Here is a 230,686-nt window from a genome sequence, read left to right on the forward strand (position 1 = left end):
GCCCGCCCCGTTGCCGCCGACGAAGCCGGTGAACTGGCCGTCGGGCACAGCGAAGGACACGTCGTCCAGGGCCGTCAGCGTGCCGAAGGTCCTTGTGACGTGCGAGATCTCCAACATGTGACCAGCCTGCCAGAGGCGCCGGTCCACAGGGGAGGCGCCGGTCACCAGCTCCTGTCGAGCGGGCGGCCCTCCTCGTAGCCGGAGCCGGACTGCACCCCTACCACGGCTCGTTCCTCGAACTCCGGCAGCGAGCGGGCGCCCGCGTACGTGCACGAGGACCGGACGCCGGACGTGATCCAGTCGAGCAGGTCCTCCACGCCGGGACGCTGTGGGTCGAGGTACATCCTGGAACTGGAGATGCCCTCCTCGAACAGCGCGGAACGGGCGCGCTGGAAGGCGGACATGTCCCGCGTGCGGTTGCGCACCGCGCGGGCCGAAGCCATGCCGAAGGACTCCTTGTAGACGCGCCCGTCGTGGTCGACGAGCTGGTCGCCGGTGGACTCGTGCGTGCCCGCGAACCAGGAGCCGATCATCACGGAGCCGGCGCCGGCGGCCAGCGCGAGGGCGACGTCGCGGGGGTGCCGCACGCCGCCGTCGGCCCACACGGACTTGCCGTGCTCGCGCGCGGCCTGCGCACACTCCAGCACGGCGGAGAACTGCGGACGGCCGACTCCGGTCTGCATGCGGGTGGTGCACATCGCGCCCGGGCCGACGCCGACCTTCAGGATGTCCGCGCCGGCGGCGATCAGGTCGACGCAGCCCTCGGCGGTCACGACGTTGCCCGCCACGATCAGGACGCGGCGGCCGGTCTCGGCCTCGAACGCGTCGCGGACGTCGCGCGCGGTGGCAAGGGCACCGATCATCTTCTCCTGGTGCCCGTGTGCCGTGTCCATCACGATGACGTCGGCGAGCCCCTCGAGTGCGGTGCGGACCTTGCCGGCCACGTCGCCGTTGATGCCGACCGCGACGCCGGCGCGCAGGCGCCCCTCGTGGTCGAGCGCGGGGGAGTAGATGGCGGAGCGGAGCGCGCCCTTCGGGGTCATCAGGCCGACGAGTCGGCCGTCGGCGTCGACCGAGACGGCGACCTTCTGATGGTGCTCGCTGAGCTGGTCGAACACCGCCTGCGGCGTCAGGTCGGGGGAGACCAGCGTGACATCGGTCGTCATCACGTCGCGGGCCTGCGCGAACCGGTCGGCGCCGGCCGCGGCCGACGGGGTGACCAGGCCGAGCACCCGATGGTCGGCGTCGACGACGACCGCCACCCCGTGCGCGCGCTTGGGGATGAGGGACAGGGTCTCACCGACGGTGGTGTCGAGGGAGACCGTGACGGCGGTGTCGAAGACCGGGTGCGCGGCCTTCACCTTGCGGATGGATGCGGCTACCACGTCGGAGGGGATGTCCTGGGGGAACACCGCCAGCCCGCCGCGGCGTGCCATGGTCTCGGCCATCCGGCGGCCGGACACGGCGGTCATGTTCGCCGCGACGAGCGGGGTCGGGGTGGCAAGGCCGTCCGTGGAGGTGAGGTCGACGTCGAGGCGGGAGGTCACGCCGGAGCGGCTCGGCACCATGAAGACGTCGCTGTAGGTGAGGTCGTACGAGGGTCGCTGATCCAGAAAACGCACGGGTCAAGAGTATGACACACCTGAGATGTTCTCAGTGCAGCGCTTTGGGGCCCTCGTCGTCGTCGCCCTCGAGTTCGCTGTGGTCACCGTGGTGCGCGGCGGCGTCGAGTTCGGCCGTGGTCGGTTTGGCGATGTCGTGGCCGAGGAACCAACGCGACACACGGGCGCGGAACCCGCCGACCTCGGCCTTCCTCGCGACCCCGGATCCGTCCGTCGTCGGTCCGGCCTCGAGCGGGGTGTGCTGCACGTGCTGCGTCAGGGTGAACTGCTCATCGACAGGGACGGGGACGTGGCCCTCGCCGTAGCCGCCCGCGGGGGAGCGGACGATGACGCCGTCCTCCGAGCCGTGCAGCGTGCGCTCACGGTCGGCGCGCTGCAGGGACAGGCAGATCCGTCGCGTGATGATGAACGCGATGATCGGGGCCACGAACACGGCGATGCGCATGAAGATCGTGATGGCGTTCAGGCTGAGGTGGAAGCGGGTGGCGAGGATGTCATTGCCGCCCGACAGCCAGAACATCGCATAGCACGTCATGCCGGCGACGCCCAGCGCAGTGCGCGTCGGGGCGTTGCGGGGCCGGTCCAGGATGTGGTGCTCGCGCTTGTCGCCCGTGATCCAGGCCTCGATGAAGGGCCACACCGCGAGCGCGCCGAACAGCAGGCCCATGAGGCCGACGCCGGGCAGGAAGATGGCCCACGACCAGGTGGTGGGCCCCCAGTGGGACTCGATGTTCGGCACGATGCGGATCGCGCCCTCGACCCATCCCATATACCAGTCGGGCTGCGATCCTGCGGTGACCTTCGCCGGGTCGTAGGGACCATAGGTCCACACGGGGTTGATCTGGAACAGTCCGCCCATCAGCACCAGGAAGCCGAACACCACGAAGAAGAAGCCGCCGGCCTTGGCCGCGTAGACGGGGAACAGCGGGTAGCCGACCACGTTGTTCTCGGTGCGTCCCGGGCCGGGGTACTGCGAGTGCTTGTGGTAGACGACCAGCACGAGGTGCGCGGCGACGAGGCCGAGCAGCAGGCCGGGGACCAGCAGGATGTGCACCATGTACAGGCGGGGGATGACCAGGTCGCCAGGGTACTCGCCCCCGAAGACGAAGAACTCCGCCCACGTGCCGATGATGGGGATGGACCGGATCAGGCCGTCGACGAATCTCAGGCCCGTGCCGGACAGTAGGTCGTCGGGCAGCGAGTAGCCGGCGAATCCCGCGATCAGGGACATCGACATCAGGCCGACGCCGATCAGCCAGTTCACCTCGCGGGGCTTGCGGAAGGCGCCCGTGAAGAACACGCGCAGCATGTGCACGAACGCCGCCGCCACGAACAGCAGGGCCGCCCAGTGGTGGATCTGGCGCACGAGCAGGCCGCCGCGTACGTCGAACGAGATGTGCAGCGTCGACGCGAAGGCCTCGGAGACCGGCATGCCCTTGAGCAGCTGGTAGGACCCGTCGTACTCGATCTCCGCCATGGACGGCTTGAACCAGATGGTCAGGAACACGCCCGTGATGAGCAGGATGATGAACGAGTACAGCGCGATCTCGCCCAACAGGAAGGACCAGTGGTCGGGGAAGATCTTGCGAAGCCCGGCCTTGCCGATCTTCGCGACGCCGATCCGCTCGTCGGCCCACCTCAGCGGGCCGGTGAAGCCGCCCTTGTGGACGGCGGGCGCCTCGGTCGCCTCGACGGACGGCGACGAGTCGACGACGCTCGTTGGCTTTGCCATTACTCGTCTCCATCCTGGAAGTCGTTGCGGGAGTCACGCTCGAAGTAGCTCGGCCCGACGGGGACCGTGAAGTCGCTCTGCGCGACGAGGTAGCCCTCCTCGTTGACGCGGATGGGGAGCTGGGGCAGCGCCCGGGCGGCGGGGCCGAACACGACCGTGCCGCTGTTGCCGAGGTCGAACGTCGACTGGTGGCAGGGGCAGAGCAGGTGGTGGGTCTGCCGCTCCCACAGGGAGATGGGGCAGCCGACGTGCGTGCAGATCTTCGAGTAGGCGAGGATGCCGGAGACCTGCCAGTCCTTGCGTGACTCGGGGATCCTGATCGACGCCGGGTCCATGCGCACGACGATGATCGCGGCCTTGGCCTTCTGCTGCTGCAACTCGGTGCCGTGCAGGTCGAGCAGGTTGGCGGGCTGGGCATTGACCAGCTGGCCGATCTCGAGGTGCTCCGGGCGCAGCGGGACCCAGTTCTCGTCGTTCACCAGGACGATGTCCTCGGCCCAGATGGTCTTCTCGATCGTCTCCGCGCGGACCTTCTTCGTCGGCCAGGGGCCCATGTCCGCGAACAGCAGGACGCCGGGGATCACGGCGAAGCCGACAGCGCCGCCGAGCGCCCCGAGCAGCAGCGGGCGGCGCTTGACGCCCGACTGCTCCACGCCGTCGTTCCACTTGGCGATGGTGGCCGCGCGGTCCTCCTCGGAGGAGGCCGCGGTGTGGCGCTCCTCGGCCATCTCCTCGTCGCCCATGATGACGCGGGCCCACTGGATGACGGCGATGCCGATCAGCAGGACCGCGAGGCCTGCGGTGGTGCCGAGGCCGACGTTCAGGGCGCTCGCGTGCAGCCAGCCGAAGTCGATGTACATGGTCTTCGGGACGACGAAGTAGATCACCACGAACGCGATGGCCAGCACCGGCACCAGGCCGAGCATGATCAGGATCGCGCGGTAGGCGCGGTTGCCCGCCCCCCGGTCGACGTCCGCGAAGCGCTCGACGTGCTCCTCGATGCCGGGATCCGGGACGACGTGACCGAGATCGGGATCCTTGACTGGCAGGTTGTCGCTCATCGGGCGCGGGCCCCCTTCTTGGCGATCCAGGTGGCAACGATGGCGAGGCCGCCGATGCCGATGACGAAGATCCAGAAGCCCTCGGACACGGGGCCGGCGTCACCCATGGTGAGGCCACCGTAGTTCGGCTGGGAGTTGACCTCTTCGAGGTAGGCGATGATCTCGGTCACCGACTCGTCGGTCATCACATCCTTCGAGAAGGTCGGCATCATCTGCGGTCCGGTGCGCATGGCCTCGTAGATGTGCACGGCGCTGGTGTCGCGCAGCGAGGGGGCGTACTTGCCCTCCGGCATGGCACCGCCGCCGCCGGTGATGCCGTGGCAGGCCGAGCAGTTGGCGCGGAAGAGCGCTCCGCCACGGGCGATGTCCTCCTCGGAGAGGTCGGCCGTGTACTGCGACTCCTCCGGGATGGCGGGTCCGGCGCCCAGCGACGCGACGTAGGCGGCCACCGACTCGATCTGGTCCTCGGTGAACTGCACCTCGCGGGCCGGGATCTGCGCCTCGCCGCGGGCAGCGGGCATGCGGCCGGTGCCCATCTGGAAGTCGACGGAGGCGGCGCCGACGCCGATCAGCGTGGGCCCTGCGGTGGTGCCCTCGCCGTTCAGGCCGTGGCACGACGAGCAGTTCTGGTCGAAGATCGCCTTGCCCTGCTCGACCTGTTGGGTCGTCTCGGTCTCGGCGGATGAACGCTGGGGGCTCACCACCGAGTAGCTGAGCGCGAGCACGACGAGCGTCAGGAGCAGCAGCACGGGTCGGGCGGCGGATCGCCGCCGAAGAGACGTGAGGAACTTCACTTCGAGATTCTCCTGTTGCTCGGTCTAGCGGAGGAAGTAGAGGACGCCGAACAGCAGGATCCAGATGACGTCGACGAAGTGCCAGTAGTAGGACACGACGTGGGCGCCAACGGTCTGCTCGTGGGTGTGGGTGCGCGTCATGAATGAGCGGGTCAGCACGAACCACATGGCGACGACCCCGCCCAGCACGTGGAGGCCGTGGAATCCCGTGGCGAGGAAGAACAGCGACCAGTACTGGTTGGTCTGGATGGTGAAGCCCTCGTTGAAGAGGGTGAAGTACTCCCACACCTGCCCGGACAGGAACACGGAGCCGAGGATGGCGGTCACGATGAAGCCCTCGCGCATGCCCCACCGCAGCGGGTTGAACCAGGATCCGCTGACCCGGCCGTGCTCGGCAGCGTTGGCGGCCAGCTGGCACGTCACCGAGCTCAGAACCAGGATCGCGGTGTTGATGCTCGCGAACGTGACGTCCAGGTGGATCGTGTTGGCGTCCCACAGCGACTGGGTGCCGGCCTCGACGGCCGCGGCGGTGGTGATGTCACGCGTCCAGAAGTAGGCGGCGAACACCGCGGCGAAGAACATGAGTTCGCTGGCGAGCCACACGATGACCCCGACGGCGACCGGATCGGGTCGGCCGGCTGGCCTGTTCAGGCGTGCAGAGGGGATCGGATGGAGCGCCCCTGTCGGCAGAGGCGATGGTGCGCTGAGAGTCTCATGTCTGGTGGCCACGACGTCATTATTGCGGGAAAAAGGCCTCATGGTCACGTGGACGCGAAAGTTAACTGACCCCGGCCGAGTCACCCGCGCGCGGTTTGCCATAATGCGGGCCAGCAGTGTAGGGACAGTGCGTCGCGCTTTCGGAGCCAGGCGGCCGCGCCGCCCCGCCGCGACGTGGCTACGATGAGGGGCAGACTCTCGAAGACGAAGGATGATCCACATGAGCAACGATCCGGTGCAGGTGCTCCTGTTCTCCGACGACCGCACGGTCCGCGAACAGGTCCGCCTCACGCTTGGTCGGCGCGTCGCCTCCGACCTGCCGGAGATCGAGGTGTTCGAGGTCGCGACACAGGGCGCGCTGCTCCGCACCCTCGACGCCGGCAACGAGTACGCGGTCCTCATCCTGGACGGCAACGCGCAGCCCTCCGGCGGCTTCGGCATCGCCCACCAGATCAAGGAGGAGTACGCCGACAGCGCACCGATCCTGCTGCTGGTGACGCGCGAGGCCGACGCCTGGCTGGCGTCCTGGTCCCGCGCCGAGGCGGTCGCTCCGTTCCCCGTCGACCCCGTCACGCTGCCCGAACAGGTCGCGAACCTCATCCGCGCAGGGCGGGCCGAGGCGAAGGCCTGATGTCCGGCTACACCTGGCCCGACATTCTCACCGGGCTGGTCCGCCGCGAGGGCCTCGAGGCCTCCGCCGCGACGTGGGCGCTCAATGAGATCTTCGCGGGCCGCGCCTCCGAGGTGCAGGTCGCGGCCCTCCTGACGGCCCTGCGCGCCAAGGGCGAGTCCGAGGACGAGATCGCCGGGCTCGCCGGGGCGATGCTCGCCAACGCCGCGCCCATCGCGCTGGACCCCGACGCCGTCGACATCGTCGGCACGGGCGGCGACCGGGCCAACACCGTCAACATCTCCACCATGGCCGCGATCGTCGCGGCCGGCGCTGGGGCGAAGGTCGTCAAGCACGGCGCCCGCGCCGCCTCCTCCATGGCCGGCACCGCCGACACCCTCGAGGCGCTCGGCGTGAAGATCGACCTCGACCCCGCGCGCCAGCCGGAGGTCCTCGACGAGGTCGGCATCGTGTTCCTGTTCGCGCAGCTCTACCACCCGGCCATGAAGAACGTCGCGGCCGTGCGCAGGCAGCTGGGCATCCAGACCACGTTCAACTTCCTCGGCCCGCTGGCCAACCCGGCCCGCCCCCGCGCCATGGCGCTGGGCGTCGCGAACGACGACATCGCGCCCGTCGTGGCGCGCGTGCTCGCCGAGCGCGGCACGCGGGGCATGGTGTTCCGCGGCTTCGACGGCCTCGACGAGCTGACCACCACCTCGCCGTCCGACGTGTGGCTGATCGCCGAAGGGCGCGTGCACCGCACCACCCTCGACCCGATGGAGCTCGGTCTCCAGCCGTCCGCCCCTGTCGCGCTCACCGGCGGTGACGCCGGGCACAACGCGCAGGTGGCGCGCGACGTGGTCGCCGGGAAGCCCGGGGCAGTCCGCGACATCGTCTCGCTGAACGCTGCGGCGGCGCTGCTCGCCTACCGCGGCATCTCCACCGTCGAGCCGCTGCTCGACCAGCTGCAGGGCCCGCTGGCGGACGCGCAGCGCTCGATCGACGAGGGCCACGCTCAGGCCACGCTGGAGAAGTGGGTCGAGGTCACCAACCGCTGAGCAGCGCGGCCGCGAACGGGCCGAGCCACAGGGCCGGCCCGTAGGCGAAGTGCCGGGGCCTGCCGGGCCCGCGGGCCGCCCACGCGGCATGCACGATCCCGTGCGCCGCGCCGAGGAGCGTGCCGGCCAGCAGCGCCGTCGCCCAGGCCATCGGCCCGCCGAGCGTGCCGACGGCCCCGACCAGCGCGGCGAGCCGGACGTCGCCGAAGCCCAGCCCCGGCAGCAGCCGCCACAGGGTCCAGAACAGCGCGTAGGCTGCCGCCGCGCCTCCGAGGGCGGCCAGCGCCTCCCGCCACGACGCGGCCGCCAGAGCCGCGAGCCCGAGAGCCATGGCCCCGGCCACGACCCGGTGCAGGCGCCGGGGCAGCCACGTGGTCATGGCATCGACGGCCACCAGCGGCAGGCCGAGGCCGAGATACGGCGCCCACAGCCACCAGTGCGGCGGCGGCACGAGCCACAGGATCTGGGAGAGCGCCGCGCCGACGATCCCCACGGCGGCGATCGACCCGGGCGTGACCAGCTCCTCGAAGCGGGGTGCGGCATCGTCGTCGACGCGGATGCGGGGGACCAGCAGCGACCAGGAGAGCGCGGCGACGAGCGTCACCACCAGCTGCGTCGCCACGATCATGCGCGCGAGACTATCGATAGGCTGGGGCGATGCCACGCAGGATCAGCGCGTCCCAGGCCCGCCGGATCGCCATCCACGCCCAGCGGCTCGACGCGCCGCACCCCTCGCGCCCCGGCCCGGCCACCCTGTCGCGGGCCATCGGACACCTCTCGGTGCTCCAGCTGGACTCGGTCAACGTGTTCGAGCGCAGCCACTATCTGCCGCTGTTCTCACGGCTCGGCGCGTACGACAGGCGGACCCTCGACCGGCTGCTCCACCACGACCACGGGCGCAGCCTCGGCGCCTTCACCGAGTACACCGCGCACGAGGCCGCGGTGCTCCCCGTCGCCGACTGGCCCCTGTGGGCCTGGCGACGCCACGCCCCCGTCCGCGACGGCTACCGAAAGTGGGCGACGGAGCACGCCGCGTTGATCGACGAGGTGCAGGCCGAGTTCCGGCAGCGCGGGGCGTTGAAGGTCAGCGAGCTGGAGCACGAGGACAACGTGCGCCTCGGCGGGGGCTGGTGGAACCACAACACGGTGCGGATCGCCGCGGAGTGGCTGTTCCGCCACGGCGAGCTGGTCACCGTCGGCCGGGACAGGTTCGAGCGCGTCCTCGCGCTCGCCGACGAGGTACTGCCCGCGGCCGCCCGCGCCGCCGTGCCGCGGGATGAGGCGCTGAGGGAGCTCGTGCGCCGCGCCGCCCGGGGCTACGGGGTCGCGACGCTGGACGACCTGGCCGACCACCCGCGCGTCAAGGGCCCGTCCGTGCGCGCCGCCGTAGACGCGCTCGAGGCCTCCGGCGAGCTGGAGCCGGTCGAGGTCGAAGGCTGGGGGAGGCCCGCCTGGCTGGCCGCCGGCACCCGGATCCCGCGGTCGGTGACGGCCGCAACCGTGCTCAGCCCCTTCGACCCGCTCGTCTGGTACCGGCCACGGGCGATGCGGATCTTCGGCTTCCACTACCGGATCTCCATCTACACCCCCGCGGCGCAGCGCGAGCACGGCTACTACGTGCTGCCCGTCCTGGTCGACGACGACCTGGTCGGCCGCCTCGACCTCAAGAGCGACCGGAAGGCGGGCGTCCTGCTGGTGCAGCACGCCCACGTCGAGCCCGCATCGCACGACAGGCGGTTCGAGCTTGCCCGGCGGCTCGCACCCGTGCTCGCCTCGGCCGCCGGCTGGCAGGGGCTGACAGACGTGCAGGTCGTCGGCCCAGGTACCTGGGCCGACGACCTGCGGGTCGCTCTGCGCTGATTCAGCGGCGCGTCAGCGCTGCGCCTTCGTGAAGCCGGCCTGCTGTGCCGCCTCCTCCGAGTTGAACCAGACCTCGGCGATCGTGCGCTCGTAGCCACCCGTGCCTGGGAGGTGGTACTTCTTCGACCGCTCGTTGCCCTTGATGATGAACTCGGCCGGTGGCTCGTCGCCCACGTAGGAGCCCTCGCCGTAGCCGTCGACGACCTCGAAGTCGGCCTCGGGGGCGGGCGCGCCCTCCGCCGTCATGTCGTTGTGCTCCTCGGCCTCCGCCTCGGTCACGACGATGTCGTCGGCCTCGGGCTCGGCCTCGGTGGGCGTCTCGATGTCGGAGGCGAACTTGGCCGCGTTCGAGAAGGTGTCGTTGTTGTTGACGTATGCCTTGCTCGGCTCGTGGGCCGTCCACCCGTCGTCCTTGGGGGAGAGGAAGTGCCGCAGGGCCGCCACGGCACCGGCGACGGCGGCGCCGATGGCGAGGAACTTGACGACGGAGCGGACCCTGCTCTTCTTCTTGACGGGCTCAAGCTCGCCGGAGAGGGCCTGGACGGCTGCGGTGCCGCGCCTGGTGGCCTCGGCGACGGCCGGGTGCTCGGCCGCCTGGTGCAGGACGTCCTGCAGCCTGGGGAGCAGGTCGTCCGTCACCTTGTCCTTGGCAGCCTCGACGGCCGGCGGCACGCGGTCGAGCGCGTCCTTGAGGTGCGGCTCGAGGTCCTCGAGGCGCTTGGAGGCGAATTCGGCGGTGCGGACCCTCGCGTCCTTGAGGACGGGCCCCGCCTGCTTCTGGGCCTCGTTCAGCAGTGCCTGGGCGCGATCCAGGCCGTCTTTCAGTGCGGCGGTCGAGTACTCGGCGGCGGCGGAGGCGGTCTCCACGGCGGCCTTCTTCAGTTCTTGTGAGGTGTTCACAAGTTCCTCCCAAATGTTGTGGCTCGTGATCGAGCACCTCCCACGCTACCGGCTTCCCAGTCCTCGGCAAGGGGGGAACGTGGAACAGGGCGCCGCGTTGGGGCGGTCTGCAAGACTGGGGGCGTATCCATTCGAAAGGACGCAGACACAGTGAGCACTGCCACGCTGCACACCAACCGCGGTGACATCGTCATCGAGCTGTTCAATGACCACGCCCCCCAGACTGTCGCGAACTTCGTCGGCCTGGCCGACGGCACCAAGGAGTTCGTGGACTTCCAGACGGGTGAGCCCACCACCGGCAGGTTCTACGACGGCCTGACGTTCCACCGCGTCATCGACGGCTTCATGATCCAGGGCGGAGACCCGCGGGGCGACGGCCGCGGCGGACCCGGCTACACCTTCGCCGACGAGTTCCACCCCGAGCTGAGCTTCAACAAGCCCTACCTTCTCGCGATGGCGAACGCCGGGCCCGGCACCAACGGCTCGCAGTTCTTCATCACCGTCGCGCCGACCCCGCACCTCAACCGTCGCCACACCATCTTCGGTGCCGTCACGGACGAGACCTCGCAGGCCGTCGTGGACGCGATCGCCGCGACGCCGGTCGACCGCATGGACCGCCCCGTCGAGCCCGTCGTGATCACCTCCGTCACGCTGGCCTGACGTACCGCGACCGCCCGTCCCGCTCCGCGGGGCGGGCGTCGTCATGTCCGGGCAGCGGGGGCGTGCGGGCGAGCTCCGGCCCCAGCAGCTCCAGAGCGAGCGCCCCCTCCGCGACGCCGGCGTGCACCGGCCAGAGCCAGTCCCCGTCGGTCTCGATGAGCCGGACCCCCGGCTGCTCGAGCCAGGCGGCGATCCGCTCAGCCTCCTCGACGCTGCCCGCGGGCAGGCCGCCGGCGGGCCGCAGCACCGTCTCGGCGGACGCGGCGGCCTCCTCCGCTGCGCTGCGCGCCAGGGCGGACGGGGCCGCGGTGGCCGCCGCGAGTCTGCCGTAGCGGATGACGTGGATGTCCCAGCCGCGCGGTGACTCCACGGCCGCGATGAGCTGCGGGACTGCGGCGAGCGAGCGCAGCCGGTGGTGGCGCAGCGAGGCACGGTAGTAGCCGCTCAGCCGGCCGGCGATGACGCCGGCCTCCTCGTAGCGTTCCTGCTCCACGAGGCGGCGCAGGCGGCCCCGGACGCTCCGCAGCACGGGGCGCACGTCCGAGGTCCAGCTCTCGCGCAGGGCCTCGGCGACCTCGCCGTAGCTGTCGGCACCCTCACCCAGTTCACAGGGGGCGACGCAGCGGCCCATCTCGGCGAGCGCGCAGGACGCAGTCGGTTTCCTGGCCGACAGGCGGGTGCTGCAGCGGCGGACCTTGAAGGCGTCGTACAGCGTCAGGGCCGCCTCCTCGGCGCCCTCCCGGTTCCGGAACGGTCCGAAGACCGTGGCCCCTTCCGGGACCCGTGTGACGATCGACAGGCGGGGGAAGGCCTCGTCGGTCAGCCTCAACCACACGAGCTTGCGTTGGTTCTTCGATCGCCGGTTGTAGCGGGGCGCCTGGGACTCGATCATCCGCAGCTCACGGACCTCGGCCTCCAGGTCCGTCGCGCAGGTCACGACGTCCACCCCGGTCGCGACCCGGACCATCTCGTGGATGCGGCCGCGCGTCTCCGAGGCGGTGAAGTAGGAGCGCACCCGTCGGCGCAGGTTGTTCGACTTGCCGACATAGAGGACCTCGCGGCGCCGGTGGCCGTCGGCGTCGGTGGAGTCCGCGTAGAAGGAGTAGACGCCCGCAGCCTCCGGTACAGCGGCGGCCCAGACCCGCTTCGCGCGACGGTCGGGTGACACCTTCACGGCGAATTCTGTGAGGTCCTCGAGCGTCGCCACGCCCAGGTTCCCGACCCGCTCGAGGAGCCCGTGCAGCACGTCGACTGTGGCGCGGGCGTCGCTGAGCGCCCGGTGGTTCGGCTCGGTGGTCGAACGGAAGTAGCGGGCCAGCGTGCCCAGCTTGCAGTTGGGCACCTCGTCGCGCAGCAGTGCGGTGCGCGCCAGCGCGACGGTGTCGACCACGGCCGGCCCGCGCCACGCCAGCCCGAGCTGCTCGTAGCCGCGCCTCAGGAAGCCCACGTCGAACCGGGCGTTGTGGGCGACGAGCACCGCACCCGCGGAGAACTGGTCGAAGGACGGCAGCGCGACGTCGATCGGGGGCGCGGATGCGACGAGTTGGGTGGTGATGCCGGTGAGGACCTGGATCATCGGCGGGATGGGGGAGACGGGGCGCACGAGCGTCTGGAACTCGCCGATGACGTCGCCGCCGCGCACCTTGACGGCGCCGATCTCCGTGATCTCGCTCTCGGCCGTGCTCCCGGTGGTCTCGAGGTCCACCACGACGAAGGTCACCTCCGACAGCGGGACGCCGAGGTCGTCGAAGGACGGCTGGATGGGCACGGTGGACGTCATGGGCCAGACGTTACCGACGGGCTCCGACACTTCCGCGGAAGGGGCAGGCGACCGCCTGTGGACAACCCGCCGCGCAACTTGAGAAATCCTTAAGACGCCTCTAAGGTTTTCTCAGACTGGTCCCCCTCGTCTGGAGTATCTGTGAAGCGAATCCGCACCGCCCTCGTGGGCGTCGTCGCCGCTGCGTGCATGGTCACCGGAACCCTCTCGGCGAACGCCGACCCCGATGCGGTGGCTGAGGCGAAGTCCGAGCTCGCCCGCATCCAGCAGGAGTCCTCGGCGCTGGATCAGCAGATCATCGAGGCGTTCGACGCCGCGGACAAGGCCACCGCGAAGCTCAAGACCCTGAAGGCGGACCTCAAGGCCCAGGAGGCCAAGGTCGACGCCGGCATCACCGAGTTGGGCGACGCGGCGGCTCTGCAGATGGGCAACGACTCGGTCTCGCTCGCAGCGCAGCTTCTCACCACGAGCGACTCCGCCAACTTCCTCTCCGGCCTGTCCGCCATGCAGGCCGAGGTCGACCGTTCCTCGGCCGGCGTCCAGCAGCTCCAGCTGGAGCAGGCCAAGCTCGAGACCCTCCGCACGGAGGCCGCGGACACCAAGGCCGAGGCCGACAAGCAGGCCAAGGCCAAGGAGTCGCTGAAGGCCGACTATGACGAGAAGGAGGCCGAGGCGCAGGCCATCTACGACAGGCTCTCCGCAGAGGAGCAGCAGCGCCTCGCCGACCTGCAGGCCGAGGAGGAGGCTGCGGCCACCGCTGCCGCCGAGGCCTCCGCGGCCCGCTCTGCCAGCGCCAGCCGCGGCGAGGACCGCAGCGAGACAGCCTCGTCGTCCAGCTCCAGCGACTCGACCAGCACCGCCGCCGGCTCCGGCCGCGCGTCCAGCGCCGTCAGCGCCGCGCTGTCGAAGGTGGGCAGCAGCTATGTCTTCGGCTCGACCGGACCGTCGTCCTTCGACTGCTCCGGCCTCATGTACTGGGCCTACAGCCAGGCCGGCATCAGCCTGCCCCGCTCCTCCGGCGCGCAGTACAGCGGGGCCGGATCCCGGGTCTCGATCTCCGACCTGAAGCCAGGCGACCTGGTCTTCTACTACAGCCCCATCAGCCACGTCGGCATGTACATCGGCGGCGGCAGGATCGTGCACGCCGCCAACCCCCGCTCCGGTGTGACGGTGGCGGGCCTCCGCTCCATGCCGATCAGCGGCGCGGTGCGCGTCGTCGGCTGACTCAGGCGCGGGCCGCGATGAAGGCCCGCGACTCGTCGATGATGCGCTGCGCGTCGTGGTCGAGCGTCGCGACGTGGTAGCTGTCCGGCAGCGACACCTCGCGCACCGTCGCAACGTGCCGGAGGATCACCTCCCCGCTCAGGTCGTCGACGACGTGGTCGCCCGCCGAGCGCATCAGAAGCACGGGGGCGGTCACCCGCGTTAGTGCCTCCCTGGTCACGCGCCACAGGTCCGTCATGGTCTTCAGCGTGGTCACCGAGAACCGGTCGTAGCCGGGCTCCACGACGCCCTCGAGCGCGATGTCCGACGCGATGCCTGGCTGGGACGGCAGTACCCTGTGCAGCGCCGCCGCGGCGGGGATGCGCCTGTCGCGGGTGGCGACGGCGGGATTCACGAGCAGCACCCCGGCCACCGGCTCGCGGGAGGCAAGCAGGAGCGCCAGCGCGCCGCCCATCGACAGCCCGGCCACGAAGACCTCATCGCAGGCCGCGTCGAGCTCGTGGTAGGCATCCTCCAGCTCCCAGTACCAGTCCCACCAGCGGGTCCTCGCCAGGTCGTGCCAGTGCGTGCCGTGGCCCGGCAGCCGCGGCGCGATCACGCGGGCGCCCGGCCAGCCCTCGGCGCGCTCGGCGATTCCCCTGGCCCACGGCGACACGGAGGCGACCGTTCCCGTGAATCCGTGGCTCACGAGCACCCCGATTCTGCCCTCGCCGATTCTCAGCGGACGGGCATCCGGCAGGACCGGGTGGTAGGGGTTCCGGGGCAGCGGTGGCAGCGGAGTCATAGCCGAAGGATACGGCGACGGCCACTAGACTGCTGGCCATGACGGCTGCCTACACCTTCTTCAAGCTCGTGATCTTCCGTCCCCTGGTGAAGTACGGCTACTCCACCATCGTGATCGGCGCGGAGAACTTCCCGAAGGAGGGTGGCGCCATCCTTGCCAGCAACCACATCGGAGCGCTCGACTCGCTGGTGGTGCCGGCCATGATGCCGCGCGAGATCACGTTCCCCGCGAAGAAGGAGTTGTTCTCCGGTAAGGGAGGAATAGGGCAGAAGATCGTCGCCTGGTTCCTCAAGACAGTCGGCATGGTGTCGATGGATCGCAGCGGCGGCCGGGCCAGCGCCGCGGCGCTGGGTGAGATCACCGCGGTGCTGGAGGAGGGGCGGGTCGTCGCGATCTACCCCGAGGGCACGCGTTCCCCGGACGGCCGGCTGTACAAGGGCAAGACCGGCATGGCGCGCATGGCGCTCACCCACGACGTCCCCGTCATCCCCGTCGGAGTCAGCGGCACCAAGTCCTTCAAGGGCCCCTTCGGCATCCCCTGGGCGAAGCGGCCGGTCGTGGTGATCGGCAGGCCTCTGCACTTCCCGGACTACGCGGAGAGCCCGAACAACAGCAAGGCCCTGCGCTGGGTGACAGACGAGACCATGGCCGCCATCCAGCAGCTGACCGGTCAGGAGTACGTCGACGTGTACGCGTCGCGCGTGAAGCATGGAGACCTCGCCGGCGGCGGCGCCGACGCCTTCGTGCTGCCCCGTCCAGGTGGCGGAGACGCCCCCGTCATCGAGCCCCGCCCGGAGTCGTGAATCAGCGGCCGGCCGACACGACCCGTCCCCTGACCTGGGTGCGGGCGCAGGCGCTGTGGTTCCGTGACCGGGACGACCTGCTCGGCAGGGTGCTGGTGGTCTGTGAGGGCGCCAGGGGGCTGCTCGCGCTGCAGGCGGCCGCGGTGAACCTGGCCATCGTGCTGCCGCGCTCCGACAATGTGATCGGGGTCGCGGCCGCGACCATCGCCCTGCTCTACTGGCAGCTGTTCCTCTCGTGGCGGATGCGCCGACCGCAGCAGCGGACGCTGTCGACCCACCTTGCGGACCTCGGGGTGACGTGCGCGATCATCCTGACGACGGCCCAGGTCGCGCCGGAGGCGTCGGTGCTGACGCTGGCCGGCTACTGGGCCGGCGGCTGCGCGGCCTACGCCGCCGTCTTCCGCAGCATCCGCTGGGGGGTCGGGTTCGCGCTCGTCACGGCGGCGGCCATGCTCGTCGACCCCGGCGGGTTCGTCGGGGAGCGGGTGGGCCTGGCGTTCGCGATGGTCGTGCTCAGCGCCGCGCTCGCGCTGCTGATCAACCAGTTCCGCGCCACGATAATCCAGCAGGAGCAGGAGCGTATGCGGTCCGCGTCGCTGGCCGAGAGGGAGCGTCTGTCGCGCATCGTGCACGACGGCGCGCTGCAGGTCCTGGCCCTTGTGGAGCGCGAGGGTGCCTCCCTCGGCCCGCGCGGACTGCGGCTGGCCGCGCTGGCGCGCGAGTCGGAGGCGCAGCTGCGCAGCCACCTGCAGGACCGGGAGGTCGAGGTGGCTGCCGCCGACACCGTCGACCTGGCCGCCGCGCTCGACAAGTACGGCTCAGCCCGGGTCACGGTGTCCACCATGGCGTCGCTGGTCACGGTGCCGCGCCGGCTCGTCGACGAGATCGAGGCGACCCTTGCCGAGATCCTGACCAACGTCGAGCGACACGCAGGCCCCGGGGCCCAGGTATGGATCCTCCTCGACCAGGAGCTGGACGACGAGGTGATCCTCTGGGTCCGCGACAACGGCGTCGGCATGAGCGCCGGTCAGGCGCAGGAGGCCGCGGACAACGGCAGGCTGGGCATCCGCGACTCCATCGTCGGGCGGATGGCTGCGCTGGGCGGTTCGGCGATCCTGAAGTCGTCGCCGGGCGCGGGTACCGAGTGGGAGCTACGCTTTCCGTTGGACGGCCCGGAGATGGAAGGTGGTGCCTGATGCCAGAGCGCAGGCGTGTGATGCTCGTCGATGACCACCCCATGTGGATCGACGCGCTGAGCGAGGACCTCACCGAGGTCGGCTTCGAGATCGTCGCGGTCGCCAAGAACGGCCGCGAGTGCCTGGACCGGGCGCGGGCCGCGAGGCCCGAGATCATCGTGATGGACCTGCAGATCCCCGAGCCCGACGGCGCGACCTGCATCGAGATCCTGCTGGGGGAGTTCCCCGACCTGCACGTGCTGGTCATGTCCGCCTCCGGCGAGCGCGACGACGTGCTGCGCGCCATGAAGGCCGGCGCCAAGGGGTACCTCGTGAAGTCCGCCTCCAAGGAGGAGCTGATCGACGGTGTGCAGCGCACCGCGGTCGGAGATGCCGTGTTCACGCCCGGCCTGGCGGGGCTGGTGCTCGGCGAGTTCCGCCGGATGGTCAACGTGGCCCACTCCCGCAACGAGGAGGGGCCGGTGCTGACCAGCCGCGAGGTCGAGGTGCTGCGTCGCGTCGCGAAGGGCATGGCCTACCGGGAGATCGCCGACGAGCTGTTCGTGTCGCACCGCACGGTCCAGAACCACGTGCAGAACGTGCTGCGGAAGCTGCAGCTGCACAACCGCGTCGAGCTCACGCTGTATGCCATCGACCAGGGCCTGCACGACCCCAACGCGTGAGCCGTCGACGTTCACTCCAGGGGGAGTCCAGCGCGCCGCCGTCGTGCGGGCGCCCGTGTCTCCTCTAGTACCCTTGGCGCCATGTCGAGCATCATTTCCCGGGAAGAACTGCGCGCGCTGCCACTCATTCAGCAGCCGAGCTACCCGGACCGGCGGGCTCTCGACCGCACCATCGACTCCCTGGAGAAGCTGCCCCCGCTCGTGTTCGCGGGGGAGTGCGACGACCTGCGCCTGAAGCTGGCCGACGTCGCAGACGGCAAGGCCTTCCTCCTGCAGGGCGGCGACTGCGCCGAGACCTTCGAGGCCGTGACGGCGGAGAACATCAAGCGCAAGCTGCTCGTGCAGCTGTCGATGGCGGTTGTCATGACGTACGCGGCGCAGGTGCCTGTGGTCAAGGTCGGCCGCATCGCGGGTCAGTACGCCAAGCCGCGCTCCAAGGACACCGAGACCCGCGGCGACGTGACGCTGCCCGCCTACCGCGGCGACGCCATCAACGGCTTCGACTTCACGCCCGAGGCCCGGGTGCACAACCCTAAGCGGCTCCTCGACGTGTACACGTCCTCGGCCGCGACGCTGAACCTGGTGCGGGCCTTCGTCAAGGGTGGCTTCGCCGACCTGCGCGGCGTGCACAGCTGGAACTCAGCGTTCGTGCGCGACTCCGAGGTCGAGGCCGAGTACGAGGACCTCGCCAACGAGATCTCCCGCGCACTGGCGTTCATGGTCGCCTGCGGGGTGCAGGATGATTCGCTGGACACCGTCGACTTCTACGCCTCGCACGAGGCGCTGCTGCTCGAGTACGAGCGCGCGCTGACCCGCGTCGACTCCCGCTCGCAGGAGCTCTACGGCTGCTCTGGCCACATGCTCTGGATCGGCGAGCGGACCCGCCAGCTGGACGGCGCGCACGTCGAGTTGCTGCGCCGGGTGCGCAACCCGTTGGGCATCAAGCTCGGTCCCACGACGACGCCGGAACAGGCGATCGCGCTGGCCGATCGCCTCGATCCCGACAGGGTTCCCGGCCGGATCACGTTCATCGCACGCATGGGCGCGGGGAAGGTCCGCGACGTGCTGCCCGGCGTCATCTCGGGCGTCGAGGCCACCGGCCGCAAGGTCGCATGGGTGTGCGACCCGATGCACGGCAACACGTTCGAGGCCGCCAACGGCTACAAGACCCGTTCCTTCGCCGACGTCGTCGACGAGGTCAACGGCTTCTTCGATGTCCACGAGCAGCTGGGCACGTGGCCCGGCGGCCTGCACGTCGAGCTGACTGGCGACGACGTCACGGAATGCGTCGGCGGCGTCAACCGGCTGAGCGAGGACGACCTGGCCAGCCGCTACGAGACCGTCTGCGACCCGCGGCTCAACCGCAACCAGTCGCTCGAGCTGGCCTTCACTGTCGCGAAGCGGCTGCGCTCCGGGCGGCTCAGGAGGGTCAACCCTGTGCAGCAGTTCGACGCGAAGGAGCTGTGAGTCGTCGTGATCGACCTGCGCAGCGACACCGTCACGCGCCCTGACGCCGCGATGCTGGCCGCGATGGCGGCCGCCCAGGTCGGCGACGACGTCTACGGCGACGACCCGTCGGTCAACGCCCTCGAGGCGCGCGTAGCTGCGCTGTTCGGCAAGGAGGCGGGGCTCTTCTGCGCCACCGGCACGCTGAGCAATCTGCTGGGGGTGTGGCTGCACACCCCGCTCGGCGGGGAGGTGCTGTGCGACCAGTGGGCGCACATCGCCCGCGCCGAGATGGGCGCGCACGGCGCGCTGCACGGCGTCACCATGCGGACCTGGGCGTCCGACCGGGGGCGGCTGAGGGCCTCCGACGTGACCGCGTTGCTCGCGACCGGCTGTGGGCCCTTCCTCGTCGAGACCGCCTGCGTCGGGGTGGAGGACACCCACAACTTCGGCGGCGGCACCGTCCAGGACTTCAACCAGCTGGTCGAGTTGTCCGCGGCGGTCCGCGCGGCGGGCGTGAAGCTGCACCTCGACGGGGCGCGGCTCGCCAACGCCGCGGCGGTAACCGGCCGCTCGTTCGCGGAGTACGGGGCGCTGTTCGACACCGTCAGCCTCTGCCTGTCGAAGGGGATCGGCGCGCCCGTCGGGTCGGTGCTGGTGGGCGCCGCCGCCGACATCGCGCGCGCCCGCGTGCAGCGCAAGCGGCTGGGTGCCGGGTGGCGCCAGGCCGGGGTTCTCGCCGCCGCTGCCACCCATGCGCTGGAGCACAACCTGGCCCGGATCGCCGACGACCACGCCGCCGCGCGCGCCTTCGCGGAGGCCGTCAACGCGGAGGCGCCGGGCACCGTCGACCTGGCGGGCGTGGAGACGAACATCGTCATCGTGCCGATGGCCGATGCCCCCGCCACCTCCGCTCGCCTCGTCGAGGCCGGCGTGCGGCTGACGACGCTGGGGCCGGCGGCGCTGCGCGCGGTCACTCACCTTGACGTGACGCCGGATGAGTGCGCCGAGGCGGGCCGGATCGTCGGGGCCGCGCTCAGGGGTTGATGGCGTCGGTCGCCTTCGGGAAGGGACGCTGGGCCGCGCCCAGGTCCTTGTAGACGTGATCCGGAACGCGGGCGAAGAATCCCGTGAGGAACCGGTCCATGGCCGCGATGTCCTCGGGTGCCCAGGGGCCGCCGAAGCGGATGCGGCCGGCCTTGATCGAGAAGGCCGGGGCGTCCCAGCTCAGCAGGTACTCCATCATCCGCTGGTGGATCACGTCGGAGGCGAAGCGCTCGTTGGGAGCGTTGATGCGCGCGCGTCGGTTGAACTCGGCCCACTCGAACTCCTGGCTGCGGCCGAAGATGCCCCAGTTGACCGACAGGTCCGCGAAGGGGAACTGGGGGATGAACTCGCCGACGACCTCGGAGTGGTTGTCGGTCCTGGTATGCGACCTGCCCTCCGAGTCGACCCACGTGTGGCTCGTCCGCCAGGTGTGGGTCAGCCGGACGAAGGGCAGCGGGCCGTCCGCGCGCAGGATGATGTCGCGCGCCTCGTGGGAGAAGCCGTCCCGCGTGCAGGACACCGTGCTCAGGTAGCTGTCGTCGCGGGGCTTGTACACCCAGTCGCCGTGACCCTGGAAGCTCAGCCATTGCGGCGGAACAGGGCCGTCGAGTGAGGCCGCGGGAGAGGCGAGGAGCCGTGCCCGGGCCCCGGCCAGCCGGACCACGGCGGCGTCGAGCCCCGCGGCGTCCGCCGGGGCGCCCACCAGCACCAGGTGGTCGTGGTCGACGTGCAGTTCCTCTCCCTCGGACAGGGTGGCAGTGATGCCGGTGGCGGCGTCCGGACGCAGGGACCGGGGAAGATCCATCACGACGACGAGACCGTCGGGCCGCGCCGCGGAGCTGCGATACCGCAACGCCCGAAAGCCGGTCCCGTCGCTCGCGGTGCCCCAGACCAGGTCGCTGGCGCGCCGGTCGAAGCCCAACCCGAAGGGGGCAACGTTCAGGCCGAGCGTGACGTCCAGGCCGGGCGATGCGACGAAGTCCCAGCCCCTGGCGCGCAGGGACGCGACGTAGCGGTTCCGTCGGATCAGGTACACCAGGACGCCGACGAGGGCGGCGACCACCACCAGGATGAAGATCGTCGACGCGTCCATCTCGTCATTGTGGCAGGCCGAGCCCGGGGTGCACAGGCAGGCCTGGTCAGCGGGCCGGCGGAGCCGTTGTGCCCCTGACGAGGAGTTCCGTGGGTACCACGACCCTCGACGGGGTCCCGGTTGCCGCCCCGTCGAGCTGCTCGGCGACCAGGCGCACGAGCTCGGTGCCGATGCGGGTGAAGTCCTGCCGGATGGTGGTCAGTGGGGGGGAGGAGAACTCGCTGAGCGCGATCCCGTCGAACCCGATGACCGAGACATCGTCGGGAACCCGCCGCCCCGCCTCGTGCAGGGCGCGCATCAGGCCGAACGCCATCTCGTCGTTCGCGCAGTACACGGCCGTCACGTCCGGGTCGGCCGCCAACCGCTGACCGGCCTGGTAGCCGGACCTGGCGGTCCAGTCGCCCTGCAGGGGCTCCGGGGGCACGATCCCATGCTCGTTCAGGCAACGGCGCCAGGTGGCGCTGCGGACGACGGCCGGCTGGGAGTCCGCAGCGCCGGCGATATGGTGCACGGTCCTGTGCCCCAGCCCCAGGAGGTGCCTGACCGCCTCCTGCGTGCCGCCGATCTGGTTCGCCACGACGGAGGAGTAGTGGCCCACCAGGCGGGAGTCGGACACCGCGACGGGCAGTGCCGGCGGCAGGGTCAGCGAACGGTGGGTGGCGTGACCCGCCCTGATGATGATGAGGCCGTCGACGGCCAGGTGCGAGAGCCGGTCGCTTGCGTCGCGCAGTTCCCCTGAGTCGGGATTGCGCACCTCCAGCAGCGTGGTGGCGTACCCGCGTTCCTGCGCGGAGGAGACCACGGCTGCGGTCGTGAGGGCGTCGCCCGTGCGCTCCAGGCGCTGCGTGATGATCCCCAGCGCGCCGAACGCACCACTGCGGAGCGCCCGCGCGGCCCTGTTCGGGACGTAGCCCAGCTTGCTCATCGCCTCCTGGACGCGCATCCTCGTGGCCGGCCGGACGTTCTGAGCCCCGGTGGACACGCGGGAGACGGTCTGGGCCGAGACGCCGGCAAGGCGTGCGACATCGCCGATCGAGGGAGACTTGGGACGCTGGGCGCCGCGCTGCGCGTGATCCATGACAGTGATGCTAGCAACTCCGCGGTGACAATCCCATGTGAACGTGACCATTCTCGTCCAGGTAGACCCTGTCTGTGTGCATCGTTATCAATTTGAGACTCAGTGGAACCCCGACGGCACTGGCGCATGCCCGAATCCGGTGTTACGTTGTGGGAACGTAAACAAGTCGTGCTCCTCGCGGTTGAGGGCTGCGGCGCAGGGACTGGCGAGGCTGCCGGACCTGAAGTGGAAGCGGTCGACCGGGGCCGGATTCTCGTGCCGTGAAGTGTGTTTACGGGGTGCGAACGCTCCCGCCAAGGACCAATGAAAGGACCGTCCAGACATGAAAAACACCAGGAAGCTGACAGCGCTGGTCAGCGCTGGCATCTTGGCCCTCTCCCTGACCGCCTGCGGTGGCGGCAACTCCTCCGATGGCGCAAGCTCGGACGGCGGCGGCGACAACACGCTGACCGTGTGGACCTGGGACCCCGCCTTCAACATCTTCGCCATGCAGGAGGCCGAGAAGGTCTACCAGCAGGATCACGCGGACTTCAAGCTCGACATCGTCGAGGTGCCGTGGGATGACCTGCAGACCAAGCTGACCACGATCGCGCAGGCGCAGTCGTGGGACGAGCTACCCGACATCTTCCTGCTGCAGAACAACGCGTTCCAGAAGAACGTGCAGAACTACCCCGACCTCGTCGCGTCGCTGGATGACTCCGGCATCGACTTCAGCGAGTTCCCCGACGGCGTGAAGGCGTACTCCAACGTCGACGGTTCGCAGTACGGCCTGCCGTTCGACGCCGGCACCGCGGTCACCGCGCTGCGCACCGATGTGCTGGAGGAGGCGGGCTACACCGTCGACGACTTCACCGACATCACCTGGTCCGACTTCCTGACCAAGGGCAAGGACGTCCTGGAGAAGACGGGCAAGCCGATGCTGTCCGGTATGGCCGGCTCGTCCGACACCATCATGATGATGCTCCAGAGCGCCGGCGCGAGCCTGTTCGACGCCGAGGGCAACCCGACCATCACGGACAACGCGACCCTGAAGGCTGCCGTCGAGCAGTACAAGGAGCTCGTCGACGCGGGCGTCATGGTCGAGGTCAACTCGTGGGACGAGTACATCGGCACGCTGACCAACTCGACGGTGGCCTCCACCGTCAACGGCATCTGGATCGTCGGCTCCATCCAGACCGCGGAGGACCAGTCCGGCAAGTGGGGGCTGACCAATGTGCCCGCCCTCGACGGGGTCTCCGGCGCGACCAACTACTCCGCCAACGGCGGCTCGTCGTGGGCCATCAGCTCCACGGGCGACTTCGACCTGGCGTCGGACTTCCTGAAGTCGACCTTCGCCGGCTCGACCGAGCTCTACGACACGATCCTCCCGGAGGCCGGCGCGGTCGCCAACTGGATCCCGGCCGGTGACTCGGACGTCTACGCCGAGCCGCAGGAGTTCTGGGGCGGCCAGGCCATCTACAAGGACGTCGTCGAGTTCAGCACCAAGGTGCCGAGCAACAACACGGGCGTCTACTACTACGAGGCCCGTGACGCGGTGAGCGCCGCTCTCACCAAGATCATCGGCGGCACCGACGTCGACACCGCCCTCGCCGAGGCGCAGTCGACGGTCGAGTTCGCGATGCAGTGATCTGAGACAAATCTGCAGGGGTGCCGGGGAGTGTGGCCGCGGCCGCATCCCCGGCACCCTGAGTCCCATAATCCGCACGCGAAAGGAGACCGATTCCATGTCCGCAACCGTCGACGAACCCACCGCAACGAAGCGGCCGCGCGGCTCGATGAGCCCCTCGCAACGTCGAAACCTCACCGGCTGGGCCTTCCTGATCCCCGCCGCCGCGCTGATCGCCATCATGAGCTTCTGGCCCATGATCCAGGCGTTCATCCTGTCCCTCCAGACGGGCCGGGGCAGCAACCTCGACTGGGCAGAGCCGCTCTGGTACAACTACCAGCGCCTGTTCCAGGACGAGATCTTCAAGCTCACCCTGTCGAACACGTTCATCTACCTGATCATCCAGGTGCCGATCATGCTGATCCTGGCACTGGTGCTCGCGAACCTGCTCAACAACCCCAACCTCCGGTGGAAGGCCTTCTGGCGCACCGCCATCTTCCTGCCCTGCGCCGTCTCGCTCGTGTCCTACTCGCTGGTGTTCCGCACCATGTTCGCCACGGACGGCTTCGTCAACGATGCCCTGATGTGGCTGCACCTGATCGATTCCCCGATCAACTGGCTCGGCCAGGCGGGCACCGCGCGCTTCGTGATCATCCTCGGACTCATCTGGCGCTGGACCGGGTACAACATGGTGTTCTACCTCGCCGCGCTGCAGAACATCGACGCCTCGAGCGTCGAGGCGGCCAAGGTCGACGGCGCCACCTCGTGGCAGACCTTCTGGTTCGTCACTGTGCCGCAGCTCAAGCCGATGATCCTGCTCACGGCGATCATGTCGACCAACGGCACGCTGCAGCTGTTCGATGAGTCGTTCAACCTGACCCGTGGCGGGCCCGCGTACCAGTCGATGACGATGTCGCACTACCTGTACGAGATCTCGTTCCAGCGCAACCCCAACGTCGGGTACGGCTCCGCGCTCTCCTACGTGATCCTGATCCTCGTGGCCGTGCTGGCCCTCATCCAGATGAAGGTGGGTGACAAGCGTGACTAGGACAACCTGGCGCAAGGTCCCTGGCTATGCGTTCCTGACGGTCTTCTCGATCTTCTCCCTGTTCCCGCTGTACTTCATGGTGGTGGGCGCGACCAACACCAGCACCGACGTGCTGGCCTCCCGGCTGCTGCCGGGGGCGAACCTGGTCCAGAACTTCCAGGACCTCGTCGCGGCCGCAGACGTCGCGTCGGCCATGGGCTACTCGGCGCTGTACGCCGTCTCCACGACGGTGCTGGCGCTGCTGGTCTGCTCGATCGCCGGCTACGGCTTCGAGATCTACCACTCCAAGGGCAAGGACCTCCTGATGGCTGTCCTGCTGCTGGCCATGATGATCCCGTTCGCCGCGACGATGATCCCGCTGTTCCGGATGTTCGCGAACTTCGGGATGGTCAACAGCGCGTTCGCCGTCATCCTGCCCGCCATCTCGACGCCGTTCCTGATCCTGCTGTTCAGGCAGTCGTCCAGGAGCTTCCCACACGAGATCATCGAGGCGGCCCGCCTCGATGGGCTGCGCGAGCTGGAGATCTTCTTCCGCATCTACATCCCGACCATGAAGTCCACGTTCGCCGCCGCGGCCGTGATCACCTTCATGACGGCGTGGAACAACTTCCTCTGGCCGCGCGTCATCCTGCTGGACAACAAGGTCCAGACGATGCCGATGCTGATCTCCAACCTCAGCGCCGGCTACGTGACCAACTACGGCGTGCTGATGCTCGCCGTGCTGCTGGCCTCGCTTCCCGCGATGGTCGTCTTCCTCGCGCTGCAGCGCAGCTTCGCCCAAGGCATCACAGGAGCCATCAAGTGACCTTCGACCTGACCAGGATCTCCGACCCAGGCCTGTTCCGTGAGAACCGGCTCGACGCCCACTCCTCGCACCGCTGGTTCAGCGATGCGCAGGAGGCGGCGTCGGGTCGCTCGTCGTTCGAGCAGAACCTGAACGGGCTGTGGAAGTTCCACTACGCCCGCAACCCGCACCTGACGATCCCCGGTTTCGAGTCGCCGGACGTCGATGTGACGGGCTGGGACGACATCGTCGTCCCCGGACACATCCAGCTGCAGGGCTACGACCGCCCGCAGTACGCCAACACGCAGTACCCGTGGGACGGCCGCGAGGACGTCGCGATCGGCGACGCGCCGCAGCTGTTCAACCCCGTCGGCAGCTACGTGACGTTCTTCACGCCCGAGACGCCGCTGGCCGACGGTGAGCGGCTGAGCGTCTCGTTCAAGGGCGCGGAGAGCGCCATCGCGGTGTGGCTCAACGGCACCTACATCGGGTTCGCCTGCGACACGTTCACGCCCAGCGAGTTCGACCTGACCGACGCGCTGGTCGAGGGTGAGAACCGCCTGGCCGCCCAGGTCTTCAAGTGGAGCGCGGCCTCCTGGCTCGAGGACCAGGACTTCTACCGTTTCTCCGGCCTGTTCCGCGACGTCGTCCTCTACCGTCGACCCCGCGCACACGTCGAGGACGTCGACATCCGCGTCGACCTCTCTAACGACCTCGCCACCGCGACCGTCCGCGTTGTCACCGAGCTCGTCGGCGACGGGTCCGTGACCGCGACCCTCGACGGCGTCGGTCGGCTGACGGCCGAAGGTGACGGCGCCTTCGCCGTCACCGTGTCCGACCCGCGGCTGTGGAGCGCCGAGGACCCGCACCTCTACGGCCTCACGCTCGAGGTCCGCGACGCTGGCGGGGCCCTGACGGAGGTGATTCCCGAGCGCGTCGGCATCCGGCGGTTCGGCATCGAGGACGGACTGCTGAAGATCAACGGGCAGCGCGTCGTCCTCAAGGGCGTCAACCGGCACGAGTTCGGCCTCAACGGCCGCGTGATGACCAGGGAGCGCACCGAGGCCGACCTGCAGCTGATGAAGGCCAACAACATCAACGCGGTCCGCACCAGCCACTACCCGAACAACACGTTCCTGTACGACCTGTGCGACGAGTACGGCCTCTACGTCATCGACGAGATGAACCTCGAGACACACGGTCTGTGGGACCGGATCCGGTACTTCGACACGCCCGTGTCCGAGTCCGTGCCCGGCGACGACCCCCTGTGGCTACCGGCGCTGCTCGACAGGGCCGACTCGATGTACCGGCGCGACCGCAACCACCCGAGCATCGTGATCTGGTCGCTCGGCAACGAGTCGTTCGGCGGCACCGACCTGCTGCAGGTCGGCGACCACTTCCGTGAGATCGACACCCGCCCAGTGCACTACGAGGGCGTCGCCTGGGATCCGCGCTACCCGGAGACCACAGACATCACGAGCACGATGTACACGTCGGCCGCCGCCGTCGAGGAGCACCTGAGCGTCCACCGCGACAAGCCGTACATCCTGTGCGAGTACGCCCACGCCATGGGCAACTCGTTCGGGGCCGTCGACCGCTACCTCGACCTCGCCTACCGCGAGCCGCTGTTCCAGGGCTTCTTCGTGTGGGACTTCGCCGACCAGGCGATCGCCCTGACAGACCGGCACGGGAACCCGTACTTCGGCTACGGCGGCGACTGCGGCGAGGCGCCGCACGACAGCGACTTCAGCGGCAACGGCCTGCTGTTCGCCGATCACACGCCCAAGCCGTTCCTGCGTGAGCTCGCCTACCTGTACCAGCCGGTAGTGGCCAGCGTCGGGGCCGACGAGGTCACGGTCACGAACCGGGAGCTGTTCACGTCCACGTCGCGCTACGAGTGCGTCGTGACGCTGGCGGAGCAGGGCCGCGTGCTCGAGACGGGCGTCATCGACACCGATGTCGCGCCCGGTGGGTCCGCGGGCTACCCGCTGCCGATCGCGATCCCGCAGGTGCCGGGGGAGTACACCCTCGAGGTGTCGTTCCGGCTGCGGTCCGCCACGCGCTACGCGCCCGCCGGCCACGAGGTCGCCTTCGAGCAGACGGTGATCGAGGTGCCGGGCGCCGTCGCCCCGGCGGTGCCCGCGCGGCCGGAGATCGTCCGTGGCATCCACAACGTCGGCGTCCGGGGTCGTCACTTCGAGGTCCTGTTCTCGAAGCTGCACGGCGGCATCCAGTCCTACCGCTACGGGTCGACGCCCGACGGCGGGCACAAGCTGCTGCGCGAGGTCCCCATGCCGAACTTCTGGCATGCGCCCACGTCCAACGAGCTCGGCTGGAAGGCGCCCTTCACCGACGGCGACTGGCTGCTGGCGAGCCGCTACGCCCGACCTCGCGGCGACAGCGCGATGGCAGACGTCATCGAGCACGACGACAGCGTCGAGGTGGTCTACGCCTACTCGCTGCCGACCAGGCCCGTCAGCTCGTGCGACGTCTCCTACCGCGTCTTCGGGGACGGCACCGTCACCACGACCGTGACCCTGCGCCCCGGCGCGGGGCTGCCGGAGCTGCCGGAGTTCGGGATGCTCTTCTGCGTCGACGCCGACCTCGGACAGCTCCGCTGGTACGGCGACGGTCCGGAGGAGTCCTCGATCGACCGCCGCGGCGGCGTCCGGCTGGGCGTGTGGGAGGCCGAGGTGAAGGATCAGCTCACGCGCTACCTGCGGCCGCAGGAGGCCGGTGGCCACACCGGTGTCCGGTGGGCGGAGGTGACCGACGCCCGTGGCGCCGGCCTGAGGTTCGAGTGCCAGGGCGGCATGGAGTTCTCCGCACTGCCGTGGAGCCCGTTCGAGATCGAGAATGCTGCCCACCACACGGAGCTGCCGCCGATCAGCCGCACCTGGATCCGTCCCGTCGCGGTGCGCCGCGGCGTGGCCGGCGACGACTCGTGGGGAGCCCGCGAGCACCCCGAGTTCCGCATCGACGCCGACCGCGAGCGGGTGTTCACCTTCTCGTTCCGCGGCATCCGCTGACACCGTCAGCCCGCCCTCCTCTCACCCTCGGGTGAGGGGAGGGCTTCGCGTTGTCCGAGGGAAGGCACAGGCCCAGCTCGGTTCCGGTGCACAACGATGCGTATGTCGGGGCTGCTGTGTCTATGTTGCAGCGGCCCCCGTATAGGCATCGTTGTGCGGGCAATCGGGTCTGACCGGTTCGAGCACGTCGCAAATGCCCTGAGCGCAGCGAAGGGAGAAGCCTGGGGAGTTTGATTCCCTTCGCTTCGCTCAGGGCCCTTCGACGAGCTCAGGGAACCGGTTCGGTCATTGAGCACCGAGACGGGCCCAGCCCAGGCCTGACGAGGTGCCCGAGCGCATCGAAGGGATCAACTGCCCGGGTTCCTCGCTTCGTCAGCGCTGGGGCGCTTCCTCAACGCCCTTCGACGAGCTCAGGGAACCGGTTGGGTCGTTGAGCACTTCGACAAGCTCAGCACAGGCCCTGTCGGAACGCCCTGAGCGAAGCGAAGGGATTCGGCTGCACCCAGCGGGGTCAGCTGCAGCGGGCGAGGTCGGTGGCGTCGGCGATGGTGTCGCACCAGTGGTGGATGGTCTTGTCGATGGGGCTGGGCTGTGGGCCGAGGTCGGGGGTGCAGTCCAGCCAGGTGCCGCCGTGGGTGACTTCGTAGACGTAGCCCAGCGGGCTGGTCCAGCGGAAGTGGCCGGGTGTGATCTGGTTCGGCACCCAGGCGCCTTTGGTCTTGCCGTGGTGGATGCGGCGGCAGAGCTGGGCGAGGTTGTCCAGTCGGGTCTGGCTGGGTCGGCCGGGCTGGTAGGTGGTGTTGTGGTCGATGTCGAGGCGGCGGGTGCGGGTGGAGAACGGGAAAGCCTCGGTGGGGCGCAGCAGCCGCAGGGCTTTGCGCATCCGCCGCGTCGGCCGGTACCCGTCGGCGGCGGGGGTGTTGTTCAGGTCGATGACGGGCTGGACCTTCAGGGCGATCTCCCCGTTGCGGTATCCGTCGCCGAGCAACTCGCCCAGCAGTGTGGTGGTGAGGGTGTCGGCGCGTTCGACCGATGCGACGGGGTCAAGGTTTCCGTCCTTGTCCGTGGTGATGTGCACGATGATCTCAACCCTCGGCAGGGGGGTCGACGGCTCGCTGAGCCTGTCGAAGCGCCCTGAGCGCAGCGAAGGGTCCCGGCTCCGGTCCTGCGTCTCGTCAACGCTGGCCATGCCGGAAAGCACTGCGTGGGGGCGGTGGGTCTTCGCCTCGCTCCGCTCGGCGCCCTTCGACGAGCTCAGGGAACCGGTCGGGTCGCTGAGCCTGTCGAAGCGCGCTGAGCGCAGCGAAGGGTCCCGGCTCCAGTCCTGCGTCTCGTCAACGCTGGCCATGCCGGAAAGCACTGCGTGGGGCGGTGGGTGCTTCGCCTCGCTCCGCTCGGCGCCCTTCGACGAGCTCAGGGAACCGGTCGGGTCGCTGAGCCTGTCGAAGCGCCCTGAGCGCAGCGAAGGGTCCCGGCTCCAGTCCTGCGTCTCGTCAACGCTGGCCATGCCGGAAAGCACTGCGTGGGGCGGTGGGTGCTTCGCCTCGCTGCGCTAGGCGCCCTTCGACGAGCTCAGGGAACCGGTCGGGTCGCTGAGCACTTCGACCGGGCTCAGCACAGGCCTGTCGAAGCGCCCTGAGCGCAGCGAAGGGTCCCGGCTCCAGTCCTGCGTCTCGTCAACGCTGGCCATGCCGGAAAGCACTGCGTGGGGCGGTGGGTGCTTCGCCTCGCTGCGCTCGGCGCCCTTCGACGAGCTCAGGGAACCGGTCGGGTCGCTGAGCCTGTCGAAGCGCCCTGAGCGCAGCGAAGGGTCCCGGCTCCAGTCCTGCGTCTCGTCAACGCTGGCCATCCCGGAAAGCACTGCGTGGGGCGGCGGGTCTTCGCCTCGCTCCGCTCGGCGCCCTTCGACGAGCTCAGGGAACCGGTCGGGTCGCCGAGCACTTCGACCGGGCTCAGCACAGGCCTGTCGAGGCGCCTTGAGTGAAGCGAAAGGTCCCACTCCACCCGAGCGGTCCAGTCGCGGATCGTCGGGTGGCCCTTCGACGAGCTCAGGGAACCGCTTGCGCGGGTCGTCGTCCGGGAAAGGCGGCTCCACGTCCTCGCCAAGCGGCTCCGGCGGCACCGGGCCGTCGCAGGCCGAGGGCGGGCTGGTCAGCTTCCAGGATCGTCAGCACCAGCTCCGGGTTCATCGCCAGCGACAGGGCCTTCGCCCGCCGCGCGGAGTGATCCAGCCCGGGATAGCGGGCCTTCAACCGCTCCGAGATCTGGTGCAGTCGCTCGTCGACGATCCTGCCATCCAACACGTCAAGCCGGCCACCGATGCTCGTGACCCCCGGCTCCTCGTCCCGCAGCCACACCCCACGCCGCGCACGGGCCTCAGCCTCCCGCTCCCTGGCGGCGGCCGCGTCGGCCCGGATGATCAGCTTCTTCAGCTCCCCCAGCGCGGCACCAGGCGCCAGGCCGTACTGCCTCGGCAGCCAACGGGCCGTGACCGGTCTCGGCCTGCATCGGATCCAGATCCCGACACAACCAGGCCGCCCTCGCCGCGAGCCAGCGTTCGACCTCCCCGTTGATCACAGCCTCGAACAGCATCGGATGGCGGTACTTCAGGTTCAGCGCGGAGGCGATCGTCTCGATCGCCGCGGTCTGCGAACACCTCAGCAACGCGGCGACCTCCATCGCCAGGAACTCCGACACACCCGGGGTGCCCTTCCCACCGGGGCGGACCAGCTTCTCTGGGAGTTTCGTGTCGCGGTCCCGGTAGATCTCGGTCCCGTAATCCAGCAGGTCCGCCTCATCCGCCCTGTACGCGACGGCCAGGTCGCAGATGGCTTCGAGTTCTTCGGCCTCGCCGCGGCGACGCAGAGCGACACCGGCGCGGAGGCGGATGGTCGCCTCCCGGGAATCGTCACGTCGCCGGGTTTCCATGACACCCACGCTACGACCCGCCACCGACAGTTTTCGCACGCCCGTCTGAATTATCCACAGGCCGGTCACCCGCCCCAGGCACGCGTCGTCGGGCCAGGGGGCACACCTCGTCGTCCCGTGCCGGCGGCCATGGGCGTCGGCCGTCCCCGTGTCCTCCTCGATGCCCGCGCACAACGATGCGTATATCGGTGCTGCTGTTGCCATGTTGCAGCGGCCCCGACATAGGCATCTTTGTGCCGGAAAGGGGGCGGGTTGGGACTCGGGGATCGGATGTCCCCTTCGCTTCGCTCAGGGCCCTTCGACAAGCTCAGGGAACCGGGCCAAGCTCAGCGACAAGCTCAGGGAACCGAGCCAAGCTCAGGCCCTTCGACAAGCTCAGGGAACCGAGCCAAGCTCAGGCCCTTCGACAAGCTCAGGGAACCGGGGTGGGCTAAGGGGACCGGCGTCAGACGACGTACAGGGTCACGGTCGAGCCGACCGCGACCGAGGTGCCGGCCGCAGGGTCGGTGCCGGAGGCAAGATCCAGCGGGATCGGGAAGTCGGAGTCCTGCACGACGGTGACCTTGAGGTCGAGGTCCTCCAGCGCCTTCTTCGCGTCCGCGGTGCTCTTCATCCGCACCTCGGGGATCTCGACCATCTCCGGGCCGAGGGAACTCACCAGGGAGACGGAGTCGCCGCGCTTGCCGGTGCCGGACTTCGGGTCCTGCCTGATGACGCGCCCCTTCTCGACGTCGGCGGAGTGCTCCTCGGTCACCTTCACGGCGAAGCCGAGCCCGGTCAGCTGCTTCTTCGCGTCGTTGGTCTTCGCGCCGACCAGGTCGGGGAAGCGGATGGGCTCAGGGCCCTTCGACACGGTGAGGTCGATCGCGGTGCCCTTCTTCAGCTGGGCGCCCGCCTCCTCTGACGCCTTCAGGACCTGTCCCACCGGCTCGTCCTCGTCGTAGGCCTCCTTCACCTCGCCCACCGCCATCCGGCCGTCCGTGAGGGCGGTCTTCGCCTCGTCGAGCGTCTTCCCGACGACGTCAGGCATGGGGTAGCGCTCCTTGCCCAGCGAGATGGTCACGGTGAGGGTGGAGCCGCGCAGGACGCGCTCGCCGGTGTCGGGATCCGTGCCGATCACCTGGCCCTTGTCGACCGTCTCCGAGTACGCGGAGGTCGTCGCGATCTTCAGCGCGTTCGCCTCGGCGGCCTCGCGGGCGGTGTTCTCGTTCATGGCCGACATGGGAGGCACGGTCGTGAAGCGGCCCGATGTGACCCACCAGGAACCGAATCCCAGGCCGGCCGTGAGCAGCACGATCAGTGCGAGCAGCAGCACGGTGCGGCGACGCCGGTGCACAGGGTCATGTGAGATCTGCAGCTGCGGGAAGACGGGGGTGCGGTGGCTGCGGGGGTGGCGCGTGGTCGGACTCGAGGGCGAGACGGGGTGCACAGCCGGCGGGGGAACAGGCGTCTCGGAGGGCGACGTCGCCACGGGGGAGGTCGAGGAGGCCCGCCACTGGCCGCCTCGTCGCACGACGACCGTCTCCGGGGTGCGGCCCGAAACCGCAGGCCGCGGCCGGTCTGCCGTGCGGGGATACACAGGGGCGGTGTCGTCGTCGACGGGGCTGTCCGGCAGCAGGGCGGCCGCCAGACCCGGATTGTCCCGACCGCCGCCGCGGGCCAGCTCCAGGCGGGCCCTGCGCACGGCGTTCAGCAGCTCGCGTCCGTCGCTGATGCGCGCCCTCGGATCGCGGGCCACGCAGCCGAGCACCAGGGCGTCGACGTAGTCGGGAATCGGCCAGTCGGCCGCCAGGCCCAGCTCGGCGAGTCGCTCCGAAGGCTTCTCGATGTCGACGTTCACATGCCTGTAGGCGATCTGATAGTTGTTCTCGCCCGTGTGTGGCTTCTTGCCCGTCAGCATCTCGAACAACACCACGCCTGCCGAGTACACGTCGCTGCGGCCGTCGGGCCGCGAATGCGTGACCAGCTCGGGCGGGAGGTAGGAGGCCGTGCCGACCAGCACGCCCGTGGCCGTCATCTGCGGGGAGCCGACCTGCCGCGCGAGCCCGAAGTCGGCGACCTTGATCTGCCCCCGGTCCGTGATCATCACGTTCTCGGGCTTGATGTCGCGGTGCACGACGCCGGCCTCGTGAGCGGCGGCCAGCGCGGCCGCCACCTGCTCGAAGATGTCGAGGGCGTGCTCGGGGGGCAGCGGTGCCTCCCGGCTGATCACCCGACGCAGGGTCTCGCCCTCGATGAACTCCATGACGATGTAGGGCTGGGCCTGCGAGCTGCCCTGGTCGAAGATCGACACGACGTTGGGGTGGCTGAGCACCGCAGCGGAGCGGGCCTCGCGGTCGAACTTCGCGGCGAACTCGTCATCCTCGCCCAGGTCGCTGCGCATGACCTTCACCGCAACGACGCGACTGAGTCTCAGGTCGCGCGCGCGATAGACCGTGGCCATGCCACCGCGCGCGACCTTCGCCACGATCTCGTAGCGTTCGTCGAGCACCTGGCCGACCAACGGGTCGTAAGTGCTGTTCATGCCACTCCATGCACGGTCAGGGGAAGAAGGCCGTGTGCCCGTCTGGGGTCAGATTGTAGGCCGGGAAACCCGCTCGGTCACAGTCGAGACGCGGCGAGTTGCCCACCAGGTGGCCTCGACGACCGCCATGCCGCATGCCCCGGCGATGATTCCGACGTTGATGACCGCAGGATCGGAGATGTCGAGGCTCAGGATCCGACGCGACCAGGGGAGCGTGAACATCAGGAAGTAGAAGCCATAGGCGACGGCGACCAGCGCGATGCGCCACCACACGTAGGGCCTCGCGACGACGGACAGCACCCACGTCGAGGTCATGATGAGCGCGATCAGCGTGGCGGTGGCGGACTGGAGCTGCAGTGTGTCGTGCGCGTCGTCGATGCCGCGCGTCATCAGGTACGTCGTGAGCGCCGCGGCTGCGACGGCGAGGCCGCCGGGGACCGCGACGGCCAGGGTCCGCTTCACGAACCCGGGGCGGGCGCGGTCCCGGTTGGGGGCGAGGCTCATCAGGAACGCGGGGATGCCGATCGTGAACCACCCGACGACCGTCACCTGCAGAGGCACGAACGGGTTGGGCAGCTGCAGCACCCCGACCACGAGCGCGAGCGCGACCGAGTAGATGGTCTTGGTGAGGAAAAGCTTGGCGACGCGCTCGATGTTGCCGATCACCCGGCGCCCCTCGGCGACGACATACGGCAGCGTCGCGAACCGGTCGTCGAGCAGCACGATCTGCGCGACGCCGCGGGTGGCGGCGGAGCCGGAGCCCATCGCGACGCCCAGGTCGGCGTCCTTGAGCGCCAGCACGTCGTTGACGCCGTCGCCGGTCATGGCGACGTTGTGGTCGCGCGCCTGCAGCGACGCCACCATCTGCCGCTTCTGCTCCGGGGTCACGCGGCCGAACACGCGCGCTGCGGCCACGGTGTCGCCGAACTCCTGGGTGTCGGGGCCCGGCAGCGTGCGGGCATCGACGACCTCGCCCTCGACTCCCAGCGAGCGTGTCACGGCGCCGACGGACGCGGCGTTGTCGCCGGAGATGACCTTGACCTCGACGTTCTGCTCGCGGAAGAAGGCCAGGGTCTCGGCGGCATCGGGGCGGTGCAGCTGGTCGAGGACGACCAGCGCGAGGGGTGTGACCGGGCCCGGCGCGTCGGCCCCGTCGACGCGCCGGTCGACGCTGCCGAGCAGCAGCACGCGCAGCCCCGAGGCGCCGAACTCCTCGGCGCGGGCGGCGACGTCTCCGCCCGTCAGGACATCGGGGGCGCCGAGCACCCAGTCTCCGTGGCCGACGAACGAGACGCCGGCCCACTTCTTCGCCGACGTGAAGGACGCCCGCGCCGCGACAGGCCATGGCTCGAAGTCGTCGTCGGCGGGCAGCCCGGATGCGATGGCCTGCATGGAGGCGTTCGGCGCCGGGTCGGCGCCGACGAGCTGGGAAAGGACCTCGGCGGGACGGTCCTGGTCGCCGTCGAGCCCGATGACCTCGTGCAGTGTCATCTGGTTGCTGGTCAGGGTGCCCGTCTTGTCGGCGCAGACGACGCTGACCCGCGCCAGGCCCTCGATGGCCGGGAGTTCCTGCACCAGGCAGTTGCGGCGGCCCAGCCGGATGACGCCCAGCGCGAAGGCCATGGATGTGAGTAGCACCAGCCCCTCGGGGACCATCGGCACCAGCGCGGCCGTGGCGCGCAGCACGGCCTCGCGCCAGTCGACGTCGGGCTGGCTGAACTGCGCCCACACGATCAACGCGCCGACGGGCAGCAGCAGCCACCCGACGATCCGCAGTATCTGGTTGATGCCCTGGCGCAGCTCGGAGTTGACCAGCGTGAACCGGGAGGCCTGCGCCGTCAACTGCGCCGCGTAGGCGTCCGCGCCGACCTTGACCGCGCGGTACACCCCGGAGCCGGCGACGACGTAGCCGCCCGAGAAGACGGCGTCGCCCACGTTCTTCTCCACGGGGTCGGACTCGCCGGTCAGCATCGACTCGTCGACCTCGAGATAGTCCTCGGCGACGATCTCGCCGTCGACGACGATCTGGTCGCCCGGGCCCACCGCGATGAGGTCGTCGAGCACCACCTCATCGCGCACGACCGACTCACGGACGCCGTCGCGGATGACGACGGGGTGCGCCTCGCCAACGACCGCCAGGTTGTCCAGTGTCCGCTTGGCGCGGAGCTCCTGCACGATGCCGATCACCGAGTTCGCGACGATGAGGAGGCCGAACGCCCCCTGCATCCAGTACCCGGTGACCATCACGAGCGCGAAGAGGATGGCCAGGATGGCGTTGACGCGCGTGAACACGTTGTCCCGGACGATCTGCGCCGTCGTGCGCCCCGATCTCGACGGCAGGGCGTTGACTTGGCCGGCCGAGACGCGCTGGGCGACCTCGGCGGCCGTGAGACCGGTGAGCCGGTCAGGCGACACGGCGGACGCTCCGGTCGGCGAGCACCGCCAGCGCCGAGCGGCCGTCCTCGTGCAGGTCCGCGCCTTCCAGTATCTCCAATGCCCTTGCGGTGTCGCGGGCGATGAGGTCCTCGACGTGCGCGAGCGCCCCGCTGGCCTCGATGATGTCCGCGGCCCGCGCGACGTCTGCGTCGCCGATGCCGGGGGCGCCGAGGATGGACTCCAGCTCGGTGGCGGCGGGCGAGGTCTCCAGCGCCTTGAGCACCAGCACGGTGCGCTTGCCCTCGTGGATGTCGCCGCCGTACGGCTTGCCGGTCACGGCCGCGTCGCCGAAGACGCCCATCACGTCGTCGCGCAGCTGGAAGGCGCGGCCGATCAGCGACCCGAACTCGCCGAGCGCCGCCTGCTGCGCCGTGTCCGCGCCGGCCAGCGCCGCGCCGATCTGCGTGGGGCGCCGGATGGAGTAGCGGGCGGACTTGTACTCGAGCACCCGGGACGCGACGTCGAGCTCCGCGGCGGCGGTCATGGCCCCGGTGGTCCCGTACTGGGCGCTGACGTCGAGGAACTGACCCGCGGTGACCTCGGCGCGCATGACGGTCAGCAGCGGCCGGGCGGCGTCGAGCAGCGCGGCTCCCGACTCGTCGGCCAGCTGGATGCTCCACATCAGCAGCAGGTCGCCGAGCAGAATGGCGCTGGAGCGGCCGAACTCGGCAGCGTCCCCGCGGCCGCCGCGTGCGCCGTGCAGCGCCTCGAACCGACGGTGCGCGGCCGGCTCCCCGCGCCGGGTGTCGGCGTCGTCGATCAGGTCGTCGTGCATCAGGGCGCTGACGTGCAGCAGGTCGAGCGACGACGCCACCTTCAGCAGCGGGTCGTCGTCGGCGGGGACGCCGGCGACGGCGACGTGGCCCCAGTAGCAATACGCGGGCCGCAGTCTCTTGCCGCCCGACAGCGCGTCGTGCGCCACCGGCAGCAGATCCGCCGAACCGATCGCCTCCAGCAGCGGAGCCTGGGCGTCGAGGAAGCGCGTGAGCGTCCCGCCGACGGCGGACAGGAAGTCCGGGCTGAGGGGGGAGGTGGGCTCACAGCTTCGTCTCACGTTGACAGTTTAGTCCGGCCCTTCCGGCCCCAGCTGCCTATTGTGGGGCGCATGTCCCACCCGCCGACGCGCCCCGGAACCGTGGCTGAGCTGCTCAGCTCCGCGACCGGGCCGACCTTCTCGTTCGAGTTCTTCCCGCCCCGTTCCGAGGAGGAGGAGCCGGTGCTCTGGCGGGCCGTCGAGGCCCTCGCGCCGCTCGAGCCGTCGTTCGTGTCGGTCACCTACGGGGCGAACGGGTCGCGCCGAGACCGGACCATCCACGCCACGCGGCGCATCGCGTCGGCCCCGGGCGGGCCGCTGACCGTCGGTCACCTGACGTGCGTCGACCAGTCGAAGGCCGACATCGCCGACGCGCTGGCCGCCTACCGCGAGGTCGGTGTGCGCAACATCCTGGCGATTCGCGGCGACATGCCGGGCGGCGGGGAGTGGACGCGGCACCCCGACGGGCTGGCCAACGCCACCGAGCTCGTGCGCTTCATCCGCGAGCAGGGGGACTTCTGCGTGGGTGTGGCGGCATTCCCCAACCCACACGAGACGAGCAACGACGCGGACCTCGACGCCCGGATCCTGGCGGAGAAGGTCGACTCCGGGGCCGAGTTCGCCATCACGCAGCTGTTCTTCGACGCCGGCCGCTACGCCGAGCTCGTCACCCGGATGCGCGGCCTTGGCTGCGGGGTGCCGATCATCCCCGGAGTCATGCCGCTGACCGTGATCACGCAGATCGAGCGCTTCGCGGACCTGTCGGGCCGGCCGCTGCCCGAGGACTTCGTCGCGCGGCTCCGCGCGGCCTCCTCCAAGGAGGAGGTCCGCCGCGTCGGGCTTGCCGCCGCCGTCGACTTCTGCCGCGACCTGCTGGACGCCGGCGCGCCCGGGCTGCAGTTCTTCACGCAGAACCGGTCGAAGGCCACCCGCGAGGTGCTGGCGGAGCTGAAGTCAGCCGTGCCTGCGGTCGCCGAGGCGGGCCGGTAGCAGCCTCAGGCCAGCAGCCTGCGCCAGTCCTGCGTGTCGACGTCGAGGGTCACGAGCCGTTGCGTCGCGCGGGTGAGAGCCACGTACAGCACCCGCACCCCGCCGGGGGTCTCGGCGACGATCCCGTCGGGGGACAGGACCAGCACGCCGTCGTACTCCAGGCCCTTGGCCTGCAGCGCGGTCACGACGATGATGCGGGCCTCGAACTCGCGCAGTCGCGGGTCTGACATCACGAACAGCTGCACCTCGTTGAGGCGCGACGGCGGGCAGATGACGCCGATGGTGCCCTGGACCCTTGCCGCGAGCTCCAGCAGCTGCGCGCGCAGCCCGTCGTGGAGGCCCGCGGAGTCCGTGGCCGCGAGCAGCGGCTCGACGCCCGTGGAGCGGACCGCCCTCGGCAGCTCCGCCTCGGGGAAGACCTTGGTGACCACGCGGGCGGCGAAGTCGAAGACCTCGCTGGGGGAGCGGTAGTTGGTGCTGAGGGTGAACGTGCGGCGCGGGGCGTGGCCGATGAGCTCCTCGAGCGCCCGGGTGGTCTCCGCCTGGTCGGGGTAGGAACTCTGCGCCGGGTCGCCGACGATGGTCCACGACGCGTGCGGCCCGCGGCGGCGCAGCATCCGCCACTGCATCGGCGTGACGTCCTGGCCCTCGTCCACCAGCACGTGCGCGTAGGTGGACTGCGGGTCGTCGTCAGGGTCGACGACCTTCTCGGTGCGTAGCCGGTCGGCCATGGTGACGACCTCGGCCACGTTGCCGGTGAGGAAGAGGTCGGGCTCGGGATCGTCGGGTACCCGCCCGAGGACGGCGATCAGCTCGTCGAGCAGCGCGATGTCGGCGATCGACCAGCCGCGTGACTGGTCCGCGTCGTCGTCGCTCAGCCAGGCGTACGAGTCGACGAGCGCCGCCCGCTGCAGGGGGCTGAGCTCGGGGGCGACCTTCGCCGCGACGTCCGCGTCGGCCAGCCGCGCAAGCACCTGCGTCGCGGTCAGCGTCGGCCACCACGCGGGCAGGAACGAGCGCAGGCTCGGGTGGTCGCGCACCTGCTCCTCCAGTTCATCCCTCTCGATCGAGATCTCGGAGGGCAGCTTGCGCATCAGCGCGGTGACCACCTGGTCGGTCGCCATGGTGCGACCACGGTTCAGCTTGGTCGCGGACAGCACCTGGTCGCGGATCCGGTCCAACTCGCCCTTGTCGAGGCCGAGGACCTCGCCCTTGACGGTGACGCGGACGCGGTGCAGCGCGGGGTCGTCGCGCAGGGGGAGCCGCACGAGGCGGCGCAGGATCCTCAGCATCGCGAGGCTGCCCTTGACGGTGGCCGCCTCCGCCTCGTCGTAGCGCTCGCTGGTGATGCCGAGCACATCGCTGCCGACGCCACCGATGGCCTTCAGTACCACCGACTCCTCGCCGAGGCTGGGCAGGACCCGCTCGATGTAGTTGATGAAGACGTCCGAGGGGCCGACGACGAGCACGCCGCCCTTCTCCAGCCGCGCGCGGTTCGTGTAGAGCAGGTACGCGGCGCGGTGCAGCGCGACGACCGTCTTGCCGGTGCCGGGGCCGCCGGAGATGATCGTGACGCCGCGGTAGGGGGCGCGGATCGCCTCGTCCTGCTCGGCCTGGATCGTCGAGACGATGTCGCGCATCGTGCGCCCGCGGGCGCGGCTCAGCGCCGCCATCAGCGCGCCCTCGCCGAAGATGGGCAGGTCGGTCTCGGCCGACGAGTCGAGCAGGTCGTCCTCCAGCCCGATGACCTTGTCGTCGCGGCAGCGCAGCACGCGGCGGCGGACGACGCCCATCGGGGTGTTTGACGTGGCGCGGTAGAACGGCTCCGCGGCGGGCGCGCGCCAGTCGATGACCAGCGGCTCGTACTCCTCGTCGCGCACTCCGATGCGGCCGATGTAGCGCTTCTCGAGGTCGGTCAGGTCGATGCGGCCGAACACGAGCCCCTCGTGCTCGGCCTCCAGCGTCGCCATCCGCCTCGCGGCCTGGTAGGCGAAGGCGTCGCGTTCGAACAGAGCGGTGCCGTCCTCCTCGCGGAGGAAGTTCGTTCGATCCGACATGAAGATCTCGCGGCCCTGCCGGGCGAGCTCCTTGGCGCTGGCACTTGCGGTGGAGAGGTTGGCGTAGACCAGGTCGACGTGGGCCTGTTCCGCTGCGATCTCGCGGGCGAGATCTGCGCGTGAAGTAGACAAGGTGAGGCATCCCCCGGGTTCAGACAAGACAGTCAAGTCTAGCCATCTTCAGGCCGCGCGTGCGCGCGCCGCCGAATCGGGGGCGGGGGTTGACGGGGGCCGGCCTGGGTTCCCGGGGCCGACTAGGGCACAGTGGAGGGGCGACAGACCTCCCCGACACCGAGCGAAGTGATACCCGATGAGTGACAAGCCCGCCGCGATGAGTCCCCTCAAGGCGGTGGTCGTCGCCGTCGCCGCGGTGCTGATCGTCGTCTTCGCGATCGCCGCGCAGCGCCAGGTCGCGGCCACCGGCACCGCCGATGCCGCCCCTGCGGTCACCACGGAGGGGGCCGCCCCCGAGGCGACCGGCACGGCCGACGCCGAGCAGGAGGCGTACCGGAGGTGGCTGCTGACCGAGCTGCCGCGCCGCGAGGAGGGTGATCCGCTGGCCAGGGGCCGCGTCGACGCGACCATCGTGATGACCGAGTGGGCCGACTACCGCTGCCCCTACTGCTCGGTTTTCGCCGAGGAGACCCTCCCCGAGCTGCAGGGCTACGTCGACGACGGGACGCTGCGGATCGAGTTCCGCGACCTGGCGCTGTTCGGCGACGACTCCGTCTATGCGGCCGTCGCCGCGCGCGCCGCCGGCGAGCAGGGCAGCTACTTCGAGTTCCAGAGTGCGCTGTTCTCGGCACTACCGAACGACGGGCACCCCGACGTCACCGAGGAGCTCGTCACCTCCATCGCCGCGGGCCTCGGTCTCGATGCCGAGAGGTTCGTCGCAGACCTCGCCGACCCCGCCCTCGAGGAGGCCGTGCTGGCCGACACGCAGGAGGCGCAGGCCCTCGGGCTGACGTCCATCCCGTCGTTCGTGGTCGGCGGCAGCTACTTCACAGGGGCCCAGACCCTCGACTTCTTCCGGCAGGCCATCGAGGAGCAGGTCAGGCAGCCCTCCTGATGCTGATCGGTTACGCGGGCGCCTTCCTCGGGGGAGCCGCCGCCATCCTCAGCCCCTGCGCCGCACTGCTGCTTCCCGCCTTCTTCGCCTACGCGTTCGGAGAGGACCGATCCCGGCTGGTCGGCCGCACCGTTCTGTTCTGGGTCGGCACCCTTCTCACGCTCGTCCCGCTGGGGCTGGGCGCCGGGGCGCTCGGCTCGGCTCTGGCCGCGCACCGCGGCACGCTGACGCTGGTCGGTGGGGTTCTCCTGATCGTCTTCGGCCTGCTGCAGGCCCTCGGCGTGCCCCTCGCGGTCCCGGGTGTCGCCCGCCGCGGAGACCCGCGCGGTCCGCTCGGCGCGGTCCTGCTCGGCGCGACCTACGGGCTCGCCGGCAGCTGCACCGGCCCGCTGCTCGGCGCTGTGCTGACCGTCGCAGCCGTGAGCGGCAACGCGCTGTACGGCGCGGCGCTGCTGGCCTGTTTCGCCGCGGGGATGGTCGTCCCGCTGCTGGCGCTCGCGTGGGTGTGGGACCGCTGGCGGATCGGCGAGCGGCTGCGGCCGCGTCCGCTGCGCCTCGGGCCGCTGACCACCAGCTGGGTGCAACTCGTCTCGGGGGCCGCGTTCATCCTCGTCGGGGCGCTGTTCCTCGCCACCGACGCGACGGCCGCGCTCGGCGGCGTGCTGGACGCCTCGGCGCAGTACCGCCTCGAGGGGTGGCTGGGCTCGGTGGCAGGGGCGGTGCCGGACCTTGCGTTCCTGCTGGTCGTCGCGGCGCTCGGCGGCGTCGCGCTGTGGCGCTGGCGGGTCTGACCCCTCAGAGCGGGCGGGGCATCCTGAAGGCCACGTTGGTGGGGCGGGAGTCCTCGCCCGTCAGCCTCTCGTGCAGCTCGTAGACGGCCAGCGCCGCGCTGCCGAGCTGGGCCCAGGGCTCCGGCCCGGCCGGCGAGGCGGCCGAGGCGCGGAGCCTGCCGTCGGCCCCGACGATGGGGGTGCGTGCGAGCCACTCGGCGGCCGTCCGCGGGGCGGCCCCGTGACCCGTGCAGTCGAGGTCGACGGGGCCGTCGTCCCCGTCGACGATCCGCACCCCGCGCTCCGCGAGCCGCGCGATGAGCAGGTCCGCCAGGGCATCGTTGCCCCCGGGGGTCAGCCGCCAGCGGCCGAAGGTCCGCGAGACGGAGAGGGACAGGGCGGAGATCGCGGGGGCATCGGCGTCGGGTCCGCAGGCGAGCACCAGCTCCCGCAGGCCGCTGCCGAGGCGGCCGGCGACGTCGCCGAGGGACCTGTCGAGCCACAGCGACGAGCGCTGCTCCGCGGTGGTGACGGGGAGCGTCCCCTCGAGCGCGTGCCGCCGGAAGGCGACCATGACGTCGTCGAGGTCGTCCACGAGATCGCGCCAGCGGGCCGCCTCGTCCTCGCCGAGCTGGGCGCTCAGCGCCCGCCACTGCGCGCCGCGCTCCGTCGGCAGCTCCAGGCGGGTGCCGTCCGCGAGCGTGTGGACCTCGGCGGGGGCCTCGACGAGTTCGAGCCCGGCGCCGTTGAGTGCGGTGACCAGGTGCGCGCCCGTCTTCTTGAACAGGTCCCGCCAGGCCGCGGGCAGGAGAATCGCGTCGGGCAGGCTGGGCGGAGGGGCGCCGTCGGTGATCAGCGTCACGGCGTGGCCGAGTCTGGCCAGCCGGGCGGACGCGGCCATCCCCGCCAGTGTCATCCCGCTCACCCTCACCATGGCACCCGAGGATAGCCATGGCCGCGAAACGCTATGCGACAAGGGTCTTCGCCGAGAATGCCCGAGCTGGCGCGGTCTTGTCGGGGTCGGGATCTATAGTGGTTCTTCTACCGAACACCTGTTCGATTCAATGTGGACAGGGGAGACCAGGAGGCCGCCATGCGCATGTACGAGGACCCTATCTGTGTGCTGTTCGACGGGAGGCCACGGCAGTTCATCTGGCGCGACCGGCTGCTGCTGGTCAAGAAGGTCGAGTCCCGCTGGAGCCGGGCCACGGCGTGGTGGGAGGGCGAACGGGTCCGCGCCGCCCGTGGGGAGGAGGCCGCCGGCTCCGGAGGGGAGCTGGCGGCGGAGCGGGAGGTCTGGCGGGTGGAGGCGGGCAACGGCTGCCATCGCGGGGTCTACGAGCTCGCCCGCACCGTCGGCGACGAGGACTGGGTGCTGCAGGCGGTGTTCGACTGATGGACTTCGCACACCTGCGGGTGGCGTCGGGGTACTCGTTCCAGTACGGCGCCTCCCACCCTTCGCAGCTGGTCGCCGAGGCGGCCAGGTTGGGGATGGCCACGCTCGGGCTCACGGACCGCGGCGGCCTCTACGGCGCCGTCCGGTTCGCCAAGGCGTGCCTGCGCGGAGGTATCGCGCCGGTGGTCGGCGTCGATCTCGCCGTGCGCCCCGCCGGGTGGCGCCCGGCGCGGCGGGCGGCGGCGGCCCGCGGCGGGCAGCTCCGCGACGAGCGGCTGCCCCGCGCGGTGGTGCTGGCCTCGTCACGGGCCGGGTGGGGGACGCTGTGCGAGCTGATCACCGCGGCGCAGCTGACGGGGCAGCGCTCCGAGCCCGTCGTCACGCTGGAGACCGTGGCCGCGCACTGCGCCGGCCGCGACGTCACGGTGCTGCTCGGCGCCGACTCCGAGGTGGGCAGGCTGCTGCTCGCCGACGGGATGGACGGCGCGGCCGCCGAACTGCGTCGGTGGCGCGACGAGCTGGGCGGCTCGGTCGTGCTCGCCCCCACCAACCACCACACCGGCGGCCGGGGGGTCGCGTCGGCCCATCAGGCGGCCGGGCTGGTCGCGCTGGCCGACCGGGCCGGCGCGGGGGCGGTCCTCACCAACATGGTGCGGATGGCGCGCAGGGACCAGGCCCCCACCCTCGACGTGCTCGACGCGTCCCGTCGGCTCGTCCCGCTCGACGTGCGCAACATCGACCGTCGCAACGCCGAAGGCTGGCTCAAGCCCGCCGAGGCCATGCGCGTCGCGGCCGACGAGGCGGCCAGGCTCGCGGGTCGCGGCTCCGGGGAGTCCCTGCTGCGGGCCACGGTGGAGCTCGCGGAGCGCTCGGCACTCGACCCGGTCGGCGACGTCGGGCTCGGCGAGATCCGGCTGCCGGAGTTCGAGATTCTGGGCACCACCGGCGAGCTGGCCCCCGCCGCGCTGCGCGCCCGCTGCGAGGCCGGGCTGAACTCCCGCTACGGCGCCCCCGGCCGCGATGTGCTCGACCGCCTCGACGACGAACTCGCCGTCATCGGGCACCTCGGCTACGAGTCCTACTTCCTGACCGTCGCGGACGTCGTCGGCCTCATCCGCGGGCTGGGCATCCGGTGCGCCGCCCGCGGGTCGGGCGCCGGCAGCCTCGTCAACTACGCGCTGGGAGTCTCCGGCGTCGACCCGCTCGCCTACGGGCTGCTCCTCGAACGGTTCCTCTCGCCACTGCGGCAGGCGCTGCCCGACATCGACCTCGACGTCGAGTCCGCCCGCCGCACCGAGATCTACGACGAGATCCTGCGGCACTTCGGTGGCAGGCGGGTGGCGTGCGTCGCGATGATCGAGACCTACCGGGTGCGGCACGCGGTCCGGGACGTCGGCGCCGCGCTCAGCCTCGCCCCCGTGGAGATCGACGCCATGGCGAAGGCCTTCCCGCACATCCGTGCCCGCGACGCCCGCGCCGCGCTGCGGGACCTGCCGGAGCTGCGCGCCGCGGGCCTGGGGCAGGAACGCCTCGACGTCCTGTTCTCGCTGGTGGAGTCCCTCGACTCGCTGCCACGCCACATCGCCCTGCATCCGTGCGGCATCATCCTCAGCGACTCCTCGCTCGGGCAGCGGACCCCGCTCGAGGCCAGCTACGGCGGCTACCCGATGAGCCAGTTCGACAAGGACGACGTCGAGGACATCGGCCTCCTCAAGCTCGACGTGCTCGGCATCCGGATGCAGTCCGCGATGGCGCACGCGCTGACCGAGATCACGCGCACGGGCCTCGCCCGGCCCGACATCGACGACCTCGCGCCCTTCGACGACCCGGCGGTGTACGACATGATCGCCCACCGCGCCACGCTCGGCTGCTTCCAGATCGAGTCCCCCGGGCAGCGGGAGCTGGTTGGCAAGTTCGGCCCGGAGAACTTCCACGACATCATCGTCGACATCTCCCTGTTCCGCCCCGGCCCCGTCAAGTCCGACATGGTCACCCCCTTCCTGGACGCCAGGCAGGGCTGGGTCGAGCCGGACTACCTCCACCCCAGCCTCATCCCCGTGCTGGAGCAGACGTGCGGCGTCGTGGTCTTCCATGAGCAGCTGATCCAGATCATCTCCATCGTCACCGGATGCTCGCTCGCCCAGGGCGACGAGGTGCGCCGCGCGCTGGGCGACCCCGAGGGGCAGGAGCGGGTGAGGCAGTGGCTCTATCCGCTGGCCCGCGAGAGCGGCTACGCCGAGGAGACCATCGACCAGATCTGGTTCATCCTCTCCGCCTTCGCGTCCTTCGGGTTCTGCAAGGCCCACGCCGCCGCGTTCGCGCTGCCCACCTACCAGTCCGCCTGGCTGAAGCGGCACTACCCGGCGCACTTCCTCGCCGGCGTCCTGACGCACGACCCGGGCATGTACCCCAAGCGTCTCCTGCTCGAGGAGGCGCGGCGCCTCGACCTCGCGGTGCTCGGCCTGGACATCAACCGCAGCGTCGGGCAGTACCGCGCCGAACGGGCAGCCGGGGACGAGGGCTGGGGGATCAGGCTGGCGCTGGCCGACGTGAAGGGCATCGCCGCCGACGAGATCGAACGGATCGTCGCCGGGCAGCCCTTCGTGTCGCTCAGCGACTTCTGGGCCCGTGCGGGAGCCGCGGCCCCCGTCGTCGAGAACCTCATCCTGGCAGGGGCCTTCGACTCCCTCTACGGCATCGGGCGCCGCGCGGACGTGGCCCGCCGCGGGCGGATCACGCGCCGCGACCTGCTGCTCGCGCTGGCCGACCTGCAGCGCGCCCGTCGGGCCGACGAGCGGGCGTCCGGCCGCGCGCGCGGCCGCCGCGCACTGCCGGCGCCCGGCGACGACCCGGCCGAGCGTGCCCGCGCGCAGCGGAAGGCCGCGGACCGGGTCGCGCAGTCGGTGCAGGGTGTCCTCGACTTCGGCGACGGCTCCGCCGACCCCACCGCGGACGTCGTCGCCACCGGGCTGCCCGAGATGGACGACGAGGAGCGGCTGAGGGCCGAGCTGGAGATCCTCGGGCTCGACGCGTCCGCGCACATCATGGAGCGCTACCTGCCGCTGCTCAGGGCGCTCGGCGCGGTCAGCTCACGGACGCTGCTCGACCAGCGCAACCGTTCCGAGGTACTGGTCGCCGGCGTGAAGGTCGCGACCCAGACCCCTCCCGTCCGCTCCGGTCGTCGCGTGATCTTCCTCACGCTCGACGACTCGACGGGCCCGGTCGACACCACCTTCTTTGAGGACGTGCAGGGGCCGTACGCGGCCACGGTGTTCGATACCTGGCTGCTGCTCGTACGGGGGCTGGTCCGCCGCACCGGGGCGCGTGGGGTCTCGATCAGGGCCACGGGGGCCTGGGACCTCGGCGCCCTCGACCGGGCCTGGCGCGACGCGCTCGGACGGGGCCTCGGCGAGGCCGGGGCGCTCGCCGCGGTGCACGACATCCTCGCCGAGGTGCCACAGGGGTACTCGCTCGTCGGCACCTGGGAGCAGGACGATCGGGCCACGGCGCCGGCCGCGGAGCAGGGCGCCTCGGCCGGCGACCCGGCCCCCGAGGGCTTCGAGCCGCCGCCGGACCCGCTGCACGCCACCCGCGCGGGCGGCATGGGGCGCCGTCGGGTGCTCGTACACGCCAGCGGCTTCACCCAGTCGCCGTACGCCGACGTCAAGCCGTCCGGCACCGGAGCGGCCGAGGCGCCGCGCAAGCTGTGGCATTCCAGCCCGGGAAGCTCAGGGAGATGAGATGACACTGATCGCACACGTCGACATGGACGCGTTCTACGCCTCGGTCGAGATGGCGAGGCACCCGGAGCTCCGGGAGGTGCCGATGTTCGTCGGCGGCTCCACGCGGGGCGTGGTGCTGTCGGCCAACTACCCTGCCCGCCGGTACGGCATCGCGGGAGGCATGCCGTCGAGCCGGGCCCGCAGGCTCTGCCCGCAGGTCGCCGTCGTGCCGCCGGACTTCGACCACTACGGGGAGGTCTCCGCCGGCATCGAGGAGATCTTCGACACCGTGACGGACCGCGTCGAGATGGCCTCGATCGACGAGGCCTTCCTCGACCTGACCACCGCCATGCGCAGGCTCGGCGGGGACCCGGACGAGGTCGCGGCCGGCCTCCGCGCGCAGATAGCCGACGAGCAGGGCGTGCCCTGCTCGGTGGGCATGGGGCCGAGCAAGTTCATCGCCAAGCTCGCCTCCAACCATGCCAAGCCCGACGGCATGCTGCGGGTGCCTGCCTCCGACGTCGTCTCGTTCCTGCACCCGCTGCCCGTCGAGGCCATCTGGGGGGTGGGGGAGGCGACGGCCACCAAGCTGCACCGCCTGGGGCTCGACACCGTCCGCGACATCGCCAGCACGCCGAGGGCCACGCTGTGCCGGGCGCTCGGGGACACGCAGGGGGCCCTGCTGTACGACCTCTCCTGGGGACGCGACGACCGCTCGGTGCTCGCCCGCGAGCCTGCCGAACACAGCGTCGGGTCGCAGGAGACGTTCGGTCACGACACCGACGACGCGGACCTGGTCGCCACCGAGATCCTGCGGATGGCGGAGCGGACGGCCTCCCGGATGCGCGCACAGCAGATGGTGGGCCGGACCGTCACGCTGTCGGTCAGGTTCGCCGACTTCACCACCATCACCCGCACCGGGACGTTGCCCGCCTACACCGACAGGACGAACGACATCCACGCCGAGGCCATGCGGCTGTTCCGCCGGCTCAATCTGCAGCGGGCCCGGATCCGGCGGGTCGGCGTGCGGGCCGAGAAGCTCGTGCCGAAGTCCGTCACGTACGAGCAGCCGGCGCTCGACGACCCGGCCCGCGGCTGGGGGGAGGCCGATGCCGCGACGGACAACCTCGTGCTGCGGTTCGGCCCGCACGCCCTCCGGCGTGCCCGCCTGACGCGCCGCCCTGCGGTGACAACCGGCGCGGAGTAGGGGCGGAGCGCGGCACGGGGGATTAACACGCGAAGCGTCAACCGTTAAGCGGCCGACACGCGATCGCAACCTTTGCCCGGTTGGATCGAGCCATGAAGCTGCTCATCCTGGCTCCAGCAACCCACTACGAACAAGGCTGGTTCGGCGAACTGCTGACCGGGCTCGCGGAGAACACGGTGCGGGCGGCCGCGGACGACGGCTGGAGCACCACCCTGCTCGGCCTGCAGGACTGCAGCGACCACGACTGGCACGCGGCGCTGGCGGACACGGACGCCGTCGTCCTGCTCGGGGGGCACGACGTGGACCCCCGGTACTACGGAGGACGCGCCGAGTACCCCGGCTCGGGGGACCACCTTGCGACGGCGGACCGCCGGTCGCTGGCCGTCATCCAGGCCTGCCACGCCGACCGCATCCCGCTGCTGGGCATCTGCCGCGGGCTGCACCTGCTCAACGTCGCCTTCGGCGGAACGCTCGAGCCTCATCTGACCAATGCCGACGAGCACCGCGTGGCAGACGGCCAGGGTGAGATGCTCCGCCACGACGTCGACGTGCTGCCCGGGACGTGGCTGGCCGACGCCGTCGGCGCGGAGCACCTCGTGGTCTGCAGTGGACATCACCAGGCCGTCCGCACGTTGGGCGACGGGCTGCGCGCGTCCGCCTGGGCGCGCCACGACGGGCTGATCGAGGGCATCGAGCACCCGGCGCGGGCGATGGTGGGGGTGCAGTGGCACCCCGAGGCAACCGACGCGGACCCCGCGCAGCTGGCGTCGCTGCTCGCGTGGCTCGAGGCCCAGGTGCGCGAGGGGGCCTAGTTGTCGCCGCCCTCCTGGCGGCGGCGCCAGCGCTCCTCGAGTCGGTCCATGAAGTCTGAGGTCGGCTCCTGTGACGGCGTCGGCTTCGAGGGGCCGGCCGACGGCCTGGCCGGCTGGCCGCCGTCGCCGACCCGGCGCCAGGAGCCGATCCCGACGAGGGCGGAGGCCAGCATCACGAGGAACCCGAGGACGCTGACGGTCCAGTGCACCTGGACGCCACCGAGCAGGACCAGAATGCCGAGCACGAACCCCAGGCCGGCGAAGGCGGCCCTGCGGCGGTGCACGCGGACCTCGGCGTTGCCGCTCAGCGTGTCCGCGAGCTTCGGGTCCTCAGCCATGAGGGACGCCTCAAGCTGCTCCAGCAGCTTGCGTTCCTGTTCAGAAAGCGCCATGGGGTCCCCCTATCGGGTTGTGGTGCATTCGATTCTATGTTGCCGCGCAACCAGGAGAAGCCTACCCTCGCCGCCCCATGAGCATGGAGGCAGGCAGGAACCTGGCCAGCAGCCGACGGCGCATCGGCACCGCGCGCGCGACCGCGCCGAGCACGGTGGAGACCAGCTCCGCGGGGGGCGGAGACTCGCCGTCGCGGGCGAAGCGGCTCCGCTCGACCAGGGCCGCCAGGGAGCGCAGCGCGGCCGCCCCCTCCGGTGCGAGCCGCCCGGCAGCGACGGCCGCCGCCGGCACGGGAGACCCAGACGGCCAGTCGAGGCCATGGTCGAGGTAGGTGGCACGCACCTCATCCCAGGCTCCGTCCGCGGCCGTGGCGGCGGGCAGAGAGTGGGCGAGCCGTCGCCGCCGCTGGACGACCCGGGCGACGCCCGGCGCCACGAGCAGCGCCAGCACGGCAAGCGCCGCGAAGACCCCGGCACCGTTGCCGCGGCCGGACGGCTCGTCCCCCGTCGCGACTCCTGGTGCCGTCGGCTCGGCCGTCGGCTGCCCCGGCTCCGGGGTGGCCTCGGGCTGCGTCTCCTCCGGCGTCGGCTCGGCGCTCGGTTCCTCCTGTGGCCCGGTGGTGCCGGAGGTGCCGGCCGGTCCTGAGAAGGCGGGGGTCGGCTCGAAGGGGACCCAGCCGAGACCCTCGAGGTACAGCTCCGGCCAGGCGTGCGCGTCATGCGCCGTCACCTCGAAGGTACCCGGGGAGGTCTCGTCGCCGGGCGCGAAGCCGACGGCGATGCGCGACGGGATGCCGGCCATCCTGGCCAGTACTGCCATGCCCATCGCAAAATGCACGCAGTAGCCGGAGCGATCGGTGAGGAGGAAGTTGCTGATGGTGCCGAGCCCGGTGGAGGCGGGGGCGGACAGCGAGTACTCGAAGCGGTTGGAGCGCAGGAAGTCCTGGATGGCCAGCGCGGCCGCCCCGTCGGTGTCGTCGGCTGTCGCCAGGATGGAGTCGAGGAGCTGCTGCACGCCGTCGTCGAGTCCGTCGGGGATCTCGGTCGTGACGGCGGGGACGCCGGAGCCAGCGGAGGCCTGCGCGATCTCGTCGCGCGTCGGGTCCGGCTGCCGCGCCGTGGCGGTGTAGGTCAGCCCGACGCTCTGCTGCGCCCGCTCAGGCCCGGATGCGACGATGCTGAGCGTCTCGGGGTCGAAGGCCCAGGTGCCGGCGGCGCTGATGGAGCGCGGCGCGAACGGGACGGGCAGGTAGTCCGACGGCACCGCCATCTCGACGGTGACAGAGACGTCCTCGCCGGGGTAGGGGGAGGCGCTGCCCAGACCGAAGCGGCTCAGCGTCATCGGCACCAACTGCGCGCCGTCGGACGTCAGCTGCGTGAGCGCGACGGTGCGCAGGTAGGTGGGCCGACCCGTGTCGGAGGTGTAGGTCAGCACCCGGGCGTCGATCGGGCGGCGCAGGTCCCGGTCCAGCTGCAGGGTGGGGTCGGCGAGCTGGATCGGGCCGCTGGACCCGGGCTCCTGCCAGGCCTGCTGATTGCCCAGTGGCACGACGGCCGAGACGCCGAGCGCCAGCGCGGCCGCGGTCAGGCCGGCGACGCACGCGGTCACGGCCCGTGAAGCATGGAAGGCCAGCAGCCGCAAGGCCCCGCCTGCGGCGTCTCGGCCCATGGGCGTGGCGACCAGCAGGACGATGATGTAGGCGGCGATCACGGGGAGGGCGTAGAGCCACGGCACGTCCCCGAGCAGGATGAGGGCGGCGATGCCGAACACCAGGCCCAGCGGGACGATGGACCAGCCCGGCTGCTCGAGGGAGTCGGCCAGCAGCTGGACCATGAGCAGCAGCACGGCCGTCAGCAGCAGGCACAACCATGCGACCCCGTCGGTGATCTGGAGTGGCGCGGCGCCGGTGCGGATCGCCGATACGCCATCCAGCGTGAGCGACCTGAGTGCCTCGAGTGGCGTTCCCGGGCCGGCGAGCGTCAGCCCGCGCCACAGGAGCACCCCGACGACGGCGACCCCCTGCGCGACGAAGATCGCACCGCGCGGCAGCCGCAGCAGGCTCAGCAGGCTCCCGACCGCCGCCGACGCCACGATCAGCGGCACCGCGGCCGTCAGGAGGCGCTGCCCGTCCAGCATCGCGCCCAGCGGCACCAGCGACAGCCACACGGCCGCCGCGATCGCGACGTGGCCGACCCAGCGGTGCCTCATGTCGTCGCCCTCCGCCACGCGTCCGCCACGCCCGTGCGGGGGCCGTACAGCTCCACGGTCCACCCGTGGTTGCGCAGGAGGCGGAGCGCATCCGCGTGCTCTCCGGGCTCTCCGCCCCAGGCCTCGACGTCGGGGGCCAGCGCCACCCTGCTGAGCGCCCTGGTCCCGGCCGCGGCAAGGGCCGCCGCGTCGTGGGCCGTGAGCCTGCCGGTCGCGGCGACGATGGTGGCGGACGCGCCGAGCAGCTGGGGGTCCGCGACGGCCGCGCCGAGCCACGTCTCCTCGGAGGAGGTGAGGTCCGTCATGGCCTCGAGTACCAGCTGGAGGGCGGCCTCGCCGAGCGTATGGCCGGGGTCGCAGGCCAGCCCGGCGGGCGACACGATCGTGAGCCGGTGCCGGCCCTCGGTGAGCTGCGCGGCGACCGACGTGACGGCGGAGACTGCCCATTCCAGTGAGGAGCCCGGACCCTGCCCGAAGTGCGCGCCCGTGCGGGTGTCGACGACCAGTGTGCTCGACGGGTCCCACGGGTGCTCCTCGAGCCGGACCATGAGGTCGCCCTGTCGGGCCGTCATCTTCCAGTGCACCCGTCGCAGGTCGTCTCCGTGGCGGTGCTCGCGTACCAGCACGTCGTCGCTGCCCGCCTGCCCGATCCGCTGGGGGGTGGCGTCGGCTGCGCCGAGGCGGGGGCTGGCCGTGAGCGAGCCGAGGCGCCACAGATGCGGGGTCACGCGCAGCGAGGTGGCGGGCCCCTCGGCCGCGACGCGGATCCGGGCCAGCGCGAGCGCGTCGGTGGCCTCGGCGGCGAGTGGACCGATTTGGTAGCGGCCCCGCTGGGTCGTGGCGATCGTGTAGCCGACGTCCTGCCGCCACGAGCCGAAGCCGCGGGCGATGCCGAACCGTGCGCCGTCGCCCAGCGCCGCCGGCGCGTGGTCGGTGAAACGCAGGGCGGCGGCCTGCGTCGTGGAGGCGCTGCGGATCTCGACGACCACCCGCGCCGACTCGCCGATCGCGACCGTCGCGGGCTCGACGGTGCGACGGTGCGTGATGCGGGGCGGGTCGAGGGTGAGGTGAGCGAGGCTCAGCAGCGGCAGGAACACCGGAACGGCGGTCACCCAGATGAGGTCGCGCTCCCCGGCGATAGCGGCCCCGGCCGTCGCGACGAGCCCGATGACCACCATTGCCCAGCCGCGGCCGGTCAGCCGCGCCCCGCGTGCCACGCGGTCACCGCCGCTCTGGCAGCGGGATGGCGGCGACGGCGGCCCGGATGATGGCCGCCGGCTGTCTGCGGGCCACCTGCGCCTCGACAGTGGGGAGGATGCGGTGGGCGAGGACATCGACGGCCAGCGCGGAGACGTCCTCGGGGATGACGTAGTCGCGGCCGGAGAGGGCGGCCACCACCCGCGAGGCGCGCAGGAGGTGCAGGCCGGCGCGCGGGCTGGCGCCGAGCCTGAGGTCGGGGTGGTGGCGGGTGGCGTCGACGATTGAGACGATGTAGTCGTTGATGACGGGCGCCACGTAGACCGCGCGCACCGCGCGGATGGCGGCGGTCACCGTCGCCACGTCCGTGACGGGGTGCACGGCGGCCAGCTCGTCGCCGCCGGCGTGGTGCGCCAGCATCGCCACCTCGGCCCTGCGGTCGGGGTAGCCCATCGTGATGCGCGCCATGAAGCGGTCGCGCTGCGCCTCGGGCAGGGGGTAGGTCCCCTCCATCTCGATGGGGTTCTGCGTCGCGATCACCATGAAGGGCTCGGCCAGCGGATAGGTGGTGCCGTCGACGGAGACCTGGCTCTCGGCCATGGCCTCCAGCAGCGCCGACTGCGTCTTCGGCGAGGCCCGGTTGATCTCGTCGCCGAGCACGACGTTGGCGAAGATGCCGCCCTTCTTGAACTCGAACTCCCGCGTCGACTGGTTGAACACCGACACGCCGGTGACGTCGGAGGGCAGCAGGTCCGGCGTGAACTGGATGCGCCGCACGTCGCCGGCGATGGACCGTCCCAGCGCCTTCGCCAGGACGGTCTTCCCGACGCCCGGCACGTCCTCGATCAGCAGGTGACCCTCGGCGAGGAGGACGGTGACGGCCATCCTGAGCTGCGCCTGCTTGCCCTCGATCACGCGGGCCATCTCGTCGGTGATGCGGTTGGCGAGGAGTGCCACTTCCGGCAGCGACGGCGTCGGGATCTGGTCCACCAGGGCTCCTTAGAAAAGTACTGCGGCGCGCCCAGCCTACCGAGCGGCCGCCTCGGCGCGGCCCCGCGCTTTCTCCGTGAACTGGGGATCCGGTGACGGAAGGGGTGGGCGAGTGGAGGGAAGTGGGGTAATGTGGGGGCAAATGGAGGGGATTGGGCGGTGTTGGGAGCAGAAAGGGGGCCCGATCGATGTTTCTCGGTACGTACTCGCCGAAGCTCGACGACAAGGGCCGCCTCATCGTGCCCGCCAAGTTCCGTGACGCTTTCGCCGACGGGCTGGTCATGACCAAGTCCCAGGAGCACGCGCTCGCGGTGTACCCCCAGGCTGACTTTCTGAACAAGATGTCGAACCTCGCCTCCGCCCCCAACACCCTGAGGCAGGTCCGCAGCTATCAGCGCATGGTGATGGCCGCGGCCAGCGACGACAGGCTCGACTCCCAGGGCAGGGTCACCATTCCTCCCCACCTGCGTGCCTATGCGGGGCTGGAGCGGGACGTCGTGGTGATCGGGGCGGGTGACCGTGCCGAGATCTGGGATGCCGAGACGTGGAACAGGTACGCCGAGGAACAGGAGTCGGACTTCTCAGACATGGACGGAGAGTTCACGGCCTTCACGGGCACGTGAACCCGCCCGGTGGTTTCCGGCCGGTCCCGGCCCTGACATCACTTCCCCGATGTCAGGCCCGGTCCGGAAGGAAACCAGCGGGCGGTACGAGACGCACAAGCAAGGCGAGCGAAGGATCGAGGCGGATGACAGGGTTCACCGACGTTCACGATCCGGTCATGATCGACCGGATCGTCGAGCTGCTCAGCCCTGCCCTGCAGCGGCCCGGGGCGGTCTATGTGGACGGCACCCTCGGCCTGGCGGGCCACGCCAGCGCCATCCTGGCCGCGAACCCCGAGGCGAGGCTCGTCGGCATCGACCGGGACCCCGACGCCCACGAGGTGGCCAGGGAGCGGCTGGGGGCCCTCGCGGACCGGGCGACGCTCGTGCAGGCGGTCTACGACGAGCTGCCGGACGTGCTCACCGACCTCGGCATCGGCAGAATCGACGCCATCCTGCTGGACCTCGGGCTCTCGTCTCTGCAGATCGACCGCACCGAGCGGGGCTTCGCCTACCGTGTCGACGCGCCGCTGGACATGCGGATGAACCCCACGCAGGGGTCGACCGCGGCCGATGTGCTCAACACCTACTCCGCCGGCGAGCTGGCCCGCATCCTCAAGTGGTACGGCGAGGAGCGGTTCGCGGACCGCATCGCACGTGCGGTCGTCGCGGCGCGCGAGGACGCGCCGTTCGACCGCTCCGGCAGGCTCGTCGACGTCATCTCCTCCGCGATCCCTGCCGCCGCCCGCCACACGGGCGGCCATCCGGCCAAGCGGACCTTCCAGGCCCTGCGCATCGAGGTCAACCGTGAGCTCGCGGCGCTGGAGGGCGTCCTCCCGGCTGCCGTGGCCGCGCTGGCCGTCGGCGGGCGGTTCGCTGTGCTCAGCTACCACTCCCTCGAGGACCGCCTCGTGAAACGCACCTTCGCAGCGGGCGCGGCCGACCGCGCGCCGCGGGACCTGCCCGTGGTGCCGGAGAACCTGCGGGCCGAGCTGCGCCTCCTCACGCGGGGCGCCGAGCGGCCGGGCGCCGAGGAGACCGCGACCAACCCACGAGCAGCGTCGGCGCGGCTGCGTGTCGCCGAGCGGATCAGGGAGGCCTCATGAGTGCGGAGCTGATCGAGCATCTCGACGCCCCCGGGCGCGCCGGGCGGAGGAGACCGAAGCTGAGCGTCGTGCAGACGCCCACCGCGACGGTCTCCACGCTGGGCTTCGTCGGGATCATCCTCGGGCTCATCACGCTCGGGCTCGGCGCGGTCATGGTGGTCAGCACCTCCGTGGGCGCGCAGTCCCGCGAGCTGACCGCCCTGCGCAGGGAGGCCACCGAGCTCGGCTACGAGACGGCGGCGCTCACGTCGCAGCTGCAGCGGCTGTCCAGCGCGAGCGCGCTCGCGATGCGCGCCACCGAGCTCGGCATGGTGCCCAACCCCTATCCGGCCTTCATCAACCTCGGCGACAGCTCCGTCACCGGCGATCCCACCCCCGTGACGGGCAAGGAGATGCCCTTCCTGCGCGGCTCCAGGTCGGCGGCGGACGAGGCGAGCGTCCCGGTCACGACGACCACCACGACGACCGACGGGGAGGCCGAAGATGCGGACACCGGGGACCTCAGCGTGGCAGACGAGACGAGCGAGGAGAGCCTGATAACGTCGGCGGCCGACGACGCCACGCAGGAGGACCAGTGACCCAGCGACGAGGCCCCGCGAAGCCGACCTCGCGGTCCGCCTCGGCCAGGCCTGCCCCCCGCAAGGCATCCGCCCCGCGCCGCTACCGCAAGTCCGTCCGCCTCGCGGTGGGTCGGACGACGGTGCGGATCCGCGTCTTCCTGGTCGTCGTGATGCTCGTGCTGGCCGTCGGAGCCGGGCGCGCCGTCCAGCTGCAGGGCATCGACTCGCAGGCCTACGCCGCGCAGGCGGCCGACAAGACGAAGTCCACCCGCACCCTGCCCGCGACCCGCGGGTCAATCACCGACCGCAACGGCGTCGTGCTCGCCACCACCGAGCCCGCCATGATCGTCTCGATCGACCCGGACATGGTCCGCACCAACGGCGCCGACAAGCGCTACGCGATGAGCGAGCGCAAGCAGGAGGAGGCCGCGGCGGCACCCGAGGCCGTCGCCGACCTGCTCGTCAAGCATCTCGGCGGCCGGAAGCAGGACTACCTCGACGCCATCGCGACCGAGAACTCCCGCTACAAGGTGATCGCCCGCAAGGTCCCGGCCGCCACCTTCACCGCGCTGAAGGCCGACCTCCAGCTCGGCATGGACGGTGACGGCTCGCGCCCCTGGTACGGCGTGTTCGGCGACTCCGACCCGATCCGCGTCTACCCGAACCGCACTGTCGCCTCCAACATCGTCGGCTTCGTCAACGGCGAGGGCGTCGGCGCCTCCGGCCTGGAGTACGCCCTGGACGATGACCTGGAGGGCACCGCCGGCTCGATGATCTACGACTCCTCGACGTACGGCACCATCCCGCTCGGCACGAGCATCTCCGAGCCCGCGGTCGACGGCGCCAGCTACGAACTCACGATCGACTCCGACCTCCAGTGGATGGTCGAGCAGTTCCTCGCGGAGGGCATGGACCAGGCCGGCGCGAAGACGGGCATGGCCGTGGTCATGAACGCGAAGACCGGGGAGGTCCTCGCTCTCGCCAACGGTCCGAGCTTCGACTCATCCAACCCCGGCAGCGCCGACGCCGAGGACCTCGGCAACCGTGCCGTCACGCAGGCCTACGAGCCCGGCTCCGTCGAGAAGGTGCTCACCATGGCGGCGCTGGCCGACCAAGGGCTGGTCACCCCCACCACGAAGGTCGTCGTGCCCGCCCGCATCGCGTCGGGCGACGGCTACGTGCGGGACTCCTTCGAGCACGGCACCATCAACCTGACCGCGGCCGGCATCATCGCGCAGTCGTCCAACATCGGCACCATCCAGCTGTCGAGGCAGATGGACAAGGTCACGCTGGCGGGCTACCTGAAGAAGTTCGGGCTCGGGACCCGCTCCGGTATCGGCCTGCCCGGCGAGACCTCGGGAAGCGTGCCCGCCGACGACATGGCGGACTACACGCGTGACCAGATCTCCTTCGGCCAGGGCCTCAGCGTCAACGCGGTGCAGATGACCGCCGCCGTCGCGGCCGTGGTCAACGGCGGCGTCTACCACCAGCCCACCATCATCGCCTCGGCGACGGCCGCCGACGGCACCGAGATCGCCCTCGACGAGCCGACGGAGCGCCGGGTCATCTCCGAGGAGGCCTCCTCGATGGTGCTGGAGATGATGGAGTCCGTCGTCACCCTCAACGAGAACCGGTCCATCCCCGGCTACCGCACCGCTGGCAAGTCCGGCACCGCGCAGCGCTTCGACTCCGACTGCATGTGCTACAACGGCTTCACGTCCTCCTACGTGGGCGTCGCCCCCGTCGAGGACCCGCAGCTCGTCGTCTACGTCGTGCTCGACCAGCCCACCAACGGCAACCTCGGATCGCGGCTCGCGCTGCCGGTCGTCAACAACATCCTCAAGATGGCGCTGCCGCGCTACAACGTGGCACCCTCGACGACCGACCCCTACGACACCCCGCTGACGTTCGACTGATGGATAGCTTGCTTCGCCCGACCACCCCGCGGCGTGTTCCGCTGCTCAGCCTGACCGACGGCCTCGGCCTGCGCGGCGATACCTCCGCCACCGCAGACGTCACCGGCATCACGCAGGACTCGCGTTCCGTGCGCCCCGGCTGGCTCTACGTCGGGCTCCCTGGCACCCGCATGCACGGCGCCTCCTTCGCGGAACAGGCCGCCGCGGCAGGCGCCGCCGCGATCCTCACCGACCCCGAGGGCGAGGCGTTGGCACGCGAGGCGGGCATCCCCGTGCTGGTCGCCGCCGACGTGCGCCACGCCATGGCCGTCGTCGCCGCCCGCACGTTCGGCGACCCGGCGGAGTCGATGACGATGCTGGGCGTCACCGGCACGAACGGGAAGACCACCACCGTCGCGCTGCTGCAGGCGGGCCTCGCGCGCGCCGGGCAGCTGGCCGGCACCATCGGCACGATCGGCTTCCGGCTCGGCGTCGACGAGATCCGCTCGTCGCGTTCCACCGTCACGACTCCCGAGTCCCCGGACCTGCAGGCCCTGCTCGCCGTGATGGCGGAGCGGGGCGCGGACGCGGTCGCGCTCGAGGTCAGCTCGCACGCCCTGGCACTGTCTCGGGCCGACGGCATCGTCTTCGACGCGGTCGGCTTCCTGAACCTCGGCCGCGACCACCTCGACTTCCACCATTCGATGGAGGAGTACTTCGAGGCGAAGGCGCGGCTCTTCGAACCCGGCCGCGCCCGGGTCAGCGTCATCTGGGTCGACGACCCCCGCGGGGCCGAGCTCGCCGACCGCGTCCGCGCGCACGGCGCCAGCCGGCTGGTGACGGTCGGCTCCGGCGGCGACGTCGACTACCTCCTCAGCGGCTACCGGGACCTGCCGGCCCTCGCCGGCGCGGCGACCATCACGCGCGGCGGGGAGCAGATCGAGCTGAGGCTGTCGCTGCCCGGCCGCTACAACATGATCGACGCGGCCGTGGCGCTCGCCATGCTCGAGGCCGTCGGGGTGCCCACGGCGACCGCGGTCGAGGGCCTCGGCGCGGCGCAGGTGCCCGGCCGCATGCAGCGCGTCGACCTGGGCGACGGCGCGCCGCTCGTCGTCGTGGACTTCGCACACACCCCGCAGGCCGTCGGCGCGGCCGTCGAGTCGCTGGCCGTCGAGGGCGACGTCATCACCGTCATCGGCTGCGGCGGCGACCGCGACGCGGCGAAGCGCCCAGAGATGGGTGCGGCGGCGGCCCGCGGCAGCGTCCTGACCATCATCACCGACGACAACCCCCGAACCGAGGATCCCACCGTCATCCGGGCGCAGACCCTCGACGGTGCCAGGGCCGTGCCGGGCGCCCACGTCCTGGAGGTGCCGGGCAGAAGGGCGGCCATCGCGGAAGCGTTGCGCAGGGCCCGCCCCGGTAGTGTGGTGGCGATTCTCGGAAAGGGACACGAGCGCGGCCAGATCCTGGCCGACGCGACAGTGGACTTCGACGATGTGGAGGAGGCCGCTGAGCAGTGGCGCCGCCTGGGAGAGGAAGGAACCCCGCATGCGTGCGACAACCGTGGCTGAGCTCATCGAGCTGATGCAGCCGGCCGAGGTAGAGCTGGTGGGCGATGACGGACCCGTCGGCCCCGATGTCGTCATCGACAGCCGGGCCGCCACCGACGGCGCGCTGTTCGTCGCGATCGCCGGCGAGCACGTGGACGGACACGACTTCGCGCGCCCCGCCGTCGAGCGCGGCGCCGGCGCGGTGCTCGGCACCCACCTGACTGACGCGGACGTCCCGCACATCCTGGCCCAGGATCCCGTACGCGCGCTCAGCTGGGTCGCCCGCGGGGTCGTCAGACGCGAGCGGGCCCGCGGCATGGTCAGCGTCGGCATCACCGGAAGCTCCGGCAAGACCAGCACGAAGGACCTTCTCGCGCAGGTCCTCGAGGCCGCCGGCCCCACCGTCGCCCCGCTCGGGAGCCAGAACAACGAGATCGGTGTTCCGCTCACCGCCTGCCGCGTCGACTCCGAGACCCGCTTCCTCGTCTCTGAGATGGGCGCGCGCGGCGTCGGTCACATCGCGTGGCTCACGTCGCTGGTCGGACTCGACATCGGTGTCTGCCTCAACGTCGGTCAGGCACACGTCGGGGAGTTCGGCAGCCTTGAGGTCACCGCCGCCGCCAAGAGCGAGATCGTCGCGGACCTGCCCGCCGAGGGGTGGGCCGTGCTCAACGCCGACGACCCGCGCGTCACCGCCATGGCGGCCCTCACCTCGGCGCGGGTCGCCTGGTTCGGGGAGGGCGACCTCCCGGACGGGGACCTGAGGGTCACCGCGCGGGGCGTCACCCTCAACCCCCTGTCGCAGGCCTCCTTCGAGCTCGTCGCACGCTTCGCGGGCCAGGCGGAGCACTCCGTCGGCGTCCAGCTGGGGGTCATCGGCCGCCACCAGGTTGCCAACGCGCTCGCCGCCGCGGCAGCCGCGCTCGCCGCCGGCCTCGACCTGGCCACCGTCGGCGCCGCACTCTCCTCGGCGACCACCCGGTCGCAGTGGCGCATGGAGCTCCGGCCACGCCCCGACGGCGTGCTCGTCCTCAACGACGCCTACAACGCCAACCCCGACTCCATGGCCGTGGCGCTCAACACCGCCGTCGAGCTGGTCGCGGGCAGCCGCGCCGAGCACCCCACGGCGCGGGCCGTCGCCGTGCTCGGCGACATGCTCGAACTCGGCCCCACCGCGGCCGACCTGCACGAGGAGCTCGGCAGGCGGGCCGCCGACGCGGGCATCAGCGAGGTCGTCGCCGTCGGCGAGTTCGCCGCCCGCATCGTCTCCGGCGCCCTCGAGGGCGGGGTCCCCGCCCGCGAGAGCCTCCGTGACGACGTGGCGGCCTCGTTGTCGCTGTCGCCCGGAGACGTCGTGCTGATCAAGGCATCCCGCGGGGTCGGGCTGGAGAAAGTGGCGGCGAACCTCGTCGTCCGGGACGGAGCCGCATCGTGATCAACATCCTGCTCACGGGCGGGCTGTCCATGCTCTTCGCGCTGGTCGGCACCCCCCTGCTCATCTCGTTCCTGACGAAGCGCCACTACGGCCAGTTCATCCGCGAGGACGGCCCCACGGCGCACTACGTCAAGCGCGGCACCCCCACCATGGGCGGCCTGGTCATCCTCGGCTCGGTGCTGCTGTCCTACACGCTCGTGCATCTGATCCGATGGCAGGCCCCGAGCCTCTCCGGCCTGCTGGTCCTCGGGCTGGCCACCTCCATGGCCTTCCTCGGGTTCCTCGACGACTGGGCCAAGATCTCCAAGGAACGCAGCCTCGGCCTCACACCCCGCGGCAAGCTGATCGGCCAGGGCGTCATCGGCATCGTCTTCGCGGTCGTCGCGCTCAACTTCCCTGACGCGCGCGGGCTGACGCCGGCGTCCCCCTCGATCTCCTTCCTGCGGGACATCTCCTGGCTGACGCTGCCGCTCCTGCTGGCGGTCGTCTTCATCGTGTTCCTGATCGCTGCCTGGTCCAATGCCGTCAACATCACCGACGGGCTGGACGGGCTCGCGGCCGGAAGCGCGACGCTCGTGTTCGCCGCCTACACGATCATCAACATCTGGCAGTTCAACCAGTGGTGCGGCAGGCTCTCCACCGCAGGCCCCCGCTGCTACGAGGTCCGCGACCCCAACGACCTCGCCGTCGTCGCCATCGCCTTCACCGCCGCCTGCTTCGGGTTCCTGTGGTGGAACGCCAAGCCGGCGAAGATCTTCATGGGCGATACCGGCTCGATGGGCATCGGTGCCGCGCTGGCCGGCCTGTCGGTCATGACCCGCACCGAACTGCTGCTGGTCGTCCTCGGACTGCTGTTCGTGATCGAGGTCGGCTCGGTCGCGCTGCAGGTGTCGTACTTCAAGGCAACAAAGGGCAAGCGCATCTTCAAGATGAGCCCGATCCACCACCACTTCGAGCTGATCGGGTGGCAGGAGGTCACGGTCGTGATCCGCTTCTGGATCATCTGCGGGCTGTGCGTGGCGCTCGGCATCGGAATCTTCTACGCCGAATGGGTGGTCGGACAGTGACTCTCGACTGGATCAACACCGCCGACCGGACGTCGCCCTGGCCCGAGGCCCAGGCCGTCGTCGCCGGGCTCGGCGTCTCCGGCTTCGCGGCTGCCGACGGGCTGATGTCTCTCGGAGCACGCGTCGTCGTGCTCGACGAGTCCGAGGCGCATGCCGACAAGGCCACGCTGCTGGAGCACCTCGACGTCACCGTCAGGCTCGGCAGGGGGGTCACGGCCGAGCTTCCTCCCGGCACCGACCTGGTCGTCACCTCGCCGGGCTGGCGACCCACCGCGCCCCTGCTGCAGCAGGCGCGCGCCGCGGGCATCCCCGTCTGGGGGGAGACCGAGCTCGCCTGGCGCATGCAGCAGCCCGACCGCGCCATCCCGTGGCTCGGCATCACCGGCACCAACGGCAAGACCACCACCACGCAGATGGTCGAGTCGATCCTCCGCGCCGACGGCAGGAAGGTCGCCGCCGTCGGCAACATCGGCCGCCCCATCGTGGAGGCCGTCCTCGACGACGTCGAGTACGACGTGTTCGCCGTCGAGCTCTCCAGCTTCCAGCTGCACTGGATGAACAACGTCCACCTGCACTCCGCCGTGGTCCTGAACCTGCACGAGGACCACCTCGAGTGGTACGCCTCCGAGCCCGACGGCATGGCCCGCTACGCGGCGGACAAGGCCAAGATCTACGACGGCGTCACCGACGCGTGCGTCTACAACGTCGACGAGCCCCTGACGGAGGAGATGGTCGAGGGGGCAGACGTCGTCGAGGGCGCCCGCGCCATCGGCTTCACGACCGGCATCCCCGACATCTCGATGGTCGGCGTCGTCGACGACCTCATCGTCGACCGCGCCTTCGTCCCGCAGCGCCGCACCTCCGCGCTCGAGCTGGCGAAGGTCTCCGACGTGCACCCGTTCGCGCCGCACAACGTCGCCAACGCCGTCGCCGCCGCCGCGCTGACCCGCAGCCTCGGCGTGGCCCCACGCTCGGTCTCCGAGGGTCTGCGTAACCTGCACCTCGCGGGCCACCGCATCTCCACGGTGGCCGTCGCTGACGGCGTCACGTGGGTCGACGACTCGAAGGCCACCAACCCGCACGCCGCAGACGCGGCCATGCAGGCCTACGAGTCGTTCGTGTGGATCGCGGGCGGGCAGGCGAAGGGCACCAGCTTCGACGCGTTGGTCGAGAGGTTCGCCTCCCGCATGCGCGGGGCCGTCGTGATGGGCGTCGACCGCGAGATGATCGCGGACGTCCTTGCCCGACACGCGCCGGATGTCCCCGTCCGCGTCCTCGACGACACGCACACTTCAGTGATGGACGAGGTGGTCGCGTTGGCCGGGGCCATGGCCGGGCCGGGCGACACCGTGCTGCTCTCCCCGGGCTGCGCGAGCCTCGACATGTTCGACGGCTACGCGGACCGGGGGGACCGGTTCGTGGAGGCGGTCAACCGGTACCTGTCCTGACGAGAAGGGAAGATCGATGGCCACCCAGGCTGTAGCGCGGCCGCGGCCCTCCGCCTTCCGCTCTGTCCGTGCACTCCTCGCCTCCCCGATGGCGCCGTTCTATCTCGTGCTCGGCTCCGTGACGGTGCTGGTCGGGCTCGGGCTGCTGATGGTCCTGTCCGCCTCGGCCGCCATGGCGCAGGCCAGCGGCGTCAGTCCGTACTTCTACCTCATCCGGCAGGCCCGCTCGCTGGCGGTCGGGCTCGTGCCCGCCGCGATCCTCGTGTTCGTGCCCCCGGATGTGCTGCGCCGCTTCGGCTGGCTCGCCTGGGGCATCGCCGTCGTGCTGCTGCTGCTGGTCCTGACACCGCTCGGCGTCGGCTCGGGCGGCAACGTCAACTGGCTCGTGCTCGGCCCCGTCCAGATCCAACCCTCCGAGTTTGCGAAACTCGCGCTCGTGGTGTGGTGCGGGACGATCTTCCACAACAAGCGCGGCCGGCTGCACGAGGTCTTCCAGCTCGCCATCCCCTTCGTGCCGCTCGGCGGGCTGGTGCTGGTTCTGGTGCTCGCGGGTCGCGACCTCGGCACGGGCATCATCCTCGGCCTGATCCTCGTGCTGATCCTGTGGTTCGTCGGCACGTCCTGGAAGGTGCTGGTCCCGTCGTTCACGCTCGCGGTCGTCACGATGGTCCTGCTGGTGTACGGCTCGGGAAACCGCATGAGCCGCATCGCGATCTTCCTCGACCCGTCCTCGGACACCGACCTGTCGAGCCAGCCCATCGCCGCGCTCTACGCGCTGGCCTCCGGCGGCTGGTGGGGGGCGGGGCTGGGGGCCGGCAGGCAGAAGTGGGGAGGGCTGAAAGACGGCGCCCACACGGACTTCATCTTCGCGGTCCTCGGCGAGGAGCTCGGCCTGTTCGGCGTGCTGCTCGTGATCGGGCTGTTCGCGCTGCTGGCCTGGGCCGGCCTCGAGATCGCGCTGCGCTCCGACAAGATGTTCAACCGCATCGTCGCCGCGGGCCTGACCGGCTGGTTCGTCGTGCAGGCCGTCATCAACATCTTCGTTGTGATGCACCTGCTCCCGGTGCTCGGCGTCCCGCTTCCGTTCATGTCCTATGGTGGGTCCGCGCTCATGGCCTCGCTGATGGGCGTCGGCGTGCTCCTGTCGATCGCCCGGGACACGCCGGCCGCCCGCACCTACCGCGCGTCGCGCCCGAGCAAGAAGTCGCGGCCGCGCATGACCTCGGTCATGGCGGCCACCAAGGAGGACTGACCCGTGACCAGCATCGTGCTGGCAGGTGGCGGCACCGCGGGGCACACGTCGCCGCTGATCGCCACGGCCAAGGCCATCGTCGAGCGTGACCCGCAGGCGTCTATCACCTGCATCGGCACCCCGAAGGGGCTGGAGACCAGAGTCATCCCCGAGGCCGGGCTGACGCTCAGCCTCGTGGACCCGGTGCCGCTCCCGCGCACCGTCAACCTCGACCTCGTCCGGCTGCCGTACACGCTGGCCCGCTCCGTGCGCCAGGCGCGCCGGGTACTGCGCGACGCGGACGCCGATGCGCTGGTGGGCTTCGGCGGCTACGTCTCCATCCCGGCCTACCTCGCCGCCCGCACGCTGGGCGTCCCCGTCGTCGTGCATGAGGCGAACAAGCTGCCGGGCATCGCCAACAAGGTCGGTGCCAGGTTCGCCGCCTACGTGGCCACGACGTTCCCCGAGACCACCATGCGCGGGTCGCGCCTGATCGGGCTGCCGATGAAGCGGTCGATCACGCATCCGACGCAGACCCCGGCCGAGGCCCGCGCGGAGTTCGGCCTCGACCCCGAGCGGCCGACGCTGCTCGTGTCGGGCGGCTCGCAGGGGGCCGTCAGCATCAACGCCGCCGTCGACGGGGCCAGGGAGCAGATCCTGGCCGCCGGCATCCAGATCCTGCACGTGCTCGGGCTGAAGAACTTCACGGATGCGGACACCGTCGTGCAGCACGCCTCCGGCGCCGCCTACGTGCCGGTGCCCTATGTCTCGGACATGGCGCACGCCTACGCCGCCGCCGACCTGATGCTCGGCCGGGCGGGCGCAGGCACGGTGATGGAGACCGCCGTCAGCGGGCTGCCCGTGATCTTCGTGCCGCTGCCGTGGGGCAACGGGGAGCAGGGGCGCAACGCCGCGGAGCTCGTGGCGGCGGACGCCGGGTGGCTGGTCGAGGACTCCTCCCTGACCCCGGATAGACTGGCCGGGTTGGTGACGTCATCGTTCGCCGACCCCGGACGCCTGACGCGCATGTCCGCCGCCTGTCGTGAGCTGTATCCCTCCGACGCCGCGGACGTCCTCGCGGGGGCCGTCCTCGAAATCGCCCGGAAGAAAGGCAACTGATGCTGCTCAGCCCCGTTGAGGTCGTCGACGCCCGTGAGGTCGGCCCGGTGCACTTCATCGCCGCCGGAGGCTCCGGCATGAGCGGGGTCGCGCGCCTCTACGCGGAGCTCGGCGTCCCGACCACCGGCTCCGACCAGTCCGACTCGCGGGCGCTGCGCAGCCTCGAGCGCGTCGGCGTGCGCACCTGGGTCGGGCACGACGTCGGCCACCTCGGCGACGCCGAGACCGTCGTCATCTCCTCGGCCATCCGCGAGGACAACGTCGAGCTGGCCGAGGCACGGCGGCGCGGACTGCGCGTGTGGCACCGTTCCGCGGCGCTCGCCGCGCTCATGCTCGGCAGGCGGGGCGTGGCGATCGCCGGCACCCACGGGAAGACCACCACCACCGCCATGACCGCGACCATGCTCAGCGAGGCCGGCAGAGACCCGAGCTACGTCATCGGTGGGGCGCTGTCCACGTCCGGCGTGAGCTCGGAGCTCGGCTCCGGCGACGCCTTCGTCGTCGAGGCCGACGAGTCGGACGCCTCCTTCCTGCAGTACCCGACCGAGATCGCCGTGATCACCAACGTGGAGGCGGACCATCTGGTCAACTGGGGCACCCCGGATGCCTACGCCGAGGGGTTCCACCAGTTCGCCACCGGGCCGTCGGTGAGGCACGTCGTCATCAACGTCGACGACGCCGGCTCGCGCGCCCTGGCCGACCGGCTTAGGGCAGAGGGCCGGGAGGTCATCACCTACGGCGAGGCCGTCGACGCGGACGTCCGCTTCGACGACGTGCGCGCGCTGGCCAGCGGGGGAGTGACAGCCACGCTGAGCTACGGGCACGACTCTGGGCCGCTGACGCTGCAGGTACCCGGCAACCACAACCTCAAGAACGCTTCGGCCGCCTACGCCGTCGGGCGGCTGCTCGGCCTCACCCACGACGACGCGGTCACGGCACTTGGCCGCTTCGTCGGCACGCTGCGCCGCTTCCAGCTCATCACCGACACCGCGGGCATCCGCGTCTACGACGACTACGCGCACCACCCGACCGAGATCCACGCGGCGCTGAGCGCTGCCCGCCGCGCCACGGAGGCAGGCAACGAGGCCACCGGGTTGAACGGGCGGCTCATCGCCTGTTTCCAGCCGCACCTCTACTCCCGCACGATGGACTTCGTCGAGGAGTTCGGCGAGGTGATGACCGAGCCCGACATCGCCGTCATCAACGACATCTGCGGCGCCCGGGAGGACCCGATCCCCGGCGTCACGGGCGAACTGGTCGTCGACTCGGCGCGCCGCCACGGCCAGGAGAACCTCGTCTACGTCAAGGACAAGTACGACCTGCCGGAGGCACTCAACGACATCGCGCGGCCGGGGGACCTGATCATCACGCTCGGCTGCGGCGACGTGACGATTGTCGGCCCGCTGCTGGCCACGCTGCTGGCCGAACGCCCCGAAGCCAGCGCGCCGTGACGCAGCCGTTGCCCCCGGGCGTCTTCGCCAAGGCCCTCCAGGAGCGCCGCGTCAGGCAACGTCGGCGCAGGGTGATCGGGTGGAGCGTCGGGGGTGGCCTGCTGCTGCTGGTCGTCGCGCTCGTCTACGCCGGCTGGTTCTCGCCGTGGCTCACCGCGCAACGGGTCGAGGTGCACGGCACCTCGCTGCTAACGCCCGACGAGGTGGCGCAGGCCGCCGAGGTGGAGATGGGCGTGCCGCTGCTCAGCCAGGACCTCGCCGCCGTCCGCGGCCGCGTGGCCGCACTCCCGGAGGTGCGCGACGTCACGGTCGGCACGCAGTTCCCCGAAACCGTGGTCATCAACGTGACAGAACGCGCCGTGGTGTACCAGCGTGCCCGCGACGGTGGCGTCGACTGGGTGGACTCCGACGGGATCGTCTTCCGGCACACCGACGACCCCACGGGGGTCATCCAGGTCGAGACGGACACGGACGACCAGCGGCTGCTCGCCGATGTCGCGACCGTCGTGCTCGCCCTGCCCGACGACGTCTCCGCGAAGGTGCGCAGCTTCCAGGCGGACGCGGTCGACCAGATCGAGTTCCACATCTCCGGCGGCCGCACCGTCGTGTGGGGGAGCGCGGACGAGTCCGAGCTCAAGGCCCAAGTGCTCACCGCGCTGCTCACCGTCGACGCGAGCGTCTACGACGTCTCCGCCCCGTTGCACCCGACCACGAAGTGACCGGGGTCTCGGGCCCTGGACGTCAAACCCTGAAGTACCACTTGAGGTGATTCGCAGGCGAATCGGCGGGGGTGTTGGACTCATGCATGGCCACTCCCATAGCCTTCACCCCATGGCTAGCGCATCTCAGAACTACCTCGCCGTGATCAAGGTCGTCGGCGTCGGCGGCGGCGGCGTCAACGCCGTCAACCGCATGATCGAGGCGGGGCTCCGCGGGGTCGAGTTCATCGCGGTCAACACCGACGCGCAGGCGCTCCTGATGAGCGACGCCGACGTGAAGCTCGACATCGGCCGCGAGCTGACCCGCGGCCTCGGCGCGGGAGCCGACCCGGCGAAGGGTCGGCAGGCCGCCGAAGACCACTCGGACGAGATCGAGGAGGCGCTGCAGGGCGCCGACATGGTGTTCGTGACCGCGGGCGAGGGAGGCGGCACCGGGACGGGTGCGGCTCCCATCGTGGCGAAGATCGCCCGTTCGCTCGGCGCGCTGACCATCGGCGTGGTGACCAGGCCGTTCTCCTTCGAGGGCCGCCGCCGTTCCACGCAGGCCGAGTCCGGCATCGAGTCGCTGCGCGAAGAGGTCGACACCCTCATCGTCATCCCCAACGACAAGCTGCTGCAGATGACCGACCACCAGGTCGCCATCCTCGACGCTTTCAAGCAGGCGGACCAGGTGCTGATGCAGGGCGTATCCGGCATCACCGACCTGATCACGACGCCCGGCCTGATCAACCTCGACTTCGCGGACGTGAAGTCCATCATGAGCCAGGCCGGTTCCGCCCTGATGGGCATCGGGTCGGCCCGCGGCGAGGATCGCGCACGTGCCGCGGCCGAGATGGCGATCAGCTCCCCGCTGCTCGAGGCGAGTATCGACGGTGCGCACGGCGTGCTGCTGTCCATCGCCGGCGGCTCCGACCTCGGCCTGTTCGAGGTCTCCGCCGCCGCGCAGCTCATCGAGGAGGCGGCACACGACGAGGCGAACATCATCTTCGGCACCGTGATCGACGACGCGCTGGGCGACGAGGTCCGGGTGACGGTCATCGCCGCAGGGTTCGACGGCGGCCAGCCGCAGAAGAAGGTCGCCGCTGTCCGCAAGCCGGAGGTCCGGCCGGCGACGCAGCCGCGTCCCGGACCCGGCGCGCCGGCGCCGGTGGCCACCGCGATGCCCGGGCAGCCGACGCCGGCCCCGCGGCCCGCGCCGGTGGTCGAGGACGACGACGACCTGGATGTCCCCGACTTCATGAAGTGAGTGGGGCGCGCCGGTGCGTCGCCCCCGTGCGGGAGCCGCGCCACGCTAGCCTTGCGAACAATCGCAGCAGCTGCCAAGGAGGGAATCGTGGGCGTTCGTAAGCTTGCGGCGTGGATGGGCCTCGTCGAGGACGGCCGGTACCGCACCGACGACCCCGTGGACCACGACGCCGAGGGTGAGGCGACCAACGACGTCTACGTCGACGAGGAGCCGAGCCAGGAGATCAGCAGGGTCGCGCCCATCAGGCGACCCGCACAGCTCACGCCGGTCGAACACAAGGAGGTGGCCGACCTGAGCCGCATCGTCAGCGTCCGACCCCGCTCGTACAACGAGGCGCGCGTGATCGGCGAGAACTTCCGCGACGGCATCCCCGTCATCATGAACCTCTCGGACATGGAGGACGGCGAGGACAAGCGCCTCGTCGACTTCGCGGCCGGGCTGATCTTCGGCCTGCGCGGCAACATCGAGCGGGTTTCGAGCAAGGTCTTCCTCCTGTGCCCCCACAATCTGGTGGTCGGCCCGGAGGACAAGGAACGCATCGCCTCCGGTGGGTTCTTCAATCAGAGTTGAGCCTGGAGCAGGTGCCAATCTCAACCCGACTAGCAGCTTTCAGCGCGCCTCGAGGGCGTTAGGCTACGCTGGAAGCGCCGGCTTCGGCCGGTCACATCTTTGACGAGTACTGGAGCAAGCATGAGCCTGACCCTTGATGAGGTCCGCCAGATCCGCTTCCGCATGACGCGACGCGGTGACGTCGGTTATCAGGTGGGCGACGTCGACACGTTCATCGACAAGGTCGAGGTCACCTTCGACGAATTCGAGAAGGAGCGCGAGCGCCTTCGCCGCGAGATCGACTCCGTCCAGGCGACCAACGTCTCCCCGGCGGCAGGCGACGACTCCGATCTCCGGTCGGAGCTGAAGGCCAAGGACGACACCATCGCGCAGCTCCGCGCCGAGGTGGACCGCCTGAACTCCGCGATCAGCGCCGGCGGCGACGCGACGGCCGCGCAGGCCGCGGCCGAGGGTCGCGTCCGTGAGCTCACTGCGCAGAATGAGCAGCTGAAGAACCAGCTCGACCAGGTTCGCGCCGAGTTCGACAAGGCCCGCTCTGAGCGGGTCACCAATGTCGCCGGTACCCAGCACCTGACGGTCACGGCCAGCGAGGATGCCGCCCCCGCCGTCACCCGGCTGCTGCAGATGGCCACCGACCAGGCCACCACGCTCGTGAACGAGGCCCAGGCTGAGGCGCAGCGGAAGCTGGCCGAGGCCGAGCAGCGCGCCACCGAGATCAAGACGGACGCCCGCACCAAGGCCGACCGTGTCGAGTCGGAGGCCCGCGTCAACGCCGAGCAGCTGACGAAGCAGGCGGAGGCACGCGCCGCGGCCGTCGATCAGCAGGCCGCCGACCGCCGTCACGCGCTGTTCTCCGATCTGGAGCGCGAGCAGGGCGAGCTGGTCGGCAAGGTCACCGCGCTGCGAGACTTCGAGTCCAGCTACCGTCAGAACCTCACGGAGTCGCTCAAGCGCTTCCTCGGTTCGATCAACGACGATCACCCCGAGCCCGGCGAGGTGCCCGAGCTCGCCCAGCGGCCGTCGGAGACCCCGCGTCTCGACGCCCTGGCAAGCGGAGATCAGTCCTAGTCACATCCACTTCATCGGGCAGCCGACCCCGCGCGGGGTCGGCTGCCTGCATGTGGTGCACAGTGGTGTACCCTTCGCAGACAGCAACCGCCAGAAAGAGCTACGACATGCCAAAGAAAGCCGCCGACGAAGTTCGGGCGCTCCCGGTCCTCGAAGGCGAGGACCCGTGGACCTCGGAGGAGATTGCCGAGCAGCGCGCTGAACTCTCCGACGACCTCGAGCGCCTCGAGCGCCGCATCCGCTCCGCGGAGGAGACGCTGCAGTCCCTCCTCAAGGGCGGCACCGACGGAGCCGGCCGCGACCCCGCGGACGTCGGCTCCAGCAACTTCGAGCGGGACCAGGAGGTCTCCCTCGCGGCCAACGTCCGCGAGATGGCGGAGCAGGCGCGCCTGGCCATCGCGCTCTTCGACAGCGGTGAGTACGGCTACTGCGAGGTGTGCGGCCAGCCGATCGGCAAGGGGCGTCTGCAGGTCTTCCCCCGAGCCACCCTGTGCGTGACCTGCAAGCAGCGCGAGGAGCGGCGCTGAGGTGCGCCGCAGCGCACTGATCCTCGTCGCCTGCGGCATCGGGTTGGGCGGCCTCGCCGTCGACCAGCTGGTCAAGTTGGCCTCCGTCGCGTTCCTGACCCCCGGCGTGCCGGTCCCGATCGTCGGGGACCTGCTGCAGCTGCAGCTGATCCGTAACCCCGGCGCCGCCTTCGGGATGGGGTCCTCGGCCACCATCGTCTTCACCATCCTCGCGATGGTGGCGACCCTGGCCTGTCTGTTCGTCGTCCTGCCGCGGGTGACCCGCATGTGGCAGGCCGTCGTGGCCGGCCTGTTCCTCGCCGGCATCACAGGCAACCTGGTCGACCGGATCTTCCAGCCCCCGGCGGCGCTGCACGGGCATGTGATCGACATGTTCTCGCTGCGCGGCTTCGCGATCTTCAACGTCGCCGACATCTGCATCACCGTCGCGGCGGGCATCGTGATCGGCTGGTCGCTGTTCGCGGACCGGGCCGAGGCGAAGGCGAGGAAGGCCGCGGCCCGATGAGCCTGTTCATCGTGCCCGACACACTGGCGGGCCAGCGCGTCGACGCAGTGGCCGCCCGGGTGTCGGGGTACAGCAGGGCGCGTATCGAGCTGCTCGTCGAGGCCGGCAGCCTCAGCCTGGGTGGGACGATCGTCACGAAGGGTTCGCAGCGCGTCGCCGGGGGAGAGCTGCTCGAGTTGCTGGAGGATCCCGCGCCCACCACCGCGACGGCGGTCCCGCAGCTCGCCGACGGCGTCGGGATCGTCTACGAGGACGCCGACATCGTCGTCGTCGACAAGCCCGTGGGCGTCGCGGCACACCCCAGCCTCGGCTGGGGCGGCCCGTCGGTAGTGGAGCACCTGGCCGCCGCCGGCGTCGCTGTGTCCACGTCGGGGGCCGCCGAGCGGCAGGGCATCGTCTCGCGCCTCGACGTCGGCACCAGCGGACTGATGGTCGTCGCCAGGTCCGAGGTGGCCTACAGCGTGCTCAAACAGGCGTTCCGCGACCGGACGGTGGACAAGACGTACCACACGCTCGTGCAGGGGCACCCCGACCCGTTCGTCGGCACGATCGACGCGCCCATCGGCCGCCATCCCGGCGCCGACTGGAAGATGGCCATCCTCGAAGGTGGCCGCGCATCCGTCACGCACTACGAGACGTTGGAGGCGCATCGGGCGGCGACGCTGCTGCAGGTCCACCTCGAGACGGGCCGCACGCACCAGATCCGGGTGCATATGGCGGCGATAGGCCATCCGTGCGTCGGGGACCCGCTGTACGGCGCCGATCCGGCGCTGTCGGCCAGGCTGGGGCTGGGCCGCCAGTGGCTGCACGCCGTCGGCCTGGGTTTCACGCATCCGACGCGCGGCGACCATGTCGAGTTCAGTTCCCCCTACCCTGCGGATCTGCAGCGAGCCCTCGATCTGGTGCGGGCCGACTGATTCCAGGCCAGGGCGCCGTGTCGTCCTGCAACGACGTCGGGTAGGGTTGTCGCCGTGCGTAGAGCAAAGATCGTTTGTACCCTCGGCCCTTCGGCCGAAGCAGTTGACCGCCTCGTTGACCTGATCAACGCTGGCATGAATGTCGCCCGACTCAACATGAGCCACGGCGACTACAACGAGCACGGCACCCGGCTCAAGAATGTCCGTGCCGCAGCTGACATCACCGGCAAGACCGTCGGCGTGTTCGCCGACCTCCAGGGCCCCAAGATCCGTCTCGGCCGCTTCCTGAACGACGAGAAGCCGTACCTGGCCGTCGGTGACATCTTCACCATCACCATCGACGACATCCAGGGCACCAAGGAGCGTTGCTCGACGACGTTCAAGGGCCTGCCCGGCGACGTCAACGTCGGCGACCAGATCCTGATCGACGACGGCAAGGTCGCCCTGAAGGCCATCCAGGTCACCGACACCGACGTGGTCTGCGAGACGGTCGTCCCCGGTCCGGTCTCCAACAACAAGGGCATCAACCTGCCCGGCGTCGCCGTCTCGGTCCCCGCCCTGTCCGACAAGGACGAGCGTGACCTGCGCTGGGCGCTCGCCCACCCCGACATCGACATGATCGCGCTGTCCTTCGTCCGCTCCGGCGACGACATCAAGCGCGTCCACGAGATCATGGACGAGGAGGGTCGCCGCCTGCCGGTCATCGCCAAGCTCGAGAAGCCCCAGGCGATCGCCAACCTGCAGGAGATCATCGACTCCTTCGACGCCTTCATGGTCGCCCGTGGCGACCTGGGCGTCGAGCTGCCGCTGGAGGAGGTGCCCCTGGTCCAGAAGCGGATCGTACGCGCCGCGCGCAAGTGGGCGAAGCCGGTCATCGTGGCCACCCAGATGCTCGAGTCCATGATCAACAACCCGCGCCCGACGCGCGCCGAGGCTTCCGACGTCGCGAACGCCATCCTCGACGGCGCCGACGCCGTGATGCTGTCCGGAGAGACCTCGGTCGGCGACTTCCCTGTCGAGACCGTCTCCACCATGGCGCGCATCGTCGAGAAGACGGAGCGCGAGGGCCACGCCGAGATCCACATCATCGACTGGGACCCGCACACCACCGGGGGCATCCTGGCCAAGGTGGCTGCCGAGGTCGCCGAGCGTATCGGTGCCCGCTACCTCGTCGCGTTCACCAAGTCGGGTGACACCGGACGCCGCCTGTCGCGTCTGCGCTCGCCCATCCCGATGCTCGTGTTCTCCCCGGAGAAGTCGACCCGCCAGACCATGACCCTGTCGTGGGGTGTCGACACGCACATCACGCCGGAGTTCACCGCGCAGGAGGAGATGGTGGACGCCGTCGACCAGTACCTGCGCACGAACAACCTCATCGAGGTCGGCGAGCGCATCGTGGTCGTGTCCGGCTCGCCCATGGGTGTCCCCGGAAAGACCAACAACCTCCGCGTGCACAAGGTCAAGGACCTGCCCGAGGCCTGAGGCTGAGCAGCAGTAGACAAGGATCGGGGCCCCGCAAGGGGTCCCGATCCTTGTGTTGTGGAGGTGCCCGGGAGGGGATTCGAACCCCTAAGGTCTCTCGACCAGACGGGTTTGAGCCGTCCGCGTATACCGTTCCGCCACCCGGGCGAGGGCAGCGAGGATCATTGTAGCCACAGCCCGTCGGGCGACGGCCAGCGGCGGGCAGGCGGCACGAGTTCGCGTGCGCCGGAGGCGCAAGGTACTATTCAGCGCAGGTTTGATCAGAGGAGCTCGCCTCTCAGGGCGAGGGGAGAAGAGTCGAAGTATGGATAAGAAGAAGCCCGCTGTCCTGGTTGCCGAGGACGAGGCGCTGATCCGACTGGACCTGGTCGAGCTGCTCACCGAGGAGGGCTACGAGGTCGTCGGCGAGGCGGGTGACGGCGAGGAGGCCGTGAAGCTCGCCAGGGAACTCGAGCCCGACCTGGTCATCATGGACGTGAAGATGCCCAAGATGGACGGCATCACCGCCGCTGAGATCATCGCCGAGGAGCGCATCGCGCCCATCGTCATGCTCACGGCGTTCTCGCAGCGCGACCTCGTCGAGCGGGCCCGCGATGCCGGCGCCATGGCCTACGTCGTCAAGCCCTTCGGCGCCTCCGACGTCGTCCCGGCGATCGAGATCGCCATGGGCCGCTTCCAGGAGATCACCGCGATCGAAGAGGAACTGGCCAACCTCGAGGACCGCCTCGAGTCGCGCAAGATCATCGACCAGGCCAAGGGCATCCTGCAGCAGGACCTCGGCCTGACCGAGCCTGAGGCGTTCCGCTGGATCCAGAAGACGGCGATGGACATGCGCAAGTCGATGCGGGACGTCGCCGAGGGCGTCATCTCGCACAAGAAGAAGGCCTGACCCCTAGCTGCCCGCGGGGGCCGCGATCAGCCGGCACGTCAGCCGGCCGATGGCCGTCGTCCGGCCGGCGTCGTCGGTGATCTCCACCTGGTAGACGGCCAGCGTCCTGCCGAGGTGCAGTGCCGTGGCGACGCCTGTGACGCGGCCCGACCGCACGGCCTTCAGGTGGGTGACGTTCAGGTCGACGCCGACGGGCACCTTCCCGTCCGGCATCCCGTGGGCCACCGCGCCCATCGAGGCCAGGGTCTCGACGAGCACGCCGGACGCGCCGCCGTGCAGGAGACCGAATGGCTGCTGGTTGCCCTCCACGGGGATCGAGCCGACGACCCGCGACGGTGTGAGTTCGGTCAGCTCGAGGCCGAGCTTCGCGTCGAGGGGGGAGGCCATGGAGTCGAGCCAGGCAGGCAGGTCTGTCATGTCACGACAGTAGGCCATCTGGCCGGTCCTCGGCCGACGGCCCATTCGGTAGGCTCGGCGTGTGACTGACGCGCCAAGACTGCTGCTGATCGACGGCCACTCCGTGGCCTACCGGGCGTTCTACGCCCTCCCGGTGGAGAACTTCGCCACCAGCACGGGGCAGCACACCAACGCCGTGTTCGGGTTCACCTCCATGCTGATCAACGTGCTGCGCGACGAGCGACCCACCCACCTTGCCGTCGCGTTCGACGTTGCCAGGCAGTCGTTCCGCACCGAGGAGTACCCGGAGTACAAGGGCACGCGCGCCAAGTCACCCGAGGAGTTCACGGGACAGGTGACCCTCATCAAGGAGGTCCTCGACGCGCTCAACGTCGCCCACCTGGAGCTGCCGGGCTACGAGGCGGACGACATCATCGCGACGATGTCGACGCGCGCCGAGGCCGAGGGGTTCGACGTGTCGATCGTCACCGGCGACCGCGATGCCATGCAGCTCGTGACCGACCACGTCACGGTTCTCTACCCGCGCAAGGGTGTCTCGGACCTCGCGCGGATGACCCCTTCCACCGTGGAGGAGAAGTACCTCGTCCCGCCCGCCCGCTACCCGGAGCTCGCGGCGCTGGTGGGGGAGACCAGCGACAACCTCCCCGGGGTGCCCGGCGTCGGGCCGAAGACTGCGGCGAAGTGGCTGACCGCCTACGACGGGCTGGACAACATCGTCGCCCGCGCAGAGCAGATCCCCGGCAAGGCGGGCGCCTCGCTGCGCGAGCACCTGGGCGACGTGGTGCGGAACCGGCGGCTGAACGCGCTGGTGCGCGACCTCCAGCTCGACACGACGGTGGCGGCGACGGAGCGGCACGACTGGGACCGTGCGCGCGTGCACGAGCTGTTCGACGCGCTGGAGTTCCGGGTCCTGCGCGAGCGGCTGCTGGAGCTCGCGCCCGCGGAGGAGACGCAGGCCGAGGCCTTCGAGGTGCGCGGCGGACCGCTCGCCCCGGGCGCCGTCGGCGCCTGGCTGGAGGCGCATGCCTCAGGGCCGACGGCCGCGGAGTTCGTCGGCCACTGGGGCTCCGGCACGGGGGACGTCATCGGCATCGCGCTGGCCGCGGGCGACGGCGAGGGGGCGTGGCTCGACACGGCGGCCCTGACGCCCGCCGACGATGCCGCCCTGGCGTCCTGGCTCGCCGACCCGGCCCGCACTAAGTACGTGCACGGCGCCAAGGGCCCGATGCTGGCCTGCTGGGCCCGCGGCTGGGAGTTGCGCGGCGTCGCCGTCGACACGCTGCTCGCCGCGTACCTGGTGCGCCCCGACCAGCGCGCCTATGACCTTGCCGACCTCTCGCTCCGGCTGCTGAACCGCGACCTGAGCCTCGCCGCCGACACCACGCAGGACCCGCAGGCGGCCTTCGACTTCGACGAGGACTCCGACCGCGACGCCGAGGCTGCGCTGCTGCGTTCCCGCGCCGTGTTCGACCTCGCCGGCGCGCTGGAGGCGCAGCTCGAGGAGCAGGGCGCCGCAAGCCTCATGACGCAGGTCGAGCTGCCCGTGCAGGTGAGCCTCGCGCGCATGGAACGCGCCGGCGTCGCCGTCGACCGCGACCGGCTGGAGGCGCTGCGCGGCGAGTTCGACGCCAACGTCAGCGCGGCGCAGCAGGCCGCCTGGGACGTGCTGGGCCACGAGGTGAACCTCGGCTCGCCCAAGCAGCTCCAGGGCGTGCTGTTCGACGAGCTCGACATGCCGAAGACCCGTCGCACGAAGTCCGGCTACACCACGGACGCGGAGGCCCTGGAGGGTCTGTTCGCGAAGACCGCGCACCCGTTCCTCGGTCACCTGCTCGCGCACCGCGATGCGATCCGGCTGCGCCAGACGGTCGACGGGCTGCTGGCCGCCGTCGCCGATGATGGCCGCATCCACACCACCTACGTGCAGACGATCGCCGCCACCGGCCGCCTGTCGTCCACGGACCCGAACCTGCAGAACATCCCGATCCGCACCGCGGTCGGCCGGCGGATCCGCTCCGCGTTCGTGCCGGGGGAGGGCTTCGAGTCGCTCATGTCGGCCGACTACTCGCAGATCGAGATGCGCATCATGGCGCACGCGTCCGGCGACGCCGGCCTCATCGACGCATTCACATCAGGCCGTGACTTCCACGGCGAGATGGCGTCGCTGGTGTTCGGGGTCGAGCCCGGGGACGTGACCGGCGAGATGCGGGCCCGTATCAAGGCGATGAACTACGGGCTGGCCTACGGGCTGAGCGCGTTCGGGCTGAGCAACCAGCTGAAGATCTCGGTCGGCGAGGCCAAGGCGCTGATGGAGGACTACTTCGCGCGCGTCGGGGGCGTGCACGCCTACCTGGCCGGCATCGTCGACGAGGCGCGCCGCACCGGCTACACCGAGACGATGCTCGGTCGGCGCCGCTACCTGCCCGACCTGACGAGCAGCAACCGGCAGCGCCGCGAGATGGCGGAGCGGGCGGCCCTGAACTCACCGATCCAGGGGTCGGCGGCCGACGTCATCAAGGTCGCGATGATCAACCTCGACCGGGCCATCTCCGAGGCGGGACTGGCCAGCCGCGTGCTGCTGCAGGTGCACGACGAGCTCGTGCTCGAGGTCGCACGGGGGGAGCGGGAGGCCGTCGCCGACATCGTGCGGCGTGAGATGACCGGGGCCTTCGACCTGTTGGTGCCGCTCGACGTTTCCGTCGGCGTCGGCCAGGACTGGGAGTCCGCGGCCCACTGATCAGTCCTCGGCGGCGCCGATCGGGTCGAAGTGGAAGAACACCCGGGAATCCCAGTCGGTCCCGTCGAAGTCCCAGCAGATGATGATGGCGAGCCGCGGTTCCCCGTCGAAGTCGACCATCAGGTCCGAGTCGGGGTCGTAGTCGGCGACGGCGATCTTGGTGGCGTCCGTGAACTCGTAGCACTGAGATGCGCCGTCCGGCCCCGTCAGCCGTAGCAGGTCGCCCGGCTCCAGCTGTGAGCGCCCGTCGGCGAACAGCTCGTTTCCGACGGCCCCACCGTTGCCGTAGGTGTGGATCGTGAGGACGACCTGCCCCTCGTCGCTGCCCGGCTCCGGGCCCCCACTCCACCAGGACGCCATCCGCGGCTCGTCGAGCGGTGGGGCGGCGATGCTGCCGGTCGCGTCGAGGTTGAGGGCGACGACGGGTTCGTCCACGTCCAGCGCCTCGATGCTGTAGCGGTCCGGCACGAAGCCCTCGCCTGCGGGTGAGCAGCCATCGGGGGGCGCCGAGGAAGACGGGGCGGGCGCCGGCGTTGACGGCGACGCGGCGGGAGAGGGTAGCGGACCTGCCTCCTGCCCGGCGGGATCCGTTGCCTCGGAGGCAACCCCCCACACGGCGAGGGCGAGGACCAGCAGGCCCACGACGAGCAGAACGAGTCGGGGCAAGGTAGTCTTCCGGCTGTCCGGGCCGTGGCGCGGCTGGGTCACGGCCCCAGCTTAGGCCCCGCGCCGGCACTCGCCGGCCAGGTTGACCCTCGTGGCATGCCTGGGTATCCTAGGGGGGCACTCTGGCCTGCATTGCCTCGGACGGAGCAGGGAGTGCTGTAAAGGGCCAGAACGCGAGACTTTTCTCATTCGGAGCCCTACTACATGACCTCCTCTACTGAGGCCTCGACTGTCGCAGTCGACGACATTGGCACTCCCGAGGCTTTCCTGGCCGCGGTCGACGCCACCATCAAGTACTTCAACGACGGGGACATCGTGTCCGGCACCGTCGTCAAGGTCGATCGGGACGAGGTCCTGCTCGACATCGGTTACAAGACCGAAGGCGTCATCCCCTCGAAGGAGCTGTCGATCAAGCACGACGTCGACCCGTTCGACGTCGTCAAGGTTGGCGACGAGATCGAGGCGCTCGTCCAGCAGAAGGAGGACAAGGAAGGTCGCCTGATCCTGTCCAAGAAGCGTGCTCAGTACGAGCGCGCCTGGGGCACGATCGAAAAGATCAAGGAAGAGGACGGCGTCGTCACCGGCTCCGTCATCGAGGTTGTCAAGGGTGGTCTCATCGTTGACATCGGTCTTCGTGGCTTCCTGCCCGCCTCGCTCGTCGAGATGCGTCGCGTCCGTGACCTCCAGCCCTACGTGGGCATGGAGCTCGAGGCCAAGATCATCGAGCTCGACAAGAACCGCAACAACGTGGTCCTGTCGCGTCGTGCGTGGCTCGAGCAGACCCAGTCCGAGGTCCGCCACACCTTCCTCACCCAGCTGCAGAAGGGCCAGATCCGCAAGGGTGTCGTGTCCTCGATCGTCAACTTCGGCGCCTTCGTCGACCTTGGCGGCGTCGACGGCCTCGTGCACGTCTCGGAGCTGTCCTGGAAGCACATCGACCACCCGAACGAGGTTGTCGAGGTCGGCATGCCCGTCACGGTTGAGGTCCTCGAGGTGGACATGGACCGCGAGCGCGTGTCCCTGTCGCTGAAGGCGACCCAGGAGGATCCGTGGCAGACCTTCGCGCGTCTGCACCAGATCGGCCAGATCGTGCCCGGCAAGGTCACCAAGCTCGTCCCGTTCGGCGCGTTCGTCCGCGTCGGCGAGGGCATCGAGGGCCTGGTCCACGTGTCCGAGCTCGCCGAGCGTCACGTCGAGATCCCCGAGCAGGTCGTCTCCGTCGGTGACGAGCGCATGGTCAAGGTCATCGACATCGACCTCGAGCGTCGCCGCGTCTCCCTGTCGCTCAAGCAGGCCAACGAGGGCGTCGACGTCCAGTCCGACGACTTCGACCCGCTGCTGTACGGCATGCAGGCGTCCTACGACGACCAGGGCAACTACATCTACCCCGAGGGCTTCGATCCGGAGACCAACGAGTGGAAGGAAGGCTACGACGAGCAGCGCGCAGCCTGGGAGGCCCAGTACGCCGAGGCCCACGCCCTGTGGGAGCAGCACAAGCGTCAGGTCGAGACCGCCGAGGTCGCCGAGCGCGATGCGGCCGTCGAGGCCGGCACCGGCTACACCACTGAGACCTCCACTGAGGGCTCGCTGGCTTCGGACGAGTCGCTGCAGGCTCTCCGCGAGAAGCTCGCCGGCAACTGAGTTCCTGACTCACCAGCGCTGAGGCGCCGATCCCCGCAGGGGGATCGGCGCCTCAGCTGTCTCAGGGGCCCTCTCTTCCCTGAATCCGCCCCTGTTTCCCTGAGCCTGTCGAAGGCCACCCCGTCCGCCCCTTTCCGCACAACAATGCGTATTCGGGGGCCGCTGCAGCATGGAAACAGCAACCCCGCAATACGCATCGTTGTGCTCCGGATCGCAGTGGCCCTGACCCGCAGGGCTCCCTGAGCCCGCCCCGGTTCCCTGAGCTTGTCGAAGGGCCCTGAGCCCACCTCGGTTCCCTGAGCTCGTCGAAGGGCGCCGAGCGCAGCGAGGCGAAGACCCACCGCCCCACGCAGTGCTTTCCGGCATGGCCAGCGTTGACGAGACGCAGGACTGGAGCCGGGACCCTTCGCTGCGCTCAGGGCGCTTCGACAGGCTCAGCGACCCGACCGGTTCCCTGAGCTCGTCGAAGGGCGCCGAGCGGAGCGAGGCGAAGACCCGCCGCCCCACGCAGTGCTTTCCGGCATGGCCAGCGTTGACGAGACGCAGGACTGGAGCCGGGACCCTTCGCTGCGCTCAGGGCGCTTCGACAGGCCTGTGCTGAGCCCGGTCGAAGTGCTCAGCGACCCGACCGGTTCCCTGAGCCCGTCGAAGGGCGCCGAGCGGAGCGAGGCGAAGACCCACCGCCCCACGCAGTGCTTTCCGGCATGGCCAGCGTTGACGAGACGCAGGACTGGAGCCGGGACCCTTCGCTGCGCTCAAGGCGCCTCGACAGGCCTGTGCTGAGCCCGGTCGAAGTGCTCAGCGACCCGACCGGTTCCCTGAGCTCGTCGAAGGGCGCCGAGCGCAGCGAGGCGAAGACCCACCGCCCCACGCAGTGCTTTCCGGCATGGCCAGCGTTGACGAGACGCAGGACTGGAGCCGGGACCCTTCGCTGCGCTCAGGGCGCTTCGACAGGCTCAGCGACCCGACCGGGTCCCTGAGCTCGTCGAAGGGCACCGAGCGGAGCGAGGCGAAGCACCCACCGCCCCACGCAGTGCTTTCCGGCATGGCCAGCGTTGACGAGACGCAGGACTGGAGCCGGGACCCTTCGCTGCGCTCAGGGCGCTTCGACAGGCTCAGCGACCCGACCGGTTCCCTGAGCTCGTCGAAGGGCGCCGAGCGGAGCGAGGCGAAGACCCGCCGCCCCACGCAGTGCTTTCCGGCATGGCCAGCGTTGACGAGACGCAGGACTGGAGCCGGGACCCTTCGCTGCGCTCAGGGCGCTTCGACAGGCTCAGCGACCCGACCGGTTCCCTGAGCTCGTCGAAGGGCGCCGAGCGGAGCGAGGCGAAGACCCGCCGCCCCACGCAGTGCTTTCCGGCATGGCCAGCGTTGACGAGACGCAGGACTGGAGCCGGGACCCTTCGCTGCGCTCAGGGCGCTTCGACAGGCTCAGCGACCCGACCGGTTCCCTGAGCTCGTCGAAGGGCGCCGAGCGGAGCGAGGCGAAGACCCACCGCCCCACGCAGTGCTTTCCGGCATGGCCAGCGTTGACGAGACGCAGGACCGGAGCCGGGACCCTTCGCTGCGCTCAGGGCGCTTCGACAGGCTCAGCGAGCCGTCGACCCCCTGCCGAGGGTGGAGATCGTCGTGCACATCACCACGGACAAGGACGGAAACCTCGACCCGGTCGCATCGGTGGAGCGCGCCGACACGCTGACCACCACACTGCTCGGCGAGTTGCTCGGCGACGGGTACTGCAGCCGAATCCCTTCGCTTCGCTCGGGCACCTCGACGGTCCTGTGCTGAGCTGGTGAAGGGCTCGGCGAACCGGGATGGGCACCTCGACAGGTGTGCTGAGCAGGTCGAAGGGCTCGGCGAACCGGGATGGGTACCTCGACAGGTGTGCTGAGCAGGTCGAAGGGCTCGGCGAACCGGGATGGGCACCTCACGACCGAGCACGGCTAGGCTGACCCGCATGCCACGCATCGCGCTGACCGGGGGGATCGCCTCCGGAAAGTCCACCGTCGCCGAGCTGTTCCGCGAGCTGGGGGCCGTGATCATCGACTCGGACGTGCTGGCCCGCGAGGTCGTCGAGCCGGGGACAGAGGGACTGGCCCTGGTCGCGGAGCGCTTCGGGCCGATGGTCCTGCGACCTGACGGGGCGCTCGACCGTGGCCGGCTGGGGGACTTGATCTTCGCCGACGAGGACGCCAGGGCAGACCTCAACGCGATCATCCACCCGCGCGTGCGGGTGGCCTCCGAGGAACGCGAGACCGCCGCCCCCGACGGGTCCGTCGTGCTGCACGTCATCCCGCTCCTGGTGGAGGCCGGCCTGGCGGCCGGGTTCCGGCACGTCGTGGTCGTGGACCTGCCGGAGGACGACCAGCTGGAGCGCCTGATAGAGCGCAACGGGCTCACCCGGGAGCAGGCGCTCGCACGGCTCGCGGCCCAGGCCTCCCGTGACGAGCGGCTCGCGGTGGCCTCGTGGGTGATCGACAACTCCGGCTCGCTGGAGGAGACGGCCGGCCAGGTCGTCGACCTCTGGAACGGGCCGATCGCCTCGCTGCCCTGAGGTCAGCCGGCGGCGCGGATGAGCCGCGCCACACCGGATGCGACGTCCGGCCGGAGCCCGGGGAAGATCCCGAAGAACACCACGGCCCCGACGCCGAGCAGGAAGACGACTGCCTAGGCGCGCCCCGCGGGAGGTGAAGGTGAGCGGTGTTCCTCGTGGCGGCCCTGACCACGAGCCAGTCGACAGCCACGCGCACGATCGTGCCGATCGGGCTGGCCGCGGGCATGCCCGCCGGCCTTGTCACGGGGTTGTGGGTCGGCGGCCTCGGCGGCATCTACACGCTGCCGGCCAACGGCCCGCAGATCGCGGCCGCGAACTTCGACCTCACCGGCACCACCAAACTCGGGACGAAGCTGGTGGATCACAGCTTCTTCGTCCCGATGCTCATCCTCAGCGTCACCACCACCGCGGCGGGCGCCCTCATCGGCGTGCTGCTCTTCTGAGCTCAGCGGGTGGCCTCCACCATGCCGCGGAGCTCCTTCTTGAGGTCGGAGATCTCGTCGCGGTGACGAGCGGCCACCTCGAACTGCAGCTCGGCGGCCGCCCGGTGCATCTGAGCCGTGAGGTCCTCGATCAGCTGGGCCAGCTCGGACTGGGCCATCGACGACGCGTCGAGGCCGCGGCCCGGCTTCTTCGAGCCTGATGTGGTCGCGAGCAGCTCGTCGGTGTCGGCGTCCTCGCGGGCCAGCATCTCAGTGACGGCCGCGATGCGCTTGCGCAGCGGTTGCGGGTCGATGCCGTGCTCGGTGTTGTAGGCGATCTGGATCTCGCGGCGGCGGTTCGTCTCCTCGATGGCAGCCTCCATCGACGGCGTGATCTTGTCGGCGTACATGTGGACCTGGCCCGCGACGTTACGGGCGGCGCGGCCGATCGTCTGGATGAGTGACCGTTCGGAGCGCAGAAAGCCCTCCTTGTCCGCGTCGAGGATGGCCACCAGGGACACCTCGGGAAGGTCGAGTCCCTCGCGCAGCAGGTTGATGCCCACCAGCACGTCGTACTCGCCGAGCCGCAGCTCGCGCAGCAGCTCGATGCGCCGGATGGTGTCGATGTCCGAGTGCAGGTAGCGGGTGCGGATGCCGTGGTCCATCAGGTAGTCCGTCAGGTCCTCGGCCATCTTCTTGGTCAGGGTGGTCACCAGCACGCGCTCGTTGCGCTCCACGCGGAGCGTGACCTCCGCCATCAGGTCGTCGATCTGGCCGCGCGTCGGCTTCAGCACGACCTCGGGGTCGACCAGGCCGGTGGGGCGGATGATCTGTTCGACGAAGCCGCGGCTGCGCTCCATCTCGTACGGGCCGGGCGTGGCGGAGAGGTAGACCGTCTGCCCGATGCGCTCGACGAACTCGTCGAACTTCAGCGGCCGGTTGTCGATGGCGCTCGGCAGCCGGAAGCCGTGCTCCACCAGCGTCCGCTTGCGCGATGCGTCGCCCTCGTACATGCCGCCGATCTGGGGGATGGTGACGTGCGACTCGTCGACGACCAGCACGAAGTCCTCGGGGAAGTAGTCGAGGAGACACGACGGCGCGGAGCCGGCCGTCCGACCGTCGATGTGGCGCGAGTAGTTCTCGATGCCCGAGCAGGTGCCGATCTGCCGCATCATCTCGATGTCGTAGCTCGTGCGCATCCGCAGGCGCTGGGCCTCCAGCAGCTTGCCCTGCTCCTCGAACTCGGCGAGCCGCTCGGCCAGCTCCTTCTCGATGCCGCCGATGGCCCGGTCCATCCGCTCGGCGCCCGCGGAGTAGTGCGTCGCAGGGAAGACGTAGGCCTCGGACTCCTCGAGGATCACGTTGCCCGTCAGGGGATGGATGGTGGTGATGCGCTCGACCTCGTCGCCGAACATCTCCACACGCAGGGCGTTCTCCTCGTACATCGGGTAGATCTCGAGCGTGTCGCCCTTCACCTTGAACGTGCCGCGACCGCCGCCGATGTCGTTGCGGGCGTACTGGATGTCGACCAGATGCCGCAGGAGGGCGTCCCGGTCGTACTCCTCGCCGACGCGCAGTGTCACGCGCTGCTGCAGGTACTCCTCGGGGGTGCCCAGTCCGTAGATGGCCGACACCGTGGCGACCACGATCACATCGCGCCGCGTCAGCAGCGAGCTGGTGGCCGCGTGCCGCATCCGCTCCACCTCCTCGTTCAACGAGGAGTCCTTCTCGATGTAGGTGTCCGTCTGCGGGAGGTAGGCCTCGGGCTGGTAGTAGTCGTAGTACGACACGAAGTACTCGACGGCGTTGCTGGGCATCAGGTCCCGCAACTCGTTCGCGAACTGGGCCGCCAGGGTCTTGTTCGGTTGCATCACTAGCATCGGGCGCTGCAGGCGCTCCGCGAGCCAGGCGACCGTCGCCGTCTTGCCGGTGCCCGTCGCCCCCAGAAGCACGACGTCCTTCTCTCCGGCCTCGATGCGCTCTTCCAACTCGTCGATGGCCTTCGGCTGGTCCCCGGACGGCGAGAACTCGGAGATGACTTCCAGCGGCGCCACCTGGCGCTGCAGTTCCTCGATCGGTCGCATGCCACCAACCTAGTCCGCCGCACCGACAGATTCGCTGAGGGGCGAAGCCCGTCAGGTCACCAGGCGGATGCAGTACGTGCGGGCGGGGGATGTCAGGTTCCACGGCTCGGCAGGGGACACGCACGACCCGTTGCTGTTGTTCACCACGGAGTCGACGACGAAGTCGGCCGCCGCGCAGTCGGTCGTCACCGCGTAGAGGGAGAGCGAGTCGTCGACGATCGTGTAGCACGCCCCCTCCGTGAACTGCGGGACGAGGCATGCGGTCTTGTCCGTCGTCGTGGTGTCCCCACGCGTGGACTGCAGCTCGTAGGAGATCCCCTCGACGCAGTCGGCGGACCCGTCGTGCACCTCCGCGACCAGGTAGGAGTACGTCGAGCCGTCGTCGCAGTCGACGACCTCGTGGTCGAGTTCATCCTCACCCGTGATGGTGATGCACTCGCCCACGGAGGGAACGGCGGCTGGGGCAAGGCGCTGGTAGACGAAGAACCCCGCCGCGAGCAGCACCGCCACTGCCACCACGATGGCTGCGATGCTGACCCTCGAGAGCCTGGGCTGCGTCATGTCGCGACGCTAGCAGCCCTCCCGGATCAGGCCCGGTAGATGCGGGGGGACTCGGTGCCGCGGGCCAGCCAGGCGAGCAGGTCGCCCGCCGGCCCGTGCATCTCGATGCCGTCGCCGATGCGGCCGACCACGCCCGTGTAGCCCTCGTCTGCGACGACCTTCAGGGGCGGGTAGTCCCCGCTGCGGCCGATGCGATCGACCTGGAAACGCAGCAGCTCGACGGCGATGGATGCGGGCAGGTCGCGGGGCTCGAAGTGGGGGGCGAGATCCATGTGGTGCAGGACCACCTCGCTCAGGCGTGCCAGCGGCAGCCGCCGGAGGGGAAGCCGGTAGCCGGCGCGCAGCTCGACGGGCCGGGCGTCGAACTCCAGCTCGGGCAGCTCCACCTGCAGCGTGCTCGCGCTGGTGTCGAGGCGGATCTGCAGGTCGAGTCCGCTGGCGAGCGCGCCTAGCTCGATCGACCGGCGCTTCGCGGCATCGGATTCGTACAGCCGCTGCTCGATGCCCTGCCGGAGGCCCTCGATCACCCGGATCATGGCCATGGCGCCGTCGGCCAGATGAGCCGCCACGTGGCTGCGGGTCCATCCGCTCAGCGCCGTCGGGCGGGCCCAGTCCTCGTCGGTGAAGCCGATGGTGGACCCCAGCAGGAGCGAGGTCTGCTCGCGGACCGAGTCGACCACCTGGGCGAACGTGGCACGATCGGTGGACATGTGCCAAACGTAGCAAAGACGTACGATGGCGGGCGTGACTGATCGGCTCGTAGTGCGGGGTGCCCGCGTCCATAACCTGAAGAACGTGTCGCTTGACCTGCCGCGCGACGCCCTCATCGTCTTCACGGGACTGAGCGGATCGGGCAAGTCGTCGCTGGCCTTCGACACGATCTTCGCCGAGGGACAGCGCCGCTATGTCGAGTCGCTGTCGGCGTACGCGCGCATGTTCCTCGGGCAGATGGACAAGCCCGACGTCGACTTCATCGAGGGCCTCTCGCCCGCCGTGTCGATCGACCAGAAGTCGACCAGCCGCAACCCCCGCTCGACGGTGGGCACCATCACCGAGGTCTACGACTACCTGCGCCTGCTCTACGCGCGCGTCGGCATCCCGCACTGCGAGGTGTGCGGCGCCGTGATCGGCAAGCAGACGCCGCAGCAGATCGTCGACCGGCTCATGGCGATGGAGGAGGGGACCCGCTTCCAGATCCTCGCGCCGCTGGTGCGCGGGCGGAAGGGCGAGCACGCCGAGCTGTTCCGCCAGCTGAGCGGCGACGGGTACAGCCGCGTCCGCATCGACGGCGACACCTATCCGCTGGGCGAGACCCCGAAGCTGGACAAGAACCGCAAGCACGACGTCGAGGTCGTCGTGGACCGCGCCGTCGTGAGACCGTCGGCGAAGCAGCGTATCACCGAGTCCGTCGAGACCGCCCTGGGGCTGGCCGGCGGCGTCGTCACCATCGACTTCGTGGACCTGCCCTCCGACGATCCGGAGCGGGAGCGCCGGTTCTCCGAGAAGATGGGCTGCCCGAACGAGCACGACGTCGACATCGACGAACTCGAGCCGCGCCAGTTCTCGTTCAACGGCCCCTGGGGTGCGTGCCCCGAGTGCTCCGGCCTCGGCACGCTGCTCGATCCCGACCCCGAGCTGATCATCCCGAACGACGACCTCACCCTCGCCGACGGCGCCATCGCCCCGTGGACCACGCCGACGATCAAGCAGCACTACGAGCACGTCCTGGAGTCGCTGGCCGCCGAGCACGGGTTCGCGATGGACACGCCGTGGCGCAAGCTCTCGGTCGGCGCCCGCTCGGTGCTGCTGCACGGCGCGAAGGGCAACGTCGTCGTCAGCTACCGCAACCGGTTCGGGCGGGTCCGCTCCTACTCGCAGAAGTACGAGGGCGTCATCCCGTTCATCCGCCGCCGCTACGACGAGGCGGAGACCGACTCGGCCCGCGACCGTTGGGGCGGCTACATGCGCGAGGTGAACTGCCCTGCCTGCGGCGGCGCCAGGCTCAAGCCGTCGTCGCTGTCCGTCACCGTCGCAGGGCGCACCATCGCCGAGCTGGCCGACCTGTCGATCGGGGAGGCGGCGGCCTTCCTCGGCGAGCTGGAGCTCACGCCCCGCGAGGCGGCCATCGCGGCGCGCCTGATCAAGGAGATCAACGCCCGCCTGACGTTCCTGCTCGACGTGGGGCTGGACTACCTGACCCTGTCGCGCGCCGCAGGGACGCTGTCGGGCGGCGAGGCACAGCGCATCCGGCTCGCCACGCAGATCGGGTCCGGCCTCGTCGGCGTGCTGTACGTGCTCGACGAGCCCTCGATCGGCCTGCACCAGCGCGACAACCTCCGCCTCATCGAGACGCTGCACCGGCTGCGCGACCTCGGCAACACGCTCATCGTCGTCGAGCACGACGAGGACACCATCCGCGCCGCGGACTGGGCGGTCGACATCGGCCCCGGGGCGGGCGAGGGCGGCGGCGAGGTCGTCGTGTCCGGCACGGTCGAGGAGCTGCTGAGCAGCCCTGAATCCAAGACCGGCGCATACCTTGCAGGCCGGCTCGCGATCCCCGTCCCGACGGTGCGCCGCCCGGGCAACGGGAAGAAGATCGTCGTGCGCGGGGCCCGCGAGCACAACCTCAGGGGCGTCGACGTCACCTTCAACCTCGGCCAGTTCATCGCCGTCACCGGCGTGTCCGGCTCCGGCAAGTCCTCGCTGGTCAACTCGATCCTCTACACAGCTGCCGCCAAGGCCATCTACGGGGCGAAGGCCGTTCCGGGCAGGCACAGGGCGCTCGACGGGCTGGCGAACATCGACAAGGTGATCCAGGTCGACCAGTCGCCCATCGGGCGCACCCCGCGCTCCAACCCGGCCACCTACACGGGGGTCTTCGACAAGATCCGTGCCCTGTTCGCACAGACGCCGGAGGCGAAGGTCCGCGGCTACCTGCCGGGCCGGTTCTCCTTCAACGTCAAGGGCGGTCGCTGCGAGAACTGCATGGGCGACGGCACGATCAAGATCGAGATGAACTTCCTGCCCGACGTCTACGTCCCGTGTGAGGTGTGTCACGGCGCGCGCTACAACCGCGAGACGCTTGAGGTGCACTACAAGGGCCGGACGATCGCCGAGGTGCTCGACATGCCGATCAGCGAGGCGGTGGAGTTCTTCAGCTCCATCAACTCGATCGCCCGGTACCTGCGCACCCTCACGGAGGTGGGGCTGGGCTACGTCCGGCTCGGGCAGCCCGCTACCACGCTGTCCGGCGGCGAGGCGCAGCGCGTCAAGCTGGCGGCAGAGCTGCAGAAGCGTTCGACGGGCCGCACGCTGTACGTGCTCGACGAGCCGACCACCGGCCTGCACTTCGAGGACATCTCGCGGCTGCTGACCGTGCTGCATCGCCTCGTCGACAACGGCAACACCGTGGTGACGATCGAGCACAACCTGGACGTCATCAAGTCGGCGGACTGGGTGATCGACATGGGGCCCGACGGCGGATCCCGCGGCGGCACCGTCGTCGCGACCGGCACCCCGGAGCAGGTGGCCGCGAACCCGGAGTCGGCCACCGGAGCGTTCCTCAGGCCGCTGCTGGCCTGACCGGGGGAGGGACTCAGCTTGGGATCATCGGGCGCATCGACTCGGGGCAGATGCGCCGGGCGGCGACCTTTCCGCCCCAGAAGAGGCCGACGCCGATGAGCAGGAACGGGAGCGCCTGCAGCACGATCCCGAGGTAGCCGTGTTGCAGCATGTGCACCGAGTCGGCCGCGTAGGCGACCATGCCGTCGTTGCCGCCCTCGCAGGTCACCTGGTAGCGCCCGGTCGTCGCGTCGAACCGCCAGGTGCTGAGCGGTGGGTCGCCGTCCAGCGTCCAACCCTCGAGGTCGACAGGCAGGCCGGTGTCGGCGCTGACGACGCTGCACGCGGGCAGGTCCCCGCCCTCGGTCTGGGCCAGCGCGTAGCTGCCGTCGGTGGCGATCGAGATGGAGCCGTCGGCCCCCGGGACGTGCCGGGTGGCCAGGTACTCGTTGGCGATCGTGGTGAACGAGCTTGCCACCAGCGCGACGCCCATCGCGATCAGGCCGACCGCCAGCACCGTCGTGGCGACCCTGACCAGGAAGGCGATGCGGCGGCGCTTCGCGAACCGCGCGAACGCCTCCCGGTAGCGCCGCTGTACCGCCTCGCGCTCCACCGCGTCGTCGAAGTGGAAGTCGACGGTGTGTGCGCCGGCCGCGGGGGTCTGGTCGTCGAGGATACCCATGGCCGGATTCTACGCCCGGGAGGGGACGGGGCGCCGCCGGGCCGCGGCCTACTATGGGCGCCATGGCCGACCCCGCGACGTACCGTCCCGCCCCCGGGACCATTCCGACCGATCCGGGCGTCTACCGGTTCTTCGACGCCTTCGGCAACGTCATCTACGTCGGCAAGGCCAAGAACCTGCGTCAGCGGCTGAACTCGTACTTCGCGGACCCGGCCGGCCTCCACTTCCGCACCCAGACCATGGTGCGGACCGCTGCGAAGGTCGAGTGGATCGTGGTCGCCAACGAGCTGGAGGCGTTGCAGCTCGAGTACACGTGGATCCAGCAGTTCGACCCGCGCTTCAACGTGAAGTACCGCGACGACAAGTCGTATCCGTGGCTCGCCGTCACGATGGCCGACGAGTTCCCGCGCGTGTTCGTCGGGCGTGGCGCCAAGAAGCGCGGCACCCGCTACTTCGGCCCGTTCGGGCAGGCCTGGGCAATCCGGGAGACGGTCGACCTGCTGCTGCGCGTCTTCCCGATGCGCTCCTGCACGCAGGGTGTCTTCAACCGCGCCCGTTCCTCGGGCCGCGCGTGCCTGCTCGGCGACATCGGCAAGTGCAGCGCCCCGTGCGTGGGGCGGGTCAGCCCCGAGGAGCACCGCGGGATCGCCGAGGACTTCTGCTCGTTCATGGGCGGCAACACCGGCGGGATCATCGGCAGGATCGAGCGCGAGATGTACCAGGCGTCGGCGGACCTGAACTTCGAGAAGGCCGCCGTGCTGCGCGACTCGCTCGCCGCCCTCAAGCGGGTGCAGGAGAAGAACTCCGTCGTGCTCAAGGAGGGCGTGCGCGCCGATGTGGTGGGCTTCGCCGACGACGGCCGCCAGGTTGCCGTGCAGGTCTTCCACGTCGTCGACGGCCGCATCCTGGGGGAGCGCGGCTGGATCGCCGACCGCGCCGACGAAACCCCCATCACGGAACTGCTCGAGGCATTCCTCCGCCAGCTCTACGCCGAGGACCAGGAGATCCCGCCGAAGATCTACTCGTCGGTCGAGGCCGAGCCGGAGCTTGAGGCCCTCCTCACCGTCCGGCGGGGCGCCAACGTCGCGATCAGGGTGCCGCTGCGCGGCGCCAAACGGGCGCTGCTCGACACGGCCGTGCGCAACGCGGAGGAGAACCTCGCGCAGGCCAAGCTGAAGCGCTCGACGGACCTGGACGCCCGCAGCACGGCGCTGACCGAGATCGCGGACGCGGTCGGCCTCACCGAGCCGCCGCTGCGCATCGAGTGCTACGACATCTCCCACACCATGGGCACCGAGGTAGTCGGCTCCATGGTGGTGTTCGAGGACGGCATGCCGAAGAAGAGCCAGTACCGGCGTTTCATCATCAAGAGCTTCGAGGGCAGCAATGACGTCGCGGCCATGGATGAGGTGCTCTCGCGTCGGCTGCGGAGGCTCCTCGACGAGCGGAACTCGGATGTGCACGTCGACGCGACGACGGGTGAGGCGGCGAAGTTCGCCTACGCCCCGGCGCTGATCGTCGTCGACGGCGGCCTGCCGCAGGTCAACGCCGCGAACGCGGTACTGGAGCGGTTCGGCCTCGACTCCGAGATCGCGCTCGTCGGCCTGGCGAAGCGGCTGGAGGAGGTGTGGCTGCCGGGGGAGGAGTACCCGGTGATCATGCCGCGCGCCTCGGAGGGCCTCTACATGCTGCAGCGGCTGCGCGACGAGGCCCACCGCTTCGCCATCACGCACCACCGTTCCCGACGCGCCAAGCACGTCGTGGAGTCGGTGCTCGACGACGTGCCCGGCCTCGGTGAGCTGCGCCGCAAGGCACTGCTCACCTACTTCGGGTCGCTGCGGAAGCTCCGGCAGGCCAGCGAGGCCGAGATCGCGGAGGTGCCGGGCTTCGGCCCGACGCTGGCCGCGGCCGTCAAGGCCGCTGTCGCCGGCACCGGTGGCGAGGCGATCAACCTCACCACCGGCGAGGTCACCGAGGTCTAGGCGTACCGGGTCAGGACGCGATCTTCGCCGTGGCGGCGGTGCTCTTGAACACCGTCTTGTATCCGGTGCGCTTGTAGCTCACCTTGGCCGTGATCCGGGTGCCCTTGTCCTTCGAGGTCAGCGTGTAGGTCTTGCTGGTGCCGGCCTTGAACCGGACTCCGTCTCGGTACCAGGTGACCCCCAGGGTGCGCCCGTTGTCCTGCCACCTCCCGGTGTGGACCGTCAGCTTCTTCCCGACCTTCGTGGTTCCGGTGAACCGCGGGTTGGACCGGATCGTATAGGTGCCCAGCGCGACCCTCGGTGTGCCGGGGGAGGTGACCGTCTTCGTGACGTAGCCGACCATCGCGCCCCTGGCCTTGACCTTGATCACGGCGCCGACGTCGGTCGGGGTGAGCGTGTAGATAGCGGCGGTGGCGCCGGAGATCTTCTTCCCGTCGCGGTACCACTGGTAGGTGAGGTCGACGGCCGGCGAGAACGACGGCTTGGCCGTGAGTGTCTTCCCCACCCGGACGGTCCCGGAGATCGCCACCGACGCGGTGAACTCCAGCGGGTCGGGGATCGTGACCGTGCCCTTGCCGATCAGCGCGTCGGCGCCCGGACCGGTGTTGACGGCGTAGACGTAGACGCCCTGCCTGCCGCGCTTCGAGGTGACGAAGGTCGTGTCGTACCCGGAGTTCGTGCCCGCCCCCGAGAGGGCCTTCGCCGCGGCGGTGCTCTTCGAACCCGTGGTCGTGGTGGCGACCTCGGCCGTCGAGCTACCCTGCTTCCCGCCCACGTAGACCTGCACCTGTAGCGACGACTTCGGGGCGTTCGGGTCCGCGGCCCAGCCCGCGACGCGGACCTGGGAGGGGAGCGTCTCCAGCGTGTCGACGGAGCCGACGGGGTCGGGGTCGGCGATCGTGACCGTGCCCGACCCGATCAGTGGGTTGGTGCCGCTCGGGCTGTTCACGGCGTAGACGTAGACCTTCTGCCTGCCTTTCAGCTCCGTGGTGAGGGTCGCCTTGAAGCCGTGGTTCTTCCCCGTCCCGGTGTAGATGGCGCCGATCTCCGAGCGCTTGAGGTTGGCGACCAGGTCGTGGCGCTCGCCCGTGCCGACGGGGCCACCGATGTAGACGCGGACCTTCAGCGCGCTCGTGGGCTTGTCCATGTCGATGGTCCAGCCGCGCACGGTCACCTGGCCGGTGCCAGCCTTGAGGTCGTTGAGCTCGCCGAACGGGGTCTTGTTGCCGACGTGGATGAAGCCGGAGACCTCGGAGATCCTGTAGGTCCGCCAGGAGAAGTCGCCGCCCCAGCTGTCCTGGGAGACGACGAAGGTGCCGGCTGACCGGTTGACCGACTCGACGTAGGCGACGTGTCCCGACGAGCCCATCAAGGTGTTGTCCCACCAGGCCACGTCGCCGACCTCCGGGTTGAGCTTGTCGACCTGCACGCCCTTCTTCCTGGCCTGGGCGCCCCAGGTGGTGGCGTTGCCCGACCCCGGCGTGATGAACTGGGTGATGCCGTTCTGGATCATCCGGTAGGCCACGTAGTTCGTGCAGTTGTGGCCCCGGTACTGGCCCCAGTGCGACGTGGTGTAGACGCCGGAGTACGCGGCGTTGCCGTAGCCGGACGAGGAGCAGCCCGTGAAGCCTGTGCAGATCTTGGGGTACCAGGTCAGCGCAGCCGCGGTGCCCGCGGGCAGCACGCCGAGGCTGAGCACGAGCGCGACCAGCAGGCTGGCGATCAGTCGGGTCGCGGTGGAGATGCGGCGCATGGGGATCCTGTCGGCTCGGGGTCCTCTGCGAGACGCCGCCCCCCGAGGGTGCCTCGACGGTCAGCACCCTACGTACGCCCCGGCGGGGAAGGCAACGGGATCCCTCCCCATCCCTCAAGGGGTGGTTGAACCTTTGAGCTGGTTTGAACAGTGTTCAAGTCGGGGTGCATGATGGGCCTGTCCGAACAGAAGGAGAGTCCCGAGATGTCCTCCACCTCAGCGGCCGCCCCGGCCCGCGCCATCGCCCCTGCCGACCTCGCCTACATCGCCGTCTTCGCCGCGCTCATCGCCGCGCTGTCGATCGTGCCGCCGATCCCGGTCGGCGGCTTCGGTGTGCCCATCACGCTCCAGACCCTCGGCGTCGCGCTGGCCGGCCTGTGCCTCGGCGCCTGGCGCGGCACCGCCGCCGTCGCCCTCTATGTGCTCGTGGGCGCGGCCGGCCTGCCCGTGTTCGCCGGCGGCACTGCGGGCATCGGCGTGCTGCTCGGCCCCACCGGCGGGTACCTGCTCGCGTTCATCGTCTCGACGTTCCTGCTCGGTCTGGCCGCCCAGGCGGTCCTGCGCCGCGGCGTCGACCGGCTCACCTGGCTGTGGCTGCTGCTCGCCGCCGTCGCCGTCCGGCTCGCGGTCATCTGGCCGATCGGCGTGGCCGGCATCGCTCGGGCCACCGGCGGCACCGTCGGGGACGTCTGGGCCGTCGATCTGGCCTACTGGCCCGGCGACGCTCTCAAGATCGTCGTCGCCGTGCTGATCGCCGTCGCGGTGCACAAGGCCTTCCCGAGGCTGCTCGGCCGATGATCTCCCTGCGCGGTGTCTCCGTCGTCGTCCCGGCCGCACGGCGCGGCGACGCTGACAGGGTGCTGCTGGACGACATCACGCTGGACCTGGCCGAGCGTCGCATCGCCCTGATCGGGGCGAACGGGTCGGGCAAGTCCACGCTGCTCAGGCTGCTGAACGGGCTGCGCACGCCCACCGCGGGCACCGTGACCGTCGACGGCCGGGACACCACGGCCAAGGCCGCCGAGGTGCGGGCCAGGGTCGGTTTCGTCTTCACCGACCCGCTCGCCCAGCTGCTCATGTCCACGCCCGTGGAGGACGTCGAACTCTCCCTCCGGGCGCGGATCAGGGACCGGCGGGAGCGGACCCTCCGCGCAGAGGAGCTGCTGGCCGAGCGGGGGCTGCTCGAGGTGGCCCACCAGAGCATCTACGACCTGAGTGGGGGAGAGCGGCAGCTGGTTGCCCTGACCAGCGTGCTCGCCGTCCGCCCGCGGATCGTGGTGGCCGACGAGCCGACCACGCTGCTCGACCTGCGCAACCGGATCCTGCTGCGCCGCGCGTTCGCCGAGCTCGAGCAGCAGCTGATCGTGTCCACGCACGACCTGGACCTGGCCGCCGAGATGGACCGCGTCCTGGTGGTCGACGGCGGCCGCATCGTCGCGGACGGCGACCCCGGCACCGTGATCGACGGCTACGTATCGGCGATGCAGGCCCTGCGGTGAGCGCCCACACGAGCCTGCTGGGGCTCTACGAGCCGGGCGACGGGTGGCTGTTCCGGCTGCCCGTCGGCTGGAAGTACGTCCTGATGCTCGCCGTCGCGCTCGTCCCGATGGTGCTGTGGACCTGGCAGGCGACAGCCGCCGCACTGGTCGTCGCCGTCGCCTCGATGCTCACCTCCGGCATCCCCGTGCGCCGCATCCTCGCGCTGGGCGGCTACCTGTGGGTGCTGCTCGGCACGCTGGCGGCCTACCAGCTGATCTCCACGCGTTTCGTGCTGGCCTTCGTGTCTCCCGGCACCGTGCTCGCCGCCGTGCTCGCGGCCCGCATGCTGACCCTGACCACGTCGACGCCGGTGCTGCTCGACGCCCTGACGACCGGGCTCCGTCCGCTGCGTCTGGTCCGGCTGAACCCGGACGCCGCCGCGCTGGCCGTCGCACTGATGATCCGCTCCATCCCCTTCCTGGCCGGCTCCGTCGCCGACGCCCGCGACGCCGCGCGGGCCAGGGGAGTCGACCGCAACCCGGCCCTGCTACTGACGCCGGCCGTCGTGGGTGCCGTCGCGTATGCGCAACGCACCGGCGAGGCGCTGCACGCCCGCGGCCTGCCGGGCGACGCACTGCCCTGACCCGGCCCCGCGGCTCGACCGGTAGTGTGGCGGGCATGACGAATGCCCCCGAGATCGCGCTCATCACGGGCCTCTCCGGCGCCGGCCGCCGGACTGCGGCGCACGCCATGGAGGACCTCGGCTGGTATGTCGTCGACAACCTGCCTCCGCTGATGATGGCGAGCCTGGCCCGCACCGCGGCCGGCTTCGGGGCCGATCGCGTCGCCATCGTGGTCGACGTGCGCTCCCGCGAGCAGTTCGACCAGCTTCCGCAGGCTCTCCGCGAGCTGAAGGACATGGGGTGCAGCATCACCAGCGTGTTCCTGGAGGCGGACGACGACGTGATCGTGCAGCGCCAGGAGTCCAACCGCCGCCCGCTGCCGCTGCAGTTCGGCGGCAGGCTCATCGAGGGCATCGACCGCGAGCGCCGGCTGCTGGCCGACCAGCGCGCCCAGGCCGACATCGTGGTCGACACCACCCGGCTCTCGGCCCGCCAGCTGGTCCAGCGCATCGTCAACCACTTCGGCGACGAGGCCACCGACCGCCTGAAGATCGCGCTCATCAGCTTCGGGTTCAAGAACGGCGTCCCGATCGACGCCGACATGGTCTTCGATGTGCGGTTCCTGCCCAACCCATACTGGATCCCGGAGCTCAGGCCGAAGTCGGGACTCAGCCGCGACGTGGCCAGCTACGTCCTGAAACACGACGCCGCGCAGCGCTTCCAGGAGCACATGCTCGCGCTCCTTGCCACCGTCGCGCCCGGCTACCTGGCCGAGTCCAAGCGCCAGGTGACGGTGGCGATCGGCTGCACGGGCGGCAAGCACCGCTCCACGTCGATGAGCGAGGAGCTGGCCGTCAGGCTGCGGGGGCAGGGCTTCCCGACGACGGTGCTGCACCGGGATCTGGGGAAGGAATGAGCCTGGCCCGGCTGCCGGCGGTCGTCGCGCTGGGCGGTGGTCACGGCCTCGCCGCCTCCCTGACGGCGCTCCGGCGCATCACCGACCGCCTGACGGCGGTGGTCACCGTCGCCGACGACGGCGGCTCGTCCGGTCGGCTGCGCGACGAGTTCGACATCCTCCCGCCCGGGGACCTCAGGATGGCGCTGGCGGCGCTGTGCTCCGACGACCACGACGGGCGCACCTGGGCCAACGTGCTGCAGGCACGCTTCGACGGGAACGGGCCGCTGGCGGGGCACGCGATCGGCAACCTGCTGATCGCGGGTCTGTGGCAACACCTCGGCGATCCCGTCGCCGGCCTCGACATGGTCGGCGACCTGCTGCGGACCCGCGGCAGGGTCCTGCCGATGAGCTCGGTCCCGCTCGAGATCGAGGCCGACGTGCTGGGTCTCGACCCGCTGGAGCCCGACGAGCTCTGCACGCTCAGCGGGCAGGCCACCGTCGCGAAGACGCGCGCCACCGTCGAGTCCGTGCGGCTCGTGCCGGACAGGCCGCCCGCGTGCGCCGAGGCCGTGCAGGCCATCCGCGACGCGGATGCCGTCGTGCTCGGCCCCGGCTCCTGGTTCACCAGCGTCATCCCGCACCTGCTCGTGCCCGATCTCGCCGACGCCATCCTCACCACGCGGGCCCGCCGGGTGCTGATCCTCAACGTCGCGTCCGCGGCGGAGACCGACGGCTTCAGCGCATCGCGGCACATCGAGCTGCTCGCGGAGCACACGCCCGAGCTCAGGCTCGACGTCGTGATCGCCGACGAGCGCTTCGGATCGGCCGACGACCACCTCGAGCCGTTCGTCTCCTCGCTCGGCGGGCGCCTGGTGATGGCGGACGTCGCCGCGCGCGACGGATCGGCCACCCATGATCCACTGCGGCTCGCCTCGGTCCTCAGCGAGGTCATCCTCTGACCTCTCCCAGCCTCGGACGGCGGAGCGCAGGGGAGCGATATGGCACAATCCACGGGTGGCACTGACGCAGAAGGTGAAATCCGAACTCGCGACCGTCGCCGCCCCGCACGCCTCAGTGCGGCGCGCGGAGGTGGCCGCCATGCTGCGTTTCGCCGGCGGACTGCACCTGGTCGGGGGTCGCATCGTCGTGGAGGCGGAGCTCGACACGGGCTCGGCGGCCCGTCGCCTGCGCGCCTTCATCGCCGACCAGTACAACGTCGAGTCCGAGCTGCTCGTCATCAACGGCTCCGGCGTCCGACGGGGACCCCGCTACGCGCTGCGCGTCGTGCGCGAGGGGGAGCAGCTCGCCCGCCTCGTCGGCCTGGTCGACCAGCACCGCCGGCCCGTCCGGGGCCTCCCACCCGTCGTGGTGGGCGGCTCGCTCGCCGACGCTGTCGGCGCCTGGCGCGGGGCGTTCCTTGCGAGGGGCTCGCTGATCGAACCCGGTCGTTCGATGTCCCTCGAAATAACATGTCCCGGGTCCGAGGCCGCGCTCGCGCTGGTGGGCGCAGCCCGCCGGATGGGGATCACCGTCAAGTCGCGCGAGGTCCGCGGAGTCGACCGCGTCGTGATCCGCGACGGGGACGCCATCGCCGACCTGCTCACCCGGCTCGGGGCCGTCGAGACCCGGCTCGAGTGGGACGAGCGCCGCCGCCGACGCGAGGTCCGTTCGTCGGTCAACCGGCTGGCCAACTTCGACGACGCGAACCTCCGCCGTTCCGCCCGCGCGGCTGTCACCGCCAGCGCCCGCGTCGAGCGCGCCATGGAGATCCTGGGCGACGACGTGCCCGAGCACCTGCGCGAGGCGGGCCAGCTGCGCCTTCAGCACCGCCAGGCCAGCCTCGAGGAGCTCGGCCAGCTGCACACCCCGCCGCTCACCAAGGACGCCATCGCGGGCCGGATCCGACGGTTGCTGGCGACCGCGGACAGAGTCGCGGAAGCGACCGGGGTGCCGGGCACGGAGGCCTCGCTGCCGGCCGACCTGCGCGACCCCGAATGACGCTGCGGGGTTCAACACCCCCCCGGTTGATTGTGGGCGCCTGGGGGATAGGATGATTCTCGTCCGTAGGCGCCCGTCGGCGCTAGGTTAAGGAAAGGGATCAAATTCCTCATGACCGTTAAGGTTGCAATCAACGGCTTCGGCCGCATCGGCCGTAACTACTTCCACGCGCTCACCAAGCTGGGTGCCGATCTTGATGTGGTCGCCGTCAACGACCTGACTGACAACAAGACTCTTGCCCACCTCCTGAAGTTCGACTCGATCCTGGGTCGCTGGGACGGGGAGATCACCTACTCCGATGACGCCATCACCGTGGGCGGCAAGGAGATCAAGGCGTTCGCCGAGAAGGATCCCGCGAACCTCCCCTGGGCCGAGCTGGGTGTTGACATCGTCATCGAGTCCACCGGCTTCTTCACCGACGCCACCAAGGCCAACGCGCACATCGCGGCCGGCGCCAAGAAGGTCCTGATCTCGGCTCCCGCCAAGAACGAGGACATCACGATCGTCATGGGCGTCAACGACGACCTGTACGACACCGAGAAGCACAACATCATCTCGAACGCTTCCTGCACCACCAACTGCCTCGCCCCGATGGCCAAGGCGCTCAACGACGGTCTCGGCATCGTCAAGGGCCTCATGACCACCATCCACGCGTACACGCAGGACCAGAACCTGCAGGACGCCCCGCACAAGGACCTGCGTCGCGCCCGCGCCGCCGCCCTGAACATCGTCCCCACCTCCACCGGTGCCGCCAAGGCTGTCGCCCTGGTCCTGCCCGAGCTGAAGGGCAAGCTGGACGGTTTCGCGATGCGCGTTCCCACCCCGACCGGTTCCGCGACCGACCTCACCTTCGAGGCCTCCCGCGAGACCACCGTCGAAGAGGTCAACGCGATCGTCAAGGCTGCCGCCGACGGCAAGGTGCTCGTCTACACCGAGGACGAGATCGTCTCCAAGGACATCGAGACCGACCCGGCCTCCTGCATCTTCGACTCGAAGCTGACCAAGGTCATCGGCAACCAGGTCAAGGTCGTCGGTTGGTACGACAACGAGTGGGGTTACTCCAACCGCCTCGTGAACCTGACCGAGCTCGTCGCCTCGAAGCTCTGAGCTTCGGCACTCCAGTGCTCTGAAACGACGGCCCTGCGCCCCTGACGGGGTCCGCAGGGCCGTCGTCTCGTCCGACGCATCTTTCGAAGAAAGGCTGAACCTATGAAGTCCGTTGCAGATCTCGGCGATCTCACCGGCAAGCGGGTCCTCATCCGCTGCGATTTCAACGTCCCGCTGGACGCTGACAAGAACATCACCGACGACGGCCGCATCAAGGCCGCACTCCCGACGCTGACCGCGCTGCGCGACGCCGGCGCCCGCATCGTCATCATGGCCCACCTCGGCCGCCCGAAGGGCGAGGCCAACCCCAAGTACTCGCTGGCTCCCGTCGCCAACCGCCTCGGCGAGCTGCTGGGCGTCGACGTGAAGCTGGCCACCGACGTGGTCGGCGACTCCGCCAAGGCCACCGTCGCCTCCCTGGAGGCCGGCGACGTCGCCCTCCTGGAGAACGTGCGCTACGAGCCGGCCGAGGAATCCAAGGACGAGGCCGCCCGCGCTGAGCTGGCCGCCAAATACGCCGCCTTCGGCGACGTCTTCGTCTCCGACGGCTTCGGCGTCGTGCACCGCAAGCAGGCGTCCGTCTACGACGTCGCGAAGCTGCTGCCGAACGCCGCGGGCTTCCTCGTCGCGAAGGAGGTCGGCGTCCTCAAGCAGCTGACCGAGAACCCCGAGCGCCCCTACGTCGTCGTGCTCGGCGGCGCCAAGGTCGCCGACAAGCTGTCCGTGATCGACAACCTGCTCAAGGTCGCCGACACGCTCGTCATCGGCGGCGGCATGCTCTTCACCTTCCTGAAGGCCGAGGGCAGGAACATCGGCGGTTCACTGCTCGACGAGTCGAACCTCGAGACCTGCCGCAACTACCTGGCCGAGGCCAAGGCCGCCGGCAAGACGATCCTGCTGCCCGTCGACGTGCGCGTCGCCGACGGCATGGACTTCGACGCCCGCGAGGCCAAGGGCGAGGTGGAGGTCGTCTCCGTCGACGACATCCCCGAGTCCAAGATGGGCCTCGACATCGGCCCCGAGACCGAGAAGCTGTTCGCCGACGCCATCAAGGGCGCAAAGACGGTGTTCTGGAACGGCCCCATGGGTGTCTTCGAGATCCCCGCCTTCGCCCAGGGCACCGCCGCGGTCGCGCAGGCGCTGACCGAGGTCGACGGCCTGAGCGTCGTCGGCGGTGGCGACTCCGCCGCAGCCGTGCGCGTCCTCGGCCACGCCGACGACGAGTTCGGCCACATCTCGACCGGCGGTGGCGCGTCGCTCGAGTTCCTGGAGGGCAAGGAACTGCCCGGTATCGCCGTTCTGGAGGAGAGCAAGTAATGGCACGCAAGCCGATCATGGCCGGCAACTGGAAGATGAACATCGACCACGTCGAGGCCACTGGACTCGTGGAGAAGCTCCACTACACCCTCGTCGACAGGGAATGGGACCCGGCGAAGTCGGAGGCGGTGCTGTGCGTGCCGTTCACCGACCTGCGCACGGTCCGTACCCTCATCGACGGCGACCGCCTGCACTTCGGGCTCGGCGCGCAGGACGTGTCCGCGCATGACAACGGCGCCTACACGGGCGAGATCTCGACCGCCATGCTCAGCAAGCTGGGCGTCGGCTACGTCATCGTCGGCCACTCGGAGCGTCGTGAGTACCACGGCGAGACCGACGAGATCGTCAACGCCAAGGCCACCAAGGCGCTGTCCGCCGGCCTGACCCCGATCATCTGCGTCGGCGAGGGCCTGGACGTCCGCAAGGCCGGCCAGCACGTCGAGCACACCCTGGCGCAGGTCCGTGGCGCCCTGGCCGGCCTCACCGCCGAGCAGGTCGCCTCGCTGGTGATCGCCTACGAGCCCATCTGGGCCATCGGCACCGGCGAGGTCGCCACCGCGGCCGACGCGCAGGAGGTGTGTGGCGCCATCCGCAAGGAGGTCGCCGCGCTGTACGACGAGCCCACCGCTGAGGCTGTCCGCATCCAGTACGGCGGCTCGGTCAAGTCGGGCAACGTCGCGGAGATCATGGGCCAGCCCGACATCGACGGCGCGCTCGTCGGTGGCGCGTCGCTGAAGCCGGAGGAGTTCGCGGCGATCGTGTGCTTCTACCAGCTCTGACAAGCCTGAAACGACGACGGCGCGGGCCAATCGGCCCGCGCCGTTTCGCGTTCCGATGACCCTCGCCCGGCGCCCGTGACGCGTCGCACCCCCGATGTGGAGAAACCAGACCGGTCCGTTAACATTGGGCCCGTGATTGTCCCCCTCGTGTCTTGGCCCATCACCACGCTCTCGATCATCGTGGTGATCCTCAGTGTGCTGCTGGCAGCCACCGTCCTCCTCCACAAGGGTCGTGGTGGAGGCATGTCTGACCTCTTCGGAGGTGGCATGTCCACCTCGATGGGTGGCGCCTCGACCGCCGAGCGTCGTCTCGACCGGATCACCGTGGTCCTCGGCCTGCTGTGGCTGGTGACCATCATCGGTCTTTTGGTCCTGTACCGCCTGGCCAACTGACGCCCGGACACGGGTCACAAGAACACCACAACTTCACGCTCAAGGGAGAACAGCAAAGTGGCAGGTGGCAACGCCATTCGCGGCAGCAGGGTCGGAGCAGGACCGATGGGCGAGGCCGAGCGCGGCGATTCCGCGCCCCGCTTCCAGGTGTCCTACTACTGCGCCAGCGGGCACGTGACCAGGCCGTCGTTCGCGGCGGAAGCACAGGTTCCCGAGTCGTGGGACTGCCCGCGCTGCGGGCTCCCGGCCAACACGGACGCGGAGAACCCCCCGCCGCCCCCGAAGATCACCCCGTACAAGACGCACCTCGCCTACGTGAAGGAGCGCCGCACGGAGGCCGAGGCGGCCCAGATCCTTGAGGAGGCCGTGACCGCGCTGCGTGCGCGCCGCGCCTCCGGGGAGATCATCTACTGATCCTCCGAAGGGACTGACAGACGACACGAGTCCGGGGACCGACCAGCTGGTCGGTCCCCGGACTCGTGTCGTCTGGTGTGCTCAGAAAGGGCAGACGTAGCGCGGGGGCAGCCCGGAGGCGGCCGCCTCGTCGAGGAACCACCACGTCGACAGGCGCCCGTGCACGTGCGAGGCGGGGAGGTCCGGGTCGCCGTCGAGGGCCCTGGCGACGGCGGTGGCCTTCGTGGGCCCGGTGGTCATGAACCAGACCTCGTCGGATCTGTTGAACATCGGGATCGTCAGCGAGATGCGCTCGTCAGGGGCCTTGGGTGAGTCCTCGACGCCGATCACGCGGCGGGTCGTGTGCGGGTCGAAGCTCGGGTGGGACGGGAAGATCGAGCCGATGTGCCCGTCGGCGCCCAGCCCGAGCAGCGTGATGTCGAAGGTGGTGTCACCCAGCTCCGTGGCGTACTCCGCTGCCGCCTCGTGGCTGTCCTTGCGCCCGTCCTTCCCCGCCATCATGTGCGTGTCGGCCGAGCTGATCGACACCGTCCGCGCCAGCCGCGTGATGGCCTGCAGCGAGTTCCGTTCCGGGTCTGTCGACGGCAGGAACCTCTCATCGCCCCACCACAGCTGCAGGCGGGACGCGTCGACCTCGGCGTCGGCGGCCAGGTCCGCGAACCTCTCGTACAGGTGGTTCGCGGCATCGCCCCCGGTCAGGCACAGGTGCACGATGTGCTGGCGGGCCTGGAGGTCGATGATGCGCTCGAGCAGCCGGACGGCGACGAGCTCCGGAACATCCCACTCGTCGTCGAGGCGCACCACCCGCGTGAACATCAGCATCCGCCGTCGGAGTCCCGGCAGACGCGCTGCGTGGCGGCCTCGAAGATCTCGTCGGCATCGGTGCGACGGAGCTCCTCGGTCAGCAGGTCGGGCAGCGACCGGCGGCGCAGGGCCACGGAGCGCCGGGGCTCGCCCGGCACCTGGTAGACGGCGGTGATGTCATCGATCCGGCGCACGCTGATGTCTCCCTCCTCGGTGCTCAGCACGACCTCGTTCACTCCGACCATATCGCCGTCGAGCCGCTCGACGTGCAGGCCGAGCCGTTCGCTCAGCCAGGCGGCCAGCAGCGTGGCCGGCGCGTTGTCGGGGGCGGAGACCACGCGTGCGGACGTCACGGGCAGCTGCGTCTGGTCCAAGGCGGCCGCCAGGAGAGCCCGCCACCTCGTCAGCCGGGTCCACGCCAGGTCCGTGTCGCCGTCCGCGTGCGCGCCCGCACGGCGCACCAGCGCGGCCTGAGGATCGGCGCTGCCACTCGCGTCGGTGATCCTGCGGTCGGCCAGCGACCCGATCGGGTCGGCGGACAGGTTGTCGGGGGCCTCGTTCGGCCACCACACGATGGTGGGCGAGTCGGGCAGCAGCAGGGGAAGGCACACCGAGTCGCCGTGAGCGCGGAGCCCGCCGTGCAGGCGAAGCACCACGAGATCGCCGGGGATGCCCTCGCCGACCTCGATGGAGGCGTCGAGCCGCGCGTCGTCGTCATCGTCGACGAAGGTCACGACGATCACGCGCGAAGGGTGCGCCGTGGCGGACTCCTTCGCGGCGTGCAGCACCTCCTCGAAGTGGGCGTCGTCGGTCACGATCAGCAGCGTCAGCACCATGCCGGACGCGGTCCCGACGAAGCGGCGGCCCTTCAGCAGCGCCTCGTCGATGTCACGCGCCGAGGTGTCCTTGAGCTCGACGATCATCAGCTCACTCCTTTCACGGCCTGCGCCAGGCGAAGCCGTCGCGGGCCAGCATGTCGTCGCCGACCTTCGGGCCCCACGTGCCGGAAGGATACTGCTCGGGCTCCTCGTCGAGCGAAGCCCAGTAGTCGATGACGGGGTCGAGGATCTTCCAGCTCAGCTCCACCTCCTCCTGCTGCGGGAACAGCGGGGGGTCGCCGAGCAGCACGTCGAGGATGAGGCGCTCGTAGGCCTCGGGTGATGTCTCGGTGAAGGAGCCGCCGTAGCCGAAGTCCATCGAGACCTCGCGGATGTCCATCTGGGTGCCGGGCACCTTGGCCCCGAACCGCAGGGTGACGCCCTCGTCGGGCTGGATGCGCATCACCAGCGCGTTCGTGCCGAGCTCGGTGGTATCGGTGGCAGCGAACGGCAGATGCGGGGCGCGCTTGAAACTCAGCGCCACCTCCGTCACGCGGCGCGGCATCCGCTTCGCGGTGCGCAGATAGAAGGGGACCCCTGCCCAGCGCCGGTTGTCGATGTCGACGCGCATGGCGGCGAAGGTCTCGGTGTGCGAGTCCGGCGCGACGCCGTCCTCCTGCCGGTACCCGCCCACGGCCCGCCCGCCCTGCCAGCCCGCGGCATACTGGCCGCGCGCCGTCGAGAGGTCGTAGCGGTCCGGGACGTGTGCCGCGGCCAGGACCTTCTGCTTCTCCGCGCGCAGCTGCGAGGCCTCGAAGCTCGTCGGCTCCTCCATCGCGGTCAGCGCCAGCAGCTGCAGGAGGTGGTTCTGCATGACGTCGCGGGCGATGCCGATGCCGTCGAAGTAGCCTGCGCGGCCGCCGATGCCGATGTCCTCGGCCATCGTGACCTGCACCTGGCTGACGTAGTGGTTGTTCCAGATCGGCTCGAACATCTGGTTCGCGAAGCGCAGCGCCAGCATGTTCTGCACCGTCTCCTTGCCCAGGTAGTGGTCGATGCGGAAGACCTCCTGCGGGAGGAACAGCGTCTCGACGACGTCGTTCAGCTCGCGGGCGGAGGCCAGGTCGTGCCCGAAGGGCTTCTCGATGACGACGCGGTGCCAGGTGCCGGGACGGCGCTCGGCCAGCCCGTGCCTGGACAGCTGGCTCATCACCTGCTCGAAGCCCGACGGGGGGATGGAGAGGTAGAACGCGTGGTTCCCGCCGGTGCCACGCGCTGTGTCCAGCTCCTCGAGCGTCGCGCGGAGCCGCTCGAACGACTCGTCCGAGTCGAACTGGCCAGGCACGAAGCGGATGCCCTCCAGCAGCTGCTGCCAGACCTCCTCGCGGAACGGTGTCCTGGCGTGTTCCTTGACTGCCTCGTGGACCACCTGGGCGAAGTCCTGATCCTCCCAGTCCCGGCGGGCGAAACCGACGAGCCCGAAGCCCGGCGGCAGGAGCCCGCGGTTGGCCAGGTCATAGACGGCCGGCATGAGCTTCTTGCGGGACAGGTCGCCCGTGACGCCGAAGATCACCAGCACGCAGGGGCCCGCGATGCGCGGCAGCCGCCGGTCGAGCGGGTCACGCAGTGGGTTCACGTAGTCGTTCATCAGTAAGCCACCCTAGTCCGACCGGCCGCCGACGGGACTCATGTGCGCCAGTGGCGATCGCGCGAGTCTCATCAATCGGGTTCGGTGTCCGGCCGAGCCCGGCTAGACTGCCGTGGACGGTCGCCGCTACCGGTGCGCGGGCGTCTCACCGGTAGCGGATGAATGGGGAGTTTGTGGCTGTCAGCTCAGTGGCCGCGGTGTCGGAGGTTCGCCTCGGCGATGTCGTGAAGGCATACGTCGCGTTGACGAAACCGCGCATCATCGAGTTGCTGCTCGTCACGACCCTTCCTGCCATGTTCCTGGCCGCCGGCGGCGTGCCGCCGTGGCAGCTCATGCTGGTGACGTTCGTGGGCGGCCTGTTCGCGGCCGCGTCCGCGAACACGTTCAACTGTGTGCTGGATGCCGACATCGACGAGGTCATGCGCCGCACCCGACGCCGTCCCGTGCCGCGGCACCAGGTCACTCCCGCGGCCGCGACGACCTTCGGTGCCGTGCTGGCGGTCCTCGCGACGGTCATCCTCGGCTTCGGCGCGAACTGGCTCTCGGCCATCCTGGCGCTGGCCGCGAACGCCTTCTACATCTTCGTCTACACGATGTGGCTGAAGCGCCGCACGTCGCAGAACATCGTCTGGGGCGGCATCGCCGGCTGCTTCCCGCCCCTGATCGGCTGGACGGCCGTAACCGGGGCCGTTGCCTGGCCCCCGCTGGTCCTGTTCGCGGTGGTCTTCCTCTGGACGCCCCCGCACACCTGGGCGTTGAGCTTCCGCTACAAGGACGACTACGCCGCTGCGGGCGTGCCGATGCTGCCCGTGGTGATGGGCGCCCCGCGGGTTGCCAAGCGCATCTTCTGGTACTCGGTGGCCACCGTCGCCGTCTCGCTGCTGCTGTGGCCGCTGGCCCCGACGGGATGGCTGTACCCCGTGGCCGCGGCCGTGTTCGGTGCCGTGATGCTGCGGGAGGCCTGGGCACTCTGGTCGCGGGCCCGCGCCGGACTCGAGGGCGCCCAGCTGAAGGCCATGCGCCTGTTCCACTGGTCGAACACCTATCTCGCGCTGCTGTTCCTCGCGGTGGCGATCGACCCGCTGATCTTCTGAGGCCCGTGTGCCACGGTTCCTCCAGACGCTGCCCGACGGCACCGTCAAGCAGGTCAACCCGTTCACCGGCACCCAGGTGTGGACGGTGCCCGGCCGCGGCAACCGCCCGCTGGGCCTCCCGCACCCGGATCCCCGTCCGCTGACCGACGAACGACGCACGCGCGAGTGCGCCTTCTGCCAGGACCGCTATCTCGACACGCCGCCGGAGAAGGCCCGCGTCGTGGCGGGGGAGACGTTCGACTGGCTGCCGGCCGCCCGACTGTTCGACACCGTCGCCGACTTCCGCCGGGTGCCCAACCTGTTCGAGATCCTGAGCTATGACTACTGGCGCCTCAACCACGGCTACGAGGTGGCCCCGCGAATCGCGCGACGCCGCGCCGACTACCTGGCCGACCCGGCCGGCCGCGCCCACGTCCTGCGCGTGATCGAAGCCAAGCTCCGGGCCGCGGGGGAGGAGCCCGGCGACCTGACCGAGGACGAGCGGCTCGCCAGGGCCGACGGCTTCTTCGGAGGCGGCCACGACGTCGTGATCGCCCGCCGCCACTTCGCCGACGACGCCGCCGACGACTCCGGCCTCGCGTCGTCGGGCACGCTGAGCCCCGACGAGCACCGCGCGTTCGTCCGCTTCGCCGCCGACTCCGCGCGACGGCTGTACGCCGTCAACCCGCACGCCCGCTACGTCGCGGTCTTCCAGAACTGGTTGCGCCCCGCGGGCGCGTCGTTCGACCACCTGCACAAGCAGCTCGTCGCCATCGATGAGCTCGGGGCATCGCAGGAGGCGACGCTGGCGCGGCTCGAGGCGGAGCCCGACCTCTTCAACGCCGCCGGGGTGGACCACGCCGCGGCCGCCGGGCTGATCATCGCCACCACCGAGCACGCCGTCGCGTGGGCCGGGTTCGGGCACCGGTATCCGACGATCGAGATCGCCTCCCGCAGCCCGCATACCCGGCCGTGGGAGCACACGCGCGCCGAGCTCGACTCCGTCAGCGACCTGCTGCACGCCATGCACGCCGCCACCGGGGCGGACGTGCCGTGCAACGAGGAGTGGTACTACCAGCCGCCCGGCGTCGCGACGGCGATGCCGTGGCGCGTGCTGCTGAAGTGGCGCGTCTCCACGCTCGCGGGCTTCGAGGGGGCCACCCGGATCTATCTCAACACCGTCTCGCCCGCGGCACTGCGCGAGCGCGTGGTGACACGGCTCGCGGCGCTGCAGGCCTCCGGCGCGGTCGCGGCCTGCGTCCGGATCGGCGGGGATCCGGGGCCCGCGCCGCTGCGCTACCTGGGCTGAACGCCCAACCGCACGGAACGTCGGCCTGCTGCTGGCCGTCGCCGGCGCGGCGGCCGCTGAGCCCCGCCGGCGTTAGTGTTTCCCCCGACCGAGGGGGAGACATGTCCGCTGCAGCGCCCGGACCCGACGCTCCCAGGGGAGTCATCGGGGTCCTGATCGTCGCCGCCTTCGTCGTCATCCTCAACGAGACGACGATGAACGTGGCGCTGAGCAGCATCATGGCCTCACTCGGCGTCACCGAGCGCACCGCGCAGTGGCTCACCACCGCGTTCCTGCTCACGATGGCCGTCGTGATCCCCGTCACCGGGTGGCTGCTCGACCGGCTCACGACCCGCCAGGTGTTCACGATCGCCATGACCACCTTCACTCTCGGGACGGTGGTGTGCGCGCTCGCGCCCGGCTTCCCAGCGCTGCTGATCGGGCGCATCGTGCAGGCCTCCGGCACCGCCGTGATGATGCCCCTGCTGATGACCACCGTGATGAGGCTCGTGCCGTCCGAGACCCGCGGGGCGATGATGGGCAACATCTCCATGGTGATCGCGGTCGCCCCCGCCATCGGGCCGACGCTGTCCGGGGTGCTGCTGCAGCTGGGCAGCTGGCGCTACGTGTTCTGCCTCGTCGCGCCCGTCGCCGCCGTCATGCTGCTGCTCGGGCGCCGCCGGCTCGTCAACGTCGGCCACCCCGTCGACACCCCGCTTGACCTCATCTCGATCCCGCTGACCATCCTGGCCTTCGGGCCGCTCGTCTACGGGCTCAGCCTGATCGGCGCCGAGCACGTCGCGTGGTGGCAGCCGTGGCTCGCTGTCGGCATCGGGGTCGGGGCGCTCGTCGCCTTCGTCGCCCGCCAGCTCGTGCTGCAGGGCCGCGACGCCGCCTTCCTCGATCTCAGAACCTTCACCGTCTCCTCGTTCACGGTGTCGGTGGTGATGATGGCCGTGGCGATGATGGCGCTGTTCGGGACCATCATCATGCTGCCGCTGCTGCTCCAGCGCGCCTTCGGGTTGGCCCCGCTGCAGGTGGGGCTGATGCTGCTGCCCGGCGGGGTCGCGATGGGCCTGCTGTCCCCGGTGGTCGGCCGGCTCTACGACCGGCTCGGGCCGCGCGTGCTCGTCGTACCCGCCAGCCTCGCGGTGCTGGCCGTCTTCGCGTTCCTCAGTACCATCTCGCTCGCCACGCCCTGGTGGGCCGTCATGGCGTCACACATCTTGCTGAGTCTCGGCTTCGCCTGCCTCTTCACGCCGCTGTTCACCGTCGGGCTCGGGTCGCTGCCCGAGGGCCTCTACGCGCACGGCTCCGCGGTGATGGGAGCCACGCAGCAGGTCGCGGGCGCGGCGGGCACCGCCGTGTTCGTCACGATCTTCGCGACGCAGAGCGCCGCCGCGGCGCCCACCGCGCCGAGCGAGGCCGCCGCGATGCTGGTCGGCGCGCACTGGGCCTTCCTCGGCGCCGGCGCGATCTGGACCGCGGGCGTCGTGTGTTCATTCTTCGTCCGCAGGCCCGCTGAGGAACTGGCGCCCGCGGAGGACGCCCACGCCTGACGCGCTCAGGCCCGTTCAGCGAGCGCGGTGAGCCGGGAGACGTGCGCCTCCCAGCCGTCGGCGGGCTCGCCGATGTTGTCGCCGGGGGACCGCAGGCCGACGGTGCCGTCGGCCAGCTCGCGCAGGATGTCGGCCTGCCCCGCGTGCTGGGCCAGATCGCCGAGCGTGTGGACCAGGAGGTGTCCCAGCGTCGTCGCACCCCGGTCGCCCCACCACGGCACGTGCCCGGGAGCGTCCAGCGGCAGCGCGGCCACCGAGGCCCGGACGGCCTCGCCGACGCGCTCATACAACTCGAGCACCCAGGCGACCGTTTCGTCGGCCGCCAGGTACAGGTCCGCGTTCGGGTCGGCGTCGAAGTCGGGCTCCACGATGCCTCGCACCGCGTCGCGGCCGACGCAGGTGACCAGGTAGCCGTGCTCGATGAAGCAGCAGTGCTTGACCAGCCCCGCGAGGTTGGTTCCCGTGGGCGTGCGGGGGAGCCGCGCGGCGCGCTCGTCGAGACCCGCGAGCTTGCCGATCAGGTTGCCGCGGACGACCTCCAGCTCCCGCAGCAGCGACTCCCCGACGCCCATCACGGTCAGAGGGTCAGGCCGAGGCGGTCGAGGAGCGCCTGCAACTGCGGATCGCGGCCGCGGAACCGGCGGTAGGTCTCCATCGGGTCGACGGAGCCGCCGGGCTGCAGCAGGGTGCGGCGGAAGTGCTCGCCGGCCTCGCGGACGCTGCCGGTCTGCTCCTCGAACCACGCAACGGCGTCGGCGTCCATGACCTTCGCCCAGGCGTAGCCGTAGTAGCTGGCCGCGTAGCCGCCGCCCCAGATGTGCGCGAAGTACGAGGTGCGGTAGCGCGGTGGGACCAGCGGGTCGGCCAGGCCGAGCTTCTCCAGCGCCGCGGCCTCGAAGGCCTCCACCTCGTCGGCCGAGGTCGGCAGCTCGTCGAGCGGGGTCGTGTGCCACACCATGTCCAGCAGGGCCGCGATCTCGGTCTCGGCGGTCGCGTAGCCCTGGCCGAACCTGTCGGCCTCCGTGAGGCGGGCGACCCACTCGGCGGGCAGCACGCGGCCGGGCGTCCAGGCCCAGTGCTCGTTGACCTGGCTCGGGAACTCGACGAAGTCCCGCGGGGTGTTCGTCCCGGACCGCGAGGCGTAGCGCGAGTGCGCGAGCAGGCCGTGCAGGGCGTGGCCGAACTCGTGGAACATCGTGATGACGCCGTCCCACGTGATCGTGGTGGTGCCGGGCGTGTAGTTGCAGTTGTTGGTGACCACCGGCAGCGTCTGGTCGCGCAGCGACTGGTCGACGATGTTGCTCATCCACGCCCCGCCGTTCTTGGTGGGGCGCGCCCAGAAGTCCATCACGAAGGCGCCGATGACGCCCTGCTCGTCGTGCACCTCGTAGACCTGGGAGCCGGGGGCGTGCCCGACGAGGTCCTCGCGGAGCACGAAGGTCAGCCCGTACAGCTCCTCGGCCGCGGCGTAGACGGCGGCCAGCACCTTGTCGACCTGCAGGTACTCGCCGAGCTCCGACTCGTCGAACGCGTAGCGCTCCCTCCGGACGATCGCCTCGACAAAGGTCCAGTCGGCGGCGGTGAACTCGGCGCCGGGGTTGAGCTCGGCGTAGCGCGCGGCCAGCACCTTCGCCTCCTCGCGGGCCTTCGCGAGGGCGGCGCGGGCCAGCGGCACCTCCATGGCGAAGATCGCGTCGGTGGTCTTGGCGCAGCCTGCGTCGGCGACCAGCGCGGCGTGGTTCGCGTAGCCCAGCAGGGCGGCGCGCTCGGCGCGCGCCCGCGCGGTGGCGACGACGACCTCGCGGGTGTCGAACTCGCCGCCCAGCGCCCTGCCGGTGGAGGCGGCCAGCAGCCGGGCGCGCACTCCGGCGTCGGTCAGCTTCGCGGCCAGGAACTGCTGCGTGGTGTTGACCAGCTCGATGCGGTAGCCGCCGTCCTCGGTGCGCAGTGCCTCGCGCTCGGCGTCGCCGAGCCCGGCCAGCTCGGCCTCGGTGACGTCGAGGCCGCCGGCGTTGCGGGCACCGCGGTTGAGCACCTCGAAGCGCGTCGAGAGGTTCGCCAGCTCCCTGTTCAGCTCGCGGAGCCGGTCCTGCTGCGCGTCGTCGAGGGTGACGCCCGCGCGGCGGAAGGAGCGCAGCGTCTCGTCGAGCGCGTAGCGGTCCTCCTCGTCGGCGTCGACCTCGCCCGCGTCGATGCGGGCCTGCAGGGACTCGAGGCGCGCGTAGAGGCCGCGGTCGAGGAAGATGGCGTCGTTGTGCTCGGCCAGCAGCGGGGAGAACTCCTCGTCGATCGCGTCGAGCTCGTCGGTCGCGTTGGACGAGCGGACGGCCCAGAACGCGCTCAGTGCGCGGCGGAGCACGGCCTCGGCGTCGTCCCAGGCGCCGAGCACGTTGGCGACGGTGGGCGGCTCGGGGTTGTCACGCAGCGAGACGAGCCCTGTCAGGTGCGAGTCCATGCCCGCCTCGATGGCGGCGCGGTAATCGGCCGCGGTGGCCGCCGCGAAGTCGGGCAGCAGGAAGTCAAGCTCTTCAGTCAGTACCGGGTTCGTCATGGACACTCCTCGAGGGATCGGTGGTGGTGGGCGCGGCCGGCGAGCCGGCCGTGGAGAACAGGAGCCAGGCGGAGGCCGCGGCCACGAGCGTCATCCCCACCATATGCAGGGCGACGATCCAGGCCGGCACCCCCAGGAAGTACTGCGTGTAGCCGATCACGCCCTGCAGCAGGACGGTGCCGAGCAGCAGCCGGGTGGCGTGCGCGGGGCGGCCCGTGCCGTGCAGCAGCCACAGCGACGCGACGGTGCAGGCGACGACCAGCCAGGCGGACAGGCCGTGCAGCCGCGAGACGATCTCGATGTCGAAGCCCGTGCGCACCGCGTCGAGGTCGCCCGCGTGCGGGCCGGAGCCCGTCACGACCGTGCCGACCCAGATCGACAGCATCGAGGAAGCGAACGTCGCGACGACGACGAGGCGCGCCGCCCTGCCGACGGGGGTGGGGACGACGCGGTAGCCGATCCGCAGGGCGAGCACGCACGCCACGATGAGCACGACGGACAGCAGCAGGTGCAGCGCGACCACGAAGGGGTTGAGCCCGGACCACACGGTGATACCGCCGATGACGCCCTGGAACGGGATGCCGATCCCGATGCCCAGCGTCAGGCGCCACAGCGTCGAGCGGCGGCCGCGGTTGACCCAGGCGGCGAAGAACGCGCCGAGCGCGACGGCGATCAGCACGAACGTCAGTGTCCGGTTGCCGAACTCGATCAGCCCGTGAATGCCCGACTCGGGGTGCGGCACGTAGCTCTCATCGGTGCACTTCGGCCACGTGGGGCAGCCGAGGCCCGAGCTCGTGAGCCTGACGATCGCGCCGGTGACGACGATCGCCATGTTGCACACCAGCGACGCCCAGAGCCAGCGCCGCAGCGCCTTCTCCCCGGCGACGAGCTTCTTCACGAGGTCCATCGGAACACCTTCCAGGCGAGGGCCAGGGTTGCGGCGCACCACAGCGCCGCGACGAGGAGGGGCCAGCCGGGGACCGGCCCGACGGCGGCGGCCCGCAGCGTCTCGCCCAGCGCCCCGGTCGGCAGGCACGAGATGACGTGCCCGGCCCAGCCGGGGAAGCGGTCTAGCGGGATGAGGATGCCGAGCGGCATGCCGACCAGGTACAGCAGGTTGGCGATGCCGAGTGTCGCCTCGGGCCTCATCGAGCCGGCGATCGCCAGGCCGAGGCCCGCGAAGGCGCCCATCGACAGCATGGAGACGAGCACCGCCACGACGAGGCCGCCCAGCGTCGGCGTTGGCCGCCAGCCGAGCGCGAGCGCGGCCAGCGCGAGCACTGCCACCTGGCCCAGCGTGATCAGGGAGATCGCGACCCCCTTCCCGGCCAGGATGCCTGGGCGGCCGAGGGGCGTGGCGGCCATCCGCTCCAGCACGTTGTAGCGGCGCTCGAAGCCCGTCGAGATCGCGAGCGTCGTCAGGCAGGAGCTCCACATCACCAGTCCGAGGATCGACGGCGCGGACGTGGTCAGGCCGAGCCCGAGCGTGTCGCCGAACAGCGCCGCGCCGACCAGCACGCCGAGCGGGATCACGATCGCGAGCAGGATCTGCTCGCCGTTGCGCAGTATCAGCCTCGCCTCGGTGCGGGCGTGCGCGAGAACGCGTCGGGTCGCGGGGGCGGCCCCGGGACGGGGCGTGAGGTCGAGCGTGGTCACCTGGCGGCTCCCGTCGTGTGCCGCAGGTAGGCCGTCTCGAGGCTTTCGTCGACCGCGAGCTCGGCGACGGTGCCGCTGGCGGTGACGCGGCCGCCGTCGATGATGTGCACGTGGTCGGCCAGCTGTGCGGCCTCGACCATGTCGTGCGTTGTCAGCAGCACGGCGACGCCGGCGTCGCGGGCCGCGGCGACCAGGTCCCAGGTCAGGCGGCGGGCGCGAGGGTCGAGGCCGGCGGTGGGCTCGTCGAGGAAGACGAGCTCCGGGCGCCCGACCAGCGCGCCGGCCAGGTTGACGGCCTGCTGCTGCCCGCCGGAGAGCCGCCGGTACGGCGTGGACACGAAGGGCGCGATGCCGAGCAGATCGATCAGGTCGTCGACGGGCTGCGGGTTCGCGTACAGCGAAGCCAGGTAGCGCAGCAGCTCGCCTGCCCGAATTCCCGACCAGGCGCCGGTCGACTGGGGCATCACGCCGATCCGGGGGAGCGCCCCGGGGGATCCGGCCGGCATCCCGAGGACCCGCAGGGTTCCCGAATTCGGCTCTGCCAGGCCGGTGCAGCAGCGGATGAAGGTGGTCTTCCCGGCCCCGTTCGGACCCAGCAGGGCAGTGATCCTGCCATCTGCGGCGCTCAGGGTCAGGCCGTCGAGCGCCGTGGTGTGCCCGAACGTCACCGTCAGGTCATGGGCTTCGAGGGCAGTCACGGCCTCAGCCTAGTCGAGGCGACGCCGGACGTGCGCCCACGAGGCGGGTACCTTGTTGCGTAAATGCGGCCTACCGGCCCCTGAGGTAAGGGAACCCTCACTTGAACGCGGCGAACGAATTGGCAACACTTGCATGTGGTAATTGGGTTGACCATGACCCGACCATGCGCGGCTGGAGGTGACCGACATGACTATAGAGCTCCACGCTCCGAACCCGACCCAGGCGGAAGCCGACGTGCCGACCCGTCAGCGCGTCGTGCAGCTGATCCTGAACGACGGTCCGCAGACCGCCAAACAGCTCGCCGACAAGCTCGAGCTGACCCCTGCGGCGATCCGCCGTCACCTCGCTGCGCTCCTCGGCGAGGGGACCCTCGCCTCGAGGGCCGAGCGCGTCTACGGCTCCCGCGGCCGCGGACGCCCGTCGAAGGTGTTCGTGCTGACCGACGAGGGTCGCGCCGAGTTCCGCCAGGCCTACGACGACCTGGCGATCGCCGCGCTGCGTCGCCTCGTCGCCGCCACCGGGCCCACCGCGATCCGCGAGCTGGCCAAGGACCGGCTCGACGAGGTCGAGGCCAGGTTCCGGCAGAACCGCGCCGACCACCCCGACGCCTCGCCGATCGATGCGCTGGTCGAGGCGCTCGCCGTCGACGGGTACGCCCCGTCGGTCAGGCCCGTGGTTTCCGGAAGCCAGCTCCTGCAGCACCACTGCCCGGTTGCCCACGTGGCCGCCGAGTTCCCGGTGTTCTGCGAGGTCGAGACCCTGCTCTTCTCCCGGCTGCTTGACTCCCACGTCCAGCGGCTCGCGACCATCGCCCACGGTGACGGGGTGTGCACCACGCACGTCCCGCGACCCCTTCCGACTCCCCGCATCCCCAAGAGAAAGTAGACGCAGATGACTCAGACAGCTCCCCAGGCGCCCGGGCTGGGCGCCACCCAGGACGAGCACATCGAGGCCCTCTCCAACTACCAGTGGGGTTGGCACGACAAGGACGTGGCCGGTTCGTCGGCCAAGCGCGGCCTGAACGAGGACGTCGTCAACAACATCTCACACATGAAGGACGAGCCGGAGTGGATGCGTGAGCTCCGCCTCAAGGCCTTGCGGCTGTTCGACAAGAAGCCCATGCCGAAGTGGGGCGCCGACCTGACGGACATCGACTTCGACAACATCAAGTACTTCGTGCGCTCCACCGAGAAGCAGGCCCAGACCTGGGAGGACCTGCCCGAGGACATCAAGAACACCTACGACCGGCTCGGCATCCCGGAGGCCGAGAAGGCCCGCCTGGTGGCCGGCGTCGCGGCCCAGTACGAGTCCGAGGTGGTCTACCACAAGATCAACGAGGAGCTCGAGCGTCAGGGCGTCATCTTCCTCGACACCGACACCGCGCTCAAGGAGCACCCGGAGATCTTCCAGGAGTACTTCGGCACCGTCATCCCCGTCGGCGACAACAAGTTCGCGTCGCTCAACACGGCCGTCTGGTCGGGCGGCTCCTTCATCTACGTGCCCAAGGGCGTGCAGGTGTCCATCCCGCTGCAGGCCTACTTCCGCATCAACACGGAGAACATGGGCCAGTTCGAGCGGACGCTGATCATCGTCGACGAGGGGGCCTACGTGCACTACGTCGAGGGCTGCACCGCCCCGATCTACAAGTCGGACTCGCTGCACTCCGCCGTCGTCGAGATCATCGTGAAGAAGGGCGCCCGCTGCCGCTACACGACGATCCAGAACTGGTCGAACAACGTGTACAACCTGGTCACCAAGCGCGCCACCTGCGAGGAGGGCGCGACCATGGAGTGGATCGACGGCAACATCGGTTCCAAGGTCACCATGAAGTACCCCGCCGTCTACCTGATGGGCGAGAACGCGCGCGGCGAGACCCTGTCGATCGCGTTCGCGGGCGAGGGCCAGCACCAGGACACCGGCTCCAAGATGGTGCACTGCGCCCCGCACACCTCCAGCTCGATCATCAGCAAGTCCGTCGCCCGCGCCGGCGGCCGCGCGTCCTACCGCGGCCTCGTGCAGGTCGACCCCGGCGCGAGCTTCTCGTCGTCGTCGGTCAAGTGCGACGCCCTGCTGGTGGACAACGTGTCGCGCTCCGATACCTATCCCTACGTCGACGTGCGCGAGGACGACGTGTCCATGGCGCACGAGGCCACCGTGTCCAAGGTCTCCGACGACCAGCTGTTCTACCTGATGAGCCGCGGCATGGAGGAGGACGAGGCGATGGCGATGATCGTGCGCGGCTTCATCGAGCCCATCGCGCGCGAGCTCCCGATGGAGTACGCCCTGGAGCTGAACCGGCTCATCGAGCTCCAGATGGAAGGCGCGGTCGGCTGACGCCGCCGGCACGACAACGAGATAAGGACAAGGCAACAATTGACTACCGCAACCGTGCCGAACGTCGCTGAGGCGATCGAGACCGTCGAGTCGCACCTGCACCCCACCCCGTCGTGGAGCATCGCTGACCACCCCATGCCCACGGGCCGCGAGGAGATCTGGCGGTTCACCCCCGTCAAGCGCTTTCGGAAGCTGCTCGACGAGACCGCGACCGGCGCCACCCCGAACTGGGCCGAGGCCCTCCCCCAGGGCGTCACCGTCCGCCAGCTGAGCGTCGACGAGGCGCGCGAGCTGTCCGTCGAGGCCCCCGTCGACCGCATCGCCGCGCTGGCCCACGACCTGTCGGGCGGCGCACAGCTGATCGAGGTGCCCGATGACTTCGTCGCGCACGAGCCCATCACGCTGACGCTCGAGGCCGACGGGGGCAACCTCTACGGCCACACCATCATCCGCATCGGTCGCCACGCACAGCTGACGCTGGTCATCGTGCACCGCGGCACCGCTTCCTACGCCGAGAAGACCGACATCCGCGTAGGCGACGGCGCGCAGCTGAATCTCGTGACGCTGCAGGACTGGGAGTCCGACGCGGTGCACGGCGGTCAGCGCTCGCTGAGCATCGGCCGCGACGCCCAGGTCAAGGCGATCACGGCCTCGATGGGCGGCGTCATCCGGCTCCAGGAGAACGCCCGCTACGAGGGCCCGGGCGGCGACCTGCACGCCTACGGCCTGTACTTCGTCGACGGCGGCCAGCACGTCCAGCACCGTCTGTTCGTCGATCACAACCAGCCCAACACCGCCAGCAACGTCGACTACCGCGGCGCGCTGCAGGGCGAGGGCGCGCACTCCGTGTGGATCGGCGACGTGCTGATCCGCAAGGTCGCGCTCGGGATCGAGACCTACGAGGCCAACAAGAACCTCGTGCTCACCGACGGCTGCCAGGCCGACTCCGTGCCGAACCTGGAGATCGAGACCGGCGAGATCGTCGGCGCAGGCCACAGCTCGACCACGGGCCGCTTCGACGACACGCAGCTCTTCTACCTGATGAGCCGCGGCGTCCCGGAGGAGGAGGCGCGTCGCCTGATCGTGCACGGCTTCTTCAACGACATCATCCGCCGGATCGGCGTCGACAGCATCGAGGAGAAACTCCTCGCCCAGGTCGAGCGCGAACTCGAGCTGGTGCACGGCACGACCCGCACGGCGGTCGAGGCGTGAGTTTCCGCACCGTCGCCACCGTCGATGAGCTCCGCGACGACACGCCGCTCGCCTGCGACGTGACGGACGAGCTGACGGTGGCGATCGTGCGGCAGCAGGGCGACCTGTACGCCATCGAGGACGAGTGCAGCCACGGCAAGGTGGCGCTCAGCGAGGGCGACGTGTACGGCTGCAGCATCGAGTGCTACCTGCACGGATCGAGCTTCGACCTGCGCACCGGCGCCCCGCTGAACCCGCCCGCCACGCAGCCCGTTCGCGTGTTTCCCGTCCGTCTCTCGGGCGACGACATCCAGGTCGACCCCGACAACCCACTTTCGTTCTGACATCTAGGAGTACCGCTTACCATGTCCACGCTCGTCATCACCGACCTGCACGCAGACGTCATCACCGAGGAGGGCGACAAGCCGATCCTCAACGGCGTCAACCTCACCATCAACCCCGGTGAGATCCACGCCATCATGGGCCCCAACGGCTCCGGCAAGTCCACGATGGCCTACGCCATCGCCGGGCACCCGAAGTACAAGATCACCTCCGGCTCCGTGAAGCTCGACGGCGTCGAGCTGACCGACCTCACGGTCGACGAGCGCGCCCGCGCCGGCCTGTTCCTGGCCATGCAGTACCCCGTCGAGGTCCCCGGCGTCTCCGTCGCGAACTTCCTGCGCACCGCCAAGACCGCCCTCGCCGGTCAGGCGCCCAAGGTCCGCCACTGGGTCAAGGACGTCGAGTCCGCGCTCGGCCGCATGCAGCTGGACAAGACCTTCGCCGGCCGCTCGGTCAACGAGGGGTTCTCCGGCGGCGAGAAGAAGCGCCACGAGATCGCGCAGCTCGAGCTGCTCAACCCGAAGGCCGCGATCCTCGACGAGACCGACTCCGGCCTCGACATCGACGCGCTGAAGGTCGTCTCCGAGGGCGTGAACCGTTACGCCGGGCAGGGCGACCGCGCCGTCGTGCTCATCACGCACTACACGCGCATCCTGCGCTACATCGAGCCCACCGTCGTGCACGTGTTCGTCGACGGCAAGGTCGTCGAGACCGGCGGCCGTGAGCTCGCCGACAAGCTCGAGGCCGAGGGCTACGAGTCCTACGTCCGCGCCAACGCGGCTGCGGGCGTCTGACCGTCGCCCGGGCCGGGTGGGCCCGCCGATCGGCGGGTCCGCCCGGCACACTCTTCAGACACATCCGAGGTGAGGAATCCCGTGTACGACGTCGAAGCCATCCGGCAGCTCTTCCCGATCCTGCAGCGCAGGGTGGGGGACTACCCGCTGGTCTACCTCGACTCGGCCAACACCTCGCAGAAGCCGCAGCAGGTCGTCGACGCCATCGCCGAGCACTACCTGCAGCACAACGCGAACGTCGCGCGCGCCATGCACCTGCTGGGCGCCGAGGCGACAGGCGCCTTCGAGGGGGCCCGCGCGCAGGTCGCGGCCTTTGTCGGCGCGGCTCGGCCCGAGGAGATCGTCTTCACGAAGAACGCCTCCGAGGCATTGAACCTCGCGGCCAACACCCTCGGCGCGAAGCTCGGCCCCGGCGACGAGATCGTCATCTCGGTCATGGAGCACCACTCGAACATCGTCCCGTGGCAGCTGATCGCCCAGCGCACCGGCGCGACGCTGCGCTGGTTCGATGTCACCGACGAGGGCCGGCTTGACCTCGAGGCCGCCGAGCGCGACGCGCTGATCAACGAGCGCACGAAGGTCGTGTCGCTGACCTGGGTCAGCAATGTCCTCGGCACCCGTAACCCCGTCGCCGACATCGCCGCGCAGGCGCACGCCGTCGGCGCCGTGATGGTGGTCGACGCGTCGCAGGCCGTCCCACACCAGGCCATCGACGTGGCGATGCTGGGCGCCGACCTCGTCGCCTTCACGGGCCACAAGATGTGCGGCCCGACCGGAGTCGGTGTCCTGTGGGGACGCTTCGACCTGCTCGAGTCCCTGCCCCCGTTCCTCGGCGGCGGCGAGATGATCGAGATCGTCGAGATGGAGCGCTCCACCTACGCCGCGCCGCCCGCGCGCTTCGAGGCAGGCACGCCGCCCATCGCGCAGGCCGTCGGGCTGGGCGCCGCCGTCGAGTTCCTGACCGGCATCGGCATGGACGCCATCGAGGCGCACGAGCACGAGATCACCGCCTACGCGCTGGCGAAGCTGACCGCGATCGAGGGGCTCAGCATCCTCGGCCCGACCGAGGCCGTCGAGCGGGGCAGCGCCATCTCCTTCAACCTCGACGGGGTCCATCCGCACGACGTGATGCAGGTCCTGGACTCGCGAGGAGTCGCGATCCGCGGCGGGCACCACTGCGCCAGGCCGCTGCACAGGCGGCTCGGGCACCAGAGCTCGACCCGCGCGTCGAGCTACCTCTACACCACACCCGCCGAGATCGACGCGCTGGCGGACGCGCTAGTGTTCACGCGCGACTACTTCGCGCCGCGACTGGGAGGAGTCAGGTGAACATCGACGAGCTGTACCAGACGATCATCCTCGACCACTACCGCGAGAAGCACCACGCGGGACTGCGTGCCGGCGACGTCGAGGTACACCACGTTAACCCGTCGTGCGGCGACGAGCTGACGCTGCGGGTCAAGGTCGACGGCGACACCATCACCGACATCTCGTACGACGCCGAGGGCTGTTCGATCTCGCAGGCATCCACCTCGGTGATGACCGACCTTCTCATCGGCGGGTCCGTCGAGCACGCGCTCGACCTGCACGACAGGTTCCTGGAGATGATGCAGTCCCAGGGCAGGATCGAACCCGACGAGGACGTCTTCGAGGACGCCATCGCCTTCGCCGGAGTGTCCAAGTTCCCGGCGCGCGTGAAGTGCGCCCTCCTCGGGTGGTCCGCCCTGCGCGACGCCACCCTGCAAGCCACCGCCAAGGAGAAGTGATGTACGACGCTGAACAGCGGCCCAGCGACCTGGTCCGCGACGAACTGCCCGACGTCGACGCCGTCGACGCTACGAAGGCGGCTGCCGTCGCCACCCGCGACGAGATCATCGAGGCGATGAAGGACGTCGTCGACCCCGAGCTGATGGTCAACGTCGTCGATCTCGGTCTGCTGTACGGCTGCCAGGTGGACGAGCAGGGCAACGTCACGCTCGACATGACGCTGACGTCGCCCACCTGCCCCCTGACCGACAAGATCGAGTACGACACCAAGTACGTGCTGGACACGCTGGCCAACTCCGTGACGATCAACTGGGTCTGGCTGCCGCCGTGGACGCTGGAGATGATCACGGAGGACGGCCGCGAGCAGCTGCGCGCCATTGGCTACAACCTCTGATGACCAGGTGAAGGCCGCCCCCGGAGAGTTCCGGCGGGCGGCCTTCGTCGCTGGTGCGCGCCTCGAGGACGTGCTGCGCGCCGGCGGGCTGACGCTGCCCGTCGCTCTGGACCGGTCGGCGGTGCGCGTCGAGGCGCTGGGGGTGGGGGAGAGCTACGCCGCCTGGCTGGTGACCGACGGGCGAGGCTCGCTGGTTTTCCGGCTGCCGCTGCGGCCCGTCGGGGAGCTGCCGCGGGGTATGGCGGCGGAGCTGCGCGCGGCGCCGCTGATCCCGGCGGGCGTCGGTTCGGTGCCGCTCACCGTCGACGAGGGGGCGGACAACGCGCTGGGGCACCCGTACCTGGTGTCGTCGCACGTGGCCGGGCGGCACGTGCCGGCGGGGGAGTGGGACGATGCGTTGCTGGCCCGCCACGCCGGTCAACTGGCGCGCCTGCACCGTCGGCGGTTCCCGGTCGAGGGGACGGACAGGCTGGACCTGGTCGCGGAGTTCGACGCGGGCGCCCAGTGGTGGGCGGCGCATCAGCCGGACGTCGGGGACACGCGTGAGGTGCGGCGCCTGGCTGGTGAGATCCACCGTCGGCTCGTCGACGCGGCGGGGGAGTTCGAGGCGATCACCTACGCGTTTGTGCACGCGGACCTCGTCGCGACCAACGTCGTCGTCGGCGACGACGGGGTGCCGCGGTTCATCGACTGGGAGTGGGCGCGGATCGGCGACGTCGCCAACGACCTGGCCCTGATCGGCGGCACGATCACCGGCGGCCGCTGGTACGTGCCCATGGACGATGCGGCCATCGACCGCTTTATCGGGGCCTACATCGAGGAGTCACGCTCGCTCGGGTCAACGCCCGAGGATCCGGCCAGGCTCCGGGCCCGTCGCGACGCGTGGGAACTGCACGAGAGATTCCAGAACGCCCTGCACTGCCAGGCGCGGTCGCGTGAAGAGGGCGCCGACCCGGCCTATGCCCGGGCGGCGGTACAGCTTCGCCACGGGCTCCGTCAGCGCCTCGGTTTGTAGACGGGCCTTGCCCCCGGTTCTTGGACACGGGGTTGGTTTACGCGGCTTCGGTGAGCGTCAGCGTTGAGGGTCTCGTAGGCGGCTGGTGACTGGTAGCCGCACCATGAGTGGCGTCGACGGGTGTTGTACCTGACGAGCCAGCGGAACACTTCCCGGCGGCAGGTGTCGGCGTCGGGCCAGCAGGCGGCGTCCTGGAGGACCTCGCGTTTCAGGGTCGCGTTGAACGTCTCGGCGAGCGCGTTGTCCGCCGACGTGCCGACAGCGCCCATCGACTGGGTCACGCCGAGCCGGTCACAGAGCCCGGCGTAGTCGCGGCTCGTATAGACCGCGCCGTGGTCGGAGTGGAACACGGCCCCGTCCAGCGTCCCGCGGGTCGCGAGAGCGGCATTGAGCGCGACCACCCCGCCCGAAGCCTGACCAGCTCCGGCTCCGCAGTCTCGTCAGCGGCCCCCGGCGGCGTGGACGACTTCGGCATCAACGGGCTCCTGGTCGGCGTGCCATCAGCGGCAGTTTTCCTTCCCGTGCCGTACAAGTCGAGCCAGTGACGCAACGTCCCCCGCTCGACCCCCAGATCGGCAGCGATGCCACGCACCGTCGCCCCCGGCGTGGACTCGTACAAGTCGACAGCCTGTCGACGGAACTCATCAGAGAAGTTCTTCCGGGCCATAGTTCCTGATCATCTCGCTTCCCCAGCAAATGCTGGATTCAGCATGTCCAAGAACAAGGGGCAGGGCCCGTCATGGCAACAGGGGCGCACTTCACCCGCAGAGAGTCCTTTCCGCTCGACCGCTGCTCCGGTATTTTCCAGGCATAGGCCCACGAGAAGGAGCGACGATGCCAACTCTCACCACGCCCAGCGGCGTCAACCTGCACTACACCGACTCCGGCGGCGACGGTCGACCGCTGGTCCTCATCCATGGCTGGCCTCTGTCCGGCGAGTCGTTCGCGGCGAACATCCCGACGTTCGTCGGTGCCGGCTACCGCGTCGTCACCTACGACCGACGGGGCTTCGGGCAGTCGGACAAGCCGCAGGCGGCCGTCGACTATGACGACCTCGCCGACGACCTGGCCGTCGTACTGGAGGAGCTCGACCTCCGCGACTCTGTCCTCCTCGGGTTCTCGATGGGCGGGGGCGAGGTCGCCCGGTTCCTGGGCAGCCACGACCCGTGGCGCATCGCGGGGGCGATCTTCGCCGGAGCGATCACGCCGGCGCTGTGCATCACCGACGACAACCCCGATGGCGGCATGCCGTTCGATGGCTTCACTGCAATGGCGGAGAGTTGTCGCGACGACCGCGAAGGTTTCCTCGATTCCTTCATCACCACGTTCTTCAGCAACGACGCGGGTATCCAGGTGACCGAGGAGGTTCGCGCGGAGGCGCTGCGGATCGCGCACCAGAGCGATCCGGTCAACGCGGTGGCCTGCATCCTGCTCTGGGCGACGGACCTGCGGCGGGACTGCGAGGCGATCAAGGTCCCGACCCTCGTGGTCCACGGGACACAGGACCAGAACGTGCCCTTCCCACCGTCGGCCGCGCGCATGAAGAAGTACGTCCCGCAGGCCGAGGTGGTGCCGATCGAGGGTGGGCCGCACGGGGCGAACCTGTCGCACAAGGAGGAGTGGGAGAAGGCGATTCTCGACTTCCTGGCCGGGCTGTCCTGAGGCGACCGGTTCGTTCAGCTTGTGGCGGGACAAGGTCAGGGAACCAGCGCAAGGTCAGGGAACCACGGGTCGTTGAGCTTGTAGAAACGCCCTGAGCGGAGCGAAGGGTCGCACCCGAGTCCGGCGCCTCGCTCCGCTCGGCGCCCTTCGACAAGCTCAGGGAACCGGGTTGGGCTCAGGGAACCGGCTCAAGCTCAGGGAACCGGGTTGGGCTCGGGGAACCACGGGTCGTTGAGCTTGTCGAAACGCCCTGAGCGGAGCGAAGGGTCGCATCCGAATTCGCCGCCTCGCTCCGCTCGGCGCCCTTCGACAAGCTCAGGGAACCGGCTCAAGCTCAGGGAACCGGGGCGAGCTCAGGGAACCGGGGCAAGCTCAGGGAACCACGGGTCGTTGAGCACTTCGACAGGCTCAGCACAGGCCCGTCGAAACGCCCCGAGCGAAGCGAGGGCTCCCAGGTCCGGCCGGCCCATGGGCGACGGAGCAGGCGGCGAGACGAGGCCGACCTGCCAGGCGGTGCGCCCCTAGTCTGGGCCGGTGGACAAGACGAACACCGGCCTGATCAGCGGCATCACCGCCTACGCGCTGTGGGGGCTGTTCCCGCTCTACTTCGTGCTGTTCGCCAGGTCGGGTGCGTTCGAGGTCGTGGCCTACCGGGCGCTGTGGTCGCTGGTGTTCTGCCTTCTGCTGCTCGCCGTCACGCGTAGTCTCGGCCAGCTGCGGGCCATCCTCCGCGACCGCCGGTCGGCCCTCGTGCTCGGCGTCGCCGGCCTGCTGATCGCGATCAACTGGACGACCTACGTCTACGGCGTCGCGACGGGGCGGACGCTCGACGCTGCCCTCGGCTACTTCATCAACCCGCTGGCGGTGACGCTACTGGGCGTTCTGGTGCTGGGGGAGAGGCTGCGTCGGGCGCAGTGGATTGCGCTCGCATTCGGGGCCGCGGCGGTGGTGGTGCTCGTCGTCGCCTACGGCGAGTTCCCGTTCATCGCCATCACCCTGGCACTGAGCTTCGGCACGTACTCGCTCGTGAAGAAGCTGGCCGGCCGATCCGTCGCGCCGACACCCGGCCTCGCCATGGAGACCGCCGCCGTCGCCCCGATCGCGCTGGGCTACCTGATCTACCTCGGCGTCACCGCCGGCGGCACCGTCGACCTGCTCAGCGGCTACGGCCTGCTCATGGCGACGACAGGCGTCGTCACCGCCATTCCGCTGATCCTGTTCGCCGACGCTGCCCGCAAGGTGTCACTGGTGACCATCGGCATGCTGCAGTACCTCGCGCCCATCGGCCAGTTCCTCGTCGGCTGGCTGGCCTTCGGCGAGCCGATGCCCGCGGCCCGCTGGGCGGGCTTCGCGCTGGTCTGGGTGGCGGTGCTGATCTTCGCCGTCGACGCGGTCCTCCTCGCGCGCCGTCGTCGCCTGGTCTGACCCGGCGAACGGTCGTCGCCTGGGATGACTCGGCCCACGCCGTCCCCAACGGGCCGTCGACGCCCACGTCGTCCGGCCCCCTCCGAAAAGCGGGCAGTGGTCGCTTCTCCTCGAATGACCGGGGAGAAGCGGGCAGTGGTCGTTTTTCGGGCTCGCGGCGGCCGAAGGCAGTGGGCGATTCTCGTGACCGGACCGGGGAGAAGCGGGCACTGGTCGATTTTCGGGGAAGGTCCGGCAGGTCTGGGGCGTCGGGGTGTGGTCGGACGGGGACGGTGGGGCGCGGTTTGGACTCTGCGGGCGCAGCGGGGAAAATGGGTAGGTGCTACAGGTCAATGACATCGAGGTGCGCGTCGGCGCAAGGCTGCTGCTCAGCCCCGTGAGCTTCCAGGTGACCCCCGGTGACAGGATCGGACTCGTCGGGCGCAACGGCGCCGGCAAGACGACGCTGACCAAGATCCTCTCCGGCGAGGCGCTGCCCGCCGGCGGCACCGTCACCCGGTCCGGCCAGCTCGGCTACCTCCCTCAGGACCCCCGATCCGGCGACCCCGAGCAGATCTCCCGCGACCGCATCCTCGGCGCGCGCGGACTCGATGAGACCATGCGCCGCATGCGCAAGGCCGAGGAGACCATGGCATCCGCGGCCGGCGTCCGACGCGACGAGGCGATGGCGGCCTACACGCGCGCCGAAGCGTCGTTCGTCGCGGCCGGCGGCTATGCGGCGGAGTCCGAGGCGGCGCGCATCGCGTCGAACCTGGGCCTGCCGGACCGGGTGGTGTCGCAGCCGCTGAAGACGCTGTCGGGCGGTCAGCGCCGACGGATCGAGCTGGCACGCATCCTTTTCAGCCACGCCGACACCCTGCTGCTCGACGAGCCGACCAACCACCTCGATCACGACTCGATCCTGTGGCTACGCAGCTACCTGCAGGGGTTCAGCGGCGGCCTCATCGTCATCTCGCACGACACCGAACTGCTCGACGCCGTCGTCAACAAGGTGTTCCACCTCGACGCGAACCGCTCGGTGCTCGACATCTACTCGATGAACTGGAAGCGCTACCTGCTGCAGCGGGAGACCGACGAGAAGCGTCGGCGACGCGAGCTCGCCAACGCCGAGCGCAAGGCCACTCAGCTGATGGCGCAGGCCGACAAGATGCGTGCCAAGGCCACCAAGGCCGTCGCGGCGCAGAACATGGCCCGCCGCGCCGAGAAGCTGATGGCCGGAGTCGAGGGGGAGCGAGTCAGCGACCAGGTCGCCAAGATTCGCTTCCCGGAACCCGCCCCGTGCGGCAAGACGCCGCTGCGCGGCTACGACCTGAGCCGCTCCTACGGCTCGCTCGAGGTGTTCACGGCCGTGGATCTCGCCATCGACAAGGGCTCGAAGGTCGTCATCCTCGGCCTCAACGGCGCCGGCAAGACGACCATGCTGCGCATCCTGGCAGGCATCGATGAGGCGTCGTCGGGCCGTGTCGAGCTGGGCCACGGCGCCCGGATCGGCTACTACGCGCAGGAGCACGAGACGCTCGACGTCAACCGGTCCGTCCTCGACAACATGGTCAGCGCCTCGCCCAACCTCAACGACACCGACGTGCGCAAGGTGCTCGGCTCGTTCCTGTTCACCGGCGACGACGTCGAGAAGCCGGCCAGGGTCCTCTCAGGCGGCGAGAAGACCCGCCTGGCGCTGGCGATGCTCGTCGTGTCGGCCGCCAACGTGCTGCTGCTCGACGAGCCCACCAACAACCTCGACCCCGCCTCCCGCGCCGAGGTGCTCAATGCCATCCGCACCTACGCGGGCGCGGTCGTCCTCGTGACGCACGACCCGGGGGCGGTCGAGGCCCTCGAACCCGACCGGGTGCTGGTGCTGCCCGACGGCGTCGAGGACCTGTGGAGCGACGACTACGCCGAGCTGATCGACCTGGCCTGACAGGGCCAGTCCACTGTGAGGCGTCACAGCACTCGGCTCACGCTCGCCTCCCACGGAGCCAGGCGGCGCCCGTCCCTGATCCCCAGCACCGGCTCCGCCGGCGGGGCGGCGGATGGGCGCCGCATCGTCGTCTCCGACGCGTTGCACTCGACCAGGAACGCCTCGCCGTCCAGTTCGCGCACGTAGGCGAGGTAGTTGCGCCGGCGCGGCGCAACCCAGGTGAGGGAGCCGCGGGTCAGCGCCGGGTGCCGACGGCGCAGCGCGATCAGCGCGCGGTGCCAGGAGTACACGGAGTCGGGGTCGACGGCCTGCTCCGCCGCGGAAAAGCCGGGAACCTCGTCGGTGCCAGCGAGCCACGGGACCCCGGTGGTGAAGCCGCCGCCGGGCGTCCACCGCATCGGGACACGCGCGTGGTCGCGGGTCCCCGACAGGATCTGCGCCCACGCCGCCCGCGGGCCCATGCCCGACTCCAGCAGCGCCGGGAAGCGGTTGACCGACTCGACGTCGCGCAGGTCGTCCAGCGACGAGAACTCCTGGTTCACGGCCCCCAGCTCCTGACCCTGGAACAGGAAGGGAGTGCCGCGCATCGTCAGCTGCAGCGTGGCAAGCAGCTTGCCGATGGCCGTGCGGACGGCGGGGTCGGCCTCGCGCCCCGCCCCGATCTTGCTGAGCATCCGCGGGTTGTCGTGGTTGTCGAGGAACACTGAGATCCAGTCGCGGGGGCCGAGCCTCGCCAGGTAGTCGCGCCAGTAGCGCTTCAGGTACTCCGGGTCGTAGGCGTAGTTGTCCCAGCGCACCCGGCCGGGCGGCTCCAGCACGTCGAAGTTGAACGTCAGGTCCAGCTCGTCGCGGCCCCGGGCGCTGAGCATCCGGCCGAGCTCCACTCCGATGCCGGGGGTCTCGCCGACCATCACGCCCACCTCGTCGGCGGGCAGCGGGCCGGCCAGCGCGCCGTCGGCCAGCCGCTCTCGCGGGGTCGAGGCCGGCGGCCGGTTCCGCGTGAACCCGTCGCGGCGCAGGGTCCGGAGGAACTCGCCCAGCCTCGGCCCGTAGAAGTAGTGCTCGACCCCGGTGAACTCCAGCAGCTCCCCGACGAACGGGTGACCGTCCGGCAGGCCGGGAGCCTTGGAGATGTAGTTGATGACGTCGAGGCGGAAGCCGTCGATGCCGCGGGCCAGCCACCACTGCACGACGTCTGCGACCTCGCGCTGCACGTCGGGATTGTCCCAGCGCAGATCCATCTGCGAGTCGGCGAACAGATGCAGCGCCCACCGCTGCGCCTCCGGGATCCAGCGCCAGGCGGGGCCGGAGAAGAACGACTTCCAGTTGTTGGGCGGCGCGTCCTCGGTGCCCTCCTCGAGGAAGTAGTACCGGCCGTACGGCCCATCCGGGTCGGCGACGGCGCGGCGGAACCACTCGTGCTCGTCGGAGGTGTGGTTGACGACCAGGTCGAGGATGATCCGCATGCCGCGCTCGTGGCAGGCCGCGATGAGGTCGTCGACGTCGGCCAGCGTACCCATCTCGTCCATCACGGCTCGGTAGTCGCTGATGTCGTAGCCCATGTCCCGGTTCGGGGAGGCGAAGATGGGGGAGAGCCACAGACAGTCGACGCCGAGGTCCGCCAGGTGGTCGAGGTGGTCGATGATGCCGCGGAGGTCGCCGACACCGTCGCCGTCGGAGTCGGCGAACGAGCGCGGATAGACCTGGTAGAAGACGGCGGAGCGCCACCAGGGGTCCTCGCCCTCGGCCTCGCCGGTCAGCGGCACGTCCGGCTCGGCGTTGACGATCCCGAGCACGGTCTCCATCACGCCGGGGCCCATGATCCGGTCGGTGATGCGGTCGACGGTCCCGATCCGCAGCCCGGCCACGGCCCTGACGAGGCCGCGGGGGAGCGCGGCCTGCAGCAGGATCTTGTCGATCACGTCGCGCCCGACCGGCGTGGCGTACAGGTCGCCGAGCCGGTCGCCCTTATCGAGTGGCATGGCGTTCCTCCAGGTCGGCGACGATGCCGGCGTAGGTGTCCTCGTCGAGGCGGTAGCCGGCCCGCATGATCAGCCAGCTCGCCGCCATCAGCGCGGCGGGCAGGGCCAGCATCGCGACCTTGAACAGCCCGGCCCCCTCCGCGGTGACGTCGGCGGGGCCGGCCGCTCGGTCGATGCCCGACGCGATCACCGTCGCGCCGACGACGCCCGAGGCGATCGCGTTGCCGAGCTTGTAGATGAACGGCTGCAGCGAGAACGTGACCGACTCGTTGCGACGACCCAGCTTCCACTCCCCGTACTCGACGCTGTCCGCGATGAACATCACCAGCAGCAGCTGGATGGCGCCCTGCCCCGTGAACAGCAGCACGCCGGCGACGCCCACGAGCCCGAGCGAAGTGCCCGACAGCCAGAACACGGCGTAGCCGGCCACGCTCAGCAGCGTGGCGATCAGGTGGATCCGGCCGCGCGTCAGCCGCTTCGACACGACGGGGAACAGCGCCAGCGCCACGATCTGGGTCACGCCGAGCACCGCGGCGAAGATGGGGTAGGCGCCCTCGTCGCCGAAGATGTACTTGAAGTAGTAGAGGCCGAACGACGTCGTGATCAGGTACCCGGCCATGTAGGCGATCATCGCCAGAGTCACCCACATCAGCTGGTCGTTGCGCCAGATCACCTGGAACAGCTCGCGCAGCGGCGTGGACTGCGGCTCGGCCGCCACCTGCTCGCGCGCAAACACGAGCGTGAACATCTGGAACACCAGCATGATGACCACCAGCGCGGCGGCCAGCGCGAACCAGGCGGCCTCCGCGGAGCCCAGCGCCTCAGTCAGCGCGGCCGTGATGGGCACCAGCCCGACGACCACCGAGAACAGCCCGATGTTCGCGCAGATCCGCGCGACGCCCGCGATCTTCTCCCGCTCTTTCTGGTCCTTCGTCAGGGCGGGCAGCATGGACCAGAACGCGATGTCGTTGATGGTGTAGGCCACCTCGTAGACCAGGTAGATCACCGTGAACGCGATGACATAGCCCCAGCCGTCGGCGCCGAAGTCGAAGAACATCAGCAGCGTCGCGACGGCCCAGGCCAGCGCGCCCCAGAAGATCCACGGCCGGAACTTCCCCCAGCGCGTGTGCGTGTTGTCGACGATGACGCCCATCACGGGGTCGTTGACCGCGTCGAAGACGCGCATGACCACCAGGATCGTCGTGATGACGCCCAGCTGGGCGCCCGAGATGTCCAGCACGTCGGTGAGGTAGAACATCAGGTACAGCGACACGAGCGCGGCGACCATGTCGCGCCCGAGCGTGCCCAGTCCGAAGCCCCAGCGGCTGCCCGCTGCGTTGCGCATGGGCGTCACTCTAGCCAGCATCACGAGGCTCAGGGGCGGGCGAACTCCAGGACGTCGACGTCGAGGGTGGTCGTGATGGCCGAGGCCGCGTCGTCGTGCGCGTGGAAGGCGTTCGGCCCCATGCCGACGAGGTCGGCGGCCTCCTGCGCGGTCAGGTCCATCGAGCGCGTGACCCGCTCGTCGCCCAGGTGTGTCCAGCCGTCGTCGCCGAGCGAGGCGACGAGGGAGTCGGCCTTGTCATCGGCCACCTCGAGCAACCGGTCGCGCTCCCGCAGCTCCGCGAGGTGCCCGGCGCGGGGGACGACGACGACCAGCCGGCCGCCCGGGGCGAGGATGCGGGCGAAGTCGGCCGCGTTGCGCGGGGCGAAGACGCACAGGACCAGGTCGACGGCCCCGTCCTGCACGGGCAGCCCTACCCAGGTGTCCGCGACGACCGCGTCCATCCGTGGGTGGGCTCTGGCGCAGCGCTTCGCGGCGGCGACGGACACGTCGGTCGCCAGTCCCTCCGCGGCGGGGGACGCGTCGAGCGCGCGGGCCAGGTACCAGCCGGTGCCGGCGCCCACCTCGACGATCCGTCGGGCACCGCCCACCCGGGCCGCGACCGCGTCGGCGACGGGCAGGTATCGACCCGTCGCGAGGAACCGGGCGCGGGCCTCGAGCATGGTGGGGGAGTCTGCGTTGGCCGGGGCGGCGCGGCCGAGCAGGTTCACGTAACCCTGCCGGGCAACGTCGTAGCTGTGGCCCTCGGCGCAGCGCAGCGAGCGGTCGACGCGACCCAGCGGCAGCGAGCAGTGCGGGCAGCGGGTCCAGTCGAGGCCGCTCACGACCCGCCGACCCGGCCGCTCGCGTCGACCGCGTCGGGGGTGTCCACCGGCGACTCGGGGGAGCCGGCGGCCTCGGCGGCCTTCCGCTTTGCCTTCTTCCGGTCGCGGATGTCGGCGCGGATCAGCACGACGAGCCCCCCGACGGCGATCGCCGCGAACGAGAACCACTGCAGCGCGTAGCTGAAGTGCGACCCCTCCGTCAGCTCCGGCGTGCCGAGCGGCGTCAGGCCGCCCGTGTCGGCCGGGTCGGACTCGATGAGGATCACGTAGCCGTTGACCAGGTCCATGCCCAGCGCCTCGCCCAGCGAGTCGGAGTTGATGAGCCGCACCTGGTCCCCGTGCGGGGTCTGCGCGTTCTCGTCGCCGTACTCGTTGCGGTGCACGTAGCCCGTGATGGTGACCTCGCCCGTCATGACCGGCGGCATCTCACCGTCGGGCTGACCCGACTCGCGGGGCAGGAATCCGCGGTCGATGAGCAGGTGGTCGCCCTCCACGGTCGTCAGCACGCCGACAACCTCGGTGCCGTACGCGTTGTCGAGCGTGCGGTAGCGCACCTGGAACTGCTCAGGCTCGAACGTCCCCGTTGCGGTCACCTTGAACCACTGGTCGCCCTCCTCGATCGTCTTGTTCATGACGTCCGAGTAGTGCTGCACCTCGTCGTTCTCGTGCGCCACGACCGCCGAGTTGCGCTCCCGGCGCTGCTCCAGCCGGTCCAGCTGCCAGCGGCCGAGCATGATGAAGGCCGTCACGAGCACCACGACCAGCACCCCCATGCCGATCCAGCGCAGTACCTGTCGTCTCACGGGTGGTCAGTCTCCTCGTTCTCGACGGTGCCCCTCACCACGGGGCCGGGGGCGATGGCGGGCCTGGGCGACGTGTCCCCGGCGTCGTCGACCGTCGCCGGTGTGTGGTGGTCGGCGTTGTTGGCGAGCAGCACGCCGACGGCCGGCAGCACCGCCGCGCCGATCAGGCACGCCACCTTCCACCAGCCGGGCACGAACAGGAACGCGATGAAGCAGGCGGTGCGGAGCCCCATCGTGATCAGGTAGCGGCGCTGCCGCTCCTCCACGTCGAGGCTGGCGCCCTTCCGCGCGCTCGTGATGAGCGTCGCGTCGCTGCTCCTGGACATGGCCGCCAGCTTAGCCGCGCGGGCCCCCGCGGGCGTCGCCCGTGAGTCCGTCCAGGGGTGAACCCCCGCCCTGCGGTAAGTTGCTGCCTTGTGACAGATCAAGCACGAGTAGTCCTGGTGACCGGCGGCTCGAAGGGCATCGGCCGGGCCATCGCCGAGGCGTTCCGCGACGCCGGGTACCGCGTCGCCGCCACCTACCGCTCCGGAGGGGTCCCCGACGGGGTCCTGCCCGTGGTGTGCGACATCACCGACCAGGCCCAGGTCGACGCGGCCTTCGAGCAGGTCGAGGCCGAGCTCGGCCCCGTCGAGATCCTCATCGCCAACGCGGGCGTCACGAAGGACACCCTCCTGATGCGCATGTCGGACGACGACTGGGACACCGTCATCGACACCAACCTCACCGGCACCTTTCGCGTCGTCCGTCGCGCGTCCCGCGCCATGATGCGCGCCCGCTTCGGCCGCATCGTGCTCGTCTCCTCGGTCGTGGCGCTGCTCGGCTCACCCGGCCAGGTCAACTACTCCTCCTCCAAGGCCGCGCTGGTGGGCATGGCCCGCAGCGTGACGCGCGAGATCGGCACGCGCGGCGTGACGTGCAACGTCGTCGCGCCCGGCTTCATCGACACCGACATGACCGCGGTCCTCGGCGATGACGTCATCGCCGACTATAAGAAGCGGATCCCCGCGGGCCGCCTCGGCAGCGTCGACGACGTCGCCTCCACCGCGCTCTTCCTTGCCAGCGACCAGGCTGGCTACATCTCCGGAGCCGTGCTGCCCGTCGACGGCGGCCTCGGCATGGGTCACTGAAAGGCAACTGAACATGGGTCTGCTTGAGGGCAAGAACATCCTGGTGACGGGCGTCACCATGCGCACGTCCATCGCGTACGCCGTCGTCGAGATCGCGCAGCGGGAGGGCGCCAACGTCGTGGTGTCCGCCGCCGGCCGCGCCGTCGCCCCCGCCACGCGGGCGCTGTCGAAGCTGGAGACCGTCCCGCCGATCATCGAGCTCGACATCACCGACCCCGAGCACCTCGCCGCGCTGCCGGCGAAGCTCGAGGAACACCTCACCGGCGGCCTCGACGGCATCGTGCACTCCATCGCCTACGCCGACCCGGAGAAGGCGCTGGGCGGCGCGTTCCTGACGACCGACTGGGACAGTGTCGGCAACGCGCTGCACATCTCGGCGTACTCGCTGCAGTCGCTCACCATGGCCGCGAAGCCCGTGCTGAACACCGGCGCGAGCGTCGTCGGCCTGACGTTCGACGCGCGCGTCTCCTGGCCGGCCTACGACTGGATGGGCGTCGCCAAGGCCGCGCTCGAGTCCACATCTCGCTACCTCGCCCGCTACCTCGGACCCGACGGCATCCGCTGCAACCTGGTCGCGGCCGGCCCCGTCGACACGGTCGCGAAGAAGGCGATCCCCGGAGCCGCGTCGTTCAACGACATCTGGGCCGAGCGCGCGCCGCTATCGTGGGACTCCTCGGACGCGGTCCCGTCGGCCAAGGCCGTCGTCGCGCTGCTCAGCGACTGGTTCCCCGCCACCACCGGCGAGATGGTCCACGTCGACGGCGGGCTGCACTCCACAGGCGCCTGACCCACGGGCGGGGCGAACCCTAGTAGGTTGGTCGCATGGCATCGGTGGCAGAACTCGCGGGGGTTACGGTCAGGCGAGGGGACGCCGTCCTGTTGGACAGCATCTCCCTCATCGTCGACGAGGGCGAGAGGTGGGTCGTGATCGGCCCCAACGGCGCCGGCAAGACCACCCTGCTGCAGCTGCTGTCGGCGCAGATGTACCCGAGCGACGGCGTCGTGGGGCTGCTGGGTGAGGTCGTCGGGGCCGTCGACATCTTCGAGCTGCGCCCGCGAATCGGGCTGACGTCCTCGGCGCTGGCGCACCGCATCCCCGACCACGAGACCGTCCGTGACGTGGTGCTCTCGGCCGCCTACGCCATCGTGGGGCGCTGGCGTGAGGAGTATGACGAGTACGACGTCGCCCGCGCGGACGAGCTGCTCGCCTCGCTGCGCGTCGACCACCTCGCCGACCGCACGTTCGGCACGCTGAGCGAGGGTGAACGCAAGCGCGTGCAGATCGCCCGCTCTCTGATGACCGACCCCGAGCTCCTGCTGCTCGACGAGCCCGCCGGGGGCCTCGACCTGGCCGGCCGCGAGGCTCTCGTGCAGACCCTGTCCGACCTGTGCCTCGACCCCGACTCCCCGGCGACGGTGCTCGTGACGCACCACGTCGAGGAGATCCCCGACGGCATCACGCACTGCCTGCTGCTGGACCACGGCCGCGTCGTCGCGGAGGGCCCGATCGAGCAGACGCTGACCGCGGCCAACCTGTCGGCGGCCTTCGGGCTGCCGCTCGAGGTCGGCCACGTCGACGGCAGATGGAGCGCCCGGGGAGTCGGATGAGCGAGTTCTTCGACTGGATCTCCAGCCACCTGTGGGCCGGGTGGGGGATCCTCGCGCTCCTGCTCGCCGCGGCCGAGCTGCTCACGCTCGACCTGACGCTGCTGATGCTCGCCTCCGGCGCGCTGATGGGGGGCGTCACGGCCCTGATCTTCCCGTCGATGGTGTGGCTGCAGGCCCTCGTCGCGCTCGCCACCGCCGTCGCCACCCTGTTCCTGCTGCGCCCGACCCTGCTCGAGCGCGTGCGCCGGGCGCCCGGCTACCGCTCCAGCCTCGACAACCTGATCGGCTCCCAGACGACCAACACCGTGCCCATCACGGGCAGCAGCGGGGAGGTCACGATCCAGGGTGAGACGTGGCCCGCGCGGTCCTACGATCCGTCCATGACCATCGAAGCGGGCGAGAGCATCGAGGTGTTGGGCCTCGACGGCATCGTGCTGCTCGTCTACCCCACAAACCGCCCGCTCGGAAGGTAGTCCGCCATGCCCGACATGAGTGTCTTCGTCTTCATCGCGCTTGCGATCCTCGTCGTGCTGCTGCTGATGGCGACGCTGAAGATCATCCGGCAGCAGCAGGTGGCGATCGTCGAGCGGCTCGGCAAGTTCCGCAAGGCCCTCGAGCCGGGGCCGCACCTCGTCGTCCCGTTCTTCGACCAGATCCGCTACACCCTCGACATGCGCGAGCAGGTCGTCCCGTTCCCGCCGCAGGGCGTGATCACCGAGGACAACCTGATGGTGTCGATCGACTCGGTCATCTACTTCCAGATTGTCGACCCGGTGCGGGCCGCCTACGAGGCGCAGAACTATCGGGCGGCCATCGAGCAGCTCACCATGACGACGCTGCGCAACATCATCGGCGGCATGGACCTCGAGGCCGCGCTGACCTCCCGCGAGGAGATCAACCAGCGCCTGCGCGCGGTGCTCGACGACGCGACAGGCAAGTGGGGCATCAAGGTCAACCGCGTGGAGCTCCGCGCGATCGAGCCGCCGCCCACCATCCGCGACGCCATGGAGAAGGGTGCCCGCGCCGAGCGCGACAAGCGCGCCCAGATCCTGCTGGCCGAGGGCCAGCGCCAGTCGCAGATCCTCGCCGCGGGCGGCGACCGCGAGGCCGCCATCCTGCGTGCCCAGGGCGACCGCGAGGCACAGGTGCTCCGCGCGCAGGCCGACCGGCAGGCGCAGATGCTGCGCGCCGAGGGCGAGGCGCAGGCCATCACCGCGGTGTTCGAGGCCATCCACGCCGGGCAGCCCGACCAGGCGCTGCTGGCCTACCAGTACATGCAGATGATGCCGAAGCTGGCAGCCGGCGACGCGAACAAGGTGTGGATCGTCCCGAGCGAGCTGAACGACGCGCTCAAGGGGCTCGGCCAGGTCTCCGGCGAGCGGGACGTCCGCGAGTACGTCTCGAGGGCGGCGTCGCAGTTCACGGCCCCCGAGCGGGTCGACGTGCAGGCCGAGATCGAGGAGCAGGCCCGCCGCGACCGCGAGCTCTCGAACAAGACCGTGGAGAAGGCCATCTCCGAGGCGCAGTCCCTCGACGCGCCCCGCGCCAAGCGGACCCTCGGCGGCAACACCCCGCACCCGCACGGGACCCCGGCGATCGGGGACGCCGTCGACCCCGCACCGTCGGGCGAGGCGCAGGACGATCAGCCTCCCGCCGGGCCCGACTTCCAGGCCTAGCCCGCGGCCGTTTCCCGACGCAGGCGGCCGGCCAGGAAGCTGCTGACCAAGAGCTGGAGCTGGTGGTAGAGCATCAGCGGGATCACGATCACGCTGACCGCGCTGGCGGAGAACAGCACGCTCGCCATCGGGACGCCCGTCGCCAGCGACTTCTTGGTGCCGCAGAACATCACGGCGATCCGGTTGGCCCGGTCGAAGCCGAGCCATCCGCCCACGTGCCAGGTGAACCAGAACATGAAGGCCAGCACCGCCGCGACGATCACGACGATCAGCACGAGGTCCGTCCAGGCCACCTGGCGCCACACGCCCGAGACCCGCAGGTGCGAGAAGGCGCCGTAGACGATCAGGAAGATGACGGCCTGGTCCAGCAGCTTCAGCCGCGACCGGTGCCGCTCCATGAACGACGCCGTCACGAACCGGGACGCCTGCCCCAGCACGAAGGGCAGCAGCAGCTTCACGACGACGTCGAGCAGCTGGTCGAACCCGATCGCGCCGCCGCTGGAGGCGGGGATGAATAGCATCGCCAGCAGCGGCGTGACGATCACGCCGAGCACGTTCGACGCCGTCGCCGCCACCATCGCGGAGGCGATGTTGCCGCCCGCCAGCGACGTGAACGTCACGCTCGACTGCACGGTCGAGGGCACGAGGCACAGGAAGACCAGCCCGATGCGCATCGGCTCGGACAGCACGGCGTCGGGGATGGCGAGGATCGGCAGCGCGATGACGGGGAAGACGACGAACGTGCAGCCCAGGATGGCCAGGTGCAGCTTCCAGTTCCGCACCCCCGCGAGCGCCTCCGCGCCGGACAGGCGGGCGCCGTAGCCGAAGAACAGGACGAAGATGCCGACGTTCGTCACGACCTCCAGCACGTCGGCGGCGGTGCCGCTCACCGGCAGCACCAGTGCGAGCGCCAGGGTGCCGAGGATGATGACCAGGATTGGGTCCGGCTTGAACTTCACCGGCTCAGGCTAGCGGCATGCCATCCTCCCCATCGGGGTAGCCTCGTCGGGTGCAGATCGACATCACGGACGCATCCGACCCCCGACTGGTCGACTTCGTCGGCCTGCGCGACGCGCAGCTGCGCCGGGGCGAGGAGCGCTTCATCGCCGAGGGGCTCAAGATCATCGAGCGCGCGTTCGCGGCCGGCTGCCGCCCGCGCTCGCTGCTGCTGCAGCCCCGCTGGCTGGCCGACCTCGAGCCCCTGCTGGAGCGGTTCCCGGACGTGCCCGTCTACGTCGCCACGGAGAAGCTGATCGAGAAGGTCAGCGGGTTCCACGTGCACCGCGGCGCGCTCGGGTCGTTCGACCGTCCGGCCGAGGCCGACTGGGGCCAGCTGCTCAGGGCCCGTCGCCTCATCGTGTGCGAGGAGGTCGTCGACCACGCCAACACCGGCGCCATCATCCGCGTCGCCGCGGGCCTCGGGTGGGACGGCGTGCTCGTCTCGGCCGGGGGAGCGGACCCGCTCTACCGCCGAGCGATCAAATCGTCGATGGGGGCCTCGCTGGAGCTGCCCTGGCGGCGCCTCGACGGCGACGCCGACCTCGCCCGACTGAAGGAGGCCGGCTTCCGGCTGGTCGCCTCGACGCTGTCTCCGCGCGCCGTCCCTCTGGGGGACTACCAGGCGCCGGAGAAGCTGGCGCTGCTGCTCGGCACCGAGGGCAGCGGGCTGAGCGACGCGTGGCTCGAGGCAGCCGACGACCACGTCACCATCCCGATGACGGAACTGGTCGACTCGCTGAACGTTGCCACCGCCGCGTCGATCTTCGCCTACGCGCTGCGCTGACGGGCCCGGTTCCTGAGCTTGTTCGCGGTTCCCTGAGCTTGTCCTCGGTTCCCTGAGCTTGTCCTCGGTTCCCTGAGCTTGTCCTCGGTTCCCTGAGCTTGTCCCGGTTCCCTGAGCTTGTCCCGGTTCCCTGAGCTTGTCGAAGGGCGTCGAGCGGAGCGAGACGGGGAAGGTGGTCCGGTTGGGGCCCTTCGCTTCGCTCAGGGCGTTTCGACAAGCTCAACGACCCGGGTTGGCGTTTCGACAGGCATGTGCTGAGCTTGTCGAAGTGCTCAACGAACCGGGTGGGCGTTTCGACAGGCATGTGCTGAGCTTGTCGAAGTGCTCAACGATCCGGTTGCGGTTCCCTGAGCTTGTCCCGGTTCCCTGAGCTTGTCGAAGGGCGCCGAGCGGAGCGAGGCGAATCCCTGGCGTCAGCTGCGTCCCTTCGCTGCGCTCAGGGCGTTTCGACAGGCATGTGCTGAGCTTGTCGAAGTGCTCAACGATCCGGTTGCAGTTTCCTGAGCTTGTCCCGGTTCCCTGAGCTTGTCGAAGTGCTCAACGATCCGGTTGCAGTTTCCTGAGCTTGTCCCGGTTCCCTGAGCTTGTCGAAGGGCGCCGAGCGGAGCGAGGCGAATCCCTGGCGTCAGCTGCGTCCCTTCGCTGCGCTCAGGGCGTTTCGACAAGCTCAACGACCCGGGCTGCCTGAGCTGGTCTGGTTCCCTGAGCCTGTCTCTTTCGGTTCCCTGAGCCTGTCTCCTTCGGTTCCCTGAGCCTGTCGAAGGGCGCCGAGCGGAGCGAGGCGGTAACCGGGTGCGGAGCGAGGTGGTGGTCGGGTGGGGCTGGTCGGGTTTGGCTCTTCCCTGACGTGCTCCGCCAGCGCCCCTCCTGCCGCTGTTCCGTGCACAACGATGCCTATATGAGGAGCGCTGCGATATATGAACAGCGCTGGGAGCTGGGGCATTGTTATGCACGGGGGCTGCGTGCCGGTGCGTCGGCGGGGACCCTTCGCTGCGCTCAGGGCGTTCGACAGGCTTGTGCTGAGCTTGTCGAAGTGCTCAACGATCCGGTTGCGGTTCCCTGAGCTTGTCGAAGGGCGCCGAGCGGAGCGAGACGGGAAGGTGGTCCGGTTGGGACCCTTCGCTTCGCTCAGGGCGTTTCGACAAGCTCAACGACCCGGGTTGGCGTTTCGACAGGCATGTGCTGAGCTTGTCGAAGTGCTCAACGATCCGGTTGCGGTTCCCTGAGCTTGATGCTCCTATGTGGTGTCAAGCGGTTGTGAGCCATTCTCTGTAGCGGGTGGTGAGGGTGTCGTTGCGCAGTGTTCCGCGTTCGATGCCGGAGATGCGGGCTGGCCAGACGCCGAGTGCGTGGCCGGCTTGGGTGGTGGTGAGGCCTTTGGCGTGGCGGAGGGGTCTGAGGTCGTTGATGGGTGGGACCACGGGTGGGGTCCAGATCGCGGTGATGATCAGGTGGGAGATGTAGCGCTTGAGGCAGCGGGTCGCTTCGCGGCGGGTTTTGCCTTCTGCTTGTTTCTTCGCGAGGTAGGCGATCGTGTCAGGATCGATGCGGGCTCTGGCCAGGGCGATGGTGTGTAGGGCCCGGTTCGCGCGTCGGTCTCCGCCGCGGTTGAGGCGCATCCGGTGGGTTTTGCCGGAGGAGGCGGGGATCGGGGCGACGCCGCAGAGTTTCGCGAACGCTGCCTTCGAGTGGATCCGGGTCGGGTCGTCGCCGACGGTGACCAGCAGTTGGGCGGCGGAGATCACCCCGACCCCGACGAGATCGAGGACGCCGGGTGCTGTCTGGGCGACCAGGGTCTGCAGCTGGGGGTTGAGGAGGTTGATCTCGTCGTCGAGGTCACGGATCCGTCGCGCCAGGGACCGCAGCGCGGTCATGGTGGAGGACTGGTCGACGGGGCCGTGGGGTCGGCAGGCGGCCAGCTTCGCGTGGAGGGCCTTCCCAGTGAGTCGGCGGTAGGTGTCGCGGACCTGGTCCGGGGCGGTCACGAGCAGGCTTTTGAGTTGGACGATGGCCTGGGTGCGGGCCTTGACCGCGGACTCCCGCGCCGTCAGGAGGACCCGGATCGCTTCAACATTGCCGGTGCCGGGTTTCGGCAGGGGGAGGGTCTCGCCGGTCAGGAGGGTGCGGGCGGCCAGGATCGCGTCCAACGGGTCGGTCTTGCCATGGAGTCTGCGGGCGGCGCGTTTCGGGCGGATCACCTCACGCACTGCGATCCCGGCCCGGGTCAGGAACCGGGACAGGCCCGCCCCATACGACGAGGTTCCCTCGACCCCGACCAGTGCGACCGTCCCGAACGAAGTGACGAAGTCCAGCAGCTGGCGGTACCCGGTGAGACTGGTCTCGATCTCCAGGTCGCCGAGGAGTGCCCCGGTGGTGTGGTCGAGGACCGCGACGTGGTGGGTGGCGAGATGGGTATCGACTCCCGCTACCACTGTGGATGGATGGGTTGGCATCATGTGAGGTGTCGCCTTTCAAGGGGGGTGACACCTGCTCGGGGACCAGGCAGTCAGGACGCTGACGGCGGCTTGCCAATCAAGCCCCAGGCTCCTATCAAGACATGCCACGGGTCCCCGGGCAGGACTCCGAGAATGTGTCCCCGCCCCGGGCGGAGTGGACAGATCAAACCCAAGACACGAAGTCAGTCGAAGGGAGAGCCACACCCCGCCGAGACGAGGACCTAACAAGTATCAGCGTCGAAGGGCGCCGAGCGGAGCGAGACGGGAAGGTGGTCCGGTTGGGACCCTTCGCTTCGCTCAGGGCGTTTCGACAAGCTCAACGACCCGGGTTGGCGTTTCGACAGGCATGTGCTGAGCTTGTCGAAGTGCTCAACGATCCGGTTGCGGTTCCCTGAGCTTGTCGAAGGGCGCCGAGCGGAGCGAGACGGGAAGGTGGTCCGGTTGGGACCCTTCGCTTCGCTCAGGGCGTTTCGACAAGCTCAACGACCCGGGTTGGCGTTTCGACAGGCATGTGCTGAGCTTGTCGAAGTGCTCAACGATCCGGTTGCGGTTCCCTGAGCTTGTCGAAGGGCGTCGAGCGGAGCGAGACGGGGAGGTGGTCCGGTTGGGGCCCTTCGCTGCGCTCAGGGCGTTTCGGCAGGCTCAACGAACCGGGTGGCTCAACGACCCGGGTCAGCGGTAGCCGTCCCACAGCGGCGACGGGAAGAGGACGCGCTCATACCGGGCCCACTCGTCAACCAGGTCGATGGGGGGCTCGCGGAACGAGCGGATCTGCATCCCGTCCATGGCCGCGATCGCCATCTCGACCAGGCCGCGCTGGTCCTCCCAGGGGCCGACCGCCTCGGGCAGCCGCCACCGCGTGCCGGAGTACAGCCCCCACACGGCGTCCGGGCGGTTGCGGAAGTAGTCGTGGGCCGGGTGCTCCGGGGAGGCGGCCTCGACGCCCAGCACCATGTAGAGCCGCATCAGCTGAGGGTGCTCCGCATTGTGGGCCACCAGGTAGCGCAGGTAGCCGGGCAGTGAGGCGCCGTCGGGGTGCGTCGCGGCCGGGTCGCCGGTCGCGATGTAGTCTTCGGGGTCGAAGCGGCGGTCGTAGCCCTCCTCTACCAGCAGCCGCAGCAGGCCGTCCTTGGAGCCCACGTAGTGCAGCAGTCCCGGCTGCGTCAGGTCCACCGCGTCCGCGACGTCCTGCAGCGACACGCCGTAGAAGCCCCGCTCGCCGACCAGCCGCACGGCGGCGTCAACGATCTGGCGGCGCCGGACCTCAGGCGTCAGGCGGACGCGTCTGCGGGGGGTCGTCTGGCTCGGCACGTCACCCAACGTACCGCGCCTCGCGCGGCCGGACGGGCCTTGACATCGACGGGGGACAGGTTTAGTCCTTCACCGGCCGCATCGTCGGCGCCTACGCGCGCACCGGCGTCGTCGACGTTGAGCGCATCGACTACCGGGGGCAGGACGTCGACCGCTGGTCGGCGGACACGGAAACGGCCGGGGTCAGGACTCGATGATCGCCAGGTCCCAGGCTCCGACGGTCAGGGCCTTGCCCTCCGCGAGCTCGACGCCGTCCAGCACCGAGCGGCCGGCGACGGGGGAGCCGATCGTCACGGTGGAGCCGGAGTAGTTCAGCAGGTAGGTGACGTCGCGGCCGCGGCCGTTGGTCCCGCGCCGGACGGTGACCGTCCCCGCCAGGTCCTGCGGCCAGGACCACAACCCGGCCTCACGCAGCACCAGCTCGAGGACGCCCCGCAGCACCTCCTGCGATGTCACGGTCGCCACATACGTGGCGGTGCCGTCGCCGAACCGGTTTCGCGTGACCGCGGCGTAGTCGGACCACGCCGGGTGGTCGTAACCGGCCAGGACGTCGGCGCCTCGCGGCACGAGCAGCTCCAGCAGCCTCCCGGCGGCCGGATCGGCGCCGTCGACCAGCGGCGCGAGCGCCTCGCCCGGCGCCAGCAGCGCGCCGTCGGGCCTGGTGAACTGGTTGTACGTCATGCCGAAGACGTCGGTCAGCGCGTGCGGCGCCCGGTCGTGCCAGACCTTGACGTGCTCGTCGGCCACGGCCGTGCGGAGCGTCGAGATCAGGTGGCCGCCGCGCTCGACGAAGGCCCGCAGCGACGCCAGCGTGTTCTCCGACGCCGTGTACAGCGCCGGGGTCAGCAGCACGTCGTACGCCGTGAGATCCGCGTCGACGGGGACGAAGTCCACCTCGACGTTCAGGTCGAACAGCGCGTCGTAGACCCAGCGGAGCACGTCGTTGTACGTCGCCGACGGCCCCGCGAGCTCCGGGAAGCCCGTTTCGAGCGTGAACCACTTCAGCGCAGTGAGGGCCTCGTTGCTCACCATCACTGCGACGCGGTTGGCCTTGCGCAGGTGCAGCAGCGAGGGCGAGTGCGCGGCCCACTCGCGCCCGACGACGGCGGCCTCGTCGTAGGTGGGGTTGGGCTCGAAGTCGTGAGACAGCAGCCCCTTCCAGTACGTCTCGAAGGAGTTGTGCAGCGAGTGCCAGTGCCAGTACATGACGCCGTCGGCGCCGCTGGCGAGGTGGCTGTAGGCCTGCAGCCGCAGCTGGCCGGGGTAGGGGAGCCAGCCCATCTGGCCCTGGGCCTGGGTCTCGAGCACGAGGTAGTTCGCGCCGCCCTTGATCGAGCGCGCCATGTCGCCGCCGAACGCGATCTCGCGCCCGGTCAGCTGCGACTGTGTCGGGTGGTAGATGTCGACGCCCGCCAGGTCGACCGTGCGGGCGGCCGTGAAGTGGTCCGCCGCGGGCTGCAGCCCGTAGGACCAGCCCGGCGCCCAGTCGAAGTCGAAGTTCTGCGTGACGAACTGCTCCTCGCGCGTGTACTCGCGCACGATGCCGGCCTGCCAGCCGAGGAAGTTGTCGACCAGCGAGCGGCGGAACTCGTCCCAGGCGGCGCCGAGCGAGCCGTTGATCGTGCCGCGCACGTCCGGGAAGTCCTCCCAGGCGTCGATGCGGTTGGACCAGTAGGCCAGGCCGAACGCGTCGTTCATGGCCGCGAGGTCCCCGCCGAAGCGGTCCTTCAGGTGCTTGACGAAGACGCGCTGCGCCCCGACCGAGGCGGTGTCGTAGTACTTGGTCTCGTTGTCGACCTGGAAGCCGATGATCGCGGGATGGCCTGCGACGTGGCTCAGCAGCGTGCGCATGGCCCGCTCGGCGTGGAACAGGTACGCCGGCGACGTGATGTCCATGATCTGGCGGGCGCCGTAGCGGGCCTCGCCGCGGGACGTCTCGGCCAGCACCTCGGGGTGCGAGGCGACGAGCCAGGCCGGCACCGCGTACGTCGGGGTGCCGACGATGACCTTCATCCCGGCCGCGGACATGGTCTCCAGCGCCTTGTCGACGTGGCTGAGGTCGAAGACCCCGGGCTGCGGCTCGAGCGAGCTCCAGGTGGACTCCGCGATGCGCACGACGTTCAGCCCGGCGTCGCGCATCATCTCGGCGTCGGTCTCGACCCTGTCGTAGGGCAGGTACTCCTCGTAGTAGGCCGCCCCGTACAGCAGGTAGTCGTTCGTCGCACGGTTCGTCGTCACGGCGCTCTCTCTTGTCAGCTCGCCCTCGTTGGCGATGAGGGCGAGCTTACCAAGTAAGCGCTAGATAAGCGATGGTGGAGGCGACGGGACCGCAGTGTCGGACGCCTCAGCGGCGCTGCGGGCCCTTCGGGGTGGGCTCGGCCTGCGGCTCGGTCGAGCCGGGAGGCGTGGCGGCCTTCGCCTTCGGGGAGACGGGCCAGTCGTCCGGGTAGCGCCAGGCCAGCTCCTCGACTTGGCTGTCGAGCTTGCGTCGGGAGCGCGCCGAGAGTCGGTCGCCGAAGACGGTGCCGTTCAGGTGGTCGGTCTCGTGCTGGAGGCAGCGGGCGAGCAGCCCGGTGCCCTCGATCGTGATGTCGTTGCCGAAGGCGTCCTGGCCGGTGCAGGTCGACAGGTCGGGGCGAGGAACGCTCTGGTAGCCGCCGGGCCACGACAGGCAGCCCTCCTCCGACGGGTCGAGGTTGCGGTCCTTGCCCTCGGGGAGAGTGACCACCGGGTTGCAGACCACGCCGCGGCGGATGCGGTCGTCGCCGTCGGGGCACTCGTAGATGAACACGGCCAGCCCGACGCCGACCTGCGTCGCCGCCAGTCCGACGCCCTCGGCGGCGCGCATGGTCGCGAACATGTCGCGCACCAGCGTGTGCAGTTCCTCGCCGAACTCGGTCACGGGCTCGGTCTGCTGGTGCATCACGGGGGTGCCCCACCGTGTGATGGGCAGGATCCTGCCGCCCTTGGTCAGATCCGGCTGCGTGCTCATGCGGCGTCCTCCTGCTGGTCTACAACAGTGGTCAAGTATGCCGCACTGCGTGGCGGTGGCCCCGCTCACGGTGGGTCCGGGCCAGACTGGGCGGCATGGACCTCGCGCCCGGCTGGGACGCCCTGATCGACGAGTACCGCTCCCATCTGACGGCCGAGCGGGGACTGTCCGTGCACACCGTGCGCGCCTACACCTCCGACCTCACCGAGCTCGCCGCGCAGGTGGCGGTGCCGCCGTCGGCTGTCACCCTGGCCGGCCTGCGCGGCTGGCTTGCCGCGATGGCCGACGCCGAGGCCGCGCCCGCGACCGTGCAGCGTCGCGTCGCGTGCGTGCGGGGGTTCTTCGCCTGGGCAGCCCGAGAGGGATATGTGGCGGCTGACCCGGCGGCACGCCTGAAGGCGCCGAAGCGGGGCAGGCGCCTGCCGAAGGTGCTGTCCGCCGACACCATGGCCGAGGTGCTCGACGGCGCCGAGGTTCGCGCGGCGGAGGAGGGCAGTGCGATCACGGTGCGCGACGCCGCCCTGCTGGAGATCCTCTACTCGAGCGGGCTCCGCGTCTCCGAACTGGTGGGGCTGCGGCTGCGCGACGTCGACCGCGAGCGGCGCGCCGTCACCGTCCTCGGCAAGGGCGGCAAGGAGCGCACCGTCCCGCTCGGCACGCCGGCGCTGGCCGCGTTGGACGCCTGGCTGGCGAGGCGACCGGAGCTCGCCGGGCCGGCCAGCCCCGACACGGTCTTCCTGGGCGAGCGCGGCGGCGCCCTCGACCCGCGGGTGGCCCGCCGCGTCGTGCACGCCGCCACGGGGCCGGGGGAGGGGGTCGGCCCGCACGCCCTGCGACACGCCATGGCGACGCACCTCGTGGAGGGCGGCGCGGACCTGCGCAGCGTCCAGGAGATGCTCGGCCACGCGTCGGTGGCCACCACCCAGATCTACACGCATGTCACCTCCGAGCGGCTCAACCAGGCCTACCGACAGGCGCATCCCCGGGCCTGAGCGTCACAGCGTGAGGGGGTCGATCAGCTGCCCGTCCCGCCACGCCATCCAGTGCAGGTGGCACCCCGTCGACAGGCCCGTCGTCCCAACGCTGCCGAGCCGTTCCCCGGCCCCGACCCGTTGCCCGACCTGCACCTCGATGCCGGGGAGGTGGTTGTACGCGGTCACCAGCCCGGACCCGTGGTCGACGAACACCCGCCACCCGTAGGCGGAGCTCCAGAGCGTCCGCGTCACCGTCCCCGCCCACGGCGCCGCGACCGCCGTCCCGCAGGCCGCGGCGATGTCGGAGCCGTCGTGGAGTGAGGTCACGCCCGTGATCGGATGCACCCGCATCCCGAACCGGGAGGTGATCCGCCCCTGCACGGGCAGCCGGTCCGGCGAGGAGCGCGCGGGCCCGATGGTCCGGGGCGTCGGAGGCGAGGCCCCGAGGGGGAGGAGCGCGACGACCGGCGCGTCGAGGTAGCCGAGCGGGTCCGCGTAGTCCGCCCCGTCCGTCAGCCCCCAGTGCAGGCAGGCCCGCGGGCAGTGCCCGGCCAGCAGCGTGCCGATGACCTCGCCCGCCGCGACCACCGTCCCTGCCGATACCGCGGCCCGCACGGGCTGATAGGTCGTGCGCCAGCCGTTGCCATGGTCCACCGAGACCGTGGCTGTCCCGGCTACGGTACCCGCGAAGGACACGGTGCCCGCGGCGCCCGCGGCCACGCTCTGGCCGACCTCGCCGGCCAGGTCGACTCCCCGATGCCCCGCCGCGTAGCGGCCCACGTCGTCGAAGGCTCGCAGCACCTCGCCCTCCACCGGACGGGTCAGGCTGAGGCCCTCTGCCTGGGCCGGGCGAGGGCCGGACAGGAGCGCGAGGACGGTGATGAGGAGCAGCAGGAGGCGTCGCATATGACAGTGATGACCGACCCGGCCCGTCGCGCGTCGAGGAGCGTGCCGCCTGTGGACAGGGCAGGGCACCCGCGTTTGTCGCCCGCGAGGTCGCGGGCGTAAGATGGGCGGTCGCAACCCGCACGGGTTGACAACGCATGCGCTGCACGGGAGACCGTCGGCCGTCGCAGGGTCCCGCAATGGCGGGTGCGGCGGACGGGCGCATCAGGCAAGAACCTACGAAAGGAACGGCCATGGCCGTCGTCACCACGCGTCAGCTGCTCGAGAGCGGCGTCCACTTCGGGCACCAGACCCGTCGCTGGAACCCCAAGATGAAGCGATTCATCTTCACCGAGCGCAACGGCATCTACATCATCGACCTGCAGCTGTCGCTGACCTACATCGACAAGGCGTACAAGTTCGTCAAGAGCACCGTCGCCCGCGGCGGACAGGTCCTGTTCGTCGGCACGAAGAAGCAGGCCCAGGAGGCCATCGCCGAGCAGGCCACCCGCGTCGGCATGCCCTACGTCAACCAGCGTTGGCTCGGCGGCATGCTCACCAACTTCCACACCGTCACGAAGCGGATCCAGCGCCTGAAGGAGCTCGAGGCCCTCGACTCCGACACCGCTGCCTCCAGCGGCCTGACGAAGAAGGAGCTCCTGCAGCTCGACCGCGAGCGCACCAAGCTCGACAAGACTCTCGGCGGCATCCGCGACATGGCCAAGACCCCGCAGGCCGTGTGGATCGTCGACACCAAGAAGGAGCACCTCGCCGTTGACGAGGCCCGCAAGCTGAACATCCCGGTCGTCGGCATCCTCGACACCAACTGCGACCCCGACGAGGTCGACTACGCCGTTCCGGGCAACGACGACGCGATCCGCTCCGTCGCCCTGCTGACCCGCATCATCGCCGACGCCGTCGCCGAGGGCCTCATCGAGCGCTCCGCCGGCAAGTCCGGTGACGAGGCTCAGGCCGAGCCCATGCCCGACTGGGAGCGCGAGCTCCTTGGCGCGGACCAGGCTCCCGCCGCCGAGGTCGCCGAGGAGGCCACCGACGCCCAGGCCGCCGAGCTGACCGAGGCCGTCGAGGCTCCCGCTGCCGAGGCGCCCGCCGCCGAGGCCACCGAAGCCAACTGATCTCCACACTCGAGAAGACGGGAAGAACCGACACATGGCAATCACTGCCGCTGATGTGAAGAAGCTCCGCGACGCCACCGGCGCGGGCATGATGGACGCCAAGAACGCCCTCGTCGAGGCCGACGGCGACTTCGAGAAGGCCGTTGAGGGCCTGCGTATCTCGGGTCTCGCCAAGGCCGCGAAGCGCGCTGACCGCGAGGCCACCAACGGCATCGTCGCGGGCCGCGACGGCGTCCTGATCCAGTTCGCCGCTGAGACCGACTTCGTCGCGAAGAACGCCGAGTTCGTCGGCCTCGCCGACCAGATCGTCGACGCGGTCGCCGCCGCCGGCGCGTCCGACATCGACGCCGCCAACGACGCCACCCTCGCCTCCGGCGAGAAGGTCATCGACGCCGTCAAGCACCTCGGCGCGAAGATCGGCGAGAACCTCTCGCTGGCCGCCGTCGCCAACTTCGGCCCCAACTCGCACCTCTACCTCCACCGCCGCGCCGCGGACCTGCCCCCGCAGGTCGGCGTGATGGTCGAGTTCGAGGGCGACGAGGACCTGGTCCACTCCACCGCGCTGCACATCGCCGCGATGTCCCCGCGCTGGGTGAACCGTGAGGACGTCCCGGCCGACCTCGTCGAGAACGAGCGTCGCATCGCCGAGGCCACCGCCCGCGAGGAGGGCAAGCCCGAGAAGGCTCTCGCCCGCATCGTCGAGGGTCGCGTGGGCGGCTTCTTCAAGGACGTCGTGCTCGTCGACCAGGCCGCGGTCTGGGAGGACAAGAAGACGGTCGGCGACGCGCTCAACGACGGCTCCACCAAGGTGGTGCGTTTCGTTCGCTTCGCCATCGGTGAGTGAGCGTCGCCCACCCCAAGTGAAGTAGAGTTACGTGCGCCGTGGCCTTCGGGCCGCGGCGCACGTGCCATGTCTGACCACAACCGAAGTTCAGGAGTACTGGTGGCCTACCAGCGAGTGTTGTTGAAGCTGTCCGGCGAGGAGTTCGGGGGTGGCAAGCTCGGCGTCGACCCGCTGGTCGTCGCCGCCATCGCCAAGGAGATCGCCGACGTGGTGCGGTCGGGCACCCAGGTCGCGGTCGTCGTGGGCGGGGGCAACTACTTCCGCGGAGCCGAGCTGTCGACCAACGGCATGGCCCGCGACCGCGCCGATTACATGGGCATGCTCGGCACCGTGATGAACTCCATCGCGCTGCAGGACTTCTGCGAGAAGGAGGGCATCGAGACCCGCGTGCAGTCGGCCATCAGCATGGCGCAGGTCGCCGAGCCCTACATCCCGCGACGCGCCGAGCGCCACATGGAGAAGGGCCGCCTCGTCATCTTCGGCGCCGGCTCCGGCATGCCGTACTTCTCCACCGACACCGTCGCCGCCCAGCGCGCGCTCGAGATCGGGGCCGAGGTGCTGCTGATGGGCAAGCGCGGCGCCGACGGCGTGTACAACAAGGACCCGAACGTCCACGACGACGCGGTCAAGTTCGACTCCCTGACCTACGACCAGTTCCTCGCCGCCAACCTCAAGGTCGCCGACGCGACGGCCATCTCGCTGGCCCGCGACAACGACCTGCGCATGGTTTTCTTCAATCTTTCCGTGCCCGGCAACATCGCCCGCGCGGTCGCCGGTGAGCCCATCGGCACCATCCTCACCCGCTGACCTGACGGTCGAAACCCAAGGAGATCTCATGATCGACACCATCTCGAAGGACGCGGCTGCCAAGATGCAGCAGGCGGTCGACTACGCCCGCGAGGACATGGCCACCATCCGCACCGGCCGCGCCCACCCCGCGATGTTCAACAAGCTCACCGCCGACTATTACGGCGCCCCGACCCCGATCCAGCAGCTTGCCAGCTTCACGTCACCCGACCCGCGCTCGCTGCTGATCACCCCCTTCGACCGTTCCGCCATCGGCGCGATCGAGAAGGCCATCCGTGACGCCGACCTCGGCGTGAACCCGAGCAACGACGGCAACGCCGTGCGCATCGTGATGCCGCAGCTGACCCAGGAGCGCCGCAAGGAGTACATCAAGATGGCCAAGGGCAAGGCCGAGGACGCGAAGATCGCCGTCCGCAACGCCCGCCGCGGCGCCATCGACGCGCTGAAGAAGGCCCAGAAGGAGGGCGAGATCAGCGAGGATGACCTCACCCGCGCCGAGAAGGCGCTCGACGCCTCCACCAAGAAGTACGTCGAGAGCGTCGACGAGGTCCTCAAGAACAAGGAAGCCGAGCTCACCGAGATCTGAGATGACCGATTCACCGACGCACACCACCACGTCGAAGGCCGGCCGGGACCTCCCGGCGGCCATCGGCGTGGGCGTCGGTATCTTCCTGGCCGTCGCCGTCGGCCTGCTGTGGGCGCCGTGGTTCTTCGTGGCCGTCGTCGCGCTGGGCCTGTGCCTTGCTTCGATCGAGATCCACCGGGCCCTGCTGCGGAAGGGGATGAAGGCCGAGGTCGTGCCCATCGCCATCGGCACCGCGGCATCGGTGCTCGGCGGGTACTTCTTCTCGCGCTGGGACATCGGCATCGTCCCGATCGCCTGGGTGGTGATATGCCTTGCGGCCACCCTGTTGGCCTCGCTCGTCGCGCGCCTGTTCCGCGGTGCCGAGGGTTTCATCCGCGATGTCAGCGCCAGCGCTTTCATCATCGCCTACATCCCCATGCTCGGCGTGTTCATGCCCCTGCTGATGACGCCCGACGACGGGCGGCTCAGGATGCTCGCCGTGATCTGCTGCGTCATCGCCTCCGACACGGGTGCCTTCGCCGTCGGCGTCCTGACCGGGCGCCACAAGATGGCCCCCGCCATCAGCCCGAGCAAGACCTGGGAGGGCTTCGGGGGCGGGGTCGCCGTCTCGGCGATCGTCGGCGCCCTGATGGGCGTGTTCCTGCTCGGCACCTCGTGGTGGGCCGGCCTGGCCCTCGGTATCCTCTGCAGCCTCGCGGGCACGGTCGGCGACCTCGTCGAGTCGCTCATCAAGCGCGACGCGGGCATCAAGGACATGTCGAACTTCCTGCCGGGACACGGCGGCGTGATGGACCGCCTGGACTCGATGCTGGTGGCCGTCCCCGTCGGCTGGCTGGTGCTCTACCTGGCGCTCGGGGGCTGACCGGGCTCGGCGATGCGGCCATCCGGGGGCTCCTCGCGTACAATGGCTTGTCGCCGTTCGGCGGAACCTCCCGAAGAGAGCCTGAGTTTTTCATGACCGGCACCATGCTGCCCATCGTCTTCGACCCGCCCATGCGCGGTAAGCCGCCGCGCCACTGGTTCGACCTCACGCACGACGAGCGCGTCGACGCCACCGTCCGCCTCGGGCTCCCGAAGTTCCGCGCAGACCAGATCTCCCGCCACGTCTTCGACCGACTCGAGGACGACGCCACCCGCTTCACCGACATCCCGGCCGCGATCCGCGGCGAGCTCGGCGAGCAGCTCTTCCCCGAGCTCCTCGAGAGAGTGACCCAGCGCGCCACCGACGACGGCCGCACGGTCAAGACGCTGTGGAAGCTGTTCGACGGCTCGCTGCTCGAGTCGGTCCTGATGCGCTACACGCACCGCACCACGCTCTGCATCTCCTCGCAGGCGGGCTGCGGCATGGCATGCCCGTTCTGCGCCACCGGCCAGGGCGGCCTCAAGCGCAACCTGTCGCAGGCCGAGATCGTCGCCCAGGTGCTCAAGGCGGACCAGCAGCTGGCCGCCGGCGCCGTGCCGGGCACCACCGGTCGTCTCAACAACATCGTGTTCATGGGCATGGGGGAGCCGCTCGCCAACTATCGTCAGGTGCTCGGCTCCATCCGAACGTTCCTGGAGCCCGGGCCCAACGGGTTCGGCATGAGCGCGCGCGGCATCACGGTCTCCACGGTCGGCCTGGTGCCCCGCATCCAGCAGCTCACCGAGGAGGGGCTGCCGCTCACTCTCGCCGTGTCGCTGCACGCCCCCGATGACGAACTCCGCGACGAGATCGTGCCGATCAACAACCGCTACAAGGTCGACGAGGTCGTCGACGCCGCGTGGGAGTACGCGAAGGCGACCAAGCGCCGGGTCTCGATCGAGTACGCCATGATGCGCGACATCAACGACCAGGTCGAGCGGGCAGAGCTCCTCGCCCAGGTGCTCAAGCGCCGCGGCGACTGGGGCTGGGTGCACGTCAACCTCATCCCGCTGAACCCCACCCCCGGGTCGCGCTGGACGGCGTCGCGCAAGGCCGACGAGAAGGCGTTCATCGAGACGCTCGAGCGCCGCGGCGTGCCCGTGACCCTGCGCGACACGCGCGGCCAGGACATCGACGGCGCCTGCGGCCAGCTGGCGGCCAAGAACACCCCGGAGCCACAGCCGGCCGCCTGATCGACACCCCGCCGTCGCGTCGGTGCGGCACCGGAGTATGGTTCAAACCAATATGAACCAATTGACCTCCGATCATGAGTCCCGGCGCGCGGCCGAGCGCATCCGGCTGCGCGTGGCCGGCCTGGCCCCGGGTACCCGACTGCCTCCCGAGCGCGAGCTCGCCGACCAGCTCGGCGTGACCCGGACCCTGCTGCGTCACGTGCTCACCGAGCTCGCCGACGAGGGTCTCGTCACCCGCCGCCAGGGCGCGGGCACGTTCGTGTCCCAGGCGCCCGCCACCGTCGCCTCCGGCCTGTCGCAGGAGCTGTCCCGGCACGGTCTCACCTCAACGGTGCGCCTGCTCTCCGTGGACCGGGCACCCGCACCCGCAGGGGGACCGCTGGCCGGAGAGGTCACCGTGCTCCGGCGGGCCAGGGACGTCGCGGGGACGACGGTGTCCTACGAGACCTCGCTGATCTCCGGGGACGTCGACCTCGACGTCGCGGCTGTCGCCCACGGGTCGCTCTACGCCCAGCTGGCGCGACTGGGGCTCGCCCCCGTCGTCGCCCGCGAGCAGCTGACGGGCGTCGTCGCCGACGACGAGGCGGCCGCCGTCCTCGGGTGCAGGACCGGAGCCCCGCTCCTGCGCGTGCGCCGGATCGGCAGCGCCGCCTCCGGGCGGATTGTCGAGGACGTCGTCACCCTGCTGCGCGGCGACCGCTTCCTGCTCGCCACGGCCGCCGACGGCCAGGGCGGCCTCGCGTCCATGCTCACCTACACCCATCCACATCAGGACTGACATGACCACTGCCACCACCCGCCGACCCGTCGCCCCCGCCGTGCGCATCGCCCGCGTCGCGATCCTCATCGCGCTCAGCGCCGTCGGGGCGCTGATTAAGATCCCGAGCCCCGTCGGCACCGTCGCGTTCGACGCGGCCCCGGCGTTCGTCGCTGCTTTCGCGTTCACCATGCCCGAGGCGGCGCTCGTCGCGTTCCTCGGTCACCTGTTCACCGCCGCCACGAGCGGGTTCCCCCTGACGGTGCCGGTGCACCTGATCGTGGCGGCGATGATGGTCGTCGCAGTCCTCGCCGGCGGCTGGCTCGCGAGCCGCGTCAATCTGTGGCTCGGCGTGGTCGTGGCGGTCGTCGTCAACGCCGTCGTGGCGCCGCTGGTGCTCGTCCCGATGTTCGGCTGGGGCTTCTTCATCGGATCGCTGGTGGCGCTGCTGGTCGGCGCTGTCGCCAACGTCGCCGTCGGCGTGATCGTCGCCCGGGCACTAGCGGCGGCGGGGCTCGCGGAGACGCCGACGAAGTGACCCTGGTCGAGGGCCTCACTGTCGACTTCGACGACGCCCGCGCGCTGGATGACGTGACCGTCGATCTGGCCGCGGGCGGGTCGGTGGTCGTCCTGGGCGCCGCCGGTGCCGGCAAGAGCACGCTCGCGCGGGCCGTCGTGGGGCTGATCCCTGACCTGACACCCGCCGCCGTCACCGGTCGCGTGGACCGGCCCGACGTCGTGGGCTTCGTCCCGCAGGACGCGGCCGCGGCGCTCATTGAGCCGCGCGTCGGCGACGACGTCGGCTACGGGCTGCCCGAGGAGCGATCGGCGCTCAGGGTGCCCGCGGCGCTCGCCAGGGTGGGGCTGTCGGGATTCGAGAACCGTCTGACAGGCGAGCTCAGCGGGGGACAGGTGCAGCGCGTCGCGATCGCGGGGGCGCTCGCTCGGGACGCCGACCTGGTCGTGCTCGACGACCCCACCTCCGAGCTGGACGCCGAGGGGCGTCGCTCGGTCCTCGACGCGCTGGCCGGCGTCACGTCGCTCGTCACGACGCAGGATCCGGTGGTCGCGGCGGCAGCCGACCGCGTGATCGTCCTGGCCGGCGGCCGCGTCGCCTATGACGGGACGCCCGAGCGCCTGTACGCCGACGCGGACCGGTGCCGGGGCCTCGGCCTGCGGGTCCCCGCTGTCGGCGGCCTGCGGGAGCGCCTGAGGCTGGCCCCGGCGGAGGCTCCGGGCGACGTCGTCGCGCGCGTGGCCGGGCTCGACTTCACCTACCCGAACGGAGTCCGGGCGCTGTCCGGTGCCGACCTGACCGTCTCCCGCGGCGAGGTCGTCGCGCTCCGCGGGGCCAACGGGTCCGGCAAGTCCACGCTGGCCCGCTGCCTGGCCGACCTGCTGCCCGCGGGCGACGAGGTCCACGTCGAGGGCCGCGTGGCCATGGTCTTCCAGGATCCCGACGCGCAGCTGTTCGCCTCGACCGTGCGGGAGGAGGTCGGCTACGCCGCCCGCTGTCAGGGAGCCACACCCGCCGAGGGCGGCGCGCGCGTGGACCGGGCGCTGGCCGGGCTCGGGCTGACCGGCGAGGCCGACCTGCACCCCATGCGCCTCTCCCGATCCGCACGACAGCTGGTGGCCGTCGCCTCGGCGCTCGCGGCCCGGCCGGACCTGCTGATCCTCGACGAGCCGACCGCAGGCCTGGACGCCGCCTCCTTCGACGCGGTCGCCCGTGCGATCGCCGACGCGGCCGCCGGGGGAACGGCGGTGCTGCTCGTGACCCACGACGACGAGCTCGCCTCGCTGGCGACCCGCGTCGTCACCCTGACCGCGCCCGCGACATCAGCCCGGGAGCCCGCGAGGGCGACGGTCGAGGCCACTCCCGTGCGACGTCCCTGGGACCCGCGGCTGGTGGCCGCGACGCTGACCGTGGTCGTCGTCGCGCTGGCGCTGCTGAGCTCGTGGCAGGCGCTCGGGGCGATGCTGGTGGCCGGGTTGGTAGCCCTCCTACTGACCGGTTCGGGGTTGGCGAGGCTGCGCTCGGCGCTGCTGCCGGTCCTTCCGCTCGTCGCCATGATCGGCGTCTTCGGCTACCTGCTGCCTCCGACCTTCGCGGCCGACCCGCTCGCCTACGCCGCGTCGCTGGTGCTGAGGCTGCTGGCCATGCTCACCTGGACGCTGTGGGCGCTGGCCCGGTTCGACGCGGAGCGGGCGATCGCGCTGGCCCGCGCGTCCCGGCTGCCGACGCACCTGGTGCTCGTGGTCACGATCGCCGTGCGCTTCATCCCGACGCTGACCGCACGCCTCGATCAGATCCGCCAGGCGCAGCGCTCGCGCGGCGCCCGATTGGACGGCGGCCCGGTGCAGCGGGCCAGGTCGCTGCTCAGCGTCCTGATCCCGCTGTTCGTCGGCGCGATCCGCACGTCGAACGACCTCGCCGCGGCGCTGGTCGTCCGCGGCGTGGCGCCGGGCCGCAGGGACGACGAGCGCTAGACCCAGCTGTGGTCGCCGTCGGCGTCCTCCACGCGGCGCCATGGGACGGCCTCGCCGCCCCGGTCGGTGAGGTCGGTGAGCCAGTAGGTGGCGTCCGGGTTCCACCCCGCGATCAGGCTGCAGGCGGGATCACCCGGCACGGCCCCCTCGACGGGGATCGCACGCCCGGCCGCGGACAGGTACCCGGCGTAGCTCAGGTGGACCGCGTCGTAGTGCTCGGCGACGGCGGCCCAGTCCGGCACCAGCCAGCGACCTGCCCAGCCCGGCTCGCGGAAGCCGCCCGTGGCGCGGTACCAGTCGTGGCGACGCAGGGCGGTGACCTCGAGTGGGTGCGCGCGGCAGAGCGACGCCCAGTCCTCCGCGCCGTCGATCTCGAATACCCGCGCCCCGGAGGGCACGGCGACACGCCGCGCCGTGGCCCGGTCCCATCCGAGGGCGTCCTCGACGAACCAGAGCCCCGACGGGGTGCCGTCGAACAGTTCCCCGCAGGTGACGGGCAGCCCGTGCGGGGGAGTCGACCACCACTCGCCGCTCCAGTTCGCGGCCGGGTCCGTCGGGCGCTCGCGCCTGGCCACGGCCTCCTCCTCCGAGACCGCGTCGCGCCACGTCCCCAGCACCGCGACAGCCGGGCAGGGCGGCGGATCCTGCGCCTCCTGCCAGTTCAGGATCACCTGCCGCCCGGGCTCGAAGCCCCCGGCCAGCCAGGCGGACGCGGGCGCGGCGCACAGCCGGTCCGCAACGCGTCGGAGGGCCTCCCGTACGGCCGGGTCCGCGCACAGCAGGTCGTCGCCGTCCGGCCCCTGCCAGTACATGGCCGCGTCGACGGAGCTGGCCAGGCACGACCTCAGCAGCTCGGGGGTGGGGGTCGGCAGGGGTGAGGTCGCCAGCGCGGCGGCGACGTCCGCCGGCGTGGCCGACGGGATCTCCTCCGGGTCCACGGGCGGCCACCCGAATCGGGTGATGGACCGGCCGGCCAGCTTCGCCAGTCGATAGCTGGCGTCGAAGGCGGCGGAGTCGAGCGGGTGCCTGTCCGCGACGTCAGCCTCCCTCCCGAACTCCTGGGCGAAGTCGAGCAGCATTCTGCGGCCGCGAGGGCCGGCGAGCAGCTGGTCGGCGGAGATCCCACGGCGGGTGGTCGTCATGGCCCGATGCTAGTGGGATCACCGCGACCCCAGTAGTGTGGCGGTGAATGTCCAACCCCGAGGAGTTACATGTTCACGAAGTCCACCGCGCTCGACCAGCTGGAGGCCATCTACGGGGAGGTCATCGGCCGAAATCCCGGGGAGGCCGAGTTCCATCAGGCCGTGCGTGAGGTCTTCGACAGCCTCGCGCCGGTGGTGCAGCGGCACCCGGAGTACCTGGACATGAAGATGCTGGAGCGGATCTGCGAGCCGGAGCGGCAGATCATCTTCCGCGTGCCGTGGACCGACGACAAGGGCGAGGTCCACATCAACCGCGGTTTCCGCGTCGAGTTCAACTCCGCGCTCGGCCCCTACAAAGGCGGCCTGCGGTTCCACCCCAGCGTCTACCTGGGCGTCATCAAGTTCCTCGGCTTCGAGCAGGTCTTCAAGAACTCCCTGACCGGACTGCCCATCGGCGGCGGCAAGGGCGGCTCCGACTTCGACCCCCGCGGACGCTCCGACGGCGAGGTCATGCGGTTCTGCCAGTCGTTCATGACGGAGCTGTACCGCCACATCGGCGAGTACACGGATGTGCCGGCGGGCGACATCGGCGTCGGCGGTCGCGAGATCGGCTACCTGTTCGGTCAGTACAAGCGCATCACCAATCGCTACGAGTCCGGCACGCTGACCGGCAAGGGCCTGGCCTGGGGCGGATCGCTGGTCCGCACGGAGGCCACCGGCTACGGCACCGTCGTGTTCGCGAACGAGATGCTCGCCACCCGCGGCGACTCCTTCGAGGGCAGGCGCGTGACTGTCTCCGGATCCGGCAACGTCGCGATCTACGCGATCGAGAAGGTCCACCAGCTCGGCGGCAGGGTCGTCGGCTTCTCCGACTCCAGCGGCTACGTCGTCGACGAGGCAGGTGTCGACGTCGGCCTGCTCAAGCAGATCAAGGAGGTCGAGCGCGGCCGCGTCGCCGACTACGCCGACCTGCGGGACTCCGCGACGTTCTCCGACCGCGGTTCCATCTGGGACGTGCCCGTCGACGTCGCGCTGCCCTGCGCCACGCAGAACGAGCTCAACGGGCCGCAGGCCGCCACGCTCGTGAAGAACGGCGTCATCGCGGTGGCCGAGGGCGCCAACATGCCCACCACCCCCGAGGGCATCCGCACCCTGCAGGCCGCCGGGGTGCTGTTCGCGCCTGGCAAAGCGGCCAACGCGGGCGGCGTCGCCACGTCGGCCCTGGAGATGCAGCAGAACGCGTCGCGCGACTCGTGGAGCTTCAAGCACACCGAGGCCCGCCTGACCGAGATCATGCAGGGCATCCACGAGACGTGCGCGGCGACGGCCGACGAGTACGACACCCCCGGCGACTACGTCGTCGGCGCCAACATCGCCGGCTTCACCAAGGTCGCTGACGCCATCTCCGCCTTCGGCCTGATCTGAGAGCCGACCTCCTCAATGGGCGCCGCCCACCCGGGCAGCGCCCATCTGGCCTCATCGCAGATGAGGGTGAGGGTGGGGTCTGAGTCCTCCGGGTGCGAGTGGTGGTCTCGCGGCCAGGCCGGCGAGGTTCCAGATGCCGGAACGGCCGGACTTTGAACGGTTTTCGGGGAGATCAACCCTGGCTTCTGGATTCGCGCGGGTGTACGATTAGGTATGGATTCGTTGGGGGACGCCGGGGCGGACGCGTGGGAGGTTGCCTCCCGTCGTGCGGGCGTGATCGCGGGTCAGGCCGCCCAGCTGAATGCGGATCTGGTGGATCTGATGGTCGAGGTGCTGGAGACCAACTGCTGGTCCGGTGGCGGGATCAGGTCCCCTGAGCATTGGCTGCAGTTGATGACGGCCGTCTCTCCGGCCCATGCGGCCGACATTGTGGCGGTGGCGCGTCGGAAGGGTGACTTTCCCGAGTTGGAGGCCCGCCTCGCGCGGGGGACCGTGAGCCTGGACCAGCTGGTCGTCGTCGCCCGGCATGTGCCGGCCGAGTATGCCGAATCGGTCACCGAGTTCGTGCAGGCAGCGACGGTGTCGCAGTTGCGGCGGGTGTTGCCGAAGTATCTGTTCGAGCCCGGCACGCCGGGGCCGGTGGAGGATCCTCCCGACCCCGTGGTGCCGGTCGATGACGCGCCGAAGCTGCAGATGGGGCTGCGGGATGGGCGGTTCGTGTTGCGGTTCGACGCGAACCCGTTGGATGGGGCGCTGGTGGAGCAGGCCATCCGTGAGGCGAAGGATGCGCTGTTCACGGCCGGCGACCCCGACGCCACGTTGGCGGACGGGCTGGTGGAGTGCGCGTCGAGGAGTCTGCATCAGGCCGCGCCGGCGTCGCGTCGTGAGCATTACCGGGTGCTGGTGCATCTGGATTCGGACGGGAACGGGTGGATCAACAAGCGTGGCGCCCTGCCATCCAGGTTGATGCGGAAGCTGACCTGCGACGGCACGTTGAAGCCCGTGTGGACCCAGGATGCGAAGCCCGTCTCCGTGGGCCGGAGTATGCGGATCGTGCCGGAGCGGACGAGGCGGTTGATCGAGGATCGTGACGGGGGTTGCCGGTTCCCCGGCTGCGGTGTGACCGGGTTCCTGGAGAACCACCACCTGTTCCACTGGTCAGAGGGCGGCGCGACGGACATGGACACCCTGATCTCGCTGTGTTCCCGGCATCACCGGGAACACCATCAGGGAGAGTTCACCATCGATGGCGATCCGGGCATCCCCGCCGGACTGCGGTTCACGAACCGCCACGGGCTGCTCATCGAGCGCGACATCCCCGACGAGATTCCGCCGCCGACTCATCCGCCGCCCGATAAGCAGCCGATCCGGGGCTGGATCATGGACACCACCTCCATCAACTTCCGCCCCACCGGCTGAACCATCGACCGAAACCTCTCCGATCCGTGTCAGTGTGGTCGCGTCGGTGCGCGGTTGAGGGCCGAGGCCTCCCGATGATGGAGTCTCGCACCGCCCATCCGGTAGTCCCGGCGTGGGCTGCGGTGGGCGGCTCGGCCCTCGGCTTCGGGAACCTCACCCACTACATCGCGCGGAGTCTCCTCGAAGCCGGCGTATTCAGACCACACCTACACCCCCATGGGCGATGAGCCGGATGAGCGCTGTGTCACCCCCGCCAAAGAACGGCCGACGATACCTCTGCAGGGGTCTTGCCATGACCGGCATACTGAGTATGCTCGTTAATGAGTCCACTCAGTAGGAGGCTCGATGGAAGCCCTACGATCGCGTCGGGATCGCAACATGGACGCCAAGCGCGCCCGAATCTTCGCTGCGGCCCACGATCTCCTCCAAACGCATGGCTACGCCGACATGACCACCCAGCAGGTCTCCGACCGAGCCGATGTGGCCGCAGGCACTCTGTTCCGCTACGCCGCCACTAAGGCCGACCTGTTGCTCATGGTCTATAACGAGCGATTCCGTGAGGCGATCACCGAAGGGCGACGCGCCGCCGCTGGGCTGTCAGATCCGATCGAGGCCGTCTTCGCCCTTGTCATGCCGGTCCTGAAGGGAAGCGCCGAACAGCTGGACACCGCCATCCTGTATCAGCGTGAACTGCTCTTCGGGCACGAGAAGATGCTCCATCGCCAGACCGGCCTGCAACTCGTGGCAGACCTGGAGGACGGCGTTGCGTCCGCACTGCTCGCGGCCAGCCAAGCGGACGGCCCGCAGGCACGGCTCCTGGCTGAGCGCGCCGCCCGGCTCATTTTCGCCTGCCTGCACCTGGCGCTGGCTCAGCCCTCCACTGGCGCCCACCCAGACCGGGCGGCCGCCACCGAACTGCACGCCCAGGTGGCGATCATGGTCGACGGCTTCCTCGTCGGCCTGAACAAGGCCTCATCCGGCGAATCAACCCTCAGCGCGACCAGCCACCTCTGAGACGCACCAATCGACAAGGAGAACACCATGACTCGCAAGGCTTACCTCATCGGCGCCGGGATCGGCAGCCTATCCGCCGCCGTCTACTTGATTCGCGATGGACACTGGGACGGTTCCCAGATCACCATTCTCGGCCTGGAAGACCACGGCGCCAACGACGGCAATCGCGTAGCGGCCTACGAGACCGAGTACGGGCACAAGGCGCTTAGCAACAAAGCCGGCTTCCTGAACCGCGGCGGCCGGATGCTCAACGAGGAGACCTACGAGAATCTGTGGGACGTCTTGGGCTCGATTCCGTCTCTGACCTCGCCGGGAAAGACCCTGACCCAGGAGATCCTCGACTTCGATCACGCCCATCCGACCAAGGACATCGGCCGGCTGATGGACACCCGCGGCCCGCGCACTAGAGGCGATGCCGATGACTACAGCCACATGCAGTTCAGCAAGGCCGATCGCGTGCTGCTGACCAAGCTGATGACGCTGCCAGAATCGCGAGAATCCAGGCTGGACGATGTCAGCATCGAAGAGTGGTTCGCCTCCAGCCCGCACTTCTTCACCACCAACTTCTGGAGGATGTGGGAGACCACCTTCGCCTTCCTACGCAGCAATTCCGCGATGGAACTTCGCCGCTACATGAACCGGATGATCTTGGAGTTCAGCCGGATCAATACCCTCGAAGGCGTCACGCGGACGCCGTACAACCAGTACGAGAGCATCATCGTGCCGATGCGCGCCTGGCTCGAAGGCAAGGGCGTCGAGTTCGTCGGCAACCGCAAGGTGACCGAGTTCGTGTTCGCCGATGATGACCCAATGCGCGACCGGATCACCGTGATCGGGCTGAAGTACGAGCAGGTAGACGAGGACAATCAGCCAGGCCTGATCGATGTGAATGAGGGCGACCTGGTGTTCTGCACCAACGGCTCGATCACCGACTCCACCTCGCTGGGCGATCTGGACACCGCCATCGTCGAGGACGAACGCTACGCTCCGTCCGCAGCGCTGTGGAAGCAGGCGACCGAACACTTCTACGGCCTGGGCAACCCCGACAAGTTCTTCGCCGACCGCACCCAGAGCGAGTGGACCAGCTTCACGGTGACCACCAACAACCACCTGCTGGTCAACGAAATCTCCGCCATCACCCGACAGCTGCCCGGCAATGCACTGAACACCTTCGTCGACAGCAATGCGGTGGTCTCGCTGGTGATTCACCACCAGCCACACTTCGCCGCCCAGCAACCGAACGAAACCGTGTTCTGGGGCTATTCGCTCTACCCGCGACGGACCGGAGACGTCGTGAAGAAGCCCTTCATCGAGATGACCGGGCGCGAGATGCTCACCGAAGCGCTCGGCCAGCTCGAACGCGTCGATACCCGGGCGGTGAAGATCTCCGCCAAGACCGAGGAGATCTGGGATTCGATCGTCAATGTGGTGCCCGCTCACATGCCGTACGCCAGCGCGCTCTTCGCCCGTCGGGCCAAGGGGGACCGCCCGGAGGTGGTGCCCGCCAACTCGGTGAACCTCGCCTTCATCAGCCAGTTCGTCGAGATGCCCTTCGACATGGTCTTCACCGAGCAGTACTCGGTTCGAGCCGCCCAGATCGCCGTCTACCACTTCCTGGGCATCCCGAGCGAGCGGCTGACCACATTGCACCACTACGAGAAGGACCCGCGCGTGCTGGCCAAAGCTGCCCTCACGATGCTGCGCTGAGCCCTCGCGCGAGCTCGCCGGCGCCGGTCCAGCCAGGCTGCTCGACATGGTCGAGGGCCGCTCCAAGAGCGTGTTCAAGACCTGGCTGGCCGAACGAGACCAGGCCTGGCGAGACAGCGTGGAGGTGGTCGCGATGGACGGCTTCACCGGGTTCAAGACCGCCACTACCGAAGAGTTGCCCGACGCGGTCGCGGTGATGGACCCCTTCCACGTCGTCCGCCTCGCCGGCGACGCCCTCGACAAGTGCCGCCGCCGGATCCAGCAAGACCTTCACGGCCACCGCGGCCGGGCCGGTGACCCGCTGTACTCCGCCCGCCGCACCCTGCACACCGGCACCGACCTGCTCACCGACAAACAGAAGACCCGGCTCGAGCAGCTGTTCGCCGACGACGCCCACGCCGCCGTCGAGGTCACCTGGGCGGCCTACCAGCGAATGATCATCGCCTACCGCGAGGCTGACCCTGCTCGCGGCCGCGACCTGATGAACAACTTGATCGCCAGCCTCAGCAACGGCGTCCCGACCGCGCTCGTCGAACTCCGCTCGCTCGGCCGAACACTCAAGAACCGAGCGGCTGACGTCCTTGCCTACTTCGACCGGCCCGGCAGCTCCAACGGCCCCACCGAAGCGATCAACGGCCGCCTCGAACACCTCCGAGGCTCCGCACTCGGCTTCCGGAACCTCACCAACTACATCGCCAGATCACTACTCGAGGCCGGTGGGTTCAGACCTCAGCTACACCGTGGATTGTGATGAGCCGCTTTACCCTCGATCGTGAAGAGCCCTATTTCTTTTCCATCAATGAGACGGGCGTTGCGTTCCCGGTTTCTTCCTGCTAGGTTTCCCGTACAGCCACTTGAAGGGAAACCCATGAACGAGAACATGCACGGTCGCTCGGCCGCCGCGTCCTTCGTCATGCGAATGAGCCCCTGCCGCTGTTGCTGTCGCTTCTGCTGACCCGCCCGCAGCCACTGACACCGCTGTACGCCGGCCCGGTCTCGCAACCGCAGCCATCTGCTAGGTCCTGACAGACCACCTGCGCCCCCTGCCGGGCGTTATTGAGTCACCCCCATTGCGTCATGAATGCAACATGCCCTTTTATCGGCCGAATTGCGGACCCTGGGTGGCGACGCATTCATTTCCTCAGATAAGGACTTCGGCATGCCCGAATATGCCCATTCTCTCCGTGATGTCGATCAGGCTGCCCCACGTGAGAACCACGTGATCATCGCCTCGAGGGTCTTTCCCGCCACGGGTGCCGCAACCATCATCGTCGGGGCAGTCGTCACCGACGGCGACGGCATCGTCTGGGTCGGTCCCGCCTCCGACCTGCCTCAGCGCTGGGCGGAGCAGGCCGTCCACCATCCAGGCGCGACGATCCTTCCCGGCCTCATCGAGACGCACGCGCACCTTGGCTCGTACGCCCCGCGCCTTGACCCCCGGCCCGACCGCGACCGGGACGTGGCCCTTGTTGCCTTGTCATCGGCCGCCATGGCCCGTCAGCTCGCCTCCCTCGGCGTGACAACCGTCCAGAGCCTGGGGTCTCCCCACTATGCGGACGTCGCACTCCGCGACGCGATCGCCTCCGGGGTCCTCGCGGGGCCCAGGATCGTTGCCGCGGGGCCGCAGCTCACCACCACCGGCGGACATGCCTGGCGCAACGGCGCAGAGGTCGACTCCCTGAGCCAGATTCGAGCCCAGGTGCGGGCCCACCACAAAGCCGGAGTCGACGTGATCAAGGTGATGGCCACCGGAGGCTTCATGACCGCGGGCACCGCCCCGTGGCACGCACAGTTCACCGAGGACGAGCTCCGCGCCGTGGTGGAGGAGGCCCACCGCCTCGGACACCACACCGCGGCTCATGCGCACGGTACCGAGGGAATCCGCCGAGCCGTCCGGGCCGGGTTCGACTACATCGCCCATGCGAGCTTCGTCGACGAGGCGGGGCGCACGGCGTTCGACAGCGAACTTGCCGACGAACTGGCCCGCAACGGAACCTTCGTGGACGTCTGCAGCCCGCCGTCCTGGCCCGCCGTGGCCGGTGAGACGATCGCTCCGCGGGCAGCGGAGCTGTACCGCCACGGCGTCCGGTTGGTCACTGGCCACGACGTCGGTGCCGTGATCCCAGCCAGCGCCTTCCGCCACGGGCTCGAACAGCTTCACGAGGCCGGCCTGCCAACCACCGAGGTGCTTCTCTCTGCCACGTCGCGTGCCGCGGCGGCCGTCGGGCTGGCGGGCCGCACCGGCGTGCTGGCGCCGGGCTACGCAGCGGATCTCATCGTCGTCGACGGCGACCCGACAACTGACCTCGCGGCGCTGGGCAACCTGCGCTTCATTCTCACCGACGGGCGGCGGTTCACCCCGCAGGCCGTCGAGCCCTTCGACCCGCACCGCCTGCACCCACCGGGCGGTGGAGGCCCACAGGAGGCCCGCGCCGCCTACGCGGAGGACCTCACACGCCGACGAGCGCATCCCGATCCCATCCCTCAACCCATCGCCTGACAACCCAAGGAGTACCCGATGTCCACCCTGACCGATGCTCTCGAGAATGACGTGCGCTCCCGACCGGCGCGCGTCTCCACAGCCTCGTTCCCGGAGACCAACGTCGAGCAGACGCCCGACGGAGCATTCCGGCGCCAACGCAACTGGTTCACCACGCGCTTCGGCGAAGGTGACGCACGAGTGCGCCCTGAGGCCGGGCGCTACCTCCTGCTCGGCAACCCCGGATGCGGCTGGAACCGTCGTCAGCTCATCACGCTGCGGCTCCTCGGCCTCACCGAGGCCGTCCCCTTCGTGCTGCTCACGGGCCGTGACGACAAGGGGTGGCGCATCGCTCCCAGCGGCAATGATCTCGCCCAGCGCTTCGGCAGCAACCTTCTCAACGACTTCTACCGCCGCACCGATCCCAACTTCGGCGGCCGTGGCACCTCGCCGACTGTCATCGATTCCGTCACCGGCACCGTCGTGACCAACAACTACCACCCGCTCAGCCTGGACTGGGAGACCGCCTGGGCTCCGTTCCACAGGGCTGGGGCCCCCGACCTGTACCCCGAGGCGCTCCGCGCGGAGATCGACCTGCTCAATCAGCAGATCTTCGACGACGTCAACAACGGCACGTACAAGGTGATCTTCGCCACCAACCCCGAGGCCGCCAGGGCTGCGAAGACAGTCTTCGAGGCGCGACTCGCCGACTACGACTTCCGCCTCTCCTCTCGTCGGTATCTGTTCGGCGAGCAGCTCACCGACTCCGACATCCGCCTGTTCGTGACGCTCTCCAGCTTCGAGCGCGGCTACCGCCCCGGGATCGCCCGCATCTTCGGTGAGGAGAACACCGCGCGGGTGCAGGACTTCCCGAGCCTGTGGGCCTACGCCCGCGACCTGTTCTCCCAGGGGTTCGTGGACGACCGGGAGCTGTACTTCCTCGGCCTGCTCCCCGGGCCGTCGGGCGACTACCTCGAGGGCAGCCTTGTGGTCGGCGACGCACCGCTGCCGACTCCCGAGGAGTCCCTGGCCGCATGGCGCGAGCCTCACGGGCGAGATGCCCTTGGCGGATCGCCGCTGTACTCCGGCCCCGGCGGCGGCGGCAGCTACGAGTTGTGGCACTTCGCCGACTGACGTCTGACGGACCAACACACGAGGAACTGAGGCCATGATCGGACAAGACACCACCCACATCCCGGAGGACCTGCTGCGGTGGGGGCTCGGCGACGGGCGTGAGCTGCGGCTCGCGCGCACCGACGAGTTCGACCTCGTCGGAGCCCTCCTGCAGGAGGCGTTTACCGCCGGATGCTGGGTCACCCCGCGCTATCTGCAGCACCTGGGCGACATCGCGAGCCGCGCCGCAGTCTCCCACGTGTGGGTGGTGTCCGACTCCGTCGGTCTGCTCGGCGCCGTCCTCACGCCGAAGCCACAGCACCACCGCCCCCGGTTGTTCACCTTCAACGTGCTGGGCGTCGCACCCCGCGGGCGCGGGCTCCAGGTCGGCTGGGCGCTGGTGGACCACAGCGTCGCACTGGCCAGCGCACTCGGGTACGCAGGCCTCGAGCTGCGCTCCAGCCCGCAGATGACCGCGGCCCACGCGCTGTACCGGCGCTACGGGTTTGTCCGGAGACCCGAGTTCGAGACCGCGGTCGTCGACTCCGGCCAGCGGCTCTTCGCCTTCACCTACCGCGTCGTCGATCCGGCGCCGACGACGCCCATCCCCTACCAGGAACCAGAGGTGGCCTGGGCCTTCCCCGGCCACCACGAGGAGGAAGCAGTGGACATCACAGAACTGAGGCCCATCGCCAGCAGCCCGCCCGAGCCCGGCGAGGACGCCCTCGGCGCCCTGCCGCCGGGAGCAAGGGTGCGCATCGACCCCACGAGTCTGCGGGGACGGGCGGCGGCCGCGGCGCTGACGGTCGCCGGGAGCGGTCAGCTGATCGACTGGGTTGATGCCCCGACCGCCGACCCGGAGCTCATCGTTGACGGCGCCGTCGTGCACATCGACCCCGCGACCCTCGCGCGCCGGGCCCTCCGGGGGACCCCGTGGTACCAGGCCGAGCAGGCTGCGCGCGTCGACCCGGTCGTCGCGCAGATCAGGGACGATCTGGTCGCCGGGCTGGAGGACGCGGTCTTCGCCGAGGACCCGGACACACGCACGGCCTCGCTTCGCCTCTTCTACGCCCGCCTCGGCAGGCTCGAGGCGTCGCTCGGCCGGGGGCGGTGGCTGGTGGGAGACAGGCCGTCGGTCGCGGATCTCGAGCTCTTCGCCGTGCTCATCGCGCTGGACCTGCAACAGCGCGCCCATCTCGCTCCCGGATCCGCGGCGGTGGCCGACTATCCTCGGCTGTTCGAGCTCGGCCGCAGGCTGCTCGCCGCCGGGGTGCTGCCACCCGAGATCCTCGCGGCGGTCGGGCTGGGTGGCACCGGCGAGTTGCTCTGGGGCGAGCCCCTGCCCGTCGAGGGGATCGATGACCTGCGCGCCGCGTGGCTGGCGCCAGCGAGCCAGCGCGAGGCGGTCGCATGACCGCCGTGATGGACGCCACGGGACGCCGACGCACCGGCAGACGCCTCGCCTGGCTCATCCTCCGCCGCCTCCTCGCGGCGGTCCTTGTGCTGTGGGTCGCGGTCACGCTGACCTTCATCGCTGTTCAGCTCACGCCCGGTGACACGGTGTCTCTGCTGCTGGGAGAGAACCGCAACGACCCTGAGCTCAGGGCTCAGACGATCGCCAGATGGGGACTCGACGAGCCGGTGTGGGTGCAGTACCTCACCTACCTCGCCCGCATCCCGAGCGGTGACCTCGGCATCTCGTACACCCTGCGCCGACCGGTCGCCGACCTGATCGCCGCAGGCATCGGCCCGACGCTGCAGCTCACGGCTGTCGCCGCGATCGCGGCCATCGTCATCGCGGTGGTCGGCGCCGTGGCCACGACCGCAGCGGTTCCGGGCCTTCGGCGCGCGGCGGGGGCGGTCGAGCTGGTGCTGTTGTCCGCGCCCCCGTTCTGGCTCGCCATCGTCCTGCTGTGGGGCATCAGCTTCCAGCTCGGCTGGTTCTCCATCGTGGAGCAGGGCAGCTGGCAGGCCCTCGTGCTGCCCGCAGCATCACTCGCCCTGCCCATCGGTGCCTACCTCACCCAGGTGCTGGTGGAGGGCATCGACCGGGCCATGGAGCAGCCATTCATCACCACCGCACGCTCGCGGGGCATCTCGCAGTTCGCTGCCAGAGCCCGCCACGCGCTCCGGCACGCCGCATTGCCGGCCATCCATCTCCTCGGCCTCATCGTCGGGTCGTTGCTCGGCGGGGCCGTGATCGTGGAGCAGGTCTTCGGCCGCCCCGGCCTCGGCCAGCTGGCCGTCGATGCGGTCACGGTCAAGGACATCCCCCTGATCCTCGGCGTCGCGCTCGTCAGCACGGCGGCGTTCGTCGTGGCCTCCACGGCCGCCGACATCGTTGCTCTCTCAGCGGACCCCCGGACGCGCGTCGCGGCGGGAGGATCACGATGACCAGCCAGACCATCTCGGTGTCCGGCCCCTTCACGCTCCGCAGGGTGGGCTCGTTGGGCCTCAGGACCCGGTGGGACGCAGTCCTCGCCGCGGCCGTACTCGCCCTCACGTTCGTGGCGGTGGTCGCGCCAGGGCTCCTCACCTCGGGCGACCCGCTCGCCGCTGATCCCCTGGCAGCCCACCAGCCGCCCAGCCTCGCCCACCCCGCGGGCACCGACATCCAGGGTCGCGACGTCCTGGTCCGCATCATCTACGGCGCCCGACACTCGGTGCTGATCGGGCTGGGGGCGACACTCGTTGCGGTGCTGCTCGGCGTGTCCCTCGGGGCGCTGGCCGGCGTGGCCAGGGGATGGATCGATCAGGCGGTCTCTCGGCTCGTCGACGTCGTCGCCGCCTTTCCCGAGGTACTCCTCGCACTGCTGATGATCGCCTTCACCGGCCGAGGCACGCTCAACCTCATCCTCGCCCTCGGCGTGGCAGGGCTGCCCAAGTACGCGCGCATCATCCGCGGCAACGTCCGGCTCGCCACAGCCTCCGGCTATGTGGAACAGGCAGCCACCTTCGGCGTCTCACGGACGCGGAGTCTCTTCAGGCACGTCCTGCCCAACGCGCTCGGTGCGCTCCCGGTGATGGTCACCATCGGCTTCGGAGGCGCGATCATCGGGTCCTCCAGCCTCAGCTTCCTCGGACTCGGCCCGCAGCCTCCCACCGCTGAGTGGGGGCTCATGCTGTCGGAGTCGCGCGCCTACCTGCGCCAGGCCTGGTGGACCGGCGTGTTCCCAGGCCTCGCCCTCACCACCATCGTCATCGCGGCCACCGCGCTCGGCCGCCAGCTCCAGACCGCATACGAGAGGCGCAACCGATGAACGCCCTGATCGAGCTCCGCAACCTCAACGTCACCTTCGAGACCCGTCGAAGGACAGTGCACGCCGTCCGGGGCATCGACCTTGAGATCGGTCGGGGCGAGGCGGTGGCTGTGGTGGGGGAGTCGGGCTCCGGCAAGTCCGTCACCGCCCGCACCCTCGTCGGGCTCACGGGGCAACGGGCGAGCATCACGGCCGACGAGTTCACGGTCCTTGGCCGCGACGCGCGCAGGTTCACCGAACGCCAATGGCGCTCGGTACGCGGCCGGCACATCGGGTTGGTGCTGCAGGACGCCCTCAGTTCGCTGGACCCGCTGCGGACGGTGCGTCGCGAGGTCGGAGAGGTCATCCGGGTCCACCGCACCGTGCCCCGACCTGAGGTGGGCGGAGCGGTGATCGAGGCGCTCGACAGCGTCGGGTTCCCCGACCCGGAGCGACGCGCCGACCAGTTCCCGCACCAGCTGTCCGGAGGGCTCCGCCAGCGGGCCCTGATTGCGTCGGCCGTGGCCGGTCGCCCCGAGCTCCTGATCGCGGACGAGCCCACCACCGCCCTCGATGTCACCGTCCAAGCCCAGATCCTGGCGCTGCTGCGTCGCCTTCGTGAGGAGGGCACCGCGATCCTGTTCATCTCGCACGACCTCGCCGTCGTGTCGCAGCTGGCCGACCGGATCCTTGTCATGCGCGACGGGGCCGTGGTGGAGCAGGGGCCGACCGCTGACGTGCTTGCCTACCCGCAGCACGAGTACACGAGGCAACTGCTGCGCGCGGTCCCATCCGCAGCCACCCGCGGGCAGCGGCTCGGCCTCGGGCCTGCGAGCCCCGGCCCGCACCCTGCGCCCGTTGCGGGGCGCGGCGGGCCCATCGTGCTGAGCGCCACAGACGTGCGCCAGTCGTTCGAACTGCCCCAAGGCGGGAGCCTCGCCGCCGTCGACGGCGTCAGCCTGGTGGTCCACCGCGGCCGCAAGGTCGGCATCGTGGGGGAGTCCGGTTCGGGCAAGAGCACCCTTGCCCGCGTCCTGCTCGGCCTGCAGCGGCCGGACGCTGGCACGGTGCTCGTCAACGGACGCCCATGGGGGGCCGACATCGCCGACCGGAGGGCGGTCCAGTTCGTCTCCCAGGACCCGCTCGGTTCCTTCGACCCGCGCTACAACGTCGGCGAACTCATCTCAGAGCCGCTCCGCGACGTGCTCGATGCACGCGATCGGGCCACACGCGTCGAGGAGGTGATGCGCTCCACGCACCTGGACACCGAACTGCTGACCGCCATGCCCCGCGCCCTGTCCGGCGGGCAGCGCCAGCGCGTGTCCATCGCCAGGGCGCTCGCGCTGAGGCCCGCTGTGCTCGTATGCGACGAGCCGGTCTCTGCCCTCGACGTCTCCATCCAGGCCGAGATTCTCGACCTGCTCGATGAGCTGGTCCGGACCACAGGAACGTCGCTGGTGTTCATTTCGCACGACCTCGGCGTGGTGCAGCACCTGGTCGACGACGTCCTCGTGATGAGCCACGGACGCATCGTCGAGGAGGGAGACGTGACGACGGTTCTCACCGAGCCGCGGCACCCCTACACGCGGGAACTGCTGGCGGCAGTGCCCCGGCTGAGCGGACATCGGAGCGCCGCATGAGGTTCAGCACCCAACGCATCAGGTGGTTGTGTCCACCGCCGCCCCGCAGGGCGGCCTGACCCCGCTACCCAGGAACAGACCACACAATCACAAGGAACAACCATGCCCAAGACCCATCGCCAGCTCAGCAGGCTGCACAGGACCGCGATCGTGGCCATCGGTGCCGCGCTCGCCCTTCCGCTGGCCGCCTGCGGGACCGGCCAGACCAGTCAACCAGCTCCGGCGGCCTCGTCGGCATCCCTCACCGAAGGGGGCACGCTCTACTGGGCGGTCGAGACGAAGCTGCAGACGGTCAACCCGCAGCGCAACGGCCAGGACAAGGCGACGCCCATCCTCCGCAACGCCTTCGACTCCTATCTGTACCGCACCGAGTCCGGCGAATACGAGCCCTGGCTCGCCCAGGCATACGACGTCTCCGACGACGGCACCACCGTCACCCTGACCCTGCGTGATGGCGTCACCTTCAGTGACGGCGCCAAGCTGGACGCGGACGCCGTCGTGGCGAACTTCGACAAGATCACCTCCGAGGGCTACCTCGCGTCGATCCCCGGAGGCCTTCGCTTCCTCACGAGCTACGAGAAGACCGCAGAAGACCAGGTCACCTTCACGCTCGAGAAGGCCGACGCGCTGTTCCTCCTCTACCTGTCGGCGACCGCATCCACCCCGCTGTCGCCTGACACGCTCACACTCGACCAGAGCGTCCTCGAGTCCGGTGGCCCCGAGCTCTCCGGCATCGGCCCGTTCACCATCGACGAGTTCACGCCCAACACGGAACTGTCGTTCGCCAAGCGGCCGGACTACGAGTGGGCGCCGGAGTCGATCGCAGGAGGACAGAAGGCGGCTCACCTGGACGAGGTGGTCTACCGCACCTTCGCAGAAGGTGCGACGCGCACGGGGGCCCTGCAACAGGACCAGGTGCAGATCTCCTCCGACATCCAGCCGGTGGACGTCGCGGTGTTCGAGGACAGCGACCAGTTCGACTACCAGCGCAACTACGTGTCCGGGCTGCCCTACACGCTGTACTTCAACGTGTCCAAGGCGCCACTGAATGACGCCGCGGTCCGGGAGGCCTTCGTCAAGGGGTTCGACCTCGACGCGATCCTCTCGGCCATCTACAACGGCGCGTTCGACCGGGCCACGGCTCCGGTCAGCGCCCGCGGCCCCTTCGCGGACCCGTCATCGCTCGACGACTACGCCACCGACATCGAGTCGGCCAACCGGCTGCTCGATGAAGCAGGCTGGACCGAGAGGAACAGCGACGGGATCAGGGTGAAGGACGGCACAACCCTGACCATCCGTGCGGTCTCCGGGGCGCCGTACGTCCGGGAGAGCCGGGACCAGCTCAACATCGCCATCGGGGCGGCCCTGAAGCAGAACGTCGGGATCGACTACCAGTTCCAGATCGAGGACACGGGCACCGAGACGGCTCGCACCGAGGCCAACGATTACGAGGTGTTCGACAACTCCTACGGAGGCGCTGACCCGGCAAGCGGCCTCGATCTGCTCTACCACTCCGACCCGAGCCGCGGATTCATCGCGAGGGGCAAGTTCCAGGACGCCACTCTCGACTCGCTGATCGACGAGGGACGTTTCACCACGGACCTCACGACCCGTAAGGAGAACTACACGGAGCTCCAGCACCTGGTGACCGGCAACTTCTGGGTTCTGCCGCTGTACCAGACGCAGGACAACCTCGCCTCGAGTGGGAAGGTGCACGACATCACCATCGACAAGGCGACGGGCCAGCCCTTCGGCGCCTTCACCATCTGGCTCGAGAGCTGATCCCACGGCGCCCAGACTCTGGCCCCGGATCGCCACCGGGCGGTCCGGGGCCAGAGTCGTCGCAGCATCAGGCGGAGGGCAGGTCGATGGTCAGATGGGCAGCGGCCTCCCGGGCGCGGGCGCGGGCCTCATCGACGTCCGCGCCGCGCGCCAGCGTCACGGCGACGCGACGGCGACCCTCCACCTTCGGCTTGCCGAAGAGCCTGAGCTGCGTCGTCTCGCCGGCCAGCGCGGCGTCCACGCCGCCGAACACCGGCACCCCCGTGCCCTCCGCCAGCACGGCGCACGACGCGGCCGCCGGGGCCTCCGGGCCGCCGATCCGCACCGCACCGCCGGCGTGCAGGCCGAGGATCGCGCGGGCGTGCAGCGCGAATTGCGACAGGTCCTGCGACACCATCGTGACCATGCCCGTGTCGTGGGGACGGGGGCTGACCTCGGAGAACAGCACGTCGTCTCCGACGATGAACAGCTCGACGCCGAACACCCCCCAGCCGCCCAGCGCCTCGGTGACGCGGCCCGCCACAGCCTGGGCGCGCTCCAGTGCGGCGGCGGACAGCGCCGCCGGCTGCCACGACTCGCGGTAGTCGCCGTCGACCTGCACGTGCCCGACGGGGTCGAGGAACGACGTGCCGCCCGCGTGGCGGACGGTCAGCAGCGTGATCTCGGAGTCGAATCTCACGAAGCCCTCGACGATGCAGCGCCCAGCGCCGGCGCGCCCGCCCGCCTGCGCGTGGGCCCAGGCCGCGGCGAGATCCTCGGCCGAGCGCAGCACCGACTGGCCCTTGCCCGAGGAGCTCATCACGGGCTTGAGGACGCATGGGAAGCCGACGGCGCGGGTCGCCGCGACCAGCTCGCGTTCGGTGTCGACGAAGCGGTAGGGGGAGGTCGGGAGCCCCAGCTCCTCGGCGGCGAGGCGGCGGATGCCCTCGCGGTCCATCGTCAGCTGCGTCGCCCTGGCCGTGGGTACCACGCGGATGCCGTCCGCCTCCAGCCCCGCGAGCACGGACGTGGCGATGGCCTCGACCTCGGGCACGATCACGTCCGGGCGCTCCATCATCACGACGGTGCGCATCGCGATCGGGTCGAGCATGTCGATGACATGGCTGCGGTGCGCCACCTGCATGGCGGGCGCGGCCGCGTAGCGGTCCACGGCGATCACCTCGGCCCCAAGGCGCTGCAACTCGATGGCGACCTCCTTGCCCAGCTCGCCTGCGCCGAGCAGCAGGACGCGCGTCGCGTCTGGGGTGAGGGGGGTGCCGATGCTCACGTGCGTCATGCGATCATCCAACCATCTGGCGACGTGCGATGCGTGGTTGTCAGCGGGTCACGCGCTGGCGCTGCGGCGCACGGCACCCATGCCGACGCTCCGGCGCGGTGGCGTAGCCGAGCACCGTGCAGCGGCGGGGCGTGAGGTCCGACGACGCGACGTGCCCACCTCGGCGGACGAGGCGGATGCCCGAGAGGTCGAGTGGGAACGTCGAGCCGACGAGGCGCACCCGGACCACCCCGTCGAGGGTCACGAAGCTCTCGACGACGCCCTCGCGCGCGGTGCCGGGGCGCAGCCGACCGTCGTAGGTGACGTGGTCTCCCACGCGGATGGGGGCCCCCGAGGCGCGCTCCGGCAGGGACACCAGGTCGGCGAGGTAGCGGTTCTCGTCGGCGTCGCCCGACGGGAAGGGGCGGGACATGGCGGCCAGTTCTGTCGCGCGCGCCCAGCGGGTCGTGGTGCCTCCGGTCAGGCGCAGCAGCAGCCAGGACTGGTCATCGCTGATGACCTCGTACTGGTCGGAGTTGTCGCGGAGGCGCACTGCACAGCCGTGCCTGTTGGGCATCTACCCGGTCACCCTTCCTGACCTGCCGGTCATCGCTTCGTCCCCCAGGATGCATCCTGCCAGGAACGGTCACATGCGCGGGGTCGGTTAAGGCAATTACTTGTCAGAGGCTGACGGGGGCGGGTCCCCACGCCTCGCGGTAGAACGCGATGCGGTCGGCGTCCGGCGCGATGCCGTAGGCCTCCCAGAACGGCGCCTGGTGGCCCGGCCCGTAGTTCCAGTCCAGCGACCAGGAGGCGATCGCCAGGTCGGCCCAGCGGTCCGCGACGCCGAGGTCGCCCAGGTCGACGTGCCCGACGAATCGCCCGTTGGAGCCGATGATCGTGTTGGGGGCGCAGGCATCGCCGTGCGCGATGACGAGGTGGTCGATGTCGGTCACATCACCCACCCAGCCGACCGGGCCGAACAGCGAGTCGTCCGGGTCGAGGGTGTGCAGCATCGCGAGGCCCTCGCCGACTGCTGCCGCGGCCCGGTCCGGCTCGGCCCGCCACCTGGCCGAGACGGCCGACTCGCCGCGCAGGGCCCCGGTCACGAGCAGCCACTGGTCGCCGTCGTCGACGAAGTCGAACACCCGCGGGCAGAGGTGACGGGAGCTGAGCCAGCTCATCCGCTCGGCCTCGTCGATCAGGTCGTCGCGGGAGAACTTGGCGAACAGGTCCTTGGCATCCTCGGCCACCAGCCGGGCAGTGATACCGCCATCCTCGTTGAGCCACACGAGCTCGGCCACGCGGCGGCCGTGCGTCGCGGCCCAACGGTCGATCAGCTCGGGGACCGGCGTGCCGGGCGGGGGAGTCGTCGAAAGCGCCATGATCCCAGGATCCTTGCACACTTCGGCTTCCGGCCCCCTATCCCGCACTCGCCACAGGCCCGCCCCAGGCGGCCGACATAGAATCCCCTGGTGCGCACAATCGTCCTGCTCGGCAGCACCGGCTCCATCGGCACCCAGACCCTCGACGTGATCTCATCGCGCCGCGACCAGTTCCGCGTCGTCGGCCTCGCGGCCGGCGGCGGCAACGTCGACCTGCTCGCCGCCCAGATCATCGAGTTCGAGCCGGAGGTCGTCGCACTCGCGAAGCCCGCCGCCGCGAATGCGCTGCAGCGCGCCCTCTACGCCGAGGCCGACCGGCGCGGCTGGAACGCCGGCGAGTATCAGCTGCCGAAGCTGTTGCTCGGCCCAGACGCCGCGACCCAGCTGGCCGCGGCCGACTGCGACGTCGTCGTCAACGCCATCACGGGCGCCGCCGGGCTGCTGCCGACGCTCGCCACGCTGAAAAAGGGCACGACGCTGGCACTGGCCAACAAGGAGTCCCTGGTCATCGGCGGGCGCCTGGTCACCGGCGCGGCACGCCCCGGCCAGATCGTGGCCGTCGACTCCGAGCATTCGGCCTTCGCGCAGGCCCTCCGATCCGGCCGCGCCGAGGAGGTCCGCCGCCTGATCCTCACCGCGTCCGGCGGACCATTCCGCGGCCGCACCCGCGACGAGCTCGTCGACGTCACGCCGCAGCAGGCCATGGCGCACCCCACCTGGGACATGGGCCGCGTCATCACCATCAACTCCGCCACCCTGGTCAACAAGGGCCTCGAGCTCATCGAGGCCGCGCTGCTCTACGATGTCGACCTCGACGATGTCGTCGTCACCGTTCACCCCCAGTCGGTCGTGCACTCCATGGTCGAGTTCCACGACGGCGCCACCATCGCCCAGGCCTCCCCACCCGACATGCGGCTGCCCATCGGCATCGCCCTGACCTGGCCCGAGCGGCTGGCCGACGCCTCCGCCCCCTGCGACTGGGCCACGGCCGCCACCTGGACCTTCGAGCCCCTCGACGCGGACACGTTCGGCGCCGTCGAGCTCGCGCGCACCGCAGGGAAGGCCTCCGGCACGGCCCCCGCCGTGTTCAACGCGGCCAACGAGGCGCTCGTGGATGCCTTCTGGGCGGGGCGCATCGGGTTCCTCGACATCACCGATATCAACGCGGAGGTCGTCGCGGAGCACCTGGCCGCCGGGCACGTCGCCGACGACGACCTCACGGTCGACGCCGTCCTGGCCGCCGACGCGTGGGGCCGGAGCCGTGCCGCCGAGATCGTGGACGAACGCGCGTGACCATCGTCCTCACCGTCGTCTTCGCGCTGCTGTTCTTCGCGCTGATCATGGCGTCCATCGCGCTGCACGAGGTCGGCCACCTCGTGCCGGCGAAGATCTTCGGCGTCAAGGTCACGCAGTACTTCGTCGGCTTCGGCAGGACGCTGTGGTCGCGTCGCCGCGGCGAGACCGAGTACGGCTTCAAGGCCGTGCCGCTGGGCGGCTACGTCCGGCTCGTCGGCATGTACCCGCCGGCCAGGGCCTCCGCGAAGCCCGGCTGGCTGACCAGGCTGGCCGACGACGCCCGCGCCGTCGAGTACGAGGAGATCACGCCGGCCGACGACGGCCGGCTGATGTACCAGAAGAAGACCTGGCAGAAGGTCGTCATCATGCTGGGCGGGCCCGCCATGAACCTGCTGCTCGCGTTCCTGATCTTCCTCGGGATCAACCTGTTCCACGGCACGTGGCAGGCGACGACCACCGTGGCCGCCGTCAGCGACTGCGTCATCTCCGCGGAGCGCGAGGACCGGACCTGCACCGACGCCGACCCCGTCACGCCGGCCAGCGAGGCGGGCATCGAGGTCGGCGACACCATCGTCGAGTTCAACGGCACAGCCATCGGCAGCTGGGACGAGATGAGCGAGCTCATCCGCGCCAACGGCGACGGGCCGGCGAGCATCGTCGTCGAACGCGACGGGGAGCGCGTCACCCTGCCGACCGTCAACACCGAGCTCAACCACGTCGCCGACACGCTCGACCCGAGCCGCTACGTCGAGGCCGGCTTCCTCGGCGTCTCACCCGGCAGCGAACTCGTGCACGGCGGCCCCGTCGCCACCGCGAGGCAGATGTGGACCCTCACCCGGCAGTCCGTCGTCGCGCTCGCGAGCTTCCCCGTGCGCGTCTGGAACGTCGCCGCGGACCTGGTCACCGGCCAGCCCCGCGACGAGAACTCCCCGCTGTCGATCGTCGGCGCCTCCCGGATCGCCGGCGAGATCGGCGTCAGCGACCAGCTGGGCTTCGGCGACAAGGTCGCCACCTGGATGTCGCTGCTCGGCTCGGTGAACCTGTTCGTCGCGCTGCTGAACCTCGTTCCGCTGCTCCCGCTCGACGGCGGCCACATCGCCGGAGCGGTCTACGAATGGCTCAAGCGCCGGGCGGCACGCCTGCTCGGCCGGCCCGATCCCGGCCACGTGGACACGGCCCGCGGCCTGCCGCTGACCTACCTCGTCGCGGGCTTCCTGCTGGTCGGCGGCGTCGTGCTGATCCTCGCTGACATCATCAGCCCCATCTCGCTGTTCTGAGGGCGAACGCGGGGGAGCGGCTTAGGGACTCCTGCGTCGGCAGCGTAATCTTGTGCGCATGTCCGTGAACCTTGGTATGCCCGCCGCGCCCGCGCCCGTGCTGACCCCCCGCCGTAAGTCCCGCAAGATCAAGGTCGGATCGGTCTACGTCGGCGGCGACGCTCCCATCAGCGTGCAGTCGATGTGCACCACCAAGACCACGGACATCAATGCGACGCTGCAGCAGATCGCCGAGCTGACCGCGACCGGCTGCGACATCGTCCGGGTCGCCGTGCCCAGCCAGGATGACGCCGAGGCGCTGCCTATCATCGCGATGAAGTCAAAGATCCCCGTCATCGCCGACATCCACTTCCAGCCGAAGTACGTCTTCGCCGCCATCGACGCCGGATGCGCGGCCGTCCGCGTCAACCCCGGCAACATCCGCCAGTTCGACGACAAGGTCGCCGAGATCGCGAAGGCCGCCTCCGAGGCCGGTGTCAGCCTCCGCATCGGCGTCAACGCGGGATCGCTCGACAAGCGACTGCTCGCCAAGTACGGCGCCCCCACCCCGGAGGCGCTCGTCGAGTCCGCCTTGTGGGAGGCGTCGCTGTTCGAGGACGTCGGCTTCTACGACTTCAAGATCTCCGTCAAGCACAACGACCCCGTCGTGATGGTCCGCGCCTACGAACTGCTCGCCGAGAAATGCGACTACCCGCTGCACCTCGGCGTCACCGAGGCCGGGCCGGCGTTCCAGGGCACCATCAAGTCGTCGGTCGCCTTCGGCGCGCTCCTGAGCGAGGGGATCGGCGACACGATCCGCGTGTCGCTGTCCGCGCCGCCGGCCGAGGAGGTCAAGGTCGGGCTCAAGATCCTCGAGTCGCTCAACCTGCGCCCCCGCAAGCTCGACATCGTGTCCTGCCCCTCCTGCGGCCGCGCCCAGGTCGACGTCTACACGCTCGCCGAGCAGGTCACCAAGGGCCTCGAAGGCATGCAGGCCCCGCTGCGGGTCGCCGTCATGGGCTGCGTCGTCAACGGTCCGGGCGAGGCCCGGGAGGCGGACCTCGGGGTCGCCTCCGGCAACGGCAAGGGTCAGATCTTCGTCAAGGGTGAGGTCATCAAGACCGTCCCCGAGGCCGAGATCGTCGAGACGCTGCTGGTCGAGGCCCGCCGGCTGGCCGCCGAGATGGGCGAGGTCGGCGCGCCGGAGGTCAGCGTCTCCTGATCCCACGGCCGTGGGACGCACGTTTCGGCATCGCCGATCGGTGGGTCTCGCGTCTCAGGATGGCTAGGCTGACCGCCATGACCGCACGCCTGCGCACCCTCGGCGCCGCCGACCGCGACGAGGCGATGGAGTATCTCGCCGCCAGCCCCGTCGAGAACCTTTTCCTCATGTCGAAGCTGAACATGTTCGGCATCGACCGCCGCAGGCTCGGCATTCTCTGCGCCTGGCAGCGCGACGACCAGATCAGCTCCCTGCTGCTCGACGGCGGGACGGCGTGCGTGGCGGGATTCGACCCGGAGGCCCTGCCGGCGTTCGTGACCGAGCTGGGCCCGGTGCGGCGCTGCAGCTCCATCGTCGGGCCGGCCATCAGCGTGCTGGGCCTCTACGTCGGCCTGTCCGGCCGCTGGCCTGGAGGCTGGGGCACGGTCTCCAACATCCGCCGCCGCCAGCCGCTGATGCTGCTGGACCACGTCAGCGACGTGATTCCCGACCCGCGCGTCAGGCTGCTCGGAACCGGTGACTTCGAGAGCTACCTCGAGGCGTCCGTGCACATGTACACCGAGGAGATCGGCTCGTCGCCCTACAAGTTCGGGCCCGGCTACGAGCGGTTCGTGATGGACCGCCTGCAGCGCGGCGACGCCTACGGCATCGTCGAGAACGGCCGGGTGATCTTCAAGGCCGATCTCGGCCCGCAGTACGGGACCCAGGCCCAGCTACAGGGCGTCTGGATCGCGCCCGACCTCCGCGGCACCGGCCTCAGCGTCCCGGCATTGTCCGGGATGCTCGGGCTCGCCATGCGCCGGTACCCGTCGATCAGCCTGTACGTCAACGACTTCAACACCCCGGCGCTCCGCGCCTACGAGCGCCTCGGTTTCGTCGAGGTCAGCGCCTTCGCGACCGTGCACTACTGAGCCTGTCAGCGCCCCCGGGGCACCCGGCGGTAAGATCGCCCGCGTGATTGCCAAGCTCTCGACTCTTTTCGTGCGCACTCTGCGTCAGGACCCCGCCGACGCGGAGGTGCCCAGCCACCGCTGGCTGGTGAGGGCGGGCTACATCCGCCGCGCCGCGCCCGGCATCTACACGTGGCTGCCGCTCGGGCTCAAGGTCCTGCAGAAGGTCGAGGCCGTCGTCCGCGAGGAGATGGAGGCCATGGGCGCCCAGGAGGTGCACTTCCCGGCGCTGCTGCCTCGAGAGCCCTACGAGCTGACCAACCGCTGGACCGAGTACGGCGACAACCTGTTCCGCGTCGTGGACCGGAAGGGCGCCGACATGCTGCTCGGCCCCACTCACGAGGAGATGTTCACGCTGCTCGTCAAGGACCTGTACTCGTCGTACAAGGACCTGCCCCTGTCACTGTTCCAGATCCAGACGAAGTACCGCGACGAGGCCCGCCCGCGCGCAGGCCTGCTGCGCGGCCGCGAGTTCGTGATGAAGGACTCCTACTCCTTCGACATCGACGACGCCGGCCTGGAGGCCTCGTACCAGAGGCACCGCGAGGCCTACATCCGGATCTTCACCCGGCTGGGCCTCGACTTCGTGATCGTCGCCGCGATGGCCGGTGCCATGGGCGGATCCCGCTCCGAGGAGTTCCTGGCCGTCGCGGCCAACGGAGAGGACACGTTCGTCCGCTCGCCGGGCGGCTACGCGGCCAACGTCGAGGCCGTACGCATCGCGGCTCCCGCGGCGCTGCCCCTCGGCGACGCCCCAGCCATGGCGCTCGTCGAGACGCCCGAGGTGGGCACCATCGCCGGCGTGGTGGACCTCATGAACTCCAGCCACCCGCGCGAGGACCGCCCGTGGGCCGGCGCCGACACGCTCAAGAACGTCCTGTTCATGGTGACCGACCCCGACGGCACCCGCCGCCCGCTCGCGCTGGGCCTGCCGGGCGACCGCGAGGTCGACCTCAAGCGCCTCGAGGCCGCCCTCGAGCCCTCCGAGGCCGCGGTGTTCACCCCCGACGACTTCGAGAAGTACCCCGACCTGCACGTCGGGTTCATCTCTCCGGTCAGCCTCGACGGCACGCGCGTCCTCGGCGAGGAGTCGGCCACGGGGATCCGCTACGTCGTCGACCCCCGCGTCGTCGACGGCACGTCCTGGCTCACCGGCGCCAACGTGGTCGACCACCACCTCACCGGCGTCACCGCGGGTCGCGACTTCACCGCCGACGGCATCCTCGACGTGGCCGAGGTGCGGGAAGGCGACCCGGCCCCCGACGGCTCGGGCCCGCTGCACCTGGCCCGCGGCATCGAAATGGGTCACATCTTCCAACTCGGGCGCAAGTACGCCGATTCGCTGGACCTGAAGGTCCTGGACCAGAACGGAAAGCTCGTCACCGTCACCATGGGCTCCTACGGGGTCGGCGTGTCGCGCGCCGTGGCCGCTGTCGCGGAGGAGACCTGCGACGACAAGGGCCTGAGCTGGCCCGTCGAGCTCGCCCCCTACCAGGTACACATCGTCGCCACAGGCAAGGACCAGGCCGTCTTCGACAAGGCCTTCGAGATCGCCGGCGAGCTGGAGGTCAGCGGGGTCGACGTGCTCGTCGACGACCGCAAGGCGAGCCCCGGCGTGAAGTTCGCCGACGCGGAGATCATGGGTATGCCCGTCATCCTCGTGGTGGGTCGTGGGCTGGCGGAGGGGAAGCTGGAGCTCCGCATCCGCGCCACCGGGGAGAAGTCCGAGATCGACGTCGACCACGCCGTGGCGTCGCTGCTGGCGGCGCTCGGCCGGTAGCACCTCAGCGGGGTCGGTCCGGGACCGCCGAGGGCGTCCGCCGACGCGGTCTCAGGCCACCCAGCCCGGCCACGTGGGCACGGAGGAGCCCAGCGCCTGGATGGGGGAGACCTGCCCCGTGAGTCGGGAGCGCCACACCGACGCATCGTCGGCGGCCACCAGCGACGCGTACCCCTCCAAGAGGTTGCCCTCCAGGCGGGCCCAGCCGGCGCGGATGGTCGTGGCGTCGTCCATGTCGGTCGGCAGCACGAAGGACGCGGGCTGCTCGGGCACGCCGTCGGTGAACGCGGCCCGCAGCTCGTTGCGCAACTCCTTCGCGGCGGCCAGGCGGGCGGCGCCCAGCGAGGCAAGGGAATCGGACGAGGAGAGCCTGCCGAGGCCGACGCCGAGGCCGTAGACCAGTGCCCAGGCGTGGCTGATGGCGACCTCGAGGGCCGCGTTCCGCGTCGGCGCGACGAGCCGTCTGGGGGCGGCGTCGCCCTCGGTCGGCGCCACGGACCGGTCCAGCAGCGCCGTCGTCGCGGCAGATGCCGACGCCCAGGTCAGCCGCAGGTCGGCCTCGGACGCGGCGGCCGCCGACGAGTTGAGGGCCTTGGCGGCGGCCTTGATGCGGCTCCTGAGTTCCTTGGCCGCCGAGGTGGCGTTCGCAGGGGTCGCGGGAGTCGCCGCCTCGACGGTGAAGGCGTCCTGCTCCTCGGCAGACAGCGGATCCGGCAGGCTCAGCAGCGCCAGGTGCGCGTCGACCTGCGTGGATGCCTTCTGCACCCACGCCTGCTCGGTCCAGGCGGGCAGGGTGACGAGGGTCTGAAGCAGGGCCGACAGCTCGGTCAGGGCGACCTGCGTCGCGGTGTCCTGCGGCGACTGAGTCGGCGCCGGAATCGACGGCGCGAGCGCGGGTTCGCCGTCGACGACCGGGCTCGCTGCGCATCCCGACACGGTCAGGGCGAGGGCGGCGAGCGCGGCACGTCGGGAGATCAGCACGGCCCCACCTTAGTGTCCGGTTCTTAGGCGGGTGGGGTGGGTATGCTTGTCCGGCACAACCAACCTCACAACCGGATGCGGAGCCGAAACATGCAGGAATCCACGCTCACCGCCGTCATCGAGCCGATTCTGGCGGATCACGGACTGGAGCTCGACCGGCTTGAGGTGACGCCCATCGGGAAGCGTTCCGTGCTGCGCATCACCATCGACGGTGACGGCCCCGAGGGCCGCGGCCCCCTGCTCGACGACATCGCGCAGGCCTCCCGGCTCATCTCCGAGGCGCTGGACGAGTCGGCCGCCGTCGGCAACGCCCCCTACACGCTCGAGGTCAGCTCGCGCGGCGTCAGCAAGCCGCTGACCGAGGCCAAACACTTCCGCCGCAACCGCGGGCGGCTCGTCAAGCTCTGGCTCGAGGAGGGCCAGGTCACGGGCCGCATCCTCGCAGTCGCGGACGAGGTGGTCACCGTCGACATCGACGGGACCGAGCGCCAGGTTCCCCTGGCGGACATCACGAAGGCCGTCGTCCAGGTGGAGCTGAACCGCCAGGCCGACGACCTCGACGGAGAGGACAACTGAACATGGACGTCGATCTTGATGCGCTGCGCACCATCGAGCGGGACCGCGAGATCCCGATGGACTACCTCCTGAAGACGCTGGAGGACGCGCTGCTCAACGCCTACACCAAGACCCCGAACGCCCTGCGCGGCGTCAAGGTCGAGGTGGACCGCAAGTCGGGCAAAGTCGCGGTGCTCGCGCCGGAGTTCAACGATGACGACGAGGTCATTGGCTACTTCGATGACACGCCGGAGGACTTCGGCCGTATCGCGGCCGCCACGGCTCGTCAGGTCATCTTCCAGCGGATCCGCGAGGCCGAGGACGACCAGAAGTACGGCCACTTCCAGGGCGTGGAGGGCGACATCCTGGTGGGCACCGTCCAGCAGGACCGCGACTCGAAGGCCATCCGCGTCGACCTGGGCGAGCTCGAGGCCGTCATGCCGCTGGCCGAGCAGGTCCCCGGCGAGGACTACGCTCACGGCCGCCGCCTGCGCGTCTACGTCGTGAGCGTTCGCCGCGAGCTGCGCGGCCCGCAGGTCATCGTGTCCCGCACGCACCCCGGCTTGGTGAAGAAGCTGTTCGCGCTCGAGGTGCCCGAGATCGACAAGGGCGTCGTGGAGATCAAGGAGATCGCCCGCGAGGCCGGCCACCGCACCAAGATCGCCGTGGTCTCGAACGACCAGAACGTCTCCGCCAAGGGCGCCTTCATCGGCCCGATGGGCCAGCGGGTGCGCGCCGTCACCAACGAGCTGGGCGAGGAGAAGATCGACATCGTCGACTTCTCGGAGGACCCGACGAAGTTCGTCGCCGCCGCGCTGTCTCCCGCCAAGGTTCTCTCCGTCACCGTCGTCGACGAGGCCGCCCGCGCCTGCCGCGCCATCGTGCCGGATTACCAGCTGTCGCTCGCCATCGGCCGCGAGGGTCAGAACGCACGCCTGGCCGCCCGCCTCACCGGCTGGCGCATCGACATCCAGCCCGACGTGCAGCGCTGAGACTGCCTCCAGAGCTCCCGTCCCGTTCGCGGGGCGGGAGCTCTGCGTCTCTGGTCGGTTCCCTGAGCCCACCGCGGGTCCCTGAGCCTGTCGAAGTGCTCAACGACCCTTTTCCCTGAGCCCACCGCGCTTCCCTGAGCCCACCGCGGTTCCCTGAGCCTGTCGAAGGGCGCCGAGCGGAGCGAGGCGGGACTCGGGTTGACCCTTCGCTCCGCTCAGGGCGTTTCGACAGGCTCAACGACCCGGAATCGGTTCCCTGAGCCCACCGCGGTTCCCTGAGCCTGTCGAAGGGCGCCGAGCGGAGAGAGGTCTCCTGATCGCCAAAGCCCCTTCGCTGCGCTCAGGGCGTTTCGACAGGGCCTGTGCTGAGCCTGTCGAAGTGCTCAACGACCCGGTTCCCTGAGCCTGTCGAAGGGCGCCGAGCGGAGCGAGGCGGGACTCGGGTTGACCCTTCGCTCCGCTCAGGGCGTTTCGACAGGCTCAACGACCCGGAATCGGTTCCCTGAGGCTCGCCCGGTTCCCTGAGCCTGTCGAAGGGCGCCGAGCGGAGCGAGGTGGTGTACCCGGCCCACGGCACGAGGGTGAACGCAGCACCAACAGCTGGTTGCCGTACGATGTCCCGACGATGAGCACCACAGGGAAGATCTTCGACCGACTGCGCCGGCCCCGACATGTCTGGGGACGGCTGGTCCTGCTGCTCGTGCCCATGGCCGTGATGGGCGTGTGGCTGAAGCTGCTGAGGATCGGCGCGTTCTACTCGGACGCCGGGCCGCTGGAGGTCGCCGCGAAGGTGTCCTCCGACGTCGCGTTCGGAGCCGCCTGGGTCCTGCTGTGGCTGCTCGCCTGCTACTTCACCCGTGGTCGTCCCCGCAGGACGCTGTTCTACCTCGCGCACGTTGCGACGCTGGCGTTCGGCCTCCTGACCGTCATCAACCACGAGTACATGATCCGCACGGGCACGCCGCTGACGCTGGCGAAGATGGCCTTCGCGATCAGCGAGGGAGGGCAGCTCGGCGGGCTGTTCGGGTCACAGATCACGGCCAGCGCCATCGCCCTGATCGTGTTCGTGGTCCTGGCGACCACCGTGCTGCCGACGGTCCTCGGCTCGCTCGGCTCCCGCCTGATCCGTCGCCGCCCCACCCGGCGCGTCAAGGTGGTCGCCGCCACGGCCCTCGTGATGCTGCTGGTGGCCAGCACCTGGACGGCCCCGACGTCGTCCGCCGCGTTCTCTCTGTCGGCACCGGTTCAGCTGGCGATGTCGCCGGTGCGCGAGGCCCAGGCCTACCCGGCCGCGCTCGGCGAGAGCCCGACGCCCGACCCGGACTCGACGAAGCTCGTCGCCCGGGACGCGTCCGCCGAGCAGAAGAACGTCGTCGTCATCACGCTGGAGTCGCAGCGGGACTCGTCGACGTTCCCCGAGACCAGCGAGCCCGTCACGCCCATCCTCGACGCGTTGAAGGAGGACGTGGCGATCGCGCCGGAGCGCGGCTACACGGTGCTGCCGCACACCTCGAAGGCGCTCACCTCCGTCTACTGCGGGCAGACGCCGCCGCTCGACAACCAGAACTCCGAGGCCGATCCGGGCTCGCTGCCGATGCGCTGCCTCCCGGAGCTGCTGGCCGAGCAGGGCTACAACACGACCTTCTACCAGAGCGCCACAGAGAACTTCGAGCGTCGCCGCGGCACGGTCACCAACTTCGGCTTCGATGAGTTCACCCCCGTCGACGAGATGGACACCGCGGGCTACAACAAGGCCGGCTACTTCGGCTGGGAGGACGACATCATGCTCGCGCCCGAGCGTGAGTGGCTGGAGGCCAACGGCGACGAGCCGTTCCTGATGGGCATGCTGACCGTCACCGCCCACCACGACTACAACCTCGACGGCTGGGAGACGATCGACTTTGTCGACGACCCGCTGCTGAACAAGTACCTCAACGTCGTGCACTACCAGGACCAGTTCGTCGGCAAGGTCCTCGACATGTTCAAGGACCTCGGCCTCTACGACGACACGATCTTCGTCATCACCGGCGACCACGGCGAGGGCTTCGGCGAACACCGCATCTACCAGCACGACGACACGATCTACGACGAGGGCCTGCGGATCCCGTACCTCATCATCGACCCGTCGCGCGACGCGCAGACCGTCGACGGGGCCGCGAACCAGCTGGCTGTCGTGCCGACCGTCGCGGACCTGGCCGGGTTCGACCTCGTCAGCAATGACGAGTACCACCCGTCGCTGGTCAGCGGCGATGAGCAGGGCACGCTGTTCGCGACCTGCTACGCCCGCGGGAAGTGCGCCGCCACGTTCACGGGCGAATACAAGGTCATCCACCACTTCGGGGACCGTCGCGACGAGGTCTTCAACCTCGTCGAGGACCCCCACGAGCTGCACGACCTGGCTGCGGAGATGGACAGCGAGTGGATCGCCGAGCAGGCCGACGCGGCGGTGGCCTGGTACCTCACCACCGAGCACGCCTACGCCAACTTCCGGGGCGAGGAGTAGCGGTGCCGGTGCGCACCTGCATCGCGTGCCGCGCCCGCGCCCCCCAGTCGGAGCTTGTGCGTCTGGTGCGCCGCGGGGATCTCGTCGTCGACGCGACCGCGCCCCGACTGGAGGGGCGGGGCGCCTACGTCCACCGTGGCTGCATCGAGCTTGCCGTGAAGCGGCAGGCGGTACGCCGGACGTTCGGCCCCGGCGCCGAACTCGACGCCTCGCTGCGCGCCGATCCGGCCTGACGCGCGACACGCTCCCGCCACGCGGCGGTTGGCCCGACGCGGCAGGCCGCGTTATGATGTCCCTCGGCCCACGTGCGCGTGGGTGCCATCGTTCCACGCCCCACGGGGCAGCAACCAAAAGGTGGGCTAACGCTCATGACCACTCGATGAGTATCAGACGATGACCAAGCACAACTAGGGATCCCGGCCTCGGACGGTCGGGACCTGCGAAGGAGAGTAGTGGCTAAGCCTCGCGTCCACGAGATCGCCAAGGAAATCGGGATCACCAGTAAAGAACTGCTGGCCAAGCTGGGGGAGATGGGCGAATACGTCCGCGGACCGTCCTCCACGCTGGAGACGCCGGTGGTTCGTCGCGTCCGGGAGGCGTACAACGCCCCCGGCGATGACGCCCCCAACACCCCCACCGCGGCACCGGCCCCCAGGCCGGCGCCGAAGCCCGCCGCGCGTCCGGCCGCCAAGCCGGCCAGCCCGGCGGCCCCCGCCGCGCCGAAGCCTGCCGCCGCGCGCCCCGCGGCACCGGCGGCGCCGACCGCGACCCCCGGTGCCCCGACCGCGTCGGAGAGCCAGGCCGCGTCCCCGGCGCGTCCTGCCGCCCCGCGCCCGGCCGCGCCGAAGCCGCACGCCCCGGCACCCAAGCCCGCCGCGCGTCCCGCGGCTAAGGCCCCCGGCAGCCGTTCCGGCGGCGCGCCGGCCCCCGGCCCGCGTCCCCAGGCCCCCGGCCGTCCGGGAGCCCCGACCCCCGGCCCCCGCAAGCCGGGCGCCCCGCGCCCCGGCAACAACCCGTTCGCCGCGTCCCAGGGCATGGGTACGCAGCAGCGTCGCAACGACCGCCCCGGCGGCGGTCAGCGTCGCGACGGTGCGGCCCCCCGCTCCGGCGGTGACCAGCAGCGCATGCCGCGCCCAGGCGGCACCGGCGGCCTGCCGGGCATGCCGCGCCCCAACCCCGCGATGATGCCGAAGACCGCGAACGCTGCCATCGGCGCGCGCCCGAGCCGTCCCGGCGGCGGCCCCGGCCGTGGTCGTCCCGGCGGCGGCGGTGGCGGCGGTGGCCGTCCCGGTGCCGGTGGCCCGCCCATGGGAGGCGGCATGGGTGGCGGTCGCGGCGGCGGTCGTGGCCGCAGTGGCGGCACCCAGGGGGCATTCGGTCGTGGTGGCTCCGCAGGTAAGCGGGGTCGCAAGTCGAAGAAGCAGCGCAGGCAAGAGTTCGACCAGATGGAGGCCCCGACGATCGGCGGCGTGCGTCTGCGCAAGGGCGACGGCGCGACCGTCCGCCTGCGTCGCGGCGCCTCGCTGACCGACCTCGCCGAGAAGATCGGCGTGGAGCCGGCGTCGCTGGTGCAGGTGCTGTTCCACCTCGGCGAGATGGTCACGGCCACGCAGTCCGTCGCCGACGACACCCTCGAGGTGCTGGGCGCCGAGCTCGACTACAACATCGAGGTCGTCTCGCCCGAGGACGAGGATCGCGAGCTGCTCGAGAGCTTCGACCTGGAGTTCGGCGAGGATCTCGGCGGCGAGGAGGACCTCGCGCCGCGTCCGCCGGTCGTCACGGTCATGGGCCACGTCGACCACGGAAAGACGAAGCTGCTCGACGCGCTGCGTCACACCAACGTCGTGGCGGGCGAGGCCGGCGGCATCACGCAGGCCATCGGCGCGTACCAGGTCGAGACCGAGGTCGACGGCAAGGACCGCAAGATCACCTTCATCGACACCCCCGGTCACGAGGCGTTCACCGCCATGCGTGCCCGCGGAGCGAAGTCGACCGACATCGCGGTGCTCGTGGTCGCGGCCGACGACGGTGTGATGCCCCAGACGATCGAGGCTCTGAACCACGCCAAGGCGGCCGAGGTGCCGATCGTGGTCGCGGTCAACAAGATCGACAAGGACGCGGCCGACTCGACCCGCGTCCGCGGCCAGCTGTCCGAGTTCGGCCTGGTCCCCGAGGAGTACGGCGGCGACACCCAGTTCGTCGACGTGTCCGCCGTGACCCGTCAGGGCCTCGACGAGCTGCTCGAGTCCATCGTCCTGACCGCCGACGCGGCCCTGGACCTGCGCGCCAACCCCGACATGCCCGCCCAGGGCGTGGCGATCGAGGCGCACCTCGACAAGGGCCGCGGCCCGGTTGCCACCGTCCTGGTGCACCGCGGCACGCTGCACGTCGGCGACTCGATCGTGGCCGGCTCGGCCCACGGCCGCGTCCGCGCCATGATCAATGATCAGGGCGAAACTGTCGACGCCGCCCCGCCGTCGCTGCCCGTGCAGGTGCTCGGCCTCACCGCCGTGCCCGGCGCTGGCGACAACTTCCTGGTTGTCGACGATGACCGCATGGCCCGACAGATCGCTGACAAGCGTGAGGCCCGCATGCGTGCGGCGCAGCAGGCGAAGTCCAGCCGTCGCAAGACCCTCGACCAGCTGTTCGAGCAGCTGGAGAAGGGTGAGACGCAGGAGCTGTTGCTCATCCTCAAGGGAGACGGCGCCGGTTCCGTCGAGGCCCTCGAGGACGCGCTGTCGAAGATCGAGGTCGGCGACGAGGTGTCGCTGCGGGTCATCGACCGTGGCGTCGGTGCGATCACCGAGACCAATGTCTCGCTGGCCGCCGCCTCCAAGGCCGTCGTCATCGGCTTCAACGTGCGGCCCACGCCGCACGCGCAGCAGCTGGCCGACCGGGAGAACGTGGACATCCGCTTCTACTCGGTCATCTACCAGGCCATCGACGAGATCGAGGCGGCCCTCAAGGGCATGCTCAAGCCGATCTTCGCCGAGGAGGTCCGCGGACACGCGGAGATCCGCGAGATCTTCCGCTCGTCCAAGTTCGGCAACATCGCGGGTTGCATGGTCACGAACGGCTCCATCCGCCGCAACGCCAAGGCGCGTCTGCTGCGCGACGGCGTCGTGATCGCCGACACCTCCATCGCGTCGCTGCGTCGGGAGAAGGATGACGCCTCCGAGGTCCGCGAGGGCTTCGAGTGCGGCATGACGCTCTCGAACTACAACGACATCAAGATCGGTGACGTCGTGGAGACGTACGAGATGGTGGAGAAGGAGCGCGAGTGATGGCAAATCCCCGCAACGCGAAGCTGGCCGACCAGATCAAGGTAGTCGTCGCCAAGACCATCGAGCGCCGGGTCAAGGACCCGCGCCTAGGGTTCGTGACGCTGACCGACGTCCGGCTGACCGGTGACAACCGTGAGGCGACCGTGTTCTACACGGTGCTCGGGGACGACGAGCAGCGCGCCGGCACCGCCGCCGCGCTGGCGTCGGCCACCGGCATGCTCCGCAGCACGGTCGGTTCTCAGCTGGGGCTCCGCTTCACGCCGACGCTCACGTTCATCGAGGACGCCACGCCCGAGACGGCCAAGCAGATCGAGGATCTGCTGGCCAGGGTGCAGGCCAGCGACGCCGCTGCGGCTGCGTCGTCCGAGGGGAAGGAGTTCGCCGGCGAGGCGGACCCCTACCGCAAGCCGAGGCTGTCCGAGGAGGACGACGAGCAGTGAGCTCACCTTCAGGGCTGGTGATCGTCGACAAGCCGTCGGGGGTCACCAGCCACCAGGTTGTCGGGCGCCTTCGCAGGCTGCTCGGCACCCGCAAGATCGGGCACGCCGGGACTCTGGACCCGATGGCCACCGGGGTGCTGATCCTCGGAGTCAACCGGGCCACCCGGCTGCTCGGCCACCTTGCCCTGCACGACAAGGAGTACCTCGCCACCGTCCGGCTGGGGGAGTCGTCCCCCACCGACGACGCGGACGGCGAGGTCGTCTTCGTGGCCGACGCCACCGGCCTGACCGAGGCCGACGTGGACGCGGCCCTCGAGCCGCAGCGCGGCGACATCCTGCAGCGGCCCTCCGCCGTCTCCGCTATCAAGGTCGACGGCAAGCGCGCCTACGCGCGCGTGCGCTCGGGTGAGGACGTCGTCCTCAAGGAGCGACCCGTCACGGTCTCGCGCCTCGAGGTGCTGGGCGTGCGGCCCGCCGGGCGTTGCCTGGACGTCGACCTCGCCGTCGAATGCTCGTCCGGGACCTACGTCCGGTCCATCGCCCGCGACCTGGGCGACGCGCTCGGGGTGGGCGGCCACCTCACGGCCCTACGCCGTACCCGCATCGGTGGCTACGGCATCGACGACGCCGTTACGCTGGGCGACGAGCCGCCGCGGCTGATGGGCATGGCCGACGCCGCCCGGCTCAGCTTCCCCGTCGTCGACCTGACCGAGGCTGAGGCGCGGGACGTCGGCTTCGGCCGGTCGCTGCAGCGCGTCGTCCCGGCCGACCCGACCGGCGTCATCGGCCCGGACGGGGATCTGCTGGCCCTCTACCGACCCTCGGGCAATGGCTCGGTTCCGGTTGCGGTGCTGGTGTGAGGATGTCACATTGAATCCCGTGAAGGACATCCAGCACGGCAGCGTCGTCGTCATCGGCAACTTCGACGGAGTCCACCAGGGACACCGCAAGGTGCTGACCGAGGCCACCGGTGACACCCACCACCCCCTGATCGTGGTCACCTTCTGGCCGCATCCCGTCTCAGTGCTGCGGCCCGACAAGGCCCCGAAGCTGCTGACGGACCTGCGGAGCCGTATCGAGCTGCTCAAGGAGGCGGGCGCCAGCGAGGTGCGCGTCATCCGCTTCACCAAGGACGTCGCGGCCATGTCGCCTGCGGCCTTCGTCGAGCGTTTCCTGCTGCCGCTGCGTCCTGTCCGGGTCGTGGTGGGGGAGAACTTCCGATTCGGCAACCGGGCCTCGGGCGATGTGTCCACGCTCGCGGAACTGGGAAAGGGGCACTTCGAGGTGCGCCCGATGTCGCTGGCCTCCGTCGACGAGGAGATCAGCTGTTCCACGGGGGTGCGCGCGGCGCTCGAGGCAGGTGACGTCCGCACGGCGGCGCTGCATCTGGGTCGTCCGTTCCGCTTCCGTGGGGTCGTTGAGGTCGGGGACCAGCGCGGCCGCGAGCTGGGCTTCCCCACCGCGAACCTCGCCGTTCCCAACGAGATGGCCGTTCCCGCCGACGGCGTGTACGCCGGCTGGCTGACCAGGCTGGACGAGCCCGACGCCCCGCGGCTTCCCGCCGCGATCTCGGTGGGCACGAACCCCACGTTCGACGGGGCCGACCACCGCGTCGAGTCCTACGTTCTCGGCCGCACCGACCTCGAGCTGTACGGCGTGGAGATCGGCGTCGACTTCGTTGACCGCATCCGCGGGCAGGTGCGTTTCGCCGGCATCGCGGCGCTCATCGACCAGATGAACGACGACGTCGCCGCGACGCGGGTCATGCTCGCGATCGACGACTGAGTGCCTACAGGGCCGTGAGGCTCTTCTTGTAGATCGCGTAGTGGGTGCTGGGAGTCTCGCCCTCCTCGACCTGACGCACCTCGGGCTCGTCGACGAAGAGGTGCTCGCCCGTGGGGTGGTATTCCAGCGAAATGTAGAGCGGGACGGCCTTGTAGTTGTTGGGGTCGACGGCCAGGAAGACCGCCGTGTACCCGCGCTCGCGGGCCGCCTGCTCGATGAAGCGCGTCAGGAGCCGGCCGGCGCCCTGGCGACGGGCGGACTTGAACACATACATGTGCCGCAGCTCCGGCGTCAGCTGACCCGCCTCGAAGTCGATGACCGCGCTGCCGACAGGCCGTTCTCCGTCTCGCACGACGGCGAAGATGATGCGACCTGTGCCCTGCTGGCGGAAGTGCTCGTCGACCAGCCCCAACTCGGGTCGGTCCTGGTGCTGGCGGAGGACCTCCAGGTCTGCATCGGTTGCTTGGCTGACGGTCAAGACCATGGCTCCTCCTCGAGTCGATCACTGATGTGGCCTCACATTAGCGCGCGTACGTCCCGTTGAGGAGGGGCTGCGCTTGTGGAGAACCCCGCGTTGGTCAGGGCAATTAGGCCCGCACCTGCGCCGGATGGTAGTCTTCTCAGGTTGCCGTCGATCGGCCACGGCCCGGTAAGAGTCCCGAAAGCACCCGCGACTGGGACGCCGTGCAGCGAACTGGAAGGAGCACCAAGTATGGATGCAGAGCTGAAGAAGAAGACGATCGAAGAGTACGCGACCGCGCCTGGTGACACCGGTTCGCCTGACGTGCAGATCGCGCTGCTGTCCAAGCGCATCGCTCACCTGACCGAGCACCTGAAGCAGCACAAGCACGATCACCACAGCCACCGTGGCCTGATGCTCATGGTCGGTAAGCGTCGCCGCCTTCTCAACTACGTTGCGAAGAACGACGTCGACCACTACCGCGAGCTCATCGCGCGCCTCGGGCTGCGTCGCTGACCTCGTCTCGACTTCTCACGCAGGGCGTCCCCTTGAAGGGGGCGCCCTGCGTCGTTGTTCCCGGGCTACAGGGAGAGCCTCGCGGTGAGTTGCGTCGGGTGCCCGAAACGGTGGTTGGTGATGGAGACGGCCTGCTCCCGCACGTAGGGGAGTAGCGCGATCCGGCCGGCCGGCACGCTGGGCCCGTCGTACACCGTCAGGTCGATCGAGCCGCCGACCGCCGCCAGCAGCGACCGGCTGCCGAGGTGCCGGACCCGGCCGATGGCCGAGGCGTCGAAGGCCGCGTCCGCGACGACGGTCACGGCGAAGCCTGCGGCCTCGAGCGTGTCCGCCAGGTCGCTGGGCGGCGCGGTGCGGAAGGAGAACCCGACCCGCGAGCCGGCCGCCAGGGCCGCGGACGCCTCACGGAGCACGTCGCGCGCGCTGGCCTCCTCGACGCGCACCGTGACCGGGACCGGCCGGTAGCGCAGCACGTTGATCTCGCTGACCAGCGCCGACGGGTCGTGCGTGACGCCGAAGATCGCGCGGGCGGCCGCCTCGTCGGAGACCGCGGCCTGGTGCAGCCAGCGGGCGTCCTCAGCGTCGAGCAGCCCGACGGCGCGGCCGACGAGTCGAGCGACGGTCGGGGCGCGCAGCGCGCCTCCCGCGACGGGCGCGGCCGGCTCCCAGCGGCCGAAGCCGGTGAGGTAGTTCGGACCTCCCGCCTTGGTGCCGGGACCGACGGCCGAGCGCTTCCAGCCGCCGAACGGCTGGCGGCGGACGATGGCGCCGGTGATCGTGCGGTTGACGTAGGCGTTGCCGGCCTGGATCCGGTTGATCCAGCGCTGCACCTCGGTGGCGTCCAACGAATGGAGCCCGGCGGTGAGTCCGTAGCGGGTGCCGTTCTGCCAGGCAATGGCCTCGTCGAGGTCTCGCGCGGCCATCAGCCCCAGCACGGGGCCGAAGTACTCGGTCTGGTGGAACTCGCTGCCCGGGCGCACGCCGTCGCGGACCCCGGGTCGCCACAGCCGGTCGTCGAGGCGCTCCGGCTTGAGTAGCCAGCTCTGCCCCGGCTCCAGTTCCGTCAGGCCGCGCAGCAGCTTCTCGCCCGGCTCCTCCGTCAGGGGACCCATCTCCGCGAGGGGCTCGTCGGGCCAGGCGACCGTCAGCGAGCGGGCGGCGTCGAGGACCTGGTCGAGGAAGCGGCGGGACTTCGCCACGTCGCCCACCAGGATGCCGAGCGACGCGGCCGAACACTTCTGGCCGGCGTGCCCGAAGGCCGAGTACACCAGGTCGGCGGCGGCCAGGTCGAGGTCCGCCGACGGGGTGACGACGATGGCGTTCTTGCCAGAGGTCTCCGCCAGCAGGTGGAGATCCGGGCGCCAGGAGCGGAACAGCTCGGCGGTCTCCGCCGCGCCGGTGAGGACCACCTGGTCGACGCGGTCGTCCGTGATGAGCTGCTCGCCGAGAGGGCCGTCCTCGATGAACAGCAGCTGCGCTGCGTCGGCCGGGATCCCCGCCCGGCGGCACGCCTCGATCAGCAGCGCGGCGATCCGACGCGCGGGCGGTGCCGGCTTCAGGATGACGGCCGACCCCGCGGCCAGGGCGGCGGCGACGCCGCCCAGCGGGATGGCGATGGGGAAGTTCCAGGGGGAGGTGACCAGCACGAGCGCCGGCGGGACGTGCGTCGCGCCGACGACCTGTTCGGCGGCCAGCGTCGCGTAGTAGTGCGCGAAGTCGCAGGCCTCGGAGACCTCGACGTCGGCCTGGTCGATGAGCTTGCCCACCTCGTCGGCGGCGACGCGGACCAGGTCGCTGCGCGCGGCCTCGAGCTCGGTTCCGAGGCGGTGCAGCGCGGCGACCCGCTCTTCGACGGGCGTCGAAGCCCACTCGGCCCCCGCCGCGCGGCCGGCCGCGACGACCCGCGCCACCGTGGCGGCGTCGTCAGTTGTCGCAGCGTCGAGGGTGTCGGCGCCGAGGTCGGGGCAGGGGAGCCCGGCGCGGATGGCCTCGGCCCAGGCCTGGTTCGCGGGCAGGGCCGGGTCCGTGTCGCTGGTGTTGGCGAAGCCGTCCGTAACGGCACTTCGGATCTGCGTCTGCCAGGCCGTCGGCACCGGGTCGTCCAGGTGTGTGCAGGCCGCCCGGAAGCGGGCCTCCTCGCGGTCGAGGAAGGCGGGGTCGCTGCCGAGCGAGGCGGCCCCGGACATGAAGTTCTCCGGAGCGGCGTTCTCCTCGAGCCGGCGCACGAGGTAGGAGATCGCCGAGTCGTACTCGGCGCGCGGGACCACGGGCACGTAGAGCCTCAGCCCGCCGACCTCGTCGCGGATCACGTGCTGCAGCGGCACCGCCATGCCCGAGAGCATCTCGATGTCGACGGCGCCGGTGACGCCGCGCGCCTTCGCCAGTTCCCACGCCATGGCCAGGGTGTAGATGTTGTGGCTCGCGACGCCGATCTGGACGCGGGCCGTGCGCTCCGGCGTCAGGCACCGGTCCAGCGCCCGCAGGTAGGACGCGTCCGTGGTCTCCTTGGTGGGGTGCACGGGATTCGGCCAGCCGCGCAGTTCGGCGTGTACCTTCTCCATGGCGAGGTTGGCGCCCTTGACCAGCCGCACCTTGATCGGCACCCCGCCGGCGGCGACGCGGGCCGCGGCGAACGTGTCAAGCTCGTCGAGCACGAGGCCGGACTCCCGCAGGTAGGTCTGGATAGCGACGCCGGCGCGGAGGCGGAGCAGGTCGGGCTCCATCAGCAGCCGGCGAAACACGTCGAGGGTCAGGTGGAGGTCGCGGTACTCCTCCATGTCCAGGTTGACGAACTTCCCCTCCCGGGCGGCGAGCGTCATCAGCGGCCGCAGCCGCTCCACGGCCGCGTCGACGGCCGCGGCGTGCGCCCACTGCGAGTGCGCGCCGAGGACGGAGGAGACCTTGATCGAGACGTAGTCGACGTCGTCGCGGGCCAGCAGCTTCGTCGTGGCGTCGAGACGTGCCGCGGCGTGCTCGTCGCCGAGGACGGCCTCGCCGAGCAGGTTGATGTTGAGGCCGGATCCGCCGGCACGCAGCCGCTTCAGCACCGGAGCGAGCTGGCCGTGCGTGTCGACGACGAGGTCGCCGACCAGCATCGCAAAGGTACGCCGCACGGCCGGCAGCGCGGCGCGCGGCGCGGCGCCGACCGAGCGCATGGCCACGCGCAGCGGTACCGGCAGGAAGTCGACGGGGCGCTTCGACAGCTCGAGCAGCGCGCGGGAGGCCACCTGGGGGTCCTCGGGGCGCATCACGGAGTCGACGAAGTCCAGTGTGAAGCGCAGCCCGGACGGGTGCTTCAGGGCGGCGGCCAGGAGCCGTGCGGCCCTGGGCTCGGGGTGGGCGCGGCACTCGTCGGCCCAGCGACGGGCGGTCGCGACGGCGCTCTCGGTCAGCGAAGCGATGTCGATCTGCTGCATGAGTACATGGTGACCTACGCGCACCGATGGCGTCGATTCGGGTCTGACAGCTAGAATGTGGACGGCCTGGAGTTCTTCAGGCATGTCAATGTGCGGCCCAGAGCGGTGTGAGTCTGGTCCTCGGTAGTGGCCCTCGGGTTCCCCCGTGCTGGGGAGGCCCCGCAGGCCTCGATCGAAGACCGGCTGGCGCGACGGGGAAGAGCCCCGTGGGTTCTCGGGCGCACAGCTACCGAAAGGAGCCTGTCCGTGGAAGGACCAGGCATCGAATTCGCCGAAGCCATCATCGACAACGGCAAGCACGGCAAGCACACCGTCCGCTTCGAGGCGGGCGTGCTCGCGCAGCAGGCCGACGGCTCGGCCGCGGTCTACCTCGACGGCGACACCATGCTGCTGTCGGCGACCACCGCCCAGAAGACCCCGCGCGACGCGATCGACTTCTTCCCGCTGACGGTCGACGTCGAGGAGCGCATGTACGCCGCGGGCCGCATCCCCGGCTCGTTCTTCCGTCGTGAGGGCCGCCCGGGCGAAGGTGCGATCCTCGCCTGCCGCCTCATCGACCGCCCGCTGCGCCCCGCCTTCGTCAAGGGTCTGCGCAACGAGGTCCAGGTCGTCGTGACCGTGCTGGCCCTCAACCCCAACGTCATGTACGACGTGGTGGCCATCAACGCCGCCTCCATGTCGACCCAGATCGCCGGGCTGCCCTTCTCCGGCCCGATCGGCGGCGTGCGCGTAGCCCTGATCGACGACCAGTGGGTCTGCTTCCCGACCGTCGAGCAGGTCGCGAAGTCGACCTTCCAGATGGTCGTCGCGGGCCGCGTCCTCGAGGACGGCGACGTCGCGATCATGATGGTCGAGGCCGGCGGCACCGAGGCCACCTGGGAACTCGTCCGCGCCGGGAAGACCGCGCCGACCGAGGAGATCGTCGGACAGGGCCTCGAGGCCGCGAAGCCCTTCATCAAGACCCTGTGCGACGCGCAGTCGGAGCTCGCGGCCAAGCTGCCGAAGGAGACCTACGACTTCCCGGTCTTCCGCGACTACCAGGACGACGTCTTCGCCGCCGTCGAGGAGCTCGCCGCGACCCGGATCGGCGAGGCGATGACCATCGCCGGCAAGCAGGAGCGCGACGACGCCACGCACGCCATCCGCCAGGAGGTCACCGAGGCGCTCGCCGAGCGTTTCGCCGGCCGGACCAATGAGATCTCGGCCGCCGTCAAGGCGCTGACCAAGAAGATCGTCCGCCACCGCACCCTGACCGAGAAGGTCCGCATCGACGGCCGTGGTGTCACCGACATCCGCGCGCTGTCCGCCGAGGTTGCGGTCATCCCGCGGGTGCACGGCTCTGCGCTGTTCCAGCGTGGCGAGACCCAGATCCTTGGCGTCTCCACCCTGAACATGCTGGACATGGAGCAGAAGATCGACACGCTCTCGCCGGAGACGACGAAGCGCTACATGCACAACTACAACTTCCCGCCCTTCTCGACCGGTGAGACCGGCCGCGTCGGGTCGCCGAAGCGCCGCGAGATCGGCCACGGGGCGCTCGCCGAGCGTGCGCTCGTGCCCGTGCTGCCGACCCGCACCGAGTTCCCCTACGCGATCCGTCAGGTCTCCGAGGCGCTGGGCTCCAACGGCTCCACCTCGATGGGCTCGGTCTGCGCGTCCACCATGTCGCTGCTGAACGCCGGCGTGCCGCTGAAGGCCCCCGTGGCCGGCATCGCCATGGGCCTCATGAGCGAGGACGTCGACGGCGAGACCCGGTACATCGCGCTGACCGACATCCTGGGCGCCGAGGACGCGCTGGGCGACATGGACTTCAAGGTCGCGGGCACCCGTGACTTCGTCACCGCCCTCCAGCTCGACACGAAGCTCAACGGCATCCCCGCCTCCGAGCTCCAGAAGGCTCTCCTGCAGGCCCGTGACGCCCGGCACACCCTGCTCGACGTCATGGGCGAGGCCATCGACATGCCCGACGAGATGAGCCCCTACGCGCCGCGGATCATCTCCCTGCGCATCCCGGTCGACAAGATCGGCGAGGTCATCGGCCCCAAGGGCAAGGTCATCAACACGATCCAGGACGAGACCGGCGCCAACATCTCCCTCGAGGACGACGGCACCGTCTACGTCGGCGCGGAGTCGGGCGAGGCCGCGGAGGCCGCCGTCGCGCAGATCAACGCCATCGCGAACCCGCACATGCCGGAGCGCGGCGAGCGTTACCTGGGCACCGTCGTGAAGTTGACCAGCTTCGGTGCCTTCGTGTCGCTGATGCCGGGCAAGGACGGCCTGCTGCACATCTCGAAGCTCCGCGTGCTCGCCGGTGGCAAGCGCGTCGAGGACGTCGAGGACGTGCTGAGCGTCGGCCAGAAGCTGCAGGTTGAGATCTCCGACATCGATGACCGCGGCAAGCTGTCGCTGGTCCCCGTCGTCGAGGAGACCGAGGCGGCCGACGAGGCCTGAGCCTCACGCTGAACGCCTGAGAAGGGGGCGCCGGGGATTCCCCGGCGCCCCCTTCGTGCGCTCCGTGGGGCTTTCGACGTGTGGTTGACTGGGGAGGACAGCGAAGGAGACCAGCAATGAGCGAGATCAGGGTCGGCGTGTTCGGCGCCAGTGGGCGGATGGGCAGCCAGGTCGTCCACGCGGTGGACAAGGCCGAGGGCATGACCATCGTCGGGGGAGTGGACATCGGCGAGCCACGCGAGACGGTCGGGCCAGCTCAGGTCATCGTCGACTTCACGCATCCGGACGCCGTGATGGACAACATCGAGTGGGCGGTCAGCCACGGCATCAACATGGTCATCGGCACCACGGGATTCACACCGGAGCGCATCGCGCGCGTGCGAGAACTGGTCGAGGCCCATCCGAAGGTCGGCGTGCTGATCGCGTCGAACTTCGGCATCGGCGCCATCCTGATGATGCGGTTCGCGGAGATCGCGGCGAAGTTCTACCCGTCGGTCGAGATCATCGAGCTGCACCACCCCAACAAGGCCGACGCGCCGTCGGGCACGGCCGCGACGACCGCACGCCGGATCGCCGCTGCCCGCGACGAGGCCGGGCTCGGCCCGGTCCCGGACGCGACGGTGCACGACGACCGCGCCCGTGGCGCGGTCATCGACGGCATCCACGTGCACGGCGTGCGGCTGCAGGGGCTGGTCGCGCACCAGGAGGTGCTGTTCGGGCAGGCAGGGGAGACGCTGACGATCCGGGAGGACTCCTACGACCGGGTCTCCTTCATGCCCGGCGTCGTCGCGGGCATCCGCCACATCGTCGCGCACCCCGGCCTGACCCTCGAGATGGACGACGTCCTCGACTTCTGACCCTCCCTTAGGAGACTCCCGACCCTCCCCGAAAATCGGTCAGTGATCGATTCTCCCCGGTCCGGCGTCGAGAATCGCCCACTGCCTCGCCCCGTCCGCCGAAGTCACCGTCGCGCGAGCGGTCTGACTACGATGGGGCGCATGTCTGCCATCGACACCGTCCGCCTCGCCCTGCCTTCCGAGGCCGTCGACGTCGCTCGCATCCAGCGGCGCGCCTGGAGCGAGTCGGAGGTGCTGGCGGCGGCGGTGGCCGACATGCCCGCCGATGAGGCGGCCCGCGCCTGGCACGAGGCGATCGTCAAGCCGCCGCTGGCGCACTTCCGGGTGCTCGTCGCGATCGGGGATGCGGGCGTCGTCGGATTCGCGGTCACGGGGCCTTCGCCAGACGACGACGCCGACGAGCGCGACGGGGCCATCGGCGAGTTCGTGGTGGACCCGAAGTTCCGCGGCCACGGGCACGGCTCGCGGCTCATCAACGCGGCCGTCGACACGCTGCGCACCGACGGCTACCACGTCGCGACGATGTGGGTCCGGGCCGCCGACGACGCGTTGCGCGCGTTCCTCGTCGGGTGCGGGTGGGGTGCCGACGGCGCCCACCAGGAGGTCGCCGTCGACGAGTCGGGGGTGCACACCAAGCTGGTGCGCCTGCACACCGACATCTCGCCGGCCGGCTGACCGTCGCACGCACAGGCAGTGGGCGTTTCTCGTCGCCGGACCGGGGAGAATCGATCACTGACCGATTCTCGGGATGGGCCGGGGCGCCGTGCTGTCGAGGGCCGCTGACGGGCCGATCGGGGCCGGGACACACTAGGGTGAGACCCATGAACGATGTGAAGACGCCGCCGAAACTGGCCCCCGGAACCCTGCGCGTGATCCCGCTGGGCGGGCTGGGCGACGTCGGCCGGAACATGACCGCGTTCGAGATCGACGGCCAGATCGCCCTCGTCGACTGCGGCGTCCTCTTCCCCGAGGACCACCACCCCGGCGTCGACCTCATCCTCCCCGCCCTCGACTACCTCGAGGGGCGCGAGCAGGACATCGTGGCCCTGGTGCTCACCCACGGCCACGAGGACCACATCGGCGCCGTTCCCTACCTCCTGAAGCGCCGCCCCGACATCCCGGTCTACGGCTCCAAGCTGACGCTGGCCTTCGTCGCCGCGAAGCTCCGCGAGCACCGCATCAGGAACTTCACCCTCGACGCGGTCGAGGAGGGCGACATCCTCGAGATCGGGAACTACGAGTTCGAGTTCCTGGCCGTCAACCACTCCATCCCCGACGCGTTGGCCGTCGCCATCCGCACCAAGGCCGGCCTGGTGCTCCACACAGGCGACTTCAAGATGGACCAGCTGCCCCTCGACGGCCGCATCACCGACCTGCGCGGCTTCGCCCGCCTCGGTGAGGAGGGCGTCGATCTGTTCATGGCCGACTCCACCAACGCCGAGGTGCCCGGCTTCACCACCCCCGAGCGCGACACCGTCCCCGCGATCCAGCGGGTGTTCGAGAGCTCCACTGGCAAGCTGATCGTTGCCTGCTTCGCGTCGCACGTGCACCGCGTGCAGCAGATCCTCAACCAGGCCGTCCGCTACGACCGCAAGGTGGTCTACGTCGGCCGCTCGATGGTCCGCAACATGTCGACGGCCCGAGACCTCGGCTACCTGCAGGTCCCGGCGGGTACGCTGATCGAGCTGAAGGACATCGACAAGTACCCCAAGGACAAGGTCGTCATCGTCTCCACGGGGTCGCAGGGTGAGCCGCTCGCCGCGCTGAGCCGCATCGCGAACAAGGACCACCCCGTCATCGAGGTCGGCCCCGGCGACACGGTCCTGCTGGCCAGCTCCCTGATCCCCGGCAACGAGAACTCCGTCTACCGCGTGATCAACGCGCTGTCGAAGCTCGGCGCCAACGTCGTGCACAAGGGCAACGCGCTGGTGCACGTCTCCGGCCACGCCTCGGCCGGCGAACTGCTCTACTGCTACAACATCCTGCGCCCGAAGAACGCCCTGCCGGTGCACGGCGAGGCGCGTCACCTCATCGCCAACGGCAAGCTCGCCGAGCTGACGGGCGTGCCGCACGAGCGCGTGCTGGTGATCGGCGACGGAGACGTCGTCGACCTGAAGGACGGCGTCGCGAAGCAGGTGGGCTCCATCGACGCGAGCTACATCTTCGTCGACGGCTCCTTCGTCGGGGACATCTCCGACTCGATCATGGACCGCCGCATCCTGGGCGAGGAGGGGTTCGTCTCCGTCATCACGGTCGTCGACCTGCACAACCGGAAGATCGTCTCCGGCCCAGAGGTCCAGATCCGCGGCCTCGCCGAGGACGACTCGGTGTTCGAGGACGCACGCTCCCGCGTCGCGAAGGCGCTCGAGGACGCGATGAACGACGGCGTCAACGACGCCTACCGGCTGCAGCAGATCACACGCCGCACCGTCGGCCAGTGGGTGAGCAAGCGCCTGCGTCGCCGCCCGATGATCGTCCCGGTGGTCGTCACGACGTAGTCGCCGCGTGGTGGGCCGCCCCGGTTTGACCCGCTGCAGCCCGCCGCGTAAAGTAGCCCATCGGTGCATTGCCCCCTGGTTTGATATCGGGTCGGGCGTCCCCAACGCTTTTGAAGTTGAAACGAAGGTAGGTCAGTCGTGTACGCGATCGTGCGCAACGGTGGCCGTCAGCACAAGGTTGCTGTCGGTGACGTCCTGGACATCGATCTGGTGTCCGAAGAGGTCGGCGGTACCGTCACCCTGCAGCCGCTGCTGCTGGTCGACGGCGACTCGATCACCTCTGACGCGAAGAAGCTCGACAAGGTGTCCGTCACCGCCGAGGTTCTTGGCGAGACCAAGGGCCCGAAGATCCGGATCCTGAAGTACAAGAACAAGACCGGTTACAAGAAGCGCCAGGGTCACCGTCAGCGGTACACCCAGGTCAAGGTCACCGACATCAAGGCCTGAGGAGGAACTTCAGATGGCACACAAGAAGGGCGCGTCCTCGACGCGCAACGGTCGTGACTCGAACGCTCAGCGTCTCGGCGTCAAGCGCTACGGCGGTCAGGTTGTCGGCGCGGGCGAGATCCTCGTCCGTCAGCGTGGCACCCACTTCCACCCCGGCGACGGCGTCGGTCGTGGCGGCGACGACACGCTGTTCGCTCTCGTTGAGGGCCAGGTCGAGTTCGGCGTGAAGCGCGGTCGTCGCGTCGTCAACGTCGTCCCCGCCTGATCCGGGAAGACACTCTCCGAGAAACGGCCCTTCGGGGCCGTTTCTTCGTTTTTGCAGGCACGAACCGCGCGGATGACCCGCGCCGCGGTCGCAGTAAGCTGGCCGCAACCGACCCCTAGGAGTCACTTCATGGCCATCCCCTCGTTCGTCGACCGGGTGAAGCTCACCGTCCAGGCAGGCAACGGCGGCCACGGCTGCGCCTCCATCCACCGTGAGAAGTTCAAGCCCCTCGGGGGACCCGACGGCGGCAACGGCGGCGAGGGCGGCTCGATCGTGCTGAAAGTCGATGACTCGCTGTCCACCCTGGTCGAGTACCACCGGCAGTCGGTCCGGAAGGCCACCAACGGGCAGCCCGGCATGGGCGACTTCCGCCATGGCGCCCGCGGTGAGTCGGTGGTGCTGGCGGTGCCGAAGGGCACCGTCGTGACGGACGCGGAGACGGGGGAACTGCTGGCCGACCTGACGACGCCGGGCGAGGAGCTCGTCGTCGCGCAGGGCGGCAGGGGAGGCCTCGGCAACGCCGCGCTGGCCACGGCGGCCCGCAAGGCCCCAGGCTTCGCTTTGCTGGGTGAGGAGGGTTCATCGCGCCTGATCCAGCTCGAGCTCAAGGTCGTCGCCGACGTCGGCCTCGTCGGATTCCCGTCGGCCGGCAAGTCGTCGCTGGTGGCCGCCATCTCCCGCGCCCGGCCGAAGATCGCCGACTACCCCTTCACGACGCTCGTCCCGAACCTCGGCGTGGTCGTCGCGGGTGACGTCACCTACACCGTCGCCGACGTGCCCGGCCTCATCGAGGGCGCCTCGGAGGGTCGGGGTCTCGGCTTCGACTTCCTCCGCCACATCGAGCGCTGCCAGGCCATCGTGCACGTCATCGACCTCGGGACGTACGAGCCCGGCCGCGATCCGGTCGCCGACCTCGAGACCATCGAGGCGGAGCTCGACGCGCACGGAGGCCTCGAGGACCGCGTGCGGCTCATCGCGCTGAACAAGGTCGATCTGCCCGACGCGCACGAACTCGCAGAGATCACCCGGCCCGAGCTGGAGCGCTTCGGCCACCCGATCTTCACCATCTCCACCAAGACCGGCGAGGGGCTGAACGAGCTGAAGTTCGCCATGGCCGACATCGTGGAGAAGCGCCGCGCCGCGCTGCCCGCACCGGTCGAGCGGAAGGTGCTGCGACCCGCACCCGTCGGCTCCCGCAAGGGGGAGAAGGTGGAGGAGTTCACCATCGCGAAGAAGGGCGACGGCGAGGGCGGCTTCGTGTGGCGCGTCCGCGGCGAGAAGCCCGAGCGCTGGGTCCGCCAGACCGACTTCACCAACGCCGAGGCCGTCGGCTACCTCGCGGACCGCCTCAACCGCCTCGGCGTCGAGACCAGGCTGCTGGAGATCGGCGCCCGCGCCGGCGACGCGGTGGCCATCGGCGGCGAGAACGCCGTCGTGTTCGACTTCGCCCCGCAGGTTGAGATCGGCGCGGAGATCCTCAGCCGTCGGGGCGAGGACCAGCGTCTCGAGTCCGAGCGCCCCGCCGTCGCGCGGCGCCGCAGGCTCGACGCCGAATACCACGCCGCCAAGGCGATCGACGCCGCCAGCCAGGGCGTCGAGTTCGATCCCGAGGGCGTCGATGAGGCCTGAGGTCACGGAGGCGGGGAGGATCGTCGTCAAGGTCGGCTCCTCCGCGCTCACGGGTCCCGGTGGCCGCCTCGATCCGGCGCGCGTCACCCAGCTGGCGCGCCTGCTCTCGGCCGTGCAGGCGCGTGGTATCCGGGTCGTGCTGGTGACCTCCGGCGCCATCGCCGCGGCGATCGGGCCGCTCGGGCTGAAGCGGCGGCCCCGTGACCTCGAGTCGCAGCAGGCCGCGGCGGCCGTCGGGCAGGGCCTGCTCATCCGAGCGTATGCGGACGCGTTCGCGGAGCACGACACGATGGTCGCGCAGCTGCTGCTGACCGTCGAGGACGTGCTGCGTCCCAAGACCTACCGCAACGCGCTGAACACCATCTCCCGGCTGTTCCGGCTCGGGGTCGTGCCGATCGTCAACGAGAACGACACCGTCGCGACGCACGAGATCCGGTTCGGCGACAACGACCGGCTCGCCGCGCTGATCGCGCACCTGGTGCGCGCCGACGCGCTCTTCCTGATGAGCGACGTGCCCGGCCTGTACTCGGCGCATCCCGAGACGCCCGGCGCCCGGTTGATCGAGCGGGTCGAGGACATCGCAGAACTGGACGTCGACACGTCGCGGGTCGGGTCCAAGGTCGGCACCGGCGGGATGACCACCAAGCTCATCGCGGCCGACATCGCCACCCAGGCCGGCGTGAGCGTCGTGCTCGGGCACGCCGACGACCTGGAGCGGGCCCTCGCCGGCGACGAGGTGGGCACGTTCTTCCCCGCCCGCCGGAAGCGCCGTCCCCGCAGGCTGCTCTGGCTGGAGTTCGCCGCCGAGCCACGTGGGGCCCTGCACATCGATGCGGGAGCGGTGCGCGCGCTGCAGTCCCGCCACGCGTCGCTGCTCGCCGCGGGGCTGACCGGCATCGACGGCCACTTCGCCGAAGGGGAGGCCGTCTCGATCGTCGGCCCCGACGGCATGCCCGTCGGCCGCGGTTTCGTCGGATACTCCAGCGCTCAGCTGACCCGCGAGGTCGGCCACTCCAGCGACGAGGCCGGCCACCACCGCCAACGCCCCGTCGTGCACCGCGACCACCTGATCCTCAGCGACTGAACCGCCTCGTGCACGGCGTGGCGAGGAACGGGCGGGAATCAGGTGCCCGGTTTCAAAATGTGTGAACCCGACCCGTAGGCTGCTGGGGTGATCGAGGTCTTCGGGTGGGTAGCAGCCGTCATCGGCATCGTGTCCAACATTCCGCAACTGGTGCGGATCCTGCGGGCCCGCACCAGCGCAGGCGTCTCGCTCCGGCTGTGGCAGCTGACGGTGGCGACGGCGTCGGCGTGGTGCGTGCACGGCTACCTCGTCCAGCAGCAGCAGATGCAGTGGCCCAACATGCTGATGGCGGCCGCGGGCCTTGTCATCGTCATCTTCATCCTCCGTGACAGGGGGCAGCAGCTCCTGCCCGCCCTCGTGCTGCCCGTCACCATGGCGCTGCTCCTCTCCTTCACGAACATCGTCTTCGGGGCCCTGGCCTTCGGCATCGTTGTCGCACTTCCGCAGCTCGTCGGCCAGGGGGCCCAGCTGCGCGAGCTCATCACCGCGCCCGACCTGACGGGAGTGTCCGGGGCCTTCCTCGTGATCTTCCTCGTGGTGCAGTCGATGTGGTTCTCCTTCGGGATCATGACGACGGACTGGGCGCTGATCACGTGCGCCGGCGCGATGGTGGTCATCTGCGTCGCCAACCTGAGCGTGTACCTGGTGCGCACCGCGCGCGCACGGGCCAGGATCCGCGCCGTCGACGTGTCCCCGGCCCGCTGACCGGGGCACGTCCACGCGACCTGAGGCGGCCGCGCGGTGTCTCGGCCGTCACTAGAATCGCACCCATGGACTTCCAGACCCAGGCTGTTGCCGCCCGCGGGGCGTCGCTCGAACTGTCGACGCTGACCAGGAAGGCGAAGGACGCAGCCCTGCACGCCATGGCCGATGCGCTGGCCGCGGTTGAGCCTGATCTGCTGGCTGCCAACGCCGAGGACGTGGCCGCGGCCCGCGCCGCGGGCACGGAGGAGTCGCTGATCGACAGGTTGGCGCTGAGCCCGGCACGCGTCGCCGGGATGGTGCAGGGGCTCCGCGACCTCGCCGCACTGCCAGACCCCGTCGGCGACGTCATCCGCGGCTGGCGGCTGGCGGGCGGGGTGAAGGTGACGCAGGTACGCGTCCCGTTCGGGGTGATCGGCATCATCTACGAGAGCCGACCCAACGTCACGGCCGACGCTGCCGGGATCTGCCTCAAGTCCGGCAACGCGGCGCTGCTGCGCGGCTCGTCGGCGGCCCTGCACAGCAACCGTGTCACCGTCGCCGCACTGCGCCGCGGGCTCGAGAGCGTCGGCGTCTCCCCTGACGCCGTGCACCTCGTGGAGGGCGGCCGCGACGTGACGGGCGAACTGATGCGCGCCCGCGGGCTCGTCGACGTGCTCATCCCGCGCGGCGGCGCCGGCCTGATCCGCGCCGTGGTCGACGGGTCCACAGTGCCCGTGATCGAGACGGGGACGGGCAACTGCCACATCTTCGTCGACGCCTCCGCGGACCTGGACTCGGCGCTGGCGATTCTGCTCAACGCGAAGGCCCAGCGCCCCTCGGTGTGCAACGCCGCGGAGACCCTGCTCGTGCATCGCGACATCGCCGACGCGTTCCTCCCGAAGGCGCTGGCCGCCCTTGCCGAGGCCGGAGTGACCGTGCACGGCGACGAGGCCACCGCCGGCTTCTCGGACGCCGTGGTGCCGGCCCGCGACGACGAGTACGACGCCGAGTACCTGACCCTCGACCTCGCCGCCCGCGTCGTGGACGGCATCGACGAGGCCATCGACCACATCCGCCGCCACACCACGGGCCACTCGGAGACCATCGTCACCGGCGATCGCCGCGCGGCCGACCATTTCATCGCCTCGGTCGACGCCGCCGCGGTGCTGGTCAACGCGTCGAGCCGGTTCGTGGATGGGGGAGAGTTCGGCTTCGGCGCCGAGATCGGCATCTCCACGCAGAAGCTGCACGCCCGCGGCCCCATGGGGCTGCAGGAGATGACGTCGTACAAGTACATCGTCGAGGGGGACGGACAGATCCGGTCCTGAGGCGAACGTGGGCGGGGATTGGTAGGATCCCGATCCATGACATTCCTTCTTGAGGCCGCGGCGTCGGAGCCGCTCGTGCCGAGCTGGGTCATGGGCCTGATCTTCCTGTGTATCCTCCTCGGCGTCGTCGCCTGGATCATCGGGTTCGGGTCCGGGCGCCCGCACTCCAAGTGAGTTCGACCGAACTCGCGCTGGCCCGCGCCGCTCACCAGGGCCGCCGGTACCGGCTCGGGGTGATGGGCGGCACGTTCGACCCCATCCACCACGGCCACCTCGTCGCGGCCTCGGAGGTCGCGTCGAAGTTCGGCCTCGACGAGGTCGTGTTCGTGCCGACGGGGCAGCCGTGGCAGAAGCGCGACCGTCTGGTCTCGCTCGCAGAGGACCGCTACCTCATGACGGTCATCGCCACCGCCTCGAACCCCCGGTTCTCCGTGTCCCGCGTCGACATCGACCGCGAGGGCGACACCTACACCGTCGACACGCTGACCGACCTGCGTCGCGAGCGGGGCGACGACACCGACCTGTTCTTCATCACCGGCGCCGACGCGCTCCGCCAGATCCTCACCTGGCGCGGCGCGGAGCGGCTCTTCGGGCTGGCGCACTTCGTCGGCGTCACCCGGCCGGGCGTGCCCTTGACCAGCAAGGACCTGTCGCACCTGCCGTCCGACGCCGTCACGCTGCTCGAGGTTCCCGCGCTGGCTATCTCCTCGACCGACTGCCGCGACCGGGTTCGTGCGCAGCAGCCGATCTGGTACCTCGTGCCAGACGGCATCGTCCAGTACATCGCCAAGCGGGGCCTGTATCCGGTCCCCGGGTTAGGGGTCCCTGATGACCGTTCCTGAGAACATCCTGAGCTGGGTCCGCGTCGCGGGCCAGGCCGCCGCCGACAAACTCGGCAGCAACATCGTCGCGTTCGACGTCTCCGAGATGCTCAGCATCACCGACATCTTCCTCATCGCGTCCGCGGGCAACGAGCGCCAGGTCGGCGCCATCGTCGACGGCGTGGAGGAGGCGCTCCTGAAGGTCGGCGTGAAGCCGACCCGCCGCGAGGGTGACCGCGAGAACCGCTGGGTGCTGCTCGACTACCTCGACTTCGTCGTGCACGTCCAGCACGACGAGGAGCGCACGCTCTACAACCTGGAGCGGCTGTGGAGCGACTGCCCGCAGATCGAGCTGAACCTGGACCTGCCCCCGGCCGAGGAAGCGTGACGTTCGCCGACGGGACGCGTCTGGTCCTGCTGCGCCACGGCCAGACCGACTGGAACTTCCAGGGGCGGTTCCAGGGCCGCGCCGACATCCCTCTCAACGCGACGGGGATCGCGCAGGCCGAGGCCGGACGCAAGCAGCTCGCGGACTTCGACTTCGACGCCGTCTACGCCTCTCCGCAGGCACGGGCGCTCGAGACCGCGCGTCTCGTCCGCCCGGGTGCGGACATCGTCACCGATCCCCGGCTGATGGAGATCGACGTCGGCACCTGGTCGGGCCGCACGTGGGACGAGGTCAAGGCCGAGATGCCCGAATACGACGAGCTCTACGCCAAGGGGATCGACTTCCGTCGCTCCGAGACGGGGGAGACCCTCGCCGAGGTCGTGGCCCGCGGGCTGCCGGCGGTGGAGGAGATCGCCGAGCGGCACCCGCGCCAGACGATCCTGGTCGTCGCCCACGGACTCCTGCTGAACCGCGTGCTGCACGGGCTGCTGGGCCTGAACGGCCGCATCCTCGGCGGCCTCGGCAACGCCCACTACTCGGAGCTGGACTACTCGCACGGCGGCTGGCGCCTGATCGCCCACAACGTCGGCCACTGATCGCGGTTTCCTGAGCTTGTCTCCTTCGGTTTCCTGAGCTTGTCTCCTTCGGTTCCCTGAGCTTGTCTCCTTCGGTTCCCTGGGCTTGTCTCTTTCGGTTCCCTGAGCCTGTCTCTTTCGGTTCCCTGAGCCTGTCTCCTTCGGTTCCCTGAGCTGGTCGAAGGGCGCCGAGCGCAGCGAGGCGAATCCCTGGCGTCAGCTGCGTCCCTTCGCTGCGCTCAGGGCGTTTCGACAAGCTCAACGACCCGGGCTGCCTGAGCTGGTCTGGGTTCCCTGAGCTTGTCTCCTTCGGTTTCCTGAGCCTGTCTCTTTCGGTTCCCTGAGCTTGTCTCCTTCGGTTCCCTGAGCCTGTCGAAGGGCGCCGAGCGCAGCGAGGCGAATCCCTGGCGTCAGCTGCGTCCCTTCGCTGCGCTCAGGGCGTTTCGACAAGCTCAACGACCCGGGCTGCCTGAGCTGGTCTGGTTCCCTGAGCCTGTCTCTTTCGGTTTCCTGAGCTTGTCTCCTTCGGTTCCCTGAGCTTGTCTCCTCGGTTCCCTGAGCTGGTCGAAGGGCGCCGAGCGCAGCGAGGCGAATCCCTGGCGTCAGCTGCGTCCCTTCGCTGCGCTCAGGGCGTTTCGACAAGCTCAACGACCCGGGCTGCCTGAGCTGGTCTGGTTCCCTGAGCCTGTCTCTTTCGGTTCCCTGAGCCTGTCGAAGGGCGCCGAGCGAAGCGAGGCGAGGAACTGACCGGCGGCGCTAGGTGCGTTCGTCGGTGCTCATGCAGCGGCCGGCTGCCCGGAGTTATCCCCGGACATGGGCGCGCATGGCATTCTCGCAGCCGGATCCGCCATCACTGAGTCATGGCATGGATGTACATCCTGGAGTGTGGGGACGGAAGCTACTACGTCGGTAGCACGTCGGATCTGGACGCGCGCATCGACCAGCACCTCATGGGCAAAGGCGGCAAGTACACCGCGGAGCGGTTGCCCTTGCAGCTTGCGTTCGCTCAAGAGTTCGAGACGGTCGATGAGGCATGGGCGATGGAGCGCCGGGTACACGGCTGGAGCCGGGCAAAGAAGAGGGCGCTGATCGACGGCCGCTTCAAGGACCTTCCTGACCTGGCCAGGAGCCGCAGCGATGAGGAGAGCTAGCCTCTTTCCGAGACGGGCACTGTTGGTGACAGAATTCTCGCCTCGCTTCGCTCGGCGCCCTTCGACAGGCTCAGGGAGCCGGTGGGGGCTCAGGGAGCGTATCTAGGCTCAGGGAACCGGATCTAGGCTCAGGGAACCCGGGGTCGTTGAGCTTGTCGAAACGCCCTGAGCGGAGCGAAGGGACGCAGCTGACGCCAGGGATTCGCCTCGCTGCGCTCGGCGCCCTTCGACAGGCTCAGGGAACCGGATCCAGGCTCAGGGAACCGGATCTAGGCTCAGGGAGCCGGTGGGGGCTCAGGGAGCCGGTGGGGGCTCAGGGAGCGTATCTAGGCTCAGGGAACCGGATCCAGGCTCAGGGAACCCGGGGTCGTTGAGCTTGTCGAAACGCCCTGAGCGGAGCGAAGGGACGCAGCTGACGCCAGGGATTCGCCTCGCTGCGCTCGGCGCCCTTCGACAGGCTCAGGGAGCCGGTGGGGGCTCAGGGAGCCGGGGAACCGGTCACTCGAAGACGGGCTGGCGGGAGATCCACTCCGACAGTGACACGCGCGGGCCGGTGTAGAACGGCGTCTCCTCGCGGACGTGGAGGCGGGCCTCCACGCCGCGCTGGTGACGCATCGCGTCGGTCAGGCGGTGCAGCTCGTCGGCCTCGAAGGCGAGGATCCACTCGTAGTCGCCCAGCGCGAAGCTTGACAGTGTCGACGCCACTACGTCCGGGTACTCGCGGCCGGCCATGCCGTGTTCGTAGAGCATCTTCGAGCGGTGTTCGTCGTCCAGGACGTACCAGTCGTAGCTGCGCACGAACGGGTAGACCGTCAGCCACGGGCGGGGGGCGAAGCCCGCGAAGCAGCTGGGCACGTGCGTCCGGTTGAACTCCGCTGGGCGGTGCACACCCATGACGGACCAGACTGGCTCCAGGTACTGACCGAGCGAGCTCTGCCGGAACGCGTGGTAGCCAGCCTGCAGGTCGCGTGGGTCGCTGGCAAGCGTCCACACCATCAGGTCCGCGTCCGCGCGGAAGCCGCCGACGTCGTAGAAGCCACGGACGGTCACGCCGGTCGACTCCAGGTCCTGCTCGGCGCGGTCGAGGGTCTCGTCGATCGCGGACAGCGGCGTGCACGTCGCGTAGACCGAGTACATCGCGTAGAGGGGGGAGGCGTTGATGGCCTCGAGGTCGACGTCGGTGGCGTCGCGCTCGTCGCGGCCGGGGTGCTTCACGGTCATGGGGGCTCCTTCGTCGGGTCGGGTGATCAGCGGGGGAGGCAGTGCTCGCCGGCGCACGGCGCGCAGGCCAGCGCGGCGGAGCTCAGCTCGCCGCGTGCGACGGCCGCCAGCTCGACGAGCTTGTCGACGAGCAGTTCGACGAACTCGGGATCGTCATCGACGGTGCCGGCCCGCACGTACGCCAGCCCCTGGGCCTCGGCGGTCTCGCTCGCCTGCGTGTCGAGGTCGTAGCGGACCTCCATGTGGTCCGAGATGAACCCGATGGGGGCCGTGACGACGCCGACGACGCCCTCGAGCTCCTCCATGCGGTCGTTGACGTCGGGCTCCAGCCACGGGATGTGCGGCGACCCGGAGCGCGAGCAGTAGGTCAGCTCCCAGTCGAGTTCCTCGCCCAGCTCGGCCGACGCCACCTCGGCGACCTTCTCCGCGACCCGCAGCGTCTGCGCGTCGTAGCGCGTCGACGGGGCGCCCGACCCGGAGGCGGCGTTCATCGCCAGCGGGATGGAGTGCGTCACGAACAGCAGCTTCGCTGTGCCGTCCCCGAGCTTCGCGCGCAGCTCCCGCCACGCGGCGGCGACGGCGCGGGCGTTGGCCCGGATGAACTGGGGGGACTCGGCGAAGGGTCCGACCTTGTCGAAGTGCACGGCCCCGTCGACGGCGGCCTCGGCACTGTCGAGGTCCTCGCGGTACTGGCGGCACGACGAGTAGGAGGAGTAGGCACTGGTGGCGAGCGCGGCGACGCGCTCGTGTCCGCCCGCGGCCAGCTGCTCGACCGTCTCGGCGAAGTAGGGGTGCCAGTTGCGGTTGCCGATCACGACGGGGACATCGATCCCGCGCCGGCCCAGCTCAGCCCGCAGCCGCTCCATCAGGGCGGCGTTCAGCTCGTTGAGCGGCGACTTCCCGCCGAACAGGTCGTAGTGCCGCGACACCTCGACGAGCCGCTCGTCCGGGATGTTCCTCCCGGCGGTGGCGTTGCGCATGAACGGCAGCACGTCCTCGGTCCGGTCCGGTCCCCCGTAGGAGGCCACGAGCACGGCCGTGTACGGCGCCAGGCTCACATGGCCTCCTGCATTCCGCTCACCGACTCCAGGTCGCACACCTTCAGATTCGTGACGGGGCATGTCTGCTCCTCCAGCTGGTCGGCATCGATCATGTCTGCCTGCCTGATGCCGTACAGCTCGGCCATCGCCGTCAGGTACGCGTCGGTGCGTCCCTCCTCGGCGGCCTGGTGGGCGCGCGCGGAGGGAACGTGAAGCAGGCGGGTCGCGAGCCGGCGCAGGGCCAGCGCGGCGTCCTCGTGCGTCAGGTCGCGGTGGGGGAGACGGGCGACCTCGTCGGCGACCATGTCCATCACGGACTCGCGCAGACCGACGACCACCGGGTCGACGACCCGGGCCCGCAGCTTGGTCATCGCTCCCGAGATGCCGGCGTTGACCAGCGACTTCGCGGCCCTGGCGTCCTCGGCGATGTGCTCACCGACGTGCTCCTGGATGGTGGCCAGGTCGATCACGCGGACGCCGTCGAGGGTCGCGACGTCGGGGGCGACGTCGCGCTTGAGCGACAGGTCGAGGAAGGTGTGGGGGCGAAGCACGTCGGCCGACGTGATCGCGAAGGCGCCCTGCCCGCGGCAGGTGATGACGAGGTCGGCCTTCGCGAGGCCTTCGGTCAGGTGCGTGACGTGGGAGATGTCGTGGCCAGCGGCGAACGTGGCGGCGCGCCCCGAGAAGGAGTGGACCGTGATGTCGGTCACGCCGCGCTGACGCAGGGACGCGACGACGGCGCCCGCGTAGGAGCCGGTGCCGACGATGAGCGCGCGGAGCCGCGGCCAGTCGATCGAGCCGATCAGGTCGAGTCCCGTGCTGACGACCGAACGGCCGGTCCCCTCGAGCGTGGTCTGGTTCGCGATCCGACGCGACGTCTTGAGCGCCTCCTCGATCGCGATGGTCAGCGGCAGCGACGCCTGGCCGGCCTCCTGCGACGCGCGCAGCGCGCGCTTGAGCTGGCCGGCGATCTCGCGCTCGCCGACCACCATCGAATCGAGCCCCGCGGCGACGCGGAACAGGTGGCCCAGCGCGGCCTCTCCGAGGTACAGATCCCACGCGGGGGCGGTGTCGTAGCCGCGGTTCAGCACGCTGCGCAGGCAGGAGTTCGGCACCTCGGCGACGGTGTCGAGGATGACCTCCACGCGGTTGCACGTGCTCAGGAGGACGGCGCCGGCGACGCCCTGATACGAGAGCAGGGCCTCGGCAACGCCGTCGATGTGTTCGCTGACCCGGGCGACTTCGGTCAGGCCCTGGCGGTCGTGTTGGATGGAGAAGACTCGCATTGTCACAGTGGGGCCCATTCAACCACTTTTCGGAGGGTGAGGCAGAATCTAGGCATCATGAGTGCACTGCTTTCCGCGCTGGGCGGACATCGTTCCAAGAGGCTCCCCGTCTGGTTCATGCGACAGGCCGGCCGATCACTTCCCGAGTACAGGATCGCCAGAGCCGACACTACGATCCTCGAGGCGTGCCTCCAACCCGACCTGGCCGCCGAGATCACGCTGCAGCCCGTCCGCCGCCACGGCGTCGATGCCGCGATCTTCTTCTCCGACATCATGACCCCGCTCGTGCTGGCCGGCGTCGACGTCGAGATCGTCTCCGGCATCGGCCCGGTCGTCGAGAACCCGATCCGCACGGCGGCCGACGTCGACCGCATCACCGGGAGCCGCATCGAGGACCTGAGCGCCATCACGGAGGCCGTCCGGCTCGTCGTGGCCGAGCTCGGCGACGAGACGCCGCTCATCGGCTTCGCCGGTGCCCCGTTCACGCTGGCCGCCTACCTCGTCGAGGGCCGCGGCTCCCGCGACCACCTCGCCGCCCGCTCGATGATGCACGCCGAGCCCGAGGCCTGGCACCGGCTGCTGGACTGGGCGGCGCGGCTGTCTGGCCAGTTCCTCACCGCCCAGGTCGACGCCGGCGCCCGCGCCGTGCAGCTGTTCGACTCGTGGGCCGGGTCCCTGACCCGCGCCGACTACACCGGCTTCGTCGCCGACCACTCTGCGACGGCGCTGTCGTCCGTGGCGGGGCGCGTCCCGCGCATCCACTTCGGCACCGGCACCCGTCATCTCCTCACCGACATGGCCGGCTGCGGGGTCGAGGCGATGGGCATCGACTACCGCATCCCGCTCGACGAGGCGGCCGCGGTCCTGCCCGGCCTCCCGCTGCAGGGCAACATCGACCCGGCCCTGCTGGCCGCCGGCTGGGGACCGTTGGAGGCCCACGCCCGCGACGTCGTCGAGCGGGGAAAGGCCGCGCCTTCGCACGTGGTCAACCTCGGCCACGGCGTTCCCCCCACCACCGACCCCGCGGTGCTCACCGACCTGGTGGCGCTCATCCACGAGCTGTGAGCCGCGTCACGGTGGTCGGCGGCGGGCTGGCCGGCCTGCTCGCCGCGTACCGGCTCCTCGGCCGGGGACACCAGGTCGTGCTGTTCGAGTCCGCTCCGACGCCGGGCGGGATGATCGCGTCGATCGAGCTGGCCGGGCTCCGCGTCGACTCGGGGGCGGAGGCCTACGCCACGCGCGGCGGGAACGTCGCGCCGCTGATGGCCGAGCTCGGGCTCGAGGTCGCCGGACCGACGGGGGACCCCTTCGTCTGGTGGCCAACCGGCAGCTACCCCCTGGCCACAGGGGTGCTCGGCATCCCGGCGTCCCGCGACGACCCCGCGCTGGCGGCCCTGACCGACGGAGAACGCGCCGTCGCCGCCCACGACGCGGAACTCGGATCCGAGGTCGGGGCGGACGCCACGACCGTCGGCGAACTCGTCGCCGCCCGGCTCGGGCAGGCGGTCGTCGACAAGCTGGTCGCGCCGCTCACCCAGGGCGTCTACGCCAGTGACCCTGCTCGGTTGTCGCTGGCCGTGGCTCCGGCGCTGCTGCCTGCGCTCGCGTCCGAGGGGTCGCTGATGGCGGCGGTGGCGAAGGTCCGGGGACCCGGCGCGCCGTCGGTCCAGCAGCCCGTCGGAGGCATGTTCCGCCTGATCGACGTCCTCACCGAGCGGGTCCGGGAGCTGGGCGGCGAGATCCGCCTCGCGATGCCCGTGACGGCCCTCGCGCCCGGTGCCAGAGGCGGCTTCGTCGTCACCTGCCGCGACGGGTCGAGCATCGACAGCGACCGGGTCGTGCTCGCCGCGCCCGCGGCCGTGTCGCTGCGGCTCTTGGCCCAGCTGGGCGTCGAGGCGGAGGTCCCGGCCGTGAAGAAGGCCCGCCACGTCATGCTCGCCGTCACGACCCCCGTGCTGCGCGACGACCCCGTCGGGTCCGGGGTCCTGATGGGCACCACGGCTCCGTCGGTCAGCGCCAAGGCGCTGACGCACTACTCCGCCAAGTGGCCCTGGGCCCGCGAGGGCACCGACGTCGAGGTGCTGCGGGTGTCCTACCCGGAGCACGTTTTCCCAACCCGCTCGCAAGCCGTTGCAGATGCGTCCGCGCTGACCGGGGTCGGCATCGACGACGCCGATGTCGTGGGTCTCGCGTCGCTAGGGTGGGAATCGATGCCAGTGCGAATCGCCCCCGCCACGCGCGACCACCTGCTGCAGGCCGCAGCGGGGGTCGGCGTCGAGCTGGTGGGCGCCTGGCTGGACGGCAACGGCATCTCCACCGTCGTCGCGGGAGTGGAGCGGGTGACCAGATGAGGCTCAGGCTCGGCACGCGCGGCTCGGCGCTGGCCGTCGGACAGTCCGGAATCGTCGCGGACCTGGTCCGCGGGCTGGGCCACGAGGTCGACCTCGTCCGCATCAGGACGGGTGGAGACGTCGAGCAGGGGTCCCTGACGAGGCTCGGCACGCTGGGCGTGTTCGCGGCCGAGCTGCGCCAGGCGCTCCTCGACGACCGCGTGGACTTCGCCGTGCACTCCCTGAAGGACCTTCCCGTCGCGCCGGTACCCGGCCTGACGATCGTCGCGGTGCCCGGCCGCGAGGATCCGCACGACGCGTTGTGTGCCCGCGACGGGCTCACGCTGGCCGGGCTTCCCGCCGGCGCCACCGTCGGCACCGGGTCGCCGCGCCGCGTCGCCCAACTGCGAGCGCTCCGCCCCGACCTGAGCTTCGTCGACGTCCGGGGCAACGTCGGGACGCGGCTCGCCCGGGTTGCGTCGGGAGACCTCGACGCCGTCGTGCTGGCCGCAGCCGGCCTGCGGCGCCTCGGCCTCGACAGCCACATCACGGACCTGCTCGGCATCCTGCCGGCCCCCGGCCAGGGGGCGTTGGCCGTCGAGTGCCGGGCCACCGACACCGAGGTGCAGGCCATCCTGGCGGCCCTCGACGACCCTGCTGTGCACGCCGCCATCGACGCGGAGCGGGCCGTGCTCGCCGGGCTCGGCGGGGGGTGCGCCGCACCCATCGCGGCCTGGGCGCACGACGGCATCATCACGGGCGGCGTCTTCGCCCTCGACGGCACCTCCGCGGCCCACGCCACCAGGGCTCTCGAGGCCGGCGCGGGTGAGAGGATCGTCGCCGACCTGCTCGCCGCGGGCGCCGCCGACCTCACCGACCTGGGCGCCACCCGCGGATCGCGGCTGGCCGAACTGCACGACGACACGTCGCTGTGGGGATCGGACAAGGTGCTGGCCGGCACGCGAGTCTTCCTCCCGCGCCCCGAGGGCGCCCTCGCCGAGGGCATCCGGGCGGCCGGCGCGGAGGTCGTCGCCCACCCCGTCCAGCACCACCGCACGGTGCCGGCCGACGTCGCGCTCGACGGCGCCGACTGGGTCGCTTTCACGTCCGCCGCGACGCTGGACGCGCTCGATCAGCTCGGCGTCCTGGTGCCGGAGGGGCCACGCATCGCGGCGGTCGGAGCCTCCACCGCGGAAGCGCTCGCTGCCCGCGGCATCGACGTCGACCTCGTGCCCGAGGGGCCGTCGACCGCCGCCTCCCTCGTCGAGGCCTTCCCCTCCGGCCACGGCACCGTCGTGATCCCCGGCTCCGCGCTCAGCTCGGCGACGCTCGCTGACGGCCTTGCCGCCAAGGGATGGCGCGTGACCGCGGTGCCCGTCTACACCGTTGAGCCCGTGCGGCAGCTGCCGCAGACCCTGCTCGAGGAGTGGCGCCTCGGACACTTCGACGTCGTCGTCGTCACGGCCGGATCGATCGGTCGGGCGGTGGGCGGTCTGCTCGGCTGGCCCGAGGGGGTCCGCGTCGTGGCCTTCGGCGAACCCACCGCCCGGGCGCTGGCCGAGCAGGGCGTCCGGGTGCACGCCGTCGCACAGACCCAGGACGCCGCCGGCGTCATCGAAGCCATTTCCTCGTTGGGAGAGTCATGATCACCGTCCGTCCGAGAAGGCTGCGCACCACGCCCGCCATGCGGCGTCTCGTGCGCGAGGTCAACCCGCGCCCCTCGCAGCTCGTGCTGCCGATGTTCGTCGGCGAGTCCGGCGCCGACATCTCCTCGATGCCCGGCGTGCGGCGCCACGACCTCGACGGGCTCAGGCGGGCCGCCGTCGACGCTGTCGAGGCCGGCGTCGGCGGGCTGATGCTGTTCGGTGTGCCGGACGAGGCGGACAAGGACGACCGCGGAACTCAGGCGTGGGCCGCTGACGGCATCCTGCAGCGCGGGCTCAGCGCCCTGCGCGAGGCGGTCGGCGACGACACCGTCATCATGGCCGACACCTGCCTGGACGAGTTCACCACGCACGGCCACTGCGGCTTTCTCACGCCCGACGGCCGCGTCGACAACGACCCGACGCTCGCAGCCTACGTCTCGATGGCCATTGCACAGGCCGCCGCCGGCGCGCACGTCGTCGCCCCCTCGGGGATGATGGACGGTCAGGTCGAGGCCATCCGCGCAGGCCTGGACGGCGAGGGCTTCGAGGACGTCGCGATCCTTGCGTACGCGGCCAAGTACGCATCTGCCTTCTATGGCCCCTTCCGGGAGGCCGTCGACTCCACGCTCACGGGCGACCGGAAGACGTACCAGCAGGACCCCGCGAACCGGCGAGAGGGCCTGCGTGAGGCCGAGCTCGACCTCGCGGAGGCCGCCGACATGGTCATGGTCAAGCCGGCCGGCTACTACCTGGACGTCCTGGCCGACGTCGCCGAGATCTCCGACGTGCCGGTGGCCGCCTACCAGGTGTCGGGGGAGTACGCGATGATCGAGGCCGCGGCCGCCAACGGCTGGATCGACCGTCAGCGGGCGATCGACGAGTCCGTGACCGCGATCGTGCGGGCCGGCGCGGACATCGTGCTGACCTACTGGGCCAAGGAACTCGCAGGATGGTGGAAGTGAACCGCGACCAGGAACTCTTCGAGCGCGCCCGCCGCGTGATCCCGGGCGGCGTCGACTCGCCCGTCAGGGCCTTCGGGTCGGTCGGCGGTACCCCGCTGTTCATCTCCCGCGCCGAGGGTGCGTACGTCTTCGACGAGAACGGCGACCGCTACGTCGACCTTGTCTGCTCGTGGGGGCCGGCGCTGCTGGGTCACGCGCACCCCGAGGTCGTCGCGGCCGTCCGCGAGGCCGCCGTGAGGGGCCTGTCCTTCGGCGCCCCGACCTTGGCCGAGGTCGAGCTCGCCGAAGCCGTGCGCGCGAGGGTGCCCGCCGCCGAGCAGGTCCGTTTCGTGTCGACAGGCACCGAGGCCACCATGACCGCGGTCCGGCTGGCCCGCGGCGCCACGGGCCGCGACGCCATCGTCAAGTTCGCCGGCTGCTACCACGGACACTCCGACGCGCTGCTCGCCGCCGCCGGGTCCGGCGTCGCCACGCAGGGCCTGCCCGGCTCCGCCGGCGTCACGCAGGCAGCCGCCCGCGACACCATCGTCGTCGACTACAACGACCTGGACGCGCTGGAGCGGGTCTTCGCCGAGGCGGGCGACCGGATCGCGGCCGTCATCACCGAGGCCGCCCCCTGCAACATGGGCGTCGTCGCGCCCGCGCCGGGCTTCAACGCTGCCCTGCGTGACCTGACCAGCCGCCACGGCGCGCTCCTGATCGTCGACGAGGTCCTCACCGGCTTCCGCGTCCACGGGGGCGGCTGGCTCGGGCTCGAGGGCAACGCGTACGCGCCCGACCTCGTGACGTTCGGCAAGGTCGTCGGCGGCGGCATGCCGCTGGCCGCGCTCGGCGGCCGGGCCGACCTCATGCAGCTGCTCGCCCCCGTCGGGCCCGTCTACCAGGCCGGCACGCTGTCGGGGAACCCGCTGGCCACCGCCGCCGGCCTCGCGACGCTCCGGCTGGCCGACCGCGGCATCTACGGCCACGTCGACGACCGCTCGACCCAGCTGCAACTCGCCGTCGGCGAGGCGCTGACCGCCGCGGGGGTGCCGCACGTCGTGCAGAACGCCGGGAACCTGTTCTCCGTCTTCTTCCGCGACGGGGAGGTCTCCACCTACGACGACGCCAAGGCGCAGGACCAGGCGGCGTTCGCCCGGTTCTTCCACGCCATGCTCGACCAGAAGGTGGCCCTGCCGCCGTCGGCGTTCGAGGCCTGGTTCCTGTCCGCAGCCCACGATGACAAGGCCATGGACCAGATCGTCTCCGCACTTCCGGCAGCGGCACGCGCCGCGGCGGGTTCATGAGAAACTAGGCACACTTTCGTGTGCGATGTACTTCGGCCATAGGCGGCCTGAGGGAAGGAATCATTGTGAAGCTTCGGTTGGGTGTGCGCGGGTCGGCATTGGCGCTGGCACGTAGCGAGTTCGTGGCGGGCAGGCTGCGCGACGCCGGACATGAGGTGGAGGTGGTGCAGGTCACCACGGAGGCGGCCGATGCGAGCCACATGGCCGACGGCTACTCCGTGCTGTCCTTCGCCGGCGAGCTGCGCGACGCGTTGCGCGACGGCAAGTGCGACGTGGTCGTCCACTCCCACAAGGATCTTCCGCTGAGCAACTACCCCGAGGACCTGACGATCGCCGCCGTCCCGAAGCGGGGCGACCACCGCGACGTGCTCGTCTCGCTGTCGGGGCGCCCTCTTGCCGCGCTGCCGCGCAAGTCCCGCGTCGGTGTCTCCGCGCTGCGCCGCATGGCCCAGGTGCGCGCGCTGCGGCCCGACCTGACGTTCGTCGAGGTCGGGGGCACCGCTGAGGAGCGGTTCCGTCGCGTCGAACCGGGCGATCTGGACGCGATCGTCATCTCGGCTATCGCGGCCAAGTCGCTGGGCCACGAGGGCCGCATCGCCGAGTACCTGCCGATCCTTCCCGCGCCGGGCCAGGGCGCGTTGGCGCTCGAATGCCCCAGGGATGCATCCGACGTGATCGAGGCGCTCTCGGTCATCGACGACATCGAGACCCGCATCTGCGTGGAGGCCGAGCGCGCCGTGCTGACGGGCCTACACACGACCTACCTGGCGCCGGTCGGTGCGATCGCGTCGCGGCGAGGAGTGCTGGGCCTGAAGGCCGGCGTGTTCTCCGTGGACGGCACCAAGCGCGTCGTGCTGGAGATCGGCCTCCCGACCTCGCATCTGCACGCTGAGCGCACCGGCCACAACGTGGCGAACGCCCTCCTGCAGCGCCGCGCCGACCGGTTCATCGCTCCAGAGGTCCTCGCCAACGTCGACCTCAACGCGGAGCAGGTCGATCCCGAGTCGATGTTCGTGGAGAGCGCCGCCGACGACGATCGCGTCCGCGTGCTGCTGCCGCGACTTGAGGGCCGCCTCGCGACGTCGCTGCGCAGCAACGGGCTCCGCGTCGACTGCGTCACGCTCCAGGAGGGAAAGCTCATTGCGGCAGACAACCTGATGCGCGGCGCCGACTGGGTCGTCATCCCGTCGGGTCAGACCATGTGGGCACTGCGCGAGCGAGGTTGGGACATTCCCGACGGCGCGAAGGTCGCCGCGATGGGCACCACCACCCAGCAGATCGTCGAGGAGGCCGGGTACACGGTGACGCTGTGCCCCGAGGGCACGGCGAGCTCGCAGCGCCTCGTCGAGATGTTCCCACCCGCGGAGGGCGACCAGCGGGTTGTCATCCCCGGGCCCCGTCAGCTGTCCACCAAGCTGGAGGAGGGGCTGCGTGACAAGGGCTATGCCGTCGAGCGCAACGAGATCTACTCCATGGAGGATGTGGCCGAGATCGAGCCGGAGCTGCGGGCCAAGTGGGACGCTGGCACCTGGGACGCGATCCTGCTGTCGCAGCCGTCGACGGCCGAGGCCTACATCAACGTCCTGGGTAACCGCGACGACGTCCTCGCGCTCGCCTGGGACGATGAGACCGCCTCCGTTCTCGAGGCCGCAGGGGTCCCCGTTTTCGAGACCGCGAAGTCCAAGGACGTCTACGGCGTGGCCGCCCTCGCCCGGGCCCTGAAAGGCCACTTCAACAGGGAATGACAAGGACTTCTGCTGTGTCCCGGCGGTCACGGACCCCCGATTTGGCACCCTCCGCCGGGATGCGCTAGAGTCTTCCAAGTCGCCGGGAGGCGGCAGGAGAGTGATCCAGATCACAGGTCTGGGGGTATGGCGCAGTTGGTAGCGCGCTTCCATGGCATGGAAGAGGCCAGGGGTTCGAATCCCCTTACCTCCACCGAAAGTAGAGAAAATCGAAACCTGCCCCGCCTGATGGCGGGGCAGGTTTGTTTCTGCGGTCTCCTGGGCCGGGGCATCGCTGGTTACGTGGGCAAGGATGCTGGCTGTAGGTTCGGTCGGCACCGGGAGGATGTTCTCGTCGTCGTCGATGATGATGCGGTCGAACAGGGCGCGGTTGAGCATGCGGCGTTCGGCAGGTTCGCACCGGTTGTAGAGGTCGCCGAGGTCGGTGAGTAGGTCGACGATGTCATCGAGGTCTTCTCGGGCGCTGGTGTAGGTAGTGGCCATGGTGTCGAGCCGGCCCGCGATCTTGTCGAGGCTGGCGCTGATACGTTCCTGCTCGCTCTTGAGCAGGTCGAGCGGGATCGCATCGGCATAGTGGGCTTGGACGAGCTTCAGTCGTTCAGCTTCGAGCTTCCTTCTGTGCTTCGAGGAGTGTGCGTTCGTCGTCGCTGGAGGCTTCGAGCTGATCGAACACCCGATGCAGCATCTCCCGAACCCGATCAGCTTCGGTCGCGGTGAGACCGTTGCTGTTGTAGGTCTCTTCGATTCGCTGCTCGATCCGCTCGGCGTGAATCGCGGAGCGGGTGCAGGTGGTGCGTTTGCGGCGTCGTCCGGAGCAGGTGAAGTACTCGTACCGATCCCCGGTCTTGTCGCGGGGGCGTTCGATCATGAGCTTGGCGCCGCAGGAGCAGTACAGCGAGCCTTTGAGGTAGTGGTCGTACTTCTGTGGTCTCTCCCCGCGGGCGTTCTTCGCAGCCAGTTGGGTTTGTACACGCAGCCAGGTCTCGGAGTCGACCAGCGGGACTGCTGCACGAGTTGGTGACAGTTTCGGTTAGGCCGCTTTGGCCTGGGTGTTGTTCATGATGGTCTCGTATTCGATGGGCGTCAATCGGCCCAGGCTGGCCTGTCGGCGCCTGCGGTGGTAGGTCTGTTCGATCCAGGTCACCATGGCGATGCGCAGCTGGTCGAGGGTGTTCCAGGAGCGTGGGTCGAGGACGTTCTTGTGCAGGAGCGAGAAGAAGCTCTCCATGGCCGCGTTGTCTCCACTCGACCCGACCCGGCCCATGGACCCGACCATGCGGTGATGGGTCAGTGCTCGGACCATCTTCCGGCTGCGGAACTGAGAACCCCTGTCGGAGTGAACGATGCAGCCGGCGACGTCGCCGCGCATCGCGACGGCGTTGTTGAGGGCCGCAACAGCCAGCCGGGACTTCATCCTCGAGTCGATCGAGTAGCCGACGATCCTGCCGGAGTAGGCGTCCTTGATCGCGCAGAGGTAGAGCTTTCCTTCCGCGGTCTGATGCTCGGTGATGTCGGTGAGCCACAGCTGGTTCTGTGCCTGGGCGGTGGTGAACACGTGACGGGTCCGGCCGTGTTCGTCGGTGACGGCGCAGAGGTGGAGGTGATCGCGCTGAGCTGGGTGAGGATGTCGATGCAGTAGGTGTCGTCGTCGATCATTCGGTGGATGCCGCGGGCTTGGCCCTCGATACGCCGGAGGCGGGCGAGGTAGCGTTCCTTGTCGTTGATGTAGCCGTGCCTCGGCGTCGTGATGTAGGCGGGCGTGGTGGTCGTCATGATCTGTCCCTCAGGCTTCAGGTGCGGTCGAGGATGCGGTTGGTGCTGGATTCGGGTGTGAGGTCGAGGCGGCGCAGCAGTTGCGCGTTGAGGGCCACCACGACGGTGGAGGCCGACATGAGGATCGCCCCGATGCTCATCGGCAGCACGAATCCGATCGGGGCGAGGATGCCCGCTGCGAGCGGCACAGAGATGAGGTTGTAGCCAGCGGCCCACCACAGGTTCTGCTTCATCTTCCGGTAGCTCGCACGCGACAGTTCGAATACCGACAGCACCGACCTCGGGTCCGACGAGGCGAGGATGACTCCCGCCGAGCCGATCGCCACATCGGTGCCGGCGCCGATGGCGATGCCCACATCGGCCTGTGCGAGGGCCGGGGCGTCGTTCACGCCGTCGCCGACCATCGCGACCTTGCGCCCCTCGTCCTGCAATTCGGAGACCTTGGCAGCTTTGTCCTCGGGACGCACGCCGGCGAACACACGGTCGATGCCGAGATCCTTGGCGACGGTGTCAGCGACCGCCTGGGCGTCTCCAGTGATCATCACGACCTGCGCACCCTGAGAGTGGAGGGCATCGACCGCGTCGCGAGACTCAGACCGGACCTCATCGGCCAGGCGTAGTGCACCGATGACCGTGCCGTCGGCGAGGACATGGAGGATGATCGCCCCTTCCTCTCGCCACTGGTCGGCCACACTCAGCTCGTCTGCGGAGTGCTGTTCGAGCAGATAGGGTCCGCCGACCTCGATGACGGTCCCATCCACGGTGGCCTTCACGCCGACCGCTGGGGAGGAGGTGAAGTCCGAGGCCTTTGGCACGCGCACTTCGCGGGTTCTGGCGGCTCCGGTGATGGCGCGGGCGAGCGGGTGCTCGCTGTCGGCCTCAGCCGCAGCCGCCAGCGCCAGCACCTGGCGCTCGTCGCGACCTTGGACAGGCTCAATCGCGGTGACGGTGGGCTCGCCCTTGGTCAGCGTTCCAGTCTTGTCGAACAGGACTGCGTCCACGGTGCGCATCGACTCCAGCGCGAGGCGATCCTTGATGAGCACCCCGCCGCGAGCGGCGCGTTCAGTGGCGATGGAGACCACCAGCGGGATCGCCAGGCCAAGGGCGTGGGGGCAGGCGATGACGAGCACGGTGATGGTGCGCACCACGGCGGTGTCGGGCATTCCAACCAGCGCCCACACAATCGCGGTGACTACGGCAGCGCCGAGGGCGAACCAGAACAGCCACGCCGCCGCGGTATCGGCGATTCGCTGGGCGCGGGAGGACGATGCCTGTGCATCGGTGACGAGCTTCTGGATACCCGCGAGTGCGGTGTCGTCACCGGTGGCGGTGACCTCGACGCGCAGGCCGGAGTCGGTGGCGACGGTGCCGGCGACGACGTGGTCGCCGCTCTCGCGGCGCACGGTCTTGGACTCGCCGGTCACCATCGACTCATCCATGCTCGCGCTACCGTCGACGATCTTCCCGTCGGCGGGCACCGAGGAGCCGGGTCGGACGATGACCACGTCGCCGACGACGAGGTCAGCGGGCGCGACCTTGACGACGTCGTCGCCGTCGACCTTCTCGGCCTCGTCGGGCAGCAGCGCGGCCAGGGAATCCAACGCGGAGGTGGTCTGGGCCAGGGAACGCATCTCGATCCAATGACCCAGCAGCATAATCACCACCAGCAGGGCCAGTTCCCACCAGAAGTTCAACTCGTGATCGAGCAGGCGCAGGCTTGCGCCCCAGGATGCGAGGAACGCCACTGTGATCGCCAGCCCGATCAGCAGCATCATCCCCGGCTTGCGGGAGCGGATCTCGCTTAGCCCGCCGGCGAGGAACGGCCAACCGCCCCAGAAATACATGATGGTGCCCAGGACAGGTGAGACCCACCACACCCACTCGGCCTCAGGTAGTCCGTAGCCGATGAGGTTGGCGAACATGTCGTTGAAGCCGACCACGGGCACCGCGAAGACGAGCATGATCCAGAAGAGGCGACGGAACTGCCCGACATGGTCGCCGTGACCAGCATGTCCCGCGTGGCCGGCATGGCCCTCATGTCCGGCGTGGGCATCGTGAGGGTCGTGACCGGTCGCGTGGTCGTGACCCTCGTGACGATCGTGCACGGCGTGGTCATCGTGGTGGTGGGCACCGTTCTCATTGCTCATACCGGTCTCGTTTCTGCTGATGTGGGGAATGCTGCACGAGTTGGTGACAGTTTCGGTTAGGCCGCTTTGGCCTAGGTGTTGTTCATGATGGTCTCGTATTCGATGGGCGTCAATCGGCCCAGGCGGGCCTGTCGGCGCCTGCGGTGGTAGGTCTGTTCGATCCAGGTCACCATGGCGATGCGCAGCTGGTCGAGGGTGTTCCAGGAGCGTGGGTCGAGGACGTTCTTGTGCAGGAGCGAGAAGAAGCTCTCCATGGCCGCGTTGTCTCCACTCGACCCGACCCGGCCCATGGACCCGACCATGCGGTGATGGGTCAGTGCTCGGACCATCTTCCGGCTGCGGAACTGAGAACCCCTGTCGGAGTGGACGATGCAGCCGGCGACGTCGCCGCGCATCGCGACGGCGTTGTTGAGGGCCGCAACAGCCAGCCCGTCTGAGGGCCTCGTTCTCCTGCTCGAGGAGCCGGTTCCGGCGACGCAGCTCCCGCAGTTCCGCGGACTCGCTCACCGTTGTTCCCGGACGGTTGCCGTCCTCGACATCGGCCTGACGCAACCAGTTCTGCAGACAGGTCTCGCTGATCCCGAAGTCCGTAGCGACTTGCCGGATCGTGACGCCGTCGTCGCGTTGACGGGCCACTCGCACGACATCGTCGCGGAACTCACGGGGATAGGGCTTGGGCATGATGACAGCCTCTCAACTGGCACCACGTGGCACCACAAGTCAGTTGTCACCTATCCATGCAGCAGTCCCGAGCTAGATGCTGTAGCGCCCGCGTCGAGTGACAGGTCTGAGTCTGCACCCTCGCTGCTCAATGTCGCGAGAGCAGGAAAGTGGCTGAAGGTCGACGCAAAGCCCGTCTACCGATAGACGCAGCCTTCACCGGTGGCGTTGCGGTGACCTCGTGTCGGCAGACCTCAGGAGTACGGGGTCATTGCTCACGACCCTGCGGGTCACGCAGAGTCACTCCTGACGCGATCAAGTGGTTCCGAATCGTGCCAGCTGAGAATCCCAGACGCCCACCAACGCGTTCGAGCGATTCCCCGTCCTGGTAGCGCCGAGCCATCTCTCGAACCTCGGCCGGAGAAGGAGCAGCCCGGCGGATGCGGACGCCCCGCTCCCGGAGTAGAGAAGCCAGCCGGTGACGGCTCGGGCCGACATCGTTCGCAATCGCGCGGAGGGTCTCGCCAGCGTGGTACCGCACTTCCACACAGTCGAGCGTCTCGTCACTGATGCTGTGGTGCGGGCCGACTGGTGCCAGCTCACGCTGGGTTGGCCGGGCCGTGCGAGCGCGGATCGTTCGGTGCAGTGATTCGATGCGGAAAAGCGGCGGGGCAAGCTTCGACAACCCTTCCGCTAGGTCCACCGAAAGCAGAAGGCCCGCCGGAGACGGTGGGCCTTGTGTATTTCCCCGACGGTGGCCTCGCGCTTCCGGCCTGCGACGCGAGCGCTCGATCCTGAGCTTCCGGTCACCCGGCGTTGACTCAAGGGTGTCAGGATCGCCACATGGGTCAGTCACACCTCGCGAGACAACTCGGTCCCGGTGACGCCGTCGTGATCGGGAAGACCGCCTCGTGTGCGGCGATGGCTATGACATTCGCCGCCCACGCCCTGCCCGAAGCCTCGTCGTGGTGACACCGTCTCCTCGCCGCCGCTGCCGTTGTCACCCTGACGTCGGCCAACCTGCGGGGCATCCACAGGACGGCGTTGGTCGCGCGGGTGCTGCTCGGAGCCACGCTCCTGACATTGGGCGTGGTGATCATCGTCTGCACGGCGGGCGAGGCAGGGAACCCCGATACGTGGCGCTCGGGCGATCAGCGGGGCCTTCCCGGGGTTCTCCAGTCCGCGGGCCTGTTCTTCTTTGCATTCGCCGGGCCCGTTCCGATGGCGACGCTCGCTGAGGAGGTCCGCAGCCCTCATGGGGCGTGTGGCCCACCAACGAGCCGGGGGCACGGCAACGCAGTGAGCCGCTCAGGGCAGGCGTTGTAGCCGGGGGCCGGTGGGTGGGTGCCCCTGTGCCAACAGCTAGGCTGAGGGCGTGACAGCGGATTCCTCGATGGCGGTGGGCGTGGCCCGTCTGCTCAGGTGTCTGCTTCTTGGCGGGGCCGTCATCCTCGGACTACTCACCATGCATGGTCTGAACGCGCCTGAGGCGACGGCACCGCCCAACGGACAGACGGTCCTCGGCTCGGGGTCGCCTGCGGGACCCATCACCGATGCCGAGACACACGCCGCCGTCCACTTCGACGGCGGGTCCGCCGGGGCGATCGACTGCGGGTCCGGAGCTGGCCTGACCACCGCCATGGCCTGCCTCCTCGCGCTGTTCCTATTGCTCGGCACCCTTGGGCCGCCGCGTGAACTGCGCGAGTCGGTGGCGACGCGCTGGCGCCGGCTTCTGCGCGTGTCACGGCCGGAGCCGGTCCGGGCGGCGGCCCCTCGCCTGGAAGTCCTCTGCATCAGTCGAACCTGACGGGTGATCCATGCCGAGCGCTCGCGCATCCGGCCCCGTCATTCACGCGCCTCCGCGGTCTGCCGCTTGGCGCGCCAGGTGCACCCATGCTTATGAAGGACAATTCCATGACATCTTCCATCACACCCCGCAGGCGCACTTTCATCGTTTCGGCTGCCCTCACCCTGCTCGTGACCGGTCTCGCAGTGAGCGGTTGCGCGGAGTCGGCGCCGGATGCGTCAAGCCAGCAGGCAGGCGACGGGCTCCTCGCCGACCATGACCTCGAGGGCCTCGACGCTGCGGCGATCATCGAGCGACTCGACACCATGCCCGTCGCGCAGCGCCCGACCGATCTGATGGCCTCGATCCGGCCGGACTCGTTGCT

Annotated in this window: 201 protein-coding genes, 2 tRNA genes and 7 pseudogenes (2 of these 210 cut by a window edge); 141 read left to right on the forward strand and 69 right to left on the reverse strand. The window is 70.1% G+C overall.

The window, feature by feature from the left end; all coding sequences use genetic code 11:
- The 6 genes from QH948_RS04395 to ctaE all read right to left on the reverse strand — a co-directional run.
- Positions 1 to 117: the beginning of an ABC transporter ATP-binding protein gene (locus QH948_RS04395; RefSeq protein ID WP_281145670.1), read on the reverse strand. Its footprint begins 765 nt before the window's first position; the window shows 117 of its 882 coding nt (coding positions 1-117); it begins with the start codon at positions 115 to 117; its stop codon lies beyond the left edge, outside the window.
- 44 nt (positions 118 to 161) lie between these two features.
- The gene (locus tag QH948_RS04400; RefSeq protein ID WP_438874133.1) at positions 162 to 1,568 is read right to left on the reverse strand and encodes a GuaB1 family IMP dehydrogenase-related protein; all 1,407 of its coding nucleotides are present in this window, start codon (positions 1,566 to 1,568) and stop codon (positions 162 to 164) included.
- Positions 1,569 to 1,653: 85 nt separating this feature from the next.
- A complete protein-coding gene (gene qcrB / locus QH948_RS04405; protein ID WP_281145672.1) occupies positions 1,654 to 3,354 on the reverse strand; it encodes a cytochrome bc1 complex cytochrome b subunit in 1,701 nt (566 codons plus the stop codon).
- Positions 3,354 to 4,415 (reverse strand): cytochrome bc1 complex Rieske iron-sulfur subunit, encoded by a 1,062-nt coding sequence (gene qcrA / locus QH948_RS04410; RefSeq protein WP_438874121.1) that lies wholly within the window; start codon positions 4,413 to 4,415, stop codon positions 3,354 to 3,356. Before qcrA ends, qcrB begins: the two co-directional genes overlap by 1 nt.
- Positions 4,412 to 5,209 carry a cytochrome bc1 complex diheme cytochrome c subunit gene (qcrC, locus tag QH948_RS04415; RefSeq protein WP_281145673.1) on the reverse strand — a complete coding sequence of 266 codons (798 nt, stop codon included), beginning with the start codon at positions 5,207 to 5,209 and terminating at the stop codon, positions 4,412 to 4,414. The genes qcrA and qcrC overlap by 4 nt, the downstream gene beginning before the upstream one ends.
- A 24-nt stretch (positions 5,210 to 5,233) precedes the next feature.
- Complete coding sequence (gene ctaE, locus QH948_RS04420; RefSeq protein ID WP_438874122.1) at positions 5,234 to 5,938, reverse strand: aa3-type cytochrome oxidase subunit III; 705 nt, start codon at positions 5,936 to 5,938, stop codon at positions 5,234 to 5,236.
- A gap of 208 nt (positions 5,939 to 6,146) precedes the next feature.
- On the opposite strand from ctaE, the gene QH948_RS04425 reads away from it, so the two are divergent.
- On the forward strand, positions 6,147 to 6,557 hold the full coding sequence (locus tag QH948_RS04425; RefSeq protein WP_219080590.1) for a response regulator: 411 nt from the start codon (positions 6,147 to 6,149) through the stop codon (positions 6,555 to 6,557).
- On the forward strand, positions 6,557 to 7,594 hold the full coding sequence (gene trpD, locus QH948_RS04430; protein ID WP_281145674.1) for an anthranilate phosphoribosyltransferase: 1,038 nt from the start codon (positions 6,557 to 6,559) through the stop codon (positions 7,592 to 7,594). The genes QH948_RS04425 and trpD overlap by 1 nt, the downstream gene beginning before the upstream one ends.
- On the opposite strand, the gene QH948_RS04435 is transcribed toward trpD, so the two are convergent.
- The gene (locus tag QH948_RS04435; protein ID WP_281145675.1) at positions 7,581 to 8,222 is read right to left on the reverse strand and encodes a prepilin peptidase; all 642 of its coding nucleotides are present in this window, start codon (positions 8,220 to 8,222) and stop codon (positions 7,581 to 7,583) included. The genes trpD and QH948_RS04435 overlap by 14 nt on opposite strands.
- Positions 8,223 to 8,251: 29 nt before the next feature.
- Between QH948_RS04435 and QH948_RS04440 the strand changes: the two genes are divergently transcribed.
- Positions 8,252 to 9,454, forward strand: a complete 1,203-nt coding sequence (locus QH948_RS04440) for a winged helix-turn-helix domain-containing protein (RefSeq protein ID WP_281145676.1) — start codon at positions 8,252 to 8,254, stop codon at positions 9,452 to 9,454.
- Positions 9,455 to 9,466: 12 nt separating this feature from the next.
- Here the strand turns inward: QH948_RS04440 and QH948_RS14080 are convergent, their stop codons facing one another.
- Complete coding sequence (locus tag QH948_RS14080; protein WP_348634943.1) at positions 9,467 to 10,354, reverse strand: sunset domain-containing protein; 888 nt, start codon at positions 10,352 to 10,354, stop codon at positions 9,467 to 9,469.
- Between the two features lie 150 nt (positions 10,355 to 10,504).
- Between QH948_RS14080 and QH948_RS04450 the strand changes: the two genes are divergently transcribed.
- The gene (locus QH948_RS04450) at positions 10,505 to 11,014 is read left to right on the forward strand and encodes a peptidylprolyl isomerase (RefSeq protein ID WP_281145677.1); all 510 of its coding nucleotides are present in this window, start codon (positions 10,505 to 10,507) and stop codon (positions 11,012 to 11,014) included.
- On the opposite strand, the gene QH948_RS04455 is transcribed toward QH948_RS04450, so the two are convergent.
- Positions 11,001 to 12,794, reverse strand: a complete 1,794-nt coding sequence (locus QH948_RS04455) for a DEDD exonuclease domain-containing protein (protein WP_281145678.1) — start codon at positions 12,792 to 12,794, stop codon at positions 11,001 to 11,003. The genes QH948_RS04450 and QH948_RS04455 overlap by 14 nt on opposite strands.
- 141 nt (positions 12,795 to 12,935) lie before the next feature.
- Between QH948_RS04455 and QH948_RS04460 the strand changes: the two genes are divergently transcribed.
- Positions 12,936 to 14,018, forward strand: coding sequence for a C40 family peptidase (locus tag QH948_RS04460; protein ID WP_281145679.1), 1,083 nt, complete (start codon positions 12,936 to 12,938; stop codon positions 14,016 to 14,018).
- A gap of 1 nt (position 14,019) precedes the next feature.
- Here the strand turns inward: QH948_RS04460 and QH948_RS04465 are convergent, their stop codons facing one another.
- A complete protein-coding gene (locus QH948_RS04465) occupies positions 14,020 to 14,802 on the reverse strand; it encodes an alpha/beta hydrolase (protein ID WP_281145680.1) in 783 nt (260 codons plus the stop codon).
- A 38-nt stretch (positions 14,803 to 14,840) separates the two neighbouring features.
- Here QH948_RS04465 and QH948_RS04470 point away from each other — a divergent pair, with 38 nt between their 5' ends.
- The 5 genes from QH948_RS04470 to QH948_RS04490 all read left to right on the forward strand — a co-directional run bounded on the left by QH948_RS04470 (position 14,841) and on the right by QH948_RS04490 (position 19,956).
- Positions 14,841 to 15,605 carry a lysophospholipid acyltransferase family protein gene (locus QH948_RS04470; RefSeq protein ID WP_281145681.1) on the forward strand — a complete coding sequence of 255 codons (765 nt, stop codon included), beginning with the start codon at positions 14,841 to 14,843 and terminating at the stop codon, positions 15,603 to 15,605.
- Positions 15,602 to 16,801 (forward strand): sensor histidine kinase, encoded by a 1,200-nt coding sequence (locus QH948_RS04475; protein WP_281145682.1) that lies wholly within the window; start codon positions 15,602 to 15,604, stop codon positions 16,799 to 16,801. Before QH948_RS04470 ends, QH948_RS04475 begins: the two co-directional genes overlap by 4 nt.
- Positions 16,801 to 17,463: a response regulator gene (locus QH948_RS04480; protein WP_219080568.1), complete on the forward strand. Its 663-nt coding sequence runs from the start codon at positions 16,801 to 16,803 to the stop codon at positions 17,461 to 17,463. Before QH948_RS04475 ends, QH948_RS04480 begins: the two co-directional genes overlap by 1 nt.
- A gap of 81 nt (positions 17,464 to 17,544) precedes the next feature.
- Positions 17,545 to 18,930 carry a class II 3-deoxy-7-phosphoheptulonate synthase gene (locus QH948_RS04485; RefSeq protein WP_281145683.1) on the forward strand — a complete coding sequence of 462 codons (1,386 nt, stop codon included), beginning with the start codon at positions 17,545 to 17,547 and terminating at the stop codon, positions 18,928 to 18,930.
- 6 nt (positions 18,931 to 18,936) lie between these two features.
- Positions 18,937 to 19,956: a threonine aldolase family protein gene (locus QH948_RS04490; protein WP_281145684.1), complete on the forward strand. Its 1,020-nt coding sequence runs from the start codon at positions 18,937 to 18,939 to the stop codon at positions 19,954 to 19,956.
- On the opposite strand, the gene QH948_RS04495 is transcribed toward QH948_RS04490, so the two are convergent.
- Together QH948_RS04495 and QH948_RS04500 are read right to left on the reverse strand one after the other, a co-directional pair.
- Positions 19,946 to 21,049: a hypothetical protein gene (locus tag QH948_RS04495; RefSeq protein WP_281145685.1), complete on the reverse strand. Its 1,104-nt coding sequence runs from the start codon at positions 21,047 to 21,049 to the stop codon at positions 19,946 to 19,948. The genes QH948_RS04490 and QH948_RS04495 overlap by 11 nt on opposite strands.
- A 46-nt stretch (positions 21,050 to 21,095) precedes the next feature.
- Positions 21,096 to 22,127 carry a LacI family DNA-binding transcriptional regulator gene (locus QH948_RS04500; protein WP_281145686.1) on the reverse strand — a complete coding sequence of 344 codons (1,032 nt, stop codon included), beginning with the start codon at positions 22,125 to 22,127 and terminating at the stop codon, positions 21,096 to 21,098.
- A 322-nt stretch (positions 22,128 to 22,449) separates the two neighbouring features.
- Between QH948_RS04500 and QH948_RS04505 the strand changes: the two genes are divergently transcribed.
- The 4 genes from QH948_RS04505 (at position 22,450) to lacZ (ending at position 28,594) form a co-directional block, all read left to right on the forward strand.
- Positions 22,450 to 23,754 carry an ABC transporter substrate-binding protein gene (locus tag QH948_RS04505; protein ID WP_281145687.1) on the forward strand — a complete coding sequence of 435 codons (1,305 nt, stop codon included), beginning with the start codon at positions 22,450 to 22,452 and terminating at the stop codon, positions 23,752 to 23,754.
- Between the two features lie 97 nt (positions 23,755 to 23,851).
- The gene (locus tag QH948_RS04510; protein WP_281145688.1) at positions 23,852 to 24,781 is read left to right on the forward strand and encodes a carbohydrate ABC transporter permease; all 930 of its coding nucleotides are present in this window, start codon (positions 23,852 to 23,854) and stop codon (positions 24,779 to 24,781) included.
- The gene (locus QH948_RS04515) at positions 24,774 to 25,586 is read left to right on the forward strand and encodes a carbohydrate ABC transporter permease (protein ID WP_281145689.1); all 813 of its coding nucleotides are present in this window, start codon (positions 24,774 to 24,776) and stop codon (positions 25,584 to 25,586) included. The genes QH948_RS04510 and QH948_RS04515 overlap by 8 nt, the downstream gene beginning before the upstream one ends.
- The gene (lacZ, locus tag QH948_RS04520) at positions 25,583 to 28,594 is read left to right on the forward strand and encodes a beta-galactosidase, LacZ type (RefSeq protein ID WP_281145690.1); all 3,012 of its coding nucleotides are present in this window, start codon (positions 25,583 to 25,585) and stop codon (positions 28,592 to 28,594) included. Before QH948_RS04515 ends, lacZ begins: the two co-directional genes overlap by 4 nt.
- A 511-nt stretch (positions 28,595 to 29,105) precedes the next feature.
- Here lacZ and QH948_RS04525 read toward each other — a convergent pair.
- From QH948_RS04525 to QH948_RS04555, 7 genes are all read right to left on the reverse strand, one after another.
- Positions 29,106 to 30,101, reverse strand: coding sequence for a hypothetical protein (locus tag QH948_RS04525; RefSeq protein WP_281145691.1), 996 nt, complete (start codon positions 30,099 to 30,101; stop codon positions 29,106 to 29,108).
- Positions 30,102 to 30,146: 45 nt separating this feature from the next.
- Positions 30,147 to 30,443 (reverse strand): hypothetical protein, encoded by a 297-nt coding sequence (locus tag QH948_RS04530; protein ID WP_281145692.1) that lies wholly within the window; start codon positions 30,441 to 30,443, stop codon positions 30,147 to 30,149.
- Positions 30,444 to 30,642: 199 nt separating this feature from the next.
- Positions 30,643 to 30,951 carry a hypothetical protein gene (locus QH948_RS04535; RefSeq protein WP_438874123.1) on the reverse strand — a complete coding sequence of 103 codons (309 nt, stop codon included), beginning with the start codon at positions 30,949 to 30,951 and terminating at the stop codon, positions 30,643 to 30,645.
- Between the two features lie 19 nt (positions 30,952 to 30,970).
- The gene (locus QH948_RS04540) at positions 30,971 to 31,522 is read right to left on the reverse strand and encodes a hypothetical protein (protein ID WP_281145693.1); all 552 of its coding nucleotides are present in this window, start codon (positions 31,520 to 31,522) and stop codon (positions 30,971 to 30,973) included.
- Between the two features lie 445 nt (positions 31,523 to 31,967).
- Positions 31,968 to 34,046, reverse strand: a complete 2,079-nt coding sequence (gene pknB / locus QH948_RS04545) for a Stk1 family PASTA domain-containing Ser/Thr kinase (RefSeq protein ID WP_281145694.1) — start codon at positions 34,044 to 34,046, stop codon at positions 31,968 to 31,970.
- Positions 34,047 to 34,094: 48 nt separating this feature from the next.
- On the reverse strand, positions 34,095 to 36,461 hold the full coding sequence (locus QH948_RS04550) for an HAD-IC family P-type ATPase (RefSeq protein WP_281145695.1): 2,367 nt from the start codon (positions 36,459 to 36,461) through the stop codon (positions 34,095 to 34,097).
- Positions 36,451 to 37,536 carry a polyprenyl synthetase family protein gene (locus QH948_RS04555; protein WP_281145696.1) on the reverse strand — a complete coding sequence of 362 codons (1,086 nt, stop codon included), beginning with the start codon at positions 37,534 to 37,536 and terminating at the stop codon, positions 36,451 to 36,453. The genes QH948_RS04550 and QH948_RS04555 overlap by 11 nt, the downstream gene beginning before the upstream one ends.
- A 51-nt stretch (positions 37,537 to 37,587) precedes the next feature.
- On the opposite strand from QH948_RS04555, the gene QH948_RS04560 reads away from it, so the two are divergent.
- Positions 37,588 to 38,505, forward strand: coding sequence for a methylenetetrahydrofolate reductase (locus tag QH948_RS04560; protein WP_281145697.1), 918 nt, complete (start codon positions 37,588 to 37,590; stop codon positions 38,503 to 38,505).
- A gap of 5 nt (positions 38,506 to 38,510) precedes the next feature.
- Here the strand turns inward: QH948_RS04560 and QH948_RS04565 are convergent, their stop codons facing one another.
- A complete protein-coding gene (locus QH948_RS04565; RefSeq protein WP_281145698.1) occupies positions 38,511 to 40,694 on the reverse strand; it encodes a HelD family protein in 2,184 nt (727 codons plus the stop codon).
- A gap of 178 nt (positions 40,695 to 40,872) precedes the next feature.
- Between QH948_RS04565 and QH948_RS04570 the strand changes: the two genes are divergently transcribed.
- Entirely contained in the window at positions 40,873 to 41,631 is a 759-nt protein-coding gene (locus QH948_RS04570; RefSeq protein WP_281145699.1) for a DsbA family protein, read from the forward strand.
- Complete coding sequence (locus QH948_RS04575; RefSeq protein WP_281145700.1) at positions 41,631 to 42,422, forward strand: cytochrome c biogenesis CcdA family protein; 792 nt, start codon at positions 41,631 to 41,633, stop codon at positions 42,420 to 42,422. Before QH948_RS04570 ends, QH948_RS04575 begins: the two co-directional genes overlap by 1 nt.
- 4 nt (positions 42,423 to 42,426) lie before the next feature.
- Here QH948_RS04575 and QH948_RS04580 read toward each other — a convergent pair whose 3' ends face one another.
- Positions 42,427 to 43,317, reverse strand: coding sequence for a hypothetical protein (locus QH948_RS04580; protein ID WP_281145701.1), 891 nt, complete (start codon positions 43,315 to 43,317; stop codon positions 42,427 to 42,429).
- A gap of 177 nt (positions 43,318 to 43,494) precedes the next feature.
- Between QH948_RS04580 and QH948_RS04585 the strand changes: the two genes are divergently transcribed.
- From QH948_RS04585 to QH948_RS04600, 4 genes are all read left to right on the forward strand, one after another.
- Positions 43,495 to 43,797, forward strand: a complete 303-nt coding sequence (locus QH948_RS04585; RefSeq protein WP_281145702.1) for a DUF6504 family protein — start codon at positions 43,495 to 43,497, stop codon at positions 43,795 to 43,797.
- On the forward strand, positions 43,797 to 47,537 hold the full coding sequence (locus QH948_RS04590; protein ID WP_281145703.1) for a DNA polymerase III subunit alpha: 3,741 nt from the start codon (positions 43,797 to 43,799) through the stop codon (positions 47,535 to 47,537). The genes QH948_RS04585 and QH948_RS04590 overlap by 1 nt, the downstream gene beginning before the upstream one ends.
- 1 nt (position 47,538) lies before the next feature.
- Entirely contained in the window at positions 47,539 to 48,726 is a 1,188-nt protein-coding gene (dinB, locus tag QH948_RS04595) for a DNA polymerase IV (RefSeq protein WP_281145704.1), read from the forward strand.
- A 92-nt stretch (positions 48,727 to 48,818) separates the two neighbouring features.
- Positions 48,819 to 49,538 carry a gamma-glutamyl-gamma-aminobutyrate hydrolase family protein gene (locus tag QH948_RS04600; protein WP_281145705.1) on the forward strand — a complete coding sequence of 240 codons (720 nt, stop codon included), beginning with the start codon at positions 48,819 to 48,821 and terminating at the stop codon, positions 49,536 to 49,538.
- On the opposite strand, the gene QH948_RS04605 is transcribed toward QH948_RS04600, so the two are convergent.
- The 4 genes from QH948_RS04605 to QH948_RS04620 form a co-directional block, all read right to left on the reverse strand.
- Positions 49,535 to 49,930 carry an SCO2097 family morphological protein gene (locus QH948_RS04605; protein WP_281145706.1) on the reverse strand — a complete coding sequence of 132 codons (396 nt, stop codon included), beginning with the start codon at positions 49,928 to 49,930 and terminating at the stop codon, positions 49,535 to 49,537. The genes QH948_RS04600 and QH948_RS04605 overlap by 4 nt on opposite strands.
- A 61-nt stretch (positions 49,931 to 49,991) precedes the next feature.
- A complete protein-coding gene (locus tag QH948_RS04610; protein WP_281145707.1) occupies positions 49,992 to 52,139 on the reverse strand; it encodes a transglutaminase TgpA family protein in 2,148 nt (715 codons plus the stop codon).
- A complete protein-coding gene (locus QH948_RS04615) occupies positions 52,136 to 53,356 on the reverse strand; it encodes a DUF58 domain-containing protein (RefSeq protein ID WP_281145708.1) in 1,221 nt (406 codons plus the stop codon). The genes QH948_RS04610 and QH948_RS04615 overlap by 4 nt, the downstream gene beginning before the upstream one ends.
- A gap of 4 nt (positions 53,357 to 53,360) precedes the next feature.
- Positions 53,361 to 54,260, reverse strand: a complete 900-nt coding sequence (locus tag QH948_RS04620; RefSeq protein ID WP_281146138.1) for an AAA family ATPase — start codon at positions 54,258 to 54,260, stop codon at positions 53,361 to 53,363.
- Between the two features lie 254 nt (positions 54,261 to 54,514).
- Between QH948_RS04620 and mraZ the strand changes: the two genes are divergently transcribed.
- From mraZ to pyk, 19 genes are all read left to right on the forward strand, one after another.
- Positions 54,515 to 54,949 carry a division/cell wall cluster transcriptional repressor MraZ gene (gene mraZ / locus QH948_RS04625; RefSeq protein ID WP_219080522.1) on the forward strand — a complete coding sequence of 145 codons (435 nt, stop codon included), beginning with the start codon at positions 54,515 to 54,517 and terminating at the stop codon, positions 54,947 to 54,949.
- Between the two features lie 125 nt (positions 54,950 to 55,074).
- Positions 55,075 to 56,034 carry a 16S rRNA (cytosine(1402)-N(4))-methyltransferase RsmH gene (gene rsmH, locus QH948_RS04630; RefSeq protein ID WP_281145709.1) on the forward strand — a complete coding sequence of 320 codons (960 nt, stop codon included), beginning with the start codon at positions 55,075 to 55,077 and terminating at the stop codon, positions 56,032 to 56,034.
- Positions 56,031 to 56,612, forward strand: coding sequence for a cell division protein FtsL (ftsL, locus tag QH948_RS04635; RefSeq protein WP_281145710.1), 582 nt, complete (start codon positions 56,031 to 56,033; stop codon positions 56,610 to 56,612). The genes rsmH and ftsL overlap by 4 nt, the downstream gene beginning before the upstream one ends.
- 152 nt (positions 56,613 to 56,764) lie before the next feature.
- On the forward strand, positions 56,765 to 58,510 hold the full coding sequence (locus QH948_RS04640) for a peptidoglycan D,D-transpeptidase FtsI family protein (RefSeq protein WP_348634950.1): 1,746 nt from the start codon (positions 56,765 to 56,767) through the stop codon (positions 58,508 to 58,510).
- Positions 58,510 to 60,063 (forward strand): UDP-N-acetylmuramoyl-L-alanyl-D-glutamate--2,6-diaminopimelate ligase, encoded by a 1,554-nt coding sequence (locus QH948_RS04645; protein WP_281145712.1) that lies wholly within the window; start codon positions 58,510 to 58,512, stop codon positions 60,061 to 60,063. The genes QH948_RS04640 and QH948_RS04645 overlap by 1 nt, the downstream gene beginning before the upstream one ends.
- A complete protein-coding gene (locus QH948_RS04650; RefSeq protein WP_281145713.1) occupies positions 60,041 to 61,477 on the forward strand; it encodes a UDP-N-acetylmuramoyl-tripeptide--D-alanyl-D-alanine ligase in 1,437 nt (478 codons plus the stop codon). The genes QH948_RS04645 and QH948_RS04650 overlap by 23 nt, the downstream gene beginning before the upstream one ends.
- Complete coding sequence (gene mraY / locus QH948_RS04655) at positions 61,474 to 62,544, forward strand: phospho-N-acetylmuramoyl-pentapeptide-transferase (protein ID WP_281145714.1); 1,071 nt, start codon at positions 61,474 to 61,476, stop codon at positions 62,542 to 62,544. The genes QH948_RS04650 and mraY overlap by 4 nt, the downstream gene beginning before the upstream one ends.
- Positions 62,526 to 63,992 (forward strand): UDP-N-acetylmuramoyl-L-alanine--D-glutamate ligase, encoded by a 1,467-nt coding sequence (gene murD, locus QH948_RS04660; protein WP_281145715.1) that lies wholly within the window; start codon positions 62,526 to 62,528, stop codon positions 63,990 to 63,992. Before mraY ends, murD begins: the two co-directional genes overlap by 19 nt.
- Positions 63,993 to 64,008: 16 nt before the next feature.
- Complete coding sequence (ftsW, locus tag QH948_RS04665; protein WP_281145716.1) at positions 64,009 to 65,244, forward strand: putative lipid II flippase FtsW; 1,236 nt, start codon at positions 64,009 to 64,011, stop codon at positions 65,242 to 65,244.
- A 3-nt stretch (positions 65,245 to 65,247) separates the two neighbouring features.
- Positions 65,248 to 66,342: an undecaprenyldiphospho-muramoylpentapeptide beta-N-acetylglucosaminyltransferase gene (gene murG / locus QH948_RS04670; protein WP_281145717.1), complete on the forward strand. Its 1,095-nt coding sequence runs from the start codon at positions 65,248 to 65,250 to the stop codon at positions 66,340 to 66,342.
- Positions 66,339 to 67,793, forward strand: a complete 1,455-nt coding sequence (gene murC / locus QH948_RS04675) for a UDP-N-acetylmuramate--L-alanine ligase (RefSeq protein WP_281146139.1) — start codon at positions 66,339 to 66,341, stop codon at positions 67,791 to 67,793. The genes murG and murC overlap by 4 nt, the downstream gene beginning before the upstream one ends.
- Entirely contained in the window at positions 67,790 to 68,512 is a 723-nt protein-coding gene (locus tag QH948_RS04680; RefSeq protein WP_281145718.1) for a cell division protein FtsQ/DivIB, read from the forward strand. The genes murC and QH948_RS04680 overlap by 4 nt, the downstream gene beginning before the upstream one ends.
- Before the next feature lie 112 nt (positions 68,513 to 68,624).
- Positions 68,625 to 69,758, forward strand: a complete 1,134-nt coding sequence (gene ftsZ / locus QH948_RS04685) for a cell division protein FtsZ (RefSeq protein WP_219080502.1) — start codon at positions 68,625 to 68,627, stop codon at positions 69,756 to 69,758.
- A gap of 84 nt (positions 69,759 to 69,842) precedes the next feature.
- Positions 69,843 to 70,328 (forward strand): cell division protein SepF, encoded by a 486-nt coding sequence (locus tag QH948_RS04690; RefSeq protein WP_281146140.1) that lies wholly within the window; start codon positions 69,843 to 69,845, stop codon positions 70,326 to 70,328.
- A gap of 120 nt (positions 70,329 to 70,448) precedes the next feature.
- Complete coding sequence (locus QH948_RS04695; RefSeq protein ID WP_281145719.1) at positions 70,449 to 71,396, forward strand: DivIVA domain-containing protein; 948 nt, start codon at positions 70,449 to 70,451, stop codon at positions 71,394 to 71,396.
- Positions 71,397 to 71,503: 107 nt separating this feature from the next.
- Complete coding sequence (locus QH948_RS04700) at positions 71,504 to 71,923, forward strand: TraR/DksA family transcriptional regulator (RefSeq protein ID WP_281145720.1); 420 nt, start codon at positions 71,504 to 71,506, stop codon at positions 71,921 to 71,923.
- 1 nt (position 71,924) lies between these two features.
- Positions 71,925 to 72,428 carry a signal peptidase II gene (locus tag QH948_RS04705; protein WP_281145721.1) on the forward strand — a complete coding sequence of 168 codons (504 nt, stop codon included), beginning with the start codon at positions 71,925 to 71,927 and terminating at the stop codon, positions 72,426 to 72,428.
- Positions 72,425 to 73,345 (forward strand): RluA family pseudouridine synthase, encoded by a 921-nt coding sequence (locus QH948_RS04710; RefSeq protein ID WP_281145722.1) that lies wholly within the window; start codon positions 72,425 to 72,427, stop codon positions 73,343 to 73,345. The genes QH948_RS04705 and QH948_RS04710 overlap by 4 nt, the downstream gene beginning before the upstream one ends.
- Positions 73,346 to 73,399: 54 nt before the next feature.
- Positions 73,400 to 74,827, forward strand: coding sequence for a pyruvate kinase (gene pyk / locus QH948_RS04715; RefSeq protein ID WP_281145723.1), 1,428 nt, complete (start codon positions 73,400 to 73,402; stop codon positions 74,825 to 74,827).
- A 64-nt stretch (positions 74,828 to 74,891) separates the two neighbouring features.
- On the opposite strand, the gene QH948_RS04720 is transcribed toward pyk, so the two are convergent.
- Positions 74,892 to 74,974 (reverse strand) — tRNA-Leu (locus tag QH948_RS04720).
- 157 nt (positions 74,975 to 75,131) lie between these two features.
- Here QH948_RS04720 and QH948_RS04725 point away from each other — a divergent pair.
- Positions 75,132 to 75,716, forward strand: a complete 585-nt coding sequence (locus tag QH948_RS04725; protein ID WP_281145724.1) for an ANTAR domain-containing response regulator — start codon at positions 75,132 to 75,134, stop codon at positions 75,714 to 75,716.
- A gap of 3 nt (positions 75,717 to 75,719) precedes the next feature.
- On the opposite strand, the gene QH948_RS04730 is transcribed toward QH948_RS04725, so the two are convergent.
- Positions 75,720 to 76,133 (reverse strand): PaaI family thioesterase, encoded by a 414-nt coding sequence (locus tag QH948_RS04730; RefSeq protein WP_281145725.1) that lies wholly within the window; start codon positions 76,131 to 76,133, stop codon positions 75,720 to 75,722.
- Between the two features lie 61 nt (positions 76,134 to 76,194).
- Here QH948_RS04730 and polA point away from each other — a divergent pair, with 61 nt between their 5' ends.
- Positions 76,195 to 78,870: a DNA polymerase I gene (gene polA, locus QH948_RS04735; RefSeq protein ID WP_281145726.1), complete on the forward strand. Its 2,676-nt coding sequence runs from the start codon at positions 76,195 to 76,197 to the stop codon at positions 78,868 to 78,870.
- On the opposite strand, the gene QH948_RS04740 is transcribed toward polA, so the two are convergent.
- Positions 78,871 to 79,536 carry a class F sortase gene (locus QH948_RS04740; RefSeq protein WP_281145727.1) on the reverse strand — a complete coding sequence of 222 codons (666 nt, stop codon included), beginning with the start codon at positions 79,534 to 79,536 and terminating at the stop codon, positions 78,871 to 78,873. It abuts the gene before it with no gap.
- Between the two features lie 204 nt (positions 79,537 to 79,740).
- Here QH948_RS04740 and rpsA point away from each other — a divergent pair, with 204 nt between their 5' ends.
- From rpsA to QH948_RS04760, 4 genes are all read left to right on the forward strand, one after another.
- A complete protein-coding gene (gene rpsA, locus QH948_RS04745; protein ID WP_281145728.1) occupies positions 79,741 to 81,177 on the forward strand; it encodes a 30S ribosomal protein S1 in 1,437 nt (478 codons plus the stop codon).
- A 1,629-nt stretch (positions 81,178 to 82,806) separates the two neighbouring features.
- Positions 82,807 to 82,965: a hypothetical protein gene (locus QH948_RS04750; protein WP_281145729.1), complete on the forward strand. Its 159-nt coding sequence runs from the start codon at positions 82,807 to 82,809 to the stop codon at positions 82,963 to 82,965.
- A gap of 169 nt (positions 82,966 to 83,134) precedes the next feature.
- A complete protein-coding gene (coaE, locus tag QH948_RS04755) occupies positions 83,135 to 83,731 on the forward strand; it encodes a dephospho-CoA kinase (protein WP_281145730.1) in 597 nt (198 codons plus the stop codon).
- A 146-nt stretch (positions 83,732 to 83,877) separates the two neighbouring features.
- Positions 83,878 to 84,174 carry an anaerobic C4-dicarboxylate transporter family protein gene (locus QH948_RS04760; protein WP_281145731.1) on the forward strand — a complete coding sequence of 99 codons (297 nt, stop codon included), beginning with the start codon at positions 83,878 to 83,880 and terminating at the stop codon, positions 84,172 to 84,174.
- Positions 84,175 to 84,176: 2 nt separating this feature from the next.
- Here the strand turns inward: QH948_RS04760 and uvrB are convergent, their stop codons facing one another.
- From uvrB to QH948_RS04775, 3 genes are read right to left on the reverse strand one after another with little or no spacing between them, the layout of a single operon-like run.
- Positions 84,177 to 86,237 carry an excinuclease ABC subunit UvrB gene (gene uvrB, locus QH948_RS04765; RefSeq protein WP_281145732.1) on the reverse strand — a complete coding sequence of 687 codons (2,061 nt, stop codon included), beginning with the start codon at positions 86,235 to 86,237 and terminating at the stop codon, positions 84,177 to 84,179.
- Between the two features lie 51 nt (positions 86,238 to 86,288).
- Positions 86,289 to 86,798 (reverse strand): hypothetical protein, encoded by a 510-nt coding sequence (locus tag QH948_RS04770; RefSeq protein ID WP_281145733.1) that lies wholly within the window; start codon positions 86,796 to 86,798, stop codon positions 86,289 to 86,291.
- A gap of 26 nt (positions 86,799 to 86,824) precedes the next feature.
- Positions 86,825 to 87,508 carry a maleylpyruvate isomerase family mycothiol-dependent enzyme gene (locus tag QH948_RS04775; RefSeq protein WP_281145734.1) on the reverse strand — a complete coding sequence of 228 codons (684 nt, stop codon included), beginning with the start codon at positions 87,506 to 87,508 and terminating at the stop codon, positions 86,825 to 86,827.
- 25 nt (positions 87,509 to 87,533) lie between these two features.
- Here QH948_RS04775 and uvrA point away from each other — a divergent pair, with 25 nt between their 5' ends.
- Positions 87,534 to 90,380, forward strand: coding sequence for an excinuclease ABC subunit UvrA (gene uvrA / locus QH948_RS04780; protein ID WP_281145735.1), 2,847 nt, complete (start codon positions 87,534 to 87,536; stop codon positions 90,378 to 90,380).
- A 13-nt stretch (positions 90,381 to 90,393) separates the two neighbouring features.
- On the opposite strand, the gene QH948_RS04785 is transcribed toward uvrA, so the two are convergent.
- Positions 90,394 to 91,041, reverse strand: coding sequence for a hypothetical protein (locus tag QH948_RS04785; RefSeq protein ID WP_281145736.1), 648 nt, complete (start codon positions 91,039 to 91,041; stop codon positions 90,394 to 90,396).
- A 62-nt stretch (positions 91,042 to 91,103) separates the two neighbouring features.
- Between QH948_RS04785 and uvrC the strand changes: the two genes are divergently transcribed.
- Complete coding sequence (gene uvrC / locus QH948_RS04790) at positions 91,104 to 93,023, forward strand: excinuclease ABC subunit UvrC (protein WP_281145737.1); 1,920 nt, start codon at positions 91,104 to 91,106, stop codon at positions 93,021 to 93,023.
- A 10-nt stretch (positions 93,024 to 93,033) separates the two neighbouring features.
- Here the strand turns inward: uvrC and QH948_RS04795 are convergent, their stop codons facing one another.
- Positions 93,034 to 94,776: a CHAP domain-containing protein gene (locus QH948_RS04795; RefSeq protein ID WP_281145738.1), complete on the reverse strand. Its 1,743-nt coding sequence runs from the start codon at positions 94,774 to 94,776 to the stop codon at positions 93,034 to 93,036.
- Positions 94,777 to 94,980: 204 nt separating this feature from the next.
- Between QH948_RS04795 and QH948_RS04800 the strand changes: the two genes are divergently transcribed.
- The 11 genes from QH948_RS04800 (at position 94,981) to QH948_RS04850 (ending at position 103,784) form a co-directional block, all read left to right on the forward strand.
- A complete protein-coding gene (locus tag QH948_RS04800; RefSeq protein WP_281145739.1) occupies positions 94,981 to 95,574 on the forward strand; it encodes a biotin transporter BioY in 594 nt (197 codons plus the stop codon).
- The gene (locus QH948_RS04805; protein ID WP_281145740.1) at positions 95,571 to 96,275 is read left to right on the forward strand and encodes an energy-coupling factor ABC transporter ATP-binding protein; all 705 of its coding nucleotides are present in this window, start codon (positions 95,571 to 95,573) and stop codon (positions 96,273 to 96,275) included. Before QH948_RS04800 ends, QH948_RS04805 begins: the two co-directional genes overlap by 4 nt.
- The gene (locus tag QH948_RS04810) at positions 96,272 to 96,898 is read left to right on the forward strand and encodes an energy-coupling factor transporter transmembrane component T family protein (protein ID WP_281145741.1); all 627 of its coding nucleotides are present in this window, start codon (positions 96,272 to 96,274) and stop codon (positions 96,896 to 96,898) included. Before QH948_RS04805 ends, QH948_RS04810 begins: the two co-directional genes overlap by 4 nt.
- Positions 96,899 to 96,933: 35 nt before the next feature.
- Positions 96,934 to 97,794, forward strand: a complete 861-nt coding sequence (gene rapZ, locus QH948_RS04815; RefSeq protein ID WP_281145742.1) for an RNase adapter RapZ — start codon at positions 96,934 to 96,936, stop codon at positions 97,792 to 97,794.
- Entirely contained in the window at positions 97,791 to 98,735 is a 945-nt protein-coding gene (locus QH948_RS04820; RefSeq protein WP_281145743.1) for a gluconeogenesis factor YvcK family protein, read from the forward strand. The genes rapZ and QH948_RS04820 overlap by 4 nt, the downstream gene beginning before the upstream one ends.
- 55 nt (positions 98,736 to 98,790) lie before the next feature.
- Positions 98,791 to 99,774: a DNA-binding protein WhiA gene (gene whiA, locus QH948_RS04825; protein WP_281145744.1), complete on the forward strand. Its 984-nt coding sequence runs from the start codon at positions 98,791 to 98,793 to the stop codon at positions 99,772 to 99,774.
- 111 nt (positions 99,775 to 99,885) lie between these two features.
- Positions 99,886 to 100,881, forward strand: coding sequence for a type I glyceraldehyde-3-phosphate dehydrogenase (gene gap / locus QH948_RS04830; RefSeq protein WP_219080447.1), 996 nt, complete (start codon positions 99,886 to 99,888; stop codon positions 100,879 to 100,881).
- 102 nt (positions 100,882 to 100,983) lie between these two features.
- A complete protein-coding gene (locus tag QH948_RS04835) occupies positions 100,984 to 102,198 on the forward strand; it encodes a phosphoglycerate kinase (protein WP_281145745.1) in 1,215 nt (404 codons plus the stop codon).
- Entirely contained in the window at positions 102,198 to 102,977 is a 780-nt protein-coding gene (gene tpiA, locus QH948_RS04840) for a triose-phosphate isomerase (RefSeq protein ID WP_281145746.1), read from the forward strand. Before QH948_RS04835 ends, tpiA begins: the two co-directional genes overlap by 1 nt.
- 132 nt (positions 102,978 to 103,109) lie before the next feature.
- A complete protein-coding gene (gene secG, locus QH948_RS04845) occupies positions 103,110 to 103,370 on the forward strand; it encodes a preprotein translocase subunit SecG (protein WP_255555865.1) in 261 nt (86 codons plus the stop codon).
- Positions 103,371 to 103,427: 57 nt separating this feature from the next.
- Complete coding sequence (locus tag QH948_RS04850) at positions 103,428 to 103,784, forward strand: RNA polymerase-binding protein RbpA (RefSeq protein WP_219080443.1); 357 nt, start codon at positions 103,428 to 103,430, stop codon at positions 103,782 to 103,784.
- An 81-nt stretch (positions 103,785 to 103,865) separates the two neighbouring features.
- Here QH948_RS04850 and pgl read toward each other — a convergent pair whose 3' ends face one another.
- Genes pgl through zwf form a run of 3 tightly spaced genes read right to left on the reverse strand, consistent with a single transcriptional unit; the run spans position 103,866 to position 106,976 of the window.
- Positions 103,866 to 104,600, reverse strand: coding sequence for a 6-phosphogluconolactonase (gene pgl / locus QH948_RS04855; RefSeq protein ID WP_281145747.1), 735 nt, complete (start codon positions 104,598 to 104,600; stop codon positions 103,866 to 103,868).
- Entirely contained in the window at positions 104,600 to 105,511 is a 912-nt protein-coding gene (locus tag QH948_RS04860) for a glucose-6-phosphate dehydrogenase assembly protein OpcA (protein WP_281145748.1), read from the reverse strand. The genes pgl and QH948_RS04860 overlap by 1 nt, the downstream gene beginning before the upstream one ends.
- A gap of 13 nt (positions 105,512 to 105,524) precedes the next feature.
- Positions 105,525 to 106,976, reverse strand: a complete 1,452-nt coding sequence (zwf, locus tag QH948_RS04865; protein WP_219084268.1) for a glucose-6-phosphate dehydrogenase — start codon at positions 106,974 to 106,976, stop codon at positions 105,525 to 105,527.
- Between the two features lie 236 nt (positions 106,977 to 107,212).
- Between zwf and QH948_RS04870 the strand changes: the two genes are divergently transcribed.
- From QH948_RS04870 to QH948_RS04880, 3 genes are all read left to right on the forward strand, one after another.
- Positions 107,213 to 108,148, forward strand: coding sequence for a heme o synthase (locus QH948_RS04870; RefSeq protein WP_219080438.1), 936 nt, complete (start codon positions 107,213 to 107,215; stop codon positions 108,146 to 108,148).
- Between the two features lie 7 nt (positions 108,149 to 108,155).
- The gene (locus QH948_RS04875; protein ID WP_281145749.1) at positions 108,156 to 109,436 is read left to right on the forward strand and encodes a DUF4921 family protein; all 1,281 of its coding nucleotides are present in this window, start codon (positions 108,156 to 108,158) and stop codon (positions 109,434 to 109,436) included.
- A gap of 101 nt (positions 109,437 to 109,537) precedes the next feature.
- Complete coding sequence (locus tag QH948_RS04880; RefSeq protein ID WP_281145750.1) at positions 109,538 to 110,974, forward strand: MDR family MFS transporter; 1,437 nt, start codon at positions 109,538 to 109,540, stop codon at positions 110,972 to 110,974.
- A gap of 5 nt (positions 110,975 to 110,979) precedes the next feature.
- Here the strand turns inward: QH948_RS04880 and QH948_RS04885 are convergent, their stop codons facing one another.
- From QH948_RS04885 to QH948_RS04905, 5 genes are read right to left on the reverse strand one after another with little or no spacing between them, the layout of a single operon-like run.
- A complete protein-coding gene (locus tag QH948_RS04885) occupies positions 110,980 to 111,546 on the reverse strand; it encodes a DinB family protein (RefSeq protein ID WP_281146141.1) in 567 nt (188 codons plus the stop codon).
- 5 nt (positions 111,547 to 111,551) lie between these two features.
- Positions 111,552 to 113,525, reverse strand: a complete 1,974-nt coding sequence (locus tag QH948_RS04890; protein WP_281145751.1) for a M3 family metallopeptidase — start codon at positions 113,523 to 113,525, stop codon at positions 111,552 to 111,554.
- A complete protein-coding gene (locus QH948_RS04895; protein WP_281145752.1) occupies positions 113,503 to 114,432 on the reverse strand; it encodes a COX15/CtaA family protein in 930 nt (309 codons plus the stop codon). Before QH948_RS04895 ends, QH948_RS04890 begins: the two co-directional genes overlap by 23 nt.
- Positions 114,420 to 115,181, reverse strand: a complete 762-nt coding sequence (locus tag QH948_RS04900) for an ABC transporter permease (RefSeq protein WP_281145753.1) — start codon at positions 115,179 to 115,181, stop codon at positions 114,420 to 114,422. Before QH948_RS04900 ends, QH948_RS04895 begins: the two co-directional genes overlap by 13 nt.
- Complete coding sequence (locus QH948_RS04905) at positions 115,178 to 115,879, reverse strand: ABC transporter ATP-binding protein (RefSeq protein ID WP_281145754.1); 702 nt, start codon at positions 115,877 to 115,879, stop codon at positions 115,178 to 115,180. Before QH948_RS04905 ends, QH948_RS04900 begins: the two co-directional genes overlap by 4 nt.
- Positions 115,880 to 116,066: 187 nt before the next feature.
- On the opposite strand from QH948_RS04905, the gene QH948_RS04910 reads away from it, so the two are divergent.
- From QH948_RS04910 to QH948_RS04950, 9 genes are all read left to right on the forward strand, one after another.
- Positions 116,067 to 116,765, forward strand: coding sequence for a helix-turn-helix transcriptional regulator (locus QH948_RS04910; RefSeq protein ID WP_281145755.1), 699 nt, complete (start codon positions 116,067 to 116,069; stop codon positions 116,763 to 116,765).
- A gap of 6 nt (positions 116,766 to 116,771) precedes the next feature.
- Entirely contained in the window at positions 116,772 to 118,214 is a 1,443-nt protein-coding gene (gene sufB, locus QH948_RS04915) for a Fe-S cluster assembly protein SufB (RefSeq protein ID WP_219080414.1), read from the forward strand.
- 39 nt (positions 118,215 to 118,253) lie between these two features.
- Complete coding sequence (sufD, locus tag QH948_RS04920) at positions 118,254 to 119,426, forward strand: Fe-S cluster assembly protein SufD (protein ID WP_281145756.1); 1,173 nt, start codon at positions 118,254 to 118,256, stop codon at positions 119,424 to 119,426.
- The gene (locus QH948_RS04925; protein WP_281145757.1) at positions 119,423 to 119,749 is read left to right on the forward strand and encodes a non-heme iron oxygenase ferredoxin subunit; all 327 of its coding nucleotides are present in this window, start codon (positions 119,423 to 119,425) and stop codon (positions 119,747 to 119,749) included. Before sufD ends, QH948_RS04925 begins: the two co-directional genes overlap by 4 nt.
- Before the next feature lie 21 nt (positions 119,750 to 119,770).
- Entirely contained in the window at positions 119,771 to 120,541 is a 771-nt protein-coding gene (sufC, locus tag QH948_RS04930; RefSeq protein ID WP_281145758.1) for a Fe-S cluster assembly ATPase SufC, read from the forward strand.
- 81 nt (positions 120,542 to 120,622) lie between these two features.
- Entirely contained in the window at positions 120,623 to 121,870 is a 1,248-nt protein-coding gene (locus QH948_RS04935) for a cysteine desulfurase (RefSeq protein ID WP_281145759.1), read from the forward strand.
- Positions 121,867 to 122,307 (forward strand): Fe-S cluster assembly sulfur transfer protein SufU, encoded by a 441-nt coding sequence (gene sufU, locus QH948_RS04940; RefSeq protein ID WP_281145760.1) that lies wholly within the window; start codon positions 121,867 to 121,869, stop codon positions 122,305 to 122,307. Before QH948_RS04935 ends, sufU begins: the two co-directional genes overlap by 4 nt.
- A gap of 44 nt (positions 122,308 to 122,351) precedes the next feature.
- On the forward strand, positions 122,352 to 122,702 hold the full coding sequence (locus QH948_RS04945; protein ID WP_281146142.1) for a metal-sulfur cluster assembly factor: 351 nt from the start codon (positions 122,352 to 122,354) through the stop codon (positions 122,700 to 122,702).
- A 7-nt stretch (positions 122,703 to 122,709) separates the two neighbouring features.
- Positions 122,710 to 123,717: an aminoglycoside phosphotransferase family protein gene (locus QH948_RS04950; RefSeq protein ID WP_281145761.1), complete on the forward strand. Its 1,008-nt coding sequence runs from the start codon at positions 122,710 to 122,712 to the stop codon at positions 123,715 to 123,717.
- Here QH948_RS04950 and QH948_RS04955 read toward each other — a convergent pair.
- A pseudogene (locus QH948_RS04955) lies at positions 123,699 to 124,384 on the reverse strand (integrase core domain-containing protein). The gene QH948_RS04950 and the pseudogene QH948_RS04955 sit on opposite strands and share 19 nt — an antisense overlap.
- Positions 124,385 to 124,551: 167 nt before the next feature.
- Between QH948_RS04955 and QH948_RS04960 the strand changes: the two are divergent.
- From QH948_RS04960 to QH948_RS04970, 3 genes are all read left to right on the forward strand, one after another.
- Entirely contained in the window at positions 124,552 to 125,379 is an 828-nt protein-coding gene (locus QH948_RS04960; protein WP_281145762.1) for an alpha/beta fold hydrolase, read from the forward strand.
- Positions 125,380 to 125,913: 534 nt separating this feature from the next.
- On the forward strand, positions 125,914 to 126,804 hold the full coding sequence (gene rarD, locus QH948_RS04965; RefSeq protein ID WP_281145763.1) for an EamA family transporter RarD: 891 nt from the start codon (positions 125,914 to 125,916) through the stop codon (positions 126,802 to 126,804).
- A 319-nt stretch (positions 126,805 to 127,123) separates the two neighbouring features.
- Positions 127,124 to 128,722: an ABC-F family ATP-binding cassette domain-containing protein gene (locus tag QH948_RS04970; RefSeq protein WP_281145764.1), complete on the forward strand. Its 1,599-nt coding sequence runs from the start codon at positions 127,124 to 127,126 to the stop codon at positions 128,720 to 128,722.
- Positions 128,723 to 128,745: 23 nt separating this feature from the next.
- Here QH948_RS04970 and QH948_RS04975 read toward each other — a convergent pair whose 3' ends face one another.
- The 5 genes from QH948_RS04975 to QH948_RS04995 are packed head-to-tail and all read right to left on the reverse strand — an operon-like array spanning position 128,746 to position 134,002.
- A complete protein-coding gene (locus QH948_RS04975; RefSeq protein WP_281145765.1) occupies positions 128,746 to 130,704 on the reverse strand; it encodes an alpha-glucosidase in 1,959 nt (652 codons plus the stop codon).
- Positions 130,691 to 132,049 (reverse strand): glycoside-pentoside-hexuronide (GPH):cation symporter, encoded by a 1,359-nt coding sequence (locus QH948_RS04980; protein ID WP_281145766.1) that lies wholly within the window; start codon positions 132,047 to 132,049, stop codon positions 130,691 to 130,693. Before QH948_RS04980 ends, QH948_RS04975 begins: the two co-directional genes overlap by 14 nt.
- Before the next feature lie 29 nt (positions 132,050 to 132,078).
- A complete protein-coding gene (locus QH948_RS04985) occupies positions 132,079 to 132,873 on the reverse strand; it encodes a putative RNA methyltransferase (RefSeq protein WP_281145767.1) in 795 nt (264 codons plus the stop codon).
- Positions 132,870 to 133,676 (reverse strand): SURF1 family cytochrome oxidase biogenesis protein, encoded by an 807-nt coding sequence (locus QH948_RS04990; protein WP_281145768.1) that lies wholly within the window; start codon positions 133,674 to 133,676, stop codon positions 132,870 to 132,872. Before QH948_RS04990 ends, QH948_RS04985 begins: the two co-directional genes overlap by 4 nt.
- Positions 133,673 to 134,002, reverse strand: coding sequence for a DUF3099 domain-containing protein (locus QH948_RS04995; RefSeq protein ID WP_281145769.1), 330 nt, complete (start codon positions 134,000 to 134,002; stop codon positions 133,673 to 133,675). Before QH948_RS04995 ends, QH948_RS04990 begins: the two co-directional genes overlap by 4 nt.
- Before the next feature lie 90 nt (positions 134,003 to 134,092).
- Here QH948_RS04995 and QH948_RS05000 point away from each other — a divergent pair, with 90 nt between their 5' ends.
- The 5 genes from QH948_RS05000 to QH948_RS05020 are packed head-to-tail and all read left to right on the forward strand — an operon-like array spanning position 134,093 to position 138,090.
- A complete protein-coding gene (locus QH948_RS05000; RefSeq protein ID WP_281145770.1) occupies positions 134,093 to 134,806 on the forward strand; it encodes a beta-ketoacyl-ACP reductase in 714 nt (237 codons plus the stop codon).
- A gap of 13 nt (positions 134,807 to 134,819) precedes the next feature.
- Positions 134,820 to 135,593 carry an enoyl-ACP reductase FabI gene (gene fabI / locus QH948_RS05005; RefSeq protein WP_281145771.1) on the forward strand — a complete coding sequence of 258 codons (774 nt, stop codon included), beginning with the start codon at positions 134,820 to 134,822 and terminating at the stop codon, positions 135,591 to 135,593.
- A gap of 35 nt (positions 135,594 to 135,628) precedes the next feature.
- Positions 135,629 to 136,414: an ABC transporter ATP-binding protein gene (locus tag QH948_RS05010; RefSeq protein ID WP_281145772.1), complete on the forward strand. Its 786-nt coding sequence runs from the start codon at positions 135,629 to 135,631 to the stop codon at positions 136,412 to 136,414.
- A complete protein-coding gene (locus tag QH948_RS05015) occupies positions 136,411 to 136,887 on the forward strand; it encodes an NfeD family protein (protein WP_281145773.1) in 477 nt (158 codons plus the stop codon). The genes QH948_RS05010 and QH948_RS05015 overlap by 4 nt, the downstream gene beginning before the upstream one ends.
- Positions 136,888 to 136,902: 15 nt before the next feature.
- Positions 136,903 to 138,090: an SPFH domain-containing protein gene (locus QH948_RS05020; protein ID WP_348634951.1), complete on the forward strand. Its 1,188-nt coding sequence runs from the start codon at positions 136,903 to 136,905 to the stop codon at positions 138,088 to 138,090.
- Here QH948_RS05020 and QH948_RS05025 read toward each other — a convergent pair.
- Complete coding sequence (locus QH948_RS05025; RefSeq protein WP_281145774.1) at positions 138,087 to 139,049, reverse strand: bile acid:sodium symporter family protein; 963 nt, start codon at positions 139,047 to 139,049, stop codon at positions 138,087 to 138,089. The two genes, QH948_RS05020 and QH948_RS05025, sit on opposite strands and share 4 nt — an antisense overlap.
- 50 nt (positions 139,050 to 139,099) lie before the next feature.
- On the opposite strand from QH948_RS05025, the gene QH948_RS05030 reads away from it, so the two are divergent.
- The gene (locus QH948_RS05030) at positions 139,100 to 139,873 is read left to right on the forward strand and encodes a TrmH family RNA methyltransferase (protein WP_281145775.1); all 774 of its coding nucleotides are present in this window, start codon (positions 139,100 to 139,102) and stop codon (positions 139,871 to 139,873) included.
- Positions 139,874 to 141,120: 1,247 nt separating this feature from the next.
- On the opposite strand, the gene QH948_RS05035 is transcribed toward QH948_RS05030, so the two are convergent.
- The 4 genes from QH948_RS05035 to def all read right to left on the reverse strand — a co-directional run bounded on the left by QH948_RS05035 (position 141,121) and on the right by def (position 146,632).
- Positions 141,121 to 142,329, reverse strand: a complete 1,209-nt coding sequence (locus QH948_RS05035; RefSeq protein WP_281143793.1) for an IS110 family RNA-guided transposase — start codon at positions 142,327 to 142,329, stop codon at positions 141,121 to 141,123.
- A 672-nt stretch (positions 142,330 to 143,001) separates the two neighbouring features.
- Complete coding sequence (locus QH948_RS05040; protein ID WP_281145776.1) at positions 143,002 to 143,640, reverse strand: TetR/AcrR family transcriptional regulator; 639 nt, start codon at positions 143,638 to 143,640, stop codon at positions 143,002 to 143,004.
- Positions 143,641 to 143,823: 183 nt separating this feature from the next.
- Positions 143,824 to 145,878: a beta-galactosidase gene (locus QH948_RS05045; protein ID WP_281145777.1), complete on the reverse strand. Its 2,055-nt coding sequence runs from the start codon at positions 145,876 to 145,878 to the stop codon at positions 143,824 to 143,826.
- A 106-nt stretch (positions 145,879 to 145,984) separates the two neighbouring features.
- Positions 145,985 to 146,632 (reverse strand): peptide deformylase, encoded by a 648-nt coding sequence (gene def, locus QH948_RS05050; protein ID WP_281145778.1) that lies wholly within the window; start codon positions 146,630 to 146,632, stop codon positions 145,985 to 145,987.
- Between the two features lie 95 nt (positions 146,633 to 146,727).
- On the opposite strand from def, the gene QH948_RS05055 reads away from it, so the two are divergent.
- Positions 146,728 to 147,624, forward strand: a complete 897-nt coding sequence (locus QH948_RS05055) for a tyrosine recombinase XerC (RefSeq protein ID WP_281145779.1) — start codon at positions 146,728 to 146,730, stop codon at positions 147,622 to 147,624.
- Positions 147,625 to 147,627: 3 nt separating this feature from the next.
- Here QH948_RS05055 and QH948_RS05060 read toward each other — a convergent pair whose 3' ends face one another.
- Complete coding sequence (locus QH948_RS05060) at positions 147,628 to 148,512, reverse strand: peptidoglycan DD-metalloendopeptidase family protein (protein ID WP_281145780.1); 885 nt, start codon at positions 148,510 to 148,512, stop codon at positions 147,628 to 147,630.
- 233 nt (positions 148,513 to 148,745) lie between these two features.
- Here QH948_RS05060 and rpsB point away from each other — a divergent pair, with 233 nt between their 5' ends.
- The 9 genes from rpsB (at position 148,746) to QH948_RS05105 (ending at position 157,205) form a co-directional block, all read left to right on the forward strand.
- Entirely contained in the window at positions 148,746 to 149,627 is an 882-nt protein-coding gene (gene rpsB, locus QH948_RS05065) for a 30S ribosomal protein S2 (RefSeq protein ID WP_281145781.1), read from the forward strand.
- A 34-nt stretch (positions 149,628 to 149,661) separates the two neighbouring features.
- A complete protein-coding gene (gene tsf, locus QH948_RS05070) occupies positions 149,662 to 150,471 on the forward strand; it encodes a translation elongation factor Ts (protein WP_281145782.1) in 810 nt (269 codons plus the stop codon).
- Between the two features lie 66 nt (positions 150,472 to 150,537).
- Complete coding sequence (pyrH, locus tag QH948_RS05075; protein ID WP_219080352.1) at positions 150,538 to 151,278, forward strand: UMP kinase; 741 nt, start codon at positions 150,538 to 150,540, stop codon at positions 151,276 to 151,278.
- Positions 151,279 to 151,309: 31 nt separating this feature from the next.
- Complete coding sequence (gene frr, locus QH948_RS05080; RefSeq protein ID WP_281146143.1) at positions 151,310 to 151,864, forward strand: ribosome recycling factor; 555 nt, start codon at positions 151,310 to 151,312, stop codon at positions 151,862 to 151,864.
- A gap of 1 nt (position 151,865) precedes the next feature.
- On the forward strand, positions 151,866 to 152,726 hold the full coding sequence (locus tag QH948_RS05085) for a phosphatidate cytidylyltransferase (protein WP_281145783.1): 861 nt from the start codon (positions 151,866 to 151,868) through the stop codon (positions 152,724 to 152,726).
- Positions 152,727 to 152,818: 92 nt separating this feature from the next.
- Positions 152,819 to 153,958, forward strand: a complete 1,140-nt coding sequence (gene rlmN, locus QH948_RS05090) for a dual-specificity RNA methyltransferase RlmN (protein ID WP_219080347.1) — start codon at positions 152,819 to 152,821, stop codon at positions 153,956 to 153,958.
- A gap of 52 nt (positions 153,959 to 154,010) precedes the next feature.
- The gene (locus QH948_RS05095) at positions 154,011 to 154,736 is read left to right on the forward strand and encodes a GntR family transcriptional regulator (protein ID WP_281145784.1); all 726 of its coding nucleotides are present in this window, start codon (positions 154,011 to 154,013) and stop codon (positions 154,734 to 154,736) included.
- A 1-nt stretch (position 154,737) separates the two neighbouring features.
- On the forward strand, positions 154,738 to 155,253 hold the full coding sequence (locus QH948_RS05100; RefSeq protein WP_281145785.1) for an ECF transporter S component: 516 nt from the start codon (positions 154,738 to 154,740) through the stop codon (positions 155,251 to 155,253).
- Complete coding sequence (locus QH948_RS05105; RefSeq protein ID WP_281145786.1) at positions 155,250 to 157,205, forward strand: ATP-binding cassette domain-containing protein; 1,956 nt, start codon at positions 155,250 to 155,252, stop codon at positions 157,203 to 157,205. The genes QH948_RS05100 and QH948_RS05105 overlap by 4 nt, the downstream gene beginning before the upstream one ends.
- Here the strand turns inward: QH948_RS05105 and QH948_RS05110 are convergent.
- Positions 157,202 to 158,347 carry a hypothetical protein gene (locus QH948_RS05110; protein WP_281145787.1) on the reverse strand — a complete coding sequence of 382 codons (1,146 nt, stop codon included), beginning with the start codon at positions 158,345 to 158,347 and terminating at the stop codon, positions 157,202 to 157,204. The genes QH948_RS05105 and QH948_RS05110 overlap by 4 nt on opposite strands.
- Positions 158,348 to 158,416: 69 nt before the next feature.
- Here QH948_RS05110 and gdhA point away from each other — a divergent pair, with 69 nt between their 5' ends.
- The 12 genes and pseudogenes from gdhA (at position 158,417) to QH948_RS05170 (ending at position 174,165) form a co-directional block, all read left to right on the forward strand.
- Positions 158,417 to 159,772, forward strand: a complete 1,356-nt coding sequence (gdhA, locus tag QH948_RS05115) for an NADP-specific glutamate dehydrogenase (protein WP_281145788.1) — start codon at positions 158,417 to 158,419, stop codon at positions 159,770 to 159,772.
- A 321-nt stretch (positions 159,773 to 160,093) separates the two neighbouring features.
- A complete protein-coding gene (locus QH948_RS05120; RefSeq protein WP_281145789.1) occupies positions 160,094 to 161,191 on the forward strand; it encodes an HNH endonuclease signature motif containing protein in 1,098 nt (365 codons plus the stop codon).
- Between the two features lie 378 nt (positions 161,192 to 161,569).
- On the forward strand, positions 161,570 to 162,205 hold the full coding sequence (locus tag QH948_RS05125; RefSeq protein WP_281145790.1) for a TetR/AcrR family transcriptional regulator: 636 nt from the start codon (positions 161,570 to 161,572) through the stop codon (positions 162,203 to 162,205).
- Between the two features lie 27 nt (positions 162,206 to 162,232).
- Positions 162,233 to 163,912 carry an oleate hydratase gene (locus QH948_RS05130; RefSeq protein WP_281145791.1) on the forward strand — a complete coding sequence of 560 codons (1,680 nt, stop codon included), beginning with the start codon at positions 162,233 to 162,235 and terminating at the stop codon, positions 163,910 to 163,912.
- Between the two features lie 19 nt (positions 163,913 to 163,931).
- Positions 163,932 to 164,663, forward strand: a pseudogene (locus QH948_RS05135) (ISL3 family transposase); the annotation flags it as partial.
- Positions 164,664 to 165,071: 408 nt separating this feature from the next.
- Positions 165,072 to 166,412, forward strand: a complete 1,341-nt coding sequence (locus QH948_RS05140) for a metal-dependent hydrolase family protein (RefSeq protein WP_281145792.1) — start codon at positions 165,072 to 165,074, stop codon at positions 166,410 to 166,412.
- Positions 166,413 to 166,430: 18 nt separating this feature from the next.
- Positions 166,431 to 167,525 carry a glutathione S-transferase family protein gene (locus tag QH948_RS05145; protein WP_281145793.1) on the forward strand — a complete coding sequence of 365 codons (1,095 nt, stop codon included), beginning with the start codon at positions 166,431 to 166,433 and terminating at the stop codon, positions 167,523 to 167,525.
- A 34-nt stretch (positions 167,526 to 167,559) separates the two neighbouring features.
- On the forward strand, positions 167,560 to 168,918 hold the full coding sequence (locus tag QH948_RS05150; RefSeq protein WP_281145794.1) for a GNAT family N-acetyltransferase: 1,359 nt from the start codon (positions 167,560 to 167,562) through the stop codon (positions 168,916 to 168,918).
- Positions 168,915 to 169,898 (forward strand): ABC transporter permease, encoded by a 984-nt coding sequence (locus tag QH948_RS05155; protein WP_281145795.1) that lies wholly within the window; start codon positions 168,915 to 168,917, stop codon positions 169,896 to 169,898. Before QH948_RS05150 ends, QH948_RS05155 begins: the two co-directional genes overlap by 4 nt.
- Positions 169,895 to 170,764, forward strand: a complete 870-nt coding sequence (locus QH948_RS05160) for an ABC transporter permease (RefSeq protein WP_281145796.1) — start codon at positions 169,895 to 169,897, stop codon at positions 170,762 to 170,764. Before QH948_RS05155 ends, QH948_RS05160 begins: the two co-directional genes overlap by 4 nt.
- Entirely contained in the window at positions 170,761 to 172,383 is a 1,623-nt protein-coding gene (locus QH948_RS05165; RefSeq protein ID WP_281145797.1) for a dipeptide ABC transporter ATP-binding protein, read from the forward strand. Before QH948_RS05160 ends, QH948_RS05165 begins: the two co-directional genes overlap by 4 nt.
- A gap of 102 nt (positions 172,384 to 172,485) precedes the next feature.
- Entirely contained in the window at positions 172,486 to 174,165 is a 1,680-nt protein-coding gene (locus QH948_RS05170; RefSeq protein WP_281145798.1) for an ABC transporter substrate-binding protein, read from the forward strand.
- A gap of 67 nt (positions 174,166 to 174,232) precedes the next feature.
- Here QH948_RS05170 and purT read toward each other — a convergent pair whose 3' ends face one another.
- The 3 genes from purT to QH948_RS05185 all read right to left on the reverse strand — a co-directional run bounded on the left by purT (position 174,233) and on the right by QH948_RS05185 (position 176,805).
- Positions 174,233 to 175,441: a formate-dependent phosphoribosylglycinamide formyltransferase gene (purT, locus tag QH948_RS05175; protein ID WP_281145799.1), complete on the reverse strand. Its 1,209-nt coding sequence runs from the start codon at positions 175,439 to 175,441 to the stop codon at positions 174,233 to 174,235.
- 40 nt (positions 175,442 to 175,481) lie between these two features.
- Positions 175,482 to 175,997: a hypothetical protein gene (locus QH948_RS05180; protein WP_281145800.1), complete on the reverse strand. Its 516-nt coding sequence runs from the start codon at positions 175,995 to 175,997 to the stop codon at positions 175,482 to 175,484.
- A 103-nt stretch (positions 175,998 to 176,100) separates the two neighbouring features.
- Complete coding sequence (locus tag QH948_RS05185) at positions 176,101 to 176,805, reverse strand: phosphotransferase (protein ID WP_281145801.1); 705 nt, start codon at positions 176,803 to 176,805, stop codon at positions 176,101 to 176,103.
- Positions 176,806 to 176,895: 90 nt separating this feature from the next.
- On the opposite strand from QH948_RS05185, the gene dxr reads away from it, so the two are divergent.
- The 5 genes from dxr to QH948_RS05210 all read left to right on the forward strand — a co-directional run bounded on the left by dxr (position 176,896) and on the right by QH948_RS05210 (position 183,309).
- Positions 176,896 to 178,098: a 1-deoxy-D-xylulose-5-phosphate reductoisomerase gene (gene dxr, locus QH948_RS05190; protein WP_281145802.1), complete on the forward strand. Its 1,203-nt coding sequence runs from the start codon at positions 176,896 to 176,898 to the stop codon at positions 178,096 to 178,098.
- Complete coding sequence (locus QH948_RS05195; protein ID WP_281145803.1) at positions 178,095 to 179,378, forward strand: M50 family metallopeptidase; 1,284 nt, start codon at positions 178,095 to 178,097, stop codon at positions 179,376 to 179,378. The genes dxr and QH948_RS05195 overlap by 4 nt, the downstream gene beginning before the upstream one ends.
- 58 nt (positions 179,379 to 179,436) lie before the next feature.
- On the forward strand, positions 179,437 to 180,579 hold the full coding sequence (ispG, locus tag QH948_RS05200; RefSeq protein ID WP_281145804.1) for a flavodoxin-dependent (E)-4-hydroxy-3-methylbut-2-enyl-diphosphate synthase: 1,143 nt from the start codon (positions 179,437 to 179,439) through the stop codon (positions 180,577 to 180,579).
- Positions 180,580 to 180,656: 77 nt separating this feature from the next.
- Positions 180,657 to 181,490, forward strand: coding sequence for a GNAT family N-acetyltransferase (locus tag QH948_RS05205; RefSeq protein WP_281145805.1), 834 nt, complete (start codon positions 180,657 to 180,659; stop codon positions 181,488 to 181,490).
- 43 nt (positions 181,491 to 181,533) lie between these two features.
- Complete coding sequence (locus QH948_RS05210; RefSeq protein WP_281145806.1) at positions 181,534 to 183,309, forward strand: proline--tRNA ligase; 1,776 nt, start codon at positions 181,534 to 181,536, stop codon at positions 183,307 to 183,309.
- A gap of 51 nt (positions 183,310 to 183,360) precedes the next feature.
- On the opposite strand, the gene QH948_RS05215 is transcribed toward QH948_RS05210, so the two are convergent.
- On the reverse strand, positions 183,361 to 184,290 hold the full coding sequence (locus QH948_RS05215; protein ID WP_281145807.1) for a hypothetical protein: 930 nt from the start codon (positions 184,288 to 184,290) through the stop codon (positions 183,361 to 183,363).
- A 90-nt stretch (positions 184,291 to 184,380) separates the two neighbouring features.
- Here QH948_RS05215 and rimP point away from each other — a divergent pair, with 90 nt between their 5' ends.
- From rimP to QH948_RS05255, 8 genes are all read left to right on the forward strand, one after another.
- Entirely contained in the window at positions 184,381 to 184,866 is a 486-nt protein-coding gene (gene rimP, locus QH948_RS05220) for a ribosome maturation factor RimP (protein ID WP_281145808.1), read from the forward strand.
- A gap of 2 nt (positions 184,867 to 184,868) precedes the next feature.
- Positions 184,869 to 185,837 carry a transcription termination factor NusA gene (nusA, locus tag QH948_RS05225; protein ID WP_281145809.1) on the forward strand — a complete coding sequence of 323 codons (969 nt, stop codon included), beginning with the start codon at positions 184,869 to 184,871 and terminating at the stop codon, positions 185,835 to 185,837.
- A gap of 625 nt (positions 185,838 to 186,462) precedes the next feature.
- Positions 186,463 to 188,340: an LTA synthase family protein gene (locus QH948_RS05230; RefSeq protein WP_281145810.1), complete on the forward strand. Its 1,878-nt coding sequence runs from the start codon at positions 186,463 to 186,465 to the stop codon at positions 188,338 to 188,340.
- A gap of 2 nt (positions 188,341 to 188,342) precedes the next feature.
- On the forward strand, positions 188,343 to 188,573 hold the full coding sequence (locus tag QH948_RS05235) for a YlxR family protein (protein WP_281145811.1): 231 nt from the start codon (positions 188,343 to 188,345) through the stop codon (positions 188,571 to 188,573).
- A 219-nt stretch (positions 188,574 to 188,792) separates the two neighbouring features.
- Positions 188,793 to 191,624: a translation initiation factor IF-2 gene (infB, locus tag QH948_RS05240; RefSeq protein ID WP_281145812.1), complete on the forward strand. Its 2,832-nt coding sequence runs from the start codon at positions 188,793 to 188,795 to the stop codon at positions 191,622 to 191,624.
- Positions 191,624 to 192,064 (forward strand): 30S ribosome-binding factor RbfA, encoded by a 441-nt coding sequence (gene rbfA / locus QH948_RS05245; RefSeq protein ID WP_281145813.1) that lies wholly within the window; start codon positions 191,624 to 191,626, stop codon positions 192,062 to 192,064. Before infB ends, rbfA begins: the two co-directional genes overlap by 1 nt.
- Positions 192,061 to 192,924, forward strand: coding sequence for a tRNA pseudouridine(55) synthase TruB (truB, locus tag QH948_RS05250; RefSeq protein WP_281145814.1), 864 nt, complete (start codon positions 192,061 to 192,063; stop codon positions 192,922 to 192,924). Before rbfA ends, truB begins: the two co-directional genes overlap by 4 nt.
- 19 nt (positions 192,925 to 192,943) lie before the next feature.
- Positions 192,944 to 193,849: a bifunctional riboflavin kinase/FAD synthetase gene (locus QH948_RS05255; RefSeq protein ID WP_281145815.1), complete on the forward strand. Its 906-nt coding sequence runs from the start codon at positions 192,944 to 192,946 to the stop codon at positions 193,847 to 193,849.
- A gap of 4 nt (positions 193,850 to 193,853) precedes the next feature.
- Here the strand turns inward: QH948_RS05255 and QH948_RS05260 are convergent, their stop codons facing one another.
- The gene (locus QH948_RS05260) at positions 193,854 to 194,333 is read right to left on the reverse strand and encodes a GNAT family N-acetyltransferase (protein WP_281145816.1); all 480 of its coding nucleotides are present in this window, start codon (positions 194,331 to 194,333) and stop codon (positions 193,854 to 193,856) included.
- A gap of 228 nt (positions 194,334 to 194,561) precedes the next feature.
- Here QH948_RS05260 and rpsO point away from each other — a divergent pair, with 228 nt between their 5' ends.
- Positions 194,562 to 194,825, forward strand: coding sequence for a 30S ribosomal protein S15 (rpsO, locus tag QH948_RS05265; RefSeq protein WP_219080282.1), 264 nt, complete (start codon positions 194,562 to 194,564; stop codon positions 194,823 to 194,825).
- A gap of 65 nt (positions 194,826 to 194,890) precedes the next feature.
- Here the strand turns inward: rpsO and QH948_RS05270 are convergent, their stop codons facing one another.
- A complete protein-coding gene (locus tag QH948_RS05270) occupies positions 194,891 to 198,241 on the reverse strand; it encodes a proline dehydrogenase family protein (RefSeq protein WP_281145817.1) in 3,351 nt (1,116 codons plus the stop codon).
- A gap of 246 nt (positions 198,242 to 198,487) precedes the next feature.
- On the opposite strand from QH948_RS05270, the gene QH948_RS05275 reads away from it, so the two are divergent.
- From QH948_RS05275 to QH948_RS05345, 15 genes are all read left to right on the forward strand, one after another.
- Positions 198,488 to 200,692 (forward strand): polyribonucleotide nucleotidyltransferase, encoded by a 2,205-nt coding sequence (locus QH948_RS05275; protein WP_281145818.1) that lies wholly within the window; start codon positions 198,488 to 198,490, stop codon positions 200,690 to 200,692.
- A gap of 116 nt (positions 200,693 to 200,808) precedes the next feature.
- Entirely contained in the window at positions 200,809 to 201,549 is a 741-nt protein-coding gene (gene dapB / locus QH948_RS05280; protein WP_281145819.1) for a 4-hydroxy-tetrahydrodipicolinate reductase, read from the forward strand.
- A gap of 141 nt (positions 201,550 to 201,690) precedes the next feature.
- Entirely contained in the window at positions 201,691 to 202,224 is a 534-nt protein-coding gene (locus QH948_RS05285; protein ID WP_281145820.1) for a GNAT family N-acetyltransferase, read from the forward strand.
- Between the two features lie 146 nt (positions 202,225 to 202,370).
- Positions 202,371 to 204,047: a ribonuclease J gene (locus tag QH948_RS05290; protein ID WP_281145821.1), complete on the forward strand. Its 1,677-nt coding sequence runs from the start codon at positions 202,371 to 202,373 to the stop codon at positions 204,045 to 204,047.
- A gap of 138 nt (positions 204,048 to 204,185) precedes the next feature.
- Positions 204,186 to 204,494: a 50S ribosomal protein L21 gene (gene rplU / locus QH948_RS05295; protein ID WP_219080268.1), complete on the forward strand. Its 309-nt coding sequence runs from the start codon at positions 204,186 to 204,188 to the stop codon at positions 204,492 to 204,494.
- A gap of 13 nt (positions 204,495 to 204,507) precedes the next feature.
- Positions 204,508 to 204,759 (forward strand): 50S ribosomal protein L27, encoded by a 252-nt coding sequence (gene rpmA / locus QH948_RS05300; RefSeq protein ID WP_219080266.1) that lies wholly within the window; start codon positions 204,508 to 204,510, stop codon positions 204,757 to 204,759.
- A 129-nt stretch (positions 204,760 to 204,888) separates the two neighbouring features.
- Entirely contained in the window at positions 204,889 to 206,388 is a 1,500-nt protein-coding gene (gene obgE / locus QH948_RS05305) for a GTPase ObgE (RefSeq protein ID WP_281145822.1), read from the forward strand.
- Positions 206,378 to 207,472, forward strand: coding sequence for a glutamate 5-kinase (proB, locus tag QH948_RS05310; protein WP_281145823.1), 1,095 nt, complete (start codon positions 206,378 to 206,380; stop codon positions 207,470 to 207,472). Before obgE ends, proB begins: the two co-directional genes overlap by 11 nt.
- Positions 207,473 to 207,559: 87 nt before the next feature.
- Positions 207,560 to 208,177, forward strand: a complete 618-nt coding sequence (locus QH948_RS05315) for a PQ-loop domain-containing transporter (RefSeq protein WP_281145824.1) — start codon at positions 207,560 to 207,562, stop codon at positions 208,175 to 208,177.
- 65 nt (positions 208,178 to 208,242) lie between these two features.
- Positions 208,243 to 209,484 carry a glutamate-5-semialdehyde dehydrogenase gene (locus QH948_RS05320; protein WP_281145825.1) on the forward strand — a complete coding sequence of 414 codons (1,242 nt, stop codon included), beginning with the start codon at positions 208,243 to 208,245 and terminating at the stop codon, positions 209,482 to 209,484.
- A gap of 36 nt (positions 209,485 to 209,520) precedes the next feature.
- On the forward strand, positions 209,521 to 209,658 hold the full coding sequence (locus tag QH948_RS05325) for a hypothetical protein (RefSeq protein WP_219080255.1): 138 nt from the start codon (positions 209,521 to 209,523) through the stop codon (positions 209,656 to 209,658).
- The gene (gene nadD, locus QH948_RS05330) at positions 209,655 to 210,326 is read left to right on the forward strand and encodes a nicotinate-nucleotide adenylyltransferase (RefSeq protein WP_281145826.1); all 672 of its coding nucleotides are present in this window, start codon (positions 209,655 to 209,657) and stop codon (positions 210,324 to 210,326) included. The genes QH948_RS05325 and nadD overlap by 4 nt, the downstream gene beginning before the upstream one ends.
- A complete protein-coding gene (rsfS, locus tag QH948_RS05335) occupies positions 210,313 to 210,693 on the forward strand; it encodes a ribosome silencing factor (RefSeq protein ID WP_281145827.1) in 381 nt (126 codons plus the stop codon). Before nadD ends, rsfS begins: the two co-directional genes overlap by 14 nt.
- Positions 210,690 to 211,289, forward strand: coding sequence for a histidine phosphatase family protein (locus QH948_RS05340; protein ID WP_281145828.1), 600 nt, complete (start codon positions 210,690 to 210,692; stop codon positions 211,287 to 211,289). Before rsfS ends, QH948_RS05340 begins: the two co-directional genes overlap by 4 nt.
- Positions 211,290 to 212,137: 848 nt before the next feature.
- On the forward strand, positions 212,138 to 212,419 hold the full coding sequence (locus tag QH948_RS05345) for a GIY-YIG nuclease family protein (protein WP_281145829.1): 282 nt from the start codon (positions 212,138 to 212,140) through the stop codon (positions 212,417 to 212,419).
- Between the two features lie 498 nt (positions 212,420 to 212,917).
- Here the strand turns inward: QH948_RS05345 and hemQ are convergent, their stop codons facing one another.
- The 3 genes from hemQ to QH948_RS05360 are packed head-to-tail and all read right to left on the reverse strand — an operon-like array spanning position 212,918 to position 215,966.
- Positions 212,918 to 213,640, reverse strand: a complete 723-nt coding sequence (gene hemQ / locus QH948_RS05350; RefSeq protein WP_281145830.1) for a hydrogen peroxide-dependent heme synthase — start codon at positions 213,638 to 213,640, stop codon at positions 212,918 to 212,920.
- Between the two features lie 26 nt (positions 213,641 to 213,666).
- Entirely contained in the window at positions 213,667 to 214,698 is a 1,032-nt protein-coding gene (locus QH948_RS05355; protein WP_281145831.1) for a ferrochelatase, read from the reverse strand.
- The gene (locus tag QH948_RS05360; protein ID WP_281145832.1) at positions 214,695 to 215,966 is read right to left on the reverse strand and encodes a glutamyl-tRNA reductase; all 1,272 of its coding nucleotides are present in this window, start codon (positions 215,964 to 215,966) and stop codon (positions 214,695 to 214,697) included. Before QH948_RS05360 ends, QH948_RS05355 begins: the two co-directional genes overlap by 4 nt.
- Positions 215,967 to 216,023: 57 nt before the next feature.
- Here QH948_RS05360 and hemE point away from each other — a divergent pair, with 57 nt between their 5' ends.
- The 8 genes and pseudogenes from hemE (at position 216,024) to QH948_RS05400 (ending at position 224,128) form a co-directional block, all read left to right on the forward strand.
- A complete protein-coding gene (hemE, locus tag QH948_RS05365) occupies positions 216,024 to 217,031 on the forward strand; it encodes a uroporphyrinogen decarboxylase (protein ID WP_281145833.1) in 1,008 nt (335 codons plus the stop codon).
- Positions 217,028 to 218,317 (forward strand): protoporphyrinogen/coproporphyrinogen oxidase, encoded by a 1,290-nt coding sequence (locus tag QH948_RS05370; RefSeq protein WP_281145834.1) that lies wholly within the window; start codon positions 217,028 to 217,030, stop codon positions 218,315 to 218,317. Before hemE ends, QH948_RS05370 begins: the two co-directional genes overlap by 4 nt.
- A pseudogene (hemC, locus tag QH948_RS14175) lies at positions 218,314 to 219,198 on the forward strand (hydroxymethylbilane synthase); the annotation flags it as partial. The gene QH948_RS05370 and the pseudogene hemC (QH948_RS14175), both read left to right, overlap by 4 nt.
- Positions 219,199 to 219,243: 45 nt before the next feature.
- Positions 219,244 to 219,942 carry a uroporphyrinogen-III synthase gene (locus QH948_RS14180; protein ID WP_281146144.1) on the forward strand — a complete coding sequence of 233 codons (699 nt, stop codon included), beginning with the start codon at positions 219,244 to 219,246 and terminating at the stop codon, positions 219,940 to 219,942.
- On the forward strand, positions 219,939 to 220,904 hold the full coding sequence (hemB, locus tag QH948_RS05385; RefSeq protein ID WP_281145835.1) for a porphobilinogen synthase: 966 nt from the start codon (positions 219,939 to 219,941) through the stop codon (positions 220,902 to 220,904). The genes QH948_RS14180 and hemB overlap by 4 nt, the downstream gene beginning before the upstream one ends.
- On the forward strand, positions 220,901 to 222,190 hold the full coding sequence (gene hemL, locus QH948_RS05390; RefSeq protein WP_281145836.1) for a glutamate-1-semialdehyde 2,1-aminomutase: 1,290 nt from the start codon (positions 220,901 to 220,903) through the stop codon (positions 222,188 to 222,190). The genes hemB and hemL overlap by 4 nt, the downstream gene beginning before the upstream one ends.
- Before the next feature lie 65 nt (positions 222,191 to 222,255).
- Positions 222,256 to 223,935 carry a hydroxymethylbilane synthase gene (gene hemC, locus QH948_RS05395; RefSeq protein ID WP_281145837.1) on the forward strand — a complete coding sequence of 560 codons (1,680 nt, stop codon included), beginning with the start codon at positions 222,256 to 222,258 and terminating at the stop codon, positions 223,933 to 223,935.
- A gap of 120 nt (positions 223,936 to 224,055) precedes the next feature.
- A tRNA-Ala gene (locus QH948_RS05400) sits at positions 224,056 to 224,128 on the forward strand.
- A 405-nt stretch (positions 224,129 to 224,533) separates the two neighbouring features.
- On the opposite strand, the gene QH948_RS05405 is transcribed toward QH948_RS05400, so the two are convergent.
- The 6 genes and pseudogenes from QH948_RS05405 to QH948_RS14190 form a co-directional block, all read right to left on the reverse strand.
- Positions 224,534 to 224,803: a recombinase zinc beta ribbon domain-containing protein gene (locus QH948_RS05405; RefSeq protein ID WP_281145838.1), complete on the reverse strand. Its 270-nt coding sequence runs from the start codon at positions 224,801 to 224,803 to the stop codon at positions 224,534 to 224,536.
- A gap of 162 nt (positions 224,804 to 224,965) precedes the next feature.
- A pseudogene (locus QH948_RS05410) lies at positions 224,966 to 225,481 on the reverse strand (IS3 family transposase); the annotation flags it as partial.
- A 50-nt stretch (positions 225,482 to 225,531) separates the two neighbouring features.
- A pseudogene (locus QH948_RS05415) lies at positions 225,532 to 225,708 on the reverse strand (metal-sensitive transcriptional regulator); the annotation flags it as partial.
- 17 nt (positions 225,709 to 225,725) lie between these two features.
- A complete protein-coding gene (locus QH948_RS05420; protein ID WP_281145839.1) occupies positions 225,726 to 227,855 on the reverse strand; it encodes a heavy metal translocating P-type ATPase in 2,130 nt (709 codons plus the stop codon).
- 71 nt (positions 227,856 to 227,926) lie between these two features.
- Positions 227,927 to 228,289, reverse strand: a pseudogene (locus QH948_RS14185) (integrase core domain-containing protein); the annotation flags it as partial.
- Positions 228,290 to 228,371: 82 nt separating this feature from the next.
- Positions 228,372 to 228,536 (reverse strand): annotated as a pseudogene (locus QH948_RS14190) (transposase); the annotation flags it as partial.
- Positions 228,537 to 229,890: 1,354 nt separating this feature from the next.
- Between QH948_RS14190 and QH948_RS05430 the strand changes: the two are divergent.
- Together QH948_RS05430 and QH948_RS05435 are read left to right on the forward strand one after the other, a co-directional pair.
- Complete coding sequence (locus QH948_RS05430; RefSeq protein WP_281145840.1) at positions 229,891 to 230,322, forward strand: DUF6153 family protein; 432 nt, start codon at positions 229,891 to 229,893, stop codon at positions 230,320 to 230,322.
- A 107-nt stretch (positions 230,323 to 230,429) separates the two neighbouring features.
- Positions 230,430 to 230,686 carry the 5' end (the start) of a CueP family metal-binding protein gene (locus tag QH948_RS05435; RefSeq protein ID WP_281145841.1) on the forward strand. Its footprint extends 352 nt past the window's final position, so the window shows 257 of its 609 coding nt (coding positions 1-257); its start codon is at positions 230,430 to 230,432; its stop codon lies off the right edge, out of view.

Source organism: Tessaracoccus lacteus, assembly GCF_029917005.1.
Lineage (GTDB): Bacteria > Actinomycetota > Actinomycetes > Propionibacteriales > Propionibacteriaceae > Arachnia > Arachnia lactea.

Coding starts and splice junctions, on each gene's coding strand:
- QH948_RS04960 (WP_281145762.1), top strand. CDS start 124,552: ATGCCAACTCTCACCACGCCCAGCGGCGTCAACCTGCACTACACCGAC.
- QH948_RS04890 (WP_281145751.1), bottom strand. CDS start 113,525: ATGACGAACCCGGTACTGACTGAAGAGCTTGACTTCCTGCTGCCCGAC.
- QH948_RS04870 (WP_219080438.1), top strand. CDS start 107,213: ATGAATGGGGAGTTTGTGGCTGTCAGCTCAGTGGCCGCGGTGTCGGAG.
- QH948_RS04980 (WP_281145766.1), bottom strand. CDS start 132,049: ATGCGCAACGCAGCGGGCAGCCGCTGGGGCTTCGGACTGGGCACGCTC.
- QH948_RS05360 (WP_281145832.1), bottom strand. CDS start 215,966: ATGCGAGTCTTCTCCATCCAACACGACCGCCAGGGCCTGACCGAAGTC.
- QH948_RS04835 (WP_281145745.1), top strand. CDS start 100,984: ATGAAGTCCGTTGCAGATCTCGGCGATCTCACCGGCAAGCGGGTCCTC.
- pgl (WP_281145747.1), bottom strand. CDS start 104,600: ATGTTCACGCGGGTGGTGCGCCTCGACGACGAGTGGGATGTTCCGGAG.
- QH948_RS05130 (WP_281145791.1), top strand. CDS start 162,233: ATGACTCGCAAGGCTTACCTCATCGGCGCCGGGATCGGCAGCCTATCC.
- QH948_RS04540 (WP_281145693.1), bottom strand. CDS start 31,522: ATGGAAACCCGGCGACGTGACGATTCCCGGGAGGCGACCATCCGCCTC.
- QH948_RS05035 (WP_281143793.1), bottom strand. CDS start 142,329: ATGATGCCAACCCATCCATCCACAGTGGTAGCGGGAGTCGATACCCAT.
- rpsB (WP_281145781.1), top strand. CDS start 148,746: ATGGCCGTCGTCACCACGCGTCAGCTGCTCGAGAGCGGCGTCCACTTC.
- QH948_RS04650 (WP_281145713.1), top strand. CDS start 60,041: ATGCGTGCGACAACCGTGGCTGAGCTCATCGAGCTGATGCAGCCGGCC.
- purT (WP_281145799.1), bottom strand. CDS start 175,441: ATGACGCACGTGAGCATCGGCACCCCCCTCACCCCAGACGCGACGCGC.
- hemE (WP_281145833.1), top strand. CDS start 216,024: ATGAGTGCACTGCTTTCCGCGCTGGGCGGACATCGTTCCAAGAGGCTC.
- QH948_RS05420 (WP_281145839.1), bottom strand. CDS start 227,855: ATGAGCAATGAGAACGGTGCCCACCACCACGATGACCACGCCGTGCAC.
- def (WP_281145778.1), bottom strand. CDS start 146,632: ATGAGCACGCAGCCGGATCTGACCAAGGGCGGCAGGATCCTGCCCATC.
- uvrB (WP_281145732.1), bottom strand. CDS start 86,237: ATGCGACCGATCGAGGAACTGCAGCGCCAGGTGGCGCCGCTGGAAGTC.
- QH948_RS05150 (WP_281145794.1), top strand. CDS start 167,560: ATGATCGGACAAGACACCACCCACATCCCGGAGGACCTGCTGCGGTGG.
- QH948_RS05320 (WP_281145825.1), top strand. CDS start 208,243: ATGGACTTCCAGACCCAGGCTGTTGCCGCCCGCGGGGCGTCGCTCGAA.
- QH948_RS04880 (WP_281145750.1), top strand. CDS start 109,538: ATGTCCGCTGCAGCGCCCGGACCCGACGCTCCCAGGGGAGTCATCGGG.
- trpD (WP_281145674.1), top strand. CDS start 6,557: ATGTCCGGCTACACCTGGCCCGACATTCTCACCGGGCTGGTCCGCCGC.
- QH948_RS04465 (WP_281145680.1), bottom strand. CDS start 14,802: ATGACTCCGCTGCCACCGCTGCCCCGGAACCCCTACCACCCGGTCCTG.
- QH948_RS05155 (WP_281145795.1), top strand. CDS start 168,915: ATGACCGCCGTGATGGACGCCACGGGACGCCGACGCACCGGCAGACGC.
- rpsA (WP_281145728.1), top strand. CDS start 79,741: ATGACCTCCTCTACTGAGGCCTCGACTGTCGCAGTCGACGACATTGGC.
- QH948_RS05110 (WP_281145787.1), bottom strand. CDS start 158,347: ATGACGACCACCCGCCGTGGGATCTCCGCCGACCAGCTGCTCGCCGGC.
- uvrA (WP_281145735.1), top strand. CDS start 87,534: ATGGCGGGCGTGACTGATCGGCTCGTAGTGCGGGGTGCCCGCGTCCAT.
- pknB (WP_281145694.1), bottom strand. CDS start 34,046: ATGAACAGCACTTACGACCCGTTGGTCGGCCAGGTGCTCGACGAACGC.
- mraZ (WP_219080522.1), top strand. CDS start 54,515: ATGTTTCTCGGTACGTACTCGCCGAAGCTCGACGACAAGGGCCGCCTC.
- QH948_RS04995 (WP_281145769.1), bottom strand. CDS start 134,002: ATGTCCAGGAGCAGCGACGCGACGCTCATCACGAGCGCGCGGAAGGGC.
- QH948_RS04895 (WP_281145752.1), bottom strand. CDS start 114,432: ATGGACCTCGTGAAGAAGCTCGTCGCCGGGGAGAAGGCGCTGCGGCGC.
- QH948_RS04725 (WP_281145724.1), top strand. CDS start 75,132: ATGGATAAGAAGAAGCCCGCTGTCCTGGTTGCCGAGGACGAGGCGCTG.
- QH948_RS04530 (WP_281145692.1), bottom strand. CDS start 30,443: ATGGCCAGCGTTGACGAGACGCAGGACTGGAGCCGGGACCCTTCGCTG.
- QH948_RS04775 (WP_281145734.1), bottom strand. CDS start 87,508: ATGTCCACCGATCGTGCCACGTTCGCCCAGGTGGTCGACTCGGTCCGC.
- dinB (WP_281145704.1), top strand. CDS start 47,539: ATGACACTGATCGCACACGTCGACATGGACGCGTTCTACGCCTCGGTC.
- QH948_RS05125 (WP_281145790.1), top strand. CDS start 161,570: ATGGACGCCAAGCGCGCCCGAATCTTCGCTGCGGCCCACGATCTCCTC.
- QH948_RS05085 (WP_281145783.1), top strand. CDS start 151,866: ATGACCGATTCACCGACGCACACCACCACGTCGAAGGCCGGCCGGGAC.
- rpmA (WP_219080266.1), top strand. CDS start 204,508: ATGGCACACAAGAAGGGCGCGTCCTCGACGCGCAACGGTCGTGACTCG.
- QH948_RS05055 (WP_281145779.1), top strand. CDS start 146,728: ATGGACCTCGCGCCCGGCTGGGACGCCCTGATCGACGAGTACCGCTCC.
- QH948_RS04620 (WP_281146138.1), bottom strand. CDS start 54,260: ATGGCCCGCGTGATCGAGGGCAAGCAGGCGCAGCTCAGGATGGCCGTC.
- QH948_RS04440 (WP_281145676.1), top strand. CDS start 8,252: ATGCCACGCAGGATCAGCGCGTCCCAGGCCCGCCGGATCGCCATCCAC.
- QH948_RS05345 (WP_281145829.1), top strand. CDS start 212,138: ATGTACATCCTGGAGTGTGGGGACGGAAGCTACTACGTCGGTAGCACG.
- rimP (WP_281145808.1), top strand. CDS start 184,381: ATGCAGGAATCCACGCTCACCGCCGTCATCGAGCCGATTCTGGCGGAT.
- QH948_RS04820 (WP_281145743.1), top strand. CDS start 97,791: ATGAGCCTGGCCCGGCTGCCGGCGGTCGTCGCGCTGGGCGGTGGTCAC.
- rbfA (WP_281145813.1), top strand. CDS start 191,624: ATGGCAAATCCCCGCAACGCGAAGCTGGCCGACCAGATCAAGGTAGTC.
- rapZ (WP_281145742.1), top strand. CDS start 96,934: ATGACGAATGCCCCCGAGATCGCGCTCATCACGGGCCTCTCCGGCGCC.
- QH948_RS04805 (WP_281145740.1), top strand. CDS start 95,571: ATGATCTCCCTGCGCGGTGTCTCCGTCGTCGTCCCGGCCGCACGGCGC.
- QH948_RS04610 (WP_281145707.1), bottom strand. CDS start 52,139: ATGAGGCACCGCTGGGTCGGCCACGTCGCGATCGCGGCGGCCGTGTGG.
- QH948_RS05170 (WP_281145798.1), top strand. CDS start 172,486: ATGCCCAAGACCCATCGCCAGCTCAGCAGGCTGCACAGGACCGCGATC.
- tpiA (WP_281145746.1), top strand. CDS start 102,198: ATGGCACGCAAGCCGATCATGGCCGGCAACTGGAAGATGAACATCGAC.
- QH948_RS05260 (WP_281145816.1), bottom strand. CDS start 194,333: ATGGTCTTGACCGTCAGCCAAGCAACCGATGCAGACCTGGAGGTCCTC.
- QH948_RS05285 (WP_281145820.1), top strand. CDS start 201,691: ATGTCTGCCATCGACACCGTCCGCCTCGCCCTGCCTTCCGAGGCCGTC.
- rlmN (WP_219080347.1), top strand. CDS start 152,819: ATGACCGGCACCATGCTGCCCATCGTCTTCGACCCGCCCATGCGCGGT.
- QH948_RS04785 (WP_281145736.1), bottom strand. CDS start 91,041: ATGGGTATCCTCGACGACCAGACCCCCGCGGCCGGCGCACACACCGTC.
- rsmH (WP_281145709.1), top strand. CDS start 55,075: ATGACAGGGTTCACCGACGTTCACGATCCGGTCATGATCGACCGGATC.
- obgE (WP_281145822.1), top strand. CDS start 204,889: ATGGCCATCCCCTCGTTCGTCGACCGGGTGAAGCTCACCGTCCAGGCA.
- gap (WP_219080447.1), top strand. CDS start 99,886: ATGACCGTTAAGGTTGCAATCAACGGCTTCGGCCGCATCGGCCGTAAC.
- QH948_RS05270 (WP_281145817.1), bottom strand. CDS start 198,241: ATGCAGCAGATCGACATCGCTTCGCTGACCGAGAGCGCCGTCGCGACC.
- QH948_RS04600 (WP_281145705.1), top strand. CDS start 48,819: ATGAAGCTGCTCATCCTGGCTCCAGCAACCCACTACGAACAAGGCTGG.
- QH948_RS04585 (WP_281145702.1), top strand. CDS start 43,495: ATGCGCATGTACGAGGACCCTATCTGTGTGCTGTTCGACGGGAGGCCA.
- QH948_RS05120 (WP_281145789.1), top strand. CDS start 160,094: ATGGTCGAGGTGCTGGAGACCAACTGCTGGTCCGGTGGCGGGATCAGG.
- QH948_RS04710 (WP_281145722.1), top strand. CDS start 72,425: ATGAGCCTGTTCATCGTGCCCGACACACTGGCGGGCCAGCGCGTCGAC.
- dapB (WP_281145819.1), top strand. CDS start 200,809: ATGAGCGAGATCAGGGTCGGCGTGTTCGGCGCCAGTGGGCGGATGGGC.
- QH948_RS05405 (WP_281145838.1), bottom strand. CDS start 224,803: ATGATCGAACGCCCCCGCGACAAGACCGGGGATCGGTACGAGTACTTC.
- QH948_RS04800 (WP_281145739.1), top strand. CDS start 94,981: ATGTCCTCCACCTCAGCGGCCGCCCCGGCCCGCGCCATCGCCCCTGCC.
- QH948_RS04910 (WP_281145755.1), top strand. CDS start 116,067: ATGACTATAGAGCTCCACGCTCCGAACCCGACCCAGGCGGAAGCCGAC.
- fabI (WP_281145771.1), top strand. CDS start 134,820: ATGGGTCTGCTTGAGGGCAAGAACATCCTGGTGACGGGCGTCACCATG.
- QH948_RS05325 (WP_219080255.1), top strand. CDS start 209,521: ATGACATTCCTTCTTGAGGCCGCGGCGTCGGAGCCGCTCGTGCCGAGC.
- QH948_RS04425 (WP_219080590.1), top strand. CDS start 6,147: ATGAGCAACGATCCGGTGCAGGTGCTCCTGTTCTCCGACGACCGCACG.
- qcrA (WP_438874121.1), bottom strand. CDS start 4,415: ATGAGCGACAACCTGCCAGTCAAGGATCCCGATCTCGGTCACGTCGTC.
- QH948_RS04500 (WP_281145686.1), bottom strand. CDS start 22,127: ATGGATCACGCGCAGCGCGGCGCCCAGCGTCCCAAGTCTCCCTCGATC.
- sufB (WP_219080414.1), top strand. CDS start 116,772: ATGACTCAGACAGCTCCCCAGGCGCCCGGGCTGGGCGCCACCCAGGAC.
- QH948_RS04640 (WP_348634950.1), top strand. CDS start 56,765: ATGCTCGTGCTGGCCGTCGGAGCCGGGCGCGCCGTCCAGCTGCAGGGC.
- QH948_RS04590 (WP_281145703.1), top strand. CDS start 43,797: ATGGACTTCGCACACCTGCGGGTGGCGTCGGGGTACTCGTTCCAGTAC.
- QH948_RS05180 (WP_281145800.1), bottom strand. CDS start 175,997: ATGCCCAACAGGCACGGCTGTGCAGTGCGCCTCCGCGACAACTCCGAC.
- ftsZ (WP_219080502.1), top strand. CDS start 68,625: ATGGCTAGCGCATCTCAGAACTACCTCGCCGTGATCAAGGTCGTCGGC.
- proB (WP_281145823.1), top strand. CDS start 206,378: ATGAGGCCTGAGGTCACGGAGGCGGGGAGGATCGTCGTCAAGGTCGGC.
- QH948_RS04525 (WP_281145691.1), bottom strand. CDS start 30,101: ATGGCCAGCGTTGACGAGACGCAGGACTGGAGCCGGGACCCTTCGCTG.
- ftsL (WP_281145710.1), top strand. CDS start 56,031: ATGAGTGCGGAGCTGATCGAGCATCTCGACGCCCCCGGGCGCGCCGGG.
- QH948_RS05015 (WP_281145773.1), top strand. CDS start 136,411: ATGAGCGAGTTCTTCGACTGGATCTCCAGCCACCTGTGGGCCGGGTGG.
- gdhA (WP_281145788.1), top strand. CDS start 158,417: ATGTTCACGAAGTCCACCGCGCTCGACCAGCTGGAGGCCATCTACGGG.
- QH948_RS04510 (WP_281145688.1), top strand. CDS start 23,852: ATGTCCGCAACCGTCGACGAACCCACCGCAACGAAGCGGCCGCGCGGC.
- QH948_RS04400 (WP_438874133.1), bottom strand. CDS start 1,568: ATGGTGCCGAGCCGCTCCGGCGTGACCTCCCGCCTCGACGTCGACCTC.
- QH948_RS04795 (WP_281145738.1), bottom strand. CDS start 94,776: ATGCGCCGCATCTCCACCGCGACCCGACTGATCGCCAGCCTGCTGGTC.
- qcrB (WP_281145672.1), bottom strand. CDS start 3,354: ATGGCAAAGCCAACGAGCGTCGTCGACTCGTCGCCGTCCGTCGAGGCG.
- QH948_RS04730 (WP_281145725.1), bottom strand. CDS start 76,133: ATGACAGACCTGCCTGCCTGGCTCGACTCCATGGCCTCCCCCCTCGAC.
- QH948_RS04770 (WP_281145733.1), bottom strand. CDS start 86,798: ATGACGCAGCCCAGGCTCTCGAGGGTCAGCATCGCAGCCATCGTGGTG.
- QH948_RS04975 (WP_281145765.1), bottom strand. CDS start 130,704: ATGCCACTCGATAAGGGCGACCGGCTCGGCGACCTGTACGCCACGCCG.
- QH948_RS05145 (WP_281145793.1), top strand. CDS start 166,431: ATGTCCACCCTGACCGATGCTCTCGAGAATGACGTGCGCTCCCGACCG.
- QH948_RS04505 (WP_281145687.1), top strand. CDS start 22,450: ATGAAAAACACCAGGAAGCTGACAGCGCTGGTCAGCGCTGGCATCTTG.
- QH948_RS05100 (WP_281145785.1), top strand. CDS start 154,738: ATGACCACTGCCACCACCCGCCGACCCGTCGCCCCCGCCGTGCGCATC.
- QH948_RS04485 (WP_281145683.1), top strand. CDS start 17,545: ATGTCGAGCATCATTTCCCGGGAAGAACTGCGCGCGCTGCCACTCATT.
- hemQ (WP_281145830.1), bottom strand. CDS start 213,640: ATGACCGTGAAGCACCCCGGCCGCGACGAGCGCGACGCCACCGACGTC.
- QH948_RS04645 (WP_281145712.1), top strand. CDS start 58,510: ATGGATAGCTTGCTTCGCCCGACCACCCCGCGGCGTGTTCCGCTGCTC.
- QH948_RS05160 (WP_281145796.1), top strand. CDS start 169,895: ATGACCAGCCAGACCATCTCGGTGTCCGGCCCCTTCACGCTCCGCAGG.
- QH948_RS04570 (WP_281145699.1), top strand. CDS start 40,873: ATGAGTGACAAGCCCGCCGCGATGAGTCCCCTCAAGGCGGTGGTCGTC.
- QH948_RS04575 (WP_281145700.1), top strand. CDS start 41,631: ATGCTGATCGGTTACGCGGGCGCCTTCCTCGGGGGAGCCGCCGCCATC.
- QH948_RS04470 (WP_281145681.1), top strand. CDS start 14,841: ATGACGGCTGCCTACACCTTCTTCAAGCTCGTGATCTTCCGTCCCCTG.
- ispG (WP_281145804.1), top strand. CDS start 179,437: ATGTCCGTGAACCTTGGTATGCCCGCCGCGCCCGCGCCCGTGCTGACC.
- QH948_RS04560 (WP_281145697.1), top strand. CDS start 37,588: ATGTCCCACCCGCCGACGCGCCCCGGAACCGTGGCTGAGCTGCTCAGC.
- QH948_RS04860 (WP_281145748.1), bottom strand. CDS start 105,511: ATGATCGTCGAGCTCAAGGACACCTCGGCGCGTGACATCGACGAGGCG.
- QH948_RS05165 (WP_281145797.1), top strand. CDS start 170,761: ATGAACGCCCTGATCGAGCTCCGCAACCTCAACGTCACCTTCGAGACC.
- murD (WP_281145715.1), top strand. CDS start 62,526: ATGGGTGGTCGGACAGTGACTCTCGACTGGATCAACACCGCCGACCGG.
- QH948_RS05205 (WP_281145805.1), top strand. CDS start 180,657: ATGACCGCACGCCTGCGCACCCTCGGCGCCGCCGACCGCGACGAGGCG.
- tsf (WP_281145782.1), top strand. CDS start 149,662: ATGGCAATCACTGCCGCTGATGTGAAGAAGCTCCGCGACGCCACCGGC.
- QH948_RS05290 (WP_281145821.1), top strand. CDS start 202,371: ATGAACGATGTGAAGACGCCGCCGAAACTGGCCCCCGGAACCCTGCGC.
- pyrH (WP_219080352.1), top strand. CDS start 150,538: ATGTCTGACCACAACCGAAGTTCAGGAGTACTGGTGGCCTACCAGCGA.
- uvrC (WP_281145737.1), top strand. CDS start 91,104: ATGGCCGACCCCGCGACGTACCGTCCCGCCCCCGGGACCATTCCGACC.
- QH948_RS04495 (WP_281145685.1), bottom strand. CDS start 21,049: ATGGACGCGTCGACGATCTTCATCCTGGTGGTGGTCGCCGCCCTCGTC.
- QH948_RS05095 (WP_281145784.1), top strand. CDS start 154,011: ATGAACCAATTGACCTCCGATCATGAGTCCCGGCGCGCGGCCGAGCGC.
- coaE (WP_281145730.1), top strand. CDS start 83,135: ATGCCACGCATCGCGCTGACCGGGGGGATCGCCTCCGGAAAGTCCACC.
- QH948_RS04885 (WP_281146141.1), bottom strand. CDS start 111,546: ATGGGCGTCGGGGAGTCGCTGCTGCGGGAGCTGGAGGTCGTCCGCGGC.
- QH948_RS05060 (WP_281145780.1), bottom strand. CDS start 148,512: ATGCGACGCCTCCTGCTGCTCCTCATCACCGTCCTCGCGCTCCTGTCC.
- QH948_RS04695 (WP_281145719.1), top strand. CDS start 70,449: ATGAGCCTGACCCTTGATGAGGTCCGCCAGATCCGCTTCCGCATGACG.
- rpsO (WP_219080282.1), top strand. CDS start 194,562: ATGGATGCAGAGCTGAAGAAGAAGACGATCGAAGAGTACGCGACCGCG.
- QH948_RS04455 (WP_281145678.1), bottom strand. CDS start 12,794: ATGACGTCCACCGTGCCCATCCAGCCGTCCTTCGACGACCTCGGCGTC.
- QH948_RS04700 (WP_281145720.1), top strand. CDS start 71,504: ATGCCAAAGAAAGCCGCCGACGAAGTTCGGGCGCTCCCGGTCCTCGAA.
- QH948_RS05020 (WP_348634951.1), top strand. CDS start 136,903: ATGAGTGTCTTCGTCTTCATCGCGCTTGCGATCCTCGTCGTGCTGCTG.
- hemB (WP_281145835.1), top strand. CDS start 219,939: ATGATCACCGTCCGTCCGAGAAGGCTGCGCACCACGCCCGCCATGCGG.
- QH948_RS04435 (WP_281145675.1), bottom strand. CDS start 8,222: ATGATCGTGGCGACGCAGCTGGTGGTGACGCTCGTCGCCGCGCTCTCC.
- nusA (WP_281145809.1), top strand. CDS start 184,869: ATGGACGTCGATCTTGATGCGCTGCGCACCATCGAGCGGGACCGCGAG.
- QH948_RS05230 (WP_281145810.1), top strand. CDS start 186,463: ATGAGCACCACAGGGAAGATCTTCGACCGACTGCGCCGGCCCCGACAT.
- rsfS (WP_281145827.1), top strand. CDS start 210,313: ATGACCGTTCCTGAGAACATCCTGAGCTGGGTCCGCGTCGCGGGCCAG.
- QH948_RS05140 (WP_281145792.1), top strand. CDS start 165,072: ATGCCCGAATATGCCCATTCTCTCCGTGATGTCGATCAGGCTGCCCCA.
- QH948_RS05185 (WP_281145801.1), bottom strand. CDS start 176,805: ATGGCGCTTTCGACGACTCCCCCGCCCGGCACGCCGGTCCCCGAGCTG.
- QH948_RS04580 (WP_281145701.1), bottom strand. CDS start 43,317: ATGACACTGGCGGGGATGGCCGCGTCCGCCCGGCTGGCCAGACTCGGC.
- ftsW (WP_281145716.1), top strand. CDS start 64,009: ATGGCCACCCAGGCTGTAGCGCGGCCGCGGCCCTCCGCCTTCCGCTCT.
- QH948_RS05010 (WP_281145772.1), top strand. CDS start 135,629: ATGGCATCGGTGGCAGAACTCGCGGGGGTTACGGTCAGGCGAGGGGAC.
- sufC (WP_281145758.1), top strand. CDS start 119,771: ATGTCCACGCTCGTCATCACCGACCTGCACGCAGACGTCATCACCGAG.
- QH948_RS04480 (WP_219080568.1), top strand. CDS start 16,801: ATGCCAGAGCGCAGGCGTGTGATGCTCGTCGATGACCACCCCATGTGG.
- QH948_RS04605 (WP_281145706.1), bottom strand. CDS start 49,930: ATGGCGCTTTCTGAACAGGAACGCAAGCTGCTGGAGCAGCTTGAGGCG.